The organism is Streptomyces coeruleofuscus (genome assembly GCF_039532725.1).
Taxonomy (GTDB): domain Bacteria; phylum Actinomycetota; class Actinomycetes; order Streptomycetales; family Streptomycetaceae; genus Streptomyces; species Streptomyces coeruleofuscus.
Window position 1 is genome coordinate 1 of record NZ_BAAASE010000008.1, and the last position, 229,693, is coordinate 229,693.

A 229,693-nucleotide genomic window follows, 5' to 3' on the forward strand; every position below is an offset into this window, starting at 1 on the left:
TAGAGAGGGTAAGGCTCCCAGTAGACGACTGGGTTGATAGGCCGGATATGGAAGCACGGTAACGTGTGGAGTTGACCGGTACTAATAGGCCGAGGGCTTGTCCTCAGTTGCTCGCGTCCACTGTGTTAGTTCTGAGACAACGAACAGTTGTCGGCTTTGAGCAGAACAAACAATTGAAGAGTGTGCTTGTTCGCTCGAAACCATTAGGGTTTCGGTGGTTATAGCGTAGGGGAAACGCCCGGTTACATTCCGAACCCGGAAGCTAAGCCTTACAGCGCCGATGGTACTGCAGGGGGGACCCTGTGGGAGAGTAGGACGCCGCCGAACAATCTTTGGAAGGACCCCTGGTCCCAGCGTTCAGCTGGGACCAGGGGTCCTTTTTCTTTTTGCACTGCGCGCTGGGCACCCGGCTGCGCGAGAATGACTTGCGGTACCGAAGACAGGAGTCACCATGTCCACCAACTCTCCCGACGACCGACCGGAGCGCGACCAGCAGCGACGGGAGGGGGACCGGAGCGACCGCGGCGGTCAGCGCGGTGACCGTGGAGACCGTGGCGGATTCCGCGGCCGGGACGACCGTGGAGGCCGGAGCGACCGAGGTGAGCGAAGCGACCGCGGGGATCGTGGTGGCTTCCGGCGTGACGACAACCGTGGTGGTGGCTACGGCCGGCGCGACGACCGTGACCGAGGTCCGCGCAGGGACGATCGTGACCGGGGAGATTCCCGTCGCGACGACCGTGGTGACCGTCCCTCCTTCCGGCGTGATGACCGTGGCGAGCGTCCCCCGTTCCGGCGTGACGACCGTGGCGAGCGTCCCCCGTTCCGGCGTGATGACCGTGGCGAGCGTCCCCCGTTCCGGCGTGACGACCGTGGCGAGCGTCCCCCGTTCCGGCGTGACGACCGTGGTGACCGTCCCTCCTTCCGGCGTGACGACCGTGGCGAGCGTCCCCCGTTCCGTCGCGACGACCGTGGTGAGCGGCGGGACGACCGGGGAGACAGGGGCGACCGGGGCGGTTTCCGGCGTGACGACAACCGTGGTGGCGGTTATGGCCGGCGCGACGACCGCCGGGGCGATGTCCGACGCGGAGACGACGACCGTGGGCAGCACGGTGGATTCCGTCGGGATGACCGTCGGGACGACAGGCGCGACGACCGTCGCGATGACAGGCGTGAGGGCGACCGCGGCGCATTCCCCCGCCGCGACGACCGCGGAGAGCGCCGGGACACCCGGGATCGCGGCTTCCGTGGCGACGACCGGGACCGTGGCTTCCGGCGCGACGGTGACCGTGGCGGGTTCCGGGGACGTGACGACCGCCGTGACGACCGCCGTGACGACCGCCGTGACGACCGCCGCGACGACCGTCGCGACGACCGTCGCGATGACCGTCGGGACGACCGGCGTGGGGACGACCGTGGGGACCGTGGCGGTTTCCGGCGTGATGATGCCCCTCGTGGTGGGCGTGGGAGTTTCCGGCGGGACGACACCCGGGGCGACCGCGACACTCGCGATACCCGCGGCGACCGTGGAGACCGTGGCGGCTTCCGCGGCCGGGACGACCGTGGCGGCGGGCGTGGGCCGCGCCGTGACGATCGCGGTGGGCGGCCCGGGGGCTTCCGGGGCCGTGATGACCGGCGCGACGACCGGCGGGACGACCGTCGTGGCGGCGGCCGGTTCCGTGACGAGCGCGAGCGGGACAGGGAGCCGATCAAGCGGCTGCCGATCCCCGAGGACGTCACGGGCGAAGAGATCGACAAGGACGTACGGCAGGAGCTCCAGAGCCTGCCGAAGACGCTCGCGGACGATGTCGCGAAGAACCTGGTGATGGTCGCGCGGCTCCTCGACGAGGACCCCGAGGGCGCGTACGGCTACTCCAGGGTGGCGCTGCGGCTGGCGTCGCGTGTCGCCGCCGTGCGGGAGGCCGCCGGGTTCGCGTCGTACGCCAGCCAGAAGTACGGCGAGGCGCTGGCCGAGTTCCGGGCCGCCAAGCGGATGACCGGGAACATCGATCTGTGGCCCGTCATGGCCGACTGCGAGCGTGGGCTCGGGCGGCCGGAGAAGGCGCTGGACATGGCCGGGGCGCCCGAGGTGCACAAGCTCGACAAGGCCGGACAGGTCGAGATGCGGCTCGTCGCGGCCGGTGCACGACGGGACATGGGGCAGCTGGACGCGGCCATCGTGACGCTGCAGAGCCCGGAGCTGGCCTCCAACTCCGTGCAGCCGTGGACCGCGCGGCTGCGGTACGCCTACGCGGACGCGCTGCTGGCGGCCGGGCGGGAAGGCGAGGCGCGGGAGTGGTTCGCGAAGGCCGTGGAGGCCGACCGGGACGGCAGCACGGACGCCTCGGACCGGCTCGCCGAGCTGGACGGGGTGGAGTTCGTGGACGCCCTCGGCGAGGACGAGGGTGAGGACGGCGAGGCCTCCGTGGAGGAGAAGGACTGACGTCGCGTAGCGGCAGAGGGGGGCGGATTCCGGTCGGGATCCCGCCCCCTTTCGTGTGTCAGAACCAGTGCGTCAGAGGTCCAGCGCGCGCAGCACCAGGCCGGAGGCCGGCTTCGGGCCGAACGACGTCGACTTGCGTGGCATCGTGACGCCCTGCCGGGCCAGGTCGCGGACGACCTCCTCGCGGACCGGGTGCATCAGGACGGCCGTGCCGCCGTCGCGTTCCGCCTTCGCCACCGTGGCGGCCGCATCGTGGATGTAGGCGATGTGCGCGGGGGAGTCCTCGGGGATGTGCCAGACCTGGTCGAGGAGCGTGGCGTGCAGGACCGTCGCGTCGAGGGTGCGCCAGGCGGTGGGGCGGTCGGCGGGGACCGTGCGGGCCAGGAGATCCGGATCCGGCTGGTCGACGAGGTGGAAGGCACCGTCGCCGGCGAGCAGGAACGCGTTGCCCGCGCGGGCCGCGTCCGCCAGTGCCTCCAGGGCTTGGGCCAGCGGGACTTCGAGGCGGCGCACGCCGAAGTGCCCGTCCAGGGCGGCCACGGCGTCGTCGACCGGCAGGTCGTGCAGGAGGCGGTGGATGGCGCGGACGCGGAGGGGGTAGCGGGCCGTGTCGACCAGGAGGACCAGGCCGTGGTCCCACGGGCTGGGGGAGGGGTGTTCCGTGCGGAGGCGGCGGTAGGTCGCCCAGCGGTGGTGGCCGTCGGCGATGAGGGCCTGGTGACGGGCCAGGCCGGCCTGGATCGTGGCCAGGTCGGCGGGGGCTGTGACCGACCACAGGCGGTGGCTGAAGCCATCCTCCGTGGTGGTCGCGAGGAGCGGTGGCTGTTCGGCGGTGCGCTCGATCAGGTCCGCCGTGGCGGTCGTGGAGTCGTCGCCGCGGTAGGTCAGCAAGAGGGGTTCGAGGTTCGCGGAGGTGGCCCGCATCAGGGCCGCGCGGTCGGCGACGATGTGCGGCATGACGTCCTCGTGCGGCAGCACCACCTGCTCGGCCGGGTCCGACACGCGCAGGGTGCCGATGACGCCGCGTTGCAGCATGCCGTTGCCGTCCCGCTGCTCGTAGACGTACAGGCCGGGATCCGGGTCGGTGGTCAGGACGCCCTCGGACAGCCAGCGGCGCAGGGTCTTGGCGGCCTGGTCGTTGCGGGCGCCGGGGGTGGCGGCCTGGGGGAGGATCAGACGGACGATGTTGTACGGGTCGGCGGACTCGAGATGGTGCACTCCGTCGGGGCGGACGACGACGTCGTACGGCGGGGACGTCACTGCGGCCAGGCTGCCGACCCGGTCGGGGTCGTATCGAAGGCCTCGGAACGGGGTGAGTTCCAGGCCTCGGCGCTCCGTTGCTTCCGAGTGACCTGCTGTGTTCATCCCGGCATCGTACGGGTGTCAGTGGCATGGGGGATGATCGGGGGAAAGCCGTCGAACGAGGAGCGATGCGGGATGAGCCGAAGCGTCAGGACGAGGCCCGAGGGCAGTGGGCAGGCCCTGAGCGAGGCGTACGACACGGCGCTGCTCGACCTGGACGGCGTCGTGTACGCGGGCGGGAGCGCGATCGCGTACGCGGTCGAGTCGCTGGCCACGGCCCGGGCGGGCGGAATGCGTCTGGCGTACGTCACCAACAACGCGCTGCGGACTCCCGGCACGGTGGCCGAGCACCTGACCGAGCTGGGCATACCGACGGGTGCGGACGATGTCATCACCTCGGCGCAGGCGGTCGCGCGGCTGATCAGTGAGCAGGTGCCGCAGGGCGCCCGCGTGCTGGTGATCGGCGGTGACGGGCTGCGGGTGGCGCTGCGCGAGCGCGGGCTCGTTCCCGTGGAGTCGGCGGACGACGATCCGGCGGCGGTGGTGCAGGGATACGGCGGTCCGGAGCTGCCGTGGGGCCGTTTCGCGGAGGCCAGTTACGCCGTGGCGCGCGGTGTGCCCTGGTTCGCCTCGAACACCGACTTGACGATTCCGAGCGGGCGGGGGATCGCGCCGGGCAACGGCGCTGCGGTGGAGGTCGTGCGGATCGCCACGGGCGCCGAGCCTCAGGTCGCGGGCAAGCCGCTGCCGCCGATGCACCGGGAGACCATCCTGCGGACCGGGGCCGAGCGGCCGCTGGTGGTGGGAGACCGGCTGGACACGGACATCGAGGGCGCGTTCAACGGGGACGTCGACTCGCTGCTCGTGCTGACCGGCGTGACCGACGGCGCGCAGTTGCTGGCCGCGCCGCCGCAGCACCGGCCGACGTATGTGGACGCCGATCTGCGCGGGATGCTCGGTGGTCAGCCGGAGGTCGCCGCGGCGGACGGCGGCGGGTTCCGGTGCGGTGGCTGGACGGCGACGGCCGGTGCGGACCGGCTGGAGCTCGACGGGGACGGCGAGGCGCTGGACGGGCTGCGCGCGTTGTGCGCCGCGGCGTGGACGGCCGCCGGTGCGGCTGTGTGCGAGCTGGACGGGGGGAAGTCGCTGGCGAGGCTGGGTCTTTGAGTGACGGTTGGATCCGTGGTGCGCGGGCACGCTCCGGCCGGGAGTGCGTGGCGGCGGCCGGACTCCGGATCGAGGCCGAATGGCAGGGTAGGCTAACCTAACCTGCGTGTTGGTCGACAGTCCCCCTGAACAGCGCGCGGAGACCGCCCCCGCGCCCCCGACCCGACGGGCGATACGGGCCTTCGGGCTCCTCCTGGCCGTCGCGATCCTGGTGCTCGTCGCGCTGGCGAGTATCGCGATCGGAGCGAAAGAGCTGTCCCTCGGGCAGGTCTGGCACGGCTTGTTCGAGGACTCGGGGACGTACGGCGACGTCGTCGTCGCGGAGCGGCTGTCGCGGACCGTGCTCGGGCTGCTCGCCGGCGCCGCACTCGGCCTGGCCGGAGCGGTTCTCCAGGCGCTCACGCGCAACCCGCTGGCCGACCCCGGACTGCTCGGCATCAACGCGGGCGCGTCCGCCGCGGTCGTCACGGCCGTCACGTTCCTGGGGATCACCTCGCTCAGCGGCTACGTCTGGTTCGCGTTCTTCGGGGCGGCCGCGGTGGGGGCGCTGGTGTGGTTCCTCGGCGGCAGCCGGGGCGCGACGCCGGTGCGGCTCGCGCTCGCCGGTACGGCGATCAGCGCCGCGCTCTACGGCTACCTCCAGGCCGTGATGATCATGGACGACGCGGCGCTCGGCAAGATGCGGTTCTGGACGGTCGGTTCACTGTCCGCGGCGAACGACTCGACCATCCGGCAGGTCCTGCCGTTCCTGCTGGCCGGCATGGTCCTGGCGCTGGCCCTGTCCCGGCCGCTCAACGCCATGGCCATGGGGGACGACACCGCCAAGGCGCTCGGCGCCAACCTGAACCGGACGCGGGCGCTGTCCATGCTGGCCGCAACCGTGCTGTGCGGGGCGGCGACCGCGGCCTGCGGGCCGATCGTGTTCGTCGGGCTGATGGTTCCGCACGTCGTGCGTTCCTTCACCGGGCCCGACCTGCGCTGGATCCTGCCGTACGCGGCGATCCTGTCGCCCGTGCTGCTGCTCGGCGCCGACGTCATCGGCCGGATCGTGGCCCGGCCCGCGGAACTCCAGGTGGGCATCATCACCGCGATCCTCGGCGGACCGGTGTTCATCTATCTCGTACGACGGCGGAGGACGGCCCAGCTGTGAAGACCACCAACCGTGCTGTGAGGACCCCGGGCGGGCTCTCCGTGCGCCTGGACGTGCGGGCCTTCACCGTCGTGTTCCTGCTGCTGGTCGCGGCGCTCACGGCGAGCGTCGTGCTCATCGGCACCGGCGACTTCCCGATCCCGGCCGCCGACGTGCTGCGGACGCTGTTCGGCGAGGGCAACGCGGGCCAGGAGTTCATCGTCAACGAACTGCGGCTGCCGCGGGTGCTGGTCGGGCTGCTGGTCGGCGCCTCGCTCGGACTCGGCGGCGCGCTGTTCCAGTCCATCTCCCGCAATCCGCTGGGCAGTCCGGACGTGCTGGGCCTCGGGCAGGGAGCGACGGCCGGCGCGCTCACGGTGATCGTGCTGTTCTCCGGGAGCGCGAACCAGGTCGCCGCCGGCGCGCTGGTGGGCGGACTGGTGACCGGCCTCGCCATCTACGTGCTCGCCTGGAAGCGGGGCGTGCACGGATACCGGCTGGTGCTGGTGGGTATCGGCGTCTCCGCGATCGTCACGGCGGTCAACGGCTATCTGCTCACCAAGTCCGACATCGTGGACGCGGCCCGCGCGGTCGTGTGGATGACCGGATCCCTCGACGGCCGTGACTGGGCCCAGGTCTGGCCGCTGCTCGGGCTGTGCGCCGTGCTCGTGCCGCTCGTTCTGTGCAACGCGCGCGGGCTGCGGATGATGGAGATGGGCGACGACGTGTCGTACGCCCTCGGGGTGCGGGTCGAGCGCGTGCGGCTGCTGCTGATGGTGGCGGCCGTGCTGCTGACCGCGTCCGCGACCGCCGCCGCCGGTCCCGTCAGCTTCGTCGCGCTCACCGCGCCGCAGCTGGCCCGGCGGCTGACCCGTGCGCCCGGCCCGAACCTGCTGGCCTCCCTGTGCATGGGCGCCGCCCTGCTGGTCATCGCCGACTGGCTCTCCCAGCGGGCGTTCGGTGCCGAGCAGTTGCCCGTGGGCGTGGTCACCGGCGTGCTCGGTGGCGTCTACCTGCTGTGGCTGCTGGTCACCGAACGCAGGGCGGGCCGGATATGAGCAAGAACCGAAGGAGCACCGTGAACCGTCTGTCTGCCGAGAACGTCACCCTCGCCTACGACCAGCGGGTGATCGCCGAGCAACTGTCGGTGGAGATACCCGACAACTCCTTCACCGTGATCGTCGGCCCCAACGCGTGCGGCAAGTCGACGCTCCTGCGGGCGCTGTCGCGGATGCTCAAGCCCAGCGAGGGCCGGGTGCTGCTCGACGGCCAGACCATCCAGTCGATGCCCGCGAAGAAGGTCGCGCGGACCCTCGGTCTGCTGCCCCAGTCGTCCATCGCGCCCGACGGCATCACCGTCGGCGATCTGGTGGGCCGGGGCCGCTACCCGCACCAGGGCCTCCTGCGCCAGTGGTCGACCGAGGACGAGCGGGTCGTCCAGGAGTCGATGCGGCAGACCGGCGTGGCCGAGCTGGCCGACCGGTACGTGGACGAGCTCTCGGGCGGTCAGCGCCAGCGCGTGTGGATCGCCATGGCACTCGCCCAGCAGACACCGCTGCTGCTGCTCGACGAGCCGACGACGTTCCTGGACATCCAGCACCAGATCGACGTCCTGGACCTGTGCGCGGTGCTGCACGAGGAGCAGGGGCGCACGCTCGTCGCCGTGCTGCACGACCTGAACCACGCCGCCCGCTACGCCACGCACCTCATCGCCCTGCGCGAGGGCCGGATCGTCGCCGAGGGCGCGCCGAAGGACATCGTCACGGCCGGCCTGGTCGAGGAGGTCTTCGGACTGCGCTGCCAGGTCATCGACGACCCGGAGACGGGCACGCCGCTGGTCGTGCCGGCGGCGCGGAAGGCACGCGTCGGAGCAGGGGCCGGGGCCGGGAAGGGAGCAGCTACAGAAGCTTCCTGAGCTGGAGCAGGTCCCGCACGCCCGCGTTCAGTTTCACCCGGCCCGAGCCCCAGGCCTTGGCGAAGCTCAGCTCGCCGTCGACCAGGGCGACCAGGTCGTCACCCGTCATGGCGAGCCTGATCTCGGCCTTGTCGGGCGGTGGTCCCTGGACCGTGTCGCGCACGACGATCCGGCCGCCCTGCATACGGCCGACGAAGGTGACGTCCAGGTCGGTGATGTGGCAGCTCACGGAACGGTCCAGGGCCGCGGCCTCGCGGACGTTCCCCTCGGCGTGCTGCATGTTGTCGGAGAGCTTGTCGAGTGCGCTGCGGCACTCCTCGATCGTGGCCATCGCGGTCGACGGTACCGCAGCGGTTCGCGGTAGCGTCGGGGCATGGACGACGCAGTTCCCGAGACCCCGGCGGTGGCGGAGGACGAGCCCGCTCCCGACTCCGGGTACGACCCCGCCTCTCCCGCCCCGCTGAACGTGCCCCGCACGCCCACCGGTGACGCCGGCGTGGACGCGGCCCTGGACCGGCTCGGCGACGCGGACCACCTCGCCACGGACGGACACGTCGAGGTGTACGAGGATGTACACCGGGGGCTGCGCGACGCGCTCACCGCGCTCGACGCCCGCCCGGGACCTCCGGCGCCCCCATCGACGCACCGACAGGGGAGCTGAACCGAACGTGGCAGGAGTCGCACGCCGCCGTCTCGACGCGGAGCTGGTCCGCCGGAAGCTCGCGCGCTCGCGTGAGCACGCCGGCCAGCTCATCGCCGCCGGGCGGGTCTCCGTCGGCAAGACCGTCGCGACCAAACCCGCCACGCAGGTGGAGACCGCGGCCGCGATCGTCGTGGCGGCCGACGAGAACGACCCCGACTACGTGTCGCGCGGCGGCCACAAGCTCGCCGGCGCGCTGACGGCGTTCCTGCCGCAGGGTTTGGTCGTCGAGGGGCGCAGGGCGCTCGACGCCGGGGCGTCCACCGGCGGTTTCACCGATGTCCTGCTGCGGGCGGGCGCCGCGCATGTCGTCGCCGTGGACGTCGGATACGGACAACTTGCATGGTCTCTTCAAAAGGATGAACGCGTCACCGTCAAGGACCGTACGAACGTTCGCGAATTGACACTTGAAGAGATCGATGGGGAGCCTGTGGATCTTGTCGTGGGGGATCTGTCCTTCATCCCGCTCGGGCTGGTCCTGCCAGCCCTGGTGCGGTGCGTGAAGCCGGACGCGGACCTGGTGATGATGGTCAAGCCGCAGTTCGAGGTGGGGAAGGAGCGGCTGGGCAGCGGGGGAGTCGTACGCAGCCCCCAGCTGCGGGCCGAAGCGGTGACGGGGGTGGCCGGTAAGGCCTGGGGACTGGGGCTCGGGGTGAAGGGCGTGACGGCCAGTCCGCTGCCCGGGCCGTCGGGGAATGTCGAATACTTTTTGTGGCTGCGGGCCGGGGCACCGGAACTGGACCCGGCCGATGTCGACCGTGCAGTGGCGGAGGGGCCCCGTTGACCGATAACCGAGCTCGTACTGTTTTCCTGCTCGCCCACACGGGGCGGCCCGCCGCCGTGCGCAGTGCCGAGCTCGTGGTGAAGGGACTGCTGCGCTCCGGTCTCGGCGTGCGCGTCCTGGAGGCCGAGGCGCGTGACCTGCCGCTGCCGGACGAGGTGGAGCTGGTCAAGGAGGCCACTCCGCAGTGCCTCGACGGGTGCGAGCTGCTCATAGTGCTGGGCGGTGACGGCACGCTGCTGCGCGGTGCCGAGTTCGCGCGGGCGTCGGGCGTGCCGATGCTCGGCGTCAACCTGGGGCGGGTCGGGTTCCTCGCGGAGGCCGAGCGGGACGACCTCGACAAGGTCGTCGACCGGGTGGTGACCAAGGCGTACGAGGTCGAGGAGCGGATGACCGTCGACGTCGTGGTGCACCGCAACGGGGACATCGTGCACACGGACTGGGCGCTGAACGAGGCGGCCGTGCAGAAGGTGTCCGCCGAGCGGATGCTGGAGGTCGTCCTGGAGATCGACGGGCGGCCGGTGACCGGGTTCGGCTGTGACGGGATCGTGTGCGCGACGCCCACGGGGTCGACCGCGTACGCGTTCTCCGCGGGTGGGCCGGTGGTGTGGCCGGAGGTCGAGGCGCTGTTGATGGTGCCGATCAGCGCGCACGCGTTGTTCGCGAAGCCGTTGGTGACATCGCCGGATTCTGTGTTGGCTGTGGAGGTTCTGCCACACATTCCGCCGGGCGTTCTGTGGTGTGACGGGCGGCGGACGGTGGAGTTGCCGCCCGGCGCCCGGGTGGAGGTGCGGCGGGGGGCTGTGCCGGTGCGGCTGGCTCGGCTGCATCATGCGTCCTTCACCGACCGGCTGGTGGCCAAGTTTGCGCTGCCTGTTTCCGGGTGGCGTGGCGCCCCTCATTAGCGTGGTTGCTCGTCGTCGGCGGGCGCGGGTCCGCTGTGGCTGGTCGCGCCCACGCGGCGGAGCCGCATATCGATACAGCCCCGCGCCCCTTGAGGTCCGTATCCACCCGCGTGGGTGACAGAGGCGGGCCAGTCGCAATTGCTTGCCTGGACCTCGTAAGGTCGTGTCCGTGTTGGAGGAGATGCGGATACGGTCGCTCGGTGTGATCGACGACGCTGTTGTCGAGCTGTCGCCGGGGTTCACCGCGGTCACCGGTGAGACGGGTGCGGGCAAGACCATGGTGGTCACCAGCCTCGGGCTGCTGCTGGGCGGGCGCGCGGACCCGGCGCTCGTGCGGATCGGGGCCGGGAAGGCGGTCGTGGAGGGGCGGATCACCGTTCCGCACAACGCCACGGCCGCCGTACGCGCCGAGGAGGCCGGGGCCGAGCTCGACGACGGGGCGCTGCTGATCAGCCGTACCGTTTCCGCCGAGGGGCGCTCGCGGGCGCACCTGGGCGGGCGCAGCGTGCCCGTGGGGGTGCTCGCCGAGCTCGCCGACGAGCTGGTGGCCGTGCACGGGCAGACCGACCAGCAGGGGCTGCTCAAGCTGTCCCGGCAGCGGCAGGCGCTCGACCGGTACGCGGGCGACGCGGTCGCCGTGCCGCTGGCCAAGTACGGCGAGGCGTACAAGCGGCTGCGGGCCGTCTCCGTCGAGCTCGACGAGATCACCACGCGCGCGCGTGAACGGGCCCAGGAGGCCGACATGCTGCGCTACGGGCTCGACGAGATCGCCGCCGTCGAGCCCCGGGCCGGTGAGGACGTGGAGCTCGCCGAGGAGGCCGAGCGGCTCGGGCACGCCGAGGCGCTGGCGTCCGCCGCCGCGGTCGCGCACGCCGCGCTCGCGGGCAATCCGGAGGACCCCGAGGGCGTCGACGCCGGGACCCTCGTCGCGGGCGCGCAGCGGGCCCTGGACGCCGTACGGTCGCACGACCCGGCGCTGGCCGCGCTCGCCGACCGCATCGGGGAGATCGGGATCCTGCTGCGCGACGCGGCCGGGGACCTGGCCGGGTACGCCGACGACCTGGACGCCGATCCGCTGCGGCTGGCGGCCGTCGAGGAGCGGCGGGCCGCGCTGACCGGGCTGACGCGGAAGTACGGCGAGGACATCGCCGCCGTGCTGGCCTGGGCCGAGCGGAGTGCCGCGCGGCTGACAGAACTCGACGGCGACGACGAGCGGATCGGGGAACTGACCGCCGAGCGGGACGCGCTGCGGGCCGAACTGGGCGGGCTCGCACAGGCGTTGACGGACGCGCGGACGGAGGCCGCCGATCGGTTCGCGGCTGCCGTGACCGCCGAGCTGGCCTCGCTGGCCATGCCGCACGCCCGCGTGTCCTTCGACATCCGGCAGACCGAGGACCCGGAGGGCGTCGAGGTCGGCGGGCGGCCCGTCGCCTACGGGCCCGCGGGTGCCGACGAGGTGGAGCTGCTTCTGGCCCCGCACCCGGGTGCGCCCGCGCGGCCGATCGCCAAGGGCGCGTCCGGCGGTGAGCTGTCCCGTGTGATGCTGGCGGTGGAGGTCGTGTTCGCGGGGACGGATCCCGTGCCGACGTATCTCTTCGACGAGGTCGACGCCGGTGTCGGCGGCAAGGCGGCGGTCGAGATCGGCCGGCGGCTCGCGCGTCTGGCGAGGACCGCGCAGGTCGTGGTCGTGACCCATCTCCCGCAGGTCGCCGCCTTCGCCGACCGGCAGCTGCTGGTCGAGAAGACGAACGACGGGTCGGTCACCCGTTCCGGTGTGAAGGTGCTGGAAGGTGAGGAGCGGGTCCGGGAGCTGTCCCGGATGCTCGCCGGCCAGGAGGACTCGGAGACGGCCCGGGCACACGCGGAGGAGCTGCTGGCGACGGCTCGGGCGGATCTGTAGGGGAGGAGCGGGCACGTCTGTCGAGGGAAGCGCCGATCTTCACTCGTGTGGGTGACTCGGCCCGGCGCATCCCCCCGGATGCCGCGCCCCCACTGTCGCGCCGCCGGGCTTCGAGCGTTCCCGGAACCCGCCTATGTCCTGGCATCCTTGGCGGAGTACGCGCGGGATTCCTGCGCGGTGACCGCCCGACCCGAACCAGGAGCCCGGCCACGTGACCCCCGTGAGCAGCCACTCACCGCATGGCCAGTCGCCGTTGCGCACCGTGCAGGTGCTGGGCGGAGGCAACGCGGCCAGCAGTGCGCATGTGCGTTCCCTGGCCGCGGGGCTCGTCGCGAGGGGCGTGAGAGTCACGGTGTGCGCCCCCTGTGAGGCGGATCGCTCCTACGACTTCAGCGGTGTCGGGGCCGACCATGTGCACGTGCCGCGCAGCAGTGACCCGGTGTCGGTGGCGGCTCTGAGGGCGGCCTGTGCCGACGCCGACCTGGTGCACGCGCACGGGCTGCACGCCTCGTTCCGTACCGTGCTCGCTCTCAGCGGGCGGCGCGTGCGGACTCCGCTCGTCGTGACGTGGCACGACCGGGCGCACGCCGACGGGGCCCGCGCCCATCTGCTGCGGGCCCTGGAGCGGCGGGTCGTGAAGGCGGCCACCGTGGTGCTGGGGACGACCTCGGCGCTCGTCGACCGGGCGCGGCGGACCGGGGCGCGGGACGCGCGGCTCGCGGCCGTCGCCCTGCCCGGCCCCCGCAGGCCCGCGGAGCCTGATGACCCCGACCGGCTGCGGCCCAAGGTGCGCGCCGAACTCGGCGCCATCGGACGGCCGTTGCTGATGGCCGTCGGCTCCCTGGAGCGGCACCGCGGGTACGACGTGCTGCTGGACGCCGCGCGCGCGTGGCGGCGGCTCGATCCCGTGCCCCTGGTCGTGATCGCGGGCGAGGGGTCGCTGCGCGGCGAACTCCAGGAACGGATCGAGGGCGAGGGGCTGCCCGTCCGGCTCATCGGGCGGCGCGACGACATCACCGACCTGCTCTCCGCCGCCGACCTCGCTCTGCTGCCGAGCCGGTGGGAGGAGGCGCGCTCCGTCCTCGCCCAGGAGGCCCTCCACGCGCGCGTGCCGCTCGTCGCGACCGACGTCGGCGGCATCCCCGAACTCGTCGGTGACGCGGCCGAACTCGTCCCGCCCGGCGACGCCGAGTCGCTCGCCGGCACCGTAGTACGCCTGCTCGGCGATCCCGAGCGCCGGGAACGGCTGAAGGCCAAGGGCACCCGGCAGGCGGCGACCTGGCCGAGCGAGGACGAGACGGTCGCCCAAGTCCTCAGCGTGTACGACGAATTGACCCAGATCCGGCCCCTCGCCTAGGCCCTGTCGTCACATACCCGTCGTCCGCCCGAAGGGCGCGTCCCGCGGCGTCAGGTGCGTGCTCTCGCCATGCCGGGCGCAGGCCCTCGTACTGGTTGTACGTGGGTCTGCGCCCGGTGCGGCGAGTGGGAGTCCCCCTGCTCCAAGGGCTTGGGGGAGCGTGCACGGCGCCGCGGGGCAGGCGGGAATGCGGCGACAGGTCCTAGAGCACCTCGGGGCTCTGGAGAACGTGCCTGCGGGCCCGCAGGGCCAGGCTCAGGGCCAGTACCGTCTGCGGGTCGTCGAGGTCCGTGCCCAGCAACTCCCCGATGCGCGCCAGGCGGTTGTACAGGGTCTGCCGGTTGAGGTGGAGCTCCCGGGCCGTCTCCGCCTTGCGGCCCGCGTGGGCGAGGTAGGTCGACAGGGTGGGCAGCAGGGGCGGCCGGGAGCGCCGGTCGTGCTCCAGGAGCGGGCCGAGGGCCCGGTCGACGAAGGCGGCCAGGTCCGGATGGCCGCGCAGCCGCCACACCAGCAAGTCGATATCCAGGCGCCGGGCGTCGTACCAGGGCCGGTCAGGCAGGCCCTGGGCCGCCGTGGCCGTCTCGGCGGCGTGCCGCAGGCCCGAGGCCGCGGATGTCCAGCCGCCGGCCACGCCCACGACCACCACGGGAGGCTGCCCGCCCGGCCGCAGCATCCCGGCTCGCTCCACACCGGCCCGCAGCGCCGCCGCGACCCGGTCCGCGAGCGTCGCCCGCTCCGGCTCCGAGCGCAGCCCCAGCAGGACCAGCAGCCGGCCCTCGACCGGCCGTACCCCGAGCAGCGCCGGCACGCCCACCGAGGCCAGTTCCCCGGACACCGCCCGGGCCAGCACCGCCCAGCCTCCCCCCGGCGACAGGGCGTCCCCGAGCCGCATGACCACCGGCAGCAGCGGGCCGTCACCCGGGCGGAAGCCCAGCACGCGCGCCTGCGCCGGGGCGTCCTCCGCCGTGACCCGGCCCTCGGCGAGGTCCGTGAGGAAGTCGCCGCGTCCGCGCGCCGCGAGCTCCTCCTCCTGCCGTGCCTGCATCAGCACCACGGCCAGGATGCCCGCGGCCCGCTCCGCCGCCATCCGGTGCACCGGCGCCAGGGAAGCCCGCACCGGAAGCAGGACGAGGCGGGCGCGGACGCCCCCGCTGCCGGGCCCGCCGCCCGGCACGTCCACCAGGACCGAGCCCGCGAGCGGCGGCTCGTCCTTGTGCTGGCCGCGCAGCCCCTCCCACACCTGGAGCGGATCCGCGCCCTGGGGACCGGCCCCGGCGGCGTACAGCAACTGCCCGTCCGCCGTCTCCAGGAAGACGGGATTGCCGCCGAAGTCGGCCAGGATGCCGAGGACCTGGGGAACCCCGCCGCCGCCCAGCAGGGCCTCCGTACACCGCCGGTGCACCTCCTCGGCCCGCTGGAGCAGCGCGTAGTGGCCGTTGACGATCTCGGTGTGGATCTCCTCCGTGACCGTGACGAACGGCACCTCGCGGTGGAGCTGTACGAGCGGCAGCCGGGCCGAACGGGCCGTGTCGACCAGGGCGGCGGGCAGCCGTGTGAAGCGCGGGCCGAGCTCCACGACCAGGGCGGCGATGCCGCGCTCGGCCAGCGTGCGTACGAACGCCCGCTGTTCGGCCGGGCGGGTGCCGAGGCCGTAGCCCGTGGTCAGCAGCAGCTCGCCGCCCTTGAGCAGCGAGGCGATGTGCGGCACCTCCCCGGCGTGCACCCAGCGCACGGTCCGCCCGAGCCGGTCGGCGCCCGCCAGCACCTCGGGCAGCCCGCTGCGCAGCCCCGGCAGCTCCAGTGCCCGCTGCACGGTGATCCCGGCGGCCTGGGTGCCGTAGCCGCTGTCCGTCCCGGTCTCCATGAGCCGGACGCTACCCGCGTGGGCGCCTCCCGGACATCTCATGGACCACGGAGTCCGGGAGTACGCCGGAGACGACCGGGTACGGGCGCGGTCATGGACATCAGCGTGGTCGCGGTAGGGCGGGAAGACGACAGTCCGGTCGAGGAGCCGCTGCGGGTGGCGGTGCTCGCCGACCGGCTCGGGTACCGGGAGGTGTGGGCGGGCGAGGGACCGACGTGGGACTCGTTCGTCCTGGCGACGGCGATCGGCGCGGCCACCGGGCAGGCGACGCTGACGGCCGGGCCCGTGCCGGTGTCGGTGCGCGACCCGCTCACCATCGTCCGGGGCGCCGCGTCCACCGCGGCCGTGACCGGCCGGCCGGTCGGCGTGGCCCTGGGCACGTCCAGCAAGCGGGTCGTCGAGGGCGTGCACGGCCGGCCGCGGACCCGGCCCGCCGCCGCCCTCGCGGAGTCGGCGGCGGCCGTACGCGCGCTGATGCACGGCGCGCCGGGCGAGCCGATCGTTCCCGGGAGCGGCTTCCCGCGCCGGTTGCCGCCGCCCGGGGGCGAGGTCACCGTCGCGGCGTTCGGCGAGCGCGCGATCGCCGCCGCGGTGGAGCACGCCGACCGGATGCTGCTCGACCTCGTCTCCCCCGAGCAGGTCCGCGTGCTGCGGGCCCGGATGCTCGCCGCCGCCGAGCGGGCCGGGCGTACGCCGCCGCGGCTGGCCGCCTGGCTGCCCGCCGCCGTGGACCCGGAACCGGAGACACTCAGGCAGGTCCTGCGCAGCGTCGTCGGCTATCTCGCCGTGCCGGGCTACAGCGACATGTTCGTCGAGGCGGGGCTCGCCGCGGTCGTCGAACTGGCCGCCAAGGGAGCCGACCCGGACACCCTGCTGGAGGCCCTGCCGCCCGAGGCCGCGAACACGGTCGCCCTCGTCGGCGATGCCGGCACCGTCCGCGCCCGCATGGACGCCTACGCCGAGGCCGGCCTCGACGAGATCGCCCTGGTCCCGGCCACGGCGGGTGACCCGGCGGGGGAGCGGACGCTCACGGCCCTCAGGCCGGCGTGATGTTGTGGTTGAAGCGGAACACGTTGTCCGGGTCGTAACGCCGCTTCAGCTCCGCCAGCCGCCGGGTGTTCTCGACGCCCAGACCGGCGACCACCCGCTCGGTGCCCTCGTCGCCGATGAAGTTCAGGTAGACCGCGCCGGTGCTCCACGGCCGCACGTCGGCGCGCACGTCCCGCACCCACCGCACGCACCGCTCGTCGTCCGCCGGGTCCGCCCAGATGCCGAAGGGTTGCACCGCCCAGGGCGCGTCCCGGTAGGGCACCGGATACTCGCCCGGGCCGCCGGCGATCGCCCCGCCCTGCGGGAACAGCACGTGCTGGGTGCCGGTCGGCACCGGCATGGACCCGGCCCGGGCGCAGAAGACGTCCACGAAGTCGTCGGGCGCGCCCGTCAGGTACTCCGCCGACCAGTAGTTCCGCATCCCCGGCGGGTCGTCGATCATGCACTGGACGTCGGCGTACGGCATCGCGCCGACGATCTCGGCCTCGTGCGGCAGCGCCAGCAGGGGCTGGGCGACCTTGCGCAGGTCGTCCTCGCCGCCGGCGTACGTCAGCAGCAGGCCGCACACGAGCCTGCCCACGAGGTGCTCGGGGACGAACTCCTCCGGCTGACCGGTGAAGTAGATGACGCCACCGCCCGCCTCTTCGGGCCCGTTCGTGATCACTTCGCGGTAGGTGCGGACCACCTCGGGGCCGTGTTCCGGCAGGTACAGCACCATCGCGATGGAGAACTCGGGCAGTTCGTACAGCCGCAGCGTCATCGCCGTGGCGATGCCGAAGTTCCCGCCGCCGCCGTGCAGGGCCCAGAACAGGTCCGGGTTCTCGTCGGCACTGGCGTGGACACGGGAGCCGTCGGCGGTGACGAGTTCGACACCGAGCAGGTTGTCGACGGCGAGCCCGCAGCAGCGGTCCAGCCAGCCGGTGCCGCCGCCCAGCACGAAGCCGCCGACACCGGTGGTGGAGGCACGGCCGCCGGTCGTCGCCAGTCCGTACGGCTGGGTGGCCCGGTCCAGATGGCTCATCGTGGCCCCGCCGGCGACCCGGACGGCCTGGGCCGCCGGATCGACGGTCACCTCGTGCATCCGGCGCAGGTCGACCACCACGCCGCCGTCGCACAGGGCCATGCCGGCCACGCTGTGGCCGCCGCCACGCACGGCGACGGGCAGATCCAGCTCCCTGGCGAACCGCACGGCCCGCACGACGTCGTCCTCGTCGGCGCAGTGCGCGAGCACGGCGGGCCGCCGGTCGATCATGGCGTTGAAGACGGCCCGGGCGTCGTCGTAGCCCGGGTCGCCCGGGGCGAACACGTCGCCGGTCAGATCCTCGCGCAGCGCGGTGAGGGCCGCGCCCGCCTTCGAGAGGGAAGCCATGGCCGCCCCCTTCCGGAAGGGGGAAATCATCCGGTTCCAGCCTAGGTGGCCGGGACCGGTCGGGCCCGTTCAGCCCCCGTAGGCCCCCGAAGCCGTCAGACGCAGTGCCGTGTCGATGAGCGGCACGTGGCTGAACGCCTGCGGGAAGTTGCCCACCTGGCGCTGGAGGTGCGGGTCCCACTCCTCCGCCAGCAGGCCGAGGTCGTTGCGCAGCGACAGCAGCTTCTCGAACAGCTTGCGGGCCTCGTCCACGCGGCCGATCATCGCCAGGTCGTCGGCCATCCAGAACGAGCAGGCGAGGAAGGCGCCCTCGTCGCCGGGCAGGCCGTCGACGCCCTCGTTGTCGCCCTGCGTCGGGTAGCGGAGGATGAAGCCGTCCGGCGTGGACAGCTCCCGCTGGATCGCCTCGATGGTGCCGATGACGCGCTTGTCGTCCGGCGGCAGGAAGCCCATCTGCGGGATCAGCAGCAGCGACGCGTCCAGCTCCTTCGAGCCGTACGACTGCGTGAAGGTGTTGCGTTCCTTGTCGTAGCCCTTCTCGCACACGTCACGGTGGATGTCGTCGCGCAGTTCCTTCCACCGCTCCAGCGGGCCGTCGGCGTCGCCGGACTCGATCAGCTTGATCGTGCGGTCGACGGCGACCCAGGCCATCACCTTGGAGTGCACGAAGTGGCGGCGCGGGCCGCGCACCTCCCAGATGCCCTCGTCCGGGTCCTGCCAGTGGTCCTCCAGGTAGCGGATCAGCTTGAGCTGGAGCAGCGAGGCGTAGTCGTTGCGCGCGAGACCCGTCATGTGGGCCAGGTGCAGGGCCTCGGTGACCTCACCGTAGACGTCCAGCTGGAGCTGGTGCGCGGCGCCGTTGCCGACCCGGACCGGGGTGGAGTTCTCGTAGCCCGGCAGCCAGTCCAGCTCCGCCTCGCCGAGCTCGCGCTCGCCGGCGATGCCGTACATGATCTGGAGGTTCTCCGGGTCGCCCGCCACGGCCCGCAGCAGCCACTCGCGCCAGGCGCGGGCCTCCTCGCGGTAGCCGGTGCGCAGCAGCGAGGACAGGGTGATCGCCGCGTCCCGGAGCCACGTGTAGCGGTAGTCCCAGTTGCGGACGCCGCCGATGTCCTCCGGCAGGGAGGTGGTCGGCGCGGCGACGATGCCGCCGGTCGGGGCGTACGTCAGGGCCTTCAGCGTGATCAGCGAGCGGACGACGGCCTCCCGGTAGGGACCGTGGTACGTGCAGTGGTCGACCCACTCGCGCCAGAAGTCCTCCGTCGCCTCCAGCGACTGCTCCGGCTCGGGCAGCGGCGGCGGCTCCTTGTGCGAGGGCTGCCAGGAGATCGTGAACGCGATCCGGTCACCCGGGGCGACCGTGAAATCCGCGTACGTCGTCAGCGACTTGCCGTACGTCTCGGCGGATGTGTCGAACCACACGGAGTCGGGGCCCGCCACGGCCACTGTGCGCCCCTCGTGCTTGTGCACCCACGGCACCACCCGCCCGTAGGAGAACCGCATCCTGAGCGCCGAGCGCATCGGCACGCGGCCCGAGACGCCCTCCACGATCCGGATCAGCTGCGGGGCGCCGTCACGCGGCGGCATGAAATCGGTCACCCGGACCGTGCCCCGCTGCGTGTCCCACTCGGACTCCAGGATCAGCGAGTCGCCCCGGTAGCTGCGCCGCGCGGCGGTGGGGGGCTGCTGGTCGGAGGCGTACGCGGGGCCGAGCCGCCAGAAGCCGTGTTCCTCGGTGCCCAGCAGGCCGGCGAAGATGGCGTGCGAGTCGAAGCGGGGCAGGCACAGCCAGTCGACCGTGCCGTCCCTGCAGACCAGGGCAGCGGTCTGCATGTCTCCGATGAGTGCGTAATCTTCGATGCGCCCGGCCACGTGCAACTCCAGTCGAACGGCCACGTCACCCCGCAAGGGGGCTGTCGCTAGTGCGGTCAAGGGGGATTTTCAGCAAGTCTTGCAATGCGTCGTTGAGCGATGAAGCAAAACAGGTCACTCAGCCGTGATGCAAAGCGCCAATTGTTGCTCAACGAACTGACGAGCTCACGTTGTTCCGGTACTTACGGGCGGGGGGTGGTGCCGTTGGGCCGGCGGGCTCGGCAGCGAGTGTCCGAGCAGGATACGACGCACGCCGATGTTCCGGGTGCCCGTCCAGGCAAGGCGAGTACGCCGAACGAGTGAGCAACGGGTGAGAGACCGGTGAGGGCGACCATCTCCGTGTCGGTGCGTGCGCGGAGCGTGGCCGGAAGCCATCGCCCCGCGGCGCTGATACGCTGGTAGCCCGTGGACCGGTGGGCAGCAAACCCCCGAACCGCAGCGACGGCGACCCCCCGGAATCCTCCGGCAGGCAGCCGTACCGCACCCCCAGACCGCGACCACGGGAGCCCCGTCTTGGCTATGCCGCCCGCCGCTTTTCGTAACTCGACGACCAAGCACATCTTCGTCACCGGGGGTGTCGCCTCCTCGCTCGGCAAGGGCCTGACGGCCTCCAGCCTCGGCATGCTGCTCAAGGCCCGGGGTCTGCGCGTCGTGATGCAGAAGCTCGACCCGTACCTGAACGTCGACCCCGGCACGATGAACCCCTTCCAGCACGGTGAGGTGTTCGTCACCAACGACGGCGCAGAGACCGACCTGGACATCGGCCACTACGAGCGCTTCCTCGACCGCGACCTCGACGGCTCCGCCAACGTCACCACCGGCCAGGTGTACAACACCGTGATCGCCAAGGAGCGGCGCGGCGAGTACCTGGGCGACACCGTGCAGGTCATCCCGCACATCACGAACGAGATCAAGCACCGCATCCGCCGCATGGCGACGGACGAGGTCGACGTCGTGATCACGGAGGTCGGCGGCACGGTCGGCGACATCGAGTCGCTGCCGTTCCTGGAGACCGTCCGCCAGGTCCGTCACGAGGTCGGCCGTGACAACGTCTTCGTCGTCCATATCTCGCTCCTGCCGTACATCGGCCCCTCGGGTGAGCTGAAGACGAAGCCCACCCAGCACTCGGTTGCGGCTCTGCGCAACATCGGTATCCAGCCGGACGCGATCGTGCTGCGCTGCGACCGCGAGGTCCCGACCGCGATCAAGCGGAAGATCTCGCTGATGTGCGACGTCGACGAGGCCGCCGTCGTCGCCTGCCCCGACGCCCGCTCGATCTACGACATCCCGAAGACCGTGCACGGCGAGGGCCTGGACGCCTACGTGGTCCGCAAGCTGGACCTGCCGTTCCGCGACGTCGACTGGACGACCTGGGACGACCTGCTCGACCGGGTCCACAACCCCGACCACGAGATCACCCTCGCGCTGGTCGGCAAGTACATCGACCTGCCCGACGCCTACCTGTCGGTCACCGAGGCGCTGCGCGCCGGCGGCTTCGCCAACCGCGCCCGCGTCAAGATCAAGTGGGTCACCTCCGACGACTGCAAGACCCCGGCGGGCGCCGCGGCGCAGCTCGGCGACGTCGACGGGATCTGCATCCCCGGCGGCTTCGGCGACCGCGGTGTGCTCGGCAAGGTCGGCGCGATCAAGTACGCCCGCGAGAACAAGATCCCGCTGCTCGGCCTCTGCCTCGGCCTCCAGTGCATCGTGATCGAGGCCGCGCGGAGCCTGGCCGACATCGGCGACGCCAACTCCACCGAGTTCGACCCGGCCACCGCCCACCCGGTCATCTCCACGATGGCCGAGCAGCTCGACATCGTCGCCGGTGAGGGTGACATGGGCGGCACCATGCGGCTCGGCATGTACCCGGCGAAGCTGGCCGAGGGCTCGATCGTGCGCGAGGTGTACGACGGCAAGGAGTACGTCGAGGAGCGCCACCGGCACCGCTACGAGGTGAACAACGCCTACCGCGCCGAGCTGGAGAAGCGGGCGGGCATCCTGTTCTCCGGCACATCCCCGGACGGCAAGCTCGTCGAGTACGTCGAGTACCCGCGCGAGGTCCACCCGTACCTGGTCGCCACGCAGGCCCACCCGGAGCTGCGCTCGCGCCCGACGCGCCCGCACCCGCTGTTCGCCGGGCTCGTCAAGGCCGCGGTCGAGCGGAAGACTTCGAAGTAACACACCAGTTGTACGGTGGCCGGGGTGCATCCCTTCAAAGGGTGTGCACCCCGGTTTCTTTTCGGCACGTCGGGCCCGGTACGCGGAGTCGCGCCGGGCCCGTGGGAGGACAGGCATGACGATCAAGGACACCCCGGAGGAATGGGAGATCCGGGCGACGGACACCCCCTTCGTGGGGAACAAGACCTCCGTCCGCACCGACGACGTGGTCATGCCCGACGGCACCGTGGTCGGCCGCGACTACCAGGTCCACCCCGGTTCCGTGGCCGTCCTCGCCCTCGACGAGGCCGACCGCGTCCTGGTCCTGCGCCAGTACCGCCACCCCGTGCGCCACAAGCTGTGGGAGATCCCGGCCGGTCTGCTCGACGTCCCCGGCGAGAACCCGCTGCACGCCGCGCAGCGCGAGCTGTACGAGGAGGCGCACGTCAAGGCCGAGGACTGGCGGGTGCTGACCGACGTCTACACGACCCCCGGCGGCTGCGACGAGGCCGTCCGGATCTTCCTCGCCCGCGGTCTGTCCGAGGCCGAGGGCGAGCGTTTCGCCGTCGCGGAGGAAGAGGCCGACATGGAGCTCGACCGGGTGCCGGTCGCGGACCTCGTCCGGGGCGTGCTGGCCGGGGAACTGCACAACAACTGCCTCGTCGTGGGCGTCCTCTCCCTGGTCGCCGCCCGCGCCGGCGACGGCCTGGACACACTGCGCCCGGCCCAGGCGCCGTGGCCGGCGCGTCCGTTCGAGGCGTGAACTCTCTCGAGGCGTGAATCCGCCGGGGGCGGCTGGATCCGGGCGGTGGTTCGGGGCCGGGTGGTGGTCCGGGGCCGGGGCGGTGGCTGTCGGCCGGGGCGGTGGTCCATGGGTGGGCGGTGCTCGTGGCCGGGACGGTGGTCCATGGCCAGGTGGCGGTCCCGGGCGGGACGGCGGTCCATGGCCGGGTGGCGATCAAGGGCGGGCCGGTCGTCCATGGCCGGGTGGTGCCCAGGGCCGAGGGGCAGGCTGGATGCGGGCGGCCCATGGTCGGGCGGGTGGTCCGGGGCCGGGCGGTGGGCCGAAATCCCGACGGTGGCCCAGGGCCAGGCGGTTCGGCTCAGGCGCCGTGGTCGGCGGGTCCGTTCGAGGCGTGAACTCTCTCGAGGCGTGAATCCGCCGGGGGCGGGCCGGATCCGGGGCGGTGGCTCGGGGCCGGAGCGGTGGTCCATGGCCGGGTGGCGGTCCAGGCTGGGGGTGGCGGCCCAGGGCCGAGCGGCAGGCTGGATCCGGGCGGCCCATGGCCGGGCGGCGGGCCGGATCCGAGGCGGTGGTCCAGGGCCAGGGGGGCGGGCCGGATCCGAGGCGGTGGTCCAGGCCAGGGGGGGCGGGCCGGATCCGGGCGGTGGTCCAGGGCGAGGTGACCGGTCCCGGTCGGGCAGTGGATCCGGCCGCCGGACACGTGCCCGCGTGACCGGCCCGGCCCCGGCGGCTCCGCGCGAGCGAAGCGGTGAGCTTGAGGAGGGCGGGCGCAGTGGCGCCCCGTCGCACCGGGCGGCGCGACGCCCCCCGGCCCACCTGCCGCAGGGGCCGGTCACCCCAGCGGCACGAGGGCCCGCCGACAGTTGCCTGCGAGCAGCTCCGATCTTGGTGTGAAGATCGGCTGATCCGATCGGGGGACGTGCCCGCCGTGCCCGTCGTGCTTCGGCCGGGGCGTTGCAGAGCGTGAACTAGGCTCTGTTCACGCCCGGACCGGAGTCCCGGCGGGCTTGTGCGTGTGGTGGGACGGGAGTGTGGCCCGTGACGGATCAGGTCGTGGAGACAGGCGACGTGCGGCTGACCGGACACGCTTCCGGGGAGAGCCGATTCCTGGGCCGCACACGCGAGTTGAAGGAACTGCGCGCCGACATCGAGCGCGCGGGGCTGGACACCCTCGCCGGCCGTAAGCCGCCCCACGCGCGCGTGCTGCTCATCGCCGGCCGGCCCGGCTCGGGGCGCACCGCACTCGCCGAGGAACTCGCACGGCAGGTCGCGGACCGTTACCCGGACGGGGTGCTGCGCGCCCGCCTGAGCGACGCCGACGGCACCCCCGTACCGGTCGAGCGCACCGCCCGGGACCTGCTCGCCGCCCTGGACCAGGAGGCCCCGGCCGGCGCCTGTGAAGACGACCTCACCGACGCCCTGCGCAGCGCCCTGGCCGACCGCAGGGCTCTGCTCCTGCTGGACGACGCGGCCGATGCCGAGCACGTCGACGCCTTGCTGCCCGACACCCCGGACTGCCTGGTCGTCGCGGTCTCCGGGGGACCGCTGACCGGCATCTCGGACGTCCGCCCGTGCACCCTGGGCGGCCTGGACGCCAAGTCCGGGGTGGAACTGCTGTCCCGGCACACCGGCTCGGTCCGCATCACCGTCGACCCCCGGGCCGCGGAGGGCCTCGCCGAGGAGTGCCAGGGGCAGCCGGCCGCGCTGATGCTGGCGGGTGGCTGGCTCGCCGCCCGCCCCCAGGCGGCCGTCTCCGACCTCGCCAAGCAACTGCGCGCCGAAGACGCCGAGGGGAACGCGCTGAACCGGGTCTTCCGGCTCGCCTACGCCGCCCTGCCCGCCACCGCCGCCCGGATGCTGCGCCTGCTCGCCCTCGCCCCGGCCGGACTCGTCGACCCGCAGACCGCCTCCGCCCTCGCCGGCTGCTCGGTCGCCGGCGCCCGCACCACCCTGGACGACTTCGTCGCCCTGGGCTTCCTGCACGCGGTGGACTCGCCGCTGCCGCGGTACGAGGTGCCGGGCTGTCTGCACGCGGAGCTCCGCGCCCTCGCCGAGCGCCACGAGCGCCCGGCCGAGCTCCAGCTGGCCCGCGCCCGCATGCTGGAGCGGACCGTACGCCTGCTCCAGGCCTGCCGGGCGATCACCGAGACCGACAGCCCCCAGGCACGCCAGAAGCTCCTCGACCTGCCGCGAGCCCTGCGCTTTTCCACGCCCCGGGCGGCCGCCGAGTGGCTGCGCGTGACCCGGCCCGCCCTGCTGGCCTCGGCCCGGCTCGCGGTCGCCGACGGGCAGCTGGACACCCTGGCCCGGCGGCTGATGTCCCAGCTGGTGCGGGCCATGGTGGCGCACGTCGGCACCCAGGCGGCGGCGCCCGACCTCTACGACATCCACAGCCTGGTCCTCGACGTGGCCGAGCGCCGGAACCTCCACCGCGAGCGGGCCGCCGCCCTGCTCAACCTCGGTGACCTCGACGCCCGGACCGGCCGCACGGCCGACGCGCTGGCCCGCTACCGGGCCGCGCTGGACGCCGGACGCGAGGTGAACGATCCGTACGCGACCGGCCGCGCGATGGAATCCGTAGGCGGTGCGCATCTGGAGCTCGGCGACTTCGACCGAGCCGCCGACTGGTTCGGCCGGGCCCTGGTCGAGCGGCTCGCCCGGGACGAGCGCGCCGAGGCCGCCCGGCTGTACGGGCGGATCGCCGCCGCCCACACCTACGCGGGCCGCTACGGCGAGGCCCTGCGGAACTGGCGCGCGGCGATCGCCGGGCACCGCAAGAGCGGCGACGTGGCCGCCCAGGCGCGGGCGCTGAGCGAGTTGGCGCGGGTCCAGGAGTACGCGGGCCGGCCCGAGGAGTCGCTGCGCACCTGCCGGGAGGCCGTGGAGTGGGCACGGCGCGCCGAGGACACGCGGTTGCAGGCCGCGCTGCACCTGCGGGTCGCCGACACCCTCGAGCACCTCGGCGACCCCACGTCGGCCCGGCTGCACCGGGGCGCCGCCGAGCGGATTCTCGGCGAGCACCAGGAGGACGAGGAAGAGCCCGCAGCGGCCTCGAACGGCGACTCACACCCGAAACCGGAACCTGACGCCTGCGAAATCCGTAGCGCATCCGCTGAAGATTGATGCAATGAAAGGCTAGACAGCGGGAACACCTTCATTAGACTGGCTCTGCCGCACGTTCTCCTGCGGTCTCTCCCGGTGTGCCCGTGCGCGCCCGGGTATGTCTAGTAATGCACCCATACCCTCTCAGTCAAGGACCGTGATCGACGTGAAGGTCGGCATCCCCCGCGAGGTCAAGAACAACGAGTTCCGGGTGGCCATCACCCCCGCCGGCGTGCACGAGCTGGTGCGTCATGGCCACCAGGTCGTCATCGAGCGCGGCGCCGGCGTCGGCTCCTCGATCGTGGACGAGGAGTACGTGGCCGCCGGTGCGCGGATCCTGGAGACCGCCGACGAGGTGTGGGCCGCCGCCGACCTGCTGCTGAAGGTCAAGGAGCCCATCGCCGAGGAGTACCACCGCCTCCGCAAGGACCAGACGCTCTTCACCTACCTGCACCTGGCCGCCTCCAAGGAGTGCACGGACGCCCTGCTGGAGTCCGGCACCACGGCGATCGCCTACGAGACGGTCGAGCTGCCCAGCCGCGCGCTGCCGCTGCTCGCCCCGATGTCCGAGGTCGCGGGCCGGCTGGCCCCGCAGGTCGGCGCCTACCACCTGATGCGCGCCAACGGCGGCCGCGGCGTGCTGCCCGGCGGCGTCCCCGGCGTGCCGGCCGGCCGGGCCGTCGTCATCGGCGGCGGCGTCTCCGGCTGGCAGGCGGCGCAGATCGCCATCGGCCTGGGCTTCCACGTGACCCTGCTCGACAAGGACGTCAACAAGCTCCGCGAGGCGGACAAGATCTTCGGCACGAAGATCCAGACCGTCGTCTCCAACGTCCTAGAGCTGGAGAAGGCCTGCCTGGAGGCCGACCTCGTCATCGGTGCCGTCCTGGTCCCCGGCGCCAAGGCCCCCAAGCTGGTCACCAACGAACTCGTCTCGCGGATGAAGCCCGGAAGTGTCCTTGTCGACATCGCGATCGACCAGGGCGGCTGCTTCGAGGACTCCCGTCCGACCACTCACGCCGAGCCGACCTTCCAGGTCCACAACTCGGTCTTCTACTGCGTCGCCAACATGCCCGGCGCCGTGCCGAACACCTCCACCTACGCGCTGACCAACGCCACGCTGCCCTACATCGTGGAGCTGGCCGACCACGGCTGGGCGGACGCGCTGCGCCGCGACCCGGCACTGGCCAAGGGTCTCAACACCCATGACGGCAAGGTCGTTTACAAGGAGGTCGCCGAGGCGCACGACGTGGAGCACGTCGAGCTGACCTCGCTGCTCGGCTGAGCCCCGCGGGCCGCTGAGTCGACCAAGTCACCAACTCGTAAAGGCGATACGTCAACACAGGTCGTCAACGCCGCGCACCCGGCCGGACCTTGCCCGACAAGGTCCGGCCGGATGTGTGTATGGTCACTTCGCGATTCTCGGGCAACTCGCCTCGAACGTAACCCTTCAACCGATTCGCACACCGGTGAAACCTGCCGTGCGACGGCCGTACGCCCTTGACAGCGGGATGTTTCATTGCCGACACATCGGGCCGGGTCCGGCGGATTGTGTTGCTGCGGACGCCCGACACGCCATAGAGTCGCCAACCGTCGGCATGGTGCCACGCTGACCTGTCTAGAAGTTTCCTGGTCACCAAGGAGGTAAGACGACTTGTGAATGAGTCGACATTTACTCCCGGGGGTGGTCAACCAGGAATGCCTGCACGGGGCCAGGGTCCCGCGGGGTTCGCTGCTGTCGGCTCCGTCGCTGTGCGCACCTTCGCAGCCCACCAGAGTCAGCAGGCGACTCACACTGCACACCAGAAGATGGATGGCCATCACGTGAACGCCATGGCCGGCGACGGAAGTGGCGCGCCCCACAACCACTTCGCCGACTACGACGAACTGCCCGAGGGGCACTTCTACGACCCCGACGCGGAGTACGAGCCCGACCCCGAGTACGCGGCCACTCTCGCGCCCGACGCGGCCAGACAGCGCCGGGAGCGCATCGGCCCGACCGGACGCCCGTTGCCGTACTTCCCGATCCCGGGCCCGCTGACCGATCACGGACCCGCGAAGATCATCGCGATGTGTAACCAGAAGGGCGGCGTCGGCAAGACCACGTCGACCATCAACCTGGGTGCCGCGCTCGCGGAGTACGGACGCCGGGTCCTGCTCGTGGACTTCGACCCGCAGGGCGCGCTGTCGGTCGGACTCGGCGTCAATCCCATGGAACTCGACCTCACCGTCTACAACCTGCTCATGGAGCGGGGGATGGCGGCCGACGAGGTGCTGCTGAAGACGGCGGTCCCCAACATGGACCTGCTGCCCAGCAACATCGACCTGTCGGCGGCCGAGGTCCAGCTCGTCTCCGAGGTCGCCCGCGAGTCGACCCTGCAACGCGCCCTGAAGCCGCTGCTGGACGACTACGACTTCATCGTCATCGACTGCCAGCCCTCGCTCGGCCTGCTCACGGTGAACGCCCTGACGGCCGCGCACAAGGTGATCGTGCCGCTGGAGTGCGAGTTCTTCGCGCTGCGCGGTGTGGCCCTGCTGACCGAGACCATCGAGAAGGTCCAGGAACGGCTCAACCCCGACCTGGAGCTCGACGGGATCCTCGCCACGATGTACGACTCGCGCACGGTGCACAGCCGTGAGGTGCTCGCGCGTGTCGTCGAGGCGTTCGACGACCACGTCTACCACACGGTCATCGGGCGCACGGTCCGGTTCCCGGAGACCACGGTCGCCGGTGAGCCGATCACCACGTACGCCTCCAACTCCGTCGGTGCCGCCGCCTACCGCCAGCTCGCCAGGGAGGTGCTCGCCCGGTGTCACGCCGAGTGAGTCTGCCGGGGGCCGACGAACTCTTCCGTACGACAGGGGGGATGGGGCTTCAGTCGTCCACGCCCAGGCGCCAGGCCAACGGCGACGCCCGGGTGCCCGCTCCGGCGGGGGAGGGCGACGCGGCGGCAGCCGGCGCGGAGGACGTGCCGCAGTCGGTGCCCGCGCAGGGCGGTGACGGCGAGGGCGCGGAGCATGTCGCTTCAGACTCGGAGTCGGCCGAGGCCGGGGAGTCCCGCAGCCGCTCCGGCTCCGCCCGGCGGCAGGCGGCGCAGGAAGGTTCTGCCGCGGGTGCGGCCGGTGCCGCCGCGGCGGCACCCCGCAAACGCGGGCGGGCCGCCGCGCGCCGTCCCAGCGGCCGTGAGCGGCACGACGAGAAGATCACGGTGTACGTGTCGGCCGAGGAGCTCATGGACCTGGAGCACGCCCGCCTCGTGCTCCGCGGCGAGCACGGCCTGGCCGTAGACCGCGGCCGTATCGTCCGCGAGGCGGTCGCCGTGGTCCTCGCCGACCTGGAGACCCGCGGGGACGCCAGCATCCTCGTACGACGGCTGCGCGGGCGGTAGCGGTAGCCTGCGGGGGCCATGACCTCGAACGCTTCCCCACCGCCCGTCGGCGGCCCGTCCGGCCGTCGGCGCGCGTTGGGGCGTGGGCCGGGGGCTCCGCCGGTTGAGCCGACGGATGTGCCCGGGCCCGGTGAGCCGCCCGAGGACACCGCCGAGTCGGGCCTGACGCCCGAGGCGATGGAGGCTCCCGAGTCGGGCGTGACCTCCGAGGTGACCGAGCCTGCCGCGTCGGGCGTCCGGTCCGAGGAGGAAGCGGTCGGCGCGCTGGCGTTGGTTGCCGAGGAGCCGCCCGGCGGTGTGGAGCGGCAGGTCCCTGGGGAGGCGGAGGCCGGGAGGCCCCGTCCGGAGCGTGCGACCGGGCCTGCCCGGGCGGAGTCCGCGGCTGTCGCCGCTTCCGTGGTGGGCCGTGAGGGCGTTTCCCCGGAGGGAGACGAGGCGTCCGGGCCCGGGCCCGACGCAGGTCGTCCGGCGGCGGGGCGTCAGCGTCCCGCCCTCGGGCCGGTGGCTGCGGCCGAGACCGCGGCCCCGGCCGCCGAGCCGGTGGAGACCGGGTCCCGGCGCGAGGCGCTCGCTTCCGCCCCTGGGGCCGATACCGACGCCGAGGTTGTTCCTGCGCAGGCCCAGGCCGAAGCCGGGGCGGCCCCCGGGGCGCAGGTCCCGCAGGGCCGGGACGAGTCGGCGGGCACCGCCCAGCGCTCGGACGACGGTGCCGGCGGCGATGACGGGGTCTTCAAGGTCCGGCTCGCCAACTTCGAGGGGCCCTTCGACCTGCTGCTTCAGTTGATCTCCCGGCACAAGCTGGACGTCACCGAGGTCGCGCTGTCGAAGGTGACCGACGAATTCATGGCGTACATCCGGGCGATGGGGCCGGACTGGGACCTGGACGAGACGACGGAGTTCCTCGTCGTCGCGGCCACGCTGCTCGATCTGAAGGCGGCACGGCTGCTGCCCGCCGCCGAGGTGGAGGACGAGGCCGACCTCGCGCTGCTCGAAGCCCGGGACCTGCTGTTCGCCCGGCTCCTCCAGTACCGCGCGTACAAGCAGATCGCCGACATCTTCAGCGGGCGGCTCGACGACGAGGCCCGGCGCTATCCGCGTACCGTCGGGCTCGAACCCCACCATGCCGAGTTGCTGCCCGAGGTGGTCATCAGCATCGGCGCGGAAGGGTTCGCCAAGCTCGCCGTGAAGGCGATGCAGCCCAAGCCCAAGCCGCAGGTGTACGTGGACCACATCCACGCCCCGCTGGTCAGCGTGCAGGAGCAGGCCGCGATCGTCGTCGCGCGGCTCCGGGATCTCGGCGAGGCCGTCTTCCGCGAGCTCGTGGCGGACACCGACGACACACTGACCGTCGTGGCCCGGTTCCTGGCGCTGCTGGAGCTGTACCGCGAGAAGGCCGTCGAGCTGGAGCAGGAGACCGCGCTCGGTGAACTCCTCGTGCGGTGGACCGGCGGCGACGGGGACGAGACACCGGCCGTCACCGACGAGTTCGACCGGCCGCCCGAGCCGCCGAAGGAGGAGAAGAAGGCATGAGCCAGGAAGCCACCGAGGTCCCGGCCGGGCTGAGTGCCGTCGCCGGCCTCGATCTCAAGCCCGCTCTGGAGGCCGTCCTCATGGTCGTGGACGAGCCCGCGACCGAGGAGCACCTCGCGAAGATACTGGAGCGGCCGAAGCGCCAGATCGCGGACGCGCTGCGCGAGCTGGCCGACGAGTACACCGTCCAGGGACGCGGCTTCGAGCTGAGGTTCGTGGCGAACGGCTGGCGGTTCTACACCCGCGCCGAGTACGCGCCCGCCGTCGAGCGTTTCGTGCTGGACGGCCAGCAGGCCCGCCTCACCCAGGCCGCCCTGGAGACCCTGGCCGTCGTCGCCTACCGGCAGCCGGTCAGCCGCAGCCGGGTCTCCGCCGTACGCGGAGTCAACTGCGACGGCGTCATGCGCACCCTCCTCCAGCGCGGTCTGATCGAGGAGGCGGGCACGGAACCCGAAACAGGTGCGATCCTGTACACGACGACGAACTACTTTCTGGAGCGGATGGGCCTGCGCGGTCTGGACGAGCTCCCGGAACTCGCGCCCTTCCTCCCGGAGGCGGAGGCGATCGAGGCCGAGACCCAGGAAGGCGTACCGTCGTTCGACCCGGACGCGCCTGATGACGACGTGCCGGGCCGCCCGGTCACCCCGGGTACCGACGACGAAGACGACCAGACGGAAATTTGATGCGAAGCAGCGGCAGCGGCAAGAGCGGCGGGCGCGGTAACCACCGCGGCGCCGGCAACGACAGGGACCAGAAGCAGGGGCAGGGCCGCCCCCGCAAGCCCCGCCCGGAGGAGCGCCGCTACGACGTGGGCCCCGGAGCGACCAAGGACGGCCCCAAGGCCGGACGCGGCGGCGCCGCGCGCGGCGGAGCCAAGGGCGGGCCCAAGCAGCCCCAGAAGGGCGGCCGTACGGCCCCGGCGCGCCCCCGCGAGTACGAGGCGAAGATCGAGGAGCGCAACCGCGACCGGTACGCCGAGAAGAAGGACGTCAAGCTCCCGAAGACCTTCCCGGGCGCCGAGCAGGAGGGCGAGCGCATCCAGAAGGTCCTCGCCCGTGCGGGCTTCGGCTCCCGGCGCGCCTGCGAGGAGCTGATCGACGAGGCCCGCGTCGAGATCAACGGCGAGATCGTGCTGGAGCAGGGGCGGCGGGTCGACCCGGAGAAGGACGAGATCAAGGTCGACGGCCTGACCGTCGCCACGCAGAGCTACCAGTTCTTCGCGCTGAACAAGCCCGCCGGGGTCGTCTCCACCATGGAGGACCCGGAGGGGCGGCAGTGCCTCGGTGACTACGTCACCAACCGCGAGACCCGGCTCTTCCACGTCGGCCGGCTCGACACCGAGACCGAGGGTGTCATCCTGCTCACCAACCACGGCGAGCTGGCCCACCGGCTGACCCACCCCAGGTACGGCGTGAAGAAGACCTACCTCGCGCACATCGTCGGCCCGATCCCGCGCGACCTGGGCAAGCAGCTCAAGGACGGCATCCAGCTGGAGGACGGCTACGCGCGCGCGGACCACTTCCGGGTCGTCCAGCAGACCGGCAAGAACTACCTCGTCGAGGTCACTCTCCATGAGGGCCGCAAGCACATCGTGCGCCGGATGCTCGCGGAGGCCGGTTACCCGGTCGACAAGCTGGTCCGCACCGCCTTCGGCCCGATCACCCTCGGCGACCAGAAGTCCGGCTGGCTGCGGCGGTTGTCCAACACGGAGGTCGGCATGCTGATGCAGGAAGTCGATCTCTAGGCTTACGCGCACAGCCCGGGTGCCGCGAGCTCCCCGTGCCTCTCAGGGCGCGGGGACGGAAGGACTTCTGACATGGCCACGCTCGTCTACAAGCAAGCCGCCACCGGAGCGCTGACCGGCCTCGCGCTCGGGGACGCGCTGGGGTATCCGACCGAGTTCAGCGACGTGGCGTCGATCGTCGCCAGGTTCGGTCCGTGGCGGCGGCTGGACCTGCCGGCACCGGCGATCGTCACCGACGACACGCAGATGACGCTGGCGCTCGGTCGGGGCATCCGGACGGCGATGGACCGGGGCGTGCTGGAGCCCGAGGGGATGGCCGACGCCGTACGGCGGGAGTTCATCGCCTGGAACCGCTCTCCGGAGAACAACCGCGCTCCCGGCAACACCTGTCTGCGGGCCTGTGCCCTGCTGGAGCACGCGGACCGCCCCTGGCAGGACGCCAGTCAGATCCACTCCAAGGGCTGTGGCGCCAACATGCGTGTCGCACCCCTGGGGTTGGTCCCCGGCTTGAGTGACGAACAGCGCGCGGGCGCCGCCCAGTTGCAGTCCGCCCTCACTCACGGGCACCCCACCGCGCTCGCCGCGTCCGACCTGACCGCGCACGCCGTACGGCTGCTCGCGCAGGGCGCCGAGCCGGCCGGACTGGTCGGTCTGCTCCGCTCGTACGCCCTGGAGAACCGCAGCCACTACCACGAGCGCTGGCTCGGCGACCTGTGGCGCCGGGCCCAGGACCCGAGCCCCGAGCAGTTCATCGCGCGCGGCTGGGACGAGTGCCTGGCGATCCTCGACCGGCTGGAGCACGCCGTGCGCACCGTCTCGCCGGAGACCGACCCCTGCCTGGCCACCGGCGAGGGCTGGATCGCCGAGGAGGCCCTGGCGACCGGGCTGCTGTGCTTCCTGCTCTTCGCCGACGAGCCGCTCACGGCCCTGCGCCGCGCCGCCTGCACCGCGGGCGATTCCGACTCCATCGCCTGCCTGGCCGGCGCCTTCGCCGGCGCGTACCTGGGCGCGGAGGCGTGGCCGGACGAGTGGGCCGACCGCGTCGAGTACCGGAGCGACCTGCTGACCCTCGGCGCGCTCTGGGACGCGTGACGGCCGACCGCCGTTCCGGAGACGGACCCGGCGCCCGTGGTGGCCGTGTGGGCGTACCCGGAAGCCTCACGCCAGCCGGACCGACTCTCCCTCCACCGTGATCTGCTCGGCCGGCAGCGGTCGTGTCGCCGGACCGTTGGCCACCGAGCCGTCGGCGATGCGGAACTTGCTGCCGTGGCAGACGCAGTTGATGGTGCCGTCGGAGACGGACGCCAGCGTGCAGCGCTGGTGGGTGCAGATCGCCGAGAAGGCCTTGAACCGGCCCTGCTCGGGCTGGGTGACCACGACCTCCTCGTCCTTGAAGATCTTGCCGCCGCCGACCGGGATCTCGTCGGTGGAGCCCAGCTCCTGACCGGCGGGGGCGCTCGTCCCCGTCTCCCGGTCGGTGGCGGAGTCCGTCGGGGCGGAGCCGCTGTCGTCGCCGCCCCCGCCGCAGGCCGCGACGAGCGCCGCCGCCCCTGTCGCGCCCGTCGCGAGGAGGACCGTGCGGCGTGTGGTGCTGGTGGTCATGTCGTCACTCCGTGGATGCCAGGGGGAGGGGATGGGGTGGATGCCGAGATCTCGAATAGGGGCAAATCGGAAATAGTTGCATCCTGACACTCGACGCGCCCGAGGAGAAGCAACCCGGGCGTCTCACCGGGCGGGCGCCGCGCACCCTGCCCGCGCCGGCTGACTAGGCTTGACACACAGAGCGACACGCAGTCACACGCACGTCAGCAAGGAGCATCGCCGTGGCGGTACGAGCGGTCCGGGGCGCCGTCCAACTGGAACGGGACGAGGCCGGGCATATGGACGAGCAGGTCGGCGCCTTGCTCACGGCCATCCTGGAGCGCAACGACCTCACCGCCGATGACCTGATCAGCATCTGGTTCACGGCCACGCCCGACCTGCACAGCGACTTCCCGGCGGCCGCCGCCCGCAAGCTCGGCATCGTCGACGTCCCGCTGATCTGCGCGCAGGAACTGGACATCGAGGGCGCCATGCCGCGCGTCGTCCGCGTCCTGGCGCACATCGAGTCCGACAAGCCCCGTGCCGGCATCGCGCACGTCTACCTCGGCGCCGCGGGCGCCCTGCGCAAGGACATCGCCCAGTGAGGACCGCACTCGTCATCGGAACCGGGCTGATCGGCACGTCCGCCGCCCTGGCCCTGTCCCAGCGGGGCGTCACCGTGCACCTCGCCGACCACGACGCGGAGCAGGCCCGTACGGCGGCCGCGCTCGGCGCCGGCACGGACGAGGCGCCGGACGGGCCCGTCGACCTCGCGATCGTCGCCGCCCCGCCCGCGCACGTGGCCGACGTACTCGCCGACGCCATGCGCCGCGGTGTGGCACGCGGCTACCTCGACGTCGCCAGCGTCAAGGGCGGGCCGCGCCGGGAGCTGGAGGCACGCGGGCTCGACCTGACGGCGTACCTCGGCACGCACCCCATGTCCGGCCGGGAGAAGTCCGGCCCGCTCGCCGCCACCGGCGACCTCTTCGAGGGCCGCCCCTGGGTGCTGACCCCCACCCGGGACACCGACACCGAGGTGCTGAACCTCGCCCTGGAGCTGGTCTCGCACTGCCGTGCCGTGCCGGTCGTCATGGACGCCGACGCCCACGACCGTGCCGTCGCCCTCGTCTCCCACATGCCCCACCTGGTCTCCAGCCTGGTCGCCGCGCGCCTGGAGCACGCCGAGGAGGCCGCCGTACGGCTGTGCGGGCAGGGCATCCGGGACGTGACCCGGATCGCCGCCTCCGATCCCGGGATGTGGATCGACATCCTCTCCGCGAACCCCGGGCCGGTCGCCGACCTGCTCACGGACGTCGCCGCCGACCTGGAGGAGACCGTGCGGGCCCTGCGCGCCCTCCAGTCCTCCGACGACGACAAGCGCCGTGACGGCACCACCGGCATCGAGGACGTCCTGCGGCGCGGCAACGCCGGGCAGATCCGCGTCCCCGGCAAGCACGGATCCGCCCCGCGGGCCTACGAGGTCGTGGCCGTGCTCATCGACGACCAGCCGGGACAGCTCGCCCGGATCTTCGCGGACGCGGGCAGGGCCGGCGTCAACATCGAGGACGTGCGCATCGAGCACGCGACCGGGCAGCAGGCCGGTCTGGTGCAGCTGATGGTGGAGCCGAAGGCGGCACCCGTGCTGAGTGCCGCGCTGCGGGACCGTGGCTGGGCGATCCGGCAGTAGGGCATGCTGGAGGTGGCTGACCGACGCGCGGCCGGACGAGTGACCCGCACCCAGTAACCTTGTGCGGGGCAGTCACGCCCTCACCCCCGCCAGCCCGGTTCAGGAAGGTCCCCCACTGTGGAAAGCGCCACGCCAGTGATCGTCGCCATCGACGGCCCGTCCGGCACGGGCAAGTCGAGCACCTCGAAGGCCGTGGCGGCACAGCTCGGACTGAGCTACCTGGACACCGGCGCCCAGTACCGGGCGATCACCTGGTGGATGGTCAACAACGGCATCGACACCGACGACCCCGCCGCGATCGCCGCCGCGGCCGGCAAGCCGGAGATCGTCTCCGGCACCGACCCGCAGGGCCCCACCATCACCGTCGACGGCGTCGACGTGGCCGGCCCGATCCGCACCCAGGAGGTCACCTCCAAGGTCAGCGCCGTCAGCGCGGTGCCCGAGGTGCGCGCCCGGATCACCGAGCTCCAGCGCTCGATCGCGGCCTCCGCGGCGAACGGCATCGTGGTCGAGGGCCGCGACATCGGCACGACCGTGCTGCCGGACGCCCACCTGAAGATCTTCCTCACCGCCTCCCCGGAGGCGCGCGCCGCCCGCCGCAGCGGCGAGCTGAAGGGCGCCGACGTGCACTCCACCCGCGAGGCCCTGATCAAGCGGGACACGGCCGACTCCAGCCGCAAGACCTCGCCGCTCGCCAAGGCGGACGACGCGGTCGAGGTGGACACCACCGAGCTCACGCTGGCCCAGGTCATCGAGTGCGTCGTCACCCTCGTCGAGGAGAAGCGGGCCGGGAAGTGACCGACCAACTGCCTTCCCCGCGGGGCGCCGACGTCGGGCGGCGCATCGGCGTCGGCCTGATGTACGGGCTGTGGAAGCCGCGCGTGCTCGGCGCCTGGCGGGTGCCCACGACCGGCCCGGTGATCCTCGCCGTCAACCACTCCCACATGGTCGACGGCCCGATGGTCATGGGTGTGGCGCCACGGCCGACGCACTTCCTGATCAAGAAGGAAGCGTTCATCGGCCCGCTCGACCCCTTCCTGACCGGCATCGGCCAGGTGAAGGTGGACCGCGACACCACCGACCGCACGGCGATCACCCGGGCGCTCGGCGTGCTGGAGAACGGCGGCGTGCTCGGGATCTTCCCGGAGGGCACCCGGGGCGAGGGCGACTTCGCCTCGCTGCGCGCCGGGCTCGCGTACTTCGCGGTGCGCAGCGGCGCCCCGATCGTGCCGGTCGCCGTGCTGGGAAGTTCCGACAGGCGGGGACGGTTGATAAAGGAGCTGCCTCCGCTGCGGTCCCGCGTCGACGTCGTCTTCGGGGAGCCCTTCGAGGCGGGCGACGGCAGCGGGCGCCGTACGCGCACGGCGCTGGACGAGGCGACCGGGCGCATCCAGAAGCAGCTCGCCGCCCACCTGGAAAACGCCAGGCGCTTCACCGGGCGCTAGACAACACTGAGTAGTGGACCAGCCCGCGATTCAGCGGGTACTCCACCGACCACCACGATGAACGACGAGGTACGGACTTCATGAACGACCAGATCCAGCCCGACGGCTCGGACGCGTACGAAGGCGCGCCCGAGCACGACCACGGGGCGCTCGGCGACGCCGAGTACGCGGAGTTCATGGAGCTCGCCGTGGAGGAGGGCTTCGACCTCGAGGACGTCGAGGGCGCGATCGAGGAGGCCGGGCACGGCCCGCTGCCCGTCCTCGCCGTGGTCGGCCGTCCCAATGTCGGCAAGTCGACCCTGGTGAACCGCATCATCGGCCGCCGCGAGGCCGTCGTCGAGGACAAGCCCGGTGTCACCCGCGACCGTGTGACCTACGAGGCCGAGTGGGCGGGCCGCCGCTTCAAGGTCGTCGACACCGGCGGCTGGGAGCAGGACGTCCTCGGCATCGACGCCTCCGTGGCCGCCCAGGCCGAGTACGCCATCGAGGCGGCCGACGCGGTGGTCTTCGTCGTCGACGCCAAGGTCGGCGCCACCGACACCGACGAGGCCGTCGTCCGGCTGCTGCGCAAGGCCGGCAAGCCGGTCGTGCTGTGTGCCAACAAGGTGGACGGCCCGAGCGGCGAGGCCGACGCGGCCTACCTGTGGTCGCTGGGCCTGGGGGAGCCGTACCCGGTCTCCGCGCTGCACGGCCGGGGCACCGGCGACATGCTGGACCAGGTCCTGGAGGTGCTGCCGGAGGCGCCGCGCGAGACGTTCGGCGGGGGCGGCATCGGCGGGCCGCGCCGCATCGCCCTGATCGGCCGCCCGAACGTGGGCAAGTCCTCGCTGCTGAACAAGGTGGCGGGCGAGGAGCGCGTCGTCGTCAACGAGCTGGCGGGCACCACCCGTGACCCGGTCGACGAGCTGATCGAACTCGGCGGCGTCACCTGGAAGTTCGTCGACACGGCGGGCATCCGCAAGCGCGTCCACCTCCAGCAGGGCGCCGACTACTACGCCTCGCTGCGCACCGCCGCCGCCGTCGAGAAGGCGGAGGTCGCGGTCATCCTCATCGACGCCTCCGAGTCCATCTCGGTCCAGGACCAGCGGATCGTCACCATGGCCGTCGAGGCTGGCCGTGCGATCGTCCTCGCCTTCAACAAGTGGGACACCCTCGACGAGGAGCGCCGCTACTACCTGGAGCGGGAGATCGAGACCGAGCTGGGCCAGGTGGCCTGGGCCCCGCGCGTCAACGTCTCGGCGCGCACCGGCCGCCACATGGAGAAGCTCGTCCCGGCGATCGAAACGGCCCTGGCGGGCTGGGAGACCCGGGTCCCGACCGGCAGGCTGAACGCGTTCCTCGGCGAGCTGGTCGCCGCCCACCCGCACCCGGTGCGGGGCGGCAAGCAGCCGCGCATCCTGTTCGGCACCCAGGCGGGCACCAAGCCGCCGCGGTTCGTGCTGTTCGCCTCCGGCTTCATCGAGGCGGGCTACCGGCGCTTCATCGAGCGTCGCCTGCGGGAGGAGTTCAGCTTCGAGGGGACGCCGATCCACATCTCGGTGCGGGTGCGCGAGAAGCGCGGCGCGAAGAGGAAGTAGCACGAAGCAGCGGAAGGGCGGCCCCCGCGGGGGCCGCCCTTCCGCTGTGCGGTGCTCGCTTCAGACGCCGCTCCGCCGACCCGGCGGCAGTGCGGCCGGCACGTGGTGCATCCCCGTGCCGTGCGAGCCGATGGTCCCGACGCGCTGCCATTGCGGCTGCTGTCCGGTGGCATGGCGGGCGCTCTGGGCCCCCGCGCTGTAGGCACTGTACGAGCTGCTGTGCGAACTGCCGTACGAGCTCGTACTGTGCGGGATGTTCCCGAAGGCGGTGAAGCCGAGTTTCTCCTCGCCACTGCGGTCGCCGGGAAGTGCGCGGAAGTTCTTGACGTACTCGGCGTAGAGCGCGTCGTAGATCGGCGTGGCCGATGGGCCGCCCTGGGAGTCCTGAGCCGAGCGTGCGGAGGGGATCGACGAGTAGGACTGGCGGCGGGGAACGTCGTATGCGTGCACGTATGTCCAAACGACCCCGCGGGTCAAGGGATGCGGCCCGGGTACGGCTTTCGCAGGGGTGCGGTCCGCCCGGGTGACGCGCCGCTCAGGTGCCGGCCAGCGGCAGCGCCGCGGCGACCAGCTTTCCGTTCGCCGCCGCCTTGTCCAGCGCGTCCCGCATCAGGTCCTCGCGCGGCTGGCGGCCGATCGAGCCGACCGGCGCGGCGAACATCAGCACCTGCTGGTGCTTGTTGGCGGCCGCGCGCCAGCCCTCGGTGACCTGGAGCGGCTGGTGCGCCTGCCACCAGGCCACCGGCTGACCGCCGTTGCTCCCCGGCTGGAGCACCGCGTGCAGCCGGCCCACGGCGAGCAGTACGGACCAGCCGTGCAGCACGGGCGGTACGGCGGACAGCTCCGTCAGCGGCATGAAGCCCTGCTCGATGAGCAGCGGCAGGAAATCGTCGCCGGAGCCCGTGGTGCCGGGCCGGGCGATGGGCGCGGTCGGCTCCACCACCAGGGCCGGGTGCAGCTCCCCGGCGATCAGCACGAGCCCGCTGGTCACGCCGAGCACCGCCTGCTCGGGCACCACTTTGTCGGGCTCCAGGTCGACGGTGTCGCCGGCGATGGACTTCACGGCGCCCCGGAGCTGTTCCTCGGTGACCTGGACGACCTGCGAGGGCAGGCAGCCGGCGTGGGCGAAGGCGAGGACGGCGGTCTCGTCCCCGATGAACAGGACGGTGCTGGTGCGCTCCTGCTCGGAGTTGCCCGGAGTGCGGCAGGACGTGCAGTCGTAACTGCCCGGGGCGGTCTCTCCGGCGAGCAGGCGGTCGGCTTCTTCGTCGCCGATCTCGGCGCGTACCTCGTCGCTGACGTCGAGCATGCGCGGCACGGGTGGCTCCCTCGGGGATGCGGTGCGTGGCAAGGCCGGGTGGCTCCCGGCCCGTGGTCCGGGTGGGCCCCGGCTCATGAAGAAGACAACGGGCGATCTGTGGCGGGAGTCACGCCCCGGAGCGAACGGAATCGAACCATCCAGCGCGCAGGGTCACGCTCGGCGCGGAATCGCGTACTCACCGTCAAGTCACCGCTTGGTAAAGGGCGTTGAAGGGGTGAGGTGGGTCACAGGTCGTCGGGCGGGTTGGTCGATATATCAGGAAATCCGGGAATGAAGTGGGTGTCCGGAAATAGCCGTTACCCGGGGTATCGGGGAACTGGCCTGGCAAGACGGGCGACCTGTTGATGACGGACCGTCAACCTCCTTAGATTCCTCGGCCGTGTGCAGTGAGCACCGCTCGGGTACGTCCGCCGGCCGCGTGATTCTCCGGAACCACGCACAGCACCACACCGGCGGACGGGGCGAGCGCGACACCCGCGCCCCATGGCGCGGGGAGTGGCGTTCCGCCTTGGGGGACCCCGGGTGTTTCGAGAGGGAACTACATGTCCGAATGTGCCGATACCACGCGCGACAACGCTCGGAAGAACCAGGTTCGTACGACGGCGGTCCTCGCCGGCGCGGCACTGCTCGCGCCCCTCGGACTGCTCGCCGCGACCGGGAACGCCGCGGCGGCTGACAGCGGAGTGTGGGACCGCATCGCCCAGTGCGAGAGCGGCGGCAACTGGCACATCAACACCGGCAACGGCTACTACGGCGGACTCCAGTTCGCCGGCTCCACCTGGCGCGCCTACGGCGGCACGGCCTACGCGCCCACCGCCGACCAGGCGAGCAAGTCACAGCAGATCGCCGTCGCCACCAAGGTCCAGCGCGCCCAGGGCTGGGGCGCCTGGCCGACCTGCTCGGCACGCGCCGGGGCGAGCGGCAGCGCACCCGCGGCGTCCGCGGCCGACCCGGTCACCTCCACCAAGGCCGCTCCGGCGAAGCCCTCGAAGACGCCGGCGCGTTCCACGGCACACCCCGACCGCGGGTCCTCCCGCGGCGACTACACCGTCCGCGAGGGCGACACGCTGAGCGGTGTCGCCGCCCGGCACGGGACCACCTGGCAGCACCTCTACGCCGCCAACAAGGCCGCCATCGGCGGTGATCCCGACGTGATCGTGCCCGGCCTGCGCCTCGACATCTGAGCCGCTCCCGCCCGCCGGGACACGCGGGCCCCGTCCGGCCGGCCGGACGGGGCCTCGGCGTGTCTGCGGCTCACGGCCCGAGCTCGCTCGCCTCCCCGGCGAACACGACGGCCCCGCGGCGCAGTTCGTACACCAGGACCGGCCGGTCCCGCAGGGCGGGCGGCAGGCGCTGCTCGGCGATCACCACGCACGCGTCGAGCCCGCCCAGCAGCCCGTAGGTGCGGGCCGCGACCGACGGCGACATACCTTGGGCGGGCTCGTCGACGAGCACCACACGCGCGCGTGCCAGCAGGGCCCGGGACAGGGCGAGCATGCGCTGCTCCCCGCCGGAGAGGGTGCCGGCCCGCCGCTCCAGCAGGGGCCGCAGCTGCGGGTAGGCGTCGAGGGCCGGGTCGTGGTCGGGGGCGGCGAGTGCGAGGTTCTCGCGCACGGTGAGCGAGCCGAACACGGCCTGCCGCTCCGGCACCAGGCACAGCCCGCGCCGGGCCCGCTCGTACGCCGGCACGCGGGTCACGTCGGCGCCGTCCCACACCACGGCGCCGCCCGACAGGGGCACCGCTCCGGCCAGGGCGCGCAGGGCCGTGCTGCGGCCGGAGCCGTTGCGGCCCAGCAGCACCGTCAGGCCCGGGCCGGGGGCGGCGAGAGTGACGCCGTGCAGGGCCTCCAGCGGGCCATAGCGCACGCGCGCGTGGCGCAGGGAGACGGTGGTCATCGCCCGGCCGCCGATCCCAGGGTGGCCAGAACGCGCCCGGGCGGGCCGGAGGCGATGATCCGGCCCGCCGTCATCACGTGCACGACGTCGGCGAGACCGGCGACCAGGTCCAGGTCGTGCTCGACGACGAGCAGGGCCGTGCCGTCGGCGGCCAGGGCCCTCAGGACCCGGGCGAGAGCGGCCACTTCGGCGGTGTCGAGGCCGGCGGCGGGCTCGTCGAGCAGCACGACGCGCGGGGCGCCCGCGAGGGCCCGGGCCAGTTCGACGCGGCGCAGCGTCCCCGTGGGCAGCCCGGCGGCGGGCTGTGCCCGTACCGGCCCGTCCAGACCGAGCAGCCTGAGCGTCCGTTCCACGGCGCCCTGGTCGGTCACCCGGCCCTGTTCGGCGCCCACCCGGACGTTCTCGGCCACGGTCAGCGACGGGAAGACGGCCAGTTGCTGGAAGGTCCGCGCGACACCGAGCCGGGTGCGGGCGTGCGCGGGCAGTGCGGTGATGTCCCGCCCGCCCCACCTCACCTCGCCACGCGCGGGCCGCAGCGTTCCGGCCAGACAGTGGAACAGGGTGCTCTTTCCGGCCCCGTTGGGGCCCACGACCGCGGTGATCCGCCCCGGGAAGACGTCCAGGTCCACTCCGTCGAGGGCGGTGAAGCCGCCGTAGTGGACGTGGAGACGGCGGGCGGTGAGGACGGGGGAGGAGACGGCCGTGGCCCGGGCGGTGGGCGGTCGGGCCGCTTGCGGAGGCGCTGCCGCGCGCGGCCGGGGCTTCCTGAAGGGCCCGGTGGTCGCCTCGCCCGCTGCCGGGGGCGCTGGAGTGGAAGGGGGCCGGGCACTGCCGGGGCGCGCCTCCCCGGGCGTGCCATGGCGGTCCGCCGGGGCGGGCCCCGCCGTCCCGTCCGCCGGAGCCGCCGGGTGACGGGCTGCGGGGGCCGAGGGGCCGTGGACCGGCGGCTGAGGCGCCTCGCGGCTCGCGGGCCCGGCGCCCGGAGTCGCTCGCCGTCCGTCCAGGGTGGCGGCGCGCGGTGCCGTTCCGCCCGCGTCCGCCGGGGGGCCGGCACGCCCGTCCGGCGGCGTGCCCTCGGCCTCCCGCACCACGCGTGCCGCAGTCGCCCCCGTGGGCACCGGTGCGGTCCGGGCCGCCCGCGGTCGTGCCGGGCCCAGCAGCCCGCGAGCCCGGACTCCCTCGGGGGTGAGGGCGGGGCTGCGGCTCGGGAGCAGGCGTTCCACCGCCGTCCGCAGGGCCTCGTACGGGCCGCCGGGGAAGCGGCCCACGAGGACCGCCAGGACGCCGATCACGGCCGCCGCCACGCCGCCGCGTGTGCCCGCGTCCAGGCCGACCAGGAGGGCCGCGGCGGCGAGGGCACCGAGGGTGCTGTCGGCGCCCAGCACCACGACCGCCGCGAACCACAGCAGACCGCGCACCGGGTCGTAGGCGGCGGGGTCGAAGGCGCGCAGGCCCATGCCGAGCATGCCGCCGCCCAGCGCGGCGAGCGCGGCGCCCGCGACGAAGGCGAGCAGCTTGAGGGACGGCACCCGCACGCCCGCCGCCTGCGCCCCCGCCTCGTGGTCCCGCATGGCCGCCAGGGCCCGGCCCGTCCGCCCCCGGCGCAGCGCGTGCGCCGCCAGCAACGCCACCGCCAGCAGGAGCAGTTCCAGGACGTAGTACGCGCGGTCCCCTTCGAAACCCGCCGGGCGGCCCAGCGACAGACCCGACGTGGCGTACGGCTGGGCGAAGACGAAGCGGCTCACGCCCACGCCGACGGCGAACGTCGCCAGCGCCAGCGCCAGACCCCGGCGGCCGATCGCCGGCCAGCCCGTGAGCAGGCCGAGCGGTGCCACCAGGACGACCGCCACCGCGAGGGCCGCCAGCTCCGGCACGGCCGGCAGGCCCGGGAAGCGGCCCGCCGCCAGCAGCGCGGTGAACAGGGCGCCCAGACCCGCGTACGCCGCCTGCCCCAGCGAGATCTGACCGCCGCGGCCGGTGACCACGACCAGGGACAGCAGCACGACGGCCAGCGCCGGCACCTGGATCGACGTGTGCAGGTCCCGGCCGGCCAGGCCCAGCGGCAGCAGGAACAGCACGGCCGCCACGATCCACGCGCCGGGCGGCGTCGGAACCCGCGCGGTGGCCGTGCGCGGCAACGCGTCCCGTGTGCCCACGCCCGGCAGGACCAGGGCCGCGACGAGCAGGGCGACGACGAACAGGTTCGTGCCGGCCGCCTGGAGCAGCGGCGCCTCCCACCCGGACGGGTGCAGCCGCGTGAGCTGGCTCTGCGCCACCCCGATGCCCAGCGCCACCACCACCGCGACCGGCAGGCTCCGCATCCGGGCGGCCACCGCGACCGCCACGACCTCCATCACGAGCAGCGGCAGCCCGTACGGGTCGAGCCGCACGAACGGCGCCAGCAGTACGCCGGTCAGACCCGCCGTGAAGGAGCCGAACGCCCAGCCCGCCGCCGCGACCCGGTCCGCGTCGATGCCGCCCAGCACGGCGAGCTGCCGGTCGTCGACCACGGCCCGCAGCTCCCGCCCGAACCGCGTCCAGCGGACCACCGCGGCGACCCCCGCGGCCAGCACCAGCACCACCGCGAGCTGCCCCCACGGCTCGTCCGGCACCAGCTCCGGCGCGTCGTCCCGCGCCCCCTGCCCCCACAGCAGCGCCGCCCCGCCCACCAGCAGCACGAACACCCCGATGGACGCCACCAGCGTCTGCGCCGGGTCACCGCCGAGAACCGCCAGGGGCCGGAAGACGAACCGTTCCAGTACGACACCCAGCCCCGGCGCCAGCACCAGCAGTGTCACCGCTGCCCCGAGCCACAGCGGCCAGCCCCACTCGACCACGCACTGCCGCAGCGCGTAGGCGCACACCATCGCGATGGCGCCGTGCGCGAAGTTCAGCACGCCGGTCGCGCGGTACGTCACGACCAGGCCGATCCCGGTCAGGGCAGCCGCGCTGCCGACCGCCAGGCCGGCCAGGGTGAGGTCGTACGTCAGCGAGGACATCGGCCGGGCTCAGTCGGTCTCTTCGGCGGGCTCGCAGATCGGGCACGGGCCCAGCTCGCCGCTCGCCACCAACTTGGAGTCCACCGGAACCGCCTCCGCCTTCCCCGAGACCAGCGGGCAGTCCGCGCGGTGCCACAGCGTGCCGCCCGGCACCATCAGCAGCTCGCCGCTGACTGCGAGGGGCGCGAGCACGGCCTGTCCGGCCTCGTCCGCATCGGCCGGCTCGGCCGCCACCAGCAGGCCGTACAGCTCCTCCACGCGCGCGGCGGCGATCGAGCTCCGGCCGTGGGCCAGCAGCACCGCCCCCGAGACGATCAGGGCCGCGCCGGGGACCGTGCAGGAGGCGAGGTAGGGCAGCTGCCGTTCGGCGAAGCGCTCCCCGGAGACGCCGTACCAGCCGACGACGCAGAGCACCGCGCCGGCGGCCAGCGCCGCCCAGCCGGCCCAGAGGACGGGGTGCACGGTCCGCAGTCGGCTTGTCCGCATCGCTGGCTCCCACACGTCGGTTGTCCGGGCACGCGCCTGGCTGCCTGTTCAAGTCCGCCGATCGCTTGCACTATGCCCCTTGGAAGCTGACCCTGAAAGCACCGGGCGCACGTGGCCCGGACCGACACCCGGTGGTGAGCCAGATGGTTCTCGGCAGCGACCTCAGGCGGGGGAACGCGACACGGGGCCCACGAGCCGCGGGACGGGGTACGGCGATCACGGCCGCCCTGGTCCTGGTTCTCGCCCCGGCCCTCGCGGCATGCACCGACGACGACGGCGGCGGCACCGAGGCCACGCCGCCCCGGCCGACCGTGGACCGGACCACGAGCGCACCGGCCAGCGCGCCGGCGGACCGGGCCGCGGCCGAGGCGGAGATCAGGCAGAACTGGGAGAAGTTCTTCGACCCGAAGACCTCGACCCAGGACAAGCAGGCCGTCCTGGAGAACGGCGACCGGATGGGCCCCGTCCTCGAGGCCTTCAGCGGCGACGAGCGCGGCGGGCAGGTCCAGGCGAAGGTCACCAGGATCGAGTTCACCTCGGCCACCGAGGCCGACGTGACGTACACGCTCACCCTGAAGGGCGCCACCGCCCTGCCGGACGCCTCCGGTACGGCCGTCGAGCAGGACGGCACCTGGAAGGTGTCCGCCAAGGCGCTGTGCGCGCTGGTGCAACTGAGCGGCAATGCGTCGCCCGTCCCGGGCTGTTGAGGCCCTCGCCGCGGTGCTGCTGCTCGCCCTGAGCGCGGCCTGCGGCAGCCGGCTCCCGGAGAGCGACTTCGAGCACGCCGACCGCACCTCCGCGCCCCGCGACACCGCACCCCTGCGGGTCGGCATCATCGCCAGCGCCACCAGCCCGGTCGGCGGCACCGCCTTCACCGGCCCGCGCGACGGCGCCAAGGCGTGGTTCGACCGGCTCAACGCGCGCGGGGGCATCGACGGCCGCCGCGTGGAGGTGCGCCTGTGCGACGACGGCGGCAGCGGCGTCGGCAACAACGAGTGCGTGCACCGGCTGGTCGAGGAGGACGAGGTGGTCGCCCTGGTCGCCACCACCGCCTTCGACTACGCGGGCGCCTCCCGCGTCTCACGCGCGCGCGTGCCCGACATCGGCGGCCAGCCCATCGGCAGCGCCTACGACACCTACCCGCACCTCTACGGCATCTACGGCAGCCTCGCGCCGCGCGACGGCACCACCGGCTGGGACGGCAAGCTGTACGGCGGCACCGAGGTCTACCGCTACTTCAAGCGCGAGCACGGCGCCCGGACCGCGGCCGTCGTCTCCTACAACCAGTCCGCCTCGGCCGCCTACGCCCGGCTCGTCGAACGGGGCCTGCGCGCCGAGGGCTACAAGGTCGTCACCGAACAGGTCGACTTCGCCCTGCCCAACTTCCGCGCCGTCGCGGCCGACCTGAAGGAACAAGGAGCCGACCTCGTCTTCGACGCCATCGACAGCCACGGCAACGCCCGGTTGTGCCAGGCCATGGACGAGGCCGGCGCCGACGTCACCGCCAAGGTGACCAACGTGCAGAACTGGACGTCCACCGTCGCCGACGCCTACGAGGACGCCCCGCGCTGCCGCAACGCCCTCTGGGCGACCGGCTCCAGCCGCAACTTCGACGACACCGGCCACCCGGCCGTACGGGAGTTCCGCGAGGCGACGAAGGGACTGAAGACGCACTCGCAGTGGCAGCTGGAGGGCTGGGCGGCCGCGCGGTGGTTCACGGACGCCGCCGAGTCCTGCGCGGGGACGGGCATCACGCGCGCCTGCGTCGACGCCTACCTGAACCGCGGCGAGGGGTACACCGCGGGCGGGCTGCTCCTGCCCGTCGAGTTCGAGCGGCGCCCCGAGCCGCCGAGGACGAGCCGGACCTGCCTGTCGGTGGCCCGCTGGCAGGACGGCGAGGGCTGGGTCACCCAGGGCGACATGAACCGCACCTGCTTCGACGTCCCCCAGCTGGCCTACGAGCCTTGAGGACAGTGGTTGTCCGCAAGGGCTGGCAGACTCGCCCCCATGTTGGAGACCTCGGCCCGCCTGCTGCGCCTGCTGTCCCTGCTCCAGGCCCACCGCGAGTGGTCCGGCCCCGACCTGGCGGAGCGTCTCGGCGTCAGCGCCCGCACCCTGCGCCGGGACGTGGACCGGCTGCGCGAACTCGGCTACCCGGTCAACGCCAGCCCCGGCACGGGCGGCGGCTACCAGCTCGGGGCGGGCGCCGAACTGCCGCCGCTGCTCTTGGACGACGACGAGGCCGTCGCCGTGGCGATCGGGCTGCGCACGGCGGCCGGGCAGGGCATCGAGGGCATCGGCGAGACCTCGGTACGGGCCCTCGCCAAACTGGAACAGGTCCTGCCGAACCGGCTGCGCCGCCGCGTGGGCGCCCTCAACGCCTTCACCGTGCCGATGCTGCGCGGCCCCCTGCCCGACGCCGTCGACCCGGCCGTCCTGACCGAGCTCGCCCACCTCTGCCGGGACGCCGAGCGCCTGCGCTTCGAGTACCGCGGCCACGAGGGCACCACCAGCCGCCGCAGTGTCGAACCGCACCGCCTGGTGTGCACCGAGCGCCGCTGGTACCTGGTCGCGTGGGACCTCGACCGGGAGGACTGGCGCACGTTCCGCGTGGACCGCATCACGCCCAGGCCGCCGCACGGCCCGCGCTTCGAGCCGCGCGATGCGCCCGCCGAGGACCTCGCGGCCTACGTCTCCCAGGGCGTCTCCACCCGCGCGTACGCCACCCACGCCGTCGTGCGGCTCCTGGCCCCCCTGCAGGAGGCCGCCGCACGCATCTCGCCCAGCGCCGGGGTGCTGGAGGAGGACGGCCCGGACAGCTGCCTGCTGCGCTGCGGCGCCGGGAGCCTCGACGTGATGGTGATCCATGTGATGATGCTGGGCTTCGAGTTCGAGGTGCTCGAACCCGACGGGCTGATCGAGGCGATCAGGAGGACTCGCGACCTGCTTGATGGGGCTTTGGCTCGGGCTGGGCAGTCACCGCCGCGTACTGCGGATGGTGCAGGTCGAACGCCGGCGACTCCGACCGGATCCGGGGCAGCGTCGTGAAGTTGTGCCGGGGCGGCGGGCAGGAGGTCGCCCACTCCAGGGAACGGCCGTAGCCCCAGGGGTCGTCGACCTCGACCTTCTCGCCGTACTTGGCGGTCTTCCACACGTTGTAGAGGAACGGCAGCGTCGACATGCCGAGCAGGAACGCGCCGATCGTCGACACGGTGTTGAGCGCCGTGAAGCCGTCCGCGGCGAGGTAGTCCGCGTACCGGCGCGGCATGCCCTCGGCACCCAGCCAGTGCTGCACCAGGAACGTGGTGTGGAAGCCGGTGAAGAGCGTCCAGAACTGGATCTTGCCGAGCCGCTCGTCGAGCATCTTCCCGGTGAACTTCGGCCACCAGAAGAAGAAGCCGGCGAAGATCGCGAAGACGACGGTGCCGAAGACGACGTAGTGGAAGTGCGCCACCACGAAGTACGTGTCCGTCACATGGAAGTCCAGCGGCGGCGACGCCAGGATCACCCCGGTCAGCCCGCCGAACAGGAACGTCACCAGGAAGCCCGTCGCCCACAGCATCGGCGTCTCGAACGACAGCGAGCCCTTCAGCATGGTGCCGGCCCAGTTGAAGATCTTCACGCCCGTCGGCACCGCGATGAGGAAGCTCATGAAGGAGAAGAAGGGCAGCAGCACCGCGCCGGTGGCGAACATGTGGTGCGCCCACACGATCATCGACAGGCCGGTGATCGCCATCGTCGCCCCGACCAGCGTCAGATAGCCGAACAGCGGCTTGCGGCTGAAGACCGGGATGATCTCCGTGATGATGCCGAAGAACGGCAGCGCGATGATGTACACCTCGGGGTGGCCGAAGAACCAGAACAGGTGCTGCCACAGGATCGACCCGCCGTTGGCCGCGTCGAAGACCTGCGAGCCGAACCGCCGGTCCGCCTCCAGCACCAGCAGCGCCGCCGCCAGCACCGGGAACGCCATCAGGATCAGGATCGACGTGAACAGCGTGTTCCAGACGAAGATCGGCATCCGGAACATCGTCATGCCCGGAGCGCGCATCCCGATGATCGTGGTGATGAAGTTGACCGCGCCGAGGATCGTGCCGAAGCCCGACAGCGCCAGCCCCATGATCCACAGGTCGGCCCCGATGCCCGGCGTACGCTCCGCGCTGTTGAGCGGGGCGTAGGCGGTCCAGCCGAAGTCCGCCGGTCCGGTGGGCACCAGCAGCGAGCCCAGCACGATCAACCCGCCGAACAGGAACAGCCAGTACGAGAACATGTTCAGCCGCGGGAAGGCGACGTCGGGCGCGCCGATCTGCAACGGCATCAGCTCGTTCGCGAAGCCCGCGAAGGTCGGCGTCGCGAACAGCAGCAGCATGATCGTGCCGTGCAGCGTGAAGGCCTGGTTGAACTGCTCGTTGGTGATGACCTGGAGTCCGGGACGGGCCAGCTCGGCCCGCATCAGCAGCGCCATCACTCCCGCGATCAGGAAGAACACGAAGGACGTGATCAGGTAGAGGTGACCGATCTTCTTGTGGTCCGTCGTGGTCAGCCAGTCGACCACCACCCGCCCGTGCTTCTTCCTCGGCACGGGCGGCGCCGTCGCCGGTACGGTCTGCGTCCCCATCGCTCGCTCGCCCCTTCGCTCATCGCGTCCCGGGCCCGCCGAAGCCCGCGCCACACGTACCCGCGAGCTCACGCCATGATGCTCGCGTCACCGAGCGCACCGACAGGGGGCGTACCGGCCTCTGTGCGGCGAAGCCGTGTATTTCCTGTGCGGCGGCGGCTGAGCCGGCCCGGTGCGGCGCCGGAATGGAACGGGGCTCCGAGGTCACTTCTCCCGGAACTTTCCGCCGGGCTTTTCCATGGGCTCATGTGACACGCGGAAATTGCGATCGAATGCCTGCGGAAGGCCTACGAAACCGCTCGTCCGTGTGACGGACAGCGCCCGAAACAGCTGTCGTGATCTTGTGACAGAAGCGTGACAGGGGAGGGACGGGGACAGGGGTTACCGGCCCGGACTTCCATGGTCGCCGGGCACGGCATAGCGTGGCGGCATGGCACCGATTCCGACACCTTCCGCGGAACCCGACGACACCCCGGACGCCTATGTCGGCCTGGAGGCCGGCCCGGCCGAAGACCTCGCGCGTGAGCGCGGCTGGTCGACGGTGCGCTCGCTGTCGCCGGGGGCGATCATCACGATGGAGTACCGCGTGGGCCGGCTGAACTTCGAGGTGAAGGGCGGCCGGGTGGCGCGGGCCTGGAAGGGCTGAGACACCGCGAAGGCCCCGGTTCCGCGCTCCGGAACCGGGGCCTTCGCCGTGCCGGGACGAGGTGCGCCGGGACAGGGTGTGCCGGGACGAGGGCGTGCTGGGACGGGGTGTGCGCACCGATCCCGCCGTCCGTCCTGGTCAGCCGCCCGTCAGGGGGCGGGCCGAGGAGGCCGAGCCGCGGGGGTGCCGCTCCGCGTGCGGCGGGCGGCGGCTGCCCGTGGGGGAGATCGGCGTGCGCTCCGAGCGGGCCGTGTGCGGTCCCGGCGCCAGGTAGGCCGGGGCCCGGGGCGAGCCGGCCGCGGCGTCGTCCCGGTCGGTGGGCAGCGGCGTGACCACCACGTGCGGCGTGCCGACCGGCACGGCGGCCGACGCCGTAGGGTTCCGGCGGGCCCGCAGCCGGTCGCGCAGGTCGAAGATCCTGGCCTCGGAACGGGCGATCAGCGGCTCGAACCACGGCAGGGCGAGCAGGATCAGCAGCCCCGCTGCCCAGCCCAGCAGCACGTCGCTCAGCCAGTGCGTACCGAGGTAGACGGTGGCCATCCCGACGCCGAGCGACGTCACCGCGGACACGGCGGACAGCCAGCGGCGCGCTCTCGGGGTGGAGGCCATGTAGGCCAGGATTCCCCAGGTCACCACGGCGTTGGCGGTGTGACCGCTCGGAAATATATCGCCGCCGCGCCACATCTCGTTCGAGCCGATCACGGTCGCGTAGTGCGGTCCCAGCCGGCCCATGCCGTACTTGGCGGCGCCGACCGTGATGTTCAGCAGGAGCAGCGAGACGCCGAGGGCGAGCAGCGGACGCAGGGTGTGCTGCCGCCAGGAGCGCCAGCCCAGCCAGGCCGCGACCATCACCGCGGTCGGACCGCGCTGACCGAGCACCACGTAGTAGTCGACGAACCAGTGGATCTCCGACCACTGCTGGTACGGCCGGAAGAACATCACCTGCCAGTCGAGCCGGACGAGCCAGGACGTGATGATCACGGCCCACACGATCGCGCCGTAGAAGGCCAGGGTCGCCGCGAGGAGCACGATGCGGTGCCTGCTCATCTTCGGCACATCGAGGTGGGCCGGTCGTTCCGGCTCACGGTCCAGCCGGGCGAACACCCGGTCCAGACGGGTGAGCTTCGGTTCGGTACGCACCCAATCGACGTTACAGCGAGTGAGCTCGGATCCCCGTCGAATCAACGGCTTTGTGATGACGATGTGATGTGGGATTCCTCTCAGGAGGAGGTTTATTTCCAGCGAATCCGTAATCGCCGCGCGCTGCGGCCTTCAATTCCTTTGATCATTCCGGATGGGGGTTTTATTGCGCTTTTGAATTCGTTCACCGGAGCATCGTGCGCAATTCTCCCGGCGCTCACAGCGGGTCAGGGCGGACCCGAGCCGTTCAGCCAGAACGCCCCGTACACCGCCGAGGCGACCGCCACCAGTCCGATCACCAGCGCTGACCTGCGCAGACGCAGCCGGGCCAGGGCCAGAGCGAGGGGCAGCAGCAGCGGGAAGGCGGGCATCAGCAGGCGCGGCTTCGAGCCGAAGTAGCTCGACGCGCACAGGGCGAGCGCGGTCACCACCCCGGTGTAGACCAGCAGCGCAAGCGGCTGGCGCTGACGTACGCCGACCACATACAGCCAAACGACTGACGCGACCCCGGCGATCAGCCCGGCACCGGCCAGGGCCGAGGGAAACGACGTGAACTTTTCGGCGACGAACCGGGCGAAGGCGTACCCCCAGTCGAACCCGTTGCGCCATCCCGCCTGCACGTCGAGATAGCCGAGCGGGCCCTTGCCGGTGCGGTGGCCGACCCACAGCACGTATCCGGCGGTGCCGAGGGGGGCCAGCAGCATGCCGAGGACGCGGCGGGCGCGGGTACGGGGGCCGGGGCCGTCGGCGTCGCCCGCGCGTCGCTCCCGTGCGAAGGAGGCGATGCCCGCCACCCACACGGCGGCCACCACGGCCATCCCGACCGGGCGGGTCAGCCCCGCCAGCAGGGCCAGGGTGCCCGCGGTCACCCAGCGGCCGGTCAGGACCGCGTACAGCGACCACGCGGCGAGCGCCGTGAACAGCGACTCGCTGTACGCCATCGACTGCACGATCCCGACCGGGAGCACGGCCCACAGCAGCACCGCGCACACCCCGGCCCGGCGCCCGTACACGTGGTCCGCGACCGCGAAGATCCCCCACGCCGCGGCGACGGAGGCGACCAGGCTGACGAGGAAGCCGCCGTCCGCGTACGACAGCGGGGACACCGCCGCCACCAGCCGCTCCAGCCAGGGCAGCAGCGGGAAGAACGCGAGGTTGGAGTGCACGTCCCCGTTCGCCAGGCGCACCTCGTAGCCGTAGCCGAGTTCGGCGACCCTGGTGTACCAGAGCGCGTCCCAGCGAGCGGTCAGCAGTGTGTACGCGCTCTTGTCGCGCGCCGCGCTCCACAGGGCCAGGGCGATGAGGCCCAGGCCGCGGACGGCCGCGTACCCGAGGAGCGCCGGGGTCGCCCGGCGCAGCGCCCCGGCGCGGGACGGGGCCGCGCGCGTCTCAAGATCGGTCACGGGCCCGATTATCGACCCGGGCCGGAACCGGCCGGCCGCCCGAGGCGTGGACGAGGTGGGGGGAGTGGCGTACGCCACACCTTTCCGCCGGACGTGTGAGAGGTCCGCCACTCGGCTCCCGCGCGGACTCGCGTACTCTGACGTGTCACTCGCTGTTCGTTTGCGCGGGCCGGAGACCACCGCTCCTCTCCGGCCGAGTCGCGGGGGCGTCCCCCACCCCGTGAGCCCGCCGATCGCGAGGGAACATCTGGGAGGTACGTACATGTCCGGGACGACCACGGCCGCTGCGCTGCGCCGTCGGGCGGCCGGGGCCGGTGCCAACCGCTGGGTGGTTCTCGTCGTCCTCTGCGTCAGCCTGCTGCTGGTCGCCGTCGACGCCACCGTGCTGCACGTGGCGGTCCCCGCCGTCACCGAGGACCTGAGGCCCGGCGGGATAGAGCTGCTCTGGATCGTCGACATCTACCCGCTCGTCTGCGCCTCGCTGCTCATCCTGTTCGGCACGCTGGGCGACCGCGTCGGCCGCAGAAGGGTCCTGCTCCTCGGGTACGCGCTGTTCGGCGTCGCCTCGGGCCTCGCGGCCCTGGCGGACAACGCCCAGGTACTGATCCTGGCGCGGGCGCTGCTCGGCGTGGGCGGCGCGATGATCATGCCGGCGACCCTGTCGATCCTGCGGCAGGTCTTCCCGGACCGGCGCGAGCGGGCGCTCGCGATCGGCATCTGGAGCGCGGTGGCCGCGGTGGGCGCGGCGGTCGGGCCCCTGCTCGGCGGCTTCCTGCTGGAGCACTTCTGGTGGGGCTCGGTGTTCCTCGTCAACATTCCGCTGATGCTGGTCAGCCTCCCGGTGGGGCGACTGCTGCTGCCCGAGTCGAAAGGCGACGGCGAAGGGCCCTGGGACGTGGTCGGCGCGCTGATGGCGGCCGTCGGACTGTTCGGGGTGGTGCTGGGCGTCAAGCGGCTCGGCGGCGGGGAGTCGGTGGGGAGCCTGCTCACCGTGCTGCCGCTGGTCGTGGGCGCGGCGCTGCTGGCCGCCTTCGTACGGCGGCAGCGGCGGCGGGCGCAGCCGCTGATCGACCTCAAGATGTTCGCGCGCCCGGCGTTCAGCACGTCCGTCGGGTGCATCGTGCTGGCGATGCTGGCGCTGGTCGGTCTCGAACTGATCGCCGCGCAGTACCTCCAGCTGGTGCTCGGGCTGTCGCCGCTGGAGACGGGGCTGCGGCTGCTGCCGCTGACCTTCGCGGCGATGGCGGCCGGGCTGGCCGGGGCGCGGATGCTGCGGCGGTTCGGGCCGCGGCGGATGGTGTGCTGCGGGTTCCTGCTGACGGCGTTCGCGGTGGTGCTGCTGACGGCGCTGGGCCGGACGGACGACTGCGCGCTGATGCTGACCGGGTTCGTGCTGCTCGGCTTCGGGCTGGAGACGACGCTGTTCGGGGCGTACGAGTCGATGCTGAGCGAGGCGCCGCAGGAGCAGGCCGGTGGGGCGGCGGCGATCGGGGAGACGTCGTACCAGCTGGGGGCGGGGATCGGGATCGCCCTGCTCGGCACGGTGATGAACGCGGCGTACGCGCCCGGACTGTCGGACGTGCCGGGTGTGCGGGAGCCGGCGTCCTCTGCTGCGGGGCATTCGCTGGGGGAGGCCTACGAGGTCGCCGCGCAGCTGGGCGGGGTTGCCGGGGTCGCTCTGCGTCATGCCGCGCGGGACGCGTTCGTGCACGGGCTGCACGTGACGTTGCTGGTGAGCGCGGGGTTGCTGATGCTCGGCGCGGCGATGGCGTTGCGGTTGCCGCGGGCCATGCAGTGTGACGGCACTGGTGCGGTGGAGCTGCCCGCACCCAGGGACGCCGCGGAGTCGCGCGTCTCGGTGTGACGCCCTTTCGCGTGGGTGGGCGAACACCGTAGCGTCTTGGTTAGCGCTGCTAGTTAAAGAGTTTCGGAGGGTGTCCGCATGTCCGAGTCGTCCAAGCTTCCTCCCTTCGACCCAGCCGACCCCCTCGGCCTCGACGACCTCCTGGAACCGGAGGATCTCGGGATCAGGGACACCGTGCGGGCCTGGGCCGCGGACCGGGTGCTGCCGCATGTCGCCGAGTGGTACGAGCAGGGGGAGCTGCCGGGGATCCGGGAGCTGGCCCGGGAGCTGGGGAGCATCGGTGCCCTCGGGATGTCCCTGGAGGGGTACGGGTGCGCCGGGGCGTCCGCCGTGCAGTACGGGCTCGCCTGCCTGGAGCTGGAGGCCGCCGACTCCGGGATCCGGTCCCTCGTCTCCGTGCAGGGCTCCCTCGCCATGTACGCCATCCACCGCTTCGGCAGCGAAGCGCAGAAGCAGCGGTGGCTGCCCCGGATGGCCTCCGGCGAGGTCATCGGGTGCTTCGGACTGACCGAGCCCGACCACGGATCCGACCCGGCCGCCATGCGGACGTACGCCAAGCGCGACGGCACCGACTGGGTCCTCAACGGCCGCAAGATGTGGATCACCAACGGGTCGGTCGCCGGCGTCGCCGTCGTGTGGGCGCAGACCGAGGACGGGATCCGCGGGTTCGCCGTGCCGACGGACAGCGCCGGGTTCTCCGCCCCCGAGATCAAGCACAAGTGGTCCCTCAGGGCCTCCGTCACCAGCGAACTCGTCCTCGACGACGTACGGCTGCCCGCCGACGCCGTACTGCCGGAGGTCACCGGCCTGCGCGGGCCGCTCAGCTGTCTGTCGCACGCCCGGTACGGCATCGTCTGGGGCGCCATGGGCGCGGCCCGCAGTTGTTTCGAGGCCGCGGTCGACTACGCGAAGTCGCGGGAGCAGTTCGGGCGGCCCATCGGCGGCTTCCAGCTCACCCAGGCCAAACTCGCCGACATGGCGGTCGAACTGCACAAGGGAATTCTGCTCGCCCATCACCTGGGGCGGCGTATGGACGCCGGCCGCCTGCGTCCCGAGCAGGTCAGCTTCGGCAAGCTCAACAACGTACGAGAGGCGATCGAGATCTGCCGCACGGCCCGCACCATTCTCGGGGCCAACGGGATCTCGCTCGAATACCCCGTGATGCGGCACGCGACCAACCTCGAGTCGGTGCTCACCTACGAGGGCACCGTCGAGATGCACCAGCTCGTGCTGGGCAAGGCGCTCACCGGACTCGACGCCTTCCGGTGAACCCCGCGCGGGGGCAGGGCCGGTGAGCGGCCCTGCCTCAGCTCTGGTTGAAGAAGCCGTCCGTGCGGTGTCCGGCCGGGTCGCCGTTGACGATCTCCGTGTTGGCGGGGGTCAGCAGGAACACGCGGGTCGACACCCGCTCGATCGAACCGCGCAGGCCGAAGATCAGCCCGGCCGCGAAGTCGACCACGCGCTTGGCGTCGGCGGCGTCCATGGCCGTGAGGTTCATGATGACCGGTACGCCCTCGCGGAACAGCTCGCCGATGGCGCGGGCGTCCCGGAAGCTGTCCGGGGTCACCGTGCCGATGCGGCGGCCCTTCTCCTCGGCGACGTCCGAGGCCACCTTGACGCGCGGATCGGTGACCCAGGCCTCCCCGGGCTCGGCCCCGTCGGAGTAGTCGTCGTCGTAGTAACGCTCGTCTTCGTTGTCGTCGACGAGGCCAAGCCAGGCACTTGCCTTGCGTACCGATCCCATGGACGCCTCCTCTCACAGCGGTCTTTCTTGCTTTCCGCATCCCTATGGTCGTCCATGATGCGGATGGCGCGCCAAGTGGATAGACGCCGCACGGGGGGTTTGTGACGGTACTGGTGCACAGCGAATCCGTCGAGAGTCCGTGTTTCCCAAGGGTCTTGTCGTAAACGGCTGCTGACTGTGAGTGAAATATGATTCTTCGCGGCGTACGGGTGATGAGCGGTGCGTACGGGTGAACGCGGTGGCCGATACCATGCGGCGCCAAACATCGTACGGAGAACCGGGGGGACGTCGTGTTCGGAATGGTCAGGCCCTGTCGGCACCGGCTCGGTGAGAGCCTCACGGCCCAGTGGATGGCGCATTTGTGCGGTCTGTGTCTCGCGCTGCGCGGGGACCACGGTCAGCTCGCGCGCATCGTCACGAACTATGACGGGCTTCTCGTCTCCGTGTTGACGGAGGCTCAGGTGGCGGGGACGCCCGGCACGTCGAGTGGTGTGGGGCGGCGCACGGCGGGCCCGTGCCCGCTGCGCGGGATGCGCACCGCGTCCGTCGCGCACGGTGAGGGAGCGCGGCTCGCGGCGGCCGTGTCGCTGGTGCTCGCCTCCGCCAAGGTGCGCGACCACGTCGCCGACGGTGACGGACTGCTGGCCCACGCGCCGGTCGCACGCGCCGCACGCCGGGTCGCCGCGGGCTGGGACCGTGCGGGGGCGCGCACCGGCTCCGCCGTCGGGTTCGACACGGCCGTCCTGGTCGACGCCGTGGACCGGCAGGGCGGCGTCGAGGCGCTCGCCGGGCCCGGCACGCCGATCCTGACGGTCACCGAACCGACCGAGACCGCGACCGCCGCCGCCTTCGCGCACACGGCGGTCATCGCCGGCCGGCCGCGCAACGCCGGACCGCTCGCCGAGGCCGGACGCCTCTTCGGACGGCTGGCCCACCTGCTGGACGCCGTGGAGGATCTGAACACTGACGCCGCGTCAGGCGCCTGGAATCCGATCGCCGCGACCGGCACCTCACTCGCCGAGGCCCGGCGGCTCGCCGACGACGCGGTGCACGGGGTGCGGCTCGCGCTGCGCGAGGCCGAGTTCACCGACGCGAAGCTCGTGCATCTGCTGCTCGTGCACGAACTGCGGCGCTCGGTGGACCGGGCGTTCGGCACGGTGCCGGTGTGCGCCTCACACCAGGGCGGCCCGTACGGGCAGCAGCCGCCCCAGGGGCCGCACGGTGGTCCGCAGAACCCGTACGCCGGCGATGGCGGAAACCCGTACGCGGGTAATGGAGGAAACCCGTACGCAGGTGGGGGAGGAGGGTACGGCGGCGGCGGTTTCGGTGGCGGCGCGCCGGTGCCCCAGCCGCCCCGGGGACGACGCGGATTCTGGGCCGGCTGCGGGATGTTCTGGCTGCTGTGCTGCACATGCAAGCTGTGCTGCGCCAAGGAATACGAGGGGCCGTGGTCCCGGAAGAAGCGTGAAGGCTGCTGTCGGGATTGCGACTGCGACGGGTGCGACTGCTGCTGCCCCTGAGGCGGCTGACCCGTCCCGTATCCCTCGCGTGCTGCTGCGGAAGGGGTGCGATCGCCCGTCATCTCGCGGCTTTGTGACAGCGCTTCAAAAGGCCGCGGCCGAAAGGCCCTCTTGCGCCTACCGGCCGTTCGGCCGAATACTCCCCCCAGCGCTTGTCAGGGGCACGGCGGGTTCGGAATCCGAACAAGCCGGTCCCGGACTGCGCCTCACGGGCCCGAAACCCCACGAGGGCCCCCGACTTCCTTTGTGGAGGAACGAAAAGTGAGGATCAAGCGCACCACCCCCCGCAGCGGCATTACGAGACGGACCCGGCTGATCGCCGTTTCCACCGGCCTCGTGGCCGCCGCCGCGATCGCGATCCCCAGCGCGAACGCGTCCGACACCCCCGCCACCTTCAGCGCCACCGAGCTCAAGAGCGCCAGCAGCTCCCTCCTGAAGGCCGACATCCCGGGCACCGCCTGGGCCGTTGACAGCAAGACCAACCGCGTGCTCCTGACCGTCGACAGCACGGTCACCCAGGCCGAGATAGCGAAGATCAAGCAGCAGGCCGGCGCCAACGCCGACGCGCTCACGATCAAGCGCACCCCCGGCAAGTTCAACAAGCTGATCCAGGGCGGCGACGCCATCTATGCGAGTAGCTGGCGCTGCTCCCTCGGCTTCAACGTCCGTGCCAGCAACGGCACCGAGTACTTCCTGACCGCCGGTCACTGCACCGACGGCGCGGGCACCTGGTACTCCAACTCCGGCCGCACCACGGTCATCGGCTCGACAGCCGGCTCCAGCTTCCCGGGCAACGACTACGGCCTCGTCCGCTACAGCGGCTCCGTCAGCCGTCCCGGCACCGCGAACGGCGTGGACATCACGCGCGCGGCCACCCCGAGCGTGGGCACCACCGTCATCCGCGACGGCTCCACGACCGGTACGCGCAGCGGCCGTGTCACCGCCCTCAACGCCACCGTCAACTACGGCGGCGGGGACATCGTCTCCGGCCTGATCCAGACCACCGTCTGCGCGGAGCCCGGTGACTCCGGCGGTTCGCTCTACGGCAGCAACGGCGTCGCCTACGGTCTGACCTCCGGCGGCAGCGGTAACTGCTCCTCCGGTGGTACGACGTTCTTCCAGCCCGTCACGGAGGCCCTGAGCGCCTACGGGGTCAGCGTGTACTAGACCGGTCGGTCCCGGTCGGTAGCAGTCTGAGTCTCTGTGCCCCCGCACGCACTGCGTGCGGGGGTTTCCCCTTTTTGGGGGTTCTGGCGGGAGTTGATGGGGTGCGGGGGCTTTCGACGGAGTTGCCGCAGCTGGCCAGACAGGCGATTTCCAGCCACGGCCAGACCTCACAGAGTGGGCACACGTTACTCACGCGTAGTGTTTGCAGTGTGAACGTGCGTGAAGTGGGTGTGAGTTGGTCCGATTTGACCGTGGACGGTCAAAATGAGGGGGCGTGTGTTCCGTAATCTACGCGCGTCCTGAACTCGACCTTGTGTGCTCCCCGTTGTCCTCGGAATAGTGGGCGCTCGTCAACACAGCCTTCCGGTTCGCGAGGTCCCCACAACCTCTCGGGCCGACCCCCCACAGGAGGACGCGAGTTGAAGCACCGACGCATACCCAAGCGGCGTGCAGCCGTGGCAGGTGGCGGTATCGCCGCACTGGTCGCCGCGGGAGTCACCTTCCAGACTGCGAACGCGAGCGAGACCCCGGAGGTCTCCGCACCCCGGACCCTGTCGGTCACGGCGGCCGGAAAGCTCGCCTCGACGCTGGCCGAGGACCTCGGCGCCGACGCGGCGGGCACGTACTACGACACGAAGAACAAGAAGCTCGTGGTGAACGTGCTCGACGAGGCCGCGGCCGAAGCCGTCGAGAAGGCCGGAGCCAAGGCGAGAGTCGTGGCGAACTCTCTCGCCGAACTCAAGAGCGCCCGCGGCACGCTGAAGCAGGACGCGACGATTCCGGGCACCTCCTGGGTGACCGACCCGACGACCAACAAGGTCGTCGTCACCGCCGACCGTACGGTGTCCAAGGCCGAGTGGGCGAAGCTCACGAAGGTCGTCGACGGGCTCGGCGCGAAGGCCGAACTCAAGCGGACGAAGGGCGAGTACAAGCCCTTCATCGCCGGTGGTGACGCGATCACCGGCGGCAGTGGCCGCTGCTCGCTCGGCTTCAACGTCGTCAAGGGCGGCGAGCCGTTCTTCCTGACCGCCGGGCACTGCACCGAGGGCATCTCGACGTGGTCGGACTCCAGCGGCAAGGAGATCGGCACCAACGCGGACTCCAGCTTCCCGGGTGACGACTACGGGCTGGTCAAGTACACCGCGGAGGTGGCTCACCCGAGTGAGGTGAACCTCTACAACGGCTCGACGCAGAAGATCACGGGTGCCGCCGAGGCGACGGTCGGCATGGAGGTCACGCGGAGCGGCTCGACCACCCAGGTGCACGACGGGAAGGTCACGGGGCTGGACGCCACCGTGAACTATGGCAACGGCGACATCGTGAACGGTCTGGTCCAGACCGACGTGTGCGCGGAGCCCGGTGACAGTGGTGGCTCGCTCTTCTCGGGGAGCAACGCGATCGGGCTGACGTCCGGTGGCAGTGGTGACTGCACGTCCGGCGGGGAGACGTTCTTCCAGCCCGTGACGGAGGCGCTGTCGGCTACCGGGACCGAGATCGGCTGAGTTCTGGTTCTGGGTTTTGTGAAGTCCCGCCCCTTGTGTGAGGGGCGGGACTTTGCGTTCGCCGCCGGCCTCCGGTGGCTGGGCGGGGTGCCTGCGGCGGCCTGTGCGGCTTCGGTGGGGTGCGCGTAGCGCCTGACGCCGGGTGTGGGTCGGGGCCGCGTCGGGGGGTGTCCGTCCTCGGAACGGCGCGATGGGGTCGGATGCCGACTGGCTGTCCGTCGGCGCGCCAACCGCAGCGGGCGAACACCCCCCGACACGGCCCCTTCGCGCCGTGCGCGGGTGCGGGCGCGTCGTGTGTGGGGTACGGCGCCCTTCCGTGCGTGCGCCTCGGCTGCGGGCAATCGTGCCGCTGAGGGCGGCGCCCGTCCCGAAGAAGCGGCACCCCGCTCCGCCGGGCTGCGGACCCAATCGGCCTGAGCGCCAACGCCGGGCACCGTGCACCCCCGTGCGCGGGTTCGGCTCCCCGTGTGCGTTACGGCCGCTTGCGGCGGGTCGCGGATGCCGCCACCGTGATCGCCGCTCCCACCACTGCCCATGCCGCCAGTACCAGGAGTGGAGTGGTCATGGCGTTGTTCTCGAAGTAGGCGATCGAGCGCGTTGACCAGGTGCCGGCGCCCGGGGGCAGGGCCGGGCCGACGGCCTTCCAGAAGGGTGGGAGGAGGGGTGGGGGCAGGGCGCCGCCCGCGCTGGGGTTGCCCAGGATCACCACCAGCAGGATGACCAGGCCGATGCCGATCGTGCCGAAGATGCCCTGGAGGGCCAGGGTGGCCGCGCCCACGGCGAAGATGATCAAGGTGCCCAGGCCCCAGAGGGCTGCTGTGCTGCCGGGGAGGGCGTCGAGGACCGGGCCGGTGATGAGGGCTCCGCCGAGGCCGCCGAGGACCGCGACCAGGGCCATGACCGCCAGGCGGATCGCGGCGCGCTGGGGGTTCGACGGCTTGGCTCCCGCGCTGATGGCCAGGGCCGCGGCGCCCAGATAGCCGCCCACGCACCAGCCGACCACCAGGTAGAAGGAGGAGAGCCCGTTGGGGTCGTGGGCGGCCGACGGGATGACGTCGACCGTCCGGAACGTGCGCTTGTCCGATCTCTCCAGGGTGGTGACGAGGGTGGTCAGGGTGGTGGAGAGGACCCTGCCGCCGCCGGAGGCGACCAGGAGGGTGTCGGTGCCGGTGGGGTCGATGATCAGGGCGCCGTCGATGTCCCGGTTCGTGATCTGGCTCCGGGCCGTGGACTCGTCGGGCAGTGCGCGGGGGTCCAGGGGAGAGCCGGGCAGGCGGTCCAGTCGGGTCACCGCCTGATCGGACGCGGCTCCGGGAGCGATCACCGCGAAGGGCACGTCCTTTGGCTTCGGGTCGTGCAGCGCTCCCACGTAGGAGGCGATGAACAGGAGCTGGAGTGCGATCACGCCGACGATGAGCAGGGTGGCCCGCGGGGTGACGGCGTCTCTCACCTCGTCGCGGAACGAGCGGTGCGGCATGCCTCCACGGTCGGGGGCGGGCCGGTGTTTCCGCAGGTGGGGCGGGGCCGAACGGATGTCGCACATGCATTCGAGAATTGGTCTATGGTGGGGGTGAGGTAGCTGGGAACAGATGTTCGAGAGCCGGTGTGGTTCACGAGTGCGGGAGGTGCGTGTGCCGGGGTTCACGCATCTGCACACCGTCTCCGGGTTCTCGTTGCGGTATGGAGCCTCGCACCCGGAGCGGCTGGCCGAGCGTGCCTCCGAGCGGGGCATGGACGCCCTGGCTCTCACCGATCGAGACACACTCGCCGGTGCCGTCCGGTTCACCAAGGCCTGTGCGAAGGCGGGGGTCCGTCCGGTGTTCGGGGCGGATCTGGCGGTGGCGGGAGCGGAGCCCCCCGAGCCCGGGGCCGGGCGGGGGCGGCGCCGGACTCCTGTGCGCGGTGGCGCCTTCGTCGACGAGTCGGCTCCCCGGGTGACCTTCCTGGCTCGGGACGGTGCCCGTGGGTGGGCCGGGTTGTGCCGGCTCGTCTCCGCGGTGCACGAGGGGGAGGGGACTCCCCTGCTGCCCTGGGAGCGCAATCACGCCGAGGGCGTGACCGTGCTGCTCGGGCCTGACTCGGATGTGGGGCGTGCCCTGGCCGCCGGGCGTCCCGACCGTGCGGCGCGGCTGCTCGTGCCCTGGCGGGAGGTCTACGGCGACGCCCTGCGGCTGGAGGCCGTCTGGCATGGCCGGAAAGGCACGGGTCCCGGCTCCCTGCGGCTGGCCGCCCGGACCGTCGGGTTCGCCGCCCAGCAGCGGATCCGTCCCGTGCTCAGCAACGCCGTACGGTACGCCGACCCGGGGCTGGGGCCGGTCGCCGACGTACTGGACGCCGCGCGGCGGCTGGTGCCCGTCGACCCGACCAAGGAGCTGGACTCCGGCGAGGCCTGGCTCAAGGACGCGGGGGCCATGGTGCATGCCGCCGAGCGGATCGTGGAGGCCGCGGGGTTCCGGCGTGACACCGCTCATCGGCTGGTGGAGCAGACCGAGGCCACGGCCGCCGAGTGCCTGGTCGATCCCGAGGACGACCTCGGGATCGGTACCGTCCACTTCCCCGAGCCGCACCTGGTCGGCGCCGACCGCCGTACCGCCCAGCGGACGCTGGCCTCGCGGGCGGCGGCGGGGATGGTGCTGCGCGGGTACGACCGGCGGCGGGAGTACTGGGAGCGGATGCACCACGAGCTGGACATCATCGCCCACCACGGCTTCGCTTCTTATTTCTTGACCGTTGCCCAAGTGGTCGACGACGTACGGGACATGGGCATCCGGGTCGCCGCCCGGGGGTCCGGTGCGGGGTCGCTCGTCAACCATCTGCTCGGGATCGCGCACGCCGATCCGATCGAGCACCGGCTGCTGATGGAGCGGTTCCTGTCGAAGGAGCGGGTCGTGCTGCCCGACATCGACATCGACGTGGAGTCCGCGCGCCGACTGGAGGTCTACCGCGCGATCATCGACCGGTTCGGCACCGAGCGGGTCGCGACGGTCGCGATGCCGGAGACGTATCGCGTGCGGCACGCGATCCGTGATGTGGGGGCCGCCCTGTCGATGGATCCGGCCGAGATCGACCGTGTGGCCAAGTCCTTTCCCCATATCCGGGCGCGGGACGCCCGCGCCGCGCTGGAGGAGCTGCCCGAGCTGCGGGAGCTGGCGGCGGAGAAGGAGAGGTACGGGAGGCTGTGGGAGCTGGTCGAGGCGCTGGACGCGCTGCCGCGCGGGGTGGCCATGCACCCGTGCGGGGTGCTGCTGTCCGACGCCTCCCTGCTGGCGCGTACGCCCGTCATGCCGACCAGCGGCGAGGGCTTTCCGATGTCGCAGTTCGACAAGGACGACGTGGAGGACCTCGGGCTGCTGAAGCTGGACGTGCTGGGGGTGCGGATGCAGTCCGCGATGGCGCACGCGGTGGCGGAAGTGGAGCGGGTTTCGGGGGTGAGGGTCGATCTGGACGCTCTGCCGCCGGGGGATCCGGAGACGTACCGGCTGGTCCGGTCCACCGAGACGCTCGGCTGCTTCCAGATCGAGTCGCCGGGGCAGCGGGACCTGGTCGGGCGGCTCCAGCCGGCCGGCTTCCACGATCTCGTCGTCGACATCTCGCTGTTCCGGCCCGGGCCGGTCGCCGCCGACATGGTGCGGCCGTTCATCGAGGCGCGGCACGGGCGGGCGCCGATCCGCTACCCGCACCCGGATCTTGAGGAGCCGCTGAAGGAGACGTACGGGGTCGTCGTCTTCCACGAGCAGATCATCGACATCGTCGACATCATGACCGGCTGCGGGCGCGGTGAGGCGGACCGGGTGCGGCGCGGGCTGTCGGATCCGGAGTCGCAGGGGCGGATCAAGGTGTGGTTCGCGCAGCACGCGGCGGCGAACGGGTATGACGCAGAAACGATTCAGCGGACCTGGGAGATCATCGAGGCCTTCGGGTCGTACGGCTTCTGCAAGGCCCACGCGGTCGCCTTCGCCGTACCGACCTACCAGTCGGCGTGGCTGAAAGCGCATCATCCCGCTGCCTTTTACGCCGGGCTGCTCACCCATGACCCCGGGATGTATCCGAAGCGGCTGCTGCTGGCGGACGCGCGGCGGCGCGGGGTGCCCGTGCTGCCGTTGGATGTGAACGCGTCGGGCGTCGCACACCGTATCGAACTGGTGTCCGGTAAATGGGGTCTGCGGCTGGCGCTCTCCGATGTGCACGGCATCAGTGAGGCCGAGGCGGCGCGGATCGCCGAGGGTCAGCCGTACGCCTCGCTGGTCGACTTCTGGGAGCGGGGCCGACCCAGCCGTCCGCTGGCCCAGCGGCTCGCGCAGGTGGGAGCGCTGGACGCGTTCGGCGCCAACCGCCGTGATCTGCAACTGCACCTGACCGAGCTGCACCGGGGCGCGCGGGGCGCGGGCGGTGGCCAGCTCCCGCTGGCCGGGGGCCGGAAGACCGCCCCGGCCGGGCTGCCCGACCTCACCTCCTCGGAGCGGCTCAGTGCCGAGCTGGGCGTGCTGTCCATGGACGCCTCGCGCAATCTGATGGACGATCACCGGGCGTTCCTCGACGAGCTGGGCGTGGTGTCGGCGCGGCGGCTGCGCGAGGCCCGGCACGGGGAGACGGTGCTGGTCGCGGGTGCCAAGGCGGCCACCCAGACGCCGCCGATCCGGTCCGGCAAGCGGGTCATCTTCAGCACTCTGGACGACGGCACGGGCCTGGTCGACCTCGCCTTCTTCGACGACTCCCACGACGCCTGCGCCCACACCGTCTTCCACTCCTGGCTGCTGCTGGTGCGCGGGGTGGTGCAGCGGCGCGGCCCGCGCAGCCTCAGCGTGGTGGGCGCCGCCGCCTGGAATCTCGCGGAGCTGCTGGAGGTGCGCCGGGAGGAGGGGCTGGAGGGAGTCGCGGCCCGGCTGGCCGGCGCCGGGGATTCCGGCGGTCCCGGCGATGACGGTGAGGGGGCCGCGCGCCGGCGGCTCGCCGGTTCGGAGGGGGCGCCCGCGCCCACTGGTTCGGCGGCCCAGGATCCGATGGAGCAGCGGAAGATCCGCATGTCCACGGGGTACGAGATGCACCCCTGGGCCGATCTGCGTCCCGCGGGCGAAGGGCCCGCGGTGGGAAGAAAGTTGTGGCACCAGAGTCCGGGGAGTGCGGGATGACCATCCTCTGCGTACGTTTCCAGCTGCCTCCGACGCGCGAGGCCGACCTGCCCCGACTGCTCGGGATGCTCGAGGAGTTCACCCCCGTCGTCCAGGCCCTGCCACCGGACGGGGCGCTGGCCGATCTGCGGGGCGCCGAGCGGTACTTCGGGCGGGACGCCCTCGAACTGGCCTCGGTGATCCGGGTGCGGTCGCTCGCGCTGTACGGGGTCGACTGCGTGATCGGTGCCGGGCCCGGGCCGATGCTGGCCCGCGTGGCGCTGCGCGACGCCGTGCCCGGGGTGACGTGTGCGGTGCCCGAGGAGCAGGACGCCATCGCGGAGTTCCTCGCGGACAAGCCCGTCGCCGCCCTGCCCGGCGTGGGCGCCGCGACCGCCCGAACGCTGGGCGACTACGGCCTCGACACCCTCGGCGGGGTCGCCGCCGCGCCGCTGTCCACGCTCCAGCGGCTGGTGGGCGCGAAGGCGGGCCGCGAGTTGCACGAGAAGGCGAACGGCGTCGACCGCGGCCGGGTCGTCCCGAACGCCGTCTCCCGCTCCCTCGCCACGGAACGCCCCTTCGTCCGCGACGAACTGGACCCGGACCGCCACCGCCGTGCCCTGCTGTCGGCCGCCGAGGAGATCGGCGCCCGGCTGCGCGCCCTGGAGAAGGTCTGCCGCACGCTCACCCTCACTGTGCGCTACGCCGACCGCTCGGCAACCATCCGCAGCCGCAAGCTGGACGAACCGACCGCGCACTCCCCGGACCTGACCAGGGCCGCGTACGGCATGTACGAGGCGCTCGGCCTGCAACGGGCCCGGGTCCGCGCGATCGCCCTGCGCGCCGAGGGGCTCGACCCCGCCGACCAGGCCTCCCACCAGCTGACCTTCGACCCCGTGGATGAGAAGGTCCGCCGCATCGAGGAGGTCGCGGATCGCGCGCGAGCGAAGTTCGGGCCGCGGGCGGTGATGCCCGGGGGACTAGGGGGACTGGCGGCGTAGATCCCCCTGCGTGACGTCAGTTGGCCCAGGGCGGCACGATGCGCGTGCCGTCGGCGAGCCGTGCCTCCAGGCCGATCGAGGTGGTGACCCAGGAGTACGCGGTCCGGTCGGTGGGATTCTCGACGGCCAGGGTGGTGCCGGGGTTGATGATCACCGTGTCGCCCGCCGCGATCCGCTCGGTGCGGCCGTCGAGGGTGATCAGCAGCTCGCCTTCGAGCAGATGGAAGATCTCCTCCCGGCTGACCGTGTGCGCGGGTGCCTTGAGACCGGCGGGGATCTCACCGCGCCAGGCGCACAGCTCCTTGCTCCCGCTGCGCGGGGTGGCGTACGAGACGAAGCGGGCGCCGTGGATCTCGTGGGTGACGGCTTCGGACGATCGGACGACGGGCATGACGGCCTCCAAGTAGTCAAGCAGCTTGACTACATAGTCAAGCCGCTTGACCATCTCGTCAAGGGTGTTTCAATGCTTGCGTGCAGAACTCCGAGGCCATGGCCCTGTCCGCCGCCCTGCTCGCCGTCGCCGGCGGGCTCACGCAACGCATCAACGAGGGTGTGGTCGCTCGCGGCTTCGAGGGGGTGCGGCCCGCGCACGGCTTCGCCTTCGCCCGGCTCGCCCCGGACGGCGCGACGGTCACCGACCTGGCCGCCCACCTCGGGGTGACCAAGCAGGCCGCCAGTCAGCTCGTGGACGAGATGGTGCGCAAGGGGTACGCCGAGCGGCGGCCGCACCCCGACGACGCGCGGGCGCGGCTGGTCGTGCTGACCGGGCGGGGGTGGGAGTGCACGCGGGCGGCGGAGGAGGCGGCTGCGGAAGCCGTGCGGGAATGGGGGGACGCGCTGGGGGAGGGGGAAGTGCGGGCGCTCGGGGAGCAGTTGCTGCGGATCGCTCCGCGCGGGCCCATCCGGCCCGCCTGGTGAAGGGGCGCCAGGCGGGGCCGTCGTCGCCGGTTACCACTGGAAGTTTTTACTGACGCGTAACTTCCCAGTTTGACTACTCGTCCGTAACTTGACGAGTGAACAGCATCCCGTGATCCGGATCACAGGGCGTCGTGCCGTCGCACCTCCCTTGAGCCGCAAGGAGATCACTCGATGCTGCCCTGGAAACGAGTGCTCAGACCCCTGGCCGCGCTGCTGCTGACCGCCGCGGCCGTCACCGCCACCACCGCCCAAGCCGCCGCCCAGACAGCCGGTGCCCCGAGCTCCGGCTGGAACGACTACTCCTGCAAGCCGTCCGCCGCCCATCCCCGCCCCGTCGTCCTCGTCCACGGCACCCTCGGGAACTCCGTCGACAACTGGCTGGGCCTCGCCCCCTATCTGAAGGTCCGCGGCTACTGCGTCTTCTCCCTCGACTACGGCCAACTCGAAGGCGTCCCCTTCTTCCACGGCCTCGGACCCGTCGAGAAGTCGGCCGGGCAGCTCAGGGACTTCGTCGACAAGGTGCTCGCCGCCACCGGCGCCGCCGAGACCGACGTCGTCGGACACTCGCAGGGCGGCATGATGCCCCGCTACTACCTGCGGTTCCTCGGCGGAGCCGCCAAGGTGAACGCCCTGGTCGGCATCGCACCCAGCAACCACGGCACCACTCTGAACGGCTTCACCAACCTGCTGCCGTACTTCCCCGGCGCCGGGGACCTGTTGGCGAAGAACACTCCCGCCCTCGCCGACCAAGTCGCCGGCTCCGACTTCCTCGACCGGCTCAACGCGGGCGGCGACACCGTGCCAGGCGTCCGCTACACCGTCATCGCCACCAAGTACGACCAGGTGGTCACGCCGTGGCGCAGCCAGTACCTGAGCGGGCCGGACGTGCGCAACGTCCTGCTCCAGGACCTGTGTCCGGCCGACCTGTCCGAGCACGTGGCCATCGGACTGTTCGACCGGATCGCCTTCCATGAGGTGGCCAACGCCCTCGACCCGGCGCGGGCCAGGCCCACCACCTGCGCGTCGGCGTTCGACTGACACGTGTACTCGGCCGGCACGTGTAGGGAAACGTTTCGGGGCCTGTCCGGCCTGAGCCGCCGGACAGGCCCCGAGTCCTGGGTCAGCGCCCGTGGCGACCGCCGCTGACCGTCCGGCGCCGGGCCGACAGGAACAGGGCCGACGAGCCGAGCGCCAGCGCGGCCGCCCCGCCGATCGCGAAGTACGGGGTTCCGCTGTCGCCGCCGGTCTCGGCGAGGTTCTCCGTGGCGCCGGCCGCCTTCGGCTGGTTGGGAGCGGCCTCGGCCTGCGTGGGCTGGTTCGGGGCGGCTTCGGCCTGTGCGGGCCGGTCCGGGCCGGCGCTCTTCGGGGCCGCGGCCGGCTCGGCCGAGGTGCTGGGGTCGTCGTCGCCGTGCCCGTGGTGCTCGATCGTCGACTTGTCGTTGCCCGCCTCGATCTGCTCCTTGGTGGGAGCGGAGGCCGTCGGGGCCGGGGCCGTACCGCCGGCCGCGCTGTCACCGCCGCCGAAGCTGACGTCCGAGCAGGAGTAGAACGCCTCCGGGCTGTCCGACCGCTGCCAGACCGCGTACAGCAGATGCCTGCCGGAACGCTCGGGCAGGCTGCCGGAGAAGGTGTAGAAGCCGCCCGACGCGGCCGGGTCGGTGGCCGTCGCGACCGGGCGCTCCAGGTCCAGGTCGTTCCAGGCGAGCGGCTTGGCCGGGTCGTAGCCGGGCTTGGTGATGTACACCTTGAACGTGCCCTTGTGAGGGGCCGTCACGCGGTACTTGAAGGTGTGCGAGCCGTTGCGCACCCCGGTCGCCGGCCAGTCGGCGCGGGCCAGGTCGAGCCCCTTGAACTGCTCGTTGTTCGCGCTGCACAGCTTGCCGTCCGGGATGAGCTGCCGGTGCCGCCCGCCCGCGTCCCCGATGCGGATGCCGTTCCAGTCGTAGAGGGCCTGCGTACCACCCGCCGCGACCGCCGCCTTGCACGCGGCCGACGTGGGGCTCTCCGGGCCCTCGGCGTAGCACTGCGAGACCCGGCTGACCGGGTCGCCCATCGAACCGTGCGCCGCCGCCGGCGTGGCGGTCAGCCCGGTCAGGGCGAGGGGGAGGGCGCCGAGGGCGGCGACGGTGACTGCCGTGCGGCGTGCGGGCATGCGGGAACTCCTCGAAACGGTACGTGGGGACAGGGGCGGCCCGAGAGGGCCGGATCCCGTGGGGGCGATCCGAAGCTAGCCCCTGAGAACCGTGGAATCGCCTGCTGAGGGCGGGTGAGGGAGATCCTTATGGCCGCGTTAAGGAAGGGCTAATCAAGAGCTCAGGGAGAGGCATGGCAGACGAGGAGATCCGGCCGGCCCGCGCCGCCGACGTACCGGTCGTCGAGGGCGTGATCGACGCGGCCTTCCGTCCGTACATCGAGCGCATCGGGCGGGTGCCGCAGCCCATGGAGGAGGACCACGCGGCGAACGTGGCCGCGGGCAAGGTGTTCGTGACGGGCGAGCCCGTGACCGGCCTCGTCGTGGTCGAGGCGTTCGAGGACCATCTCTTCCTCGACATCATCGCCGTCCACCCCACCGCGCACGGCGGGGGAGTGGGGCGACGGCTGCTGCGGTTCGTGGACGCGCACGCGCGTGCGCTGGCGCTGCCCGAGATCAGGCTCTACACGAACGCGCTGATGTGGGAGAACCAGAAGATCTATCCGAAGTACGGCTATGAGTTGGTGGAGCGACGACTGGACGGGCCCTACGACCGCGTCCACTACCGCAAGCGGCTGTACTGAACGGGTCTCACGGCCGGTACCGGCCGCTCAGGCGTCCGGCCACCACGTGCGTGCGATGTCCTTGCGGACTTCCGGGCGTCCCGCGGGGCGCTCGTCGGCCTCCTCGCGGGCCCGGCGGACGTCCGTCTTCTTCAGGGGCTTCTGCACGGTCACACGGCGCATGGCTGCCTCCTTAAGGGTCTACCGGGTTCCGCGTTCTCACGGAGGTAGACCTTTCGGGGGAGAGTTCCTCATCGCTCCTGGTCTGTCAGTGGCGGCTGTCACGATTCGAGTGTCAGTGGCGGGTGTCACTCTTGGGCACATGGCGAACGACAGTGACGGGACGACCTCGGCGAACACCGGCGCCGACATGGACTGGGACGCGCGGGCCGCCGGCTTCGACGCGGAGCCGGACCACGGACTGCGCGACCCGGAGGTGCGCCGGGCCTGGGCCGCGCGACTGCGCTCCTGGCTGCCCGGGCGGGCCGGTGACGTCCTGGATCTCGGCTGCGGCACCGGCAGTCTGTCGCTCCTCGCGTCCGAGCAGGGGCACCGGGTGACGGGCGTGGATCTCTCCCCGGCGATGGTGACGCTCGCCCGGCAGAAGCTGGCCGGGCGTGACGCGGTGTTCCTCGTCGGTGACGCGGCGGCGCCGCCGGTCGGGGAACAGCGCTTCGACACCGTGCTCGTCCGGCATGTCCTGTGGGCCCTGCCCGACCCCGGCCGCGCCCTGCGGCACTGGGCCGGGCTGCTGCGGCCGGGAGGGCGGCTCGTGCTGGTCGAGGGCGTGTGGGGGACGGCCGGGCCGGTCGGGATACCGGCGGAGCGGCTCACCGGCCTTCTCGCGCCGATCGCCGGGCAGGTGAGGGTGGAGCGGCTGTCCGGCGATCCGCTGCTGTGGGGCCGGGAGGTGACGGACGAGCGGTACGCGGTGGTGGCCGTGACGGCGTAACGGGGAGGGTTCAGGCCAGGAGCGCGGTGAAATCGCCGCCGCGGGCCAGTGACTCCAGTTCGTCGAGCGCGGCGAGCGCGGCAGCCGCCGCCTCGGGGTCCGTCTCGCCGATCCCACTGTCGGCGAACTCGTCCTCGTCCAGGCGCCGTACGTCCGTGCCGTCCGCGGAGACCCACAGGTCCAGGTCGAGGTCCTCCACGACCAGCTCGGGGCCGGAGCGCGCGGCGGGGCGGGTGATGTCGCAGTACCAGCCCTTCAGCGCGCCCGTGGCGGAGCGGACCTCCTTCACCGCGTACCAGCGGTCACGCCAGTAGTACTCCGTGAAGACGTCCCCCGGCTCGAAGCGGACGAAGCCGAAGTCGCGGACGCCGCTGCCCGCCCACGGGGCGCGGACCGCGACACGGGTGCCGTCGTCCGTCAGGAGCTCGCCGGCGTACCGGATCTTCGTACGGCCCGCCTTGACGAGCACGACGTCCAGCCGGCCGGACCCGTCAGCCGAGTTCGCGGACATAGCGCACTTCCTTCGCACAGATCTCGTAACCGAACCACTTGTTGATGGCGATCATCGGCTCGTTGCCGGTGTCGTTGCCCGTGAACGCCTCCGTGTACCCCGCGGCACGCGCCCGGTGCAGGGAGTCGTTCTTGGCGAGCTTCGCCAGGCCCCGGCCGCGGAAGGGGCGGGCCGTGCCGGTCATGGCGGTGCCGTAGCGGCTGCCGTCCGTGTGCGCCACGCTGAAGGCGGCGGGGCGGCCGTCGACGACCGCGACGGTGGTCAGCTCGCGGTTGAGGAGCGGGTGCTTCCAGTTCTGTTCCAGCCAGGCCTCGTAGTCCGTGAACTCGGCCTCGATGTCGCCCGGTTCGTCCGACGCCGTCTCGGCGTCCAGCTCGAACACCGGGCGCGGGTCGTCCGCGAAGTCGGAGGCCGTGCGCAGCTCGATGCCGGCCGGCGGGTCCTCGCGCGGCGGCAGCGTGCCGCCTGCCAGGTCGAGGCGCAGGAAGTAGGCGGAGCGGCTGGCCCGGAAACCGTGCCGCTCGGCGAAGGCGACGTTGTCCGGCTCGTCCAGCACCCAGGCGAACAGCTTCCGCACGCCCAGCCCCGCCAGGCGCTCCTCGGCGGTGCGCAGCAGGAGCGAACCGGCGCCGCGCCGCGTGCGGTCGGGGCGCACGTAGATGTTGGCGGAGCCCTGGCCGGGCTCCGGGCTCTCGTGGGCGACGCTGATCTGGGCCGTGCCGATGATCTCGCCGTCCTCCTCCGCGACGAGCTGCCCGAAATGGGCGTCCGGGTGGGCGCCGGTCAGAGTGTGCACCACGGACTCGGGCGTGGACAGCATGTAGGGCAGGGCAAGGCGGCGGGTCCGGGAGAACCCCTCGGCGTCGGCTCGGACATCGGGTCGCAGGTCGCGCACGATCACGGTCATGGAGGCGCACGTTACGCGGGGGCGCACGCCGGGTGCCTCCCATTTTCCGTCGGGTACGGGACAATCGGCCTGTGACCTTGAAGATCGACATCGACGACAGTGCTCCGCCCTACGAGCAGGTGCGGGCGCGGATCTCCGAGCAGGCGCGTTCGGGGGAGCTGCCGGTGGGATACCGGCTGCCGACCGTGCGGGGGCTGGCCGAGTCGCTGGGGCTCGCCGCGAACACGGTCGCCAAGGCGTACCGGGCGCTGGAGGCGGACGGCGTGATCGAGACGCGGGGCCGCCACGGCACGTTCGTGGCCGCCGCCGGCTCGGCGGCGGACCGGGAACTGGCGGCCGCCGCCCAGGCGTACGTGGAGCGGGCCCGAAGGCTCGGGCAGGGGGAGGACGTGGCACTCGCCGCGGTACGGGACGCCCTGCGGGCGGCTTACGGGGAGTAGGGCTTACCCGGAGGACAGGGCGTCGCTCAGCCGGCCCGCGCCAGACGCTCGGGCGTTCGTGTGATCTCCAGGCCCGCCGATCTCCCCAGCCGTGCGAACGTCATCGCGTCCTCCACCGCCGCGCCCCCCGGGTCGTTGTTGAAGTACGCGTAGACGTCCTCGCCGGCGGGCCAGGTCGTGGCGATGCGGTCGAGCCAGGTGGCGAGGGAGCGGCGGCCGTAGTGCGGCCAGGGCCGGGCGCGGCCCTGGTGGAAGCGGACGTAGCCCCAGTCGGTGGTGCGCCACAGCGGGGTCGCGGGGCGGGCCAGGACGTCGGCCCAGCACAGGGCCGCCTGCCGGGACTCCAGGACCGCGCGGACCTCCGGCGTCCACCAGGACTCGTGACGGGGCTCGACCGCGACCCGCGTCGAGGCGGGGAAGCAGGCCAGGCAGGCGTCCAGCAGGCCGGGATCGGCGCGCAGGTTGGGCGGGAGCTGGAGCAGGACCGGCCCGAGCCGGTCACCCAGGCCCGCCGCGTGGCTCATCAGGCGGCCGACCGGCTCCTCGGGGTCCTTGAGCCGTTTGATGTGGGTCAGATAGCGGCTCGCCTTGACCGCGACCACGAAGTCCGCGGGCACCCGGCCGCGCCAGTCCTCGAACGTCTCCCGGGCCGGCAGCCGGTAGAAGGCGTTGTTGATCTCGACGGTGGCGAAGTGCCCCGCGTACTCCTCCAGCCAGAGCCGCATCGGCAGCCCGGGCGGGTACAGGACGTCCCGCCAGTCCTTGTACTGCCACCCGGACGTGCCCACGAACAGGGTCATACACCCATCAAAACACCGCCCTACAGATACAGCCCCGCGTCGGCGTCCCCGCGCGGCTCCGGCAGGGCCGTCGGGGACGTGCCCCGGCGCAGCGCGTACAGCTCGGCCAGCGTCGCGCCCTCGCGGCCGACGCCGTCCTCGCGGCCCAGCCAGCCCACCGCCTCCGAGCGGGTCAGCGGACCCACCTCGATCCGGGCGAGACAGCGGCCGGGCCGGACGACGGCGGGGTGCAGGCGCTCCAGGTCCTCGTTGGTCGTGACCCCGACCAGGACGTTGCGGCCCTGGCCGAGCAGCCCGTCCGTCAGGTTCAGCAGCCGCGACAGCGCCTGGCCCGCCGTGTGCTTGGCCTCGCCGCGGATCAGCTCGTCGCAGTCCTCCAGGAGCAGCAGCCGCCAGCGGCCCTTGCCCGCCGCGTCCTCCTCGCCGATCGCGATGTCCATCAGATAGCCGACGTCACTGAACAGCCGCTCGGGGTCCAGGACACAGTCCACCTGGCACCAGTCCCGCCAGGAACGGGCGAGGGTGCGCAGCGCCGACGTCTTGCCGGTGCCCGGCGGGCCGTGCAGGAGGAGGAGCCGGCCCGAGATGTCCTCGGGGGTCGTCTTCATCAGGCGGTCCATCGCGTCCGCCACCGGCGCCGTGTAGTTGGGCCGGACCTCGTCCCAGGTGCCCGCCGAGATCTGGCGCGTGGTGCGGTGCGGGCCGCGGCGCGGGGAGACGTACCAGAAGCCCATCGTGACGTTCTCCGGCTGCGGTTCCGGTTCGTCCGCCGCGCCGTCCGTGGCCTGGTCGAGAACCTTCTCCGCCAGCTCGGCGCTGGTCGCCGTGACCGTGACGTCGGCGCCCCGGTTCCAGCGGGAGATCAGCAGCGTCCACCCGTCGCCCTCCGCGAGTGTCGCGCTGCGGTCGTCGTCCCGGGCGGCCCGCAGCACGCGGGCGCCGGGCGGCATCAGCGTCGCCCCGGAGCGCACGCGGTCGATGTTCACCGCGTGGGAGTACGGCTGCTCGCCCGTCGCGAAGCGGCCGAGGAACAGCGCGTCGACGACATCGGACGGGGAGTCGGAGTCGTCGACGTTGAGCCGGATCGGCAGCGCCTCGTGCGGGTTTCCAGACATGCCGCCATGATCCGGCACGAGGACGCCGCGTGCACCCGGTTTCCCGGTGCGCACGCGGCGTTTTCCCAGGTGCGGGTCAGGCCGTGAGGCGGGAGACCAGCCGGCGTGCCTGGCGTGTCCTGCGGACCACGGCGTACCCCTTGGTCAGGGCACGGTCCCTGGCGAACGTACGGGCGATCGCGCGGCCTTCGACCACCCGCTCGAACTCGTCGGTGCCCGTGCTGCGGCGCACCGTCACGCGCCGCAGGGCGTACGGCCCCTGCGCCCGGCGCGCGAGGCCGTTGCCGACGGCGAGTGCCTGGGCGTACCCGGTCTCGCGCACCGCCTGCCGGACCCGGCGGCTGGAGTAGCCGTAGGGGTAGGCGAACGAGGCCGGTACGGTGCCCAGTTGGTCCGCGACGATCTCCTTGCAGTGGATCAGCTCGAACCGCAGTGTGGCGTCGGAGACCTGGTCGAGCTGCGGGTGGCTGTGGCTGTGCCCGCCGATCTCGACGCCCGCCGCCGCGAGCTCGCGGACCTGGTCCCAGTCCAGCATGGTGTCCAGGCCGCCGCCGGTGTCGTAGGGCCCCTGGATCCACCCGGTCGAGACGAACAGGGTGGCCGGGAAGCCGTGCTTGGCGAGCACGGGCAGGGCGTGCCGGTGCACACCCTCGTAGCCGTCGTCGAACGTGATGAGGACCGGCCGCGCGGGCAGCGCGCCGCCGGAGCGCCAGCACGCCGCCAGCCCGGCGGTGGTGACGGGGGTGAGACCCCGGTCCGCGAGCACCGCCATCTGCTCGGCGAACGCCTCGGGGGTCACGGACAGATCGCGGGTCGCGTCGTTCGGATCGGTCGCGACCGCGTGGTACATGAGGATCGGTACGCGCACGTCACTCACGGACCCGCCCCTTCCAGCGCCGCCCCCTCGGCAGGCGCCGGCGGGCCCGCGGCCTCGGCGGCCGGGACCTCGGGCACCGAGAACGTGGTGCCGCCCCGGCGGGCCCGCAGGCTGCCCACCACGTATCCGCCCGCCGCCGTCAGCACCCCGGCGACGATCGCCCCCGCCCGCCCGGCACCGCCCGGCCGGGCCAGCAGCGCGTCCCGCAGCCCCCGGGCCACCCCGGCCGGCAGCACCCGGGTGGCGTACCGGCGTTCGGACTCCAGTCCCTTGTCGGTGCCGACGCTCCGGGCCACCAGGGCCTTGGACAGGCCCTCGGCGTACGTGCGCGTGCGGAAGTAGCGGAAGTGCTCGCGGGCCTCGGGCACCCGGTGGTGGATCACCGCCCGGTCGTCGATCAGCAGCACCGCGTCGGGCCGGGCCCGGCTGAGGCGGATGCACAGTTCCGTCTCCTCGCAGCCCAGCGGGCGTTTGTCGCCGTCCCGGCCGATGCCGGTGGCGAAGCCGCCCGCCGCGTCGAAGGCACCGCGGCGGAACGAGGCGTTGCCACCGAGCACGTTGCGCACCCGGACCCGGCCGCGCGGCAGGCCCCGGTAGGTGCAGCCCACCACCCAGTCGAACTCCTCGGGGAACCAGTCCGGCCGCCGCCCCGACGCCCAGACCGGCTCCGTGCGCCCGCCGACCGCCATCACGCGCGGGTCGGCGTACGCCTCGGCGAAGTGCAGCAGCCAGTCGCGCTCGGCCACGGCGTCGTCGTCGAGGAAGGCGACGACCTCGCCGCGGGCGGCCGCGATTCCGGTGTTGCGGCCGGCGGACAGGCCGCGGGGGCCCGCGTTGGCGAGCACCCGCACGTCGTCGGCCTCCTTGTACTCCTTGCCGAGACGGTCCAGAAGGGCGTGGTTGTGGTCGACGACCAGCAGCGTCTCCAGGGCCGGCCGTGACTGCGCCCGTACCGAGGAGACCGCCGCGAGGATGTCCTCCCAGCGGTCCTCGGTGTAAGCGCAGATCACGACGGAGATGCCGGGACCGCTCAAGACACCTCTCCCCGGACCGAGTCGAGCATCGGCGACCGGTCCGAACGGCGGCGCAGCGCCCGGCGGTTGGACCGCTCCTGGAGGATCACCCTGAGCACGCGCAGCCCGTCGCGCACGGCCCGCAGGTTGCTGGTGCCGTGGATGCGCAGGTACTCGTGGCTCGGTATCTCCTGCACCTTGAGCCCGGCCTTGACGACCCGGATGTTCATCAGCGTCTCGACCTCGAAGCCGGTGCAGTCGAGGTCGATCTTGTCGAGGCAGTGCCGCCAGAACGCGTTGTAGCCGTAGCACAGGTCGGTGTAGCGGGCGCCGAACTTGCGGTTGACGACCGTGCACAGCGCCCAGTTGCCGAGCTTGCGGATGAAGGTCATGTCGTCCGTGCCGCCGCCGTTGGCGAAGCGGGAGCCCTTGGCGAAGTCCGCGCCGGAGACCAGGGCGGAGACGTACGACACGATCTCGTTGCCGTCCGCCGAGCCGTCCGCGTCGACCATCACGATGATGTCGCCGGTGCACGCCTGGAACCCGGTGATCAGGGCGTCGCCCTTGCCCTTGCCGCGCTGCTCGACGACCTTGACGTCGGGCCACAGCTCACGGGCCACCTGGACGGTGTCGTCGGTGGAGTTGCCGTCGACCAGGACCACTTCGTGGATCCAGTCGGGCAGGGTCTTGAAGACGTACGGAAGGTTCTCCGCCTCGTTCATGGCCGGGATGACCACGCTCACCGGCGGCGCTATGGCCAGGTGAGAGGAGACGGGCCGGTACTTCCCGGCGGTCGGCGGATGCTGCTCCGCCGCGGCCGGTTGCAGAACTGAGCTCACGAGTCTGGTCCCTCTCGTCCGGTGGACCGCCCCCCCAGGGCAGTCCGGATCCAATCCGGTTCGAAAGGGGGGTTCTCACCCGTGGCACGCCGAGATGGAGCTTCGGGCACGCCGGGTGAGCTGGCAAAGCTGGTCGACGGCGGAAAACGGCAGCCGACCGCGCGGCACGGCCCGGAGACAGTTGCGGTCACCGAGCACGGCACCCCCCTACCGCGCCCCGCGTCGGCCGTCGCGGTCCTTGAGCCCTCCCCTAGAGCCGCGTACTGACGGACCGATGCGGGTGAGATGTATGACGGTATTGACGATTGAACCCGTATGGCAAGACCTGGAACGGCCCCTCACGTTTTTGTTGGTTTGGGCGTTGCGGGATGTGCTTCGTGGGTCGGGAGTTGAGAGGTTCCGGTGACGGAAACAACCGTTCCCCGGAAGCGTGTCGAGCCTCCGGGGAACGGTTGTTCAGGTGCTGGTGTTTGTGCTGGTGTCCGTTCCGGTTACGGAACGAGCTTCAGCAGCCGGTTCGGGGAGCCCGAACCCGCGCTGGTGACCTTGCCGGTGGTGGCGCCGCCGACCAGGGCCGAGGCGACCTGGGCCGGGGTGGAGGAGGTGTGGCCCGCCAGGTAGACCGCCGCCGCGCCCGCGACGTGCGGGGTCGCCATCGAGGTGCCGGAGATGGTGTTGGTCGCGGTGTCGCTGGTGTGCCAGCCGGCCGTGATGGAGGAGCCGGGGGCGAAGATGTCCAGGGCCGAGCCGTAGTTGGAGTAGCTCGCCTTGGCGTCGGTGCTGGTGGTGGCGCCGACGGTGATCGCCTCGGCGACCCGGGCCGGGGAGGACGAGGAGGCGGTGGTGCTGCTGTTGCCCGCGGCGACGGCGTAGGTGACGCCGCTGGCTATGGAGTTGCGGACCGCCGTGTCCAGGGCGGCGGAGGCGCCGCCGCCGAGCGACATGTTGGCGACCGAGGGGCCGGAGTGGTTCTTCGTCACCCAGTCGATGCCCGCGATCACACCGGCCGTGGTGCCGGAGCCGCTGTTGTTCAGCACCCGCACCCCCACGATTTTCGCCTTCTTGGCGACGCCGTAGGTCGAGCCCGCGATCGTGGTGGCCACATGGGTGCCGTGGCCGTTGCCGTCGGAGGCGTTGCTGTCGCCGTCGACGGCGTCGTAACCGTGCGCGGCACGGCCGCTGATCTGCTGGTGCGTGATGCGCACACCGGTGTCGATCACATAGACCGTCACACCGCTGCCCGCGCTGTCCGGGTAGGTGTAGGTGCCGGAGAGCGGGAGCGAGGTCTGGTCGATGCGGTCCAGGCCCCAGGGGGCGTTGGTCTGGGTGGCGGAGAGCCGCACGCGCTGGTTCTGCTCGACCGAGGCCACCGCCGGGTCGGCGGCGAGGCGCCTGGCCTCGGTGGCGGAGAGGGCGGCGGAGTAGCCGTTCAGCGCCTTGCCGAACGTCTTGCGCACGGACCCGCCGTACTCCTCGACGAGGTCCTTGCCCGCGGCCGAGGACGCCTTCACGCCCGCGCTCTTCTTGAGCGTGACGATGTAGCTGTCCTTGATCGCGGCAGGGGAGTCCGCGGCGAGCACCCGGCCCTCGGCGGGAGCGGCGGCCTGGGCGGGGAGGGCGGTGAGCCCGCCCACGAGGGCGGTGGCCGCCGACAGGGTGATCGCGGCGAACCCGAGTCTCTTGCTACGCAGTTGTGCCATTACGAGGGAGTCCTCCTCTAGGCGGCGCGCGCCTGGGTGGGGCGCGCGTCATGTGGGGGATGTGCGCGTGCTCGCGCACACGGCCGGGAGCGTCGCGTTCCGCTCTCGGCCGGAGTAAAGCGTCGGCCATCTACCGGCGTAGAACAAGGAGTTGAGCACTAGTCAACAAATCTGTCATGGGCACGTAACAAGAGGCGCTCGGGGTGTGACAAGACGTGAGGTGAATGCGCCGTGTGCGCCCCCCAACGACCGAAAAGGCTTGGCATGGACACTTCCTGTCAACACGCGTAGCTGCTACGACAGTTGTGGCAGAGATCCTGCTAAGGGAGGTTCCATGAGACGTTCCCGACTTGTCGCCTTCGTGGGCTCGCTCCTCCTCGCCGTCGGCACCGCCCTCACCGGGGCAGCCACGGCGCAGGCGTCCTCACTGGCCGCAACTGGCGGCTACGCAGCGCTCGGTGACTCCTACTCCTCCGGAGTGGGCGCCGGCAGCTACATCACCTCGAGCGGCGACTGCAAGCGCAGCACGAAGGCCTATCCCTACCTCTGGGCCGCCGCCCACTCACCCTCCACCTTCGATTTCACGGCCTGTTCCGGCGCCCGAACGGGTGATGTTCTGTCCGGACAACTCGGCCCGCTGAGCAGCGCCACCGGCCTCGTCTCCATCAGCGTCGGCGGCAACGACGCCGGATTCGCCGACGTCATGACGACCTGTGTGACCCAGTCCGACAGCGCCTGCGTCTCCCGCATCGACACCGCACGGGCGTACGTCGACTCCACGCTGCCGGGCAAGCTCGACAGCGTGTACTCGGCGATCCGCTCCAAGGCACCCAACGCCCACGTCGTCGTCCTCGGCTACCCCCGCTTCTACAAGCTCGGCGCCACCTGCCTCGGCCTGTCCGAGGCCAAGCGCAAGGCCATCAACGACGCCTCCGACCACCTCAACACCGCCATCGCCAAGCGCGCCGCGAACCACGGCTTCACCTTCGGCGACGTACGCGGCACCTTCACCGGCCACGAGATCTGCTCCGGCGACTCCTGGCTGCACAGCGTCAACTGGCTCAACATCGGCGAGTCGTACCACCCGAAGGCACCCGGCCAGTCGGGCGGCTATCTGCCCGTGCTCAACGCCAACGACTGACCGCTCAGCCGGAGTCCGTGTCCGACTCCGTGTCCGAACCCCCGTCCGAACCCGTGTCCGAAGGAGAAGGGGAGGCCCCGCCCGTCGGGGTCTCCGTCTCACACGTGATCGAGAACGGCACCGACTCGGACGTCGTCCGCACCGGCTCCCGCACCTCGACACCGATCTCGTTCTCGAACGTCCCGGTCTCCGCGTCCGTCGTCACGGTCACCGCGTCCTGCTTCGTACGGCCGTCGCCCTCCGGGAACGACAGCGTCTTCCAGCCACCGTCCAGCACCGAGCCGTCCTCCGTCACCCAGCGGTAGCTCACCTCGGCCGGCAGCCGCCCCACCGTGAACGTCGCCGTGAACCTCGGTGCCCGGGCGCTCGGCGGCGGACACGGGCCCGCGTAGTCCGTGCGCGTGCCGTCCAGGCCGACCCGCACCGACTGCGGCGGCGGACTGCTCTCCTCGCTCTCGCTCTCGCTCGGCGTCGGGGAAGGACTGGACTTCCCGCTCCCGGTGTTCCGCGGCGGATCCTTGGTCTCGGCGGGCGTACTCGCCCCGGCACCCCGGTCGCCGTTCCCGTCGCCGTCCCCGTTGTTCAGCAGCGCGTACGTCAGCCCGCCCACTGCGAGCGCCAGCGCGACCACGCCCGCGACCAGCACCCGGCCGGCCCGGCGGTCGCGGTCCCGTCCGGTCGCCGTCGTCGTCGCACCGGAACCGGACGGCGCCGGCTGCCCCGGGAAGGGCATCGGGGGCGTGGGAGAGGGCTCCGGGTGGGCCGCCACCGTCGGCGGGTACGGCACCGCCCGTACGGTGTCCGCGCGCGGCGAGCCGCCCGCGCCGATGACCCGCAGGTCCTGCTCGGCCTGCCCCGCCGGCAGCCGCTGCGCGGGATCCTTGCGCAGCAACCCCTCGATGACCGGGGCCAGCGGACCGGCCCGGCGCGGCGGCGGCAACTCCTCGTCGACGATCGCGCGCAGCGTGCTCAGCGGGGTGTCCTGACGGAACGGCGAGTGGCCCTCGACCGCCGCGTACAGCAGGACACCGAGCGACCACAGGTCGGACTCCGGGACCGGCGTGCGGCCGAGCGCCCGCTCCGGGGCGAGGAACTCGGGCGAGCCGATGACTTCCCCGGTCATGGTCAGCGCGGAGCTGCCCTCGACCATGGCGATGCCGAAGTCGGTGAGCACGATCCGGCCGTCGTTCGCGATCAGCACGTTGGCCGGTTTCACGTCCCGGTGCAGCACCCCGGCCTCGTGCGCGGCCCGCAGCGCGGCCAGCACCTCGGCGCCGATGTGCGCGGCACGCTGCGGCGGCATCGGGCCCTCGGCGTCCAGGATCTCCGCCAGGGAGAGCCCGCGGACCAGCTCCATGACGATCCACGGCCGGCCGCCGTCCGTCGCCACGTCGTACACCGTGACCACGTTCCGGTTGGCGACGCGGGCCGCCGCCCACGCCTCCCGCTCCAGCCGGGCGTACATCCGCCGTACGTCGTCGCCCCCCAGCCCGGCCGGGGCACGCACCTCCTTGACGGCGACCTCGCGGTGCAGCACCTCGTCGCGGGCGCGCCACACCGTCCCCATACCGCCCTCGCCGAGCGGTGCCAGGAGCCGGTAGCGGCCCGCGATCACACGCTCATGGCCCGGTTCTTCGGACACGGCGCCCCCATTCGCAGCCGGGCGAAATCTCCACGAGGTCTGTCTTCCCCATGACGTCGGATTTCCTCACGAACGTAACTCAGCCCAGCGCGGATGCCGCCCCCTTGAACACCAGTCCGGCCCCGAGTGCCACCACGGCGAAGGCCGAGCCGAGCGGGGCGGTCCGGCGCACCAGGGTCGCCAGCTTGCCCGCCGTCCAGCGGGGGCGCCGGTCCAGGAGCCGGGTCATGCCGCTGCCCGCCTTGACGACGGCGTACCCGGCGGCCGTGAGGGTGAGCGCGAGCCCGACGCCGTACGCGACGACGAGCAGCAGACCGAACCAGGCCTGCCCGAGGGCGGCGGCGCCGACGAGCACCACCACGGCGGACGGGCTGGGCACGAGGCCGCCCGCGAAGCCCATGAGGATCGTGCCGCGGAGGGTGGGGGCGACGGGGTGGGAGTGGGTGAACCCGCCGTGGGTGTGCTCGATCGTGTGCGGGTGGGAGTGGGGGTGGGTGTGGTCGTGCGGGTGGTCGTGGTCGTGGTGCTTGTCGTGCGGGTGGTCGTGGCCGTGATGGTGGTCGTGCGTGTGGCTGTGGCTCTCGTCGTCGTGCGTGTGGGTGTGGCCGCCATGGCCGTGGTGGTGGGTGGGCGCGCGGTTGCGCAGGGCGCGGCGGACCAGGCTCGCGCCCGCCAGGGTCACCAGGATCCCGCTGGCGACGCCGAGCCAGGCGATCACCGAGGGAGCCGCCGCCGAACCGGCCGTGACCAGGAGGCCCAGGGCGACCACGCCCAGGGTGTGGGTGACCGTCACCGAGGCGGCCATGGGCAGGACGTCCTTCATCCGGGCCTGGCCGCCCCGGGCCGCCGCCGTCGCGGCCATGATGGTCTTGCCGTGGCCGGGGGCGAGCGCGTGCATCGCGCCGAGGACGACGGCGATGAGCAGGGCCAGCGCGGCGAAGCCCGCGGTGAGGTCGTGCCGGGCGACCAGGTCGTCCAGGGCCCGCGTCCAGCGGTCGGCGCCGCGCGGCAGCACGGAGGCGGCGGGGGCGTCCGACTCCTCCTCGGCCAGGGCCGCACCGCCGGGGCGCACGCGCAGGGCGGCGGTCGCGGTGTCGGCCGGGGAGGAGAGCAACTCCTCGGGGTAACGAGTCAGTTCGGCCGAGATCGACTTCTCCGGTACGTCCGACTCGGTGAGCGTCATGCGGTCGCCCCGGGCCGTGATCTCCCGCCAGCCAGGGCCGGAGGAGGTGCCCGCGCCCCGGAAGCCGAGTGACACGGCCCTGTCCGACTCGCCGGTCGGGAGGGGAGCGGTCAGTTCGCATTCCACGCGGAGTGTGTCGAGCCCCGCCTGCCCGGGCCGCACGCGCGCGTGGCTGCGCTCGGCGGTGAGCGGGGTGCCGCGTCCGTCTACGGTGACCTCGCTGTCCGCGGCGGCCGCGGCGCACCGCTCGCGGGCCCACAGGGTCATGCCCAGCCGCTCGATGTCCGGTCCCGCCTGGGTCGCCGGGATCTCGGCGAGGTCCTCGACGTGGTGGACCCGGAGTTCGCCGGGGGCGGCGACCAGGCCGTCGTAGCGGTTGACGGTGAAGTTGCCCAGCGGGTGGGCGCTCGCCGCGCCGGCGGGGAGCAGGGTGAGCGCGCAGGCAGCCGTGAGGACGGCGGCGCCGGACGCGAACAGGCGGCGCGGGGTCACCGGCTCCCCTCCAGGTCCTTGAGCGCGGTACGGGCCTCGCGGGCGCCGAGCGGCGAGAAGCCGGGGTTCAGGTCGAGCGCGGCCCTCAGGTGGTCGCGGGCCTCGCGTTCGTTCCCGGTGGCACGTTCGATGACGCCCCGGTGGTAGAGGAAGCCGGCGTTGCGGTAGCCGGTGGCGGTGGCGCGGCGGGCGTACGGCAGGGCTTCCTCGTCGCGGCCGTTGACGTGCAGGGCCCAGGCGAGGGCGTCGGCGGTGTGCACGCTGTGCCGGCGGTTCCACTCGGCGCGGGCGGCGCGCAGGGCCGCCTTCTTGTCGCCGTGGTCGGCGGCGGCCATCGCCGAGTCGAGGTCGGCGTTGACACCGCCCGCGCGGGCGAGGGACGTCCAGGCGTCGACGAGGGCGTACTGGTCGCCCGCCCTCGCCCGGTCGCCGTCGGTGCCGCGGTCCTCGTACAGCTCCCCGAGGGCGACGAGCGGGCCGGGCAGCGGGAAGCGGGCGACGACCTGTTCCAGTCCCTCGACGGCGGCCTCCCGTTCGCCGTTCGCGGCCTGGGCACGGGCGCGGCCCTCCAGGGCGGGGAGGTAGTCCTCGTCGGCGGCGAGGGCACGGGCGTAGTGGCCGAGGGCCGTCTCGTACTCGCCCTGGTTCCAGGCGAGTTGTCCGAGGGCGGTGGCCACGTACGCGGTGTCGGCGGGCGAGCCGGCGGCTTCCAGGGCGCGCTCCAGCACGTCACGCGCCGTACGGACGTCGCCGCGCAGCTCCTTCACGTACGCGTACCGCGTGAAGACGGGCACGCCGGGCCGCCTGCTGTCGGCGGTGCGGGCGGCCTTCTCGGCGTCCTCGTAGCGGCCGAGTTCGACGAGGGCGTCGATACGGGTGCACAGGGCGCGTTCGTTGTAGGGGTTCTGCTCCAGGGCCCGGTCGGCGTCCTTCAGCGCGCCGGTGAAGTCGTGCCGGGCGGCGGCGAGGGCGGCACGGCCGGCGAGAGCCTGGTCGTTGCCCGGGTCCAGCTCCAGGGACCGCTTCAGCGCCCGCTCGGCCTGTGGATAGCGCGAGGGGTCGCCGTTCGTCCGGGCCTGTTCGACGTAGGCGAGCCCGAGGGTGGCCCAGCTGCCGAAGTCCCTGGGCTGGGCGCGAAGATGCTTCTGGAGGGACCCGATCCCCGAGTCGAGATCACCGCGGGCCAGCACGCCGGGCGCCGGCGCCCCACCGGCGGACACGGCCTCGACCCCGGCCCCCGCGCGACCGCCTCCCACACTCCCGAAGGCGACGGCCCCACCCGTCAGCGCGACGGCCAGCAGCGCGGCGCACCCGGCCAGATGAGCGGCCCGCCAGCGCCGCCCGCCATCAGCGGCCCGCCGCACGGCGACCACGCGCTCGTCGACGCCGGTGTCGTCCTCGGGGCGAGGGCCGGAGCCGCCGTGCCCGTCAGGACCGCCTTCGGCGGCGGATCCGTTCCCGGCGCGGGGACGGTCGTGGTCGTGGGTGCCGGGCGTGCTTTCGGTGCCGGTGCCGGTGCCGGTGCCGGGGCCGGTGCCGTTCGCGGCGCGAGCCTCCGTGCCGGGAGAGTCCGCACTTCCGGTGCTCACAGCTCCGGGAACCGGGTCGGTGTCGTGCCCGCCCCCTGTCCCGCCTTCTGTGCCGCCGGCTGAGTCCGGGCGCAGCCCGTCGCCCGCTTCGGTAGCCGCGCCCCCGCCCTGGTCGGGGCGCGGGTGGTCGTCGTCGCGCCTCTCCGGTGCGCTGTCGGTCGTACGCGGAGGCATGACCTCTCCTCAGTCGGCTGTGCGGGTGCGGGTGCGGGTGTGGTGGGGAGAGGCGCGGCCCGTGCCGTGGGGGACGGGGGACGGGCCGCGCCGGTCGGTGGGAACGGAGCGGGTCAGTACGCCCGGTTCCGCATGCGGCGCCACCACATGAGGGCCGCGCCGATCAGGACGATGCCGCCCGCCCCGGCCCCGGCGGACGCGGCGATCAGGCGCATGTCGTCCGAGCCCTGGGTGCCTGCCGGCTGGAGCGCGTCGCCCAGCTGGCTGCGGACGTCGTTGCCGCCGTCCACGCCCTTGGCGAGCGGGCCGCGCGAACCCTCCGTCGGCAGCGCGACGTACGGGAAGGCCTTCTCGAACTTCTTGTCGTTCTTGTCGACCGCGTCACCCAGGTCGTTCTTCGCGCCCAGCAGTTCGCCCTCGACGACCTGGAGCGAGGCGTCGATCACGTCGTCCGTCAGGCGACGGCCGTTCGGGAAGCCCGCGGTGTCGCCGTCCAGGACACCCAGCCGCTTGGGCTTGGCGGCCGGCTTGATGGACGTGTTCAGACGAAGCTGCTCCGACGGCGTCACGTGCGGCGGCTGGTTGAGGTCCTTGACGCCCTTGAGGAACACGTCGACCAGGTCGTTGCGCGGCTCGGCGGGCGCCGGGATCTTGTAGATCGCCTCGATGAGCTTGGGCAGCTCCGGGTTGGTGACGTTCTCCAGGAACTGGGCGTCGTCCCGCGGCGCGGACGCGTTGAACTTGTCCTTGTCCTTCAGCGGGTTGACGACCTCGTTGACCAGCGGGTTGCCGAGGCGCGAGACCTGCGCGAAGTAGCCCTGGGCGTTCTTGCGCTGCGTCGTCGACCAGATGCCGACGACCGGCTGGTCGTGCGACTGGGTGATGAAGCTGTTGGGGACCTGGAGGGCGATGCTGTTGACGTTGTAGCCCTTGAGCGTGTCGTTGCCGACCTCGGAGAGGTTCCCGCCGTACAGCAGGTCGAAGACGCGCAGGTCCAGGAAGAACGGGTCGTCGGCCTGACCGGCGAACGTCTGGGCGCCACCGGCGAGCTTGTGGATCGCCTGCTTGCGCAGCGTGTTGTAGTCCGGCATCGACGCCTTGCCGACGTTCGACGGCGCCACCGGCACGTCGTCGGCGACCTTGGTCTTCGACACGGCCTTCAGGTTCTTCAGCTTGATCAGTTCGAGGTCGTACGTCTGCGTGATGTTGAGGTCGGGGTCGTCGAGGCTCTCGACCGGGCCCGTGTTGTACAGGAAGGTCTTGTCGTTCTTCGTGTGCGTCTTGAACGTGTACCGGAAGAGCAGGTCTTCCTTCGCGTCACCGTTGCTGTCGATGCGCAGGTCGTACTGGGCGTCCTCGGCGAAGGTGAAGAAGTTGGGCCCGCCGGCGGGTTCCTCGAAGGGGATCCAGTTCGCGACGATGGTCGTCGTGTCCGGCTTGTCCGGGCTGACGAACGCGTACACGTCGGTGTTGTCGTACTGCGGGGTCCCCGAGATCAGGGGGGCTTCGCGGTGACTGGAGGCGGAGGCCGCCTCAGGTTCCAGCGCGGTCACACCGGCGGCTGCGAGCCCGCCGGCGGCCAGCGCACCACAGATCGCGGTCGCGATGCTCCTGCGTCCCGCACCGGTCCTGGAGAAAGGTGTCATGCCGTCCGTCCTCAGTGCCAACTTGCCTGACACACGCCATTCGGAGCGGTCGGCCAAGCGGATTGGTGGAATCTCAAACGTTCTTACGGCGCGTCGGGAAAGTTGTTTCATCGCCGGGCGACCCGCGTTTTCGGCGCGCTGATCCGTAACCCCATCCGGAGGTGTGTGCGTTGCGAATGCCTCGTGTGAGGGGACAGGCCCCATGCGGCCTGGGAGAGGGGGACCGAGTGGAGGCGGACGAGCTGCTGCTGCTCGTGGCGGGCGGTGACCAGAAGGCCTTCGAGGATCTGTACGGGCTGGTGTCCGGCCCGGTGTTCGGGCTCGTACGGCGAGTGGTGCGCGACCCCGCCCAGTCGGAGGAGGTGGCGCAGGAGGTGCTGCTCGAACTGTGGCGTTCGGCCGCGAAGTTCGACCCGGGCCGGGGCAGCGCGATGTCCTGGATCCTCACCCTCGCCCACCGCCGTGCCGTCGACCGGGTGCGCAGCGCCCGCGCCGCCGGTGAGCGTGAGCAGCGGGAGGCCTGGCGCGCCCACCATCCGGCCTTCGACCAGGTCACCGAGGAGGTCGAGGCGGGACTCGAACGCGAGTGGGTGCGGGTCTGCCTGGACCGCCTCACCGATCTCCAGCGCCAGTCCGTCACACTCGCCTACTACGAGGGCTACACCTACCGTGAGGTGGCCGAGCGGCTGTCCCTGCCGCTGGGCACCGTCAAGACGCGGATGCGCGACGGGCTGACCCGGATGCGCGAGTGCCTGGGAGGCGTGGCATGAGTCTCTTCCGCCGCGAGGACCCGCACTCGCTCGCCGCGCCCTACGCGCTCGACGCCCTGGAACCCCCGGAGCGGGTCCGTTTCGAGAAGCACCTGAGGGACTGCGGCCGCTGCGCCGCCGAGGTGCGCGCCCTGTCCGAGGACGCCGTCCGGCTCGCCTGGTCCGCGGCCGCCCCGCCCCCCGCCGCCCTGCGCGACCGGGTCATGGCAGCCGTACGGACGACTCCGCAGGACCCGGCGCCGCAGGGCACGGCACGTGAGCCGGCACGCGCGCGTGCGCCGCAGCTGCCGCCGCACGTGTGGGGCACCCGGCCGCCGCCGCGGCAGCGGGAGCGGCGCCGGATCCCGCTGTTCGTGCCCTTCGCCACGGCCACCGCCGCGGCGGCCCTCGTCGTCGCCTCGCTGTTCGCGGTGCAGGCGAACCGGACGCAGGACCAGCTGACCGCCGAGCGGGACCGGTCACGTGAGATCGCCCACGTTCTCGCGGCTCCGGACGCCCGCGCGAGCAGCGGCCGGGACGGGCGGGGCCGAACCATCGGAGTGATCGCTTCCGCCACGGAGGGGAGCGCGGTGGTCACCCTCGGCGGATACGGTGCCCCGCCGGGCGGCCGAGTGCACCAGTTGTGGCTCATGCGCCCGGGCGCGCAACCGCGCTCCCTGGGCCTCTTCGAGGGCGACACGCCCCTGGTCGCGACGGGTCTCGGAACCTCCGCGACGTCACTGGCCGTAACCGTCGAGCCCGACGGCGGATCGCCGCAGCCCACCAGCCAGCCGATCGTCCAACTCGCCCTGAAATCTGTTGGATTCGGAGAGTAATCGGAGATACATCGTCAACCCCCTTATGGGGAAGGTGAATCCTGTGACCGCGATACACGAGTGCCCGGACGGGGCGATAGGGTTAACCTGCCCGGGCCGGGTGGACTCGTACGGGTGGGGAGTGACATGGAACAGATAACAGTGCGCAGCAGGGCGAGGGTCCCTGCGATCACCTGCGGGAGCAGCGCGACCAGTTCGCGCCTCGACCGCCACCTGTCGGTGCTGGGTGGCCCTGCCGTCCCGCAGCGGGAGACGGTCGAGGCGACCTCGCTGATGCGTGAACTGACCGCGCGTCAGCCGCAGGACCGCAGTGGCAGGGGAGCGCGCGTGCGCCGCGTCTCGCTCTTCGCACCGCTGCGCAGGCTGCGCCGCTCGCTGTTCGGCGGCAAGTAGGGACCCGCGCTCGGGCGGTCACACCGCCCCTGGTGCAACGCTGCGCACTCGTCGTCCGTCATCCCCACGGCACGCAGCAGCGCCAGGTGTGTACCCGAGCGCGGCCCGCCCCCCGTCGGTGCCGCATCCCCGCCCGGCAGTGACCGGGGGCGTCGTCCGGCTTCGGTGTTCCGGCCGCCCGCTCACCGCTCCCCGTGCGCGTACTGACGCACGGCCAGCGGCACGAACACCCCGAGCAGCACGGCGCACCACAGCAACGACCCCGCGACGGGGTGGGCCACCGGCCAGGCCGACCCCTCGGGCACCGGCGCGTTGCCGAAGAGGTCCCGCAGAGCCGTCGCCACCGCGCTGATCGGATTCCACTCGGCGACCGTCCGCAGCCATCCCGGCAGCCCGCTCGTCGGGATGTACGCGCTGGACAGCAGCGGCAGCAGGAACGTCGCCCCGCCCAGCTGACCGGCCGCCTCCTCGTTCCGGGTGAGCAGGCCGAGGTAGATCCCGGCCCAGGTGCAGGCGAAGCGGAACAGCATCAACAGCCCGACGGCCCCCACCGCCGCGAGCGGACCGCCCTCGATCCGCCAGCCCACCGCGAGTCCCACCAACAGGAACGGCACCGTCCCGAGGGCCGTGACCACCACGTCCGCGGCGGCCTGCCCCAGCGGTACGGCCGCCCGGCTCATCGGCAGCGTACGGAAGCGGTTCGCCACGCCCCGGTGCGTGTCCTGGGCCGCCTGGAACATGCCGGTCATGAGCCCGCCCGCGGCGGTCGCCACCAGCAGACCCGGCACGAGGAACGACCGGTACGCCTCGCCCGGCATCGCCAGCGCGCTGCCGAAGACGTAGCCGAAGAACAGCAGCATGCTGATGGGCATCGTCTGGGTGAGGATCAGCAGCCCGGGGTTGTTCCGCATCCGCAGCAGCTGGCGGCCCAGCATCGCGGTCCCGTCGTACGCCAGCATGCTCATGCGGCACGCTCCTTCTCGTCGGTCGTGGTCGTGGTGTCCGTGAGGCGCAGGAAGACGTCGTCGAGGGTCGGTGGCCGCAGGCCCACGTCGAGCAGCGGCACGCCCGCCGAGTCCAGCGTGCGGACGAGCAGCGGGAGGGTGAGCGTCGGGTCCTTGGCGACCGCGCCGACGGCGTTCCGCTCGTGGTCGAACGACGGCTGCGCGCCCGTGAGCCGGTCGAGGACGGCCGCCGCTTTCGTGAGCGCGCCCGCGTCCGGCACGACGACCTCGGCGTGTGCCCCGACGAGCGCCTTGAGCTGCGCCGGCGACCCGGTGTGCGCGATCCGGCCGCGGTCCACCAGGGCGATGTCGTCGGCGAGTTGGTCGGCCTCCTCCAGGTACTGGGTGGTGAGGAGCACGGTCGTGCCCTCGGCGGTGAGGTCGCGCACCGCGTCCCAGATGAGGTTGCGGCTGGCCGGGTCCAGGCCGGTCGTCGGCTCGTCCAGGAACAGCACCTCGGGACGGCGGATGAGGCTCGCCGCCAGGTCCAGCCGGCGCCGCATGCCGCCGGAGTAGGTGGAGGCGGGCCGGTCGGCGGCCTCGGCCAGCCCGAAGCGGTCGAGGAGTTCCGTGGTCCGTCCGGCGGGGCCGCGCACCCGGTGCAGCCGGCCGAACAGCAGCAGGTTCTGACGTCCGGTGAGGTCCCCGTCGATCGACGTGTCCTGTCCGGTGACACCGATCCGGCTCCTTACGGCGGCGGCCTCCCGGACGAGGTCGTGCCCGGCGACCCGCGCGGAGCCCGCGTCCGGCCGCAGCAGCGTGGTCAGCAGCCGTATGGCCGTGGTCTTGCCCGCCCCGTTCGGCCCCAGGACCCCGCACACCGTCCCCTCGGCCACCGCGAGATCCAGCCCGCGCAGGGCACGGACCTCCCCGAACCGCTTCTCCAGACCCTCACTAAGTACAGCGTACGTAGAAGTCATGGCATGACCATAGCGCACTACGTACGGTGTACGTAACTAGGATGGAGGCCGAGGTGATGACCGATGGCGGGCCGAGCGGCCGTACCCGAAGTGATCTGGGCGCGCCCCGAGCGCACCGGCCGTGGGCCGAAACCGGCGTTCACCCGCGCCGACATCGCGGCGGCGGCGGTGCGGATCGCCGACGCGGAGGGCCTGGACGCGGTGTCCATGCGGCATGTCGCGGCGGAACTGGGCTGCGGCACGATGTCGCTGTACAACTACGTCCCCCGCAAGGAGGACCTGTACGAGCTGATGGTGGACGCCGTCGGTGCCGAGCACGAGTTGTTCGAGCCCACGGGCGACTGGCGCGCCGACATGCTCCGCAACGCGGAGGAGACGCGGGCCATCATGTACCGCCACACCTGGGTGCCGCGCCTGATGTCGGGGTTGTTCGGGTTCAGTCCCAACACCCTGCGCTACCTGGAGCACTGCCTGGCCTGCCTCGAACCGCTCGATGTCCCGGCCGGCACGAAGACGGAGCTGATCGCCCTGCTCAACGGGGTCGTGACGACGTACGCCGCGAACGACATCGCGACCGTCGAGCGCACCCGCTCCATGCCGTGGTCCGTCGAGGAGGAGAACGCGGTCCGGATGGCCTACCTGGGCAGCCAGGTGGCCACCGGCGCGTATCCGCGCCTGGCCGCGGCCTTCATGGAGCAGAGCGGGCCGGTCGACCTGGATGCGGTGTTCCGACGAGCCCTCGAACGCGTCCTGGACGCCTACGACCCGGAACCCCGTTAGGGCCCGGGCTCTAGAGCAACGCGAGCTGTCCCTCCGGCCCCTCCTCCGGGCCGTCCAGCACCGAGGCCGGGCGGCGGGCCGGTGCCGGTACCGGGAGGACGCCGGCCTCGCGCAGCTCGGTCGTCGTGATCGGGTCGGGGATCGCCGGTTCGTCCAGCGGACGGAGTTCGGACAGCAGCGCCAGGACCGTGATCAGTTCCAGCAGCTCCGACGTCCAGGTCTGGGGCCAGGTGGCGGGGCGGATCGCGGCGAGCGTGCCCGGCTCGGCCTCGGTGACGCGCGCCGTGAACCACTGTTCCAGGACGCGCACCCCGCCCACCTCGAAGTCCCAGGCCTCCGGCGGAACCGGCGAGATGCGGCCCTCGTCCAGCAGGAGGGCCTCCTCGTCCCTGTCGTAGCGCAGGGTCAGGGGGCGGGAGGGCAGCGGGGCGCGGACGTAGGGGCGGCGGCCTCCGGGGAGCCTGGGGCGATCGCCGTCGCGGCGCATCAGCCACAGCAGCCGGTGGCCCAGCTCCAGGCCCCGCGCCCAGGCGTCGGAGTCCCCGGTGAGGGGGACGGACAGGTCCGGGCGGGCCGTCGCCGTGATCCAGGCCAGCACGTCCAGCGGTGTGGGGGAGCCGCCCAGGCGAGTGGCCAGGTGGGCGAGCAGGCCGGGGGCCAGGTTCGGCTCCCGCCCGTCCGGCCGCCGGTACAGCGGGCGGATCCGGCCGGGGCGCAGCAGCGGGAGCAGTGAGGTGACGAGCAGGCCTGGGACTCCGCCGGCACCTCCTGGGGCGTCGGGCGCCTCCAGCACGAAGACCTGCCGTTCGTCCGCCACCCGCCACAGTTCCGGGCGGGCCGCGTCGATCAGCCGCTGGTCGGGGATCAGCCACTGCTCGTCGAAGGGGGCGTACAGCACGCGCACCGGCTCCGGGCACGGCCCCGAGGCGCGCGCCAGCTTCTGTGTGCCGCTGCCGGCCTGGCCGGGCAACTGGCCGACCGCCGTGTGCGGCGTGCGGGAGCGGGTCGGCTCGAACAGGGTCTCGCGGTCGGGCCCCTCGGCCTTCATCAGGGCGTCCCAGCGGGCTTTGAGGGACGCCGCGTCGGGGCCCGCCGGCCACCCCCGGCCGAGCCGCGGCGGTGCGACGGACCACGGCATGAGGTCCGCGAGCAGCGGAGCGTCGTCGTGCGTCACGCAGGGCATCGTACGGCGTGGCTCCGACACCCGGGTCAGGTCGCCTCAAGGGTCACCGTGAAGGAGAAGCGGTCCCCCCGGTACTGGATGACGGCCACGTCCAAGGGCCGCCCGCCGGCGTCGTACGTGACGCCCGTGTAGTGCAGGATCGGGCTGAGCAGCGGCACTTGGAGCAGTTTCGCGGTCTCCGGATCGGCCAGGCGGGCCTCCACGGTGTCCGTGATGCGGCTGATGTCCGCCCCGACGACATCCCGCAGCACCTTGGTCATGGGCCACCGGACCAGGTCGTCCAGGTCGATGCGCGCGGCCAGTTCGGGACGCACGTAGTTGCGGGCGTGATTGGTCGGCTCGCCGGTCTTCTCGTCGCTGCGCAGCCGGTGGTACGTCGCCACCTCGGGCAGCTCCGGGAAGAACTCGGCGAGTTCGGCCGGCACCGGGGCGGAGCCGTGGGCCAGCAGCGCGGTCGTCATGCCGGACTGCTGGGCCACGATCGCGTCCACCGAGCCGAGCAGACGGACCGGGGAACCCCGGCGCGCGTGCGGCTCGATGAACGTGCCGCGCCGGCGGTGGCGCGAGATGAGCCCCTCGTCCTCCAGCTCCTTCAGCGCCTGCCGCATGGTCAGCACGCTCACCCCGTAGTGCCCGGCGAGCTGCTCCTCGGTGGGCAGGCGCAGCGGGTCCCGGGGCGAGCGGCCGAGGATCGAGGCGCGCAGCGACTGCGACACCTGATACCAGAGCGGCAGCTTGCGGTTCAGGACGATCGAGTCGGGAGCGAAGGAGGTCACGGGCCATCCGTACCGGTCGGGGCTGCTCAGTGCAAGGGACGGAAGTGCCGCTCCAGGCCCTGCCAGACGTCGTCGTAGCGCTGCTGGAGGTGTTCGGCGCGGGCCGCCTGCGGGGTGAGGGTGATCGGCCAGCGCGTCTCGAACATGAACGCCAGGCCGTCGTCGATCTTCTGCGGCCTCAGCTCGGCGGCGCTCGCCCGGTCGAAGGTCTCCCGGTCAGGGCCGTGCGCCGACATCATGTTGTGCAGCGAGCCGCCGCCCGGCACGAACCCTTCGGCCTTCGCGTCGTAGGCACCCTCGATGAGTCCCATGTACTCGGTCATCACGTTCCGGTGGAAGTACGGCGGCCGGAACGTGTCCTCGCCCACCAGCCAGCGCGGGGCGAACACCACGAAGTCGACCCCGGCCAGCCCCGGGGTGTCCGACGGGGACGTCAGCACCGTGAAGATCGACGGGTCCGGGTGGTCGTACGTGATGGTGCCGAGCACATTGAAACGGCGGAGGTCGTAGACGTACGGCACATGGTTGCCGTGCCAGGCGACGACATCGAGCGGGGAGTGGTCGTAGGTGGCCGTCCACAGGTTGCCGCAGAACTTGTTCACCACCTCCACCGGGCCCTCGACGTCCTCGTACGCGGCCACCGGGGCGCGGAAGTCCCGGGGGTTGGCGAGGCCGTTCGCGCCGATCGGGCCCAGGTCGGGGAGGCGGAAGGACGCGCCGTAGTTCTCGCACACATAGCCGCGGGCGGATTCGTCGAGCAGCTCCACACGGAAGCGGACCCCACGCGGAATCAGCGCCACATGGCCCGGCTCCACATGGAGCAGACCGAACTCCGTGCGCAGCAGCAGCCCGCCGCGCTCCGGGACGATCAGCAGCTCGCCGTCGGCGTCGCTGAACACCCGGTCCATCGAGGCGTTGGCGGTGTAGAGGTGGACGGCGATGCCGGTGCGCTGGGTGACGTCGCCGTTGCCGCCCAGGGTCCACAGGCCGGCCAGGAAGTCGGTCTCCGGCGCAGGGTCGGGGAGGGGGCTCCAGCGCAGGCGGTTGGGGTCGGGCACGGTCTGGGTGAAGGGGGCGGTGCGGACCGAGCCGTTGTGCGCGCGGGTGAACGCCGGGTGCGCGGCCGACGGGCGGATCCGGTAGAGCCACGAGCGGCGGTTGTGGGCCCGGGGCTCGGTGAAGGCCGTACCGCTCAGCTGTTCCGCGTACAGCCCGAGCGGGGCCCGCTGGGGCGAGTTGCGGCCCTCCGGCAGTGCGCCCGGGACGGCCTCGGAGCTGTGCTCGTTGCCGAAGCCGGAGAGATAGGTCAGCCCTTCGGCGGTCTTCCGCGCTCCCCCATGCTCGAACCCGCTCGCGCGGGAGGTACCCCCATCGCTCATGATCGCTGCTCCCTTGCGGTCCGATTCCTGTGCCACCCGATTCCTATGTGACACCGTAGGATTGCGATTTCCCCGGCGCAAGGGGGACGCGCGGCCCTGTGGGACCTCCTCTCGACGGATGCGAAGACCCGACTCCAGGACGATCCGCCGGACCGGACGCCTGTTCTACGCTCCCCGGCATGTCGTGGACACGGGGATCTCTGGCCGTGCTCGCGGTCTGCGTCCTTCTCCTGACCGGATCCGCGGGCTGCGGCTCGGGCGATGCGCAGGAGAGCGGGGCGTCACCCACACCGGTGGGCAGCCTCCTGGAGGACCGGGACGCCGAGGGGCGTCCCTACCGCGAGGTGGCGCGGCGGGACGCCCCCGACGTCGGCGTCGAGGTGCAGCCGGGTGCGGCCGGCGGCTGGGACGTACGTCTGACCGTGCGCAACTTCCGCTTCTCACCCCCCGGTGCGACAGCCCGGGCGGTGCCAGGGCAGGGCCTCGCGCGGCTCTATCTGGACGGCCGCCCGGTCGCCCGGCTCCGCGCCCCCGAGTGCCGTCTCGCCGACCGCCTCGTACCGCGCGGCACGCACCAGGTCACGGTCCGCCTCTATGCCGACGACGGCACGGTGTGGGCGGTGGACGGCGCACCCGTGGAGAGCACGGCCGACATCACCGCGTCGAAACCCGGCCCCGGGCCCGGCACCGAGGCCGAGTCCGACCCCACGCCGAGCGCGGATCCGCGGCGGCAGGCGCGGACGCATGGGGCGGAGACGCGGCGGCAGGCGCGGACGAACGCGGCGGACACGCGGTCCCCGGCCATGAACACCCGGTCCCCGATCACGGACTCCCGGTCCTGGATACGGGGGCGAGGTTCACCGGGCCGCGCCGGAAGGGCATCATGAAGCCCGTGCCCCACGCGACATCGCTCCGCCGTGCGCCCGTGCAGCGGCGCAGCGCCGAACGCCTGACCAGGATCCTCGACGCCTGCGCCGGCCTCCTCGACGAGGTCGGCTACGACGCCCTGAGCACCCGTGCCGTCGCCCAGCGGGCCGGTGTCCCCATCGGCTCGGTCTACCGCTTCTTCGGCAACAAGCGCCAGATGGTCGACGCGCTGGCCCAGCGCAACCTCGAGCACTACTCGGAGCGGATCGTCCAGCGCCTGCGGGAGGCGGGCGACGGGGGCTGGCGCGAGGCCATGGACGCCGTGCTCGACGAGTACCTGGAGATGAAGCGCACCGCGCCCGGCTTCTCCCTCGTCGACTTCGGCAACCAGATTCCGGTCGGCGCCCGTCAGGCCGAACCCAACCACCGCGTCGCCGACCGCCTCACCGAGCTTCTCTCCGGCTATCTCGACCGCGAGCCCGACGAGGAGCTGCGCCGGGTCTTCCTCATCGCCGTGGAGACCGCCGACACCCTCGTCCACCTGGCGTTCCGGGTCGCGCCGGACGGGGACCAGAAGATCATCGAGGAGATGCGGGAGATGCTGCGGGCCTACCTGGCCCGGGTGCTCGACTGACCTCACACCGATCAGGGCCTCCCCTCCATGCATACCGGTCGGTATGCTCGGGCGCGTCCGTGCGTCACCGTAGCCGCCGCCCTTGGAGGACCCGTGTCCCGCACCGCCCTGCGTATCTGTCCCCTGTGCGAGGCCACCTGCGGCCTGACCCTCACCATCGAGGGGACGCGCGTCACCCGTGCCCGCGGTGACCGCGACGACGTCTTCAGCAAGGGGTTCATCTGCCCCAAGGGCGCTTCCTTCGGGGCCGTCGACGCCGACCCCGACCGGCTGCGCACCCCGCTCGTGCGCAGGGACGGCGAGCTGCGCGAGGCCACCTGGGAGGAGGCCTTCGACGCGGTCGCCGCCGGCATCCGGCCCGTCGTCGAGCGGTACGGCCCGAACTCCGTCGGCGTCGTCCTCGGCAACCCCAACGTGCACACCATGGCCGGCGCCCTCTATCCGGCGGTGCTGCTCGCCGGGCTCGGCACGCGCAGCGTCTTCACCGCCTCCACGGTCGACCAGATGCCCAAGCACGTCTCCAGCGGACTGCTCTTCGGCGACGCGAACGCCATCCCCGTGCCCGACCTGGACCACACCGACCATCTGCTCCTGATCGGCGCCAACCCGCTGGAGTCCAACGGCAGTCTGTGCACCGCCCCGGACTTCCCGGGCAAGCTGAAGGCCCTCAAGGCCCGTGGCGGCACGCTCGTCGTGATCGACCCGCGCCGCACCCGCACCGCGAAGCTCGCCGACCGGCACATCGCCGTGCGGCCCGGCACCGACGCGCTGCTGCTGGCGGCGATGGCCCAGGTGCTCTTCGACGAGGGGCTCACGGAACCGACCCCGCACGTCCAGGGCGTCGAGGAAGTGGCCGACGCCCTGCGGGAGTTCACCCCCGAAGCCGTCGCCGCCGCCTGCGACGTCGAGGCCGACGCCATCCGCACCCTCGCCCGCGAGCTCGCCGCCGCCCCCACCGCCGCCGTCTACGGCCGCATCGGCAGCTGCACCGTCCCGCACGGCACCCTGGCCAGCTGGCTCGTCGACGTCCTGAACATCCTCACCGGCAACCTCGACCGGCCCGGCGGGGCGCTGTTCCCGCAGGCCGCCACCGACAAGACCCCGCGCCCCGCCGGACCGGGCCGCGGCTTCGCCCTCGGGCGCTGGCACTCCCGCGTGAGCCGGCACCCGGAGGCCAAGGGCGAACTGCCCCTCTCCGCCCTCGCGGAGGAGATCGACACCGCCACCGAGGAGGGCGAGCCGGTGCGCGCGCTCCTGGCCGTCGCCGCCAACCCCGTGCTCTCCGCGCCCGACGGCGACCGGCTCGACAAGGCGCTCGAATCGCTCGACTTCATGGTCAGCGTCGACCCGTACCTCAACGAGACCGCACGCCACGCCGACGTCGTCCTGCCCCCGCCTCCGCCCTCCCAGAGCCCCCACCACGACTTCGCCTTCAACACCCTCGCCGTCCGCAACCAGGTCCGCTACACCCGCCCCGCGATCCCGCTGGAGCCGGGCCGGATGGCCGAGACGGAGATCCTGGCCCGGCTGATCCTCGCCGTGACGGGCATGCACGGAGCCGATCCCGCCGCAGTCGACCAGATGGTCATCGACCAGACCCTCGGCAAGGCCGTCGAGGAACCGCACTCACCCGTGCACGGCCGTGACCCCCGCGACCTCGCCACACAGCTCACCGGCGACACCGGCCCCGAGCGACGGCTGGACATGATGCTGCGCCTCGGCCCCTACGGTGACGGCTTCGGCGCACGACCGGACGGACTGACCCTTCAGAAGCTGCTCGCGCACCCGCACGGCATCGACCTCGGTCCGCTGCGGCCCCGGCTCCCGCAGCCGCTGAAGACCGGGAGCGGCAAGGTGGAACTGCTGCCGCAGCCGATCGCGGACGACCTGCCCCGCCTCAAGCGCGCCTTGGAGGAGCGCCCCGACGGACTCGTCCTGGTCGGCCGCCGCCACCTCCGCTCGAACAACAGCTGGATGCACAACGTGCCGGCCCTCACCGGCGGCTCCAACCGCTGCACCCTGCACATCCACCCCGAGGACGCCGAACGGCTGGGCGTGCGCGACGGGGCACCGGTGCGGATCAAGGGCGCCGGGGGAGAGGTGACCGCACCGGCCGAGGTCACGGACGAGGTGCGCCGGGGTGTGGTGAGCCTGCCGCACGGCTGGGGCCACAGCCGCCCCGGCACCCGTCTCAGCCACGCCGCGACCGACCCCGGCGTCAACGTCAACCAGCTCCTCGACGGCCGCCTGCTCGACCCGCTGTCCGGCAACGCGGTCCTCAACGGAGTGCCCGTCGAGGTGGCCCCCGAGACGGCCCCGGGATGCGCATCCGTGACCGAAAAGCTCACCGCTCTGACCTGAGCAAAGCTGTGACCAGCAGTTTTGCGCTTATTGCTCGCACGTCAACGTCTTGTTAACGCTGCTTGAACGCACCTAACGTCTCGGACACCGCCGGCCCTGGTGGGATGTTCAAGGGCGAACGTTAGGTATCCACTCATGCTGACCATCCTCGGCTTCGCCATGATCGCGACCTTCCTGGTCCTGATCATGATGAAGAAGATGTCGCCGATCGCGGCGCTCGTGCTGATTCCCGCGCTGTTCTGCGTGTTCGTCGGCAAGGGCGCCAACCTCGGCGACTACGTCCTCGACGGCGTGACCGACCTCGCCCCCACTGCGGCGATGCTCATGTTCGCGATCGTCTACTTCGGTGTGATGATCGATGTCGGTCTCTTCGACCCGGTCGTCCGCGGCATCCTCAAATTCTGCAAAGCCGACCCGATGCGGATCGTCGTCGGCACCGCCGTGCTCGCCGCGATCGTGTCGCTGGACGGCGACGGCTCCACCACCTTCATGATCACCGTCTCGGCGATGTACCCGCTGTACAAGCGCCTGAAGATGAGCCTGGTCGTGATGACCGGTGTCGCCGCCATGGCCAACGGCGTGATGAACACCCTCCCCTGGGGCGGTCCGACCGCCCGCGCCGCGACCGCACTCAAGCTCGACGCCAGCGACATCTTCGTCCCGATGATCCCGGCGCTCCTGGTGGGCCTGCTCTTCGTCTTCGTCCTCTCCTACGTCCTCGGTGTGCGTGAGCGCCGGCGGCTGGGCGTGCTGACGCTGGACGAGGTGCTGGTGGAGGAGAAGGTCGAGGAGAAGGAGACCGAGACGGTCCTCGTGGGCGCCGGCGGCTCCGGCGACGGCAAGGTCTCCATGCACAAGGGCGTCGCGGGCGGCGCGGGTTCCGGCACGGACGCCGACGAGCAGGACGACGACTTCCAGGGCCTCGACCCCCACCGCGCCACGCTGCGCCCCAAGCTGTACTGGTTCAACGCGCTGCTCACGGTCGGCCTGCTCACCGCCATGATCATGGAGGTGCTGCCGATCCCGGTGCTGTTCCTGCTCGGCGCCGCACTCGTGCTCACCGTCAACTTCCCGCACATCCCGGACCAGAAGGCCCGCATCGCCGCCCACGCCGAGAACGTCCTGAACGTCTCCGGCATGGTCTTCGCCGCCGCCGTCTTCACCGGCGTCCTCCAGGGCACCGGCATGGTCGACAACATGGCCAAGTGGATGGTGGACGTCATCCCCGGCAGCATGGGCCCGCACATGGCCCTGGTCACCGGCATCCTCAGCCTTCCGCTGACGTACTTCATGTCGAACGACGGCTTCTACTTCGGTGTCCTGCCCGTCCTCGCCGAGGCCGGCGCCGCGCACGGCGTCTCCCCGCTGGAGATGGCCCGCGCCTCCCTCGTCGGCCAGCCCCTGCACATGTCGAGCCCGCTGGTCCCGGCCGTGTACGTCCTGGTCGGCATGGCCAAGGTGGAGTTCGGCGACCACACGAAGTTCGTCGTGAAGTGGGCCGCCCTCACCTGTCTGGTCATCCTCGGGGCGGGCATGCTCTTCGGGATCATCTGACCACCGCATGGAGGACGTCATCGTGAGGCCCGGTGGGAACCGCGGCTGGCTGCTCCGCCTCGTCATCGCCTTCAGCTTCGCGCAGGGGGCGGTGTCGATGGCCCGGCCCGCCGTCTCCTACCGGGCCCTCGCGCTGGGCGCGGACGAGCGCGCGGTCGGTGTGATCGCGGGTGTGTACGCGCTGCTGCCGCTGTTCGCCGCCGTCCCCCTGGGCCGCCGGACCGACCACGGCCGCTGCGCGCCCCTGCTGCCCATCGGCGTGGTCCTCATATCCGGCGGCTGCGCGCTCAGCGGCGTCGCGGACTCCCTGTGGGCCATGGCCCTGTGGAGCGGCGTGATGGGCCTCGGCCACCTCTGCTTCGTCATCGGCTCCCAGTCCCTCGTCGCCCGCCAGTCCGCGCCGCACGAACAGGACCGCAACTTCGGTCACTTCACCATCGGCGCCGCGCTCGGCCAGCTCGTCGGCCCCGTCGCCGCGGGCGCGGTGATCAGCGGCGACGACATGACGGGCACCAGCGCGCTCGCCCTGATCGCGGCGGGTGCGATCGGGGCGGTCGCGTTCACCTCGCTGTGGCGCATCGAGCACCGCCGCACGGCGGCCACGTCCCGCGCGGAGAAGGGCGACCGTGTCCCGGTCGGGCGCATCCTGCGCACCCGGGGCGTGCCGGCCGGCATCCTCATCAGCCTCGCCGTGCTGTCCGCGACCGACATCCTCACCGCCTACCTTCCGGTGGTCGGCGAGCACCGGGGCATCGCGCCGTCCGTGATCGGCGTCCTGCTCAGCCTGCGCGCGGCGGCCACCATCGCCTGCCGTCTGGTCCTGACGCCCCTGCTGCGGCTGCTCGGCCGCACCCTGCTGCTCACGGTGACCTGTCTGCTGGCGGCCCTGCTGTGCGCGGGCATCGCCCTGCCGATGCCGGTGTGGGCACTCGGCCTGCTGCTGGTGCTGCTCGGCTTCTGCCTCGGTGTGGGGCAGCCGCTGTCCATGACGACGGTCGTCCAGGCCGCGCCCGACGAGGCCCGTTCCACGGCCCTGGCGCTGCGCCTGACCGGCAACCGTCTCGGCCAGGTGGCCGCGCCCGCCGCGGCCGGGCTGATCGCCGGGGTCGCGGGGGTGGCGGCGCCGTTCGTGATGCTCGGGGTGCTGTTGCTCCTGTCCTCCGGCGTCGCCGTGCGGTCGCCGGGGGAGCGGAAGGACACGGACGAGGCCCGCCGACCGCGGGTACGGCTGCGCCGGAAGAGCGATATCTGACGCGTCGCAGGGCGCAGTTGCCGCCCTTCGACCGTCTTGTGACAGAGAGTCAGGTGACGAGGTATTTGTATGACAATCATCTGACTTGGAGGCATGTTCATGCCCGTCGTACCTCCCGCGTGCCGAGCCGGCACCCGCACCGCCGTCCTCGCCGCCCTCACCCTCGCAGGGACCACCCTGAGCGGGGTGCCCGCTGTCGCCGCTCCGGGGGACAACGGGGACGTCAAGATCCACGCCACCGAGACGCCCGCCAGTGATCGACGCAACGATCCGAAGGTCTGCGACTTCTACCTCGCCGCGTTCGACTTCGAGGCAGGCGAGACGGTCAACTGGACCATCCTGACCCTCCCCGAGGTGCCGGCCAAGAGCGGTTCCGTCACCCTCGACGGGGCCGGCGCGGGCCGCAGTCCGCGCATCGACCTGCCCAACGGTCAGTACAAGCTGACGTGGCTCACCGACCGGGCCCACGGTGTGGGCAAGTTCAAGGTGTTCCAGGTCGACTGCCCGGCCTCCAAGGCCACGCCCACCGCCATCACGCCCAACGGCGGCCCGCCGGCGGGCGGCGGCGGCATCGCCCGTGCCGAGGCCTTCACGCCGGTCGCCGGCGCAGCCGCCGTCGGGCTGGCCGCCGTCGCCGGGACGGTCTGGTTCCGGCTCCGTCGCCGCCCCGATGGCGCGGCGTAGGCCGCGTTCCGCGTATCGCGCCGCTCCGGTGGAGCGGCGTGGGGCCGGAGAGGCCATGGGTGCGGGGTCGGTGGGGCGGGGTGGAGGAGGGGCCGGTCCTGACACCGGCTCGGTGGGTGGGCGTGGTGCCGGATACCGGTCTGAGACCGGCTCGGTGGGTGGGCGTGGTGCCGGATACCGGTCTGAGACCGGCTCGGCGGTTCGGCGTGGTGCCGGATACCGGTCTGAGACCGGCTCGGCGGGTCGGCGTGGGGCGGGGTCCGGTTCTGCCGTCGTGTCGACGGTCCGGCGTGGCGGTGGGGCGGGTTACGGCGGGACTCCAGCAGTGCGGCGGGGGGTCGCGGCGGCTCCTGCCGCTGATCCGGGGACACGGCGTGGGGCCGGGCGTGGTTCCGGTGCTGCTCTCGTGGCGCGGCGGGGACCGGGCTACGGGGGCGGGGCGGCTCGGCGTGGAGCGGGAACCGGTGTCGTCGCTGTTCCGGCGGGGCTTCGTAGGGCTGGTTCCGGATACGTCCCTGCTCCGGTGGCGCGGCGCCGACGGCCCCGCAAGCCCTGGTACCGGACGCGCGCCTACCGTCTGACGCGGACGATCGTGGTGACCGTCTTCCTGCTCGTGTGCGGTGTCTTCTTGGACCGGGGCGGAGAGCCGGGCAGGGCGGCCACGGCCCTCCCGCCGGGCTCCGCCGAGGCTGCCGCTGCCGTGCCGGGCGACTCGGGTGTCCCCACCGCTGCCGTGCCGGGCGGCTCGGACCACGCCCAGGCCGCCCGGCCCCGCCCCTCCCGGGAACCCGGCCCGCACGTCGGCGCGTCCCGGGCACCCGGCCCGCACGTCGGCGCGTCCCGGGCACCCGGCCCGCACACCGGCGCGTCCCGGGCACCCGCATCCCGTACGGCCGCGGCCCCCGCCCTCCGATCCGACGCCCCTGGGCCTCACGCCTCCGGGCGCCGGACCCCCGGATCCCCCACCCCCGGGCCCTCCACCGGCGCCCCCGGGGCACGGCACCAGCGGCCCGCCGCCGACCCCGACCCGAACCGCACCTCCGCCCCCGCCGCACGACCGCCCCGCCCCCCGGTATCCCCCAGCCCCCTGCCCCCCTCCCGAGCCACCCGCCTGCTCATCCCCTACCTCCGTGTCGACGCCCCGGTCATGGACCTGGGCCTCGACCGCGAACACCGCCTCACCGCACCCCCGGAGGAAAACCCGAAGCTCGTCGGCTGGTACGGACAGGGCGCCTCACCGGGCGAGCGGGGCACCGCCGTGGCCGTCGGGCATCTCGACACCGACAGCGGTCCCGCCGTCTTCGCGGGTCTGACCGAGCTGAAGCCGGGCCGTATCGTCAAGGCCCGCCGCGCCGACGGGCGGATCGCCGTATACACCGTCGACAAGATCAAGTCGTACGAGAAGGCGCACTTTCCCAGTCAGGAGGTGTACGGCGCCCGGGGCCGCCCCGAGCTGCGCCTGATCACCTGCGGCGGCAGCTACGACCGCAGGAAGGGCTACTCCGGGAACGTCGTGGTCTTCGCCCACCTCACCGGCATCCGCTGACCCCGGGGCGGCCCCGGCCCGTGGCCGAATCAGGCCGTCCGCCTTCTCACCAGCTGGACCAGAAGCCCCGATCGTGCTCCGTGTCTTCCCCAGGCCGCACACATTCCGTTAACTTCCGTGACCCACAGCCCCGTACGACCCGCACGGGGCTTCCGACCGCGGAGCACCAGCGCCCTGATGACCCTTCGGGGGCCCCTCATGACACGCGCCATCTCCCTGCACGACGTCAGCAAGGCCTACACGCGAGGCGCCCGCGTGGTGGACCGGCTGTCGCTGGACATCACGCCGGGCGAGTTCCTCGTGCTGCTCGGCCCGTCCGGCTGCGGCAAGTCGACCGTGCTCCGGATGATCGCCGGCCTGGAGGAGATCGACGAGGGCGAGCTGCTGCTCGACGGCGAGTACGCCAACGACCTGCCGCCGTCCGGGCGGGACATGGCGATGGTCTTCCAGAACTTCGCCCTCTACCCGAACATGACCAGCCGCGCCAACATCGGTTTCCCGCTGCGTATCGAGGCCCCCGGCACGGACCCCGGGCCGCGCGTGGACGCCACCGCCCGGATGCTGGGCATCGAGGACCTCCTCGACCGCCTGCCCGCCCAGCTCTCCGGCGGTGAACGCCAGCGGGTCGCCATGGGCCGGGCCATCGCCCGCCACCCCTCCGCCTTCCTGATGGACGAGCCGCTGTCCAACCTCGACGCCAAGCTCCGCACCCACCTGCGGGCCGAGATCTCCCAGCTCACCCGCGAACTGGGCGTCACCACCGTCTACGTCACCCACGACCAGTCCGAGGCCATGTCACTCGGCGACCGCGTCGCCGTGCTGCGCGGCGGCGTGCTCCAGCAGGTCGACAGCCCGCGTGTCGTCTACGCGCTGCCCAGCAACGTGTTCGTCGCCGCCTTCATCGGCACTCCGCGCATCAACCTCCTGCGCGGCCTGGTGCGCGCCCCGCTGGACGGCGCGATGACCATCAGCCTGGGCAAGCAGTTCCTCCGCCTGCCCGAGCCGCTCTCCCTGGACCACCAGTTGCTCCGCGTCCAGCAGGGCCGCGAGGTCATCGTGGGCCTGCGCTCGGAAGCCGTCCGGATCGCCAAACACTCCGCGGCCCGCCCCGGCGAGGTGCCGATCACCGGACTGGTCGAGCACGTGGAGTTCCAGGGGCACGAGATCCTCGTCCACTTCGACACCGGCTCCAGCCCCGCGGTCGTCCCGGAGCTGGAGGCTCCGCGCCCGCGCCCGGGCCGCCCCGCCCGGCGCCGCCGCCGCGAGGGCTCGGTCATCGGCCGTCTGCGCGAGCGGTCCGCCGCCGGGCGCGCGGGCCCCGTCGTGGCCCTGGACCACCCCGCGGACGCGCGACCAGGCCTCGCGACCGCCGAACCCCGCCTGCCCGGCGACCTCATCGTGCGGACCACCCCGGACCTGGCCCTCCGCCACGGTATGCAGGTGCCGCTCCTCGTCGACCTCGCCCACCTCTTCGTCTTCGACCAGCACGGCGACCGCATCTGCCCGCACCCGGCACGCCTGCCCGATCTGGAGGAGTGAGGAGCCGCACACCCGGGCGGGGCCCGCTGCGTGCTGTGATGAGCGGGATCACCGGGACGTCTGGCGCCGGAAAACTATCGTCGCTAGTTTATGTGCCGGACGACGAAGCCCCGCCCCGGAGGAAGCGCGATGAAGGCATACGACGGCATGTACATCGGGGGCGCCTGGCGCCCCGCCGCCGGCCAGGACGTGATCGAGGTCGTGAACCCGGTCGACGAGCAGGTCATCGGCACGGTCCCGGCCGGCACCGCGGAGGACGTCGACACCGCCGTACGGGCCGCACGCGGCGCCCTGCCGGGGTGGGCCGCTACCCCGCCCGCCGAGCGCGCGGCGCGCCTGGCCGCCCTCCGGGACGTGCTCGCGGCCCGCGCGGACGAGATCGCCGAGACGGTGACGGCCGAACTCGGCGCGCCCCTGAAGTTCTCGCAGGCCGTCCACGCGGCCGTGCCGATCGCGGTCGCGGGCTCCTACGCCGAGCTGGCGGCGACGTACGCCTTCGAGGAGAAGACCGGCAACTCGGTCGTGCACCACGAGCCGGTCGGCGTGGTGGCCGCGATCACGCCCTGGAACTACCCGCTGCATCAGATCGTCGCCAAGGTCGCCCCGGCCCTCGCGGCGGGTTGCACGATCGTCGTGAAGCCCGCCGAGGACACCCCGCTGGTCGCCCGCCTGTTCGCGGACGCCGTGCACGAGGCCGGAATCCCGGCGGGCGTCTTCAACCTGGTCACCGGCCTCGGCCCGGTCGCCGGCCAGGCCCTCGCCGAGCACCCCGGCGTGGACCTGGTCTCCTTCACCGGCTCCACCGCCGTCGGCCGGCACATCGCCGCCGTCGCCGCCGGGGCCGTCAAGAAGGTCGCCCTGGAACTCGGCGGCAAGTCCGCCAACGTCATCCTCCCGACCGCCGATCTCGCCAAGGCGGTCAACGTCGGCGTCGCCAACGTCATGTCCAACTCCGGGCAGACGTGCAGCGCGTGGACGCGGATGCTGGTCCACCGGGACCAGTACGACGAGGCGGTCGAGCTCGCCGGCACCGCCGCCGCCAAGTACGGCGAGCGCATCGGCCCCGTCGTCAACGCCAAGCAGCAGGCCCGGGTACGCGGCTACATCGAGAAGGGCGTCACGGAGGGCGCCCGCCTGGTCGCCGGCGGCCCCGAAGCCCCGCGCGACAAGGGCTACTTCGTCAGCCCGACCGTCTTCGCCGACGTCACCCCGGACATGACCATCGCACAGGAGGAGATCTTCGGCCCCGTCCTGTCGATCCTCCGCTACGACGACGAGGAGGACGCCCTCCGGATCGCCAACGGCACGGTCTACGGCCTGGCCGGCGCCGTCTGGGCCGGGGACGAGGCCGAGGCGGTGGCCTTCGCCCGCCGGATGGAGACCGGCCAGGTCGACATCAACGGCGGCCGCTTCAACCCCCTCGCCCCCTTCGGCGGCTACAAGCAGTCGGGCGTGGGCCGCGAACTGGGCGTGCACGGCCTGGCCGAGTACCTCCAGACCAAGTCCCTCCAGTTCTAGCTCAGGGGAGTCCCTTCCGTCATGTCCCTCCAGTTCTAGCCCAGGGGAGTCCCTTCCGTCATGGCTGTCCGCGCCGCCGTCCTGCCCGCCGTCGGTTCCCCGCTGGAGATCACCGGCATCGACCTGCCGGACCCCGGACCCGGCCAGATCCGCGTCCGCCTTGCCGCCGCCGGGGTCTGCCACTCCGACCTGTCCCTGTCCAACGGCACCATGCGCGTCCCGGTCCCGGCCGTCCTCGGCCACGAGGGCGCCGGCACGGTCGTCGCCGTCGGTGAGGGCGTCGGTCACGTCGCGCCGGGCGACGGAGTCGTCCTCAACTGGGCCCCGTCCTGCGGCGCCTGTCACGCCTGCTCGCTCGGCGAGGTCTGGCTGTGCGCCAACGCCCTCAACGGCGCCGCTGACGTCTACGCCCGCACCACCGAGGGCACCGACCTCCACCCCGGCCTGAACGTCGCCGCGTTCGCCGAGGAGACCGTGGTGTCCGCGGCGTGCGTCCTGCCCGTCCCGGACGGCATCCCGCTCACCGACGCGGCCCTCCTCGGCTGCGCCGTCCTCACCGGTTACGGTGCCGTCCACCACTCGGCCCGCGTCCGGCAGGGCGAGACGGTGGCGGTGTTCGGGGTCGGGGGAGTGGGGCTCGCCGCCCTCCAAGCCGCCCGGATCGCGGGCGCCTCGAAGATCGTCGCGGTGGACGTGTCCGCCGAGAAGGAGGAGCTGGCCCGGGCGGCCGGCGCCACCGACTACGTGCTCGCCTCCGAGAACACCGCCCGCGAGATCCGCGCCCTCACCGGCAAACAGGGCGTCGACGTCGCCGTCGAGTGCGCCGGCCGCGCGGTCTCCATCCGCACGGCCTGGGACTCCACCCGCCGCGGCGGCCGCACCACGGTCGTCGGCATCGGCGGCAAGGACCAGCAGGTCACCTTCAACGCCCTGGAGATCTTCCACTGGGGCCGCACCCTGACCGGCTGCGTCTACGGCAACTCCGACCCGGCCGTCGACCTTCCGGTCCTGGCCGAGCACGTCCGCGCGGGCCGCCTCGACCTGAGCGCCCTGGTGACCGAACGCATCTCTCTCGACGGCATCCCGGCGGCCTTCGAGAACATGCTGGCGGGCAAGGGCGGCCGGGCACTGGTCGTCTTCTAGCCCGTATCCCCCCCGGCACCCCGGCACCCCGGCCTCCGCGCGAGGCCGGGGTCCGCGGCGTGCCCGGTCCCATGATCAGTGGCGCCTACAGGCAAAACTCCTGGTGCACGACCCGTTGACGTCCATACCGTCCGGTCAGTACGTTCCCCGGAACCCGAGCCACCCCCCGGTTCCGTCCCCGCACCCACCGGAGCGTGCACCACATGGACACGGCCCCTTCCGCTCAGCCGCCCGCCTCCACCGCGCCCGCCGTGGGCAACCGCCGCCGCGTAGCCACCGCCTCGGCCCTCGCCTCGGCCGTCGAGTGGTACGACTACTTCGTCTTCGGCATCGCCGCCGCCCTCGTCCTCGGCGACCTCTACTTCCCCGCCGGCAGTCCCACCGCGGGCGTCATGGCCTCCTTCGCCACGTTCGCCGTCGGCTTCCTCGCCCGCCCCCTCGGCGGCATCGTCGCCGGCCACCTCGGCGACAAGCGCGGCCGCAAGCCGATGCTGGTCCTCGCGCTCACGCTGATGGGCGTAGCCACCACCGGCATCGGCCTGCTGCCGACGTACGAGACGATCGGCGTCGCCGCCCCGATCCTGCTCGTCCTGCTCCGCGTCGCGCAGGGCGTCGCCGTCGGCGCCCAGTGGGGCGGCGCGATGCTCCTGGCCACCGAGTACGCCCCGGAGGGCAAGCGCGGCGTCTACGGCAGTGTGGTCCAGCTCGGCGTCCCCATCGGCGTGGTGACCGCCAACACGGTCTTCCTGGCCGCCGGCGCCCTCACCACCGACTCGGCGTTCGCGGCCTGGGGCTGGCGCGTGCCGTTCCTGGTCGGCCTGCTCGTGCTCGGCCTCGCCTGGTACATCCACACCCGCGTCGAGGAGACCCCGGCGTTCAAGGAGGCCGAACGCGCCCTCGCGGAGCAGGAGAAGTCCGAGCAGAGCTCGCCGCTGCGCACGATCCTGCGCGACCACCTCGGCACGGTGTTCCTCGCCGGCGGTTCCTTCGCCGTGAACACCGCGACCTTCTACATCCTGATCACCGGCGTCCTCGACTACACGACCCGTGAGCTGGACATGAAGAAGGGCCCGGTGCTCATGGTCTCGCTCTGCGTCAGCCTCACCCAGCTCGTGCTGATCCCGGCCGCCGCCGCGCTCTCCGACCGCGTCGGCCGCATCCGGATCTACGCCTTCGGGGCGGCCGGCATCGCGCTGTGGGCCGTACCGCTCTTCCTGCTGATCGACACCGGCTCGCTGCTGTGGCTCGCGGTCGGCACGTTCGTCGCCAGCTGCTTCCTGAGCATCATGTACGGCCCCCAGGCGGCGCTGTTCGCCGAGCTGTTCACGCCCGAGATGCGCTACACCGGAGCCTCCCTCGGCTACCAGATCGCGGCCGTGGCCGGCGGCGGGCTCGCCCCCTTCGTCATGGTGCTGCTGCTGGAGGCGACGGGCACCTCGATGGCGGTGTCCGGCTACATCATCGCGCTCTCGGTGATCGCCCTGGTGTCGATCAAGGTCCTCGCGGACCGGGCGCGTGCGGCGGAACCGGAGGCAGCGCCCGAGGCCAAGGCGGAAGCCGAGTCAGCGGGCTGAGTCCGCAGTCCGCTCGGGCCGGGGTTCCGCATCCGCTCCCGGATCCCCGGCCCGAGCCGCCGCCCGCGACCGGGACACCGCGACACCCGCCAGGCAGAGCGCACCGCCGACCAGGGTGAGCAGCCCCGGCACCTCGCCGAGGAACAGCCAGGACATCAGGACGACCAGCGCGGGCGCCGCGTACGTCGTCGCGCCCATCCGGCTCGCGGTCGTCCGGGACAGGGCGTACGCCCACGTCGTGAAGGCGAGGGCGGTCGGGAAGACGCCCAGGTACACCATGTTGAGCGTCGCGGAGGCCGGTGCTTCGGCGGCCTCCTGGACGAGCTGCCCGGCGAACGGCAGGCACACCACCGCGCCGACCAGGCAGCCGAAGGTCGTCACCTGCAACGGGCTCGCCGTGCCCAGCGCCGGCTTCTGCGCGACGACACCGGCGGCGTACGTGACCGCCGCCAGCAGGCACAGCACCACCCCGAGCACCGAGGAACCGCCCTCGCCGGACATCGACAGACCCACGGTCACCGCACCGGCGAACGACACCGCCATCCCCGCCAGCAGCCGCGGCGGCATCGGATCACCGAGCAAGCGGGCGCCGAGCAGTGCGATGAGGATCGGCCCGGTGTTCACCACCAGGGCGGCCGTACCCGCGTCGACCTGCTGCTCGCCCCAGTTCAGGGCGACCATGTAGACGCCGAACCACAGCAGGCCCGATATGGCGATCCCGCGCCAGGCCGAGCGCGGCGGCCACCCCTCCCGCCGCAGCAGGCAGATCACCCCCAGCGTCAGCGCCCCCGCCAGCAGCCGCCCGAGCGCCAGCGCCCCCGGCGAGTACGCCTCGCCCGCACTGCGGATCGAGACGAAGGCGGACGCCCACAGCACGACGGTCACCGTGGCCGCCGCGGCGGCCAGCAGCTCCGCGCGGCGGGCGGGGCGGGACGGGTTGTTGTTCATCATGCTCCCGAGGCTAGGTGGGGAAAGGGAACGGAGGCTCGCGAATTTCGGACGGGGCTTCAGCAGGTGGCGGGCTTGTCCGGGCAGGCTCGGGGTCAGCGCAGCGCCGCGGCCTCCACGCCCAGCAGGTCGAACAGGGCCCGTTCACCGGCAGCCGTCACCTTCACGGCCCGCTCGGAGCCGATACGCACGCACCACCCCGTCTCCAGGGCGTGCCGGCACAGGGCCGCGCCCGCGACGCCCGCGAGATGAGGCCGGCGTTCGGTCCAGTCGAGACAGGCACGGGCCAGCGGGCGCCGGCCGCGCCGGTCGAGACCGATACCGGCCGACTCGAACCAGGCCAGCCCGGCGTCGGTGAGCGCGAACCCGGTCTCCTGTTGCAGCAGCCCGCGCGCCGTCAGCCCGTCCGTGACCGCGATGCCGAGCCGCCCGGCGAGATGGTCGTAGCAGGTGCGGCCCCGGGCCATCGCCGAACCGGCGCTCGACTCCCGCAGGTTCCGCGGCCGTACGACCGTACCCGGCGCGGCCTGCGCCGCCAGGTCCTCCACGAGCTGCGCGACCCGCGCGTCGGCCAGCCGCACGTACCGGTGCCGGCCCTGCCGCTCCTCGGCGAGCAGCCCGCCCGCGACGAGCCTGCCGAGGTGCTCGCTCAGCGTGGACGCGGCGACACCCGCGTGCCGCGCCAGCTCGCCCGCGGTCCAGGCCCGGCCGTCGAGCAGCGCCAGCAGGCATGCGGCCCGGGTCTCGTCCGCGAACAGCGCGGCGAGCCGTGCCAGGCTCGTGGCCTGCGGGTCCCTCGTCGTCATGCCCCCAGCATGGAACACGAACACTTCGGCTGACGCCGAAGTGTCGCTACGCGGTCCGCCGCACCTGCTCGTACTGCCGTGCCAGCCCGTCCAGCAGGGCCGTCAGGCCGGTCTCGAAGGCCCGCTCGTCGATCTTCTCCTGCTGCTCGGCGAGGAGATGGGCCTGCTGGAGATGGGGGTAGTCGGCGGGGTCGTAGGCGCTCGCGTCGTCGACGAAGCCCCCGGCGAAGGAGCCGAGCGCGGAGCCCATCACGAAGTAGCGCATCAGCGCGCCGATGGAGGTGGCCTGCGCCGGCGGCCAGCCCGCCTCGACCATCGCGCCGTAGACGGCGTCCGCCAGGCGCAGCCCGGCCGGGCGGCGGCCGGGGCCGCGGGCCAGCACCGGGACGATGTTCGGGTGGTCGCGCAGCGCGGCCCGGTAGGAGACGGCCCAGTCGTGCAGCGCGGTCCGCCAGTTCCGGCCGTCCTGGAACATCGTCAGGTCCACCTGGCCGCTCACCGAGTCGGCGACCGCCTCCAGGATCTCGTCCTTGGTGCGGAAGTGGTTGTAGAGCGAGGGCCCGCTGACCCCGAGTTCGGCGGCGAGCCGACGGGTGGAGACGGCCGCGAGGCCCTCCGCGTCCACGAGCGCGCGGGCCGTCTCGACGATCCGGTCGGTGCTGAGCAAGGGCTTGCGCGGTCGGGCCATGGCGCACATAGTAGGGCTGCCGATCGAAACTAGCAGTGCTAATTTAAATGTACGGCTTTCAATGGGGTGACGTGTGGTGAACCTGGAGCTCAGCGACGAGCAGACGGCGGTCCGGCAGCTCGCCCGGGACTTCGTCGAGCGCGAGATCGCCCCGAACGCCATCGCCTGGGACCGTGCCGAGGAGGTCGACCGCGGGATCGTCAAGAAGCTCGGCGAGGTCGGCTTCCTGGGGCTGACGGTCGACGAGGAGTACGGCGGCTCGGGCGGCGACCACCTCGCGTACTGCCTGGTCACGGAGGAACTCGGCCGGGGCGACTCGTCCGTGCGCGGGATCGTCTCCGTCTCGCTGGGGCTCGTCGCGAAGACCGTCGCCGCCTGGGGCAGCGAGGAGCAGAAGCGGCGGTGGCTGCCGGGACTCACCTCCGGCGAGTCGGTCGGCTGCTTCGGCCTCACCGAGCCGGGCACGGGCTCGGACGCGGGCAACCTCGCGACGCGGGCGGTGCGGGACGGCGACGACTACGTCATCAACGGCACCAAGATGTTCATCACCAACGGCACCTGGGCCGACGTCGTCCTGCTGTTCGCCCGCTCCACGGACGCCCCGGGCCACAAGGGCGTCTCCGCCTTCCTGGTCCCCACGGGCACGCCCGGCCTGACGCGCCGCACGATCCACGGGAAGCTGGGGCTGCGCGGCCAGGCCACCGCCGAGATCGTGCTGGAGGACGTGCGGGTGCCCGCCTCGGCGCTGCTGGGGGAGGAGGGCAAGGGCTTCTCGATCGCCATGTCCGCCCTCGCCAAGGGCCGGATGTCGGTCGCCGCGGGCTGCGTCGGCATAGCCCAGGCCGCGCTGGACGCGGCCGTGCGGTACGCGGGCGAGCGCGAGCAGTTCGGCAAGACCATCGCCCGTCACCAGCTGGTCCAGGAGCTGATCAGCGACATCGCCGTGGACGTCGACGCCGCCCGGCTGCTGACCTGGCGGGTCGCCGATCTGATCGACCGGGGCCGGCCGTTCGCCGTCGAGTCGTCCAAGGCCAAGCTGTTCGCCTCGGAGGCGGCCGTCCGCGCCGCCAACAACGCGCTCCAGGTCTTCGGCGGCTACGGCTACATCGACGAGTACCCCGCGGGCAAGCTGCTGCGGGACGCCCGCGTGATGACCCTCTACGAGGGCACGAGCCAGATCCAGAAGCTGGTCATCGGACGTGCGCTGACGGGGGTTTCGGCGTTCTGAGTACGCCCCTGAGTACTTCGGCGGATGTGGCGCGGGCCACGTCCGCCGAAGCTTGCCCCATGAGTGACACACCGGGCAGCAAGCCGCAGAACACGGCCGCCTTCTACGGCCAGGCCGTCGCCTCCTTCGCCGTCGCCATGGCGGCCACCGCCATCGGCATCTACCAGCTGAGCGCCGACGCCTGGGTGCGGGGCTTCCTCGCCATCGCCGTCCTGTACCTGGTCACCTCCTCCTTCACCCTCGCCAAGGTGATCCGGGACCGGCAGGAGGGGCCGGCGCAGGGGGCGGCGCCCTCGTACGCCCCGTTCGAGAAGCGCTGAGCTGCCACACTAAGCGCCCGCTCACCTTCGGCGGTATGGTGTTGTCCCTGTCGGTGGAGAGGGGCGAGTGATGAGTACGGCGGAGGAGACGGCCGGCGGCGAGGCGCAGGCGTGGGGCGAGGTCACGCCCGACGCGGCGCGACGGCTGCTGATCGCCGCGGTGGAGGCCTTCGCCGAGCGCGGGTACCACGCCACGACGACCCGGGACATCGCGGGTCGGGCCGGGATGAGCCCGGCCGCGCTCTACATCCACTACAAGACCAAGGAAGAACTGCTGCACCGCATCAGCAGGATCGGCCACGAGAAGGCCCTGGAGATCCTGCGGACGGCGGCCCGGCGGGAGGGCGCCGCCCGCGAGCGCCTGGCCGGTGCGGTCAGCTCCTTCGTCCGCTGGCACGCCGGCGGACGCACCACCGCCCGGGTCGTCCAGTACGAGCTGGACTCGCTCGGTCCGGACGCCCGTGACGAGATCCTCGCGCTGCGCCGGCAGTGCGACGCCGAGGTGCGGGCGATCATCGAGGACGGCGTGGCGGCCGGTGAGTTCGACGTCATGGACGTGAAGGGCACGACCCTGGCCGTTCTCTCGCTCTGCATCGACGTGGCCCGTTGGTTCAACGTCAACGGGCCGTGGACGCCGGACGAGGTCGGCGCGCTGTACGCCGACCTCGTGCTGCGGATGGTGGGGGCCGGGGGAGAAGAAGCCCGCCGGTAGTCCGCCGGGGTCAGAAGTAGTAGCGGGCGACGGACTCGGCGACGCACACGGGCTTGTCGCCGCCCTCGCGCGCCACGGTGAAGGCGACGGTCACCTGGACGCCGCCCTGCACGTCGTCGACGCCGGTGATCGCCGCGGTGGCGCGCAGCCGGGAGCCGACGGGGACGGGGGAGGGGAAACGGACCTTGTTCGTCCCGTAGTTGACGCCCATCTTCACGCCCTCGACGGAGATCAGCTGCGGACCGAAGAGGGGCAGCAGCGACAGCGTGAGATAGCCGTGGGCGATGGTGGTGCCGAAGGGCCCCGCCGCGGCCTTCTCCGGATCGACGTGGATCCACTGGTGGTCGCCGGTGGCCTCCGCGAAGAGGTCGATCCGCTTCTGGTCGATGTCGAGCCAGTCGGTGTACCCCAGTTGCTCGCCCACCGCCGACTTCAGGTCGTCGACGGACGTGAAGATCCTCGGCTGTGCCATGTCCCGGCCTCTCGCGTCAGGAAGTCTGCGTGCGCTCGTATCTCTAAGCGACTGCTTAGCATGGTCGGCTGCGGGGGCCGTGTCAACGGGCTCGGGCGGGGCGATCGGTAGGGTTCGAGGGGTGCCCCAGATTTCAGAGAAGATCCACGAGCTCACGGTCGGCCAGCTGTCGGCGCGCAGCGGGGCCGCCGTCTCCGCCCTGCACTTCTACGAGTCCAAGGGCCTGATCAGCAGTCGCCGCACGTCGGGCAACCAGCGCCGCTACTCGCGTGACACGCTGCGCCGGGTCGCCTTCATCCGGGCCGCGCAACGGGTCGGTATCCCGCTGGCGACGATCCGCGAGGCGCTGGCGGAGCTTCCCGAGGAGCGGACGCCGACCCGGGAGGACTGGGCGCGTCTTTCGGAGGCCTGGCGCTCGGAGCTGGACGAACGCATCAAGCAGCTGAACCGCCTCCGCGACCACCTCACCGACTGCATCGGCTGCGGCTGCCTCTCCCTCGACACCTGCGTGCTGTCCAACCCGGGCGACGTCTTCGGCGAACGCCGGGCGGGCTCGCGCCTGATGGTGGACAAGGGGCGCACGTCCGCTTAGCTGCGGGCAGTCGTGCCTCCCCCAGTGCCTCAAGGGCCTGGGAGGTACCCCCAGGGCGGCACGGGTGGGCGCAGCGGCACCCCGCTACGCCGGGCTGCGGACCCACCCGGCCTCAGCAACCACGCCGAGCACCCCGCCGGCCTGCCTCGTACTCCACCAACCCCGCCGCGACCAACTCGGCGTTGGACCCGGCCAGTCGTCCGGTCGGCAGACGCAGCACATCCTCAACCCCGACCCGTGTGGCCAAGCCCAGCTCGCCCGCAAGCCGCAGCACCGGCCACGCACCCCCGTCCTCCCCGTGCAGCAGGACAGGACGCCCGTGCGCGTCACCAAGGCCGGACAGCAACCCCCGCGCGGAGTCCACCGCACCCGAAGGGCCGGTATCCGTCACCTCGGCCAGCACCCGCAGCACTTTCGGCCCCAACGTCGAGGCGGCGAACCGCTCCGCACCGTCCGTCCCGGACCAGATGCCGGCCTCCACACCCACCCCGAGATCCAGGAGCAGGGCGGCGACCTCCTCCGCGCCCGGCTCATGCCAGTTGACCGAGGCGTGGTCGGGTAGGACCGTCCAGCCCCGTATCCGCTCCAGTCTGGCGGCAGGGTCCGGCTCGGCCCATGCCCCCGTGGTCACACCCACCGGCACCGACACCCGCGCCCGGATCGCCGACAGCGTCTCGGCGAGCACGCGCGGCGACAACGTGTCCCGCCCGCACGGTGTCTTGGGGTGGACATGGATGTCCGTGGCCCCGGCCGCGACGGCGCCCGCGGCGGAGTCGGCCATGGACTCGGGCGTCAGCGGCACCGCCGTACCGTCGGCGGCGGTCCGCGGACCGTTCAGACACACTTGCACCATGTCCCGATGGTGCCAGTCACCACTGACAGCCGGCTCCGGCGACGACAGTGGGGGTGCGGCATCCCCGGCGCACCCCCCGCGCACCCGCATTCGTCAAGCCGACACCAACAGCCTCGCCCGCCTGGCGTCCGCCAGAGCATCGGGCGTGAGCACCGGACGCGGCACCAGAATCCCGCAGTCCGTGCAGACCGGACCCGCCGAAGGCTCGTGGTCCAGGTCGTACTTCCAGGCGAGTTGCTCCCCGCCACACACCGGGCACGTCGAGCCCGGTGCGCGCTCCAGCGCGGCGATCAGCCGGCGCAGCACCTCGGCCAGCGGTTCACGGGGATGGACCGCCGGATCGTCGCACCACGCCACGCCGAAACCGCCCCAGGTCAGCCGGTGCCAGTCGTCCACAGTGCCCGGCCTGCGCAGTCCGTCGTGCTTCTCCTTCTTGCGGCGCTCGGCGAACTCGACTTCGTAGGCCAGCCAGACCGCCCGCGCCTCCTCCAGTTCGTCCAGTGCGGCCACGAGCCGCGCTGGATCGGGGGACCGGTCCTCGGGACCGAACCCTGCCCGGGAACACAGATGGTCCCAGGTCGCCCTGTGCCCGTAAGGGGCGAACCTCTCAAGGCACTTGCGCAGCGAATAGCGCCGCAGTGCCAGATCGCACCGCGGATCGCGGACCTGTCTCGCCAGACTCCGGAAACCGGCCATCGTCCTGCACCTCCGTCACACCTGCACCTGTAATCCGGTCACTTCGGCGTCGTCGTAAGGACGTCGCCGAATAGACGTATCGACAAGCGAATCGGCTCCATCCGATTTCAAATGGCCTCCATAAGCCGTCCGACGAGGCCCTGAGTCGACTGCCGTGGCCCGTGTGCCTGTTGTGCTGACTCCAAAAAGTGACGCTTGCTCATCTTCTATCGCGGACTTACCGGCGGTAACATCCCGCCCACCCCCGTCGGGAGGAGCCCCCCACATGCCACGGCGTAACCCACGCACCGTTCTCGACAGAATGAGAACTCCCCGCGGAATCCCCGGGTTCCTGAAGACGGCATCGGTATGCGCGCTGATCGCAGGTCTTTTGTCGCCGTTGTCACACGCGGCCGCCTCGGAGACGGAGACCGCGCGGACCACGGCGGCGGCGAACGACCACTGCGGAAACCAGTGTTCGGACATCCTCCCGCCCGGCCAGAACGGCAACGCCACCCTCGCGCAGATCCTCCTGAACCAGGCCTTCGGCACCCAGCCCGAACACGCAGAGGACCAGCTCGGGCCGTATGCCGATCTCGCCAAGGGGTACACCGGCCTCACCAACGACAAGATCAACAACTTCTTCAACGACGCGTCCTTCGGGGTCCCGGCGGACCAGGTCGCCTCCACCGTCAAACCCGCCGGGCGCGGTGACGTGACGATCGTCCGGGACAAGAAGACCGGTGTGCCGCACATCACCGGTACCACCAGATACGGCACGGAGTTCGGTGCCGGCTACGCGGCCGCCCAGGACCGGCTGTGGCTGATGGACGTCTTCCGGCACGTCGGTCGCGGTCAGCTCACCTCCTTCGCGGGCGGCGCGCCCTCCAACCAGGGCCTGGAACAGCAGTTCTGGCGGCACGCCCCGTACTCCGAGGCCGATCTCCAGGCGCAGATCGACAACGCCGTCGCCACCAACGGCGAGCGCGGCAAGTTGGCCCTCGCCGACGTCAAGGCCTACCTCGACGGCATCAACGCCTACATCGACGCCTCCGACAGCGGCCGGTACTTCCCCGGGGAGTACGTCCTCACCGGGCACAAGGACTCGGTCACCAACGCAGGGAAGATCGAGCACTTCAAGATCACCGACATGGTGGCGCTGGCGTCCGTCATCGGCGCGCTGTTCGGCTCCGGCGGAGGCGGCGAGGTCAACAACGCCCTCTCGCTCCTGGCCGCCCAGGAGAAGTACGGCGTCGCCGAGGGCACCAAGGTGTGGGAGTCCTTCCGCGAGCGCAACGACCCGGAGGCCGTCCTCACCCAGCACGACGGCAGCTTCCCGTACGCGACCAAACCGGCCGACCCGCAGGGCCGGGCCCTGCCCGACGCCGGCTCGGTGACCCAGGAACCGCTGGTCCACGACCGTACGGGCAGCGCGGCCGGCTCGAGCGCCACCGGCGCTTCCAGGGAGGCGGCCAAGACGGCCCTGTCGTCCGCCAAGCGCGGCATGTCCAACGCCCTCGTGGTGGGCGGCGAGCACACCGCCAGTGGCCACCCGGTCGCCGTGTTCGGCCCGCAGACCGGCTACTTCGCGCCCCAGCTGCTGCTGCTCCAGGAGCTCCAGGGGCCGGGCATCAGCGCCCGCGGCGCCTCCTTCGCCGGCCTGAGCATGTACGTCGAACTCGGCCGCGGCCAGGACTACTCGTGGAGCGCCACGACCTCCGGCCAGGACATCATCGACACCTACGCCGTCGAGCTGTGCCAGGACGACTACCACTACCTGTACCGCGGCACCTGCACGCCGATGGAGAAGGTCGAGCGGAAGAACGCCTGGAAGCCGACGGTCGCCGACGGCACCGCGGCCGGCTCGTACACGATGCGCGTCTGGCGCACGAAGTACGGGCCCGTCGAGTACCGCGCGACGGTCGGCGGCAAGAAGGTCGCCTACACCTCCCTGCGCTCGTCCTTCATGCACGAGGCCGACTCCATCATCGGCTTCCAGATGCTGAACGACCCGGACTACGTGACGGGCCCGGAGTCGTTCCAGAAGGCGGTGCAGCACATCAACTACACCTTCAACTGGTTCTACGTCGACTCCGAGCACACCGCGTACTACAACAGCGGCGACAACCCGGTGCGCGCGAACGGCGTCGACCCCGAGTTCCCGGTCTGGGCCCGGCCGGCGCACGAGTGGCGGGGCTGGGACCCGGCGACCAACACGGCCGACTACACCCCGCCCTCCGCCCACCCCAACTCCATCGACCAGGACTACTACATCTCCTGGAACAACAAGCAGGCCAAGGACTACACGGCCGCGCCCTGGGGCAACGGCTCCGTGCACCGCGGCAACCTCCTCGAGGACCGGGTGAAGAAGCTGGTCCAGCAGGGCGGGGTCACGCGGGCCTCGCTGGTGAAGGCGATGGCGGATGCCGGGGTCGCCGATCTGCGGGCGGAGGACGTCCTGCCCAAGCTGCTGAAGGTCGTCAACAGTTCGCCCGTCACCGACCCCACCGCGGCGGCCGCCGTCGGCAAGCTCCAGGCGTGGGTCGCCGCGGGCGGCAAGCGCACGGAGACCTCGGCCGGTTCCAAGAAGTACGCCGACGCCGACGCGATCCGCATCCTGGACGCCTGGTGGCCGCTGCTGGTCAAGGCCGAGTTCGAACCGGGGCTCGGCAGCGAGCTGTTCTCGGCGATGACCGCCAACCTCCCCGTCGACGAGTCCCCGTCCGCCGCCCACGGCCCGACCGGGTCGCACGCCGGAAGCTCCTTCCAGTACGGCTGGTGGAGCTACGTCGACAAGGACATCCGGGCTGTGCTCGGCGAGCAGGTGCGGGGGCCGCTGGCCCGCGAGTACTGCGGCGGCGGGGAGCTCGGCGCCTGCCGTGACACCCTCGTCAGCACCCTGAAGGAGGCGGCCGGCAAGACCGCGGCCCAGGTCTACCCGGGCGACGACGTGTGCTCGGCGGGCGACCAGTGGTGCGCCGACTCGATCAACCACCGCACCCTCGGCGGCATCAAGCACGGCAAGATCAGCTGGCAGAACCGGCCGACCTACCAGCAGGTCGTGGAGTTCACCTCACATCGGTGAGGCACGGTCCGGCGGCGGGTCAGCGGATGCGGCCCGCCGCCAGCACCAGCCGGGCCAGCTCCTCGTGCAGGATGTCGCTGTGCGCGCCGGCGGGCGGGCCACCGCGTCTCACCACCGCCGCCGCGTCTACGTTCACGCACCCCGAGGCGGGCAGCTTCGCCCGCAGCGCCTCGGCGAGGGGGTACGCGCGCGTGCCCGGCACCGCCCGCACCCCGCCGTAGCCCATCGCACCCCACTTGGCGCCCAGGGCCCGCCCGATGCCGAGGTCCGCGACCGACCGGCTGTCGCCCGCCATGCGCGAGGCCAGCGGATACATCGTGCCCAGGGCCGTGTCGTGCCGGGAGTGGCAGCACACCAGGGGACCGTCGACGCGGTTCTGCTGCCCCTGGAGCACCCCTCCGGCGCGCGCGTCGTGCGGCAGCCGGGCCGCGAACGCGTAGTGGGAGAACGCCCCTTGGAGCAGCGTCACCGACTTCACCGTGCGCACGCCCTCGGGGAGCCCGCGCAGCGCGAACGACACCAGCCGCGCGCCGAAGCTGTGCCCGACGAGGTGCACGCGCACGCCCGGCGCCGCCTTCGCGAGCTGCCCGACGACCCGGCCGAGACCGCGCTCACCGACCGTTCCCGCGCGCCGCTTCATCGCGTAGTACGTCGCCTGCCGCAGCAGTTCGTGGGCCCCCTCCCAGGGGTTGGGGAGGCCGAACCCCTGCCGCGCTCCGGACGCTTCGAGGCCGGCCAAAGCCCGGGCGAACTCCTCGCAGGCCGCCGCCGAGGAGCCCGCGAACATCTCCGGCTCGCTCTGTGGCACGCCCTCCGCCACCGTGTCCGCCGCGAACAGCGCCTGCGGCCCGGGCGCCACCACCTCCACCAGCAACCGCACCAGCCGCCCGAACTCCTCCAGTTCGGCCTCCTCCGGCGGCTGCTGCTCCAGCAGCCGGGCGATCTGCTCGACCAGGATCGCCCGGCCCGGGAAGGACTCCAGCAGCGCGTGCCGCGTGTCCTTGTCGAGCATCGGGCGCCGGGGTGCCTCGGCCGCCACCGCCCGCGGGAAGTCCGGGATCGGTTCGTCGGAGAACCGCATGGCCGGCCACAGCACCCCGACGTACCCGATGCGGGCCGTCGGGGCCAGCCGCGGGACGGGCGCCAGGAACCGGTCGTAGAGCCGGGTCGCACCCGAGCGGTCGTTGTTCCAGCCGTGCGCGAAGACGACCAGGTCGCGCACCTTGCGTTCGGTCACCCCGGCGAGCAGCCGGTCGCGCTGACGGCCCGCCGGGTCCCCGTCCGCGTCGAAGGTCAGCTCCCAGTAGGGAGTCACGCTCATCGCCTGATCCGCCATGACAGGCCCCCTGTTCCCCCGGGTGACGCGCGCGTTGTGGCGCATCGTCCTGCCAACGGGGGAGCTTGGCCATACGTCACGGGCGCATTGGGCGCGCGATGACGGACTCAGCGGTAGAGGAGGTACTTCCGCCGTGTCCGCCGGAACGCCGCCAGCTCGTCCTGCCCCCCCGCCACGACCTCGTCGGTGTCCGCGCCGGCGTCGATCATCGTGCGCACGCGCGCGGAGCCGGTGAGTTTGTCGATCCAGTGGTCGGGGCGCCAGGCGAACCCGCTCCACACCTTCCTGGCGGTCACGAGCAGGGCGATCCCCGTCCGCACGGGATCGAAGACGTCCCGGTCGTGCACATGGATCTGCACACCGCCGATCGTCCTGCCCTGGAACTTGGAGAAGGTGGGCGCGAAGTACGCCTCCCTGAAGCGCACGCCGGGCAGGGCGAGTTCGTTCGCGGCCGCGGCCCAGCGCCGGTCGACGCCCTCCGCGCCGAGCAGCTCGAACGGCCGGGTCGTGCCGCGCCCCTCCGACAGGTTCGTGCCCTCGAACAGACACGTCCCCGAGTACACCAGGGCCGTCTCCGGCGTGGGCATGTTCGGGCTCGGCGGCACCCAGGGCAGCCCGGAGGCGTCGTGGAAGTCCGAGCGCTTCCAGCCCGACATCGGCACGGTCTCCAGCGGTACGGGATCGGTCAGGAACTCCTCGTTGAACAGCCGCGCCAGCTCCGCGACGGTCATGCCGTGGGCCTGGGAGATCGGCTGCCGCCCGACGAACGTGGCGAACTCCTTGTGCAGGACGGGCCCCAGGGCCGCCCGCCCGGTCACCGGGTTGGGCCGGTCCAGGACCACGAACCGCTTGCCGGCGAGCCGCGCGGCCTCCATGCAGTCGTACAGGGTCCAGATGTACGTGTAGAAGCGGGCGCCGACGTCCTGGATGTCGAAGACAACCGTGTCCACGCCGGACGCGGTGAAGATGTCGGCGAGCGGCCGGCCGCTCTTGAGGTACGTGTCGTAGACGGGCAGGCCGGTCGCCGGGTCGTCGTAGCGGCCCTCGGAGCCGCCGGCCTGGGCGGTGCCGCGGAAGCCGTGTTCAGGGCCGAATACGGCCCTCAGATCCACTCGGGTGTCCGCGTGCATGACGTCGACGATGTGGCGGACGTCGCGCGTGATGCCGGTGGGGTTGGTGACGATGCCGACCTTCTGGCCGTCGAGCAGGGTGTAGCCGTCGTGGGCGAGTCGTTCGAAGCCGGTGCGGAGTCGTCTGGGGCGCTGGGCGGCGGTTGCGGTGGGTGTGGCCGGGACGGCTGCTGCCGTGGCCGCCGTGAGTAAGGCTCGTCTTGAGGGGCGCATGGGGTGGGTGGCCTCCGTGATCCGTTATGTGCCACTTTCGTGGTGGCTGGTCGCGCAGTTCCCGCGCCCCTAAGGGTGTTGCGGTTGCCCCTTCCTTGAAACATACCGACCGGTTAGTCTGGCGCCATAGCTGAGCCGCGTCTAAGGAGACCGATGGTGGGAGCCTTTCAAGGGGCTGGAGTCGTTGTCACGGGGGCAGGCGGCGGAATCGGAGCCGCGCTCGCCCGGCGCTTCGCCGCCGAGGGAGCCCGGGTCGTCGTCAATGACCTGGACGCCGAGCGGGCCAAGCACGTCGCGGAGGAGGTCGGGGGAGTCGCCGTGCCCGGTGACGCCTCGGGGATCGTCGCCGACGCCCGTGACGCGCTCGACGGGACCGTCGACGTGTACTGCGCCAACGCCGGCGTCGCCTTCGACGGCGTCGATGCCGGTCAGGCGCTGGACGAAAAGGCCTGGGCGACCTCCTGGGACGTGAACGTCATGGCGCACGTCCGGGCCGCTCACGAGCTGCTGCCCGCCTGGCTGGAGCGGGGCAGCGGACGTTTCGTCTCCACCGTCTCCGCCGCCGGGCTGCTCACCATGATCGGCGCCGCGCCCTACGCCGTCACCAAGCACGGCGCGCTCGCCTTCGCCGAGTGGCTCTCGCTGACGTACCGGCACCGGGGTGTGAAGGTCCACGCCATCTGCCCGCAGGGCGTACGCACCGACATGCTGGCCGCCACCGGCAGCGCCGGCGACCTGGTGCTCCAGCCGACCGCGATCGAGCCCGAGGCCGTGGCGGACGCCCTGGTCAAGGGCATCGAGGAGGACCGCTTCCTGATCCTGCCGCACCCCGAGGTCGCCGCGTACTACCAGGCCCGGGCCGGTGACCCCGACCGCTGGCTGACCGGCATGAACCGCATCCAGCAGCAGTGGGAGGAGAACCGGTGACCGAGTCCCGCTACGCGGCCAAACCCTGGCTCGACCTGCTGAGCGACGTCCAGAAGGGCGCGATAAGCCCCGCCGACTCCCTCGTGCACGCGCTGCGCGGGGCCGTGGACGAGACGCCTGACGGCGACTTCCTGGCCTACTTCGACGGCCGACTGACCTACCGGGACGTCGACGAGTTCAGCGACTCCGTCGCCGGGCATCTCGCGGCGCGCGGCCTGGAGCGCGGCGACCGGGTCGCGGTACTGCTCCAGAACTCCCCGCACTTCGTGCTCGCCGTGCTGGGCGCCTGGAAGGCGGGCGCGGTCGTCGTGCCCGTGAACCCGATGTACAAGTCGGGCGAGGTGGCCCACGTCCTGCGGGACGGCGAGGTCGCCGCGCTGATCTGCTCGGACCGGGCGTGGGAGTCGTATCTGCGCGAGACCGCCGCGGACTCGCCCGTGCGGATCGTGCTCACCGCATGCGAGCTGGACTTCCAGACGCGCGGCGACGCGCGCGTGCTGACTTTCGAGCGGCTCCCGCAGGCCCCGGACGCCGACGACCTGGTCGCCGTGGCACGGGCCGGGCACAAGGCGCCAGGGGACCGGGACCCCGCTCCCTCCGACATCGCGCTGATCAGCTACACCTCGGGCACCAGCGGCGCGCCCAAGGGCGCCACCAACACGCACGGCAACATCATGTACAACGCCGAGCGGCAGCGGACCGGCCTGGGACTGCCCGAGCGGCCCGTCTACTTCGCGCTGGCGCCGCTGTTCCACATCACCGGCATGGTCTGCCAGTTCGGTGCCTGCCTGAGCAGCGCCGGCACGCTCGTACTGGCCTACCGCTTCGAGGCCGGCGTCGTGCTCGACGCGTTCGCCGAGCACCGGCCGCACTACACCGTCGGCCCGTCCACGGCCTTCATGGCGCTGGCCGCCCATCCGTCCGTCACCCGCGACCACTTCTCCTCCTTCCGGGTGATCTCCTCCGGTGGCGCCCCGCTGCCGCCCGCGCTGGTGGAGAAGTTCCGGGCCGGCTTCGGGCCGTACATCCGCAACGGCTACGGGCTGACCGAGTGCACCGCGCCGTGCGCCTCCGTGCCGCCCGGTCTTCAGGCGCCCGTCGACCCGGCCTCCGGGACCCTCGCGGTCGGCCTGCCCGGCCCCGACACGGTCGTACGGATCGTCGACGACAACGGCGACGAGGTGCCGTTCGGCGAGCAGGGCGAGATCGTCGTCCGGGGGCCGCAGGTCGTGCCCGGCTACTGGCGGCGCCCCGACGCCACCGCGGAGACGTTCCCCGGGGCCGAACTGCGCACCGGCGACATCGGCTTCATGGACGAGCAGGGCTGGCTGTACGTCGTCGACCGCAAGAAGGACATGATCAACGCGTCCGGCTTCAAGGTGTGGCCGCGCGAGGTCGAGGACGTGCTCTACACACACCCGGCGGTGCGCGAGGCCGCTGTCGTCGGCGTGCCCGACGGGTATCGCGGGGAGACCGTCAAGGCGTACATCAGCCTGCGTCCGGACGCCGACACGGACCCGGATGCGCTCGCCGCCTACTGCAAGGAGAGACTGGCCGCCTACAAATATCCGCGACAGGTGGAGATCCTGCCGGACTTGCCGAAGACGGCCAGTGGGAAGATCCTCCGTCGGGAGCTTCGTTCCCGGACGCAAGGCAATTGACAGCAGTACGGAAAGGCAGGTGGCGGCAGTGCCCAGGACCACGGACCCGGACGGCACCCCCGTACCTCAGCGGCTCCTGGCCGCCGCCACCCGGCTCTTCGCCGAGCAGGGCTACGACCGCACCTCGGTGCAGGAGATCGTCGAGGCGGCCGGCGTCACCAAAGGCGCGCTGTACCACTACTTCGGCTCCAAGGACGACCTCCTGCACGAGGTGTACGCGCGCGTGCTGCGCATCCAGCAGGAGAGACTCGACGCCGTCGCGGGCTCCGACGAGCCGGTGGAGAAGCGGCTGCGGGCCGCGGCCGCGGACGTCGTGGTGACGACCATCGACAACCTCGACGACGCGATGATCTTCTGGCGGTCCATGCACCACCTGAGCCCCGAGAAGGACAAGCAGGTCCGCGCCGAGCGCCGCCGCTACCACGAGCGCTTCCGCGCTCTGGTCGAGGAGGGCCAGCAGTCGGGCGTCTTCTCCCAGGCGACCCCGGCGGACCTGGTGGTCGACTACCACTTCGGGTCCGTCCACCACCTGTCGACGTGGTACCGCCCCGAGGGCCCGATGAGCCCCCAGCAGGTGGCCGACCACCTGGCGGACCTGCTGCTGCGAGCCCTGCGCCCGTAACCGCACCCAGGGGGCTCGCCCCCTGGATCCCCGGCCTACGCCCACCCACCACCCGAATCGGTCGGCCAGGAGGCCCGGCTCGAACCCCGGGCCGAGCCACACACAGCCCGTCCGACGGATCGGCCGGCCGGCGAACCGGCCGTCCGGGTGGCCAGGCGGCCGGGCTCGAAATGCCGGGCTGAGTCACTTCCAACAGCCCGTCCGGCGCTTGAGGACGAGGCCGTTCAGGCCGAAGCGGGGTCAGGGGCGGCAGCCCCGGTGGGGGCGCAGGGGGCGAAGCCCCCGCGGGGCTCTGGGGGCCGCGGCAGCCCCGGTGGGGGCGCAGGGGGCGCAGCCCCCGCGGGGGCCTGGGGGCGCAGTCCCCAGCGGGGTCGAAGGGGCGGAGCCCCTGGAGATGGGACGGGTAGGGGCGGCGGGGGCGAGAAAACCCCGCCGCCCCGCCGCGTCACACGTACCGCTTCAGCTCCCGCCGCGCCAGCGACCGCTGATGCACCTCGTCCGGCCCGTCCGCGATCATCAGCGTCCGCGCCGCCGCGTACAGCTCCGCCAGGGGGAAGTCCTGGCTCACACCCCCGGCACCGTGCAACTGGATCGCCCGGTCGAGAATGTCCACCACCGCGCGAGGCGTAGCGATCTTGATCGACTGGATCTCGGTGTGCGCCCCCCTGTTGCCGACCGTGTCCATCAGCCACGCCGTCTTCAGCACCAGCAGCCGCAACTGCTCCACGGTCACCCGCGCGTCCGCGATCCAGTTGTGCACCACACCCTGCTGCGCCAGCGCCTTCCCGAACGCCGTACGGGACACCGCCCGCCGGCACATCAGCTCGATCGCCCGCTCCGCCATCCCGATCAGCCGCATGCAGTGGTGGATCCGGCCGGGGCCGAGCCGGGCCTGTGCGATGGCGAAACCGCCGCCCTCCTCGCCGATGAGGTTCGACGCCGGCACGCGCGCGTGGTCGAAGATCACCTCGGCATGGCCGCCGTGGGAGTGGTCCTCGTAGCCGAAGACCTGCATCGCGCGCTTGATCGTCACGCCCGGGGTGTCCCGGGGAACCAGGATCATCGACTGCTGACGGCGGATGTCCGAACCCTCCGGGTCCGTCTTGCCCATCACGATGAAGATCTTGCAGTCCGGGTGCATCGCCCCGGAGATGTACCACTTGCGGCCGGTGACGACGTACTCGTCGCCGTCCCGCTCGATGTGCGTGGTGATGTTGGTGGCGTCCGAGGAGGCCACGTCGGGCTCGGTCATCGCGAACGCCGAGCGGATCTCGCCCGCGAGCAGCGGCTCCAGCCACTGCTTGCGCTGCTGCTCGTCCCCGAACTGGGTGAGCACCTCCATGTTGCCCGTGTCGGGTGCCGCGCAGTTCGTCACCGTCGGGGCGATGTGCGGGGAGCGCCCCATGATCTCGGCGAGCGGCGCGTACTGGAGGTTGGTGAGCCCGGCGCCGTACTCGGAGTCCGGCAGGAAGAGGTTCCACAGACCCTGCCTGCGCGCCTCGGCCTTCAGCTCCTCGACCACCGCCGGGGTCTCCCACGGCGAGGCGAGCTGCGCCCGCTGCTCCTCCGCGACGGCCTCGGCCGGATAGACGTACTCGTCCATGAAGGCCAGCAGCTTGCCGCGCAGCTCCTCGGTGCGCGCGTCGAACGCGAAGTCCATGTCCGTCAGCCTTCCTGAAGGGTGGTGAGACCGTGCTCGATGAAGACCGGGACCAGGTCGCCGATGCGGTCGAAGCCGTGTCCGACCGTCTGGCCCAGGGTGTAGCGGTAGTGGATGCCCTCCAGGATCACGGCGAGCTTGAACCAGGCGAACGCCGTGTACCAGGAGACCGCGGAGACGTCGCGCCCCGAGCGGACGGCGTACCGCTCGATCAGTTCGGCCGGGTCCGGGTGCCCCGGCGCCTCCGCCGTCGTGGAGACGGGGGAGTCGGGGGCGTCGAGCGGCAGGCTGTACATCGCCAGCAGGCCCAGGTCGGTGAGCGGGTCGCCCAGGGTGGACATCTCCCAGTCGAGGATCGCCTTGATGCGGTCGTCCTCGCCGATCAGGACGTTGTCCAGCCGGTAGTCGCCGTGCACCACGGCCGGGGCGGGGGAGGAGGGCAGCCGCCGTCCGAGCGTCGCGTGCAGCTCGTCGATCCCGGCCAGCTCGCGGTTGCGCGAGGCGTCCAGCTGCTTGCCCCAGCGTCGCAGCTGCCGGTCCAGGAAGCCCTCGGGCCGGCCGAAGTCGGCGAGCCCCACCTCGCCCGGGTCCACGGCGTGCAGCTCCACCAGCGCGTCCACCAGGTTCAGCACCGCGCCCCGGGTCCGCTCCGGACCGAGCGGGGCGAGCTGGTCGGCCGTGCGGTACGGGGTGCCCTCGGCGAACTCCATGACGTAGAACGGCGCGCCGAGCACGTCCTCGTCCTCGCACAGCAGCACCGGCCGCGGAACCGGCACGGCGGTCGGGTGCAGCGCGCTGATCACGCGGTGCTCGCGCTTCATGTCGTGCGCGGTGGCCAGGACATGGCCGAGCGGGGGCCGCCGTACGACCCACCGGGAGGTGCCGTCGGAGACGGCGTAGGTGAGGTTCGACCGTCCGCCCTCGATCAGCCGGCCGGACAGGGCGCCGCTCACCAGGCCGGGCCGCTCGCGGTCGAGCAGGCCGCGCAGCCGGTCCAGGTCGAGTCCGGGCGGGTGGTCGGGGCTCATGCGTCGCTCCTACGGGCAGGTGAACAGTTCCCGACTCATGATGCCGACCGGTCGGTATGTCGTCCAGAGCGGGGCCGAAACGTGATCGGAGCCACGATAGGCCGACGACTCCCGCCGCGGGGCGCCGGGGAGGTACCGGCCGGTTCGTTCAGGCCATCCGGCTTGCGTGGCGCGCGGGGAGACCGGAGGGTCGAAGCCATGAAGGCCATCAGCTACTCACGGTACGGCGGACCCGAGGTGCTGGCGTTCGGCGAGGTCCGCGATCCCAAGGTCGGCCCGGACTCGGTGCTGGTGAAGGTGCGGGCGGCGTCCGTGAACCCCGTCGACTGGAAGGCCCGCGAGGGCTACCTCGAAGGGCTCCTCGAAACCGCCTTCCCCGTGGTGCCCGGCTGGGACGTCTCCGGCGTCGTCGTACGCCCCGGCGTGGCGGTGTCGGAGTTCGACGTCGGCGACGAGGTCATCGGGTACGTACGCGAGGACTTCCTCTCCCGCGGCACCTTCGCCGAGTACGTGGCCGCACCCCTGCGCACCCTCGCGCGGAAGCCGCGCAACCTCTCCTTCGAGGAAGCGGCCGGACTGCCGCTGGTCGGGCTCACCGCCTACCAGGTGCTTCTCAAGGTGCTCCAGGTGAAGCGGGGCGAGACGGTGCTGGTGCACGCCGCGGCGGGCGGGGTGGGCTCCATCGCCGTGCAACTCGCCGCCCACCTCGGCGCCCGGGTGATCGGCACGGCGAGCGAGCCCAACCACGACTTCGTACGCGGCCTCGGCGGGGAGCCGGTGACGTACGGCGAGGGCCTGGGCGAGCGCGTGCGCGGGCTGGCGCCGGAGGGCGTGGACGCGGTGTTCGACACGGTCGGCGGGGACGCGCTGAAGGTCTCGGCCAACCTGCTGGCCCCCGAAGGCCGCCTGGTGTCGATCGCCGACGTCGGCGTCGTGACCTACGGCGGCCGCTACTACTTCGTCCGCCCCGACCCCGAGGACCTCCAGCGGCTGTCCGATCTGGCGGAACAGGGCGTGGTGCGCGTGCACGTCTCCGAGACGTTCCCACTGGAACGGGCGGCGGACGCGTACCGGCTCAACGAGGAGGGCCGGACCCGCGGCAAGATCGTCGTGACGGTGGACTGGGAGCCGGAGGAAGCGTAGCCACGCCGCGCCCTGGCGCCGGGCGCATGCGGTGTCCTGCCCCTGGCGTCCTGTCCCCTGACGTCCGCCGTCCTGGCGTGCGCCGTCCCGGTGCCCCTGAGTGCGGCGCCCCGGCGTCCACTGCCCCCGCATACGGTGCCCCGGCGTGTGGGCGTCCCTAGAGCACGAGCGCCGCCCCGCACACCGCCAACGCCAGCGTGCACAGCACCGCTGCCGTGGCGTGCCGGGGCGCGAACGGGGCAGGAGTGGCGGTGGCCGAGAGGGCGCGGATGCGGCGGTGGGCGATGCTCAGGAAGCCCAGCCACAGGACGCAGCACAGCGCGCACGCGACGAGCCCGGGCGCCGACGCCCCGCCGTGCAGCGCGGTCTTCACGGCGAGCACGGCGGAGGCCGTGCCCGACAGCGTCGTACGCCGCCACGCGAGCCGGGTCCGCTCGGGTTGCAGCCCGGGGTCGCGGTCGGGGTCCTGCCGCCGGGCCGCCGGCGCGTTCACCCCTCCCACCCCACGAGCACCACGACGACCATGGCGAGGGCGACGATCGCGACGACCAGGCTCAGCACCGCCGGGAACCGGGACACCGGCAGGTCCTCGCCCCGGCGCATGGCCCGCTCGCAGCGCACCCAGTGGTTGACCGCCCGCAGCGAGCACAGCACGCCCGCGGCCAGCAGCGCGAGCGCCAGCCCCACGCGCCAGCCCCAGCGCAGGTCCGGAAGGAACTGGTCCACGGCGAAGCCACCGCCGATCAGCGCGAGCGCGGTGCGCAGCCAGGCCAGGAAGGTGCGTTCGTTCGCCAGCGAGAACCGGTAGTCGGGCGTCTCGCCGTCCTTCCGCACCTGCGCGGGAGCGAACCACAACCGGACGTTCCGTACGAACTCGATCACGTGCGCGACCCTACCGGGGACGACAACCCGCTCAGCCCCTCGACCGAAAGGCCCTGAGCCGCTCGTACGCCGCCAGCCCGTCCGGCACCCACTCCCAGTCGTCCAGGCGCCGCCGCACCTCGTCCTCGGGCAGGAAGTCGTGCCAGGCCACCTCCTCGGCCTGCGGCCGGACCGGAAGGTCGCAGCGGACCTCGTACACCGCCGACCACCAGGTCTGGCCCGCGCCGTTGTCGTAGAGGAACTTGAAGAGGTACCGCGGCAGGGGCAGACCCGTGACGCCCAGTTCCTCCTCGGCCTCGCGCAGGGCCGCCGTGTCGTAGGTCTCGCCCGCGCCGACCACGCCGCCGACGAACATGTCGTACAGGGAGGGGAAGACCAGCTTGGTCGGCGTCCGCCGGTGCACGAAGATCCGCCCCGCGGCGTCCCGGGCCTGGATGAACACACAGCGGTGCCGCAGACCTCTGGCGTAGGCCTCGCCCCGGGGCGACTGCCCGACGACCCGGTCGTTCTCGTCGACGATGTCGAGGACCTCGTCACCGGCACTCACGCCCTCGCCGGCAGCACTCATGCCCTCGCCCACAGCACTCATGCCCTCATCCAAGCAGGGTGCGAGGCATCACTGCGGCTGCGGCTGCGGCTGGAGCCGCCCCACGCGTGCCCGCTCCACCGTCCCCGTCGGCATGGCCGGATGCAGACCCAGCAGCATGATCCCGGCCACCACGGCGAGGAGACCGCCCGCCTCCCAGCTCAGCGCCACCGCGTCGGTCCGCAGCCGGTCGCCGAGGAAGCCGACGCCGCAGATGATCCCGGCGATCGGCTGGGCCGCTGTCAGGGCCGGCAGCGACTTCCGCAGGGACGCGGTCTCGAAGGCGCTCTGCACGAGGAGCAGCCCCGTGACGCCCAGCGCGAGGACGGCGTACGGCTGCCAGCCGGTCAGCAGCCCGGCGAAGCCGCCCTCGGCGAACTTCTCCCCGCTCACCCGGGTCAGCGCGTCCTGCACGCCGTACAGCAGCCCGGCGGCCAGGGCCAGCAGCACCGGTCCGGAACCCAGCCGGGAGCGCTTCGCGTGCGCGGTGAGCAGCAGGGCGAGCCCGATCATGGCCCCGATGATCAGCCACTGCCGCATCGGATCGGCCGTCGCGGCGCCGCCGTGCGGCTCGCCCGCCACGATGAACGTGGTCACACCGCCCGCCAGCAGCAGAAGTCCCGCCCAGCCCTGGCGGCCGAGCGGCTGCCGGGTCTGCCGGCGGGACAGCGCGAGCGCGAAGAGCAGGTTCGTCGCGAGCAGCGGCTCCACCAGCGACAGCTCGCCCTGCCCCAGCGCGGCGGCGCCCAGCGCCGTGCCGGCCACCATCAACCCGATGCCGCCGAGCCAGCGCGGCACCTTCACCAGGTCGATCAGCAGCCGGAAGGACAGGAAGTCGTTGAGCGGGGCGCGCTGGGCCGCGTTCTGCTGAAGCACGAAGCCGAAGCCCAGACAGCAGGCGGCGCTCACGGCGAGCACCAGGACAAGAACCGACACGCGGTGTACCTCGATCATCAGGTCGGGTTCACGATGGCGTAGGGGCCGACTGTACCGGCCGGCTCCGCCCGGCGCGCCCGTACGTCGTCCCATCCTGAGCGGTGGTGACCGCCCAGCACTATGACGCACGCCACAAAGGGCTAAACGGATAAATCGGATGCCCGTCCCGCGGTCCTCCGGCTCCCCTTTGATCACAAAACCCTCACGAGTAACAGCAGTTGACGCGTGTAACGCCCTGGCGGCCCTTGACGCCAACCGTTGGCTGGGGGTTGGCTGTGCGTGATCAGTTCATGGCGAAGCGCACACACGCGCTCCCTCGACCGCCGTGAGCCGAAACACAAGAAGAGCGCGTGAGGAAGTTCCGCGGTGCCCCCACCCCCGCCTCCCCTCGGCCGTGGCCGCAGACGTGCGTCTCAGGCCCTCGACGAGGCCCTCGACGACGCCGACCTCGTGGCCGCGCGCGCCGCGCTGGCGCAGGGCCGCTGGCAGAACGCCCGCTCACTGCTGGTGCACACCGCGGACGACTGGGACCGGCGCGGCCACCGCGTCACCGTCCTCGCACGGGAGCCGTACTGCGCCGCATGGGCCCGTGAGTGGCTGCTCGCCGAACCCGAGTCCGCCGACGCCGCCGTCCTGCTCGCCCTCGCACAGGTCCGGCGCGCCCTGCACGGCAAGGGCAAGCCGGTCCGGGCCCGCGAGGCCTGCGTGACCGCCGCCGCCCGCGTCCCCGCCGACCCCACCCCCTGGCTCGGCCTGCTCCTGCTGGAGTGCGCGGTCGGCACCGACCAGGACGTGGTCCGGACGTTCGAGCAGGTCCGTGCCCGGTACGCCGACCACCACCACGCCCACCACCTGATGGTCGCCCGGCTCGCCGGACGCCGCACGGAGGCCGGCCCGGACCCGCTGCACGAGGTCTACGACTTCGCCGGCTGGGCCGCCGAGCAGGCACCCGCCGACTCCCCGCTCGCCATCCTGCCGGTCATCGCGCACGCCGAGCGCTACCGCGCGCTGGCCTCCGCCGGACACGAACCCGCCGACCCGGCCGCCTCGGGCCACTGGACGGGCCGCCGCGCCCGGCAGGTGATGAAGGCCGCCTTCGACTGGTGGCTGGAGTGGGAACTGGAGGGCCATCCGCGCCGGCTGATCGACCTCAACTTCCTCGCCCACGCCAAGTTCTGCGAGGGGCGGGGCGCCGAGGCCGCCGCCCTGTTCCACCGCATCGGCCGGCACGCCACCCCGGCGCCCTGGTCGTACCCGGACCGTGACCCGCACGCCGCCTTCGCCGCCGCCCGCGCCGCCGCGCTGGGCACGGCCTGACACCCCCCGGAAATCCAGAAGTGAGGACGCTCTCCCGATGACCACGGACAGTTCGAGCCCGAGCACATCCGCAGCCGGCGGCATCAGTACGTTCAAGGGCCAGGAGCGCGCCCTGCGCGCCGACCGGCTCGGCACCGGGGGACTGCTGCTCTCCGTCCTCGCCGCGACCGCCCCGCTCATGGTGGTCGCGGGTGTCATGCCCACCACATTCGCAGTGATGGGCATCGTCGGCCAGCCGCTGCTCTTCGTCGTCCTCGGCGTCGTCCTGATCCTCTTCAGCATCGGCTACTCCGAGATGAGCCGCCACGTCCACAACGCCGGCGCCTTCTACGCGTACATCTCCCGCGGCCTCGGCGGCACCGCCGGCGCGGGCGCCGCCCTGGTCGCCCTCGTCGCCTACAACGCGCTCCAGATCGGCATCTACGGCATCTTCGGCTTCGAGGTCTCCGGGCTCCTCGCCACGTACGCCGAGGTGGAGATCGCCTGGTGGATACCGGCGCTCGTGGCCGCGCTCGCCGTCGGTCTGCTGGGCTGGCTGAAGATCGACGTCAACGCGCGCGTGCTCGGCGTGCTGCTCGTCATCGAGGTGCTCCTGGTCGTGATCTTCGACTTCGCCGCCCTCGCCGACCCCGGCAAGGAAGGCCTGTCGCTGCACGCCTTCAACCCCGACACCCTCACCGGCGCGGGCGTCGGCACCGCGCTGTGCTTCTGCATCGCCGCGTTCCTCGGCTTCGAGCAGGCACCCGTGTACGCGGAGGAGACCAGCCGCCCGCACGTGCTGGTGCCGCGCGTGATGTTCCTCGCCGTCGGCGGGGTCGCCGTCTTCTTCGCGCTGAGCAGCTGGGCCCTCACCGTCGCCACCGGACCCGCCGCGATCGTCGGCACCGCCCAGAAGCAGAGCGCCGGACTGCTGTTCTTCCTCACCGAGTCCCGCCTCGGCGGCACCTTCACGGACGTCCTGCACGTCCTGTTCGTCACCGGCATGTTCGCCGCCCTGCTCAGCTTCCACAACGTCGTCGCCCGGTACGCCTTCGCCATGGGGCGCGAGGGCCTGCTTCCCGCCGCCTTCGGCCGCACCAGCGGCACCAGCGGCGCTCCGGGCACCGGCTCGCTGCTCCAGACCGTCGTGGCCGTGGTGGTCGTGGCCGCCTTCGCGATCGCCGACGACAAGCCGGCCGGCGACCCGACCGCGCCGGTCCTGCACCTGTTCACCTGGTTCGGCAACATCGGCGCCCTCGGCGTGATCGTGCTGATGGCGGCGGCCTCGCTGTCGGTCGTCGTCTTCTTCGTCCGCCGGGGTGCCGCGGGCGCCCAGGCCTGGCGGCTGGTCACCTCCGCGCTGGCGGGCCTCGCCCTGCTCGTGATCGCCGGCTACACGGTGAAGGACTTCGAGGTCCTCGTCGGCGCCGGCCCGGACTCCTCGCTGAGCTGGATCCTGCCCGGCATCATCGGCCTCGCCCTGGTCGCCGGCCTGGTCCTGGGCCTGGTGCTGCGCGCCCGCGCCCCCGAGAGGCACGCCCGGATCGGGCTCGGCAACGAGGCGTTCCAGCTGGACAAGGCGGCGTCGTCCTGACCCCGGCCGCGCAAGAAGTGGTTACGGAAATCTGACGAGCACCCGCGATCCCTGTCCTGACGGGGCCGCGGGTGTTCGAATGAGAACGTGAACGAGGACGTACATGAGGGCATGAACGACGGACACCCTGAACAACGGGGCACCCCGGTCGGCCGCCGTGTCTTCCTCGGCACCCTCGGTCTCGGCGCCCTGGGCGTGGTGGCCGCACCCCAGCTCCAACGCGGCCTGGAGGGCTTCCTCGGCGGCGCCGCCGACAAGGACCCCACCGGCCTGACCGGACTGCTCCCGAACGGCGGAGGCTTCCGCTACTACTCGGTCGCCTCGTCCGTTCCCCGCAAGAACGCCGACAGCTACCATCTCACGATCGACGGCCTGGTCGACCACCCCACGACCTACACCCTGGCCGACCTGAAGGCCCTGCCGCAGACCCGCCTGGTCCGCGACGTCCAGTGCGTCACCGGCTGGCGCGTCCCCGACACCCCCTTCGAGGGCGTACGCCTGTCCCGCCTCCTCGACACCGCCCGGGTCCGCCCCACCGCGAGAGCCATCCGCTTCACCTGCTTCGACGGCACGTACACCGAAAGCCTCACCCTCGCCCAGGCCCGCCGCGCGGACGTCCTGGTCGCCCTGCGCATGCAGGACAAGGACCTCGGCCACTCCCACGGCGGCCCGGTCCGCCTCTACGTGGCGCCCATGTACTTCTACAAGTCCGCCAAGTGGCTCTCCGGCATCACCGTCACCGACGAGGTCAAGCCGGGTTACTGGGAGGAGCGCGGCTACGACGTCGACGCCTGGGTGGGCCGCTCGAACGGACGTGACGATGAGCCCACGACCTGACACCGCGGTCGCTGTCAGGCGCTTCAGCCGGACCGAGCGCTGGGTCCACCGCACGACGGCCGCGCTCATGGGCGTCTGCGTCCTGACGGCGGCCTGCCTCTACGTCCCCCAGCTCGCCGAACTCGTGGGCCGCCGCGCACTCGTCGTCACCCTGCACAAGTGGACCGGCCTCGCCCTGCCCGTCCCGGTCCTTGCGGGCCTCGCCTCCCGCGCCCTCCGCACCGACCTGGGCCACCTCAACCGCTTCGGCCCGCACGACCGCATCTGGCTGCGCGCCGCCCTGCATCGCGACAAGCGCCACGCGTCCCGCCCTGCGGGCAAGTTCAACGCCGGCCAGAAGCTCTACGCGTCCTGGATCGCCGGCGCCACCCTCGTCATGCTCGGCACCGGCCTGATGATGTGGTTCACCCACCTCACCCCCCTCCTGTGGCGCACCAGCGCGACGTTCGTCCACGACTGGCTGGCCCTCACCATCGGCATAGTCCTGGCCGGCCACATCGGCATGGCCCTGGCCGACCCGGAATCCAGGAGAGGCATGCGCACGGGCTCGGTGAGCAGAGAGTGGGCGGACCAAGAGCACCCTCTATGGCGCCAGTAGGTTTCTTTCAGGGGCGCGGGGAACTGCGCGAACAACCCCCACGCACCCGCACCCGCCCAACCACCACACCCCCTATGGCGCTGAGGCCCCAGGGGCGCGGGGAACTGCGCGAACAACCACTACGCACCCGCAGCCGCACCACGACGCACAGCCCTACGGCGCGGGTTCGAAATCCAACAGCACCTTGCAAGACCGACTCCGATCAGCAGCCAGGGCAAAGGCGGACGCGGCATCCCCCACAGGTACCACCGCACTCACCAGCCCATCGAATGCCGGCTCCACCGCAAGCAGCGCCAACGCCTCATCGAACTCGGCATCGAACCGGAACGCCCCCCGCAGCTCGATCTCCCGACTCACCACCAGGTTCCCCGCAAACGCACTGTGCCCCGCCGGCAACATCCCCAACTGCACGACGACCCCGCCCCGCCGCACACGCCGCAGACACGCGTCGAGCCCCGCAGCCACTCCGGACGCCTCGATCGCGACGTCCACTTCGGAAGGCCACCCGGGATCGTCAGGATCATCGGCCCGCACGAGAGTCCCGGCACCGGCGATCCGGGCGTACTCCAACGCCTCGGGCAGCAGATCCGTGACCGTCACCCGGAAAGCCCCCGCCGCCTTCGCCGCCGCGACCACGAGACAGCCGATGGGCCCGGCACCGGTCACCAGGACATGCCGCCCGGCCACCTCCCCGGCCCGCCGCACCGCGTGCAGGGCGACGGACAACGGCTCGGCGAGCGCGGCCCGGCGCAGCTCCAGACCCTCCGGCAAGGCCCGCACCTGCTCGCAGGGCACGACCACGTGCGCCGCGAACCCTCCCTGCACATGCGGAAAGCGCGCCGCACTGCCCAGGTACCGGGTGTCCCGGCAGATGTTCCGCCGACCGTCCGAGCACTCCGGACACACGCCGCACGGCGTCGCCGGATGCACCGCGACAGCGGCACCCGGCGCCGGCCCCGACGCGCCGGCACCGTACTCGACCACCGTCCCGACAACCTCGTGCCCGAGCACCATCGGCTCCCGGAGCCGGAAGTCCCCGACCCCGCCGTGCCGCCAGTAGTGCAGGTCGGACCCGCACACCCCGCCGTACCGCACGGCGACCAGCGCCTGCCCGGGCCCGGGCTCGGGAACCGGCAACTCCGCCACGCGCAGGTCACCCTGACCGTGGATCACACAACCCAGCATCACAGCCTCCCGGCAGGTGGTCACAACACGCTCGTCATACCGCCGTCGACGTACAGCACCTGCCCGCTGACGAAGTCGGCCGCGGGGGAGGCGAGGAACAGCACCCCGCCCACCAGGTCCTGGGTGCGGCCCCAGCGGCCGGCCGGGGTGCGCCGCCGCACCCAGGAACTGAACTCCTCGTCCTCGACCAGCGGTTGCGTCAACTCGGTCTCGATGTAACCCGGACCGAGCCCGTTGACCTGCACACCGCTCGGACCCCAGTCCGCGCACATGCCCTTGGTGAGCATCTTCAGCGCGCCCTTGGTGGCGGCGTACGGCGCGATCCCGGGCCGTGCCACCTCGCTCTGCAACGAGCAGATGTTGATGATCTTCCCGTGGCCGCGTTCCGTCATCCGGCGCGCCGCCTCCCGGCCGACCAGGAAGGCACTGGTCAGGTTGGTGTCCAGGATCCGGTGCCAGTCGGAGTCGGTGAACTCCAGCAGCGGGGCGCGCAGTTGCATGCCCGCGTTGTTGACGAGGATGTCGAGCGGGCCCACCCGCTCCTCGACCTCGGCGACCCCCGAGGCCACCGATGATCCGTCGGTCACGTCGAACGCCGCCGTGTGCACCCGGTCGCCGGGCAGCCCGGCGGCGGCCTCGGCGAGCCGGTCCTTGTCGCGTCCGTTCAGGACGACCGTGCAGCCGGCCTCCGCCAAGCCACGGGCGAGCGCGAGTCCGATGCCCCGGCTGGAGCCGGTCACCAGGGCCGTACGGCCGCTGATGTCGAAGAGAGGGTGAGCCGTCATGGCCGTGGCACTCCTAGATCACGAGGGACAACAGCAGGACGATGCCGCCGGCGACCACCGAGATGATCGTCTCCATGACCGACCACGTCTTGATGTTCTGGCCGACACTCAGCCCGAAGTACTCCTTCACCATCCAGAACCCGGCGTCGTTGACATGGCTGAAGAACAGCGAGCCGGCGCCGATGGCGAGGACCAGCAGGGCCGCGTGCGTGGTCGACATGTCGGCCGCGAGCGGGGCGACCAGACCGGCGGCCGAGACCGTCGCCACCGTCGCCGAACCGGTCGCCAGCCGGATCGCCACCGCGATCAGCCAGGCCAGCAGCAGCGCCGGGATCGACCAGTCCTCGGAGATGTCCAGGACCATCTGGCCCACCCCGGTGTCGATCAGTGTCTGCTTGAAGCCGCCGCCCGCGCCGACGATCAGCAGGATGCCCGCGATCGGCGCGAGGCTCTTCTCGACGAGCGGCGAGATGCGCTCCTTGGAGAACCCGGCGGGCCGCAGCAGCGTGAAGATGCCGACCAGCACCGAGGCGAGCAGCGCGATCATCGGGGCGCCGATCACGTCGAAGACGCGCTGGACCAGGTTCTCCGGGTCGTCCACGACGATGTCGACCAGCGCCTTGGCGAGCATGAGGATCACCGGCAGCAGGACCGTGAACAGGGTGGCGCCGAAGCCGGGACGCTTCTCCAGGTCCTCCGAAGCACGCTGCGGAATCATGCGGTCCGGGGCGGGGACGTCCACCCAGCGGGCCGCGTACTTCGAGAACAGCGGACCGGCGATGATCACCGTGGGTATGGCGACGAGGACGCCGAGCGCCAGCGTCACGCCGAGGTCGGCCTTGACCGCGTCGATCGCGACCAGCGGACCGGGGTGCGGCGGCACCAGGCCGTGCATCACGGACAGGCCGGCGAGCGCCGGGATGCCGATGCGCATCAGCGAGTAGTTGCCGCGCTTGGCGACCATCAGCACCACCGGGATCAGCAGCACGATGCCGACCTCGAAGAACAGCGGCAGTCCGATCACCGAGGCGATGAGCACCATCGCCCACGGCATGGACCGCCCGCCGGCCTTCGCGAGGATGGTGTCGACGATCTGGTCGGCGCCCCCGGAGTCGGCGAGCATCTTGCCGAGCATCGCGCCGAGGGCGATCAGCACGCCGACGCCGGCGACCGTGGTGCCGAGGCCGGTGCTGAAGCTGGTGAGGACCTTGTCCAGCGGTGCCCCGGCGATCGCGCCGAGCGCCAGCGACCCGATGGTCAGCGCCAGGAACGCGTGCAGCTTGGACTTGGTGATGAGCAGGACGATGACGGCGATGCCCGCCAGGACGGCGATGCCCAGCTGAGCGTGGCCGGCCGAGGTGATCGGCTCGGGTGCGTCCGCTGCCAGCATCTCGACGCTGAGTCTGGTCACGGGTGGGTTCCCTTGCGTTGGAGGGGACTGGGGGAGGGGGGACCGTCAGGGGCTACTGGACGGGCTCGGGGAGGTCTTCCAGGGCGAGCGCCGCCCGCTCGGTGATCTCCTCCGGGCCGCCGGAGACGTCCACGTCGACCCCGGCCTCGTCCGCCTGGAGCGGCTGGAGCGTGGCGAACTGGGAGTCGAGCAGCGCCGTCGGCATGAAGTGCCCCTGCCGGTGCGACATCCGGTCCTCGATGAGCGCGCGGTCACCCGTGAGGTGCACGAAGACCACGCCGGGCGCGGCGGCCCGCAGCCGGTCGCGGTACGACCGCTTCAGCGCGGAGCAGCTGACCACCCCGCCGAGCCCGGCCCGCCCGTGCGCCCACTCGCCGATGGCGTCCAGCCAGGGCCGGCGGTCCTCGTCGGTGAGCGGGGTACCGGCCGACATCTTGGCGATGTTGGCCTGCGGGTGGAAGTCGTCGCCCTCGGCGTACGGAACGCCGAGCCGGGCCGCGAGCAGGGGACCGATGGTGGTCTTGCCGGTGCCGGCGACGCCCATGACCACGACGACGTGGGGGGTGTTCATCGCTGCCTCACTGTCTGCTGTCTCCGTCGACACGTGATGTCGACGCAACTGAAACCCATTAGGTACGACGAATTCAAGAGGTCGTGATGAATAAGTCTGACTTTTTGTCTCAGTGATCTACCCCGTACGCTGAGTGCATGACCACACCGGGCCGGGGGCTGCACGGCCATGTTCTGGACACCCTCGGCCCCGAGATCACAGCGGGCGAATACCCGCCGGGCAGTGTCCTGCGCACGGACGAGCTCGCCCAGCGTTTCGACGTGTCACGCTCGGTGATGCGCGAGGCGGTCCGGGTCCTGGAATCCATGCACCTGGTCGAGTCCCGCCGCCGCGTGGGCGTGACCGTACGCCCGACGTCGGAGTGGAACGTCTACGACCCGCAGGTCATCCGCTGGCGCCTGGCCGGCAAGGACCGCGCCCGGCAGCTGCGCTCCCTCACGGTGCTGCGCTCGGCGATCGAACCGGTCGCCGCGGGCCTCGCCGCCCGGCACGCCACGTCCGAGCAGTGCGCCGAACTCACCGAGTGCGCCCTCGGCATGGTCGCCAACTCACGCGGTCACAAGCTGGAGGAGTACCTCGTCCACGACATGGCCTTCCACCGCGTCATCCTGGACGCCTCCGGCAACGAGATGTTCGCCCGCCTCGGCGATGTCGTCGCCGAGGTCCTGGCCGGCCGCACGCACCACGACGTGATGTTCGAGGACCCCGACCCGGCCGCCGTCACCCTGCACGTCCAGGTCGCCGAGGCGGTCCGCGCGGGCGACGCGGTCCGCGCGGAGGAACTGACCCGCGAGATCACGGTCGGCGCCCTCCAGGAACTCGACATCCTGGCGCCCTAGAGGGGGTGTCCGCTACGGCAGAAACTCCCCGTCGACGTACACCCAGGCCCCGTCGACCCGTTCGAACCGGCTCCGCTCGTGCAGCGAGCCGCCCCGGTACGACGCCCGGAACTCCACGGTCCCGGCGGAGTGGAACGCCGACCCGTCACTCGTGTCCAGGATCTCCAGCCCGGTCCACCGCATCCCCGGGTCCAGCTCCAGCGTCCCGGGCCGCGTCCGCGGATGCCAGGTCCGCAGCAGATATCCGGTGTCCCCCTTCACGAAGGCGCTGTACCGCGACCGCATCAGCGCCTCGGCGGTCGGTGCGGCGGTGGTTCCGGAGTGGTAGCGGCCGCAGCAGTCGCCGTAGGCCTCCGGGAGGCCGCAGGGGCAGGAACGCATGGTCATACCGGTCATTGTCCTAGACGGCCGCACCCGTCCCGGACGAAGGCAGTGGCGGCAGCGCCGTCCGGTACACCCACGCGTCGAACAGCTCGTCCAGCGGCTCGTCCGCGAACCGCGCCACATGCGCGGTGAAGGCCGCCGTGGTCACCGCCCCGCCTCGGTGCAAGCCCGCCCACTCGCGCAGCATGCGGAAGAACGCGTCGTCGCCCAGGGCGCACCGCACCGCGTGCAGGGTGAGCCCGCCGCGCTGGTAGAGACGGTCGTCGAACATCGACTTCCGCCCGGGATCGGCGAGCCGGAGGTCCTCCGGCAGCGCGGACAGCGACCGGTGTGCGGCGGCGGCCAGTTGCTGGGCACCACGGCCACCCGAGCGCTCCGACCAGAGCCACTCGGCGTACTTCGCGAACCCCTCGTTCAGCCAGATCTGCCGCCAGTCGGCGATGGACACGCTGTTGCCGAACCACTGGTGCGCCAGCTCGTGCGCGACCAGCCGCTCGGAACCCCGCGCCCCGTCCACATGGTTGGACCCGAACAGCGACAACCCCTGCGCCTCCACGGGGACGTCGAGCTCCTCCTCGGTCACCACGACCGCGTACTCGTCGAACGGGTATGGCCCGAACAATTCCTGGAACAGCTCCATCATCGCGGGCTGCCGTGCGAAGTCCCGGGAGAACCGGGGGAGCAGGTGCGCCGGAATGTGCCCGTGCTGCGGCACCCCGCCCGGGCCAGGGTCGCCCAGCAGTACGGTCTGGTACTTCCCGATCGACAGCCCCACCAGATAACTGGAGGTCGGCGCCGCCTGCTCGTACACCCAGGTGGTCGTCGAGGCCTTCGTCGTGCGGGTGAGCAGGCGTCCACCGGCCACCACCGCATAGGCCGACGGCGTCGTCACCGAGATCTGGTACGAGGCCTTGTCGGCCGGCCGGTCGTTGCACGGGTACCACGACGGCGCCCCGACCGGCTGGCTCGCCACCAGCGCCCCGTCCTCCAGCTCCTCCCAGCCGAGGCCGCCCCACGGGCTGCTCACCGGCCGGGGGTTCCCCGACCACTGCACCTCGACGGTGAACGCGGCACCGGCGCGCAGCGGCTTCGCGGGGCGGACGCGCAACTTGCCGCCCCGGTGCGTGTAGTGCGCCGCACGGCCGTCGACCCGCACCCGGCCCACCCGGAAATCCGCGAGGTTCAGCTGGAACTCGGTGAGCTGGCCACGGCCCGCGATGGCGTTGATCCGCGCCGCTCCCGACAGCCGGTTCGGCGCGGGGCGGTAGTCCAGCGTCAGCTCGTACCGGTGCACCCGGTACCGGCGGTCACCGTTGCCCGGGAAGTACGGGTCCTGACCCACTGACTGCTGAACCGCCACTGTTGCGTCCGCTCCCTGCACTGCGCTCGTACGACGTCGGTCGGCCCCCGGCCCCGCGGAGGTCCCGGCTAGCGACGCCATGCCTCGATCGGGTTGCCCAGCCAGCGCGTGTCGTCGGGCACGGACTCCGCGGCCATCACCAGGGACGCCGGACCCAGCGTGGTGCGGGCCCCGACGGTGCTGCCGGGCAGGACGATCCCGCCCGGGCCCAGAGTGGCGCCCTCACGGAGGACCACAGTATCCGTCCGCAAGATCCGGTCGTGGAAGAGGTGGGTCTGGAGCACACAGCCCCGGTTCACGGTCGCCGCGTCCCCGAGCGTCACCAGGTCGGTCTCCGGCAGCCAGTAGCTCTCCACCCACACGCCCCGGCCGATCCGGGCACCGAGCCCACGCAGCCACACCGTCATCAGCGGCGTACCGGGCACGCGCCCGGCCAGCCACGGCACAGCCACCACCTCGACGAACGTGTCGGCCAGCTCGTTGCGCCACACGAAGGAGCTCCACAGCGGGTGCTCACCACTGCGGTGCCGCCCCACCAGCAGCCACTTGGCGACCACGGACAGAGCACACCCCGCGACCCCCACCGCCAGCAGCACGACCCCGGCCAACGGCCACGCCCAGCCACCCAGCGCGCTCAGCGCCGCCACCGTCAGCACCGCCAGCGCGGCCGAGCACAGCACCGGAACGATCCGGCACAACTCCACCAGGCCCCGCGCCCACAGCAGCCGCGCGGGCGGCTCGTACGTCCGGCTCTGGTCGCCGCCGCCCGCGCTGCGCGGCAGCTTCACCGGCGGCAGTCCCAGATACGAGCTGCCCTTCTTCGCCTTCTTCGGCGTCGCCGACAGCACCCCGACCAGCCCGCCGTCCGGCACGCTGCGCCCCGGCGCGGTCATCCCCGAGTTCCCGAGGAACGCCCGGCGCCCGATCTGCGCGCGCCCGATCCGCATCCACCCACCGCCCAGCTCGTACGGCGCGGTCAGCGTGTCGTCCGCGAGGAACGCGCCGTCGCCCACCGTGGTCAGGCTGGGCAGCGCGAGCACCGTCGACACCTCGGCACCCCGCCCGATCCGCATCCCGAGCAGCCGCAGCCACACCGGTGTGACCAGCCCGGCGTACAGCGGGAACAGCATCTCCCGGGACTGGTCCATCAGTTGCGTGACCGTCCAGGCCTGCCAGCCGACCCTGCTGTGCGTCGGGTGCGTGCCCTCGCGCAGCCGGAGGCTCAGCAGCCGCACGGCGACGAGCAGCAGCAGCGCGTACACCGCGCCGAAGGCCAAGGTCGCCGGAACCAGCGCGAGCGCCGCGCCCCGCAGCGCCTCACCGAGCCCGGCGCCGGGCGCCACGAACAGGCCGGCGGTGAGGAGCGCGCCGAGTCCGGCGAGAAGGGGCAGAGCGCTCAGCCCGAACCCGGAGATGCCGTACATCACCTGCCAGAACACGCTCTTGCCCGGCCGCTCCTTGGGCCAGTTCCGCTTGGCCTTGCCGAGCTTCACGGCGGGCGCCCCGGCCCAGCGCTGCCCGGTGGGCACCTGCCCGGCGACGGCGGAACCGGGCGCGACCTCGGCCCGCTTGCCCACGCGTGCACCCGGGAACAGCGCGCTGCGCGTCCCGACCACCGCACCGGCACCCACCTTGACCGGCCCGATCTCCAGCCGGTCACCGTCCAGCCAGTAGCCCGACAGATCCACCTCGGACTCCACGGCGGCACCCCGCCCGAGCTTGAGCATCCCGGTCACCGGCGGCAGCGAGTGCAGATCCACGTCGGACCCGACTCTGGCGCCGAGCGCCCGGGCGTACCTCTCCAGCCAGGAACCGGTGAGCGAGGCCGCGCCACTGAACTCGGCGAGCCGCTCGGCCGTCCACAGCCGCAGATGCACACTCCCACCGCGTGCGTAGCGACCTGGCGTCACCCCGCGCAGCAGCAGCCGCGCCCCACCGGCGGCGATGGCCAGCCGTCCCGGCGGACTGAAGAACAGCAACGCCCCGGCACCCACGACCCACCAGGGAGCGCTCGGCAGCCAGGCGTACGCCCCCAGCACGTTCCCGAGGGCGGCCAGCGGCACCATCCAGCGCAGCCCGAGCAGGGTGAACAGCGGAAGGAGCAGCAGCAGTTGCAGCGCCCCGGCCCGCGCCGGCACCGGCTCGACCACCCGCCGGGAGCCGTCGCCCTGCGCGGACTCCTCCAGGTGCCGGGCCAGCTTGCGCAGCGTCGGATGCTGGTAGAGGTCCAGCACCGCCGCGCTCGGGTAGCGGGTGCGCAGCTTCGTCGTGAGCTGGGCGGCGGCCAGACTGCTCCCGCCGATGGCGAAGAAGTCGTCGGAGGCGCTGCCCACCGGGATGCCGAGCACCTCGCCCCACTGCTCGGCGAGCCACGCCTCGGTCCCGTACAGCTCCTCGGCCGGACCACCGCTGACCAGGCCCTCCAGCGGCCACGGCAGCGCGGTCCGGTCGACCTTCCCGGACGTACGAGTGGGCAGCTCGTCGACCGGCGCGAGCAGCGGCACGAGAGCGGCGGGCAGTTCGGCACGCAGCTTCTCGACGGCGGCGGCCTGATCCCACCCCTCCTGGATGACGACGTACCCGACGAGGAGCTGGTTTCCGCTGCGAGCGGTACGCACGGCGGCGGCCGCACCGGCGACACCGGGAAGCGCCTGAAGGGCGGCGTCCACCTCACCGAGCTCGATCCGCCGCCCCCCGAGCTTGATCTGCTCGTCGGCCCGCCCGAGGAAGACCAGCCCCTCCGGCTCGGCCTTCACCAGGTCGCCGCTGCGGTACGCGCGCTCCCAGCCGAGCGACTCCAAGGGAGCGTACTTCTCCGCGTCCTTCCCGGGGTCGAGGTACCGGGCGAGCCCGACCCCGCCGATCACGAGCTGCCCGCTGCCGCCCATCGGCACCGGCTCCCCGGCCTCGTCCACGACGGCCAGCTCCCAGCCGTCCAGCGGCAGCCCGATCCGGATCGGCTCCTCGCCGCTCATCAGCGACGCGCACGCCACGACGGTGGCTTCGGTCGGCCCGTAGGTGTTCCACACCTCGCGCCCCTCCGTCACCAGCCGCTGAGCCAGCTCGGGCGGGCACGCCTCACCGCCGAAGATCAGCAGCCGTACGTCGTTGAGGGTCTCGGGCTCCCACAGCGCCGCGAGCGTCGGCACGGTGGACACGACCGTGATCTCCTGCTCGACCAGCCAGGGCCCGAGATCGGCGCCGCTGCGCACCTGCGAGCGCGGCACGGGCACCAGACAGGCCCCGTACCGCCAGGCCAGCCACATCTCCTCGCAGGACGCGTCGAAGGCCACGGACAGCCCGGCCATGACCCGGTCACCCGGCCCGATCGGCTCCTCGGTGAGGAACAACCCGGCCTCGGCGTCCACGAAGGCGGCGGCACTGCGATGGCTCACGGCGACGCCCTTGGGGTTCCCGGTGGAGCCGGAGGTGAAGATGATCCACGCGTCGTGCCCGGCACCGGGCCGGGCGGCGGTGTGACCGGCGGCACCTTGGACGGTCAGCTCGTGACCGGCCCCGACGACCGCCCGCACCCCGGCCTCGCCGAAGACCAGATCGGCCCGCTCGTCGGGGTCTTCGACGTCCACGGGCACGTACGCGGCACCGGCGGCCAGCACCGCGAGGATCGCCACGTACAGGTCGTTGGTGCCCGACGGCACCCGGACACCGACGCGGTCCCCGAGCCCGACGTCCACCGCGGCCAGCCGCTGCCGCAGGTGCTCCACCTCGACCGCCAGCGCGCGGTAGGTGAGCAGCCGGTGACCGTCGTCGAGCGCGGGCTCGTCGGGGTACGAGCGCACGGACGCCTCGAAGACGTCGAGCAGGGTGCGGGGGGAGGCCGCAGGACCGGCGGAGAAACGGGCCACGTCGCTCGGGGCTGTGCTCAGCTCCCGGTCCAGCACGGTGAGGTCAGGGCTGTCGTGCAGGGCGGCCATCGGATCCTCGAGTCTCGAACCCGGACCATCCGGGGCGCCGGTGGGCCCGCAGGTCTGCCTGGGGATGTTCCGTTCCGGTGCGAACAAGCCCAATACTCTAGTGGTCGGGTGACTTCGCCCTGTCATGTCCGCCACTCGGAGGCGAACGCGAGACACCCCGGAGGTTCGGCTCCCCGGCTTCCACCTGTGCTTCTGCCGGCCTGGCGAGATGTCGCCCACATTCACCCGGCGGGAGGCCTTCCTCCCCGGAAACGACGAAAAGCCCCTCGGCAAGAGGGGCCTTTCGATCTGTGTCCGAGGGGGGACTTGAACCCCCACGCCCGATAAAGGGCACTAGCACCTCAAGCTAGCGCGTCTGCCATTCCGCCACCCGGACAAGGTGTCTGTCGCGCGGGTTCTCCCCGTGGCGACGACGTAAACATTACCAGGCTCTCAGGGGTGGCCGATCACCCCCCGCCCGCACCCGGCCGGGCGTGAACGGCGTGTGACGGGCCGGGACCGGTCTTGGGGTGCGGGCCGGGGAGAGGGAGGATGAGGGGGACCCACCAGCAGTGACACCGGGAGGAAGCACGTGAGCGAGACGGACACGGCCAGGAACGTCACCGGCGAGGACGAGGTCGTGGACCTCTGCCGCGAGCTGATCCAGATCGACACCAGCAACTACGGCGACCACTCGGGTCCGGGCGAGCGCAAGGCGGCGGAGTACGTCGCCGAGAAGCTCGCCGAGGTGGGGCTCGAACCGCAGATCTTCGAGTCGCACCCGGGCCGCGCCTCCACGGTGGCCCGGATCGAGGGCGAGGACCGGTCCCGGCCCGCGCTCCTCATCCACGGCCACACGGACGTCGTGCCGGCCAACGCGGACGACTGGACCCACCACCCCTTCTCCGGCGAGATCGCCGACGGCTGCGTGTGGGGCCGCGGTGCCGTCGACATGAAGGACATGGACGCGATGACCCTCGCGGTCGTCCGGGACCGGATGCGCAGCGGGCGCAAGCCCCCGCGCGACATCGTCCTCGCGTTCCTCGCGGACGAGGAGGCGGGCGGCACGTACGGGGCCCGCTACCTCGTCGACAACCACCGCGACCTCTTCGAGGGCGTCACCGAGGCGATCAGTGAGGTGGGCGGTTTCTCCTTCACTGTGAGCGAGGAGCGGCGGCTGTACCTGATCCAGACGGCCGAGAAGGGCATGCACTGGATGAAGCTCACCGTGGCCGGCACGGCCGGGCACGGGTCGATGATCCACCGGGACAACGCGATCACCGAGCTGTCCGAGGCCGTCGCGCGGCTGGGGCGGCACAAGTTCCCGGTGCGGGTCACCAAGACCACCCGCGCCTTCCTCGACGAGCTCGGTGACGCGCTCGGCACCGAGCTCGACCCGGAGGACATGGAGTCGACGCTCGTGAGGCTCGGCGGCATCGCCAAGTTCATCGGCGCGACGCTGAGCAACACGGCCAACCCCACGCAGCTCGGCGCCGGTTACAAGGTCAACGTCATCCCGGGCGAGGCGACCGCCCATGTCGACGGCCGGTTCCTGCCCGGACACGAGGAAGAGTTCCTCGCCGACCTCGACCGCATCCTCGGCCCGAACGTGCGGCGCGAGGACGTCCACGCCGACAAGGCCGTGGAGACCACCTTCGACGGGGCGCTCGTGGAGGCGATGCAGTCCTCCCTGCTGGCCGAGGACCCGACGGCCAAGGCGATCCCCTACATGCTCTCCGGCGGGACGGACGCGAAGTCCTTCGACGACCTGGGCATCCGGGGCTTCGGCTTCGCGCCGCTGAAGCTGCCGCCGGAGCTCGACTTCGCCGGCATGTTCCACGGCGTGGACGAGCGGGTGCCGGTGGAGGGCCTGAAGTTCGGCGCGCGGGTGCTCGACCGGTTCATCGACGCGTCCTGAAACCGCCCATACGAAACACCGCTATTCGGTCGGTTGTGCGAGATCGACTGGGAAGGGTGAATGCGACCATAAGCTCGTAGCCTCATTACTCCCTCCTCGTTACAGGTAATGCGATCGCAAGATAGGTCGCTTTGCCAACTAGGAGGAATAATGATCAAGAAGGTCGTCGCTGCTGCGGCTGCCACCGGTGGGCTGGTTCTCGCGAGCGCGGGCCTGGCCGTCGCCGACTCGGGTGCCCAGGGTGCCGCTGTGCACTCCCCGGGCGTCCTGTCCGGCAACGTTGTCCAGGTGCCCGTTCACGTCCCGGTGAACGTCTGCGGCAACACGGTCTCCGTGATCGGGCTGCTGAACCCCGCCTTCGGCAACACCTGCATCAACAAGTGATGCTTTCCCCTCACTGAGGGGAGTCCAAAGCCATCGGTCCCGGAGCGCGTGCCATGCGCTCCGGGACCGAACGCTTCTTTCGAGGAATTCGAGAAGAATTCGAGACAGGGTCGAAGGCAGGTATTCAGCAATGCGACAGGCTACCCGCAAGGGTCTGATGACCGTGGCGGCCGCGACCGGCGTGATCGCCGCCGCGGGCGGCTCCGCTCACGCCGCCTCGGGCGCGCAGGGCTCCAGTTCGGGCTCACCCGGCGTGCTGTCCGGGAACACGGTGCAGGCGCCGGTGCACGCGCCGGTCAACGTCTGCGGGAACACGGTCAATGTGATCGGTGTCCTCAACCCGTCGGTGGGCAACTCGTGCGCCAACCAGGGCGGTGGATCGCCGTCGGGGGGATACGGCGATTCAGGCGGTCACGGCGGCTCGCACGCCGGCGGCCATGCCGGTGACTCGCCCGGTGTCGGCTCGGGCAACCACGTCGAGGCGCCGATCCACGTGCCGGTGAACGTCTGCGGCAACAGCGTCGACGTCGTCGGCGTGGGCAACTCCAGCACGGGCAACGACTGCGCGAACGGCGGCTCCGGCGGGCACCACAGCAACCCGCCCGGCGGCGACAACGGAAACCCGGGACAGCCGGGCGATCCCGGAAACCCGGGCGATCCCGGGAACCCGGGCCACCCCGGAAACCCCGGTGACCCCGGAAACCCGGGCCACCCCGGAAACCCCGGTGATCCGGGCGACCCCGGCACCCCCGGCACCCCCGGCAACCCTGGCGACCCCGGCTCCCCGGGCACGACGCCCGGCGCGGACAGCGAGACGCCGGGCGGCTCCTCCCACGGCAACCAGCCGGGCGGCCAGTTCGTCACCCAGCCCAAGGGCGACGCGCAGCTCGCCAGCACCGGCAGCGACCTGCCGCTCGGGCTCGCCCTGCCGGCCGGCGCCGGCGCGCTGCTCGCGGGCTCGATCCTCTACCGCAAGGCGCGCACCTCGGCCTGACAGCCCCGGACAGGCCTGACAGCCCCCGGAAACGGAGCGGGCCCCGCCGATGCGGGGCCCGCTCCCGTGTGTGCCTTCTCCAGTGCCCGTCTCAGCTCACCACGTGGCCCGCACCTGACGGATGATCCGCCGGCGCAACCGCACCTTGCGGCTGCCGTCGCGCAGCAGGCTCAGACGGTGCAACTCCCAGTGTCCGTACTCGGCATGGTCCGTCAGCAGACGTGCCGTCTCCTTGCGGGAGACCCCGCGCGGTAGGTACACGTCGACAAATTCGTATTCCGGCATCGCATCTATTGTGCGGGCTGGGGCCTGGTACGGATAGCGTCTGCACTATGTCTGATGCTGCGCAGCCCACCGCTGCCGAGGTACGCGCCGCCGCCGAGGCGGTCAAGACCGCGCTCGACCGCCACCTGGCCGCGGTCGAACGCAGGTCGGGGGAGGACGACCCGGCCGTCTACGAGGCGTTCAACCAGCTGGCCGCGGCCGCAGAGGTGTACGACGAACTGCTCTACGACCGCTATGACGAGGTCACACCCTTCGAGATCCCCGGTACGGAGGACGCGCTGCCCCCGTACACCGGGCCCGAGGAACCGAACGCGCTGAGCGTACTGATCCGCCGCGACTACGCGGTGGGGGAGCCGCAGCGGCTGCTCGCGCAGGCGCAGCGGATCGAGTCCGCGGAGGGCGAGAACGGCCCTGCCGCCTCCGGGACGATCCATGGTGCGCTAGGCCTCCTCTTCGGCGAGTTCGAACCCGACGAGATCGCCTCCCGGCACAAGGAGTTCGGGCTGGAGGAGGGCGATTCCACGCTGTGGGTGACGGCGGCGGAGGAACCGGCCGACCCGGGCGAGTGGCTGGAGGCGCCGTTCGAGCAGGTCGATCCGCAGAGCGTGGTCTGCCGCTTCGACGTCAGTGCCGTCTTCGACGACGAGATCGGCATCGACGACGACGATGACGACGACGCGGAGGAGCTGGTGGAGGACCTCGACACCGATCTGGACGAGGACGAGGACCTGGAGCCGCTGGACGCGGACCGCCGCTGAGCGCACGCGTCGGCCACCCGACGGCGGTGGTCACGGGGACGGCCCCGTGGCCACCGCCGTCGTCGTCAGCCGCTGATCTGCGGTGCGAGCAGCACCGGAAGCCGGGTCGTGCGGGGCTTCGCCGGCACTTGGGCCACGGCCCTGGCCAACGCCTGTTCCACACCGTGCACGACGGACAGATGGCGGTCGGCCCGCCCGAACGCCGTGTACACCCACGGCCGGCTGAGGGCCTGCGCGGCATCGCCGGGCAGCACCACGACCACCGCGGGCCACCGGCTCCCCACCGCCTGGTGCGCGGTGAGCGCCCAGCCGTGCCGCACGGCCTGCTCCACCCACTCCTTCGGTACGACGACGTCCTCGCCCTCGCAGGACAGGTGCAGCCCCTCGGCGTCCGCCTTCACCACGCGGCCCGGCAGCGCACGGCCCGGCACGGGGGAGTAGACGATCCGGTCACCGGGGTCGAAGCCGCCGAAGCGGCCCGGGCCCGGATTGAGCCGCTCCTTCAACGCCGCGTTGAGCGCGCGCGTGCCGACGGCGCCGCCGTGCCCCGGCGTGATCACCTGCGTCTCCTCGGCCGGAACGCCGATCGCCCGCGGCACCGAGTCCACGACGAGCTGCACCGTGCGGTGCACGGCCTCGCCCGCGTCCCGTACCGGCACGATCACGACCTCCTTGCCGGGGGCCTCGACCTGGTTCAGCTCACCGATGCCGATGCCGGAGACCAGCTCGCCCAGCGGCCCGGGATCCGGCTGCCGCGAGGCGACCTGCGGGCAGATCCGCGCCGCGAGCAGATCCGCGAACACCCTGCCCGGACCCACGGACCACAGCACGCCCGGGTCCCCGGCCAGCACCAGGCGGGCCCCGTCGGGCAGCGACTCCGTCAGCAGCGCGGCCGTCTCGACATCCAGCTGCGGCGCGTCGAGCACGACCAGCAGATCGAGATCCAGCGCCCCGTCGGCGTCCCGGCCAGGCCCTTCGGCACCGGAGAGCAGTCCGGCGACGGTGGCGACGGGGGAGTGGGCACCGGGTGACCCAGTGTCGGTGGACGGGGTGCTGGACGTGGTCTCGGACCGGTGCAGCAGGGCCGCGAAGCGGGTGCGGCCGATCGGGCCGTGGGCGGCGGCCCAGGCGCGCAGGCCGAGGGTGTGCGCGGCGGTCAGCAGTGCCGCGGGCTCGGTCAGGGAGGCCTCGCCTCCGGTGTGCAGGACCAGGCCATGAGCGGCGACCGTGCGGAGCAGCTCACCCGTCGACCCCTGGGCCGCGGCGGCGACCCGCTCCCAGTCCTCGGCCGAACCGTCCTGCTTGGGCACCGAGTTCACCAGCCGGGCCAGGCCGTCGGCCAGGCTCTCCTCCGCGAGCGCGTACCGCTCGAGGCCGACCAGGACACGGACCGGACGCTCTTCGTCCTCCTCCGTGCCCTCCCCCTCGCTCCGGGCCGGCGCGGCACCGGTGTCCTCCAGGGCGTCCTGGAAGACCAGGGCGTCACCCTCCGCGATCGCGTCCTGCACGGCGCTGTCGGGGTCCGGCACACCCCGCTGGGCCAGGGCCGCCAGGAGCGCCGGCATCTCCAGGGCGGTGTGCCCGGCAAGCGCCGCCTGCTCCAGGAGCCAGACGGTGACGGCCCGGCCCCGCCGCTCGTCGTCCGGACCGCACTCGGCGCCGAGCACGGCCCGCGCGAACCCGTCGGCCTGCTCGGGCCGCACGCCGGCGACCCGCAGCAACTGCCAGGGGTCCGCGCGCAGCAGTTCGTCCGCGCCCTCGCCCAGTGCCGCTGCCACCTGCGGCGCGAGCGCCTCGGGAGCACCGCCCGCGCCGAGCACCTGCCGTACGGCCTGCACCGCCGACGGTGTGGGAGCCGTCGACGCGGCGACGGCCTCGGCCGCCACCGGCTGCGGCCGTCGTACCGGCTCCGGGGCGGAGCGTCGGGGAGCGGGCTCCGGGTCTTCGAACACTGTGGCGACCGGCTTCTCGCCGCTCTCCACGGCCCGTACGGCCGCGAGCAGATCGGCGGCCTTGCCGCTCAGCTTGGTGCCGGCCTCGATCGGCGTCTTCTTCTCGGCCTTGCGCTGCTCGATGCGCTCCCGCTCGGCGCGCTGGGCCCGCAGCTCGGCCTCGGCCTCGGGCACCTCACCGGAAGCGGCCGGGTCCCCTTCGGCCCCCTCGGCTGCGGGCGCCTCACCTTCGGTCACCTCGGCCTCGGGCACCTCACCGGAAGCGGCCGCGTCCTCCTCGGTGGCCTCGGTCTCCGCACCACCGGTCGGCGTCCCCGGCTCGGCGTCCTCCGTGGTCTCCGGCTCCGTGCTCACAGCGTGCTCCAGTCGTGATCGGGATAGCGGTGCACGGGCGCCGACACGTCGTCGAGCGCCCGGCAGATCTCGTCAGGAAGACTAAGGGTCTCCACTGACAATGCCGCCGTGAGCTGCTGCGCGTTGCGCGCGCCGACGACGGGCGCGGTCACCCCCGGCCGGTCGCGGACCCAGGCCAGCGCCACCTGGAGCGGCGTCACCGCGAGACCGTCGGCCGCGGTCGTCACGGCGTCCACGATGCGCCTTGCCGTGTCGTCCAAATAGGGCGCGACGAACGGCGCGAGGTGCTCCGAGGCACCGCGCGAGTCCGGCGGCGTCGTGTCGCCCCGGTACTTGCCCGTGAGCACCCCACGCCCCAGCGGCGAGGACGGCAGCAGCCCGATGCCCAGGTCCAGCGCCGCAGGCAGCACCTCGCGCTCGACGCCCCGCTGGAGCAGCGAGTACTCCAGCTGCGTGGCCGCCAGCCGGGTCCGGGTGCCGGGGGCCGCCAGCTGCCAGGTCGCGGCCTTGGCCAGCTGCCAGCCGCAGAAGTTGGAGACGGCGGCGTAGCGGGCACGGCCGCTCGCGACCGCGAGGTCGAGGGCCTGGAGGGTCTCCTCCAGCGGGGTGTCCGGGTCGAAGGCGTGCACGTGCCACAGGTCGACGTAGTCGGTGCCGAGCCGGGAGAGCGAGGCGTCCAGCGCGGAGAGGAGATGGCCGCGGGAGGTGTCGAAGCGGCGGTCGGGGTCCGGCACGCTGCCGGCCTTGGTCGAGATGACCAGGTCCCGGCGGGCCACCAGGCCGTCCATGAGCCTCCCGAGCAGGTACTCGGCCTCTCCGTCGCCGTACACGTCCGCGGTGTCGACGAGGGTCCCGCCCGCTTCCCAGAACGTCTTCATCAGGTCCGCGGCGTCGTGCTCGTCGGTGTCCCGTCCCCAGGTCAGGGTGCCGAGCCCGATCCGGGACACACGCAGGCCGGTGCGGCCGAGATGCCTCTGCTCCATGAACGCCGAGATTACTGGCCAGAACCTTCCGTGTGGTGGGCTGTGGACAGCCGATTTCCGGGGGCCGGCCGCGAGTTGCCCGGCACGGCCGCCCACGGCTAGGCCCCCACCGAGCCGCGCGCTAAGGTCTCCGCACGTGCACGTTACTGATCGGTAAGGGGATTCGGCATGCAGCTCGGTATCAACCTCGGCTACTGGGGTGCCGGAATGGACGCGGACAACCTGGCCGTCGCCCAGGAGGCCGACCGGCTCGGATACGCCGTCTGCTGGGCCGCCGAGGCCTACGGCTCCGACGCCGCCACCGTACTGACCTGGGTCGCCGCCCAGACCGAACGCATCGACGTCGGCTCCGCCATCTTCCAGATCCCGGCCCGCCAGCCCGCCATGACCGCCATGACGGCGGCCACCCTCGACTCCCTCTCCGGCGGCCGCTTCCGCCTCGGCCTCGGCGTCTCCGGCCCGCAGGTCTCCGAAGGCTGGTACGGCGTCAAGTTCGACAAGCCGCTGGCACGCACGCGTGAGTACGTCGAGATCGTCCGCAAGGCCATGACGCGCGAGCGCCTGTCCTACGAGGGGCAGCACTGGACGCTCCCCCTGCCCGGCGGCCCGGGCAAGCCCATCAAGCTGACCGTGCACCCGCAGCGCGAGCACATCCCGCTGTACATCGCCGCGATCGGCCCGAAGAACCTGGAGCAGACCGGCGAGATCGCCGACGGGGCGCTCCTCATCTTCCCCTCGGCCGACCACCTCGAAGAAACCACGATCAAGTACCTCCGCGCCGGGCGCGAGAAGGCCGGCAAGACACTCGACGGGTTCGACGTCTGCCCGACCGTCCCGCTCGCCGTCGGTGACGACAAGGACGTCGCCGCGCTCGCCGACACCTTCCGCCCCTACACCGCGCTGTACGTCGGCGGCATGGGCAGCCCCAAGCAGAACTTCTACAACCAGCTCGCCCAGCGCATGGGCTACGAGAAGGAGGCCGCCGAGATCCAGGGCAAGTACCTGTCCGGCGACAAGCAGGGCGCCGCGGCCGCCGTACCGCACGAGCTGATCGACAAGACCACGCTGCTCGGTTCCGTCGACCGGATCGCGGACCGGATGAAGGCCTACGCGGAGGCCGGCGTCACCACCCTGAGCCTCGCCCCGGCGGGCTTCACGCTCGACGAGCGGCTCGCCTCCCTCCGCGCCGGCACGGAGGCCCTGGAGCGCGCCGGGCTCGCCTGACCCGGCGGAGTTGTCTGCGGCCGTGGTGGGGGCTCGGGGGTCTTCCCCGCCACGGCCGTCACGCGGAACAACGCCGTGCGCCCCCCGGCGGTTACGCCGGGATCTCCCTCACTCCCGGGGCACGACCGCCCGCAGCGATGCCGGTCTCCTGTGTCCTCCATTCGGCGGACTTGTCCGACCTACCTGTTGCACCACCTGCCGCCCCGCACTTGACTCGTTCTCGGCGGATTCCTGCGGAGTCACGCAGCACGCGCACGAGCGCGGGAGAGGTGCTCACGATGCTTTCGGCCAAGAGTGTGTTCCAGGAGATCCTCGCCAACGACGAGTCCTTCGCCCTGTTCTGCTCCATCGCCGCGAGCGGTGAGTCCCAGGGAGGCTGGGAGAACGCCCGGATCGCCGCGCTCGTCCCCGACAGCGAGCGGGAACTCGCCCCCAAGATCACCCGGCACGGCGCCGACGAGGACAAGCACGGCCGGATCTTCAACGCCCTGCTGAAGAAGCGCGGCCTCGACCCCGTCCCGGTCCCGCCGGAGACCGACTACACCATGCTCCTGGAGAAGAACGGCATCGGCCTCGCGCACGAGCACCTCAAGCGCGACGAGCGGCTCACGGTCCAGGACATCGTCACGTACCTCTCGCACAGCAGGGTCACCGAACAGCGCGCCTCCGAGCAGATGGCACTCCTCCGCAAGCACTTCGCCGACGACCCCGGCATCGGCCGCGCGGTCCGGCAGATCTCCAACGACGAGGACAACCACCTCGCCTACTGCCACGAGGAACTGCTGCGCTTCGCCCACGCGGGCCACGGCCGGGCCATCCAGCGGACCCTGCGCGAGTGCGCGCTCGCCGAGATCCGGATCTACCGGGACGTCAGCCTCGCGGTCATGGCGAACATGGGCCGCATCCTCGGCTGGTCCAGGGCCAAGTCGGCGGTGCTCGCGGCGGGCATCCACGCTATGTACGCGTACGAACGGCTGGGCGGCTGGCGCCGGATGGTGTCGCTGAGGATGCCTGAGCGCCGCGACGCCCTCGGCGGACCCGCGTCCGCGGCACCCGAGTTCGCCTGAGACGGCCCCGTCTACAACCAGCCCCGGCGCTTGAACAGCCGGAACACCAGCACCTCGAGAACCGCCATCACCAGGATCAGCACCGGGTAGGACCACTCCCAGCGCAGCTCGGGCATGTGCTCGAAGTTCATGCCGTAGATCCCCGCGATCATCGTGGGGATCGCGGCCATGGCCGCCCACGCGGAGATCTTCCGCATGTCGTCGTTCTGCCGGACGCTCATCTGCGCCAGATGCGCGGAGAGGATGTCCGACACCAGCCGGTCAAGGTTCTCCACGGACTCGTTCACGCGCGTGAGGTGGTCGCTCACGTCCCGGAAGAAGGGCCGCGCCCGGTCGTCCACGAACGGCACCGCCACGCCGGACGGTGCCGTGCCCGCCAGCCGGCTCATCGGCAGGGCCAGCGGTCCGGTCGCCCGGCGGAACTCCAGGACCTGCCGTTTGAAGTTGTAGATCCGGGACGCGGTGTGCCGCGAGCCCCCGTCGTCCGGGGAGAAGACCTCCGCCTCCAGCCCCTCCAGGTCCGCCTGCAGTTCCATCGCGACGTCCAGGTAGTGGTCGACGGCGGCGTCGGCGACCGCGTAGAGCACGGAGGTGGGGCCGTTGCCCAGCAGCTCCGGCTCGTGCTCCAGCCGCTGCCGTACGGCCTTGAGCGGGCCGCCCTCGCCGTGCCGGACGGTCACGACGAACGAGTCGCCCAGGAAGATCATGAGCTCGCCGGCCGAGACGGTGTCGCTCTGCGGCTCGTACGTCACCGGCTTGAGCACCACGAAGAGCGAGTCGTCGTACACCTCCAGCTTGGGCCGCTGGTGGGCCTTGAGGGCGTCCTCGACGGCCAGTGGATGGAGCCCGAACTCCTGGGTCACATGGTCGAATTCGCGCTCCGTCGGCTCGTGCAGCCCGATCCACACGAAACCGCCCGCCGCACGGGCCTCACCCAGGGCGTCGGAGAAGTCCTCCGGCCCCTCCGACCGGTGTCCGTCGCGGTAGATGGCACAGTCGACGATCACGAAGAGACTCTCCCGTCACTCGAAGGACACCGTACGCGCGCGTGCGCCTACGCTGGACCGCATGCCCACGTTGATCCTGGTCCGGCACGGACGTTCCACCGCCAACACCGAGGGACTGCTCGCCGGCTGGACGCCCGGTGTCGCCCTCGACGAACGCGGCGCGGCACAGGCCGCCGCGCTGCCCGGGCGGCTCGCCGAGCTGCCGCTCGCCGAGATCGTCACCAGCCCGCTCCAGCGCTGCCAGGAGACGATCCGGCCCCTTCTCCGGGCCCGGCCGGAACTCACTCCGCACACCGACGAGCGCATCGGCGAGTGCCACTACGGCGACTGGTCGGGACGCAAGCTCGACGAGCTGAAGGACCAGCCCCTGATGGAGGTCGTGCAGGCGCACCCCTCCGCGGCGGCGTTCCCCGGCGGGGAGTCCATGCGGGCCATGCAGACACGCGCCGCCGAGGCCGTACGCGAGTGGAACGCGCGCGTGGAGCGCGACCACGGCGCCGACGCCGTCTACCTCATGTGCTCGCACGGCGACATCATCAAGTCGCTCGTCGCGGACGCACTCGGACTTCATCTGGACCTCTTCCAGCGGATTTCCGTTGAACCGTGTTCCATCACCGCGATCCGCTACACACGACTGCGGCCGTTTCTCGTCCGCCTCGGCGACACGGGCGACTTCACGTCCCTGGTGCCGCGCGAGGAACCGCCGGGCGACGAGGCCCCCGTCGGGGGTGGTGCGGGCGCACCGTGATCGTCGGCCGCAGTAGGGTGAAGCGGTCGCAGCAGTGCCGTGGCCACACGGCCCCCACGATTCCAATGGAGACAGGACGTGTCCCGTCAGGTGTTCCTCTACGACCATCCGGAGCGTTTCGTGGCCGGTACGGTCGGACTGCCCGGGCGCCGTTCGTTCTTCCTCCAGGCCACCGCCGGCTCCCGGGTGACCAGCGTGGCCCTGGAGAAGACCCAGGTCGCCGCACTCGCCGAACGCATGGACGAACTGCTCGACGAGGTCGTACGCCGTAGCGGAGGCAGCGCTGCCGTCCCCGCCGTCGCACCGTCGGAGATCACCGACACCGCTCCGCTGGACACCCCCATCGAGGAGGAGTTCCGGGTCGGCACCATGGCGCTCGCCTGGGACGGCGAGGAGCAGCTGATGATCGTCGAGGCGCAGGCGCTCGTCGAGCTCGACGCCGACACCGAGGAGGACCTCGCCGAGGCCGAGGAACGGCTGCTCCAGGACGAGGAGAACGGGCCCCCGATGCTGCGGGTGCGGCTCACCGGAGCGCAGGCGAGGGCCTTCGCCAAGCGCGCCCTCGACATCGTCAACGCCGGGCGGCCGCCGTGCCCGCTGTGCAGCCTCCCGCTCGACCCGGAAGGACACGTATGTCCGCGCCAGAACGGATACCGCCGCGGAGCGTGACACCTCCTCCGGACGCCGCCGACCTGCTCGCCCGGGGCGAACTCACCGTGCGCGGACGCATCCGTGAGGCGTCCAACGCGGCCCTGTACTGCACGGTGTCCGACGACGGCCGGGAAGCGGCCTGCATCTACAAGCCCGTCGCCGGGGAGAGGCCCCTGTGGGACTTCCCCGACGGGACGCTCGCCCAGCGCGAGGTCGCCGCGTACGAGGTCTCCGAGGCGACCGGCTGGGGCCTGGTCCCGCCCACCGTGCTGCGCGAGGGCCCCTACGGCGAGGGCATGTGCCAGCTGTGGGTCGAGGCGGCGCCGGAGGCGGAGCTGCTCGCGCTGGTCGACGGGGAGGAACCGGAGCCGGGCTGGAAGGCGATCGGCTTCGCCGAGGTCGGCGAGGGCCGCACCGCGCTCCTCGTGCACGCGGACGACGAGCGGCTGCGGCGGCTCGCGGTGCTGGACGCCGTGCTCAACAACGCCGACCGCAAGGGCGGGCACCTGCTGCCGACCGGCGAGGGGCGCCTGTACGGGATCGACCACGGGGTCACCTTCAACGTCGAGAACAAACTGCGGACCCTGCTGTGGGGGTGGGCGGGGGAGCCCCTCACGCGGGAGGCCGTCGACGTCCTCGAAGGCCTCAGGAAGGACCTGGCGGAGGGCGGTCCCCTCGCCGCCCGGCTCCAGCCGCTGATCACCGGCGCGGAGATCGACGCCACACGCGCGCGTGTCGGCGCGCTGCTCGGCTCGGGGAAGCATCCGGAGCCGAGCGGGGAGTGGCCGGCGATTCCCTGGCCCCCCGTGTAGCAGCACACACGCCGAGCTCCCGCAAGAGCGCCTTCTCGGCCGTCCGGCCGCTCCCATTCGTATATGGAACTTCAGTCCGGTTAGGCTCAAGGCATGCATGCCTGGCCCGCTTCCGAGGTCCCCGCCCTGCCTGGTCAGGGCCGCGACCTGAGGATCCACGACACCGCGACCGGCGGTCTGGTCACCCTCGACCCCGGTCCCGTCGCCCGTATCTACGTCTGCGGCATCACCCCGTATGACGCCACGCACATAGGTCACGCGGCGACCTACAACGCGTTCGACCTCGTGCAGCGCGTGTGGCTCGACACCAAGCGGCAGGTTCACTACGTCCAGAACGTCACCGACGTCGACGACCCGCTCCTGGAGCGGGCGCGGCGCGACGGCATCGACTGGGACGCGCTCGCCGAGCAGGAGACGGCCCTCTTCCGCGAGGACATGACGGCCCTGCGGATGCTGCCGCCGCGGCAGTACATAGGCGCCGTCGAGTCGATACCCGGGATCGTCCCGCTCGTCGAGCGGCTGCGGGACATGGGCGCGGCGTACGAGCTCGAAGGCGACGTGTACTTCTCGGTCGAGTCCGACCCGCACTTCGGCAAGGTCTCCGGACTGGACGCCGCGGCGATGCGGCTGCTGTCCGCCGAGCGCGGCGGCGACCCGGACCGGCCGGGCAAGAAGAACCCGCTCGACCCGATGCTGTGGATGGCGGCCCGGGAGGGCGAGCCCAGCTGGGACGGCGGTTCGCTCGGGCGCGGACGGCCCGGCTGGCACATCGAGTGCGTGGCCATCGCCCTCGACCACCTCGGCATGGGCTTCGACATCCAGGGCGGCGGCTCCGACCTGGCCTTCCCGCACCACGAGATGGGCGCCTCGCACGCCCAGGCCCTCACCGGCGAGTTCCCCATGGCCAAGGCGTACGTGCACGCCGGCATGGTGGCCCTCGACGGCGAGAAGATGTCCAAGTCCAAGGGCAACCTCGTCTTCGTCTCCAAGCTCCGGCGCGACGGCGTCGACCCGGTCGCCATCCGGCTCGCGCTGCTCTCCCACCACTACCGCGCCGACTGGGAGTGGACCGACCAGGTCCTCCAGGACGCCGTCACCCGGCTCGGCCGCTGGCGGGCCGCCGTGTCCCGGCCCGACGGACCGCCGGCGGAGGCGCTCGTGCAGGAGATCCGCGAGGCCCTCGCGAACGACCTCGACGCCCCGGCCGCACTCACCGCGGTCGACCGCTGGGCCGCTCACCAGGAGCAGCACGGCGGCACGGACGAGGGCGCCCCCGGGGTGGTCTCCCGCGCGGTGGACGCGCTGCTGGGCGTCGCGCTGTAACCGACAACAGACAGAGGGGGCGCCTCCCGAGCGGGAGACGCCCCCTTTGACGTGCGGGTGTCGGGGTCTGGCGCGGGCGGGCTGTGAGGCCGTGACCGCGAGCGGGCGCCAGAGGGACGGGCGAAGCGCTGGCAGCTCCTGGCGCCTCCCGCCGGCTCGTCGGCGGCGGCAGGCGGCGGGGTGCCGCGCACAGGGTTTCCGCTGGGGCCGGAGTTCGCCTCCGGGCCGGCCGCGTGGTCCCGGCAGGCCGGACGCGTCGCCCGGCGCCCGCTCGCCGACCGCCCGGCACGGGCGCCCCCGCGCGACGGGCGAGGCCGTCCTCAGTCCTCCGACGACTCCTCGTCGTCCGTGCCCGGCTTGGGCGGCTTCGGCGGGCGGGTGCGGCCGCTGGGGTTGTCCCGCAGGTACGACGTGCTGTCGCTGCCGTCCGCCGTGGCGTGTCCGCCGGAGGCGGTCGGTCCGCCGCCGTCGCGGCGGCGGAGATAGCGCTCGAACTCCCGGGCGATCGCCTCGCCCGACGCCTCCGGCAGCTCGGCGGTGTCCCGGGCCTCCTCCAGCGACTGGACGTACTCGGCGACCTCGCTGTCCTCGGCGGCCAGCTGGTCCACGCCGACCTGCCAGGCACGCGCGTCCTCGGGCAGCTCGCCCAGCGGGATGCGCACGTCGATCAGGTCCTCCAGGCGGTTGAGGAGGGCAAGCGTGGCCTTCGGGTTCGGCGGCTGCGAGACGTAGTGCGGTACGGCCGCCCACAGGGACACGGCCGGGACCCCCGCGTGCGTGCAGGCTTCCTGGAGGACGCCGACGATGCCCGTGGGGCCCTCGTACTTGGTCTCCTCCAGGTCCATGCGGCGGGCCAGGTCCGGGTCGGACGTCGTCCCGCTGATCGGAACCGGACGGGTGTGCGGGGTGTCACCGAGCAGGGCGCCCAGGACGACCACCAGTTCCACGCCGAGTTCGTGCGCGAAGCCGAGCAGTTCGTTGCAGAACGACCGCCATCGCATGGACGGTTCGATGCCCCGGACGAGGACCAGGTCGCGTGGCTTGTCCCCGCCGACCCGGACCACCGACAGCCTTGTCGTCGGCCACGTGATCTTGCGGACGCCGGCTTCCAAGAACACCGTGGGGCGGTTGACCTGGAAGTCGTAGTAGTCCTCGGCGTCCAGCGCCGCGAAGACCTCGCCCTTCCACTCCCTGTCCAGATGCGCGACCGCGGTGGAGGCGGCGTCGCCGGCGTCGTTCCAGCCTTCGAACGCGGCCACCATGACCGGGTCGATCAGCTCGGGAACCCCCTCGAGCTCGATCACCCAGCGCCTCCTTCCGACGTGCCCTCGCGTACCCCCCAACCTTACGGCGTGCCAAGGGGGCGCCCGCAGCCCCCTCGCAGGGGGAGTGACCCCATCACTGCCCCGCGATCCAGCCCTGAACACACCGGATGCGTCCGGGCTGTCCGTGAGGCCCTGGTCACAGCGAGGAGCGCAGCCACTGCTCCACGCTCGCGATGTGCACCGTCGCCCAGGAACGCGCCGCCTCGGCGTCCCGGTCCCGCAGGGCCGCGAGGATCGCCCGGTGCTCGCGCAGGGTGCGGCGGACCGCGTCCTCCTGGGTCAGGCCGCGCCAGATCCGGGCCCGGGTGGTCGGGCCCGACAGCCCGTCGAGCAGCGAGCACAGCACGGAGTTGCCCGAGCTCTGCACGATGCCCCGGTGGAACTCCAGATCGCAGGCGACGAGGTCCTCCACGGACGGGTCGTCGCCGAGCTTGTCCAGCTGGGCCGTCAGCGCGTCCAGTTGCTGCTCACTGATGCGCAGGGCCGCCATGGCCGTCGCGGCCGGCTCCAGGATGCGGCGTACGGCCAGGAACTCCAGGACCGTGTCGTCGCGGTGGAAGTCCACGACGAAGCTCAGGGCTTCCAGCAGGAGTTGCGGATCGAGGCTGGTGACGTACGTGCCGTCGCCCTGCCGGACGTCCAGGATCCGGATGAGGGACAGCGCGCGTACGGCCTCCCGCAGGGAGTTGCGGGACAGGCCGAGGTCGGCGGCGAGTTCGCTCTCCTTGGGCAGCCGGTCGCCGGGGCGCAGCGCGCCGGAGACGATCATGCCCTTGATCTTCTCGATCGCCTCGTCGGTGACTGCCATGGCCGGCCTCCCTGTCGCTCAAGACCTCCGACGTATCAGGTCATTATGGGGGTCGGGAACGCGGAAGGGGCGGCTCCGTCGGCGTGGAGCCGCCCCTCCCGGCACCGGGAGCCCCCGGGCCGGGCCTACTTCTTGTCGAGCAGGTCCTGCACCTTGGCGCGGACGTCGTCCGTGGCCAGGCCGCGGATCGTCAGCGTCGTGCGGCGGCGCAGCACGTCGTCCTGCGTCTCGGCCCACTCGTGGTCCCGGGCCCACACGACCTGCGCCCAGATCTCCGGGGCGTCGGGGTGGACGCGCTCGGCGAGCTCGGGGCTCTCGTTGGCCAGGCGGGCGATGTCGAAGGCCAGTGAGCCGTAGTGCGTGGCCAGGTGCCTGGCCGTGTCGGCCGCCATGCGCGGGCCGGGCGCCGGGCGGTCGGTCAGCAGCCGGTGGGCGACCGCGCGCGGGTTGGCGATTCCGGGCAGCGGCAGCCTCTTCGGCAGGGAGCTGATCGGCTCGAAGTCGTCGCCGAGCGGGTGGCCGGGCAGCGTCTCCAGCTTCTTCATGATCGTGCGGCCGATGTGGCGGAAGGTGGTCCACTTGCCGCCCGCGACGGACAGCATGCCGCCCCGGCCCTCGGTGACGACCGTCTCGCGCTTGGCCTTGGCGGTGTCGCCGGGGCCGCCCGGCAGCACGCGCAGGCCGGCGAACGAGTACGTGATCAGGTCGCGGCTGAGCTGCTGGTCGCGAACCGAGAAGGCGGCCTCGTCGAGGATCTGGGTTATGTCCTGCTCGGTGACCGAGACGTCCGCCGGGTCGCCCTCGAACACCTCGTCGGTGGTGCCGAGCAGCAGCATGTCCTCCCAGGGGAGGGCGAAGGTGATGCGGTACTTGTCGATCGGGGTGGCGAGCGCGGCCTTCCACGGGGAGGTGCGCTTCAGGACCAGGTGTGCGCCCTTCGACAGGCGGATGGACGGCGCCGCGTCCGGGTTCTCCATCTTGCGCAGGTGGTCGACCCAGGGGCCGGTCGCGTTCAGCACCAGCCGGGCGTTGACGCCGAACTCGTCGCCGGACAGCCGGTCCTTGAGCTCGGCGCCCGTGACGCGGCCCTTGGTGAAGCGCAGACCGGTGACCTCGGCGTGGTTGAGGACGACCGCGCCCGCCTCGACGGCCCCGCGGACCGTCATCAGCGCCATGCGCGCGTCGTTCATCTGGTCGTCGCCGTACACGGCCACGGCCTTGAGGTTCTCGGTGCGCAGCTCGGGCACGTCCTGCGCGGCCTTGGCCGGCGAGAGCAGATGTCCGACGCCGTCACCGAAGGCCGACAGTGCGGAGTAGGCGAAGACGCCCGCTCCGAGCTTCGCCGCGCCGTGCGGCCCGCCCTTGTAGACGGGGAGGTAGAAGGTGAGCGGGTTCGCCAGGTGGGGGGCCACCTGGCGGGAGACCGCACGGCGCTCGAAGTGGTTCTCCGCCACCAGCTTCACCGCGCCGGTCTGCAGGTAGCGCAGACCGCCGTGGAGCAGCTTGGAGGAGGCGGAGGACGTGGCACCGGCGAAGTCGCCGGCGTCGACCAGAGCCACCCTGAGGCCGGACTGCGCGGCGTGCCAGGCGGTGGAGATGCCCAGGATGCCGCCGCCGATCACGAGAAGGTCGTACGACGCCTTGGCGAGCTGCTCCCTGGTCTCGGCTCGGCTCGGGTTCGAGCCGGAGGCCGGGTGGGTCCCCAGGGCAGGCACGGACTGCAGGGTGGACTGACTGGTCATGCGGTTTCTTACTCCTCGTCCTCGAGCCAGCCCATGGTCCGCTCGACGGCCTTGAGCCAGTTCTTGTACTCACGGGCGCGGGTGTCCGCGTCCATGCGGGGGGTCCACTCGGCGGCCCGGCGCCAGTTGGCACGCAGGTCGTCGGTGCTGTTCCAGAAGCCGACGGCGAGGCCGGCGGCGTAGGCGGCGCCGAGGCAGGTGGTCTCGGCGACCATCGGGCGCACCACCGGGGCGTCCACGAAGTCGGCGAGGGTCTGCATCAGCAGGTTGTTGGAGGTCATGCCGCCGTCGACCTTCAGGGCGGCCAGTTCGACGCCGGAGTCCTTCGTCATGGCGTCGGCGATCTCCCGCGTCTGCCAGGCGGTGGCCTCCAGGACGGCACGCGCCAGGTGCGCCTTGGTGACGTACCGGGTCAGGCCGGCGATCACACCGCGGGCGTCGGAGCGCCAGTACGGGGCGAACAGGCCGGAGAAGGCCGGGACGAAGTAGGCACCGCCGTTGTCCTCCACCGACAGCGCGAGCGTCTCGATCTCGGCGGCCGTGGAGATCAGGCCCATCTGGTCGCGCATCCACTGCACCAGCGAGCCGGTGACGGCGATCGAGCCCTCCAGGGCGTAGACCGTGTCCTGGTCGCCGATCTTGTAGCCGACGGTCGTCAGCAGGCCGCTGTACGAGTTGATGATCTTGTCACCGGTGTTCATCACCATGAAGGTGCCGGTGCCGTAGGTCGACTTGGTCTCGCCCTCGGCGAAACAGGTCTGGCCGAACAGGGCCGCCTGCTGGTCGCCGAGCGCGGAGGCGACGGGGATGCCGCCGAGCAGGTCGCCCAGCTTGCCGCCGGTGATCTCGCCGTAGACCTCGGCGGAGGAGCGGATCTCGGGGAGGATCTGCTTCGGGACGCCGATCGACTCGCAGATCTTGTCGTCCCACTCCATGGTGTGCAGGTTCATCAGCATCGTGCGGGACGCGTTGGTGACGTCCGTGACGTGCTTGCCGCCGTCGGTACCGCCGGTCAGGTTCCAGATGACCCAGCTGTCCATGGTGCCGAAGAGGATGTCGCCCGCCTCGGCGCGCTCCTTCAGCCCGTCGACGTTGTCGAGCAGCCAGCGGGCCTTCGGACCGGCGAAGTAGGAGGCGAGGGGGAGGCCCGTCTCGCGGCGGAAGCGGTCCTGGCCGACGTTGCGGCCGAGCTCGCGGCACAGGGAGTCGGTGCGGGTGTCCTGCCAGACGATGGCGTTGTGGACGGGCTCACCGGTGTTCCTGTCCCACAGCACGGTCGTCTCGCGCTGGTTGGTGATGCCGATGGCCTTGATGTCGTCACGGGTGATGCCGGCCTTCTCGATGGCCCCGGCGACGACCTCCTGGACGTTGGTCCAGATCTCGGTGGCGTTGTGCTCGACCCAGCCCGGCTTCGGGAAGATCTGCTCGTGTTCCTTCTGGTCGACGGAGACGATCCGGCCGTCGCGGTCGAAGACGATGCAGCGGGAAGAGGTGGTGCCCTGGTCGATGGCGGCGATGAAGGGGCCGGCGGTGTGCGCGTCGGTCACAGTGTGCTCCTGGTAATTCCGGGTTTATGGGGCTTTACGTACGGCGCGTGCTGGAAGTTTCGCAACGGGCGCGAGGATTTCTTCTAAGCGAACGCGACGTTGTAGATGCCTGCCGCGATGGCGCCGCCGATCAGCGGACCCACCACGGGGACCCAGGCGTAGCCCCAGTCGGAGCCGCCCTTGTTGGGCAGCGGCAGCAGGGCGTGCACGATGCGCGGACCGAGGTCACGGGCCGGGTTGATCGCGTACCCCGTCGGGCCGCCGAGGGAGAGGCCGATGGAGACCACCACGAGCGCGGTGATCAGGGCGCCCAGGGTGCCCAGGCCGTTGCCCTTGTCGTTCAGGCCCTGGGTGAGCACGGCGAGCACCAGCACGACGGTGCCGATGATCTCTGTGGCGACGTTCTGCCAGGCGACCCGGACCTCGGGGCCGGTGGAGAAGACGCCCAGCACGGGGCCGGCGCCCTTCTCCTGGGCCTCGACGGCCTTGGCCGTGGTGGCCTGCGCGCCCGGACCGCCGACGATCTCGCGGTCGGTGAGGTGGGCGTGGAACTGGCCGTAGTAGGCGATCCAGACCAGGGCGGCACCGATCATGGCGCCGAGGACCTGTCCGGCCCAGTAGACCGGGACGTTCTTCCAGTCGCCGTCCTTGATGGCGATCGCCAGGGTCACGGCGGGGTTCAGATGGGCGCCGGACAGCGGCGCCGTGGTGTAGACCGCCGTGAGCACCGCGAAGCCCCACCCGAAGGTGATGGCGAGCCAGCCGGCGTTGCGGGCCTTGGATGCCTTCAACGTGACGGCGGCGCAGACTCCGCCGCCGAGGAGGATGAGTATGGCGGTACCGATGGTCTCGCCGATGAAGATGTCGGAGCTGGACACCCGCGACTCCTTTGTCCTTCGTCCAGGGGTGAAGTTCTAAATACCGGCCTGGCGTTGTCACACTCTAGCGCGTATTGCCGGTAGCTGTTCGACAATGTCGACCGATGGACGGGAGTCTTGCTTCGGCGTTACGAGCACGTCAAGGGCTGTGTTGTCGAAAACACGATCGTTACTGATCGCTGCGGCCTCGTGGATCTCCGGCGGCAGGTGAGCGCGGGCATGCCGAAGGGCCGGAACGCCCTGCGGCGCCCCGGCCCCCATGTCCCGTCAGAACCGCCCGGCGCCCAGGTCCCGCGACACCGCGCGGGCGCAGTCCCGGACCGCCGCGATCAGCTCGGGGCGCAGCGCTCGCTCCTCGTCGGACCGGCACAGCCGCTCCACGGCGCCCGTGATGCCTACCGCGCCGACCGGCATGCGCCGCCGGTCGTGGATGGGTGCGGCGAGGGAGGCGACGCCCTCCCAGGTCTCCTCGACGTCCGCCGCGTAGCCACGCGCGCGTGTGACGTCCAGGATGTGCTCGAAGGCGTCCGGCTCGCACACGGTCCGGTCGGTGAACGCCTTGCGGTCGGCCTCCAGGGCCTCGCTGTGCGCCACCGGGTCATAGGCGGAGAGCACCTTGCCCAGCGCCGTGGAGTGCAGCGGCTGCATGGCCCCGATCTCCAGGACCTGCCGGCTGTCGTCGGGCCGGAAGACGTGGTGCACGATCAGCACGCCCTGCTGGTGCAGGACGCCCAGGTAGACGCTCTCGCCGCTGGACCGGGCCAGGTCGTCGGCCCACACCAGGGCGCGCGCCCGCAGCTCGTGCACGTCGAGGTAGGTGGTGCCCAGGCGCAGCAGCTCCGCGCCGAGCTGGTAGCGCCCGGAGGCGTCGTCCTGCTCCACGAAGCCCTCCTGCTGGAGGGTGCGCAGTATGCCGTGGGCGGTACCTTTGGCCAGGCCCAGCGACGAGGCGATGTCCGACAGGCCGAGCCGCCGTTCGCCGCCCGCGAGCAGCCGCAGCATCGCGGCCGCCCGTTCGAGCGACTGGATGTTCCGTGCCATCGCCGTACTGCCTCCGTCCCCTTCGACCGCCGACCAGCGGCGCCCGCAGCCTTTGTTCGGCAATGCCGAACACTACCGGTCGTTGCCGACCTCTCGCTAATGGCGGGTCACCATTTGTTGCGCCGGCGGGTCGCCATGCGGCGCACCGGCGACGCGCCGGGGTGCGTCACAGGTGGCTCATCAGTGGCACAACGGCCGTCCGGAACGCCATGCGCGTCCGCCCCGTGGACGCCCTGCCCATCCCGGGCCGCTCCCGGTTACGCTGGCGCCGTGCGCCTTTCCCCCGGATGCCACCCGCGTGTCCGGGCAGCCGCATAGCCGACAGCCGTCGCACTCGAGGGAGCCCTTTACATGGCCTCGTTGCCACCGACCCCTTCCGCAGACAGCCGGACCCGTGTGTCCGCCCTCCGAGAGGCCCTGGCCACCCGTGTGGTCGTGGCCGACGGGGCCATGGGCACCATGCTCCAGGCCCAGGACCCGACGCTCGAGGACTTCGAGAATCTCGAAGGCTGTAACGAGATCCTCAACGTGACCCGGCCGGACATCGTCCGTTCCGTCCACGACGCGTACTTCGCGGTCGGCGTCGACTGCGTCGAGACCAACACCTTCGGCGCCAACCACACGGCCGCGGCCGAATACGAGATCTCCGACCGGGTGCACGAGCTGTCCGAGGCGGGTGCCCGGATCGCCCGCGAGGCGGCCGACGAGTACGCCGCCGGAGACGGCCGGCAGCGCTGGGTGCTCGGCTCGATCGGCCCCGGCACCAAGCTGCCCACGCTCGGCCACGTCACCTACAGCGTCATCCGCGACGGCTACCAGGCCAACGCCGAGGGCCTGCTCGCCGGCGGCGCGGACGCGCTGCTCGTGGAGACCACGCAGGACCTGCTCCAGACCAAGGCATCCATTCTCGGCGCCCGCCGGGCCATGGAGGCCACGGGTGTCGAGGTGCCCCTGCTGTGCTCGATGGCCTTCGAGACCACCGGCACGATGCTGCTGGGCTCGGAGATCGGCGCGGCGCTGACCGCGCTGGAGCCGCTCGGCATCGACATGATCGGTCTGAACTGCTCCACCGGCCCGGCCGAGATGAGCGAGCACCTGCGCTACCTGACGCGCCACTCGCGCATCCCGCTGCTGTGCATGCCGAACGCCGGCCTGCCGATCCTCACCAAGGACGGCGCCCACTTCCCGCTCGACCCCGAGGGCCTGGCCGACGCCCAGCAGAACTTCGTCCGCGACTACGGCCTGTCCCTGGTCGGCGGCTGCTGCGGCACCACCCCCGAGCACCTGCGTCAGCTCGTCGAGCGCGTCCGGGAGGCCACCCCGACCGAGCGCAGCCCGCAGCCCGAGCCGGGTGCGGCGTCGTTGTACCAGTCGGTGCCGTTCCGGCAGGACACCGCGTACCTGGCGATCGGTGAGCGGACGAACGCCAACGGGTCGAAGAAGTTCCGTGAGGCCATGCTGGAGGGCCGCTGGGACGACTGTGTGGAGATGGCCCGGGAGCAGATCCGTGAGGGCGCGCACATGCTCGACCTGTGCGTGGACTATGTCGGCCGGGACGGTGTGGCCGACATGGAGGAGCTGGCCGGCCGCTTCGCCACCGCTTCGACGCTGCCGATCGTGCTGGACTCCACCGAGGTGGAGGTGATCCGGGCCGGTCTGGAGAAGCTCGGCGGCCGGGCGGTGATCAACTCGGTGAACTACGAGGACGGTGACGGTCCGGAGTCGCGTTTCGCGAAGGTCACCCAGCTCGCCCGGGAGCACGGCGCCGCGCTGATCGCGCTGACGATCGACGAGGAGGGCCAGGCCCGCACGGCGGAGAAGAAGGTCGAGATCGCCGAGCGGCTGATCGAGGACCTGACCGGGAACTGGGGCATCCACGAGGAGGACATCCTCGTCGACTGTCTGACGTTCACCATCTGCACCGGTCAGGAGGAGTCCCGCAAGGACGGCATCGCCACGATCGAGGGCATCCGTGAGCTGAAGCGGCGCCATCCGAGGGTGCAGACCACGCTGGGCCTGTCGAACATCTCCTTCGGTCTGAACCCGGCCGCCCGCATGCTGCTGAACTCGGTGTTCCTGGACGAGTGCGTCAAGGCGGGCCTGGACTCGGCGATCGTGCACGCGTCGAAGATCCTGCCGATCGCCCGGTTCAGCGAGGAGGAGGTCCGGACGGCTCTGGACCTGATCTACGACCGGCGCGCCGAGGGCTACGACCCGCTCCAGAAGCTGATGCAGCTCTTCGAGGGCGCCACCGCCAAGTCGCTGAAGGCGGGCAAGGCCGAGGAGCTGGCCGCGCTGCCGCTGGACGAGCGGTTGAAGCGGCGCATCATCGACGGTGAGCGCAACGGCCTGGAAGCCGATCTGGATGAGGCGCTGGAGTCCCGCCCGGCCCTGGACATCGTCAACGAGACGCTGCTGGAGGGCATGAAGGTCGTCGGTGAGCTGTTCGGTTCGGGGCAGATGCAGTTGCCGTTCGTGCTCCAGTCGGCCGAGGTGATGAAGACGGCCGTGGCCCATCTGGAACCGCACATGGAGAAGGTCGAGGGTGACGAGGCGGGCAAGGGCACGATCGTGCTGGCCACCGTGCGCGGTGACGTGCACGACATCGGCAAGAACCTGGTCGACATCATCCTGACCAACAACGGCTACAACGTCGTCAACCTCGGGATCAAGCAGCCGGTCTCGGCGATCCTGGAGGCCGCCGAGGAGCACAGGGCCGACGTCATCGGCATGTCCGGGCTGCTGGTCAAGTCCACGGTGATCATGAAGGAGAACCTGGAGGAGCTCAACCAGCGCGACCTGGCGGCGAAGTACCCGGTCATCCTCGGCGGCGCGGCTCTCACCCGCGCCTACGTCGAACAGGACCTGCACGAGATCTACCAGGGCGAGGTCCGCTACGCCCGCGACGCCTTCGAGGGACTGCGCCTGATGGACGCCCTGATCGGCGTCAAGCGGGGTGTGCCCGGCGCGAAGCTGCCCGAACTGAAGCAGCGCCGGGTCCGGGCCACCGCCCAGGCCGCCGTGGAGGAGCGCCCCGAGGAGGGGCACGTCCGCTCCGACGTCGCCACCGACAACCCCGTGCCCGAGCCGCCCTTCCGCGGCACTCGCGTGATCAAGGGCATCCAGCTCAAGGAGTACGCGAGCTGGCTCGACGAGGGAGCCCTGTTCAAGGGCCAGTGGGGCCTGAAGCAGGCCCGTACCGGCGAGGGCCCGTCGTACGAGGAACTGGTCGAGACCGAGGGCCGGCCCCGGCTGCGCGGGCTGCTGGACAAGCTCCAGACGGAGAACCTGCTGGAGGCGGCCGTGGTCTACGGCTACTTCCCGTGCGTCTCCAAGGACGACGACCTGATCATCCTCGACGAGCAGGGCAACGAGCGCACCCGCTTCACCTTCCCGCGCCAGCGCCGCGGCCGGCGCCTGTGCCTGGCCGACTTCTTCCGTCCGGAGGAGTCCGGCGAGACGGACGTCGTGGGCCTCCAGGTCGTCACCGTCGGCTCGCGCATCGGCGAGGAGACCGCGCGCCTGTTCGAGTCCAACGCCTACCGCGACTACCTCGAACTGCATGGCCTGTCCGTGCAGTTGGCCGAGGCGCTCGCCGAGTACTGGCACGCGCGCGTGCGTTCCGAACTCGGCTTCGCCGGTGAGGACCCGGACGAGATGCAGGGCATGTTCGAACTGAAGTACCGGGGCGCCCGCTTCTCCCTCGGCTACGGCGCCTGCCCCAACCTGGAGGATCGCGCCAAGATCGCCGACCTGCTCCAGCCGGAGCGCATCGGCGTCCACCTGTCCGAGGAGTTCCAGCTCCACCCCGAGCAGTCCACGGACGCCATCGTGATCCATCACCCGGAGGCGAAGTACTTCAACGCCCGCTGAACCGCCCCACCGGGCACACGCCGCTGCAGCCCCCGGCGTACGCACTGTGTGCCCGGGGGCACAGCGGTTAAACGAGGCACTTCCTCCGCACACGACGTAGACTGGTCGGTCCACTGCAGGCCGGTTCCCACGTGGGAACCGGCCTGATCGTCCCTCAAGGAGGTAGGTGGATGACCAGTACGGTCCCCGCGCTCGGTACACGTACGGCCGAAGGCTCGGCCCTGCAGGCCGTGCTCCTCGACATGGACGGCACCCTGGTGGACACGGAGGGCTTCTGGTGGGACGTCGAGGTCGAGGTCTTCGCCTCCCTCGGTCACGTGCTCGACGAGTCCTGGCGCCACGTCGTCGTCGGCGGCCCCATGACCCGCAGCGCGGGGTTCCTGATCGAGGCCACCGGCGCGGACATCACACTCGACGAGCTCACGGTGCTCCTGAACGACGGCTTCGAGAAGCGCATCGGCCGCTCCCTGCCGCTGATGCCGGGCGCCGGCCGGCTGCTGGCCGAGCTGTACGAGTACGAGATCCCCACGGCCCTCGTCTCCGCCTCGCACCGGCGCATCATCGACCGGGTGCTGACCTCCCTGGGCGCGCACCACTTCGCCCTGACGGTGGCCGGCGACGAGGTCCCGCGTACCAAGCCCCACCCCGATCCGTACCTCGCGGCCGCCGCCGGACTCGACGCCGACCCCGCCCGCTGCGCCGTCATCGAGGACACGGCGACCGGAGTCGCCGCCGCCGAGGCCGCGGGCTGCCAAGTCGTTGCGGTGCCCTCCGTGGCCCCCATCGCCCCGGCCCTGAGGCGTACGGTCGTCACCTCTCTCGAAGAGGTCGACCTGACATTTCTGCATGGCCTGATGACGGAAATGCGCTAGGTGTTCACCCAGCGTGCAGCAGTGTTAGCACGGTAATTCCGAAGGTGAATTCGACCTTCCCGGAGGATCGAATTCCCGTACCTTCGAACCCGTTTACGGGTGTGACGTTCCCCACGCAGTCCGGGGTCGACGCCAAGTCCGGCGTGTGCTGCGCACCCCCTTCGGGGGGCTGTCGGCGTGCCCTTGTGTCCCGATTGATGGGACGCTGCACCAAAGCTTCCGCTGTCGGGTTTTCGGTGCGTCCACGCCCGGTTCCGCAGCGTGATGGGTGCTCAACTCCGGTGGCGGCGAACCCTCCTGCCGACCGCGACTAATCTCGTTGCGAGAACATCGCCCCACCCCCGTGATCCGCTGCGCCACCCCTGCATGCCGGGTACACGGAGTCGACAGCTCTGGAGAAACTCGAGCATGAACCGCAAGACTTTGGTGCTGCCGGCCGTGATCGGCCTGCTCGCGCCGGTGCTCGCCGCCTGTGGCGGGTCCGACAGCGGGAGCGACAACGGCGGCGCGATCGTCGTCGGCACCACGGACCGGTTCACCGCCTCGAAGGACGCCCCCGCGCCCCTCGACCCGGCGTACGCCTACGACGTCGGTACCTGGAACATCCTGCGCCAGACCGTGCAGACCCTGATGATCCAGCCGCGCGGCGAGGGCGAGCCGGTACCGGAGGCCGCCGAGCGCTGCGGCTTCACCGACACGGGCAACGAGCGCTACGCCTGCACCCTGCGCGACGGCCTGAAGTTCGCGAACGGCGACCCCGTCACCGCGGCCGACGTCAAGTACTCGATCGACCGGGCCCGTTCCCTCAAGGCCGACAGCGGCGTGTTCGCGCTGCTGTCCACCATCGACACCGTCGAGACGCAGGGCGACCGCGAGGTCATCTTCCACCTCAAGACCGCCGACGCGACCTTCCCGTACAAGCTGTCGACGCCGGTCGCCGGCATCGTCGACCCCGACGAGTACCCGAAGAACAAGCTGCGCGACGGCTTCGACCTCCAGGGCTCCGGCCCGTACACCCTCAAGGCCGACGTCGAGGACGGCGAGCTGGTCAAGGCCGAGTTCACCCGGAACCCCGACTACAAGGGGAGCCTGAAGGTGAACAACGGCAAGGTCGACATGGTCTCCTTCAAGGACGCCGACGCCATGGGCGAGGCGCTGAACAAGGGCGACATCGACCTCATGACCCGCGCCATGTCGCCCGACCAGATCCGCAAGCTCTCGGGCGACGCGGACACCGGCGTCGACCTCGTCGAGATGCCCGGCCTGGAGATCCGCTACCTGGGCTTCAACACCGACGCCCCGACCGTGAAGTCCAAGGCCGTACGCCAGGCGATGGCCCAGGTCGTCAACCGCAGCGAGCTGGTCTCCAAGGTCTACGGCTCCCAGGCCGAGCCGCTGTACTCGCTGGTCCCGGCCAGCGTCACGGGTCACTCCAACTCGTTCTTCAACAAGTACGGCGACCCGAACGTCACCAAGGCCCGCTCCCTGCTGAACCAGGCGAACATCACCACCCCGGTGAAGCTGACGCTGCACTACACCACCGACCACTACGGACCGGCCACCAAGAAGGAGTTCGAGGTCCTGCGCGACCAGCTGAACTCCAGCGGCCTGTTCGAGGTCAGCATCAAGGGCACGCCGTGGGACACGTTCCGCCCGGCCGAGAAGAAGGGCGAGTACGACGTCTACGGCATGGGCTGGTTCCCGGACTTCCCGGACGCCGACAACTTCCTCGCGCCGTTCCTGGACAAGGACAACACCCTTGGCTCGCCGTACGACAACAACCAGATCCGCAACACCCTGATCCCGGAGTCCCGCCGTGAGGCGGACCGGCTGTCCGCCGCCTCCAGTCTGACGGACATTCAGGACATCGTCGCCTCCGACGTGCCGGTGCTCCCGCTGTGGCAGGGCAAGCAGTACGTCGCCGCGCGCGACGACATCACGGGTACCGCGTACGCCCTCAACTCCTCGTCGACGCTCCAGCTGTGGGAGCTCGGCCGGGGCGTGAGTGGCTGACGGACCCGCTGGTACTCCGGGGCCGGTGACCGCGGCCCCGGGGAACCGTGCCCCGGAGCCAGGGACATGCTCCGGGTGTTCTCGAGAACCGACGACAAGGCACACACGTGAACATACGCAACCAGTGGCCGGTCCTGCCCATCGTGGCGGGGCTCGCCTCCGGACTGCTGACCGGCTGTGGCACGGAGACCGGAGACTCCGCGGGGGACGGCTCCAACGTGGTGGTGGGGATGTCCGACGACGTCCTGGCCACCGACCCGGCCTCCGGCTACGACCCCGGCTCCTGGCTGTTGTTCAACAACGTCTTCCAGTCGCTGCTCAGCTTCCCCAAGGGCGCAACGGAACCCCAGCCGGAGGCCGCCGAGAGCTGCTCCTTCACCGACACGCAGACCACGGTCTACAAGTGCACGCTGAAGGACGGCCTCAAGTTCAGCAACGGTGACGCGCTCACCTCCGAGGACGTCAAGTTCTCCTTCGACCGCATGCTGAAGATCAACGACCCCGACGGGCCCGCGGTCATGTTCCCCACGCTGGACGAGGTCGAGACACCGGACGAGAAGACGGTCGTCTTCCGGCTCAACACGGCCGACGCCACCTTCCCGAGCAAGATCGCCTCGGGTGCCGGCTCCATCGTCGACCACCGCGAGTACGACGCGGACGGGCTGCGCAAGGACGGCAAGGCCGTCGGCTCCGGCCCCTACCAGCTCGACTCGTTCGACGACGAGCAGGCCGTCTTCTCCGTCAACGAGAACTACAAGGGCAGTGCCGAGGTGAAGAACACCGGCGTGACCCTCAAGTTCTTCGACGGCGACCAGACCGCCCTCAAGCAGGCCATCCAGAACGAGGAAGTCGACATCGCCTACCGCGGCCTCACCGCCGGCGACGTCGCCGACATGGAGAAGGCCGACGACGGCACCGGCGCCGAGGTCATCGAGGGCAGCAGCGCCGAGGTCCAGCACCTGGTGTTCAACATGGACGACCCGGTCGCCGGAAAGCTCGGCGTCCGCAAGGCCATCGCCCATCTGCTCGACCGCGAGGCCCTCATCAAGGACGTCTACCAGGGCACCGCGACCCCGCTGTACTCGATCATCCCGGCGGGTATCGCCGGCCACAACACGGCCTTCTTCGACACCTACGGAGCCCGCCCCTCCAAGGCCAAGGCCCAGGCCGCGCTGCGCGAGGACGGCATCACCGGCAAGGTGAAGCTGACCCTGTGGTCCACGCCGTCCCGCTACGGCCCCGCCACCGACCAGGAGTTGACCGCCATCGCCGGCCAGCTCAACGCCAGCGGCCTGTTCGACGCCCAGGTCAAGTCCGTCCCCTTCGGCCAGTACGAGAAGGACATCGCCGCCGGCAAGTACGGCGTCTACGTGAAGGGCTGGGTGCCGGACTACCCGGACGCGGACAACTTCACGGCCCCCTTCTTCGGCGAGGGCAACGTGCTGAGCAACAACTACGACAACGGCACCATCACCGGCACGCTCATCCCGCGCACCGCCGCCCTGACCAACCGGGCCGCCACGGACAAGGAGTTCGGGGAGCTCCAGGACATCGTCGCCGACGAACTGCCCGTCCTGCCGGTGTGGCAGGCCAAGCAGTACGCGGTCGTCCGCGACGGCGTCTACGGACTGGAGTACTGCCTCGACGCGTCCACCGTGTTCCGCTTCTGGGAGCTGAGCAAGGACGCCTGACGCACCCGCGGACAAGAGGGCGCCCCCTGCTCGGCAGGGGGCGCCCTCTTCGTGTTCCGGTGGCGAGGAGGCGTGAGAAGGCCTACTGCGCGCCGGGGCGCACCAGCCCGCTCTCGTAGGCGTACACCGCGGCTTGCACGCGGTCGCGCAGGCCCAGCTTGGTGAGCACATGCCCGACGTGCGTCTTGACGGTGGTCTCGCTGACGAACAGGTCCGCGGCGATCTCGGCGTTGGACAGCCCGCGCGCCACCAGCTTCAGCACCTCGACCTCGCGGTCGGTAAGCGTGTGCAGTGTGTCCGGCACCGGCTCCTCGCCCGACGGCAGATGCGTGGCGTACTTGTCGAGCAGCCGCCTGGTGATGCTCGGCGCGAGCATCGCCTCACCCGCGGCCACGACCCGGATCGCCTGCACCAGCTCGTTGGCCGGGGCGTCCTTGAGCAGGAAGCCGCTGGCACCGGCCCGCAGGGCCTCGACCACGTACTCGTCGAGGTCGAAGGTGGTCAGCACCAGGACCTTCGCCGGACCGTCCCGGCCGGGGCCGGTGATCTGCCGGGTCGCCTCCACGCCGTCCATCCGCGGCATGCGGATGTCCATCAGGACCACGTCGGGCTGTAGCGCCCGCACCTGGTCGAGCGCCTGGAGGCCGTCTCCGGCCTCGCCGACGACCGCGAGGTCCTGCTCGGCCTCCAGGATCATCCGGAAGCCCGTACGGAGCAGGGGCTGGTCGTCGACCAGTAGGACGCGGATGGCCACGTAAGTCTCCTTCGCTAGTCCGGCCCCATTCTGCCCTGCGCGAGGCCGCCGGACTCAGCCGCCCTGGCCGGTCTCCCCCAACGGCAGCGGGTACGGCGGGGGAGTGCCGCCGAACTCCGGGCAGTGGGCCTGGTGGTCGCACCAGCCGCACAGCTTCGTGGGGCGCGGCCGCCAGTCGCCCGTCTCGGTCGCCAGCCGGATCGCCTCCCACAGCGCGAGCAGCTTGCGCTCGACCCGCTCCAGGTCGGCCAGGACGGGGTCGTACGTCAGCACCTGACCACTGCCGAGGTAGACCAGCTGGAGCCGTCGCGGGATCACGTTCTTCAGCCGCCAGACGACGAGGGCGTAGAACTTCATCTGGAACAGGGCGCCCTCGGAGTACTCGGGCCTGGGGGCCTTCCCCGTCTTGTAGTCGACGATCCGCACCTCGCCCGTGGGCGCCACGTCGACCCGGTCGATGATCCCGCGCAGCCGCAGCCCGGACTCCAGCTCGGCCTCGACGAACAGCTCCCGCTCGGCCGGCTCCAGCCGGCTGGGGTCCTCCAGGCTGAACCAGCGCTCGACGAGCTGCTCGGCCTCGCCCAGCCAGCGCGCCAGCCGCTCGCCCTGCGGATCGTCGGCGAACAGCTCCACGACCTCCGGCCGCGTCTCCCGCAGCCGGTCCCACTGGCCCGGGATCAGCGACTTCGCCCGGGGCGCCGTGCGCTCGGCCGCCGGGGCGTCGAAGAGCCGCTCCAGGACCGCGTGCACCAGCGTGCCCCTGGTCGCCGCCTCGCTCGGCTTCTCCGGCAGCCGGTCGATGACCCGGAAGCGGTAGAGCAGCGGGCACTGCATGAAGTCACTGGCACGCGAGGGGGACAGTGAGGCGGGCGGTATGGCGGTGGGCGCGGTCTCGGTCGTCGTCTCCACCGTCGTCTCGATGACCGCCTCCACGGACCCGGCCGGGACCGGCGGGTCCACCGCCGCGGCAGGGCTGCTGTCGGGCTGCGCCGCGCCCTCGGTGCTCGTCTCCATGCCTCAGACCATACGGCCCGCCACTGACAGTGACCCAGCCGCGGTCGGGCCGCGGGCGGAAGCGAGGAGGCGGGGCGGAGGAAAACTCAGGGGTGCCGGGGCGGAACGCACCTCGACGGACGCATACCATCGACTCGAGACCCTCCCGTCCGGCAGGCGCGGGAGACGCAGCGAACGAGGGGACACCGGTGGACGAGAGCGGCGGGCGCGGGCAGCCGCGGTCCGGCAACGAGGAGTCGGCCGATCACGCAGGGCCTCCGGCCCGGGCCACCGACCCCACCTCCGCCGACGAACAGTCCACGGACGTACGGCGGTTCACCTCCACGAGCGACGACGACGCCCCTGCCGCGACACCGCCGCCCCGGCCGGACGACCACCCGGCCCCCCGGACACCCGGACCGACGGCCGACGCGGCATCGCCCGAGACCCCCGGCCCCGTCCGTCCGGCCGCCCCGCGTCCGGGAGACCCGGCCCCCGGCCAGGACTCAGCCCCCACGACCGACGGCCCCCCGGACCGGCAATCCCCGGAAGCCTCCCACCAGGAGCACCCGGACAGCCCCGAGACCGACACCCACGGCGACCAGGGCACCCACCGCCCGCAGACCGACGCCTCGGCGGACGGCCCGGAGTCCGCTGCCCCGCGCAAGGCCCCCGCTCACGGCGGACACCAAGGCAGTCACCGCACGGAGACCGACGCGCACCCCGACCGCCCCGACTTCGATGCCCTGCGCAAGGCCCCCGCTCACGGCGAGAGCCAGGGCAGCCGTTCGGAGGCTGACGCGCGGGCGGACGGCTCCGCGCCCGATGCCCTGCGCAAGGCCCCCGCCCACGGCGAGCGCGACGGCAGTCGTCCGCCGGAGGGCGACGCGCACCCCGACCGCGCCTTCGCCACCGGCCCGCACACGGGCTCTGACGCGGGCGAGCGCGACGGCAGCCGTCCGCCGGAGGCCGACGCGCACCCCGACCGCGCCTTCGCCACCGGCCCGCACACGGACTCTGACGCGGGCGAGCCCGATGCGAACAGCCGGCACGCCACCTCCGGCCCCGGTGCCCGTCACCTCGCGCACTCGGCGGACGGCAAGGGCCCCGCGCCCCAGCGGCCCCCGGAGCCGCGAGGCGGACTGCTGATGGGACGGCCGTTCGGCGTGCCCGTCTACGTCGCGCCGAGCTGGTTCCTCGTCGCCGCGCTGATCACCTGGGTGTTCGGCGGACAGCTGGAGCGCGTGCTGCCCGAGCTCGGCGCCTCCCGCTACCTGGTCTCCCTGTTCTTCGCGGTCGCCTTCTACGCGTCCGTACTGGTGCACGAGCTGGCCCACACGGTCGCCGCCCTCCGTTTCAAGCTCCCGGTCCGCCGTATCCAGCTCCAGTTCTTCGGCGGCGTCTCCGAGATCGAGAAGGAGGCCGAGACCCCCGGACGGGAGTTCGTGCTCGCATTCGTCGGGCCGCTGCTCTCCCTCGTCCTGGCCGGCGTCTTCTACGCCGCCGTACAGACCGTGGAACCCGGGACCGTCCCGGGCGTCCTGCTGGCCGGCCTGATGATCTCCAACCTCATCGTGGCCGCGTTCAACCTCCTGCCCGGCCTGCCCCTGGACGGCGGCCGCATGCTCCGCGCGGTCGTCTGGAAGATCACCGGCAAGCCGATGACCGGCACCGTCGCCGCCGCCTGGGTCGGCCGCGCCCTCGCCGTCTCCGTCCTGATCGGCCTGCCCCTGCTGACGCAGTCCGGCGCCCTCGGCACCGAGGCCGTGGACAACGTCGGCATGGACACCGTCCTGGACGCCCTGCTCGCCGCCATCCTCGCCGCGATCATCTGGACCGGCGCCGGCAACAGCCTGCGCATGGCCCGCCTGCGCGAGCACCTCCCCGAACTGCGCGCCCGTGCGCTCACCCGCCGTGCCGTCCCGGTCGAGACCGACACCCCGCTCTCGGAGGCCCTGCGCCGCGCCAACGCCGCCGGCGCCCGCGCCCTGGTCGTCGTCGACGCCCACGGCAATCCCGTCTCCCTCGTCCGGGAGGCCGCCATCGTCGGCGTACCCGAACACCGCCGCCCCTGGGTCGCGGTCAGCGGCCTCGCCCAGGACCTGACCGACGGCATGCGCGTCTCGGCGGAACTCTCCGGCGAGGAACTGCTGGACGCCCTGCGCGCCACCCCGGCGACCGAGTACCTGGTGGTCGAGGAGACCGGCGAGATCTACGGCGTCCTGTCCGCGGCCGATGTGGAGCGGGCCTTCGTGAAGGCCATGGCCCGTCCCTCCTAGGGCCTGTCGTTTGGATCAGGCCGCAGACGCGGGGCCTGGCACGCGCACCTGCGGCGTTGTCGTCAGTCGCCAACTCCCCCACGCTCGGCTTCGCTCGCGCGGGCGGTGCCCCCATCGCGTTGACTCCCTCCTCCGCCTTGCATCTGCACGCACCAGGCCCCGCTCACCGGCGCTGAAGAGATGCCGTCGATTCCCTGCGACCTGATCCAAACGACAGGCCCTAGTCGCCGGACCGTGGTCGGAGGCCCTCTCAGGTGCCGGTAGGCTGGTCACATGTCCGAACCGACCGGTGCCGCCCGCAGGCGCGGGCCCTTCAAGGTCGGGGACCAGGTACAGCTGACCGACCCCAAGGGCCGCCACTACACGTTCACGCTCGAGGCCGGGAAGAACTTCCACACCCACAAGGGTTCCTTCCCGCACGACGAACTGATCGGCGCTCCCGAGGGCAGCGTTGTCCGCACCACAGGAAACGTCGCCTACCTCGCGCTGCGCCCCCTGCTCCCCGACTACGTCCTGTCCATGCCCCGCGGCGCCGCCGTGGTCTACCCCAAGGACGCGGGGCAGATCCTCGCCTTCGCCGACATCTTCCCCGGCGCCCGCGTCGTGGAGGCCGGGGTCGGCTCCGGCTCGCTCAGCAGCTTCCTGCTGCGCGCCATCGGCGACCAGGGCATGCTGCACAGCTACGAGCGGCGCGCGGACTTCGCCGAGATCGCCCAGGCGAACGTGGAGCGCTACTTCGGCGGCCCGCACCCCGCCTGGCAGCTCACCGTCGGCGACCTCCAGGACAACCTGTCCGACGCCGACGTCGACCGCGTCATCCTCGACATGCTCGCCCCCTGGGAGTGCCTGGAGGCCGTCTCCAAGGCGCTGGTCCCCGGCGGCATCCTGTGCTGCTACGTGGCGACCACCACCCAGCTCGCCCGGACCGTCGAGTCCATCCGCGAGATCGGCTGCTTCAACGAGCCGACCTCCTGGGAGACGATGATCCGCAACTGGCACATCGAGGGCCTGGCCGTCCGCCCGGACCACCGGATGATCGGCCACACCGGCTTCCTGCTCACCGCCCGCCGCCTCGCCGACGGTGTCGAGCCGCCCATGCGCCGCCGCCGCCCCGCCAAGGGCGCCTACGGCGAGGACTACGCAGGCCCCAACGCCGACGGCGGCAGCGGCCGCTGAGACGGCCCGCCGCCCCGCACAACGCACAGGCGCCGTGGCGGAGTTCCCGGACCCGGTCCGAACTCCGCCACGGCGCCTCACTGTTGCCCGGGTGACCGCGGCGAGTGAACCAGCGCGTGTCTGTCCTGACCGGAAACAGGCCCCCACGGCCCGCCCCTCCGACGTGACACGGGCCGGCAGCGGCCCCGCGCCGGCAGGCGCTCGCTGACACAGCGGCAGGGACCGTAACCCTTCTGACTTCCCCGGCAAGGGAGGTGCACACCCCGCCGTTCCCTCGCCGTGTGACGTGTGGCACCATGCTGGCCACCCCACCACCGGCACAGCCCTCAGGAGACACTCCTAGTGCAGCCTTCCGCCGTCCCGGAGCTCGCCCACACCCACACCCGCCCCATCCACTGGCTCGCCACCGCGACGGCCGTCGCCGGTGTCGTGGCCCTCTCCTCGGTCCTCCAGCCCGGCGCGGCGACGGCCGCTCAGCCGTCCGCCCCCGAGACCAGAAGCGCGCCCGCGAACGCGGCCGCGCCCGACCCGGCCGCGGTGGAGTTCCCCATCGAGTGCGGCCCGGTGAAGGCCGTGGTGAAGAAGAAGGCCTCCGGCGACCTCGACGGTGACGGCCGGCCCGAGACGGCGGCCGTGGTCCACTGCGACTCCCCGATGGGCACCCCGCCGGACGGCGTGTACGTCCTCACCCGTGGCGCCGACGGCGGCGCACCGCGCGTGGTGGCGACCCTGCTCGACCCCAAGGACGGCACCACCGTCAGCGACTTCGCCGTACGCGACGGCGCCGTCACGGCCGCGCTGCTCGGCTATTCGTCGCCCGATGTGCCCCGTTGCTGTCCCGATGTGCACAGCGACGCGAAATGGCGTTGGCAGAACGGCGCGTTCGTGCGTTCGGCACCGGCCGGTGCCCGCAGCGTGTGAGGACCGTGCGCATCATGTGTGAGATATCAGACAGTAGTAACCCAATGTAGAGAAGTGGTCACTCTGCGTCTGGTCCGTACACTTCGGCCCTGTCCGAAACTCGACGTACGTGGATGCAGTCGCCCGGACACTCCTTCGCCGAGTCGATCACGTCCGTGAGGAGCGGCAGGGGAACGGGCGTTGTCGCGCCCTTGTCCTGGAGCAACTCGTCGTCGGCGCTCTTCACATAGGCCAGACCGTCGATGTCCAGCTCGAACACCTCGGGCGCGTACTGGGCGCAGATGCCGTCACCGGTACACAGGTCCTGGTCGATCCAGACCTCCAGCGCCTCGCCCTCGACCCCGGCCTCCTGCTGCACGCTCATGTCTCCTGCCGTTTCATACGTCGAGCCGTGTCGGGAATCCGGCCAGCTCTGACGGGTGTTGAACGCTTCGACCCTACCTCCGGCTGGGTTCCAATCATGTTCGCTGGGTATTCCCCTGGCGTGAGGGAGAGCGCAAGGGTGAAGATCGGACACACCCCGACCGTCTTTGTGATCTAGGGGTTTCAATCGACACCCGCCCAGGTAGGGTCTGGAAGCGTCCAGCTCCCCTTGGAGGAGGTGAGGACCGTGGCAGCCCACGACGACGACATGAACCGCGGCATCCGCCCGGGACGCGGGTCCGACGACCCGGCCGGGCAGATTGCCTACCTTGAGCAGGAGATCGCCGTCCTGCGACGCAAGCTCGCCGACTCTCCGCGGCACACGAGGATTCTCGAAGAGCGGATCGTCGAGCTGCAGACCAATCTGGCCGGCGTGTCCGCACAGAACGAGCGACTCGCCAACACGCTCCGTGAGGCCCGTGACCAGATCGTGGCCCTCAAGGAGGAAGTCGACCGGCTCGCGCAGCCGCCGGCCGGCTTCGGTGTCTTCCTGACGGCGAACGAGGACGGCACCGCCGACATCTTCACCGGCGGCCGCAAGCTCAGGGTGAACGTCAGCCCCAGCGTCGAGCTCGACGAGCTCCGGCGCGGCCAGGAAGTGATGCTCAACGAAGCGCTCAACGTGGTCGAGGCCATGGAGTACGAGCGCGTCGGTGAAATCGTCACCCTCAAGGAGATCCTCGAGGACGGCGAGCGGGCCCTGGTGCTCGGGCACACCGACGAGGAGCGGGTGGTACGGCTCGCCGAGCCGCTGCTGGACGTCACCATCCGCGCCGGCGACGCCCTCCTGCTCGAACCCCGCTCCGGCTACGTCTACGAGGTCGTGCCGAAGAGCGAGGTCGAGGAACTCGTCCTCGAAGAAGTCCCCGACATCGGCTACGAGCAGATCGGTGGTCTCGGCGGCCAGATCGAGGCCATCCGCGACGCGGTCGAGCTCCCGTACCTCTACCCGGACCTGTTCAAGGAGCACGAACTGCGGCCGCCGAAGGGTGTCCTGCTGTACGGGCCCCCTGGATGCGGTAAGACCCTGATCGCCAAGGCCGTGGCCAACTCGCTGGCCAAGAAGGTCGCCGAGGTGACCGGCCAGGCCCAGGGCAAGAGCTTCTTCCTCAACATCAAGGGCCCCGAGCTCCTGAACAAGTACGTCGGTGAGACGGAGCGGCAGATCCGCCTCGTCTTCCAGCGGGCCCGTGAGAAGGCCAGCGAGGGCACCCCCGTCATCGTCTTCTTCGACGAGATGGAGTCCCTCTTCCGCACCCGTGGCTCCGGTGTCAGCTCGGACGTGGAGAACACCATCGTCCCGCAGCTGCTCGCCGAGATCGACGGTGTGGAGGGCCTGCAGAACGTGGTCGTGATCGGCGCCTCCAACCGTGAGGACATGATCGACCCCGCCATCCTGCGGCCCGGCCGGCTGGACGTGAAGATCAAGATCGAGCGTCCGGACGCCGAGGCCGCCAAGGACATCTTCGGCAAGTACCTCACCGAGCGCCTCCCGCTGCATGGCGACGACCTCGCCGAGCACGGCGGCTCCAAGGCCTCCACGGTCCAGAGCATGATCCAGACGGCTGTCGAACAGATGTACGCCGAATCCGAGGAGAACCGCTTCCTGGAGGTCACCTACGCCAACGGCGACAAGGAAGTCCTGTACTTCAAGGACTTCAACTCCGGCGCCATGATCGAGAACATCGTGGGCCGCGCCAAGAAGATGGCGATCAAGGACTTCCTCGAGAAGAACCAGAAGGGCCTCCGGGTCTCCCACCTCCTCCAGGCCTGCGTGGACGAGTTCAAGGAGAACGAGGACCTGCCGAACACCACCAACCCGGACGACTGGGCCCGGATCTCCGGCAAGAAGGGCGAGCGGATCGTGTACATCCGTACGCTCATCACCGGAAAGCAGGGCGCGGACACCGGACGCTCCATCGACACGGTGGCGAACACCGGTCAGTACCTGTAAAAGGCAGGGCGGCTGCGGGTGCCCTCGGCGGGTACCCGCAGCCGACTGTTTTTCAGGCCACGGCTGGAGCAACGCAATGACGCAAATGATCTCCCCACCAGCGCAAAGGCGTTCTAGGCTCTTGCGTACCGCCAAGTCGCGCAGTGCGGGGACGGGCACCGCACACGCAACCGAGCGCCAGCGGTATCTGAGTGGCGCCCACGACCGAGGGCGCCGCCGGGCAAGGAGGGCCGCATGACCGTACGGCGAGTAATGGGCATCGAGACGGAGTACGGAATCTCCGTCCCCGGCCACCCCAACGCCAATGCCATGCTCACCTCGTCCCAGATCGTGAACGCCTACGCGGCGGCGATGCACCGGGCCCGCCGGGCCCGCTGGGACTTCGAGGAGGAGAACCCGCTGCGGGACGCCCGAGGCTTCGACCTCGCCCGCGAGGCCGCCGACTCCAGCCAGCTCACCGACGAGGACATCGGCCTGGCCAACGTGATCCTCACCAACGGCGCACGGCTCTACGTCGACCACGCACACCCCGAGTACAGCGCCCCCGAGGTCACCAACCCGCGGGACGCCGTCCTCTGGGACAAGGCCGGCGAGCGGATCATGGCCGAGGCGGCGGAACGGGCCGCCCAGCTGCCAGGTGCCCAGCCGATCCACCTGTACAAGAACAACACCGACAACAAGGGCGCGTCCTACGGCACGCACGAGAACTACCTGATGAAGCGGGAGACCCCCTTCTCGGACATCGTGCGCCACCTGACGCCGTTCTTCGTCTCCCGCCAGGTCTTCACCGGCGCGGGTCGCGTCGGCATCGGGCAGGACGGGCACGAGCACGGCTTCCAGCTCAGCCAGCGAGCCGACTACTTCGAGGTCGAGGTCGGCCTCGAGACGACGCTCAAGCGCCCGATCATCAACACCCGCGACGAGCCGCACGCCGACGCCGAGAAGTACCGCCGTCTGCACGTGATCATCGGCGACGCGAACCTGTCGGAGATCTCGACGTACCTCAAGCTGGGGACGACCTCCCTGGTCCTGTCGATGATCGAGGACGGCTTCATCGCCGTCGACCTGGCCGTCGACCAGCCCGTCCGCACCCTCCACCAGGTCTCGCACGACCCGTCCCTGAAGCGCCTGATCACGCTGCGCAGCGGCCGTACGCTCACGGCGGTCCAGCTTCAGATGGAGTACTACGAGCTCGCTCGGAAGTACGTGGAGGAGCGGTTCGGGGCCGATGCCGACGACCAGACCAAGGACGTCCTGTCCCGCTGGGAGGACACCCTCACCCGTCTGGAGCACGACCCGATGAGCCTGGCCGGCGAGCTGGACTGGGTCGCCAAGCGGGAGCTCATGGAGGGCTACCGGCGCCGGGACAACCTCGAGTGGGACGCGGCGCGGCTGCACCTGGTCGACCTCCAGTACGCCGACGTACGGCCGGAGAAGGGCCTGTACAACCGTCTGGTGGCCCGCGGGCGCATGAAGCGGCTGCTGGACGAGGCGGACGTCGAGCGGGCCCGTACGGCGCCGCCGGAGGACACCCGCGCGTACTTCCGCGGCCGCTGCCTGGAGCAGTACGCGGACGACGTGGCGGCGGCCTCCTGGGACTCGGTGATCTTCGACCTGCCGGGCCGGGACTCCCTCCAGCGGGTCCCAACCCTGGAACCGCTTCGCGGAACGCGTAATCACGTCAAGGAGCTTCTGGACCGCTGCCGCACCGCGGAAGACCTGGTCAGGGTCCTTTCGGGCGGGTGAGCGCGTTCAGCGGGTACTCGGGTGGGGCCCGCCGGACAGGGTGGAAAATCCCAGGTCCGGGAATCATCGAGGTGGTCCCCGTACGTTGGAGCAACTGCGGGGCCATTGTCAGACCCGGCGAGTAGGGTCTGATCTTGACCGAGCAACTGTGTCGGGCGAACCGAGCGGGGTGAGGGATATGGCGACCAAGGACACCGGCGGCGGACAGCAGAAGGCCACCCGGTCCACCGAGGAGGTCGAGGAGCAGGCGGCAGAGGCGCAGGCTTCCGAGGACCTCAAGGAGCGACAGGAGAAGCTGAGCGACGACGTGGACTCGGTTCTGGACGAGATCGACGACGTCCTCGAGGAGAACGCCGAGGACTTCGTGCGGTCCTTCGTTCAAAAGGGTGGCCAGTAGGGCGCCTGAGCCTTCATCCCGAAGGTGAACGGGGTGCGTGGGTGACGGACGAGCCGAGCGCGGAGCGCTGTGCGCGGGGCAGGGCATGACGTGATGCCCTCGCGTGCGGCGCTCCGGGCGTCGGTGGCGTCCGGAGCCCGGTGGCCCGCCTGTACGCGGGCGGCGGGCAAGTGCGGCGCCGCTCCGGCGGAGTTGGTCCCGCCGGGCATGTGGATCACCGCCGAAGGACGGGTAGGGTCCGAGGCATACCGTGCCCCCGGTCGCAACCGGGCCGGGGTTGTTCCAAGGATCGGCCCGACGTCACAGGGCGGGCTGTCGCATACGTGGAAGGAATCGCGTGGAAGCCAACACTCGTAGCACCGGGCGTCTGCCAGCTGCCTTCCTGACGCCGGGGTCTGCCTCCTTCATGGACTTCCTGTCCGATCACCAGCCCGAACTGCTGCCGGGCAACAAGAAGTTGCCTCCGGTGCAGGGCGCGATCGAGGCGCCGCACGGCACGACGATCGTGGCCGTGACGTTCCCCGGCGGCGTCGTCCTCGCCGGTGACCGGCGGGCGACCATGGGCAACGTCATCGCGCAGCGGGACATCGAGAAGGTCTTCCCCGCCGACGAGTACTCCGCCGTGGGCATCGCCGGTACGGCGGGTCTGGCCGTGGAGATGGTGAAGCTGTTCCAGCTGGAGCTGGAGCACTTCGAGAAGGTCGAGGGCGCCCAGCTGTCGCTGGAGGGCAAGGCCAACCGGCTGTCGACGATGATCCGGTCCAACCTCGGCATGGCCATGCAGGGCCTGGCCGTCGTGCCGCTGTTCGCCGGGTACGACGTGGACCGGGAGAAGGGGCGGATCTTCTCCTACGACGTCACGGGCGGGCGCTCCGAGGAACAGGGTTACGCGGCCACGGGTTCCGGTTCGATCTTCGCTCGCGGCGCGATGAAGAAGCTCTTCCGGGAGGACCTGAGCGAGGCCGAGGCCACGACGCTGGTGGTCCAGGCGCTCTACGACGCGGCAGACGACGACTCGGCGACCGGTGGTCCCGATGTCGCCCGCCGGATCTATCCCATCGTCACCGTGATCACCGACGACGGTTTCCGCCGCCTCTCCGAGAACGAGTCGTCCGAGATCGCGCGCTCGATCCTGGAGCGGCGTCTGGAGCAGCCCGACGGTCCGCGGGCCGCGCTGCTGTGAGCGGCCGGCTGTCTTCATGAGCGTGGTCCAGTGAACCGACGGAATCTTCAAGAGAGGGACGGATAACCGGTGTCGACGCCGTTCTATGTCTCACCCCAGCAGCAGATGGCCGACCGGGCGGAATACGCCCGCAAGGGCATCGCCCGTGGTCGCAGCCTGGTCGTGCTGCAGTACGCCGACGGCATCGTGTTCGTCGGTGAGAACCCGTCCCGCGCGCTGCACAAGTTCAGCGAGATCTACGACCGGATCGGCTTCGCGGCCGCCGGCAAGTACAACGAGTACGAGAACCTGCGGATCGGTGGCGTCCGTTACGCCGACCTGCGGGGTTACACCTACGACCGGGACGATGTGACGGCCCGGGGCCTGGCGAACGTGTACGCGCAGACGCTGGGCACGATCTTCTCGAGTGTCGGGGAGAAGCCGTACGAGGTGGAGCTGGTCGTCGCCGAGGTCGGGGAGACGACCGAGCAGGATCAGATCTACCGGCTGCCCCATGACGGGTCCATCGTGGACGAGCACGGCGCGGTCGCGGTGGGCGGCAACGCCGAGCAGATCAGCAGCTACCTGGACCAGCGCCACCAGGACGGCATGACGCTGGCCGAGGCGCTGAAGCTGGCGGTGCAGTCCCTGTCCCGTGACACCAACGGCAGCGAGCGGGAGATTCCCGCGGAGCGGCTGGAAGTGGCGGTGCTGGACCGTACGCGGCCGCAGAAGCGCAAGTTCAAGCGGATCAGCGGGCGCCAGCTGAGCCGGCTGCTGGAGGCGGACGGGGCGACCACGGCGTCCGAGGCCGAGGCGGACGCGAACGCCGAAGCCGAGGCGGAGGCGTCCGGGGACAGCGAGTAATCGTTCAGTGCCGCGCGCCCTGGCCGTTTCCGCGGCCGGGGCGGGTTGCCTCCGGCGGGTTGAGCCGGGGTGCCTGCGGCGGCCTGTGCGGCTTCGGTGGGGGAGCGTGCGCGGGTGTGGGTCCGCCTGGCTGCGGGCAGGCGTGCCTCCCCCAGTGCCTTAAGGGCCTGGGAGGTGCCCCCAGGCGGCACGGGCGGGTGCAGCGGCACCCCGTTCCGCCGGGCTGCGGACCCACCCCGCCCCGGCAGCGACGCCGAGCAGCTACGGCAAGCCTGGTGGCGCCGTAGAGCCCCGTACCACCAGCCGCACCGGGATGTCCCCACCCTCGGGCTCACGGCCCTCCAGGACGGCCAGCAGAGCCCGCATGCCCCGTTCGCCGAACAGCTCGGCGTCCAGGCGGACCGTCGTCAGTTCAGGGTCGATCGCCGTGGCCAGGGCCAGATCGTCCAGGCCGGTGACCGACAGGTCGTCCGGCACGCGCAGGCCAAGGCGGCGAGCTGCCTTGTACGTGCCGGCGGCCAGCTGGTCGTCGTCGCAGATCACGGCCGTGGGGCGGGGGCCCGGCTCGGAGAGGGCGGCTTCGGCCGCGGCCACCGCGCCCTCGATGGAGATCGGTGAGCGGGCCGTGCGGACGGACGTACCGGGCACCTCACCCAGACGAGCCGCCAGCTCTCGGGCGCGTATCTCGAAGGTCCAGGACGGTACGTCCGCCGCGAGGTGGAGGAACCGCCGGTGGCCGAGGGACAGCAGATGTTCTGCGGCCTGGCGGACACCGTCGGCGATGTCCAGGTTCACCGTCGCCGCCCCCAGGCTCTCCGCCGGGTCACTGTCCAGCATCACCAGCGGCAGGGCCTCCCCGCGGATCGCTGTCACGGCGTCCGAGGCCATCGAGGACGCGATGACGCCGTCCAGAGCGGCCTGGGCGGAGGCGAAGGGGTCCGGGGCCGGGCCGATGCCCTCGGGGGAGGGGTAGAGGACCACGCCGAAGCCGTGTTCGGCGGCGACGCGGGTGGCGCCCGTGTAGACGCCGGCGAAGAACTCCGTGGTCAGGGCGGGGACCACCAGGAGGACCGTGCGGGTGCGGCCCAGACGCAGGTTGCGGGCGGCCAGGTTCGGGCGGTAGCCCAGATCGCGCGCGGCCTCGCGGACCCGCTGAGCCGTCGCCTCCGAGACGCGCCCGCGCCACTTGTCCCCGAGGACCAGGGAGACCGCCGCCTGGGACACACCGGCGGCCTGGGCGACGTCCCGGCTCGTGGGTCGGGTGCTGCCTCGTGCCACCGTCGGGCTGCTCCTTCGTCTGGACTCGTGAACAGCGGCCATGGTACGTATGGAACTCGACGTTATACGTAAAACCTAGGGCGGGGACATGGCCACGGGATACCTGGAGATCCTTCGGGCGCGACACGCCGCCCGGCTGCTCGTCGGCACGCTGGTCGGCCGGCTGCCCAATGCCACGGCAGCCATCGCGATCCTGCTGTTCGTGCGGGCCGAAGGCGGTTCGTACAGCGTCGCGGGGGCGCTGGTGGGTGTGTACGGCGTCGCCAACGCGGTGGGCCAGCCGGTGCTGGGCCGGCTCGTGGACCTGCGGGGGCAGCCGCGTGTGCAGCTGCCGGCGGCCGTCCTGTCCGGGCTCGCCATGGCCGTCTTCGCCTTCGGCGGGATCGGGTCGCTGCCCCTCGCGTACGCCGCCGTCGCGGCCGCCGGGCTCTTCACGCCGCCTCTCGAAGGCGGACTGCGGGCTCTGTGGTCGTCCGTCCTCCGCAAGGAGGAACACGTGCACACCGCGTACGCCATGGACGCCGTGGCCCAGGAGGTGATGTTCACCGTCGGGCCGCTGCTCGTGACGCTGTGCGTGTCCCTGTGGTCCGCCCAGGCCGCGCTGCTGGTGCTGAACGTGGTCGGCGTGCTGGGGGCGCTGTCCGTGGTGGTGTCGCCGCCCTCGCGCGCGTGGCGGTCGGCGCCGCGCGAGGCGCACTGGCTCGGCGCGCTGCGCTCGGCGGGGCTGCTGGCGCTGCTGGCGGCGTTCCTGTTCATAGGGATCGCGCTCGGCTCCATCACGGTCGCCTCGGTGCCCTACGCGGACGACCACGGCGGTGACGTCGTGTACGGCTGGCTGATGGCGGCTCTGGGCTTCGGGGCACTGGTCGGCGGCTTTGTCTACGGGGCCCGGCAGTGGGCCGGTGAGCCCGCGCGGAGACTGCGGGTGCTGGTGGCGCTTCTGGTGGTGTGTTATCTGCCGCTGATGCTCATGCCGGAGGCGGTGCCCATGGTGGCGCTGACCGCGCTCGCCGGGGTCTTCCTCGCGCCCGCCATCGCCTGCGCGTTCGTCCTGGTCGACCGGCACGCGCCGCGCGGCACGGTCACCGAGGCGTTCTCCTGGCTGGTGACGACGTTCACCGTGGGCCACTCGGTCGGAGCGGGCGTCGCGGGGCCCGTCGTGGAGGCGGGAGGGGCCCTGTGGGGCTTCGCCCTTCCGGGTGTCGCGGGTGGTGTGTCCCTGCTGGTTTTGACCGCCACAGGGCGGGTACTCGCAGCTCCCGGTGGGGGAGCGGTGGTTGCCGCCGGTTCGGAAAATGATCCAAACCGTGCCGTCGAACCCCGTTTCAGTTCAGGGGATCGGGCGTAATGTTCCCTCATGGACCGCCGCATTTTCGGGCTGGAGAACGAGTACGGCGTCACGTGCACGTTCAGGGGACAGCGCCGCCTGTCTCCTGACGAGGTGGCGCGGTACCTCTTCCGCCGTGTCGTGTCATGGGGCCGAAGCAGCAATGTCTTTCTGCGAAACGGCGCCCGCCTCTATCTCGACGTGGGTTCACATCCGGAATACGCCACACCCGAATGTGACAACGTGACCGAACTGGTCACCCACGACAAAGCGGGCGAGCGCATTCTCGAAGGACTCCTGGTGGACGCCGAACGACGCCTGCACGAGGAGGGAATCGCGGGCGACGTCTACCTCTTCAAGAACAACACCGATTCGGCGGGCAACTCCTACGGCTGCCACGAGAACTATCTCGTCGCCCGGCACGGGGAGTTCTCCCGGCTCGCGGACATTCTGATTCCGTTCCTGGTCACACGGCAGTTGCTGTGCGGCGCGGGCAAGGTGCTCCAGACGCCGCGCGGTGCCGTGTACTGCGTCAGCCAGCGGGCCGAGCACATCTGGGAGGGCGTCTCCTCGGCGACGACCCGCTCCCGGCCGATCATCAACACGCGTGACGAACCGCACGCGGACGCCGAGCGCTACCGCCGCCTGCACGTCATCGTGGGCGACTCCAACATGTCCGAGACGACCATGCTGCTCAAGGTCGGCGCCACCGACCTGGTGCTGCGCATGATCGAGGCGGGCACGGTGATGCGGGACCTCACCCTGGAGAACCCGATCCGGGCGATCCGCGAGGTCAGCCACGACATCACCGGCCGCCGCAAGGTCCGCCTGGCCAGCGGACGCGAGGCCTCCGCCCTGGAGGTGCAGCGCGAGTACTACGAGAAGGCCCTGGACTTCTGCGACCGCCGAGGCATCCGCACCGGCACCGTGGAGCAGGTCCTGGAGCTGTGGGGCCGCACGCTGGACGCGATCGAGAGCGAGGACCTCGACCGCATCGGCACCGAGATCGACTGGGTCATGAAGTACAAGCTCCTCGAGCGGTACCGGGCCAAGCACAACATGACCATGTCGCATCCGCGCGTCGCGCAGATAGACCTCGCCTACCACGACATCCACCGCCGTCGCGGCCTGTACTACCTGCTCGAGAAGAAGGGTCAGGCAGCGCGCATCTGCAACGACTTGAAGATCTTCGAGGGCAAGTCCGTACCGCCGCAGACCACTCGGGCCAGGCTCCGCGGCGACTTCATCCGGCGTGCGCAGGAACAGCGCCGTGACTTCACGGTCGACTGGGTGCACCTCAAGCTCAACGACCAGGCTCAGCGCACCGTGTTGTGCAAGGACCCGTTCCGTTCCGTGGACGACCGAGTGGAGAAGCTGATCGCCGGAATGTGAGGAAATGCGCCGGCGGGGAAATCGCCGGAACGCCACACGGGCGCCGTACGTTACAAGTACGGCGCCCTGCTCACGCCGTAGAGTTGCGCGCACGCCATCAACGAGATCGACCGATTACGAGGCCCCCACAGTGCGCCGACGCTCACTTCTCATCTCCGTACCCGCTGGACTTGCCACGCTCGCCGCATGCGGCGACGACAAATCCGACTCGAGCAAGGCCAGCGACAGCCCGTCGCCCTCGGCGTCGGCTCCGTCCGCCGCCCCGCCGCCGAAGATCGTCGACGGCCCGCTGCCGGCGGTCACCTCGGGCACGAAGTTCGACGAGAAGCCGACGATCGCCAAGGGCAGCGGAGAGCCGTCGAAGCAGCTCGCGGTGAAGACCCTGGTCGCGGGCAGCGGCAAGGCCATCGCGGAGAACGACTTCGTCGTCGCGAACTACCTGGGCCAGGTCTGGAACACCGCCAAGGTCTTCGACAACTCCTACGACCGCAAGGCCCGCCTGGCGATCCAGCTCACCCAGGGCCAGATCATCGACGGCTGGCGGTACGCGCTGGCCGGCAAGAAGGCCGGCAGCCGCGTCGAGATGGCCGTCCCGCCCACCTGGGGCTACGGCTCGCAGGGCAACCCGCAGGCGGGCATCAAGGGCACCGACACCCTGGTCTTCGTCGTCGACGTGCAGGACACGTTCAACGCCAAGAGCTCCGCCAAGGGCAAGAAGGTCCCGCAGGACAACGCGGACCTTCCCGAGGTCGGCACCAACACCGACGGCAAGGCGCCCTCCATCGAGGTGCCCAAGTCGGCCGCGCCGAAGAAGCTCGTCGCGGAGTACGTCCTGGAGGGCGACGGCGAGGAGGTCGCCGCCGACAACAGCGTCCTCGTGCAGTACAAGGGCGTGCTGTGGGACGGCGGCAAGGAGTTCGACTCGTCGTACGCCAACAAGCAGCTCGTGTCGTTCTCGCTCCAGCAGGTCGTCAAGGGCTGGGCGCAGGGCCTGACCGGCAAGAAGGTCGGCAGCCGCGTCCTCATCGTCATCCCGCCGGAGCTGGGCTACGGGGACAGCCCGCCGCAGGGCAGCGGCATCAAGAAGGACTCCACGCTGGTCTTTTCGGTGGACATCCTCGCGAAGCTGTGACGCGCGCGGGATGTAAGACTGTGCGTGTTCGCCTTTCCGTAGACAAGCAGGAGCTAGAGACGTGAGCATCGACAAGCCCGAGATCGACTTCCCGGGCGGCGAGCCCCCGGCGGACCTCGAGATCAAGGACATCTGGGAAGGCGACGGCCCGGTCGCGCAGGCGGGCCAGACCGTCACCGTGCACTACGTCGGCGTGTCCTTCAGCACGGGCGAGGAGTTCGACGCCAGCTGGAACCGCGGCACCCCCTTCCGCTTCCCGCTGGGCGGTGGCCGGGTCATCAAGGGCTGGGACCAGGGCGTGCAGGGCATGAAGGTCGGCGGCCGCCGCCAGCTGACCATCCCCGCCCACCTCGCCTACGGCAACCAGAGCCCGACCCCGGCGATCAAGCCCGGCGAGACGCTGATCTTCGTGGTCGACCTGCTCGGAGTCTGAGCAAGATCCGAACAGACTCGATCACGTGGGGCCCATGCCTGTTCGGGCATGGGCCCTCGGCTTTTGCGGGGCCACCGTGTGGCGGTACGGTCATCGCTCGTAAGCACCATAGGGAGGCGAAGCGCTTCGATGGCCATTGCCAAGGCCGAGCGTCTGATGAACCTGGCGCTGTGTCTGCTCGGGACGCGGCGGCCGCTCAGCAAGCGTGAGCTGCGCGACTCCATCGAGGCCTACGTCGAGGCCTTCGGCCCCGGCAACGGCCCGGGCGGCAACGACGACTCCTTCAACCGCATGTTCGAGCGCGACAAGGACGACCTGCGCGAGCTCGGACTGGTCATCGAGACAGTCGAGAGCCTCGACGGCGAGATCGGCTATCTGGCCCGCCGCGACAGCAACCGCCTCCCGCCCATCACCCTGGACGCCGAGGAGGCCGCCGCACTCGGGCTCGCCGCCAAGGTCTGGCAGCAGGCCCGGCTCGCCGGGGCCGCCAGCGGCGCCCTCCAGAAGCTGCGCGCGGCGGGACTCCCCGAGGACGTCGACCCGTACGGGTCGCACGGCGCCCTGGAGCCCCGCATCCCCGTGCACGAGGCGGCGTTCGAGCCGCTGATGCTCGCCTGCCGGGACCGCAGGCCCGTCGTCTTCGACTACCGCAAGGCCACCGCCGCCCACCCCGAGCAGCGGCATGTGGAGCCCTGGGCGCTGGAGTGCTGGCGGGGTCACTGGTACCTGGCGGGCTGGGACCGAGACCGGGGCGCCGAGCGGGTCTTCCGGCTGTCCCGGATCACCGGCAAGGTCCGCTCGCGCGGCGGCCGGTACACCGCCGACGTGCCGGACGTCGTCACTGTCCGTGAGACCGTCGCGAGCTGGGCCGGGGAGATCACCGACCGTTCGGCGCGGATCCGGCTGCGCTCGGACGCGGGGTACCCCCTTCGGGCGAAGGCCACCTCCGTGCGGGAACTCGGTGACGGCTGGGACGAGTTGGAGATTCCGTACGGCCACGGGCTGGACGCCTGGCTGGTGGAGTTCGGGCCGGACGTGGTCGTCCTGGAGCCCGCGGAGCTGCGGGCCGACGTGGTGGACCGGCTACGGGCCGTGGCCAAGGGCTGAGGGGGAGCGGACGAGACAGTGGCAGGCAAACCGGTCAGGCCCGTGAACGCCATCGACCAGACCAGACGGATGCTCTCCCTGGTGACGTATCTGAGGGAGCGCCCCGGAGCCCGGGTCGAGGACGTCGCGCGCGCCTTCGGCATCACCGAGGACGAGCTGGTCTCCGACCTCGACGTGCTGCCCATGTGCGGCACCAGCTTCCGCGGTGGCGACCTGCTCGACATCGACACCGACGGCGAGCGCATCTGGTGGCACAACCCGGCCGCCCTGGCGGCGGAGGCGGCCGAGCCGCTCAGGCTCGCCGCCGACGAGGCCACCGCCCTGCTCGTCGCCGCCCGGGCCGTGTCCACGCTGCCCGGACTGCGCGAGAGCGACCGGCAGGCGCTGCTGCGGGCGACGGCCAAGGTGGAGGCCGCGGCCGGCGAGGCGGCGGGCGCCAGCTCGCGGCTGTCGGTGACCTTCGAGTCCGAGGGCGGGGTCTTCGCGGACGTCGACCGGGCGATCGCCGAGCGCCGCCGGCTGTGGATCCGCTACTACTCGCCCGCGCGCGACGAGGTCACCGAGCGGGAGATCGACCCGATCCGCCTGGTCAGCGTCGGGCACACGTATGTCGAGGCCTGGTGCCGCCGCTCGGAGGCGCGCCGCACCTTCCGGCTGGACCGGGTCGCCGAGATCAAGATCCTCGACGAGCCGTCGGCACCGCCGGAGATCGAGCTGCGGGACCTGTCCGAGGCGCTGGTGCAGCCCGCGGCCGAGGACCCGGAGGTCGTGGTCGAGGTCGGGCCCGGCGGCCGCTGGGTCGCCGAGTACTACCCGCACGACAGTGCGGATGAGCTCCCCGACGGCGGGCTGCGTATCACTCTGCGGACCCCCGAGCCGGCGTCGCTGCGACGCCTGGCGTTGCGGCTCGGGCGGGACGGCCGGATCGTGTCGCCGCCCGAGCTGGCGGACAGCGCCCGGCAGGCCGCCCGCGAGGCGCTGGCGGCGTACGACGGGATCGAGGCGCTGGCGGCGGCCGGCGTGGTGGATGCGGCCGAGGTGCGCGGGCCGCACGCGGTGGCGGACGGGCCGGACGGCAGGCGCGCGTGAGCCGCGGGTGCCCAAGGCGCCGACGGCCGTCTGCCAGGGCGTGTCCGCAAGGTCCCGTCGTCCGACCGGAGGGCGGGCCTCGCGGCGTTCGGTGCGTGCTCTGGGAGTCCCTCCTGCTCGAAGAGCTTGAGGAGCGTGCCGGGCGTCGCGGGGCAGGCGGGACTTTGCGGACACCCCCTGGGGCCGTCCTGGGGCACCGCCGCCGTGCCGGGGCGCGGAACTGGTCGATGCCGGGGGCGAGCCGGTCCGCCCCGGCGCCACCCGGGTGTCCCGAAGGCGAACGACCTGAGAAAGAGGAGCCAGGGCTGTGAGCGAGTCGGTGACGTCCGGTGCGATGGGCATGACGGTGGAGTCCGCGTTCTCCGGGATGACAAGCGTGCCCCCGGTGGTGTTCCGGGCGGGCTGCCCGGACTGCCGCGAGCGCTTCGAACTCACCGCGAGCGCCCTGCGCCTGGCCATCGGCGCCACGAGCCGCACCACTTTCTACTCCTTCACCTGCCCGGAGTGCGGTGCGTCCGTGCGCAAGCCCGCGGGGGAGCGGATCGTGGAGCTCCTCACCGGTGGCGGGGTACGGACCCTGCGGCTGCATTCGACCCTGTAGAGGGTCTGGGCGTTCGGCGTTCCGGGAGGGTCTAGGCTCGGCGTCATGTTCTGGCCGATGTTCGCGATTGCCGTGGGATTCGTGGGTCTCGCCGTGCTCGGGGTGCTCGCCGTGCGGGTCTTCGTCGAGGCACAGCGCCTGGGCAGCCAGGTCACGGACTCGGCGCGCCGTATCAACCGTGCCGCCGAGGACCTGGAGCGGGCGGCGGAGAGCGCGGCCCGGTCCGTGGACTCCCTCTGAGCTGTCCGGCGGGTGGCTGTGAGTCGGGCTTTGGGACACTTCGCCCTGTCACCTCGGCGGTTCGGACAGGTACGCTGCTGGTCGCGGTCCGGTTAACGAGGCACTGGCCGCGGACGGGAGTACGCACAGGGGATGCAGAGGGATTGCCTCACGTTTACCCCCGAGCGTTACGATCGCTGTCAACACGATCGTTCGGACACATGTCCGACCGGTCGGACAGCACCCCACCACAGCCGCCTCGGTGAGAAGGTAAAGACTTATGTTCGGAAGGCTCGGAGCCCCCGAGATCATTCTCATCCTCGTCGTCATCATCCTGCTGTTCGGCGCGAAGAAGCTTCCGGACATGGCTCGGTCGCTCGGCAAGTCGGCCCGCATCCTCAAGAGCGAGGCCAAGGCGATGAAGGACGAGAACAAGTCGTCCACGACCCCGGCCGGCCCGCCCAACAACGACGAGCAGCCTTCGCAGCGCACCATCCAGGCAGCGCCCGGTGACGTGACCAGCTCGCGCCCGGTCAACGAGCCGACGGACACGACCAAGCGCTGACCCAGGGCCGGTGACCTCCGGCCCGCCGCACGAGATGGGAACGTGGGTTGCTGAAGTCTGCCCGCAAGCAGGAGAAGGATCCCGAGGGGCGCATGCCCCTTGCGGAGCACCTTCGCGAGCTCCGCAACCGGCTCGTGAAGAGCCTGCTGGCGATCGTTGTCACGACGGTCGTCGCCGCCTTCTTCTACAAGGACATCATCCAGTTCTTCACGAATCCCATCCTTGACGCGGTGGGATGCCAGTACAGCTTCGCCGAATTGGCGAAGGGCACCGAGGAAACCCAGTGCGCGCGGATCGTCCAGAACGGTCTGCTGAGCCCGTTCACCCTCGCTCTCACCGTCTCGCTGTCCTCGGGTGTGGCCCTCGCAGCTCCGGTGTGGCTGTTCCAGTTGTGGGCCTTCGTGGCGCCAGGCCTGCACCGGCACGAAAAGAAGTACTCCCTGGCCTTCGTGGCTGCGGGATTCCCGCTGTTCCTCACGGGGGCGTACTTCGCCTACTGGTCGCTGCCCAAGATGGCGTCCGTGATGCTCGAGTTCTCGATCATCGGCAGCGACAACCAGCTTCCCCTTGATGATCTCCTGCAATTGGTCATGCGGATGATCATCGTCTTCGGCCTCTCCTTCGAGCTGCCGTTGCTGCTGGTCATGCTGAACTTCGGTGGCGTCCTGACCGGCAAGAAGATCGCCGGCTGGTGGCGTGGGATGATCATGGGCATCACGGTGTTCGCCGCGATCGCCACCCCCAGCACCGACCCGATCTCCATGCTCGCTCTGGCGGGCCCCATCTGGGTTCTCTACTTCGCCGCGAGCGTGATCGCCCTCGCGAACGACAGGCGACGTGCCCGTCGTGAGGCGGCGGGGCCGGCCGACGACGAGGCCTCCGAGCTGGACCTCACCCCCGACGACATCGGCGAGATCGAGCCCGTGACGACCAGCCGCGCCGCGCTGCCCGAGCAGGCGAGCGCGGAGCGCACGGACCGGGTCAACGGTTATGACGACGTGACCTGAAGATCGGCGGGCAGCTCATAGGGTCGGTCGCGTGACCAGCGAGATCACCCTCTTCGTCAACCCCACCGCGGGTCGCGGCCGGGGCGCCCGGGCGGCGCAGCCGGCCGCTTCCGCTTTGCGGGCGGCCGGTTACTCGGTGCGTACGGTGCTCGGGGAGGACGCTCCGGACGCCCTCACCCGCGCGCGTGCCGCCGTCGCGGGCGGCACCGGAGCGCTGATAGCCGTCGGCGGTGACGGCATGGCCCAGCTCGCCCTGCGGGCGGTCGCGGGCACGGGCACTCCCCTCGGCCTGGTCGCCGTCGGCACCGGGAACGACTTCGCCCGCGCCCTCGGTCTTCCCGTACGCGAGCCGGCCGCCGCGGGCCGGATGATCGCCGACGCCCTCAAGTGCGGCCGGCTCCGCGACATCGACCTCGGCCAGGTGGGGGACCGCTGGTTCGGCACGGTCCTCGCCTCCGGCTTCGACTCCCGGGTCAACGACCGGGGCAACCGCATGAGGTGGCCCGCCGGCCGCTTCAAGTACGACCTCGCGATGGTCGCCGAACTCGCCGCCTTCCGGCCCGTCCCGTACCGGATCCGGCTCGACCACGGCGAGGTCCGTGAGGTCGAGGCGACCCTCGTCGCGGTCGGCAACGGATCGTCGTACGGCGGCGGCATGCGGATCTGCCCCGGCGCGGACCTGACCGACGGGCTGTTCGACATCACCGTGGTCGGGGACTGCGACCGTAGGACGCTGCTGCGCGTGTTTCCGCGGGTGTACCGGGGGACCCACATCGAGCATCCGAAGGTGACCGTGCTGCGGGCGGCGCGGGTCGAGATCGCCGCCGAGGGCGTCACCGGGTACGCGGACGGGGAACCGCTCGGCCCGTTGCCGCTGACCGCGCGCTGCGTGCGCGGGGGCGTGCGGGTGGTCGGCCCCTGAGCCGGGCTGCCCCTGAGCTGCGCCGATCCCCGGTTTCACAGGAACGGATCCGGATAATGATCGTCCTGTTGTCAGTGCGGCCCGGTACGCTCGAAAGCACGATGACAGAGGATCTCTCACCGGCCGAGCGGTACGCGGCAGCCCGTCAGCGCGCTGCCGAGCAGGCCACCGCGCTCGCCTCATTCCGCGAGATGTACGAATTCGGCCTCGACCCCTTCCAGATCGAGGCCTGCCAGGCGCTCGAGGCGGGGAAGGGCGTGCTGGTCGCCGCGCCCACCGGCTCCGGCAAGACGATCGTCGGCGAGTTCGCCGTCCACCTCGCCCTCCAGCAGGGCAAGAAGTGCTTCTACACGACGCCCATCAAGGCGCTGTCGAACCAGAAGTACGCCGATCTGTGCCGCCGCTACGGCACGGACAAGGTGGGCCTGCTCACCGGCGACAACAGCGTCAACTCCGATGCCCCGGTGGTCGTGATGACCACCGAGGTGCTGCGGAACATGCTGTACGCCGGTTCGCAGACGCTCCTGGGCCTCGGCTACGTGGTCATGGACGAGGTGCACTACCTCTCCGACCGCTTCCGGGGCGCCGTCTGGGAAGAGGTGATCATCCACCTTCCCGAGTCGGTCACGCTCGTCTCGCTCTCGGCGACCGTGTCGAACGCCGAGGAGTTCGGCGACTGGCTCGACACGGTCCGCGGCGACACCGAGGTGATCGTCTCGGAGCACCGGCCCGTGCCGCTGTTCCAGCACGTGCTGGCCGGGCGGCGGATGTACGACCTGTTCGAAGAGGGCGAGGGGCACAAGAAGGCCGTCAACCCCGACCTCACGCGCATGGCGCGGATGGAGGCGACCCGGCCGTCGTACCAGGACCGCCGGCGCGGCCGGCTGCGCGAGGCCGACCGCGAGCGTGAGCGCAGACAGCGCTCCCGGGTGTGGACGCCGAGCCGGCCCGAGGTCATCGAGCGGCTCGACGCCGAGGGGCTGCTGCCCGCCATCACCTTCATCTTCAGCCGCGCCGCCTGCGAGGCCGCCGTCCAGCAGTGCCTGTACGCGGGCCTCAGGCTCAACGACGAGGAGGCGCGCCACCGGGTACGCGCGCTCGTCGAGGAGCGCACGGCGTCCATCCCGCACGAGGACCTGCACGTCCTCGGCTACTACGAGTGGCTGGAGGGCCTGGAGCGCGGCATCGCCGCCCACCACGCGGGCATGCTGCCGACCTTCAAGGAGGTCGTCGAGGAGCTGTTCGTGCGCGGCCTGGTCAAGGCCGTGTTCGCGACCGAGACCCTCGCCCTCGGCATCAACATGCCCGCCCGTTCGGTGGTGCTGGAGAAGCTCGTCAAGTGGAACGGCGAGCAGCACGCGGACATCACCCCGGGCGAGTTCACGCAGCTGACCGGCCGGGCCGGACGACGCGGCATCGACGTCGAGGGCCACGCCGTCGTGCTCTGGCAGCGCGGCATGAACCCCGAGCACCTCGCGGGCCTGGCCGGCACGCGCACGTACCCGCTGCGGTCCAGCTTCAAGCCGTCGTACAACATGGCGGTCAACCTCGTCGAACAGTTCGGCCGGCACCGCTCGCGCGAGTTGCTGGAGACGTCCTTCGCGCAGTTCCAGGCGGACAAGTCGGTCGTCGGGATCTCCCGGCAGGTGCAGCGCAACGAGGAGGGGCTGGAGGGCTACAAGGCCTCCATGACCTGCCACCTCGGCGACTTCGAGGAGTACGCGCGGCTGCGCCGCGAACTGAAGGACCGGGAGAACGAACTGGCCCGGCAGGGTGCGGCACAGCGACGCGCGGAGGCCGCCGTCGCGCTGGAGAAGCTCAAGCCCGGCGACGTCATCCACGTGCCCACCGGCAAGTACGCGGGCCTGGCGCTGGTGCTGGACCCTGGCCTGCCCGCGGGTCGTTCCAACGGCCACCGGGGCTTCGACCACCACGACGGGCCGCGCCCGCTGGTGCTGACCGCCGAACGGCAGGTGAAGCGGCTGGCGTCCATCGACTTCCCGGTGCCGGTCGAGCCGTTGGAGCGGATGCGGATCCCCAAGTCCTTCAACCCCCGTTCCCCGCAGTCCCGTCGGGACCTCGCGTCCGCGCTGCGCACCAAGGCCGGGCACATCCCGGCGGACCGGCACCGCAAGCGGCGCTCCCAGGCGGCCGACGACCGCGAGATCGCCCGGCTTCGGACGGCTCTCCGCGCGCACCCCTGCCACGGGTGCAACGACCGCGAGGACCACGCCCGTTGGGCCGAGCGCTACCACCGGCTGCTGCGCGACACCTCGCAGCTGGAGCGGCGCATCGAGGGCCGTACGAACACGATCGCGCGGACGTTCGACCGCATCGTGGCGCTGCTGACCGAGATGGACTACCTGCGCGGCGATGAGGTCACCGAGGACGGCAAGCGGCTCGCGCGGCTCTACGGCGAGCTGGACCTGCTCGCCAGCGAGTGCCTGCGCGAGGGCGTCTGGGAGGGGCTCGGACCGGCCGAACTGGCCGGGTGCGTCTCGGCGTTGGTTTACGAGTCACGCGTCGGGGACGACGCGCTGGCGCCGAAGCTGCCTTCGGGGAAGGCCAAGGCCGCGCTGGGCGAGATGGTGCGGATCTGGGGACGGCTGGACGCCCTTGAGGAGGAGTTCCGGATCACCCAGACCGAGGGCGTGGGGCAGCGTGAGCCGGACCTCGGCTTCGCCTGGGCCGCGTACATGTGGGCCTCCGGCAAGGGGCTCGACGAGGTGCTGCGCGAGGCGGAGATGCCGGCGGGGGACTTCGTGCGGTGGTGCAAGCAGGTCATCGATGTGCTGGGGCAGATCGCCGCCGCCGCCCCGCAAGGGTCCTCGGTGGTGAAGAACGCCCGTAAGGCCGTTGATCTGTTGCTGCGGGGAGTTGTCGCCTACTCGTCGGTGGGGTGATCGTCGCTGCGCGGGTGCCGCTTCGTTGTGGCTGCTCGCGCCCACGCGGCGGAGCCGCAAATCGACACTGCCCCGCGCCCCTTGGAAGGGCGTTGTTGCCGGAGCCCCTCACCCGTTGAGGTGAGGGGCTTTCGCATGCCTGTTTGTCGCTACGCCACGTATTCGAACGATGTCGCAGCGTGTAAAAGACTGAGCGTACTATCCCTTCGCGACCGGTTTCCGGCAGTTGCTGAATATGACACGGCGATGATCCGGTCGGACTAAGCTCGCCCGCAGCGCACCGGCTTGAGATGAATTCGGGCGCTTGTTCCCCAATGTGCGGAAGAGTCCTACAGCTTCATGACATACCCCCCGGCAAGTCCTTCCGAACCCCAGCCGACTCCTTTCAGAAGGCCCACATGGTGAGTGTTCAATCCCCTCCCGGTCGCGCTGAACTTCCTTACGCGCGCGTGCTGCTGCTGCCGGCCATAGCGATGGCCGCGGCGACCGGAGCCGCCGTCGCCCTGGTGACGGCGCCGGCCCGGCTCGCCGTCGGCTGGTGCGGTGGCATCGCCACCGTGCTGCTGATCGCGACGGCGGCCGAGGCGGTACGCCGCGGCCGTGCCCTGCGCAAGCAGCGGGCCGAGCACGCCCGGTACAGCGCGCATCTGGAACAGCGGATCGCCGCGCACGAGCACGAGTTGGTCCACTTCTCGAGGGAGATCTTCCCCGCGGCGCTCCAACTGCTGAGCACGGGAGAATCCCCCAGGGAGGTGATTCGCAAGCTCGGCCTGGCCAACCCCGAGTACCGCGACCTCCCCGCCCCGCAGACCGAGACGCTGCTGACGGTGCTCAAGATCGTCGACCGCGAAGTGACCATGCGCGACGCCGCCGCGCGCTCCTTCGTCAGTGTCGCCCGCCGCGTCCAGGCGATCATCCACCAGCAGGCCGAGGAACTCCGGGAGATGGAGGAGGACCACGGCCGCAACCCCGAGGTCTTCGACGACCTGCTGCGCATCGACCACGGCAACGCCCTGATCGGCCGCCTCGCCGACTCCGTCTCCGTCCTCGGCGGCGGCCGCCCCGGACGGCAGTGGCCCGAGCCCGTGTCCCTGTACAGCACGCTGCGCGGCGCCATGTCCCGCATCCTGGAGTACCGGCGCATCCAGCTGTCCTCCATCGCCAAGGTCAGCGTCAAGGGCATCTACGTCGAGCCGGTCATCCACGCCGCCGCCGAGCTCCTCGACAACGCCACGCGCTACTCGCCGCCGCAGACGAAGGTGCACGTCACCGCCACCGAGGTGCAGACCGGCGTGTGCATCGAGATCGAGGACGGCGGTGTCAACCTCAACGAGGAGGCACGCGCCCGGATCGAGGGCATGCTGGAGGCCGCCAAGGCGGGCGTCGACCTCCAGGACATCGGCGAGCACCCGCGCCTCGGCCTCGCCGTCGTCGGCCGCCTGTGCACGGCGTACAACATGCAGGTCTCGCTGCGCGCCTCCGCGTACGGCGGCGTCCGCGCCATCCTCATCGTGCCGAGCGAGATGATCACCCACGAGCCCGGTGTCGGACTCGCCCACGGCATCGGCGCCACCGGCATCCCCATGACCGTCGGCATCCCCGAGGGACCGAAGCGCACGCCGAAGAAGCGCCGCCCCACCAGCCCGCGCATCCCCACGACGGTCTCCCTGGATGACGACGACGTCCCCGAGGTCACCGAGTGGACGCCGAACGGCCTGCCGCAGCGCCGCAGCCGGGTGAAGACGTCCCTCACCGAGCGGATCGCCCAGCAGGCAGCGTATGAGCGGGAAGACCGGGAGGCCGCCGCACGGGGCGAGGCGAACCCCTGGGCGGCAGCGGAGCCCGAGCCCAAGCCCCTGCTCGACATGAACGCCCCCGACGCCCCCGGCAAGGGCCTGGAGGCCTTCTGGGAGGGACTCAAGCAGGGCATCGAACCCGGCACCCACCCGACCGACTTCCTGCGGAACCCGACCAAGTACCTGCACCTGATCAACGACCCGGCCCCCACCGAGGCCGACGACGAGGGGGACCTCAAGTGATCCAGCAGCGAGGCAACTTCGACTGGATGCTCAAGCAGCTCGCCGACGGCGTGCCGGGCATCGAGATGATCGTGGTGCTGTCGGCCGACGGTCTGCGCATCGCCCGCTACGGCGGCGAGCCCGACGCGGCCGACCGCGTCGCCGCGGCCTGCGCCGGACTCCAGTCGCTCGCGGGCAGCATCTGCCAGGAACTCAGCGTCGGCGACGGCGAGATGAAGCTCGTCATGATCGAGATCGACCGCGGCTACTTCTACCTGATGAACGCCGGAGCCAACGCCTTCCTCGCGGTGCTCTCCGACGTGCGGTGCGAACCCGGCCGGATGAGCGCGATGATGCGCGATCTGGTCGTCCGGATCGGCGGGCATCTCACCAGTCCGCCCCGGCGGAACGGGCAGATCGTATGACGCCTCCGCAACGCCAGAGGCGCGACCCCGCCGTCCCTGAACCGGCCACGCCCCAGGAGGGCGAGGGCAAGGTCAAGAACCCGGAGCGGATGTACGTGGTGGCCGGCCCGGACGGTGAACGGGCCGAGCTCGACCTGGTGACGTTAATCGTGGCGCGTGCCACGGACCCGCCGCCCTCCGCCTCTCCCGAGCAGGCGGCGGTGCTCCGGCTCTGCGCCGCCCCCCTGTCCGTGGCCGAGCTGTCGGCCTACCTCCACCTGCCGTACAGCGCGATGGGCGTGCTGCTCACCGAGCTGCTGACGGCGGAACTGGTGAAGGCGCGCGCCCCGATCGTCCGTCAGGCGCGCACCGACCGTTCCCTCCTCGAAGCGGTGATGAATGGACTTCAAAGGCTCTGACACCATCCCGGGCCCCCGGGCCGAGGACCAGTTGCCCCACACGGCACAGGCCGCGGCCAAGATCGTGATCGTGGGTGGCTTCGGCGTCGGCAAGACGACCATGGTCGGCTCGGTCAGCGAGATCACACCGCTGACCACCGAGGAGACCATGACGCAGGCCGGCATCGGTGTCGACGACAACTTCGGTTCCGCGTCCAAGACGGCCACCACCGTGGCGATGGACTTCGGGCGGATCAGCATCACCGACGAGCTGGTGCTGTACCTCTTCGGCACACCCGGACAGCAGCGCTTCTGGTTCTTGTGGAACGGCCTGTTCGAGGGTGCCCTCGGCGCGGTGGTGCTGGTCGACACCCGCCGGCTGGAGGTCAGCTTCGACGTCATGGGGCGCCTGGAGGAACGCGGCGTGCCGTTCGTGGTCGCCATCAACTCCTTCCCGGACGCGCCCCGTTACCCCGTCGACGAGCTCCGTACGGCGCTCGACCTCTCCCCGGACATCCCGATCATGGAGTGCGACGCGCGGCGGCGGGCCTCCAGCCGTGACGTCCTGATGACCCTCATGCGCTTCCTGCACTCGCTCGCCATGACGGGCTCGCTCACCTGAGCCCGTGTCCGCGCACGCCCCACCTTCCCCCCATACACCTGGATTCATCTCAGTTTCGGAGCGACCACTGTGACGCCTGAATCCCACGCCCCGACCGGTACGGACGCCCCCCGGACCGGCCCGCCCCCCGGCTGCCCCGCACACGGCCTCGGGCCCGGAGGACTGCACCGGCTGCACGAGTCGGAGGACCTGGCAGCGCTGTACGAGCAGCTGCGGCAGGAGCACGGCCCCGTGGCGCCGGTGCTGCTCCACGACGACGTACCGATGTGGATCGTGCTCGGCCATGCCGAGAACCTGCACATGGTGCGCTCGCCCACGCAGTTCTGCCGGGACAGCCGTATCTGGACCCCGCTCAGGGACGGCCTGGTCAAGCCCGATCACCCGCTGATGCCGCACATCGCCTGGCAGCCCATCGCCTCGCACGCCGAGGGTGACGAGCACAAGCGGCTGCGCGGCGCGGTTCAGGGCGCCATCTCGACCATCGACTTCCGCAGCCTGCGCCGCTACATCAACCGCAGCACGCAGGCCATCGTCAACCGGTTCTGCGAGCACGGCGAGGCCGACCTCGTCGGCCAGTTCGCCGAGCACCTGCCGATGGCGGTGATGTGCGAGATCCTCGGCATGCCCGAGGAGTACAACGACCGTCTCGTGGAGGCCGCCCGCGACGCCCTCAAGGGCACCGAGACGGCGATCGCCAGCCACTCCTACGTCATGGACGCCCTGAGCCGGCTCACCACCCGGCGCCGCGCCCAGCCGGAGGAGGACCTGGCCAGCTACCTGATCACCCACCCGGCCCGGCTGACCGACGACGAGGTCAGGGAGCACCTGCGCCTGGTCCTCTTCGCCGCCTACGAGGCCACCACCAACCTGCTGTCCAACGTGCTGCTCACGGTGCTGATCGACCCGCGCTTCCGGGCCCAGCTCAACGGCGGCCAGATGACGGTGCCGGAGGCGGTGGAGCAGTCGCTGTGGAACGAGCCGCCGTTCAGCACGGTCTTCGCCTACTTCGCCAAGCAGGAGACGGAGCTGGGCGGGCAGCGCATCCGCCGGGGTGACGGACTGCTCTTCGCCCCGCTTCCGGCCAACGTCGACCCGCGGGTGCGGCCGGACCTGAAGGCCAGCATGCAGGGCAACCGGTCCCACCTCGCCTTCGGCGGCGGCCCGCACGAGTGCCCGGGTCAGGACATCGGCCGCTCCATCGCCGACGTCGGCGTCGACGCGCTGCTGCTGCGGCTGCCGGACGTCGAACTCGACTGCGACGAGGACGAGCTGCGCTGGACGGCGTCCATCGCCTCCCGGCACCTCGTGTCGCTGCCGGTGCAGTTCGCGCCCAAGCCGCCGCAGGACGTGACGCAGACGCCGAGCCACAAGGCGGTCCCCGCACAGCGCGCGGACTGGCAGATCGGCACCACGCAGCCGCAGCCCCAGCCGGCACCGGTCGCCGCACAGCCGCAGCCCCAGCCGGCTCCGGTACAACCCCAGCCGGTTCCTCCGGCCCCACAGCCGACGGCGGAGGAACCGGCCCGCCGCAAGGGCGTCTGGCAGCGCTTCCTGAGCTGGTGGCGGGGTTACTGACCGTCCGCCGGGCCGTCGTACGTCCCGGCGGCCCACCGGTCGTACGACGACCAGGCCGCGAGCACCCGGCCGCTGCGGAACCGGTGCTCCACACCCGTGACCGGGTCGGTGAACTCCAGGGCCCGGGCCAGCAGTTGGAGCGGGCGCCGGAAGTCACCGGCCGGCCCGGGAGCGGTGACCTCGGGGTAGAGCGGGTCGCCGAGGATCGGCACGCCCAGCGCGCTCATGTGCACGCGCAGCTGATGGGTCTGCCCGGTGCCGGGCACGAGCCGGTACCGGGCGAGTCCGCCGGCCCCGTCCGGGCGGTGCTCGACGCGTTCGACGCGGCTGACGGCGTTGGGCTCGCCCGCCACCTCCCGGGCGGTGAGCTCGCCGCGTTCCTTCACGATCCGGCTGCGCACGGTCCGGGGCAGGGCGAGGCCGGGATCGTACGGGGCGACGGCCTCGTACTCCTTGTGCACCTGCCGGTCGCGGAACAGCGTCTGGTAGGCACCGCGTTCCTCGGGGCGCACGGTGAACAGCACGAGTCCGGCGGTGAGCCGGTCCAGGCGGTGCGCGGCGCCGAGCGTCGGGAGGTCCAGCTCGCGGCGCAGCCGGGCCAGCGCGGTCTCCGCGACGTGGCTGCCGCGCGGGGTGGTGGCGAGGAAGTGGGGCTTGTCGACGACGACGATGTGCTCGTCCCGGTACACGACCTCCAGCGGGAACGGCACGGGCACCTCGTCGGGCAGCTCCCGGTGGAACCACACGAACATCCCGGGCACGTACGGCGCGTCCGCCGGCACGGCCCGCCCGTCCGCCCCGACGATCCGCCCCGCGTCGAACATCTCGTCGACGACCCCGTCACCGGCACCCGAGAGCCGCTCCACCAAGTGCTCACGCACCGTGGCCCAGGCCCCCGCGGCGGGCAGTCGCACACGCACGGGGTCCACGCCCTGGCGCTGCGGCAGGGGAGCGGGCGGAATGCGGGTCCGGCGTCTCATCGCGGCCCAGCGTACGAGGCGGGCGGGCACCGGCGGAAAATCCCTGGGGCCGAACAATGCCCCTTGCCAGGATGAGGGCATGCCCTTCCTCATCAGCGCGGTCCTGACGCCCGGGGTCCTCACCGGCCGCCCGCAGCCCACCCTGGCCACCGGCGACGGACTCCTTCTGCGCCCCTGGCGGGCCGGGGACGCCCCTGCGGTGTACGAGGTCTTCCAGGACCCGGTGATGCACCAGTGGCACGCCCGGTCCGCCGACTCCGAGCAGGAGGTCGCTGGCTGGATCCGCGACTGGCACCGGGCGTGGGAGGAGGGGCGGGAGGCGCAGTGGGCCGTCGTCGACGCGGACTCCGACCGGCTGCTGGGGCGGGTGGCGCTCCGCGAGATACGGCTCGACGACGGCGTGGCGGAAGTGGCCTACTGGACCGTCCCGGCGGCACGCGGCCGGGGCGTCGCCGCCCGGGCCACGACCGCGCTCGCCCGCTGGGCGCTCGACGAGATCGGTTTCCACCGTCTCGAACTGCTGCACGCCGTACGCAACGAGGCCTCGTGCCGTGTCGCCTCGCGGACCGGTTTCGCCCTCGAAGGCACCAAGCGCAGCGCCATCCTGCATCCGGACGGCTGGCACGACATGCATCTGCACGCGCGCGTGCGGGGAGACTGACCGCGGCAGGCCCGGGGCGGAGTGACGGGCTTGCGCGTCGCTCAGGCGGCGGGGGAGGGCTCCTGCTCCGCCTCCACGCGGGCGTTCCACTCCCGCTTTGAGGCCTGCCAGCCGTCCTCGTTGTGGCCGCGGCGCCAGTAGCCGGAGATCGACAGGTCCTCGCGCGGGACGCTCCGCTCGACGCGGAGCAGCTTCCGCAGCTCCTTGACGAAGTGCGCCTCGCCGTGGACGAAGGCGTGCACCCGGCCCTCGGGGAAGGCGAGGCCCCGCACGGCCTCGACGAGCGCCTCGCCGAGCGGCCGGTCACCGCGGTGCAGCCAGACGACCTCGACCTCCGAGTCGATCTTCTGCTCCTCCTCGGGGCCGGAGACCTCCACGAAGGCGTACGCCCTGGCCCCGCGCGGCAGTGCCTCCAGGGAGCGGGCGATCGCCGGCAGCGCGCTCTCGTCGCCGACGAGCAGATGCCAGTCGGCGTCCGGGTCGGGCGCGTAGGCCCCACCGGGGCCCATGAACCGCACGGTCTCGCCCGGCTGGACGCGCGCCGCCCACGGGCCGGCCAGGCCCTCGTCGCCGTGGATGACGAAGTCCAGGGTCAGTTCGCGGTGTTCGGCGTCCCAGTGGCGCACCGTGTACGTCCGGGTGACCGGCCACTGGTCGCGCGGCAGCTCGTCGCGGATGCGCTGCATGTCGAAGGGCTCCGGATAGGTCACGCCCTCCGGCGGGAACAGCAGCTTCACATAGTGGTCGGTGCACGTGCCCGTCGCGAAGTCGGCGAGGCCCTCGCCACCGAGCACCACGCGCTGCATGTGCGGGGTCAGCCGCTCGGTGCGGACGACCTGAGCGGAGTGCGGCTTGCGCGGCTGGCGTCCCGGTCGCTCTGCCATGAGGACCTCCCTGATTCGCATAGTTAGGCTTACCTAAGTTAGCACCTCGCCCCCACTTAACACCTCTCGGATGAGAAGTTGATGAGGGCCACCGGCCTCAGGAGAGTCCTCGGCCCCCGCACAGGTCACGCCGCGAGCGTCGTCAGCAGGCGCTCCAGTGACCCGCCCAGTCCCCAGCGCGCCGCCAGTGCCTCCAGCTCCGCCGGGTCGCGCGGCGTCCGCGGCACCGCCGTCGTGACGTCCGGCAGCGGTACGTCCTGCGCGACCCGGACCACCTTCGGCGCGACCGCCAGATACGGGCGCGCCTCGTCCAGCCGCCTGCGCTGCGTCGGCGTCAGCTTGGACCCCCGGTCCTCGACCGCCGCCATGATCCCGGCCAGGTCCCCGAACTCGGCCAGCAGCTTGGCGGCCGTCTTCTCGCCGATGCCCGGCACGCCCGGCAGGCCGTCGCTGGGGTCGCCGCGCAGCAGGGCCAGATCCGCGTACCCGCTGCCGTCGACCCCATACTTCCCACGGAGCCATGTCTCATCGGTGAGCTGCAGCGTGCCCACGCCCTTCAGCGGGTACAGCACGCGCACCCCGCGCGCGTCGTCCACGAGCTGGTACAGGTCGCGGTCGCCCGTGACGATGTCGACCGGGCCCTTCGCCCCCGCGGTGAACGTGCCGATCACGTCGTCGGCCTCGTATCCCGGGACGCCCACGCGCGCGATGCCCACCGCGTCCAGCACCGCCTCGATGACCGGCACCTGCGGCGACAGCGTGTCGGGCACCTCCTCCTCGTCCGGGCCGGTCGCGTGCTCCTCGGCGACGCGGTGCGCCTTGTAGGAGGGGATCAGGTCCACCCGCCAGTGCGGCCGCCAGTCGGCGTCCATGCAGGCCACGAGGTGGTCGGGCCGGTGGTCCCGGACCAGACGGTCGATGAAGTCGAGCAGTCCGCGCACGGCGTTCACCGGCGTGCCGTCCGGTGCCTTCACCGAGTCCGGGACGCCGAAGTAGGCGCGGAAGTACAGGGAGGCGGTGTCGAGGAGCATCAGTCGTCCGGTCACGTCACGCATCATGCCGTACGCCACCGACAGCGACTCGCCTCATATGTGACGCGCCCCACTTGTGCGTTTGGGATTCGGGATCGGGGGGAGGCGCCGCCCCGCGCGAGGCTCGTTGCACATTTCAACTGTTTGCGCCCTGCCGTCGCGCTGTTCTGTCGCCGTGAAAATTGAGGTGCACGTGTCAGCAAGGCTGCAGGCGGAGAGCCTGTACAAGGTGTTCGGCAGGAGACCGGACCAGGCGGTGCAACGGCTCCGTGACGGGGCCGACCGGGACGAGCTGCGCGCCGAGGGCGTGACGGCCGCCGTGATCGACGCGTCCTTCACCGTGGAGCCCGGCGAGATCTTCGTCGTCATGGGCCTGTCCGGCTCCGGCAAGTCCACCCTGCTGCGCATGCTGAACGGCCTGCTCGAACCGACCGCCGGACACGTGCGCTTCGACGGCCAGGACCTGACCACGCTCGGCGACCGCGAGCTGCGCGAGGTCCGCTCCAAGAAGATCAGCATGGTGTTCCAGCACTTCGCGCTCTTCCCGCACCGCAGCGTGCGCGAGAACGCCGCCTACGGCCTGGAAGTGCAGGGCGTGCCCCGCGCCGAGCGCGTACGCCGCGCCGACGAGGCGCTCGCCCTGTGCGGCCTGGCCGGCTGGGAGAAGTCCTGGCCCGACGAGCTCTCCGGCGGCATGCAGCAGCGCGTCGGTCTGGCCCGAGCGCTCGCCACCGACGCCGACCTGCTGCTGATGGACGAGTCCTTCAGCGCCCTGGACCCGCTGATCCGCCGCGACATGCAGGACCAGCTGCTGGAGCTCCAGCAGAAGCTGAGGAAGACGATCGTCTTCATCACCCACGACCTGAACGAGGCCATGCGCCTCGGCGACCGCATCGCCGTCATGCGCGACGGCGAGATCGTGCAGAACGGCACCGCGCAGGACATCCTGCTGCGCCCGGCCAACGACTACGTCGCCTCCTTCACCCAGGACGTCGACCGCTCCCGCGTGCTCACCGCGGGCGAGCTCATGGACACCTCGGTCACCGGTGACGACCCCGGCTGCCACTGCGCGACCGCCACGACCGGCACCCCGTTCACGGAGCTCTGCGCGATCAGCGCCCGGCTCTCCCACCCCGTCTCGGTCGTGGACGAGGACAACAAGCTGATCGGCGTCGTCCCCCGGCAGCGCCTGGTCGGCTTCCTCGGCGACGAGCGGGACACCACCCCGGAGCCCTGCGACTCCCCGCGGGACATGGGCGGAGAGAAGGTGACCGCCCGTGCCTAGGATTCAGCTCGGCACCTGGGTGAACGACGCCGTCGACTGGCTCACCACCCACATGGGGTGGCTGTTCGACTTCTGCAAGACCGTCTTCCTCGGGCTCTACGACGGCATCAACGCCGTCCTCCAGGCCCCGCAGCCGCTGCTCCTCGCGGGCATCTTCGCCGTGATCGCCTTCTGGCTGCGCGGCACCCTCGCCGGTGTCCTCGCCTTCGTGGGATTCGCGTTCATCGACTCCCTCGACCTGTGGGAGAACGCGATGATCACCCTGGCGCTCGTCCTCGTGGCGACCGTCATCGCGCTGGTGATCTCCATACCGGTGGGCATCTGGGCGGCCCGCTCCGACCGCGTCAGCGGTCTGGTCCGGCCCGTCCTGGACTTCATGCAGACGCTGCCCGCGATGGTCTACCTCATCCCGGCGATCCTCTTCTTCGGCACCGGCGCCTCCGCGGGCATCGTCGCCACCCTGATCTTCGCGCTCGCCCCGGGTGTGCGCATGACCGAACTCGGCATCCGCCAGGTCGACAAGGACCTGGTCGAGGCCGCCGACGCGTTCGGCACCACACCCCGCAACACCCTGCTGCGCGTCCAGCTCCCCCTCGCCCTGCCCACGGTCATGGCCGGTGTCAACCAGGTCATCATGCTCGGACTGTCCATGGCCGCCATCGCGGGCATGGTCGGCACCGGCGGTCTCGGCGGCGACGTCAACCAGGCCATCGGACAGCTCAACGTCGGCCTCGGCGCCGAGGCCGGGGTCGGCATCGTGATCCTCGCGATCTACCTCGACCGCATGACCAGCGCGCTGGGCACCCAGGTCTCCCCGCTCGGCCGCCGCGCCGCCGCCAGGCTGCGCGCCGCCCAGGGGCTGAAGATCTGGTCGTACCGGCCCCGCCCGGCCGTCGCCGTGATCGGCGTCGTCGTGCTCGCCCTCATCTCAGGCGGCATGGGGGTCTTCGGCGGCAGCACCGGCTCGACCGCCGCGGCCGGCAGCAAGGACGTCGGCCAGGGCAAGAAGATCAGCATCGGCTACATCCCCTGGGACGAGGGCGTCGCCTCCACCTTCCTCTGGAAGGAGGTCCTGGAGCAGCGCGGCTACCAGGTCGAGGCCAAGCAGCTCGACGCCGGGCCGCTCTACACCTCCCTCGCCCAGGGCGACATCGACTTCCAGACCGACGCCTGGCTGCCCACGACCCACGCCCAGTACTGGAAGAAGTACGGCAAGCAGCTCGACGACCTGGGCGCCTGGTACGACAAGACGTCCCTGGAGCTCTCCGTGCCCTCCTACATGAAGGGCATCGACTCCCTGGCGGACCTCAAGGGCAAGGCGTCCGAGTTCGGCGGCAAGATCACCGGCATCGAGTCCAGCGCCGGCGAGATGGCCCTGCTCAAGAGCAAGGTCCTCAAGGAGTACGGCCTGGACAAGGAGTACAAGGTCGTCGACAGCTCCACGCCCGCGATGCTGGCCGAGCTGAAGCGTGCCTACGCCAAGAAGGAACCCATCGTCGTCACGCTCTGGTCGCCGCACTGGGCGTACAACGACTACAAGCTGACGAAGCTCAAGGACCCCAAGGGCGCCTGGGGCGCGGGCGACGGCGTGCACACCCTGGCCCGCAAGGGCTTCGCGGACGACGACCCGACGGTCGCCGGCTGGCTGAAGAAGTTCAAGATGAGCGAGAAGGAGCTCACCAGCCTCGAAGCCGAGATCAACAAGGCCGGCAAGGGCAACCAGCAGGAGGCCGTCCGCGCCTGGCTGAAGCAGCACCCCGGCTACGCCGACAAGCTCGCCCCGGTCAAGGGCACCGGCGGCGGCACGCCCGCCGAGGCGAAGCGACCGCTGGACGTGGCGTGGTTCCCCTGGGACGAGGACATCGCCGTCACGTACCTGTGGAAGAACGTCCTCGAACGGCGCGGCTACACGATGAACCTGAAGCAGATGGACGTCGGCCCCGTCTACACCGGTCTGGCCTCGGGCGATCTCGACCTCAACTTCGACGCCTGGCTGCCCTACGCCCAGAAGAACTACTGGGACAAGAACAAGGACCGGCTCAGGGACCTCGGCACCTGGTACGAACCGACCTCCCTGGAGATCGCCGTGCCGTCCTACGTCAAGGGCGTCGACTCCCTGGAGGACCTCAAGGGCAAGGCCGGCACCTTCGACGGGAAGATCATCGGCATCGAGCCCGGCACCGGCGAGATGGACCTGCTGAAGAACAAGGTCCTGCCCGGCTACGGCCTGGACAAGGAGTACGAGGCCGTCGACGGCTCCACCCCGGCCATGCTGGCCGAGCTGAAGCGCGCCTACGCCAAGAAGGAGCCGATCGCCGTCACCCTCTGGTCGCCGCACTGGGCGTACAGCGACTACGAGCTGACCAAGCTGAAGGACCCCAAGAAGGCCTTCGGCGAGGGCAACACGATCCGCACCATCTCCAACGAGAAGTTCCCCGAGCAGTACCCGCAGCTCACGAAGTGGATCAAGAACTTCAAGATGAGCGAGGACGAGCTCGGCAGCCTGGAGAGCGAGATCAAGAACCGCGGCCAGGGCCATGAGGAAGAGGCCGTCGCCGCGTGGCTGAAGCAGCACCCCGACATGGTGGAGCGCATGACGCCGCAGTGAGGCCCGTAGCGGGGCGGGACGCGACACGCCGCGTCCCGCCCCGTACGCGTACCCTCACCCGTATCCGGACCCCGCCAGGGGCCCGAACCCACGAGCAGGATCCGGACAACCACAGAGCGCTACGCCACCCCCCGAACCTCTTCTCCCTCCCTGCTGTTCCCGTGGGAGGAATCCGCGCGCCGCTCCCGGGGACGGAGGATCCCCTGGCGCGAACTGTGAGGTCGCGCACCGCCTTGTATGACATCGATGTGACGGGCGCATGCAGCGGTTTGCCGAACATGCGTAGGGTGCAGACAACTCAACAGAAGCTCTGCGCCGGGACACCGGCGCACAGGGACCGGATCGACGGGCGAAGGAGGGAGCCGGAGCGATGGGCGACCACAAAGAACAGCCCCTTCGGGTGGGCGCGGCCGTGCGCCGGCGGCGCCGCGCGCTGGAGCTCACCCTCGCCGTCGTGGCCGAGCGCAGCGGCCTGTCGGTCCCGTTCCTCAGCCAGGTCGAGAACGACCGGGCACGGCCCAGCACGAGCTCCCTGGAGAAGGTCGCCGACGCCCTGCGCACCACCGCGGTCGAGCTCCTCGCCGCGGCCGACCCGGCGTGCAGCGTGGACGTCGTCCGCGCCGACGGCACCGAACCGCTGCCCCAGCCCCGGACCCGGTCCCTGGTGCGCGGTCACCATCAGATGCACGCCTCCGAGTTCACCGGCGACCACGACGCCGGCCGTGAGTTCCAGTACCGCAACGACCAGTTGATGTACGTCGCCGACGGCGCGGTGGAGATCGAGGCGGAGGGCCGCGCCTACCGGCTCGGCCGCGGTGACACGCTGTACCTCACCGGCGGTGTGCGGCACCGCTGGCGGGCGGCGGAGTCCGACACCCGGGTGATCGTCGTCGCCGTGGCGGAGCACATCGAGGCGGTCCGGGACCGGCCGCGCCGGTGAGGGTCGTCTCGCTGGTCCCGTCGCTGACCGAGGCCGTGGCCCGGTCCGCGCCCGGCGCCCTGGTCGGCGCCACCGACTGGTGCACACATCCGTCCGGCCTCGACGTCGTACGCGTCGGCGGCACGAAGAACCCCAAGACCGACCGGATCGTCTCCCTCGCTCCCGACCTGGTGATCGCCAACGAGGAGGAGAACCGCGCACCCGACCTCGCGGCCCTGCGCGCGGCGGGCGTCGAGGTCCTGGTGACGGAGATCCGCGACGTGCCGCAGGCCTTTCGGGAACTGGCCCGCGTCCTGGACGCCTGCGGGGTGACGGCCCGCCCGCGCTGGCTGGACGAGGCCGAGGAGACCTGGTCGTCCCTGCCACCGCCCCCGGCCCGTCTGAGGGCGGTCGTACCGATCTGGCGCCGCCCCTGGATGGTCCTGGGCCGCGACACCTTCGCGGGCGACGTCCTCGCCCGCCTCGGCGTAGACCACCTTCACGCGGGGCACCCCGACCGCTACCCCCGCATCCCGCTCGCGGAACTCCGCGCCTGCGCACCGGACGTGGTGATCCTCCCGGACGAGCCGTACCGCTTCACGGCCGACGACGGTCCCGAGGCCTTCCCCGGCCTGCCCTGCGCGCTCGTCAGCGGACGGCACCTGACGTGGTACGGGCCGTCGCTGGCCGAGGCGCCGCGGGCACTGGGCCGGGCCCTGCGAGCAGCTCGCCCCTGAGCAGCCCGCGCACGGTGCCCACGGCGGCGGTGCCCCACGCGGCGACCAGCACCGCGTACAGCACGACCGCCGGCCCCGCGTAGGCCACGAGCCCGGTGTGCCGGCCCAGCGCCTCGGCGCCCGTGACACAGGTGCCGACCGGGAAGGTGAACGACCACCAGGTCATCGAGAACCGCATCCCGTGCCGCCGGGCGCGCAGCACCAGGGCGGTGGCGAGGCAGAACCACAGCAGCGCGAACCCCATCACGGGCACGCCGTAGAGCACGGCGAGCACACCGAAGCCCTGGCTGTACGGCGCCGGTACGACACCGGGGGCGACGTCCGCGAAAGCGCCGGCGGCGGTCGTGGACTGCCCGAGCGGCCCGAGCACCAGGAACAGCGTCGGTGTCAGGGCGAGCGGCAGCGGCCCGCCGGTGACCAGCCGTCCGAAGACCAGCGGCAGCATGAGCAGGGTCGCGAGCAGGCTGAGCCCGAACAGCGCGACGCAGAAAAGGAGCAGCGTCTCGCGGGCCTGACCGGGCGGCAGATGCGGCACCAGCGACGGCCCGACGGCGGCGGACACCATGGGCGCGACCAGCGGCAGCAGCCAGACGGGCGTGGCCTGTCCCGGCTCGGCGCGGTGCCGTACGGCCATCAGAAACGGCACCGCGACCGCAGCGGCCAGCCCGAGGACCGTACCGGCGGTGAACAGCACGGCGTCGAGCACGACGGCCGCCCGCAGACCGATCCAGTCCCGGCCGACGGTGAGGGCACCGCCGCCGACGGCCAGCAGGGCCATGGCGAGGCAGCCGTAGAACGGGGCCGTCGCCGGATCGAGGAGGTGGGCGCGGGCCTGCTCCCGGTGGTGGGCCCAGTGCACGGCCCGGGCGCCGAGCAGGGTCACGAGCAAGACCAGGGAGAGGGCCCAGACACCGGTCAGCATGCCGCGCAGCTCGGGGACGTGCGGTGACAGGGCGGCCCCGGCGGTGGCGACGACGGCGGTGCCCATGACGGTGGCGTACCAGTTGGGTCCGAGGTGACGGACGGAGACTGCGCCCGTGAGGGGCCGGGCCGGCTGGACTGCGGTGACCATGACTCCCACGGTCGGGCCGTGGGCACCCCGCCGCCAGGGAGCATGGCTCTATGGCGACATAAGCTGGGTTTATGAGCAGGAGCGAAGAGCAGGGTGAGGTCCAGGCCGGAGGGTCTCTCGCGCACCGGGTGCCGGATCTGGGCGGCCTGGAACTGCTGCTGGCGGTGGCGCGGCTCGGCAGTCTCGGCGGGGCGGCGCGGGAACTGGGCATCACCCAGCCCGCGGCCAGCAGCCGGATCCGGTCGATGGAGCGGCAGCTCGGCGTGGCGCTGGTCGACCGCTCACCGCGCGGGTCCCGGCTCACGGACGCCGGTGCGCTGGTGACGGACTGGGCGCGGCGGATCGTCGAGGCGGCGGAGGCGTTCGACGTGGGGGCGCAGGCGCTGCGCGACCGGCGCGACTCGCGGTTGCGGGTGGCGGCGAGCATGACGATCGCCGAGTATCTGCTGCCCGGCTGGCTGCTCGCGCTGCGCGCCCAGCGGCCCGACACGGCGGTGTCCCTGCATGCCGGGAACTCGACGGTGGTCGCGGAGCGGCTGCTGGCGGACGAGGCGGACCTGGGGTTCGTCGAGGGGCTGACGGTGCCGACGGGGCTGGACTCGGTGGTCATCGCCCATGACCGGCTGATAGTGGTCACGGCTCCTGCCCATCCGTGGGCCCGGCGGCGGCGTTCGCTGGCCGCGGAGGAACTGGCGTCGACGCCGCTGATCCTGCGGGAGAAGGGCTCCGGTACGCGGCAGGTCCTGGACGCGGCGCTGGGCGGGCTGGCGCGGCCGCTGATCGAGTTGTCGTCCACGACGGCGGTCAAGGCGGCGGCGGTGAGCGGGGCGGGGCCGGCGGTGCTGAGTGAACTGGCGGTGGGGGAGGAGCTGGCGATGCGGCGGCTGGTGCGGGTGCCGGTGGAGGGGATCGCCCTGGCGCGGGACCTCCGGGCGGTGTGGCCGACGGGGCATCGCCCTACCGGGCCGGCCAGGGATCTGCTGTCGCTGACGCGGGGGTAGTTTCCTCGCCCCCGCCGGCCCCCTACCCGTCCCCTCCCCAGGGGCTCCGCCCCTTCGACCCCGCCAGGGGGCTGTGCCCCCTGGACTCCCATCGGCCTGAAGGGCCTCGTCCTCAAACGCCGGACGGGCCGGACGGGACTCAGCCCGGCATTTCGAGCCTGGGAGCGTGCGCGCACGGGCTCAGGACCCCGTTGCCGCCTCCACCAGCGCCCGCATCACCCGCACGTCCTCCCCCATCTCCGGATGCCACTGCACCCCCAGCACCCACCCCTCACCGGACGGCAGTTCCAGGGCCTCCACCGTGCCGTCGTCCGCGTAGGCCGACGGGACCAGGCCGGTGCCCAGGCGGTCCACGGCCTGGTGGTGATACGACGGCACCGACGTCTCCTCCGGCACGACACCGGCGTACAGACTCCCCGGCACCGGCTTGACGGCATGGTTGCCGAAGACGCCCACGACCTCCGCGTGCCCGTCGAGGTGCTGGACCAGCGTCCCCCCGAGCGCGACGTTCAGCAGTTGCATACCCCGGCAGATACCCAGCAGCGGCACACCCGCCGTCAGTGCCGCGTCGATCAGGGCCAGCTCCCAGGCGTCCCGCTCCCGCGCCGGCGGCCCGGTGCGGGGATGCGGTTCGGCGCCGTACCGTACGGGCTCCACATCCGGCCCGCCCGCGATGACCAGCCCGTCCAGCCGGGCCACGGCCGCGGCCGCGTGCGCGGGGTCGTCCGGCGGGAGCATCGCGGCCAGGCCGCCCGCTCGCTGCACGAGCCGGGGGTAGCCGACCGGCAGCAGCGCGGCCTCCAGTTCCCACACTCCCCAGCGCGCACCGGACTCCAGATAGGTGCTGACACCGATCAACGGCCTGGTCACCAGAACTCCCTCAACAGTCGACGCTCAGTCCCGTGTCAACTCTGCCTCGGCCGCGGCCAGCGCCGCGAACTCCTCCTCCGGCGCCTGCGCGACCAGCCGCTTACGGCTGTACAGACCGAAGTACGCGACGGCCACGACGTACACCGCGAGCGCGATGAACGCCGCCGTCACATCCACCAGGAACGTCGCCACCAGCGCCGCACAGGCCAGCACCAGGGCGACGGAGGAGGTCAGCACCCCGCCGGGCGTCCGGTACGGCCGCGGCAGCTCCGGCTCGCGGCGGCGCAGCACGATGTGCGACAGGGCCATCAGCGCGTAGGAGATGGTCGCGCCGAAGACCGCGATGTTCAGCATCCGGGCGCCGTTCCCGGACACCGCCGCCAGCAGGAAGCCGATCGTGCCGGGCACCAGCAGGCCCAGGTAGGGCGCCTTGCGGCGGCTGGTGAGGGACAGGAAGCGGGGCAGGTAGCCCGCGCGGGACAGGGCGAACAGCTGGCGTGAGCCCGCGTAGATCAGGGAGAAGAACGACGCCACGAGGCCGGCCAGACCGGCGTAGTTCACGATCCGGCTCAGCGTCGTCGCCTCGCCGTCCGGCTGGAGCGCCTCGACGAGCGGGTTGCCCGCCTCCTGGATCGCCGCGGAGCCGCGTGCTCCCGCCGCCGCGACGAAGGTCACCACCGCCAGCACGATCAGGATGCCCATCGACCAGCGGATCGCCTTCGGCAGGGTACGGGCCGGTTCCCTCGTCTCCTCGGCGGCCAGCGGTACGCCCTCGACGCCCAGGAAGAACCACATGCCGAACGGGAACGCCGCCCAGATGCCGAGCAGGCCGAACGGGAGCCAGGAGTTCGACCCCGCGGCGGAGGAGTCGACCGGGATGTCGTCCAGCGCGGCGACCGAGAAGTCGGGCAGGGCCGCCAGCGCGAAGACGATCAGCGCGACCACCGCGATGCCCGTGACGACGAAGCTGAAGCGCAGCGCCTCGCCCACGCCCCAGAGGTGGATGCCGAGGAAGATCGCGAAGCAGACCAGGTACATCGGCCAGCCGGACTCCAGGCCGAACAGGCCCAGCGACTCGACGTAGTCGCCGATGAAGATGACGATGGCGGCGGGCGCGAGGACGTACTCGATGAGGATCGCCGTACCGGTCAGGAAGCCGCCCCATGGGCCGAGCGCCCGCCGGGCGAAGCCGTAGCCGCCGCCCGCCGTCGGCAGGATCGAGGACAGCTCGGCGAGGGCGAAGACCATGCACGCGTACATCGCGCCCATGAGCACCATGGCGATGGCGAGGCCGCCGAAGCCGCCCTCGGCCAGGCCGAAGTTCCAGCCCGAGTAGTCGCCGGAGACGACGTAGGCGACGCCGAGGCCGGTCAGCAGCACCCAGCCGGCGCTGCCGCGGCGGAGCGCTCTGCGTTCGAGATAGTCGTCCGCCGGCGCGGCGGCGGGTGTGCGGGTGGATTCCTGGGACATCGCGGACTCCCCACGAGGCGGCGGACACGGGGCTGTTCCGGGCCCGGTGGGGTCGACCGAGCTCCGGCTCAATGGAATGGATCCATACCTTTTCGGTGCCGACCGGGAATGGCAATACCCGTGCGTTAATCGCCCGTAAATCCTCACCACATCGCCGGCGTGCGGGGCTCAGCCCAGGAAGCCGCGCAGCAGCGCCGCCGTCCCCGCGCAGTGCTCCCGCATCATCTCCCGCGCCCCGTCCGCGTCCCGGTCCAGCACCGCCTCCACCAGGGCGGTGTGCTGCCGCTGCGAGTGCTCCAGGTTGCGCACGAGCAGCGGGATGCAGTCGAGCAGGTCGTTCACCGTGGCCCGCACCGCCGCGTACTGCGCGGTCAGCGTCGGCGAGCCGCACAGCTCGGCCAGCGTGAGGTGGAGCAGGGTGTCCTGCCGCCGGTAGTCGCCCAGCGGCGCGTCGTGCGTGCGGGACAGCGCCTCCCGCAGCCGCGCCTCCTGCTCGTCCGACAGGCCGTGCGTGGCGCACAGCCCCGCCGCGCCCACCTCCAGCACCTCCCGGAACCGCAGCATGTCCTCTATGTCGACCTCGGCGATCCGGCGCCGCAGCTCGTCCTCGCCGCCGGCGTCGTTGCGCGGCAGCACGAACGTGCCGCCGTACCGGCCCCGCCGCGACTCCACCAGCCCCTGGTCCTGGAGCACCTTCAGCACCTCGCGCAGCGTCACCCGGCTGATCCCCAGCCGCTCCGCCAGCTCCCGCTCGGCGGGCAGCCGCTCGCCCCCCGGCACCAGACCCAGCCGTACGACCTGGAGGATCTGCTCCAGTGCCTCCTCGAAACCGTTGCCCGCGCGCACCGGCCGCAGCACCGGCGTCAGCCCGTCCCGCGTCCCGCCGCCAGCTTCCTCCGGCATGTGGCCGTACCCCCTTCCCAAGCAATGGTTCTCAGGAATACCTTATGGCTTCCGGCGGAACCAGAGCCAAGGAGGCCCTCCCGTGGCAGACCGCACACCCCCGCTGAGCGTCGAGGAGCTGCATGCCCTCGTCGCGGGCGGTGAGATCGACACTGTCGTCCTGGCCTTCCCCGACATGCAAGGGCGGCTCCAGGGCAAGCGGTTCGCCGCGCGCTTCTTCCTCGACGAGGTCCTCAAGCACGGCACCGAGGGCTGCAACTACCTGCTCGCCGTCGACACCGAGATGAACACCGTCGACGGCTACGCGATGTCCTCCTGGGACCGCGGCTACGGCGACTTCGCCATGCACCCGGACCTGGCCACCCTGCGCCGCGTCCCCTGGAACGAGGGCACGGCCATGCTCCACGCCGACCTCGCCTGGAACGACGGCTCGCCCGTGGTCGCCGCCCCCCGCCAGATCCTGCGCCGCCAGCTGGATCGCCTCGCCGAACTCGGCTACACCGCCCAGGTCGGCACCGAGCTGGAGTTCATCGTCTTCAAGGACACCTACGAACAGGCCTGGGACGCGGGCTACAGAGACCTGACCCCGGCCAACCAGTACAACATCGACTACTCGGTCCTCGGCACCGGCCGCATCGAACCCCTGCTGCGCCGCATCCGCAACGAGATGGCGACCGCCGGCCTCACCGTCGAATCCGCCAAGGGCGAGTGCAACCCCGGCCAGCACGAGATCGCCTTCCGCTACGACGAGGCCCTGGTCACCTGCGACCAGCACGCCGTGTACAAGACCGGCGCCAAGGAGATCGCCTCCCAGGAGGGCGTCTCGATCACCTTCATGGCCAAGTACAACGAGCGCGAGGGCAACTCCTGCCACATCCACCTCTCGCTCGCCGACGCGGACGGCAACAACGCCATGGCAGGGGACGGCGAAGACGGCATGTCGGACGTCATGCGCCACTTCCTCGCCGGCCAGCTCGCCGCGCTGCGCGACTTCTCCCTCCTCTACGCCCCCAACATCAACTCCTACAAGCGGTTCCAGCCCGGCTCCTTCGCCCCGACGGCCGTCGCCTGGGGCCATGACAACCGCACCTGCGCGCTGCGCGTGGTCGGCCACGGCCGCTCGATGCGCTTCGAGAACCGGCTGCCCGGCGGCGACGTCAACCCCTACCTCGCCGTGGCCGGGCTGGTCGCGGCCGGGCTGTACGGCGTCGAGCAGAAGCTGGAGCTGCCGGAGCCCTGCCCCGGCAACGCGTACTCCGGCGACTTCGCCCACGTCCCCACGACTCTGCGCGAGGCAGCTGAGCTCTGGGAGAACAGCCCGATCGCCAAGGCAGCCTTCGGGGACGAGGTCGTCGCGCACTACCGCAACATGGCGCGCGTCGAACTGGACGCCTTCGACGCCGCGGTGACCGACTGGGAGCTGCGCCGCTCCTTCGAACGCATGTGAGGCCCTTCTTGTCTTCCGAGCACGTACTGGACGTACTGAATCCGGCGACCGAGGAGGTCGTCGCCACCGTCCCGGCCGCCACCCCCGCCGACGTCGACGCGGCCGTCGCCCGCGCATCCCGGGCGCAGACCGCCTGGGCCGCCCTCGCCCCGGGCGACCGCGCCCGGCTGCTGCGCCGCTTCGCGGCCACCGTCGACGAGCACCTGGAGGAACTGGCCCGCCTGGAGGTCCGCGAGGCCGGACACACCATCGGCAACGCCCGCTGGGAAGCGGGCAACGTCCGGGACCTGCTGGACTACGCGGCCGGGGGAGTGGAACGGCTCACCGGCCGGCAGATCCCGGTGCCCGGCGGCCTCGACGTCACGATCCTCGAACCGCTCGGCGTCGTCGGCGTGATCGCGCCCTGGAACTTCCCGATGCCGATCGCCGCCTGGGGCACCGCCCCCGCCCTCGCGGCCGGCAACGCGGTCCTCCTCAAGCCCGCCGAGACCACTCCGCTCACCGCGCTGCGCCTCGCCGAACTCGCCCTGGAGGCCGGGCTCCCGGAGCACCTCTTCCAGGTCCTGCCCGGACACGGCGACATCACCGGCGACGCGCTCGTACGCCACCCCGGGGTCGCCAAGATCGTCTTCACCGGCTCCACGCGGACCGGGAAGCGCGTCATGGCCCTCGGCGCGGAGCAGATCAAGCCGGTCACCCTCGAACTCGGCGGCAAGAGCCCGAACATCGTCTTCGCCGACTCCGACCTGAAGGCCGCCGTCGACCCCTTCTCCTTCCTGGACAACTCCGGCCAGGACTGCTGTGCCCGCACCCGCATCCTGGTCCAGGAGACCGTGTACGACGAGGTCCGCGAGCTGCTCGCCGAGACGCTGGCCGCCGTGGTGGTGGGCGACCCGGCCGACGAGAAGACCCAGATGGGCCCGCTCATCTCCCGGCAGCAGCTCGACCGCGTCCGGGGCTTCGTGCCCGACGACGCCCCGGCCCTGCGCGGCAGCGCACCCGAGGGCCCCGGCTTCTGGTTCCCGCCGACCGTGCTCACCGGGGAGCGGCCCGACTCGGCGGCGGCCTGCGAGGAGATCTTCGGCCCGGTCGCCGTCCTGCTGCCCTTCTCCGACGAGGCCGACGCGATCCGGCTCGCCAACGACACCCCGTACGGCCTCTCCGGCTCCATCTGGACCCGGGACGTCGGCCGTGCCCTGCGCGTCTCCCAGGCCGTCCGCGCCGGCAACCTGTCCGTCAACTCCCACGCCAGTGTCCGCTACTGGACCCCGTTCGGCGGCTACAAGCAGTCGGGCGTCGGCCGCGAGCTCGGCCCCGAGGCCCTGGCCGCCTTCACCGAAACCAAGAACGTCTTCATCAGTACGGAGGGCCCCGCACAGTGACCGCTCAGGAAAGCATCTGCCGCCGGCTGGTCGGCCGTACCGCCGTCGTCACCGGCGCCGGCAGCGGCATCGGTCTCGCCGCCGCCCGCCGCCTCGCCTCCGAGGGCGCGCACGTCGTCTGCGGCGACGTCGACGAGGTCCGCGGCAAGGCGGCCGCCGAGGAGACCGGCGGCACCTTCGCGAAGGTGGACGTCACCGACCCCGAGCAGGTGGAGGCCCTGTTCAAGACCGCCTACGACACGTACGGCAGCGTCGACATCGCCTTCAACAACGCCGGCATCTCCCCGCCCGACGACGACTCCATCCTGGACACCGGCCTGGAGGCCTGGAAGCGCGTCCAGGAGGTCAACCTCACCTCCGTCTACCTCTGCTGCAAGGCCGCCATCCCGTACATGCGGCGCCAGGGCAAGGGCTCCGTCATCAACACGGCCTCCTTCGTGGCCAGGATGGGCGCGGCCACCAGCCAGATCTCGTACACGGCCTCCAAGGGCGGCGTCCTCGCCATGTCCCGTGAGCTGGGCGTGCAGTTCGCCCGGGAGGGCATCCGGGTCAACGCCCTGTGCCCCGGCCCGGTCAACACCCCGCTCCTCCAGGAGCTGTTCGCCAAGGACCCGGAGCGCGCCGCGCGCCGCCTGGTGCACATCCCGCTGGGCCGGTTCGCCGAGGCCGAGGAGATCGCCGCCGCCGTGGCCTTCCTCGCCAGCGACGACTCCTCCTTCGTGAACGCCACCGACTTCCTGGTCGACGGCGGGATCGCGGGGGCGTACGTCACACCCCTGTAAGCCCGTGCCCGGCGGGCCCGAGTCGCGCCCTACAGTGCCGGGATGAGCATGACGCCACCGCCCGGCTGGTATCCCGACCCGCACGGCCCGCACCTGGAACGCTGGTGGGACGGCACGGCCTGGACCGAGCACCGCCGTGCGCCCGGGGCCCCCACGGGCCCGGTGCCCCCGCCCCCGGGCGGCGGCACCGGGCGCGCGAAGGCCGTCGCCCTCATCGCCGCCGGGGCCGTCCTCGTCGCGGCGATCGTCACCGGAGCCGTCGTGCTCGGCGACGACGGCGACGGCACGGCGACCAGGACGGCCCCGACGTCCGCGCCCCCGGCCACGACCGGTCCGCCGGAGCCGACTCCCGAGGCGTCCACGTCCGAACCGTCCGCCGACGACCCGGCCGTCGTCGAGGACCAGCTCAACGGCGTCACCTTCCCCCTGCTCGACGGCTGGGTCCGGCCGCAGCACGTGGCCCAGGACGACGTCGTCATGACCACCGACGGCACCTACGACTGCCCCGGCGGCGTCGGCCTCTGCCGCCACGGCCTCGTCTTCTCCCGCACGGTGACCGAGAACGACGAGAAGTCCCCCGAGGCCCTCGCCAAGGCGGACATCAAGGAGGCGGCGGACGAGGCCTACGACCGCGACAAGCTCGGCCGCGAGCTCTACGGGGGCATCGAGTCGCACCAGGTCGTCAAGTCCGGGCCGGTCGCGGTGGCCGGCCGCGCCGGGTACCTCGTGCGCTGGCGGGTGCGGACCGCCAAGGGGCCGGGCGGAAACGTCCAGTCGCTCGTCTTCCCGTCCAGCGTCGGCACCGAGTCGCCCGTCCTCGTCCGCTACGTCTTCGACGCGGGCGAGGACGGACCGCCGCTCGCCGACATGGACCGCATCACCAAGGGCATCCGGCCGTTCGGCGACGCGGACACGGGCGGCGGTGTGGGCAGCAGCATCGGCCCGCCGGACTGAACGCGGCCGACCGGTACCGACCGTGGGCCGGCTACAGGAACGTGTGGCCCTCGCCGCGGTACGTCGGCACGGTCGCCGTCACCGCGTCCCCCTCGACCAGGTGCAGCACGTCGAACCGCTCGCACAGCTCACCGGCCTTCGCGTGCCGGAACCACACCTTGTCACCGATCAGCAGGTCGTCGGCGGGCGAGCCCAGCAGCGGCGTCTGCACCTCGCTGGCCCCCTCCTGAGGGTCGTAGCGCAGCCCCTCCGGCAGATACGGCACGGGCAGCCGGTCGGGCCCGGCCGCGCCGGAGGCGGGATAGCCGCCACCGAGGACCGTCACCACTCCCACCCCCGGCCGCCGTACGACGGGCTGGGCGAAGAGGGCCGCCGGACGGCCGCTGAACGACGTGTAGTTGTCGAACAGCCGCGGCACGTACAGCCCCGACCCGGCGCCGATCTCGGTCACCGCGTCCTCGGCCGCCGTGTGCTGCACCGAGCCGGTGCCGCCGCCGTTGACGAACTCAAGACCCGGCACGACGGCCCGCACCGCGCGCACCACCTCCGCACGCCGCTCGGCGAGTTCACGCTTGGCGGCGGACTGCATCAGCCGGACGGCACGGGACCGCAGCGGCCGTCCCGCCACGGCGTCCCCGACACCGGCGACGTGCCCCTCGTACGCCATGATCCCCACGACCTCGAAGCCCGGCCGGCGGGCCACGGCCCGGGCCACGTCGGCGACCTGGGCGGGGGAGTGCAGCGGCGAACGCCGGGCCCCCACCCGCACCCGCCCGCCGAACAGCTTCAAAGAGGTGTCCAACTCCAGGCAGACACGGACCACTTCACGCCCACCACCGCGCGACGCGTCGATCAGATCGAGCTGGGCGACGTCGTCGACCATCACGGTCACGGCGGCGGCGAGCTTGGGATCACCGGCGAGTTCGGCGTACGCGGCCCGGTCGGCGGACGGGTAGGCGAGCAGCACGTCCTCGAACCCCGAGCGGGCCAGCCACAGCGACTCGGCGAGGG

The 229,693-nt window shown here is 71.8% G+C and carries 199 protein-coding genes, 1 tRNA gene, 2 rRNA genes and 3 pseudogenes (1 of these 205 cut by a window edge); 125 read left to right on the forward strand and 80 right to left on the reverse strand.

The genetic code is table 11. The features are described 5' to 3' along the window. The 4 genes and pseudogenes from ABFX81_RS28555 to ABFX81_RS28570 form a co-directional block, all read left to right on the forward strand. Window positions 1–105, forward strand: a 23S ribosomal RNA gene (locus ABFX81_RS28555); the annotation flags it as partial. A gap of 105 nt (window positions 106–210) precedes the next feature. After that, window positions 211–327 (forward strand): 5S ribosomal RNA (gene rrf, locus ABFX81_RS28560). A gap of 145 nt (window positions 328–472) precedes the next feature. Next, window positions 473–1,666 (forward strand): annotated as a pseudogene (locus ABFX81_RS42250) (hypothetical protein); the annotation flags it as partial. A gap of 48 nt (window positions 1,667–1,714) precedes the next feature. Further along, window positions 1,715–2,440, forward strand: a complete 726-nt coding sequence (locus tag ABFX81_RS28570) for a hypothetical protein (protein WP_346138951.1) — start codon at window positions 1,715–1,717, stop codon at window positions 2,438–2,440. Window positions 2,441–2,512: 72 nt separating this feature from the next. On the opposite strand, the gene ABFX81_RS28575 is transcribed toward ABFX81_RS28570, so the two are convergent. Then, window positions 2,513–3,805 carry a DUF1015 family protein gene (locus tag ABFX81_RS28575; protein WP_086848105.1) on the reverse strand — a complete coding sequence of 431 codons (1,293 nt, stop codon included), beginning with the start codon at window positions 3,803–3,805 and terminating at the stop codon, window positions 2,513–2,515. Window positions 3,806–3,877: 72 nt separating this feature from the next. Between ABFX81_RS28575 and ABFX81_RS28580 the strand changes: the two genes are divergently transcribed. From ABFX81_RS28580 to ABFX81_RS28595, 4 genes are all read left to right on the forward strand, one after another. Beyond that, window positions 3,878–4,909 carry an HAD hydrolase-like protein gene (locus tag ABFX81_RS28580; RefSeq protein ID WP_086848103.1) on the forward strand — a complete coding sequence of 344 codons (1,032 nt, stop codon included), beginning with the start codon at window positions 3,878–3,880 and terminating at the stop codon, window positions 4,907–4,909. A gap of 106 nt (window positions 4,910–5,015) precedes the next feature. Continuing rightward, window positions 5,016–6,059, forward strand: coding sequence for an iron chelate uptake ABC transporter family permease subunit (locus ABFX81_RS28585; RefSeq protein WP_086848101.1), 1,044 nt, complete (start codon window positions 5,016–5,018; stop codon window positions 6,057–6,059). After that, window positions 6,056–7,096 (forward strand): iron chelate uptake ABC transporter family permease subunit, encoded by a 1,041-nt coding sequence (locus ABFX81_RS28590; RefSeq protein WP_086848100.1) that lies wholly within the window; start codon window positions 6,056–6,058, stop codon window positions 7,094–7,096. Before ABFX81_RS28585 ends, ABFX81_RS28590 begins: the two co-directional genes overlap by 4 nt. Continuing rightward, window positions 7,093–7,953, forward strand: coding sequence for an ABC transporter ATP-binding protein (locus tag ABFX81_RS28595; protein WP_346138867.1), 861 nt, complete (start codon window positions 7,093–7,095; stop codon window positions 7,951–7,953). The genes ABFX81_RS28590 and ABFX81_RS28595 overlap by 4 nt, the downstream gene beginning before the upstream one ends. Here ABFX81_RS28595 and ABFX81_RS28600 read toward each other — a convergent pair. Then, window positions 7,937–8,284: an SCP2 sterol-binding domain-containing protein gene (locus tag ABFX81_RS28600; RefSeq protein ID WP_086848097.1), complete on the reverse strand. Its 348-nt coding sequence runs from the start codon at window positions 8,282–8,284 to the stop codon at window positions 7,937–7,939. The two genes, ABFX81_RS28595 and ABFX81_RS28600, sit on opposite strands and share 17 nt — an antisense overlap. A 42-nt stretch (window positions 8,285–8,326) precedes the next feature. Here ABFX81_RS28600 and ABFX81_RS28605 point away from each other — a divergent pair, with 42 nt between their 5' ends. The 5 genes from ABFX81_RS28605 to ABFX81_RS28625 all read left to right on the forward strand — a co-directional run bounded on the left by ABFX81_RS28605 (window position 8,327) and on the right by ABFX81_RS28625 (window position 13,596). Then, the gene (locus tag ABFX81_RS28605; RefSeq protein WP_086848096.1) at window positions 8,327–8,614 is read left to right on the forward strand and encodes a hypothetical protein; all 288 of its coding nucleotides are present in this window, start codon (window positions 8,327–8,329) and stop codon (window positions 8,612–8,614) included. Between the two features lie 7 nt (window positions 8,615–8,621). After that, complete coding sequence (locus tag ABFX81_RS28610) at window positions 8,622–9,437, forward strand: TlyA family RNA methyltransferase (RefSeq protein ID WP_086848095.1); 816 nt, start codon at window positions 8,622–8,624, stop codon at window positions 9,435–9,437. Continuing rightward, window positions 9,434–10,339, forward strand: a complete 906-nt coding sequence (locus tag ABFX81_RS28615; protein ID WP_086848094.1) for an NAD kinase — start codon at window positions 9,434–9,436, stop codon at window positions 10,337–10,339. Before ABFX81_RS28610 ends, ABFX81_RS28615 begins: the two co-directional genes overlap by 4 nt. 181 nt (window positions 10,340–10,520) lie before the next feature. Next, window positions 10,521–12,239 (forward strand): DNA repair protein RecN, encoded by a 1,719-nt coding sequence (gene recN, locus ABFX81_RS28620; protein WP_086848109.1) that lies wholly within the window; start codon window positions 10,521–10,523, stop codon window positions 12,237–12,239. Window positions 12,240–12,450: 211 nt separating this feature from the next. Continuing rightward, window positions 12,451–13,596 (forward strand): glycosyltransferase, encoded by a 1,146-nt coding sequence (locus ABFX81_RS28625; protein WP_086848093.1) that lies wholly within the window; start codon window positions 12,451–12,453, stop codon window positions 13,594–13,596. Between the two features lie 202 nt (window positions 13,597–13,798). Here ABFX81_RS28625 and ABFX81_RS28630 read toward each other — a convergent pair whose 3' ends face one another. After that, the gene (locus tag ABFX81_RS28630) at window positions 13,799–15,460 is read right to left on the reverse strand and encodes a PucR family transcriptional regulator ligand-binding domain-containing protein (protein WP_086848092.1); all 1,662 of its coding nucleotides are present in this window, start codon (window positions 15,458–15,460) and stop codon (window positions 13,799–13,801) included. Window positions 15,461–15,553: 93 nt separating this feature from the next. On the opposite strand from ABFX81_RS28630, the gene ABFX81_RS28635 reads away from it, so the two are divergent. After that, window positions 15,554–16,510: an LLM class F420-dependent oxidoreductase gene (locus ABFX81_RS28635; RefSeq protein ID WP_086848091.1), complete on the forward strand. Its 957-nt coding sequence runs from the start codon at window positions 15,554–15,556 to the stop codon at window positions 16,508–16,510. Here the strand turns inward: ABFX81_RS28635 and ABFX81_RS28640 are convergent. After that, a complete protein-coding gene (locus ABFX81_RS28640; protein ID WP_086848090.1) occupies window positions 16,497–17,879 on the reverse strand; it encodes an FAD-binding protein in 1,383 nt (460 codons plus the stop codon). The genes ABFX81_RS28635 and ABFX81_RS28640 overlap by 14 nt on opposite strands. Window positions 17,880–17,948: 69 nt before the next feature. Next, window positions 17,949–19,751, reverse strand: coding sequence for a glycoside hydrolase family 15 protein (locus tag ABFX81_RS28645; protein ID WP_086848089.1), 1,803 nt, complete (start codon window positions 19,749–19,751; stop codon window positions 17,949–17,951). A gap of 519 nt (window positions 19,752–20,270) precedes the next feature. Here ABFX81_RS28645 and pyrG point away from each other — a divergent pair. The 10 genes from pyrG (at window position 20,271) to ABFX81_RS28695 (ending at window position 33,507) form a co-directional block, all read left to right on the forward strand. Beyond that, a complete protein-coding gene (gene pyrG, locus ABFX81_RS28650; RefSeq protein ID WP_086848088.1) occupies window positions 20,271–21,929 on the forward strand; it encodes a CTP synthase in 1,659 nt (552 codons plus the stop codon). 115 nt (window positions 21,930–22,044) lie between these two features. Continuing rightward, window positions 22,045–22,671 (forward strand): NUDIX domain-containing protein, encoded by a 627-nt coding sequence (locus tag ABFX81_RS28655; RefSeq protein ID WP_086848087.1) that lies wholly within the window; start codon window positions 22,045–22,047, stop codon window positions 22,669–22,671. 1,020 nt (window positions 22,672–23,691) lie between these two features. Next, window positions 23,692–25,776 (forward strand): tetratricopeptide repeat protein, encoded by a 2,085-nt coding sequence (locus ABFX81_RS28660; RefSeq protein WP_086855010.1) that lies wholly within the window; start codon window positions 23,692–23,694, stop codon window positions 25,774–25,776. Between the two features lie 145 nt (window positions 25,777–25,921). Continuing rightward, window positions 25,922–27,037, forward strand: a complete 1,116-nt coding sequence (gene ald / locus ABFX81_RS28665) for an alanine dehydrogenase (protein WP_346138952.1) — start codon at window positions 25,922–25,924, stop codon at window positions 27,035–27,037. Window positions 27,038–27,450: 413 nt separating this feature from the next. Further along, entirely contained in the window at window positions 27,451–28,578 is a 1,128-nt protein-coding gene (locus ABFX81_RS28670; protein WP_082319718.1) for a ParA family protein, read from the forward strand. Next, window positions 28,563–29,141, forward strand: coding sequence for a hypothetical protein (locus tag ABFX81_RS28675; protein WP_086855045.1), 579 nt, complete (start codon window positions 28,563–28,565; stop codon window positions 29,139–29,141). Before ABFX81_RS28670 ends, ABFX81_RS28675 begins: the two co-directional genes overlap by 16 nt. 501 nt (window positions 29,142–29,642) lie before the next feature. Further along, complete coding sequence (locus ABFX81_RS28680) at window positions 29,643–30,671, forward strand: segregation and condensation protein A (RefSeq protein WP_428837221.1); 1,029 nt, start codon at window positions 29,643–29,645, stop codon at window positions 30,669–30,671. After that, window positions 30,668–31,354, forward strand: a complete 687-nt coding sequence (gene scpB / locus ABFX81_RS28685) for an SMC-Scp complex subunit ScpB (protein WP_086855046.1) — start codon at window positions 30,668–30,670, stop codon at window positions 31,352–31,354. Before ABFX81_RS28680 ends, scpB begins: the two co-directional genes overlap by 4 nt. Further along, entirely contained in the window at window positions 31,354–32,415 is a 1,062-nt protein-coding gene (locus ABFX81_RS28690; protein WP_086855047.1) for a pseudouridine synthase, read from the forward strand. Before scpB ends, ABFX81_RS28690 begins: the two co-directional genes overlap by 1 nt. Window positions 32,416–32,487: 72 nt before the next feature. Then, window positions 32,488–33,507: an ADP-ribosylglycohydrolase family protein gene (locus ABFX81_RS28695; RefSeq protein ID WP_086855048.1), complete on the forward strand. Its 1,020-nt coding sequence runs from the start codon at window positions 32,488–32,490 to the stop codon at window positions 33,505–33,507. Window positions 33,508–33,573: 66 nt separating this feature from the next. Here ABFX81_RS28695 and ABFX81_RS28700 read toward each other — a convergent pair whose 3' ends face one another. After that, on the reverse strand, window positions 33,574–34,017 hold the full coding sequence (locus tag ABFX81_RS28700; RefSeq protein ID WP_086855049.1) for a Rieske 2Fe-2S domain-containing protein: 444 nt from the start codon (window positions 34,015–34,017) through the stop codon (window positions 33,574–33,576). 221 nt (window positions 34,018–34,238) lie between these two features. On the opposite strand from ABFX81_RS28700, the gene aroH reads away from it, so the two are divergent. The 5 genes from aroH (at window position 34,239) to der (ending at window position 38,705) form a co-directional block, all read left to right on the forward strand. After that, window positions 34,239–34,601 (forward strand): chorismate mutase, encoded by a 363-nt coding sequence (aroH, locus tag ABFX81_RS28705; protein WP_086855050.1) that lies wholly within the window; start codon window positions 34,239–34,241, stop codon window positions 34,599–34,601. Continuing rightward, on the forward strand, window positions 34,598–35,683 hold the full coding sequence (locus tag ABFX81_RS28710) for a prephenate dehydrogenase (protein ID WP_086855051.1): 1,086 nt from the start codon (window positions 34,598–34,600) through the stop codon (window positions 35,681–35,683). The genes aroH and ABFX81_RS28710 overlap by 4 nt, the downstream gene beginning before the upstream one ends. A 117-nt stretch (window positions 35,684–35,800) precedes the next feature. Beyond that, window positions 35,801–36,481, forward strand: a complete 681-nt coding sequence (cmk, locus tag ABFX81_RS28715) for a (d)CMP kinase (protein ID WP_086855052.1) — start codon at window positions 35,801–35,803, stop codon at window positions 36,479–36,481. Beyond that, entirely contained in the window at window positions 36,478–37,128 is a 651-nt protein-coding gene (locus ABFX81_RS28720) for a 1-acyl-sn-glycerol-3-phosphate acyltransferase (protein WP_086855053.1), read from the forward strand. Before cmk ends, ABFX81_RS28720 begins: the two co-directional genes overlap by 4 nt. A gap of 80 nt (window positions 37,129–37,208) precedes the next feature. Beyond that, window positions 37,209–38,705: a ribosome biogenesis GTPase Der gene (gene der / locus ABFX81_RS28725; protein WP_086855054.1), complete on the forward strand. Its 1,497-nt coding sequence runs from the start codon at window positions 37,209–37,211 to the stop codon at window positions 38,703–38,705. A 60-nt stretch (window positions 38,706–38,765) separates the two neighbouring features. Here the strand turns inward: der and ABFX81_RS28730 are convergent, their stop codons facing one another. Continuing rightward, window positions 38,766–39,155: a hypothetical protein gene (locus ABFX81_RS28730; protein WP_086855055.1), complete on the reverse strand. Its 390-nt coding sequence runs from the start codon at window positions 39,153–39,155 to the stop codon at window positions 38,766–38,768. 85 nt (window positions 39,156–39,240) lie between these two features. Then, on the reverse strand, window positions 39,241–40,023 hold the full coding sequence (locus ABFX81_RS28735) for a hypothetical protein (protein WP_086855056.1): 783 nt from the start codon (window positions 40,021–40,023) through the stop codon (window positions 39,241–39,243). Window positions 40,024–40,568: 545 nt separating this feature from the next. Here ABFX81_RS28735 and ABFX81_RS28740 point away from each other — a divergent pair. Next, on the forward strand, window positions 40,569–41,210 hold the full coding sequence (locus ABFX81_RS28740; protein WP_086855057.1) for a transglycosylase family protein: 642 nt from the start codon (window positions 40,569–40,571) through the stop codon (window positions 41,208–41,210). A 70-nt stretch (window positions 41,211–41,280) separates the two neighbouring features. On the opposite strand, the gene ABFX81_RS28745 is transcribed toward ABFX81_RS28740, so the two are convergent. The 3 genes from ABFX81_RS28745 to ABFX81_RS28755 are packed head-to-tail and all read right to left on the reverse strand — an operon-like array spanning window position 41,281 to window position 45,407. After that, window positions 41,281–41,922, reverse strand: a complete 642-nt coding sequence (locus ABFX81_RS28745; RefSeq protein ID WP_086855058.1) for an ATP-binding cassette domain-containing protein — start codon at window positions 41,920–41,922, stop codon at window positions 41,281–41,283. Further along, window positions 41,919–44,921: an ABC transporter permease subunit gene (locus tag ABFX81_RS28750; protein WP_346138868.1), complete on the reverse strand. Its 3,003-nt coding sequence runs from the start codon at window positions 44,919–44,921 to the stop codon at window positions 41,919–41,921. The genes ABFX81_RS28745 and ABFX81_RS28750 overlap by 4 nt, the downstream gene beginning before the upstream one ends. A gap of 9 nt (window positions 44,922–44,930) precedes the next feature. Then, entirely contained in the window at window positions 44,931–45,407 is a 477-nt protein-coding gene (locus ABFX81_RS28755; RefSeq protein WP_346138869.1) for a hypothetical protein, read from the reverse strand. Between the two features lie 143 nt (window positions 45,408–45,550). On the opposite strand from ABFX81_RS28755, the gene ABFX81_RS28760 reads away from it, so the two are divergent. From ABFX81_RS28760 to ABFX81_RS28770, 3 genes are read left to right on the forward strand one after another with little or no spacing between them, the layout of a single operon-like run. Next, complete coding sequence (locus ABFX81_RS28760; RefSeq protein ID WP_086853961.1) at window positions 45,551–46,114, forward strand: MTB12 C-terminal domain-containing protein; 564 nt, start codon at window positions 45,551–45,553, stop codon at window positions 46,112–46,114. Beyond that, window positions 46,089–47,375, forward strand: coding sequence for an ABC transporter substrate-binding protein (locus ABFX81_RS28765; RefSeq protein ID WP_086853963.1), 1,287 nt, complete (start codon window positions 46,089–46,091; stop codon window positions 47,373–47,375). The genes ABFX81_RS28760 and ABFX81_RS28765 overlap by 26 nt, the downstream gene beginning before the upstream one ends. Window positions 47,376–47,414: 39 nt before the next feature. Continuing rightward, window positions 47,415–48,455: a WYL domain-containing protein gene (locus ABFX81_RS28770; RefSeq protein ID WP_086853965.1), complete on the forward strand. Its 1,041-nt coding sequence runs from the start codon at window positions 47,415–47,417 to the stop codon at window positions 48,453–48,455. On the opposite strand, the pseudogene ctaD reads toward ABFX81_RS28770, so the two are convergent. Beyond that, window positions 48,454–50,025 (reverse strand): annotated as a pseudogene (gene ctaD, locus ABFX81_RS28775) (aa3-type cytochrome oxidase subunit I); the annotation flags it as partial. The gene ABFX81_RS28770 and the pseudogene ctaD overlap by 2 nt on opposite strands. Before the next feature lie 430 nt (window positions 50,026–50,455). On the opposite strand from ctaD, the gene ABFX81_RS28780 reads away from it, so the two are divergent. Beyond that, window positions 50,456–50,671, forward strand: a complete 216-nt coding sequence (locus tag ABFX81_RS28780) for an I78 family peptidase inhibitor (protein WP_086853967.1) — start codon at window positions 50,456–50,458, stop codon at window positions 50,669–50,671. A 138-nt stretch (window positions 50,672–50,809) separates the two neighbouring features. On the opposite strand, the gene ABFX81_RS28785 is transcribed toward ABFX81_RS28780, so the two are convergent. Beyond that, on the reverse strand, window positions 50,810–51,811 hold the full coding sequence (locus ABFX81_RS28785; RefSeq protein WP_086853969.1) for a phosphatase PAP2 family protein: 1,002 nt from the start codon (window positions 51,809–51,811) through the stop codon (window positions 50,810–50,812). A 227-nt stretch (window positions 51,812–52,038) separates the two neighbouring features. Beyond that, window positions 52,039–53,214 carry a glycosyltransferase family 39 protein gene (locus ABFX81_RS28790; protein ID WP_086853971.1) on the reverse strand — a complete coding sequence of 392 codons (1,176 nt, stop codon included), beginning with the start codon at window positions 53,212–53,214 and terminating at the stop codon, window positions 52,039–52,041. Between the two features lie 262 nt (window positions 53,215–53,476). On the opposite strand from ABFX81_RS28790, the gene ABFX81_RS28795 reads away from it, so the two are divergent. Together ABFX81_RS28795 and ABFX81_RS28800 are read left to right on the forward strand one after the other, a co-directional pair. Continuing rightward, window positions 53,477–55,078 (forward strand): MFS transporter, encoded by a 1,602-nt coding sequence (locus tag ABFX81_RS28795; RefSeq protein WP_346138870.1) that lies wholly within the window; start codon window positions 53,477–53,479, stop codon window positions 55,076–55,078. Between the two features lie 78 nt (window positions 55,079–55,156). Further along, window positions 55,157–56,347 (forward strand): acyl-CoA dehydrogenase family protein, encoded by a 1,191-nt coding sequence (locus ABFX81_RS28800; RefSeq protein ID WP_346138871.1) that lies wholly within the window; start codon window positions 55,157–55,159, stop codon window positions 56,345–56,347. 37 nt (window positions 56,348–56,384) lie between these two features. Here the strand turns inward: ABFX81_RS28800 and ABFX81_RS28805 are convergent, their stop codons facing one another. Then, window positions 56,385–56,822 (reverse strand): cell division protein SepF, encoded by a 438-nt coding sequence (locus tag ABFX81_RS28805; RefSeq protein WP_346138872.1) that lies wholly within the window; start codon window positions 56,820–56,822, stop codon window positions 56,385–56,387. Between the two features lie 290 nt (window positions 56,823–57,112). Between ABFX81_RS28805 and ABFX81_RS28810 the strand changes: the two genes are divergently transcribed. The 3 genes from ABFX81_RS28810 (at window position 57,113) to ABFX81_RS28820 (ending at window position 61,011) form a co-directional block, all read left to right on the forward strand. Then, on the forward strand, window positions 57,113–58,342 hold the full coding sequence (locus tag ABFX81_RS28810; RefSeq protein ID WP_346138873.1) for a DUF5685 family protein: 1,230 nt from the start codon (window positions 57,113–57,115) through the stop codon (window positions 58,340–58,342). 261 nt (window positions 58,343–58,603) lie between these two features. Continuing rightward, window positions 58,604–59,509: a S1 family peptidase gene (locus ABFX81_RS28815; protein ID WP_150479998.1), complete on the forward strand. Its 906-nt coding sequence runs from the start codon at window positions 58,604–58,606 to the stop codon at window positions 59,507–59,509. A 419-nt stretch (window positions 59,510–59,928) separates the two neighbouring features. After that, window positions 59,929–61,011, forward strand: a complete 1,083-nt coding sequence (locus ABFX81_RS28820; protein ID WP_346138874.1) for a S1 family peptidase — start codon at window positions 59,929–59,931, stop codon at window positions 61,009–61,011. 472 nt (window positions 61,012–61,483) lie between these two features. Here the strand turns inward: ABFX81_RS28820 and ABFX81_RS28825 are convergent, their stop codons facing one another. Further along, window positions 61,484–62,488, reverse strand: a complete 1,005-nt coding sequence (locus tag ABFX81_RS28825) for a DUF3533 domain-containing protein (RefSeq protein ID WP_346138875.1) — start codon at window positions 62,486–62,488, stop codon at window positions 61,484–61,486. A 154-nt stretch (window positions 62,489–62,642) separates the two neighbouring features. On the opposite strand from ABFX81_RS28825, the gene ABFX81_RS28830 reads away from it, so the two are divergent. Further along, on the forward strand, window positions 62,643–66,140 hold the full coding sequence (locus ABFX81_RS28830; protein WP_086854970.1) for a DNA polymerase III subunit alpha: 3,498 nt from the start codon (window positions 62,643–62,645) through the stop codon (window positions 66,138–66,140). Then, window positions 66,137–67,120 carry a DinB/UmuC family translesion DNA polymerase gene (locus tag ABFX81_RS28835; protein ID WP_086854968.1) on the forward strand — a complete coding sequence of 328 codons (984 nt, stop codon included), beginning with the start codon at window positions 66,137–66,139 and terminating at the stop codon, window positions 67,118–67,120. Before ABFX81_RS28830 ends, ABFX81_RS28835 begins: the two co-directional genes overlap by 4 nt. A gap of 16 nt (window positions 67,121–67,136) precedes the next feature. Here the strand turns inward: ABFX81_RS28835 and ABFX81_RS28840 are convergent, their stop codons facing one another. After that, window positions 67,137–67,511, reverse strand: coding sequence for a cupin domain-containing protein (locus ABFX81_RS28840; RefSeq protein ID WP_086854971.1), 375 nt, complete (start codon window positions 67,509–67,511; stop codon window positions 67,137–67,139). Between the two features lie 80 nt (window positions 67,512–67,591). On the opposite strand from ABFX81_RS28840, the gene ABFX81_RS28845 reads away from it, so the two are divergent. Beyond that, a complete protein-coding gene (locus ABFX81_RS28845; RefSeq protein WP_346138876.1) occupies window positions 67,592–68,038 on the forward strand; it encodes a MarR family winged helix-turn-helix transcriptional regulator in 447 nt (148 codons plus the stop codon). A gap of 171 nt (window positions 68,039–68,209) precedes the next feature. Then, window positions 68,210–69,076: an esterase/lipase family protein gene (locus ABFX81_RS28850; protein WP_346138877.1), complete on the forward strand. Its 867-nt coding sequence runs from the start codon at window positions 68,210–68,212 to the stop codon at window positions 69,074–69,076. An 82-nt stretch (window positions 69,077–69,158) separates the two neighbouring features. Here ABFX81_RS28850 and ABFX81_RS28855 read toward each other — a convergent pair whose 3' ends face one another. Beyond that, window positions 69,159–70,190, reverse strand: a complete 1,032-nt coding sequence (locus tag ABFX81_RS28855) for a lytic polysaccharide monooxygenase (RefSeq protein ID WP_086855645.1) — start codon at window positions 70,188–70,190, stop codon at window positions 69,159–69,161. A gap of 173 nt (window positions 70,191–70,363) precedes the next feature. Here ABFX81_RS28855 and ABFX81_RS28860 point away from each other — a divergent pair, with 173 nt between their 5' ends. Beyond that, window positions 70,364–70,813, forward strand: a complete 450-nt coding sequence (locus tag ABFX81_RS28860; protein ID WP_086855646.1) for a GNAT family N-acetyltransferase — start codon at window positions 70,364–70,366, stop codon at window positions 70,811–70,813. Window positions 70,814–70,840: 27 nt separating this feature from the next. Here the strand turns inward: ABFX81_RS28860 and ABFX81_RS28865 are convergent, their stop codons facing one another. Beyond that, window positions 70,841–70,975 carry a hypothetical protein gene (locus ABFX81_RS28865; protein WP_010046145.1) on the reverse strand — a complete coding sequence of 45 codons (135 nt, stop codon included), beginning with the start codon at window positions 70,973–70,975 and terminating at the stop codon, window positions 70,841–70,843. A gap of 139 nt (window positions 70,976–71,114) precedes the next feature. Between ABFX81_RS28865 and ABFX81_RS28870 the strand changes: the two genes are divergently transcribed. Then, window positions 71,115–71,744, forward strand: coding sequence for a methyltransferase domain-containing protein (locus ABFX81_RS28870; protein ID WP_086855647.1), 630 nt, complete (start codon window positions 71,115–71,117; stop codon window positions 71,742–71,744). 10 nt (window positions 71,745–71,754) lie between these two features. On the opposite strand, the gene ABFX81_RS28875 is transcribed toward ABFX81_RS28870, so the two are convergent. Both ABFX81_RS28875 and ABFX81_RS28880 read right to left on the reverse strand, forming a co-directional pair. Then, a complete protein-coding gene (locus tag ABFX81_RS28875) occupies window positions 71,755–72,255 on the reverse strand; it encodes a DUF402 domain-containing protein (RefSeq protein ID WP_086855648.1) in 501 nt (166 codons plus the stop codon). Next, entirely contained in the window at window positions 72,236–73,162 is a 927-nt protein-coding gene (locus tag ABFX81_RS28880) for a GNAT family N-acetyltransferase (RefSeq protein ID WP_086855649.1), read from the reverse strand. The genes ABFX81_RS28875 and ABFX81_RS28880 overlap by 20 nt, the downstream gene beginning before the upstream one ends. Before the next feature lie 71 nt (window positions 73,163–73,233). Here ABFX81_RS28880 and ABFX81_RS28885 point away from each other — a divergent pair, with 71 nt between their 5' ends. Beyond that, entirely contained in the window at window positions 73,234–73,602 is a 369-nt protein-coding gene (locus ABFX81_RS28885; RefSeq protein ID WP_346138878.1) for a GntR family transcriptional regulator, read from the forward strand. Window positions 73,603–73,628: 26 nt separating this feature from the next. Here ABFX81_RS28885 and ABFX81_RS28890 read toward each other — a convergent pair whose 3' ends face one another. The 6 genes from ABFX81_RS28890 to ABFX81_RS28915 all read right to left on the reverse strand — a co-directional run bounded on the left by ABFX81_RS28890 (window position 73,629) and on the right by ABFX81_RS28915 (window position 79,946). Next, a complete protein-coding gene (locus ABFX81_RS28890) occupies window positions 73,629–74,402 on the reverse strand; it encodes a DUF72 domain-containing protein (protein WP_086849731.1) in 774 nt (257 codons plus the stop codon). Window positions 74,403–74,422: 20 nt separating this feature from the next. Next, a complete protein-coding gene (locus ABFX81_RS28895) occupies window positions 74,423–75,517 on the reverse strand; it encodes a DUF5925 domain-containing protein (protein ID WP_086849733.1) in 1,095 nt (364 codons plus the stop codon). A gap of 76 nt (window positions 75,518–75,593) precedes the next feature. After that, window positions 75,594–76,394 (reverse strand): polysaccharide deacetylase family protein, encoded by an 801-nt coding sequence (locus ABFX81_RS28900; protein WP_428837220.1) that lies wholly within the window; start codon window positions 76,392–76,394, stop codon window positions 75,594–75,596. Further along, a complete protein-coding gene (locus tag ABFX81_RS28905) occupies window positions 76,391–77,428 on the reverse strand; it encodes a glycosyltransferase family 2 protein (RefSeq protein ID WP_346138879.1) in 1,038 nt (345 codons plus the stop codon). Before ABFX81_RS28905 ends, ABFX81_RS28900 begins: the two co-directional genes overlap by 4 nt. Further along, the gene (locus tag ABFX81_RS28910; protein WP_086854622.1) at window positions 77,425–78,246 is read right to left on the reverse strand and encodes a glycosyltransferase; all 822 of its coding nucleotides are present in this window, start codon (window positions 78,244–78,246) and stop codon (window positions 77,425–77,427) included. Before ABFX81_RS28910 ends, ABFX81_RS28905 begins: the two co-directional genes overlap by 4 nt. A gap of 491 nt (window positions 78,247–78,737) precedes the next feature. Further along, window positions 78,738–79,946: a S8 family serine peptidase gene (locus ABFX81_RS28915; RefSeq protein ID WP_086854621.1), complete on the reverse strand. Its 1,209-nt coding sequence runs from the start codon at window positions 79,944–79,946 to the stop codon at window positions 78,738–78,740. A 334-nt stretch (window positions 79,947–80,280) separates the two neighbouring features. On the opposite strand from ABFX81_RS28915, the gene ABFX81_RS28920 reads away from it, so the two are divergent. Beyond that, entirely contained in the window at window positions 80,281–81,087 is an 807-nt protein-coding gene (locus tag ABFX81_RS28920) for a GDSL-type esterase/lipase family protein (protein WP_086854620.1), read from the forward strand. 4 nt (window positions 81,088–81,091) lie between these two features. Here the strand turns inward: ABFX81_RS28920 and ABFX81_RS28925 are convergent, their stop codons facing one another. The 4 genes from ABFX81_RS28925 to ABFX81_RS28940 all read right to left on the reverse strand — a co-directional run bounded on the left by ABFX81_RS28925 (window position 81,092) and on the right by ABFX81_RS28940 (window position 87,813). After that, on the reverse strand, window positions 81,092–82,729 hold the full coding sequence (locus ABFX81_RS28925) for a serine/threonine-protein kinase (protein ID WP_346138880.1): 1,638 nt from the start codon (window positions 82,727–82,729) through the stop codon (window positions 81,092–81,094). Window positions 82,730–82,808: 79 nt separating this feature from the next. Then, window positions 82,809–84,404 carry a HoxN/HupN/NixA family nickel/cobalt transporter gene (locus ABFX81_RS28930; RefSeq protein ID WP_346138881.1) on the reverse strand — a complete coding sequence of 532 codons (1,596 nt, stop codon included), beginning with the start codon at window positions 84,402–84,404 and terminating at the stop codon, window positions 82,809–82,811. Then, window positions 84,401–86,167 carry a tetratricopeptide repeat protein gene (locus ABFX81_RS28935; protein WP_346138882.1) on the reverse strand — a complete coding sequence of 589 codons (1,767 nt, stop codon included), beginning with the start codon at window positions 86,165–86,167 and terminating at the stop codon, window positions 84,401–84,403. The genes ABFX81_RS28930 and ABFX81_RS28935 overlap by 4 nt, the downstream gene beginning before the upstream one ends. Before the next feature lie 113 nt (window positions 86,168–86,280). Continuing rightward, entirely contained in the window at window positions 86,281–87,813 is a 1,533-nt protein-coding gene (locus tag ABFX81_RS28940; protein ID WP_086841710.1) for a DUF4331 domain-containing protein, read from the reverse strand. Between the two features lie 227 nt (window positions 87,814–88,040). Here ABFX81_RS28940 and ABFX81_RS28945 point away from each other — a divergent pair, with 227 nt between their 5' ends. The 3 genes from ABFX81_RS28945 (at window position 88,041) to ABFX81_RS28955 (ending at window position 89,791) form a co-directional block, all read left to right on the forward strand. Beyond that, window positions 88,041–88,583 (forward strand): sigma-70 family RNA polymerase sigma factor, encoded by a 543-nt coding sequence (locus tag ABFX81_RS28945; protein WP_167407442.1) that lies wholly within the window; start codon window positions 88,041–88,043, stop codon window positions 88,581–88,583. Further along, complete coding sequence (locus tag ABFX81_RS28950; RefSeq protein WP_086841714.1) at window positions 88,580–89,398, forward strand: anti-sigma factor; 819 nt, start codon at window positions 88,580–88,582, stop codon at window positions 89,396–89,398. Before ABFX81_RS28945 ends, ABFX81_RS28950 begins: the two co-directional genes overlap by 4 nt. A 126-nt stretch (window positions 89,399–89,524) precedes the next feature. Then, on the forward strand, window positions 89,525–89,791 hold the full coding sequence (locus ABFX81_RS28955) for a hypothetical protein (RefSeq protein ID WP_086841716.1): 267 nt from the start codon (window positions 89,525–89,527) through the stop codon (window positions 89,789–89,791). A 182-nt stretch (window positions 89,792–89,973) separates the two neighbouring features. Here ABFX81_RS28955 and ABFX81_RS28960 read toward each other — a convergent pair whose 3' ends face one another. Then, a complete protein-coding gene (locus tag ABFX81_RS28960; RefSeq protein WP_086841718.1) occupies window positions 89,974–90,756 on the reverse strand; it encodes an ABC transporter permease in 783 nt (260 codons plus the stop codon). Next, window positions 90,753–91,715 carry an ATP-binding cassette domain-containing protein gene (locus ABFX81_RS28965; protein ID WP_346138883.1) on the reverse strand — a complete coding sequence of 321 codons (963 nt, stop codon included), beginning with the start codon at window positions 91,713–91,715 and terminating at the stop codon, window positions 90,753–90,755. The genes ABFX81_RS28960 and ABFX81_RS28965 overlap by 4 nt, the downstream gene beginning before the upstream one ends. A 63-nt stretch (window positions 91,716–91,778) precedes the next feature. Here ABFX81_RS28965 and ABFX81_RS28970 point away from each other — a divergent pair, with 63 nt between their 5' ends. Beyond that, window positions 91,779–92,495, forward strand: a complete 717-nt coding sequence (locus tag ABFX81_RS28970) for a TetR/AcrR family transcriptional regulator C-terminal domain-containing protein (protein ID WP_086855614.1) — start codon at window positions 91,779–91,781, stop codon at window positions 92,493–92,495. Between the two features lie 10 nt (window positions 92,496–92,505). On the opposite strand, the gene ABFX81_RS28975 is transcribed toward ABFX81_RS28970, so the two are convergent. The 3 genes from ABFX81_RS28975 to hmgA are packed head-to-tail and all read right to left on the reverse strand — an operon-like array spanning window position 92,506 to window position 95,833. Then, a complete protein-coding gene (locus ABFX81_RS28975) occupies window positions 92,506–93,678 on the reverse strand; it encodes a type ISP restriction/modification enzyme (protein WP_346138884.1) in 1,173 nt (390 codons plus the stop codon). A 26-nt stretch (window positions 93,679–93,704) separates the two neighbouring features. After that, window positions 93,705–94,454 (reverse strand): UTRA domain-containing protein, encoded by a 750-nt coding sequence (locus tag ABFX81_RS28980; protein WP_086854727.1) that lies wholly within the window; start codon window positions 94,452–94,454, stop codon window positions 93,705–93,707. Window positions 94,455–94,480: 26 nt separating this feature from the next. Then, window positions 94,481–95,833, reverse strand: a complete 1,353-nt coding sequence (gene hmgA / locus ABFX81_RS28985) for a homogentisate 1,2-dioxygenase (protein WP_346138885.1) — start codon at window positions 95,831–95,833, stop codon at window positions 94,481–94,483. A gap of 179 nt (window positions 95,834–96,012) precedes the next feature. Between hmgA and ABFX81_RS28990 the strand changes: the two genes are divergently transcribed. From ABFX81_RS28990 to ABFX81_RS29040, 11 genes are all read left to right on the forward strand, one after another. Beyond that, window positions 96,013–96,720: a hypothetical protein gene (locus ABFX81_RS28990; protein WP_346138886.1), complete on the forward strand. Its 708-nt coding sequence runs from the start codon at window positions 96,013–96,015 to the stop codon at window positions 96,718–96,720. Continuing rightward, window positions 96,717–97,334 (forward strand): TetR family transcriptional regulator, encoded by a 618-nt coding sequence (locus tag ABFX81_RS28995; RefSeq protein ID WP_086854774.1) that lies wholly within the window; start codon window positions 96,717–96,719, stop codon window positions 97,332–97,334. The genes ABFX81_RS28990 and ABFX81_RS28995 overlap by 4 nt, the downstream gene beginning before the upstream one ends. Before the next feature lie 93 nt (window positions 97,335–97,427). Continuing rightward, entirely contained in the window at window positions 97,428–99,695 is a 2,268-nt protein-coding gene (locus ABFX81_RS29000) for a molybdopterin oxidoreductase family protein (RefSeq protein ID WP_346138887.1), read from the forward strand. A 135-nt stretch (window positions 99,696–99,830) separates the two neighbouring features. Further along, a complete protein-coding gene (locus ABFX81_RS29005) occupies window positions 99,831–101,249 on the forward strand; it encodes a citrate:proton symporter (RefSeq protein WP_086855556.1) in 1,419 nt (472 codons plus the stop codon). A gap of 22 nt (window positions 101,250–101,271) precedes the next feature. Then, on the forward strand, window positions 101,272–102,501 hold the full coding sequence (locus ABFX81_RS29010; RefSeq protein ID WP_086855557.1) for an MFS transporter: 1,230 nt from the start codon (window positions 101,272–101,274) through the stop codon (window positions 102,499–102,501). Window positions 102,502–102,594: 93 nt separating this feature from the next. Next, complete coding sequence (locus tag ABFX81_RS29015; protein WP_346138888.1) at window positions 102,595–103,185, forward strand: hypothetical protein; 591 nt, start codon at window positions 102,595–102,597, stop codon at window positions 103,183–103,185. Between the two features lie 523 nt (window positions 103,186–103,708). Beyond that, window positions 103,709–104,731 (forward strand): class F sortase, encoded by a 1,023-nt coding sequence (locus ABFX81_RS29020; RefSeq protein WP_346138889.1) that lies wholly within the window; start codon window positions 103,709–103,711, stop codon window positions 104,729–104,731. A 198-nt stretch (window positions 104,732–104,929) separates the two neighbouring features. Then, the gene (locus tag ABFX81_RS29025; RefSeq protein WP_086846886.1) at window positions 104,930–106,270 is read left to right on the forward strand and encodes an ATP-binding cassette domain-containing protein; all 1,341 of its coding nucleotides are present in this window, start codon (window positions 104,930–104,932) and stop codon (window positions 106,268–106,270) included. Between the two features lie 129 nt (window positions 106,271–106,399). After that, window positions 106,400–107,788, forward strand: a complete 1,389-nt coding sequence (locus ABFX81_RS29030; RefSeq protein WP_086846884.1) for an aldehyde dehydrogenase family protein — start codon at window positions 106,400–106,402, stop codon at window positions 107,786–107,788. Between the two features lie 60 nt (window positions 107,789–107,848). After that, the gene (locus ABFX81_RS29035) at window positions 107,849–108,931 is read left to right on the forward strand and encodes a zinc-binding dehydrogenase (protein ID WP_086846882.1); all 1,083 of its coding nucleotides are present in this window, start codon (window positions 107,849–107,851) and stop codon (window positions 108,929–108,931) included. A 203-nt stretch (window positions 108,932–109,134) separates the two neighbouring features. Then, a complete protein-coding gene (locus ABFX81_RS29040; protein WP_086846880.1) occupies window positions 109,135–110,505 on the forward strand; it encodes an MFS transporter in 1,371 nt (456 codons plus the stop codon). Here ABFX81_RS29040 and ABFX81_RS29045 read toward each other — a convergent pair. The 3 genes from ABFX81_RS29045 to ABFX81_RS29055 form a co-directional block, all read right to left on the reverse strand. Continuing rightward, window positions 110,494–111,456: an EamA family transporter gene (locus ABFX81_RS29045; protein WP_086846878.1), complete on the reverse strand. Its 963-nt coding sequence runs from the start codon at window positions 111,454–111,456 to the stop codon at window positions 110,494–110,496. The two genes, ABFX81_RS29040 and ABFX81_RS29045, sit on opposite strands and share 12 nt — an antisense overlap. 92 nt (window positions 111,457–111,548) lie before the next feature. Beyond that, window positions 111,549–112,259 (reverse strand): helix-turn-helix domain-containing protein, encoded by a 711-nt coding sequence (locus ABFX81_RS29050; RefSeq protein WP_086846876.1) that lies wholly within the window; start codon window positions 112,257–112,259, stop codon window positions 111,549–111,551. A gap of 46 nt (window positions 112,260–112,305) precedes the next feature. Continuing rightward, window positions 112,306–112,947: a TetR/AcrR family transcriptional regulator C-terminal domain-containing protein gene (locus ABFX81_RS29055; protein WP_086846874.1), complete on the reverse strand. Its 642-nt coding sequence runs from the start codon at window positions 112,945–112,947 to the stop codon at window positions 112,306–112,308. Between the two features lie 76 nt (window positions 112,948–113,023). Here ABFX81_RS29055 and ABFX81_RS29060 point away from each other — a divergent pair, with 76 nt between their 5' ends. The 3 genes from ABFX81_RS29060 to ABFX81_RS29070 all read left to right on the forward strand — a co-directional run bounded on the left by ABFX81_RS29060 (window position 113,024) and on the right by ABFX81_RS29070 (window position 115,207). After that, the gene (locus tag ABFX81_RS29060) at window positions 113,024–114,175 is read left to right on the forward strand and encodes an acyl-CoA dehydrogenase family protein (protein WP_086846888.1); all 1,152 of its coding nucleotides are present in this window, start codon (window positions 113,024–113,026) and stop codon (window positions 114,173–114,175) included. Window positions 114,176–114,234: 59 nt separating this feature from the next. After that, window positions 114,235–114,495 carry a YiaA/YiaB family inner membrane protein gene (locus ABFX81_RS29065; RefSeq protein ID WP_086846872.1) on the forward strand — a complete coding sequence of 87 codons (261 nt, stop codon included), beginning with the start codon at window positions 114,235–114,237 and terminating at the stop codon, window positions 114,493–114,495. Window positions 114,496–114,565: 70 nt separating this feature from the next. After that, on the forward strand, window positions 114,566–115,207 hold the full coding sequence (locus tag ABFX81_RS29070; protein ID WP_086846870.1) for a TetR-type transcription factor C-terminal domain-containing protein: 642 nt from the start codon (window positions 114,566–114,568) through the stop codon (window positions 115,205–115,207). A 10-nt stretch (window positions 115,208–115,217) separates the two neighbouring features. Here the strand turns inward: ABFX81_RS29070 and ABFX81_RS29075 are convergent, their stop codons facing one another. Then, window positions 115,218–115,679 (reverse strand): MaoC/PaaZ C-terminal domain-containing protein, encoded by a 462-nt coding sequence (locus tag ABFX81_RS29075; protein WP_086846868.1) that lies wholly within the window; start codon window positions 115,677–115,679, stop codon window positions 115,218–115,220. 121 nt (window positions 115,680–115,800) lie between these two features. On the opposite strand from ABFX81_RS29075, the gene soxR reads away from it, so the two are divergent. Further along, window positions 115,801–116,271: a redox-sensitive transcriptional activator SoxR gene (soxR, locus tag ABFX81_RS29080; protein WP_086846866.1), complete on the forward strand. Its 471-nt coding sequence runs from the start codon at window positions 115,801–115,803 to the stop codon at window positions 116,269–116,271. Window positions 116,272–116,383: 112 nt separating this feature from the next. Here the strand turns inward: soxR and ABFX81_RS29085 are convergent, their stop codons facing one another. Together ABFX81_RS29085 and ABFX81_RS29090 are read right to left on the reverse strand one after the other, a co-directional pair. Continuing rightward, window positions 116,384–117,124 carry a 3-keto-5-aminohexanoate cleavage protein gene (locus ABFX81_RS29085; protein WP_346138891.1) on the reverse strand — a complete coding sequence of 247 codons (741 nt, stop codon included), beginning with the start codon at window positions 117,122–117,124 and terminating at the stop codon, window positions 116,384–116,386. 93 nt (window positions 117,125–117,217) lie between these two features. Next, the gene (locus tag ABFX81_RS29090) at window positions 117,218–117,820 is read right to left on the reverse strand and encodes a hypothetical protein (protein WP_346138892.1); all 603 of its coding nucleotides are present in this window, start codon (window positions 117,818–117,820) and stop codon (window positions 117,218–117,220) included. 265 nt (window positions 117,821–118,085) lie between these two features. Between ABFX81_RS29090 and ABFX81_RS29095 the strand changes: the two genes are divergently transcribed. After that, window positions 118,086–120,884 carry a penicillin acylase family protein gene (locus ABFX81_RS29095; RefSeq protein WP_346138893.1) on the forward strand — a complete coding sequence of 933 codons (2,799 nt, stop codon included), beginning with the start codon at window positions 118,086–118,088 and terminating at the stop codon, window positions 120,882–120,884. A 19-nt stretch (window positions 120,885–120,903) separates the two neighbouring features. Here ABFX81_RS29095 and ABFX81_RS29100 read toward each other — a convergent pair whose 3' ends face one another. Together ABFX81_RS29100 and ABFX81_RS29105 are read right to left on the reverse strand one after the other, a co-directional pair. Continuing rightward, window positions 120,904–122,220, reverse strand: a complete 1,317-nt coding sequence (locus tag ABFX81_RS29100; RefSeq protein ID WP_086846355.1) for a serine-threonine protein kinase — start codon at window positions 122,218–122,220, stop codon at window positions 120,904–120,906. Window positions 122,221–122,327: 107 nt separating this feature from the next. Further along, window positions 122,328–123,563: an exo-beta-N-acetylmuramidase NamZ domain-containing protein gene (locus tag ABFX81_RS29105; RefSeq protein ID WP_086846354.1), complete on the reverse strand. Its 1,236-nt coding sequence runs from the start codon at window positions 123,561–123,563 to the stop codon at window positions 122,328–122,330. Window positions 123,564–123,716: 153 nt separating this feature from the next. On the opposite strand from ABFX81_RS29105, the gene ABFX81_RS29110 reads away from it, so the two are divergent. From ABFX81_RS29110 to ABFX81_RS29120, 3 genes are read left to right on the forward strand one after another with little or no spacing between them, the layout of a single operon-like run. Then, window positions 123,717–124,490, forward strand: a complete 774-nt coding sequence (locus ABFX81_RS29110) for an SDR family NAD(P)-dependent oxidoreductase (RefSeq protein ID WP_086846353.1) — start codon at window positions 123,717–123,719, stop codon at window positions 124,488–124,490. Then, window positions 124,487–126,151, forward strand: a complete 1,665-nt coding sequence (locus ABFX81_RS29115) for an AMP-binding protein (RefSeq protein ID WP_086846351.1) — start codon at window positions 124,487–124,489, stop codon at window positions 126,149–126,151. Before ABFX81_RS29110 ends, ABFX81_RS29115 begins: the two co-directional genes overlap by 4 nt. Window positions 126,152–126,179: 28 nt before the next feature. Next, window positions 126,180–126,773, forward strand: a complete 594-nt coding sequence (locus ABFX81_RS29120) for a TetR-type transcription factor C-terminal domain-containing protein (RefSeq protein ID WP_086846359.1) — start codon at window positions 126,180–126,182, stop codon at window positions 126,771–126,773. 445 nt (window positions 126,774–127,218) lie between these two features. Here ABFX81_RS29120 and ABFX81_RS29125 read toward each other — a convergent pair whose 3' ends face one another. Both ABFX81_RS29125 and ABFX81_RS29130 read right to left on the reverse strand, forming a co-directional pair. After that, entirely contained in the window at window positions 127,219–128,433 is a 1,215-nt protein-coding gene (locus ABFX81_RS29125) for an acyl-CoA dehydrogenase family protein (RefSeq protein ID WP_086849555.1), read from the reverse strand. A 5-nt stretch (window positions 128,434–128,438) separates the two neighbouring features. Next, window positions 128,439–129,461, reverse strand: coding sequence for a phosphotransferase (locus ABFX81_RS29130; protein ID WP_086849557.1), 1,023 nt, complete (start codon window positions 129,459–129,461; stop codon window positions 128,439–128,441). Window positions 129,462–129,659: 198 nt separating this feature from the next. On the opposite strand from ABFX81_RS29130, the gene ABFX81_RS29135 reads away from it, so the two are divergent. Beyond that, complete coding sequence (locus tag ABFX81_RS29135) at window positions 129,660–130,604, forward strand: zinc-binding dehydrogenase (protein ID WP_086849559.1); 945 nt, start codon at window positions 129,660–129,662, stop codon at window positions 130,602–130,604. 157 nt (window positions 130,605–130,761) lie between these two features. Here ABFX81_RS29135 and ABFX81_RS29140 read toward each other — a convergent pair whose 3' ends face one another. From ABFX81_RS29140 to ABFX81_RS29155, 4 genes are read right to left on the reverse strand one after another with little or no spacing between them, the layout of a single operon-like run. Continuing rightward, entirely contained in the window at window positions 130,762–131,097 is a 336-nt protein-coding gene (locus tag ABFX81_RS29140) for a DUF202 domain-containing protein (protein ID WP_086849561.1), read from the reverse strand. Further along, a complete protein-coding gene (locus tag ABFX81_RS29145; protein ID WP_059421526.1) occupies window positions 131,094–131,486 on the reverse strand; it encodes a YidH family protein in 393 nt (130 codons plus the stop codon). The genes ABFX81_RS29140 and ABFX81_RS29145 overlap by 4 nt, the downstream gene beginning before the upstream one ends. Before the next feature lie 31 nt (window positions 131,487–131,517). Further along, window positions 131,518–132,075, reverse strand: coding sequence for an NUDIX domain-containing protein (locus tag ABFX81_RS29150; RefSeq protein ID WP_086849564.1), 558 nt, complete (start codon window positions 132,073–132,075; stop codon window positions 131,518–131,520). Window positions 132,076–132,102: 27 nt separating this feature from the next. Continuing rightward, on the reverse strand, window positions 132,103–133,008 hold the full coding sequence (locus ABFX81_RS29155) for a DMT family transporter (RefSeq protein ID WP_086849573.1): 906 nt from the start codon (window positions 133,006–133,008) through the stop codon (window positions 132,103–132,105). Window positions 133,009–133,374: 366 nt separating this feature from the next. On the opposite strand from ABFX81_RS29155, the gene ABFX81_RS29160 reads away from it, so the two are divergent. The 4 genes from ABFX81_RS29160 to ABFX81_RS29175 all read left to right on the forward strand — a co-directional run bounded on the left by ABFX81_RS29160 (window position 133,375) and on the right by ABFX81_RS29175 (window position 137,333). Further along, window positions 133,375–134,325 carry a hypothetical protein gene (locus ABFX81_RS29160; protein ID WP_086849566.1) on the forward strand — a complete coding sequence of 317 codons (951 nt, stop codon included), beginning with the start codon at window positions 133,375–133,377 and terminating at the stop codon, window positions 134,323–134,325. Window positions 134,326–134,362: 37 nt separating this feature from the next. Next, the gene (locus tag ABFX81_RS29165) at window positions 134,363–135,898 is read left to right on the forward strand and encodes an APC family permease (protein WP_086849568.1); all 1,536 of its coding nucleotides are present in this window, start codon (window positions 134,363–134,365) and stop codon (window positions 135,896–135,898) included. A gap of 111 nt (window positions 135,899–136,009) precedes the next feature. Next, a complete protein-coding gene (locus ABFX81_RS29170; protein WP_086849575.1) occupies window positions 136,010–136,735 on the forward strand; it encodes a molybdopterin-dependent oxidoreductase in 726 nt (241 codons plus the stop codon). Continuing rightward, window positions 136,719–137,333 (forward strand): cytochrome b/b6 domain-containing protein, encoded by a 615-nt coding sequence (locus ABFX81_RS29175; protein ID WP_086849569.1) that lies wholly within the window; start codon window positions 136,719–136,721, stop codon window positions 137,331–137,333. The genes ABFX81_RS29170 and ABFX81_RS29175 overlap by 17 nt, the downstream gene beginning before the upstream one ends. Window positions 137,334–137,486: 153 nt before the next feature. Here ABFX81_RS29175 and ABFX81_RS29180 read toward each other — a convergent pair whose 3' ends face one another. From ABFX81_RS29180 to ABFX81_RS29195, 4 genes are read right to left on the reverse strand one after another with little or no spacing between them, the layout of a single operon-like run. Then, complete coding sequence (locus ABFX81_RS29180) at window positions 137,487–138,518, reverse strand: alcohol dehydrogenase catalytic domain-containing protein (RefSeq protein WP_086849577.1); 1,032 nt, start codon at window positions 138,516–138,518, stop codon at window positions 137,487–137,489. Between the two features lie 20 nt (window positions 138,519–138,538). Continuing rightward, entirely contained in the window at window positions 138,539–139,303 is a 765-nt protein-coding gene (locus ABFX81_RS29185) for a glucose 1-dehydrogenase (RefSeq protein ID WP_086849571.1), read from the reverse strand. A 13-nt stretch (window positions 139,304–139,316) separates the two neighbouring features. After that, window positions 139,317–140,714, reverse strand: coding sequence for a GntP family permease (locus ABFX81_RS29190; RefSeq protein ID WP_346138894.1), 1,398 nt, complete (start codon window positions 140,712–140,714; stop codon window positions 139,317–139,319). A 52-nt stretch (window positions 140,715–140,766) separates the two neighbouring features. Continuing rightward, the gene (locus ABFX81_RS29195) at window positions 140,767–141,285 is read right to left on the reverse strand and encodes a gluconokinase (RefSeq protein WP_150479932.1); all 519 of its coding nucleotides are present in this window, start codon (window positions 141,283–141,285) and stop codon (window positions 140,767–140,769) included. A gap of 137 nt (window positions 141,286–141,422) precedes the next feature. Here ABFX81_RS29195 and ABFX81_RS29200 point away from each other — a divergent pair, with 137 nt between their 5' ends. After that, window positions 141,423–142,124, forward strand: coding sequence for an FCD domain-containing protein (locus ABFX81_RS29200; RefSeq protein ID WP_086849072.1), 702 nt, complete (start codon window positions 141,423–141,425; stop codon window positions 142,122–142,124). Window positions 142,125–142,136: 12 nt separating this feature from the next. On the opposite strand, the gene ABFX81_RS29205 is transcribed toward ABFX81_RS29200, so the two are convergent. The 4 genes from ABFX81_RS29205 to ABFX81_RS29220 form a co-directional block, all read right to left on the reverse strand. Next, complete coding sequence (locus tag ABFX81_RS29205; protein ID WP_086849074.1) at window positions 142,137–142,511, reverse strand: YchJ family protein; 375 nt, start codon at window positions 142,509–142,511, stop codon at window positions 142,137–142,139. A 13-nt stretch (window positions 142,512–142,524) separates the two neighbouring features. After that, window positions 142,525–143,868, reverse strand: coding sequence for a M1 family aminopeptidase (locus tag ABFX81_RS29210; RefSeq protein ID WP_086849079.1), 1,344 nt, complete (start codon window positions 143,866–143,868; stop codon window positions 142,525–142,527). A gap of 68 nt (window positions 143,869–143,936) precedes the next feature. After that, window positions 143,937–147,803 carry a Pls/PosA family non-ribosomal peptide synthetase gene (locus ABFX81_RS29215; RefSeq protein ID WP_086849080.1) on the reverse strand — a complete coding sequence of 1,289 codons (3,867 nt, stop codon included), beginning with the start codon at window positions 147,801–147,803 and terminating at the stop codon, window positions 143,937–143,939. A gap of 291 nt (window positions 147,804–148,094) precedes the next feature. Next, window positions 148,095–148,179 (reverse strand) — tRNA-Leu (locus tag ABFX81_RS29220). Window positions 148,180–148,374: 195 nt separating this feature from the next. On the opposite strand from ABFX81_RS29220, the gene ABFX81_RS29225 reads away from it, so the two are divergent. From ABFX81_RS29225 to ABFX81_RS29235, 3 genes are all read left to right on the forward strand, one after another. After that, window positions 148,375–149,700, forward strand: a complete 1,326-nt coding sequence (locus tag ABFX81_RS29225; RefSeq protein WP_086849081.1) for a M20/M25/M40 family metallo-hydrolase — start codon at window positions 148,375–148,377, stop codon at window positions 149,698–149,700. Between the two features lie 150 nt (window positions 149,701–149,850). After that, entirely contained in the window at window positions 149,851–150,084 is a 234-nt protein-coding gene (gene chpH / locus ABFX81_RS29230) for a chaplin ChpH (RefSeq protein ID WP_003989153.1), read from the forward strand. Between the two features lie 130 nt (window positions 150,085–150,214). Beyond that, complete coding sequence (locus ABFX81_RS29235) at window positions 150,215–151,078, forward strand: chaplin family protein (protein WP_346138896.1); 864 nt, start codon at window positions 150,215–150,217, stop codon at window positions 151,076–151,078. A gap of 96 nt (window positions 151,079–151,174) precedes the next feature. Here ABFX81_RS29235 and ABFX81_RS29240 read toward each other — a convergent pair whose 3' ends face one another. Continuing rightward, on the reverse strand, window positions 151,175–151,363 hold the full coding sequence (locus ABFX81_RS29240; RefSeq protein ID WP_086839555.1) for a DUF5703 family protein: 189 nt from the start codon (window positions 151,361–151,363) through the stop codon (window positions 151,175–151,177). A gap of 47 nt (window positions 151,364–151,410) precedes the next feature. Between ABFX81_RS29240 and ABFX81_RS29245 the strand changes: the two genes are divergently transcribed. Then, on the forward strand, window positions 151,411–152,121 hold the full coding sequence (locus tag ABFX81_RS29245) for a hypothetical protein (protein ID WP_086839553.1): 711 nt from the start codon (window positions 151,411–151,413) through the stop codon (window positions 152,119–152,121). Window positions 152,122–152,186: 65 nt separating this feature from the next. Here the strand turns inward: ABFX81_RS29245 and ABFX81_RS29250 are convergent, their stop codons facing one another. Both ABFX81_RS29250 and ABFX81_RS29255 read right to left on the reverse strand, forming a co-directional pair. Continuing rightward, window positions 152,187–154,427 carry a helix-hairpin-helix domain-containing protein gene (locus ABFX81_RS29250; RefSeq protein WP_086839551.1) on the reverse strand — a complete coding sequence of 747 codons (2,241 nt, stop codon included), beginning with the start codon at window positions 154,425–154,427 and terminating at the stop codon, window positions 152,187–152,189. Continuing rightward, window positions 154,424–155,410: an aldo/keto reductase gene (locus tag ABFX81_RS29255; protein ID WP_086839549.1), complete on the reverse strand. Its 987-nt coding sequence runs from the start codon at window positions 155,408–155,410 to the stop codon at window positions 154,424–154,426. The genes ABFX81_RS29250 and ABFX81_RS29255 overlap by 4 nt, the downstream gene beginning before the upstream one ends. 168 nt (window positions 155,411–155,578) lie before the next feature. On the opposite strand from ABFX81_RS29255, the gene ABFX81_RS29260 reads away from it, so the two are divergent. Next, complete coding sequence (locus ABFX81_RS29260) at window positions 155,579–156,634, forward strand: LLM class F420-dependent oxidoreductase (RefSeq protein ID WP_086839547.1); 1,056 nt, start codon at window positions 155,579–155,581, stop codon at window positions 156,632–156,634. Between the two features lie 278 nt (window positions 156,635–156,912). After that, window positions 156,913–157,701 (forward strand): ferritin-like domain-containing protein, encoded by a 789-nt coding sequence (locus ABFX81_RS29265; RefSeq protein ID WP_086839557.1) that lies wholly within the window; start codon window positions 156,913–156,915, stop codon window positions 157,699–157,701. Window positions 157,702–157,712: 11 nt separating this feature from the next. On the opposite strand, the gene corA is transcribed toward ABFX81_RS29265, so the two are convergent. Next, window positions 157,713–158,708 (reverse strand): magnesium/cobalt transporter CorA, encoded by a 996-nt coding sequence (gene corA, locus ABFX81_RS29270; RefSeq protein WP_086839545.1) that lies wholly within the window; start codon window positions 158,706–158,708, stop codon window positions 157,713–157,715. 61 nt (window positions 158,709–158,769) lie between these two features. On the opposite strand from corA, the gene ABFX81_RS29275 reads away from it, so the two are divergent. From ABFX81_RS29275 to mshC, 4 genes are all read left to right on the forward strand, one after another. Beyond that, on the forward strand, window positions 158,770–159,456 hold the full coding sequence (locus ABFX81_RS29275) for an MSMEG_4193 family putative phosphomutase (RefSeq protein ID WP_086839543.1): 687 nt from the start codon (window positions 158,770–158,772) through the stop codon (window positions 159,454–159,456). A gap of 78 nt (window positions 159,457–159,534) precedes the next feature. Then, complete coding sequence (locus ABFX81_RS29280) at window positions 159,535–160,125, forward strand: DUF3090 domain-containing protein (protein ID WP_086839541.1); 591 nt, start codon at window positions 159,535–159,537, stop codon at window positions 160,123–160,125. After that, window positions 160,089–160,919 (forward strand): SCO1664 family protein, encoded by an 831-nt coding sequence (locus tag ABFX81_RS29285; RefSeq protein ID WP_346138897.1) that lies wholly within the window; start codon window positions 160,089–160,091, stop codon window positions 160,917–160,919. Before ABFX81_RS29280 ends, ABFX81_RS29285 begins: the two co-directional genes overlap by 37 nt. Window positions 160,920–161,012: 93 nt before the next feature. Continuing rightward, window positions 161,013–162,242, forward strand: a complete 1,230-nt coding sequence (mshC, locus tag ABFX81_RS29290; protein WP_346138898.1) for a cysteine--1-D-myo-inosityl 2-amino-2-deoxy-alpha-D-glucopyranoside ligase — start codon at window positions 161,013–161,015, stop codon at window positions 162,240–162,242. Window positions 162,243–162,562: 320 nt separating this feature from the next. Here the strand turns inward: mshC and ABFX81_RS29295 are convergent, their stop codons facing one another. The 6 genes from ABFX81_RS29295 to ABFX81_RS29320 form a co-directional block, all read right to left on the reverse strand. Beyond that, window positions 162,563–163,546, reverse strand: a complete 984-nt coding sequence (locus tag ABFX81_RS29295) for a PAC2 family protein (protein WP_059419387.1) — start codon at window positions 163,544–163,546, stop codon at window positions 162,563–162,565. A 157-nt stretch (window positions 163,547–163,703) separates the two neighbouring features. Next, complete coding sequence (locus tag ABFX81_RS29300; protein ID WP_086854249.1) at window positions 163,704–164,375, reverse strand: FCD domain-containing protein; 672 nt, start codon at window positions 164,373–164,375, stop codon at window positions 163,704–163,706. 125 nt (window positions 164,376–164,500) lie between these two features. After that, complete coding sequence (locus tag ABFX81_RS29305) at window positions 164,501–166,117, reverse strand: FAD-dependent oxidoreductase (RefSeq protein WP_086854250.1); 1,617 nt, start codon at window positions 166,115–166,117, stop codon at window positions 164,501–164,503. Window positions 166,118–166,125: 8 nt separating this feature from the next. Next, complete coding sequence (gene glpK / locus ABFX81_RS29310) at window positions 166,126–167,664, reverse strand: glycerol kinase GlpK (RefSeq protein ID WP_086854251.1); 1,539 nt, start codon at window positions 167,662–167,664, stop codon at window positions 166,126–166,128. Between the two features lie 83 nt (window positions 167,665–167,747). Further along, on the reverse strand, window positions 167,748–168,542 hold the full coding sequence (locus ABFX81_RS29315) for an MIP family channel protein (protein ID WP_086854252.1): 795 nt from the start codon (window positions 168,540–168,542) through the stop codon (window positions 167,748–167,750). A gap of 267 nt (window positions 168,543–168,809) precedes the next feature. After that, a complete protein-coding gene (locus tag ABFX81_RS29320; RefSeq protein ID WP_086854253.1) occupies window positions 168,810–169,583 on the reverse strand; it encodes an IclR family transcriptional regulator domain-containing protein in 774 nt (257 codons plus the stop codon). A 351-nt stretch (window positions 169,584–169,934) separates the two neighbouring features. On the opposite strand from ABFX81_RS29320, the gene metH reads away from it, so the two are divergent. From metH to ABFX81_RS29340, 4 genes are all read left to right on the forward strand, one after another. After that, window positions 169,935–173,456, forward strand: coding sequence for a methionine synthase (gene metH, locus ABFX81_RS29325; RefSeq protein ID WP_346138900.1), 3,522 nt, complete (start codon window positions 169,935–169,937; stop codon window positions 173,454–173,456). Between the two features lie 170 nt (window positions 173,457–173,626). Further along, a complete protein-coding gene (locus ABFX81_RS29330) occupies window positions 173,627–174,328 on the forward strand; it encodes an HAD-IA family hydrolase (protein WP_086854595.1) in 702 nt (233 codons plus the stop codon). Between the two features lie 408 nt (window positions 174,329–174,736). Next, window positions 174,737–176,341, forward strand: coding sequence for an ABC transporter substrate-binding protein (locus tag ABFX81_RS29335; RefSeq protein ID WP_086854596.1), 1,605 nt, complete (start codon window positions 174,737–174,739; stop codon window positions 176,339–176,341). Window positions 176,342–176,448: 107 nt separating this feature from the next. Continuing rightward, window positions 176,449–178,032: an ABC transporter substrate-binding protein gene (locus ABFX81_RS29340; protein WP_086854597.1), complete on the forward strand. Its 1,584-nt coding sequence runs from the start codon at window positions 176,449–176,451 to the stop codon at window positions 178,030–178,032. A gap of 82 nt (window positions 178,033–178,114) precedes the next feature. Here ABFX81_RS29340 and ABFX81_RS29345 read toward each other — a convergent pair whose 3' ends face one another. Continuing rightward, a complete protein-coding gene (locus ABFX81_RS29345; RefSeq protein WP_010045368.1) occupies window positions 178,115–178,786 on the reverse strand; it encodes a response regulator in 672 nt (223 codons plus the stop codon). A gap of 14 nt (window positions 178,787–178,800) precedes the next feature. Then, window positions 178,801–179,800: pseudogene (locus ABFX81_RS29350) on the reverse strand (RecB family exonuclease). 188 nt (window positions 179,801–179,988) lie between these two features. Between ABFX81_RS29350 and ABFX81_RS29355 the strand changes: the two are divergent. From ABFX81_RS29355 to ABFX81_RS29365, 3 genes are all read left to right on the forward strand, one after another. Continuing rightward, entirely contained in the window at window positions 179,989–182,058 is a 2,070-nt protein-coding gene (locus ABFX81_RS29355; protein ID WP_346138901.1) for a site-2 protease family protein, read from the forward strand. 273 nt (window positions 182,059–182,331) lie between these two features. Further along, on the forward strand, window positions 182,332–183,234 hold the full coding sequence (locus ABFX81_RS29360; RefSeq protein WP_086843993.1) for a tRNA (adenine-N1)-methyltransferase: 903 nt from the start codon (window positions 182,332–182,334) through the stop codon (window positions 183,232–183,234). 342 nt (window positions 183,235–183,576) lie between these two features. Then, on the forward strand, window positions 183,577–184,155 hold the full coding sequence (locus ABFX81_RS29365) for a hypothetical protein (RefSeq protein ID WP_086843990.1): 579 nt from the start codon (window positions 183,577–183,579) through the stop codon (window positions 184,153–184,155). A 58-nt stretch (window positions 184,156–184,213) separates the two neighbouring features. Here ABFX81_RS29365 and ABFX81_RS29370 read toward each other — a convergent pair whose 3' ends face one another. Further along, window positions 184,214–184,519, reverse strand: coding sequence for a ferredoxin (locus ABFX81_RS29370; RefSeq protein WP_059419413.1), 306 nt, complete (start codon window positions 184,517–184,519; stop codon window positions 184,214–184,216). Window positions 184,520–184,765: 246 nt separating this feature from the next. Here ABFX81_RS29370 and arc point away from each other — a divergent pair, with 246 nt between their 5' ends. The 5 genes from arc (at window position 184,766) to prcA (ending at window position 190,704) form a co-directional block, all read left to right on the forward strand. Next, the gene (arc, locus tag ABFX81_RS29375; protein ID WP_086843989.1) at window positions 184,766–186,532 is read left to right on the forward strand and encodes a proteasome ATPase; all 1,767 of its coding nucleotides are present in this window, start codon (window positions 184,766–184,768) and stop codon (window positions 186,530–186,532) included. 234 nt (window positions 186,533–186,766) lie between these two features. Beyond that, on the forward strand, window positions 186,767–188,278 hold the full coding sequence (gene dop, locus ABFX81_RS29380; protein WP_341874594.1) for a depupylase/deamidase Dop: 1,512 nt from the start codon (window positions 186,767–186,769) through the stop codon (window positions 188,276–188,278). A gap of 178 nt (window positions 188,279–188,456) precedes the next feature. Continuing rightward, window positions 188,457–188,675: a ubiquitin-like protein Pup gene (locus ABFX81_RS29385; RefSeq protein WP_030244016.1), complete on the forward strand. Its 219-nt coding sequence runs from the start codon at window positions 188,457–188,459 to the stop codon at window positions 188,673–188,675. A 337-nt stretch (window positions 188,676–189,012) separates the two neighbouring features. Continuing rightward, window positions 189,013–189,858: a proteasome subunit beta gene (gene prcB / locus ABFX81_RS29390; protein ID WP_086843985.1), complete on the forward strand. Its 846-nt coding sequence runs from the start codon at window positions 189,013–189,015 to the stop codon at window positions 189,856–189,858. A 69-nt stretch (window positions 189,859–189,927) separates the two neighbouring features. Continuing rightward, window positions 189,928–190,704: a proteasome subunit alpha gene (gene prcA, locus ABFX81_RS29395; RefSeq protein ID WP_086843983.1), complete on the forward strand. Its 777-nt coding sequence runs from the start codon at window positions 189,928–189,930 to the stop codon at window positions 190,702–190,704. Between the two features lie 261 nt (window positions 190,705–190,965). Here the strand turns inward: prcA and ABFX81_RS29400 are convergent, their stop codons facing one another. Further along, window positions 190,966–191,982, reverse strand: a complete 1,017-nt coding sequence (locus ABFX81_RS29400; RefSeq protein ID WP_346138902.1) for a LacI family DNA-binding transcriptional regulator — start codon at window positions 191,980–191,982, stop codon at window positions 190,966–190,968. Window positions 191,983–192,070: 88 nt separating this feature from the next. Here ABFX81_RS29400 and ABFX81_RS29405 point away from each other — a divergent pair, with 88 nt between their 5' ends. From ABFX81_RS29405 to ABFX81_RS29485, 17 genes are all read left to right on the forward strand, one after another. Further along, entirely contained in the window at window positions 192,071–193,330 is a 1,260-nt protein-coding gene (locus tag ABFX81_RS29405; RefSeq protein ID WP_086843979.1) for an MFS transporter, read from the forward strand. Between the two features lie 9 nt (window positions 193,331–193,339). Next, window positions 193,340–194,701 carry a Pup--protein ligase gene (pafA, locus tag ABFX81_RS29410; protein WP_059419425.1) on the forward strand — a complete coding sequence of 454 codons (1,362 nt, stop codon included), beginning with the start codon at window positions 193,340–193,342 and terminating at the stop codon, window positions 194,699–194,701. A gap of 130 nt (window positions 194,702–194,831) precedes the next feature. Next, the gene (locus tag ABFX81_RS29415) at window positions 194,832–195,833 is read left to right on the forward strand and encodes an FKBP-type peptidyl-prolyl cis-trans isomerase (protein WP_346138903.1); all 1,002 of its coding nucleotides are present in this window, start codon (window positions 194,832–194,834) and stop codon (window positions 195,831–195,833) included. A 61-nt stretch (window positions 195,834–195,894) separates the two neighbouring features. Beyond that, window positions 195,895–196,266, forward strand: a complete 372-nt coding sequence (locus ABFX81_RS29420) for an FKBP-type peptidyl-prolyl cis-trans isomerase (protein ID WP_030243994.1) — start codon at window positions 195,895–195,897, stop codon at window positions 196,264–196,266. A 129-nt stretch (window positions 196,267–196,395) separates the two neighbouring features. Further along, a complete protein-coding gene (locus tag ABFX81_RS29425) occupies window positions 196,396–197,373 on the forward strand; it encodes a helix-turn-helix transcriptional regulator (RefSeq protein ID WP_086850470.1) in 978 nt (325 codons plus the stop codon). 18 nt (window positions 197,374–197,391) lie between these two features. Next, window positions 197,392–198,462 carry a helix-turn-helix transcriptional regulator gene (locus tag ABFX81_RS29430; RefSeq protein ID WP_346138904.1) on the forward strand — a complete coding sequence of 357 codons (1,071 nt, stop codon included), beginning with the start codon at window positions 197,392–197,394 and terminating at the stop codon, window positions 198,460–198,462. Window positions 198,463–198,769: 307 nt separating this feature from the next. Beyond that, window positions 198,770–199,063, forward strand: a complete 294-nt coding sequence (locus ABFX81_RS29435) for a CpXC domain-containing protein (protein WP_086850466.1) — start codon at window positions 198,770–198,772, stop codon at window positions 199,061–199,063. Between the two features lie 45 nt (window positions 199,064–199,108). Continuing rightward, on the forward strand, window positions 199,109–199,303 hold the full coding sequence (locus ABFX81_RS29440) for a hypothetical protein (RefSeq protein ID WP_086850465.1): 195 nt from the start codon (window positions 199,109–199,111) through the stop codon (window positions 199,301–199,303). Between the two features lie 259 nt (window positions 199,304–199,562). After that, complete coding sequence (gene tatA, locus ABFX81_RS29445) at window positions 199,563–199,847, forward strand: Sec-independent protein translocase subunit TatA (RefSeq protein ID WP_059419437.1); 285 nt, start codon at window positions 199,563–199,565, stop codon at window positions 199,845–199,847. Between the two features lie 47 nt (window positions 199,848–199,894). Continuing rightward, the gene (gene tatC / locus ABFX81_RS29450) at window positions 199,895–200,854 is read left to right on the forward strand and encodes a twin-arginine translocase subunit TatC (RefSeq protein WP_086850464.1); all 960 of its coding nucleotides are present in this window, start codon (window positions 199,895–199,897) and stop codon (window positions 200,852–200,854) included. Window positions 200,855–200,885: 31 nt separating this feature from the next. Continuing rightward, complete coding sequence (locus tag ABFX81_RS29455) at window positions 200,886–201,776, forward strand: diacylglycerol kinase (RefSeq protein ID WP_086850463.1); 891 nt, start codon at window positions 200,886–200,888, stop codon at window positions 201,774–201,776. A gap of 56 nt (window positions 201,777–201,832) precedes the next feature. Then, window positions 201,833–204,679 (forward strand): DEAD/DEAH box helicase, encoded by a 2,847-nt coding sequence (locus ABFX81_RS29460; RefSeq protein WP_086850462.1) that lies wholly within the window; start codon window positions 201,833–201,835, stop codon window positions 204,677–204,679. Window positions 204,680–205,077: 398 nt separating this feature from the next. Further along, window positions 205,078–206,718, forward strand: a complete 1,641-nt coding sequence (locus ABFX81_RS29465) for an ATP-binding protein (RefSeq protein WP_086850461.1) — start codon at window positions 205,078–205,080, stop codon at window positions 206,716–206,718. Continuing rightward, a complete protein-coding gene (locus ABFX81_RS29470; RefSeq protein ID WP_059419444.1) occupies window positions 206,715–207,122 on the forward strand; it encodes a roadblock/LC7 domain-containing protein in 408 nt (135 codons plus the stop codon). The genes ABFX81_RS29465 and ABFX81_RS29470 overlap by 4 nt, the downstream gene beginning before the upstream one ends. Further along, complete coding sequence (locus tag ABFX81_RS29475) at window positions 207,119–207,520, forward strand: DUF742 domain-containing protein (protein ID WP_086850460.1); 402 nt, start codon at window positions 207,119–207,121, stop codon at window positions 207,518–207,520. The genes ABFX81_RS29470 and ABFX81_RS29475 overlap by 4 nt, the downstream gene beginning before the upstream one ends. After that, window positions 207,501–208,121 (forward strand): GTP-binding protein, encoded by a 621-nt coding sequence (locus ABFX81_RS29480; protein ID WP_346138905.1) that lies wholly within the window; start codon window positions 207,501–207,503, stop codon window positions 208,119–208,121. Before ABFX81_RS29475 ends, ABFX81_RS29480 begins: the two co-directional genes overlap by 20 nt. A 69-nt stretch (window positions 208,122–208,190) precedes the next feature. Continuing rightward, window positions 208,191–209,696: a cytochrome P450 gene (locus ABFX81_RS29485; RefSeq protein ID WP_346138906.1), complete on the forward strand. Its 1,506-nt coding sequence runs from the start codon at window positions 208,191–208,193 to the stop codon at window positions 209,694–209,696. On the opposite strand, the gene ABFX81_RS29490 is transcribed toward ABFX81_RS29485, so the two are convergent. Next, window positions 209,690–210,676: a pseudouridine synthase gene (locus ABFX81_RS29490; protein ID WP_086849682.1), complete on the reverse strand. Its 987-nt coding sequence runs from the start codon at window positions 210,674–210,676 to the stop codon at window positions 209,690–209,692. The genes ABFX81_RS29485 and ABFX81_RS29490 overlap by 7 nt on opposite strands. A 79-nt stretch (window positions 210,677–210,755) precedes the next feature. Here ABFX81_RS29490 and ABFX81_RS29495 point away from each other — a divergent pair, with 79 nt between their 5' ends. After that, on the forward strand, window positions 210,756–211,337 hold the full coding sequence (locus ABFX81_RS29495; RefSeq protein ID WP_086849676.1) for a GNAT family N-acetyltransferase: 582 nt from the start codon (window positions 210,756–210,758) through the stop codon (window positions 211,335–211,337). 41 nt (window positions 211,338–211,378) lie between these two features. Here ABFX81_RS29495 and ABFX81_RS29500 read toward each other — a convergent pair whose 3' ends face one another. Further along, the gene (locus tag ABFX81_RS29500; RefSeq protein ID WP_086849674.1) at window positions 211,379–212,221 is read right to left on the reverse strand and encodes a siderophore-interacting protein; all 843 of its coding nucleotides are present in this window, start codon (window positions 212,219–212,221) and stop codon (window positions 211,379–211,381) included. Between the two features lie 125 nt (window positions 212,222–212,346). Next, window positions 212,347–213,276 carry a 5'-3' exonuclease gene (locus ABFX81_RS29505; protein ID WP_346138954.1) on the reverse strand — a complete coding sequence of 310 codons (930 nt, stop codon included), beginning with the start codon at window positions 213,274–213,276 and terminating at the stop codon, window positions 212,347–212,349. A 169-nt stretch (window positions 213,277–213,445) separates the two neighbouring features. On the opposite strand from ABFX81_RS29505, the gene ABFX81_RS29510 reads away from it, so the two are divergent. From ABFX81_RS29510 to ABFX81_RS29525, 4 genes are all read left to right on the forward strand, one after another. Continuing rightward, window positions 213,446–214,537: a betaine/proline/choline family ABC transporter ATP-binding protein gene (locus tag ABFX81_RS29510; RefSeq protein WP_086849673.1), complete on the forward strand. Its 1,092-nt coding sequence runs from the start codon at window positions 213,446–213,448 to the stop codon at window positions 214,535–214,537. Further along, a complete protein-coding gene (locus ABFX81_RS29515) occupies window positions 214,530–217,145 on the forward strand; it encodes an ABC transporter permease/substrate binding protein (protein ID WP_346138907.1) in 2,616 nt (871 codons plus the stop codon). The genes ABFX81_RS29510 and ABFX81_RS29515 overlap by 8 nt, the downstream gene beginning before the upstream one ends. A 370-nt stretch (window positions 217,146–217,515) precedes the next feature. Beyond that, entirely contained in the window at window positions 217,516–218,085 is a 570-nt protein-coding gene (locus tag ABFX81_RS29520) for a helix-turn-helix domain-containing protein (RefSeq protein WP_086841771.1), read from the forward strand. Next, complete coding sequence (locus ABFX81_RS29525) at window positions 218,082–218,801, forward strand: helical backbone metal receptor (RefSeq protein ID WP_086841773.1); 720 nt, start codon at window positions 218,082–218,084, stop codon at window positions 218,799–218,801. Before ABFX81_RS29520 ends, ABFX81_RS29525 begins: the two co-directional genes overlap by 4 nt. On the opposite strand, the gene ABFX81_RS29530 is transcribed toward ABFX81_RS29525, so the two are convergent. Continuing rightward, entirely contained in the window at window positions 218,713–219,873 is a 1,161-nt protein-coding gene (locus ABFX81_RS29530) for an SLAC1 family transporter (RefSeq protein ID WP_086841775.1), read from the reverse strand. The two genes, ABFX81_RS29525 and ABFX81_RS29530, sit on opposite strands and share 89 nt — an antisense overlap. A 71-nt stretch (window positions 219,874–219,944) precedes the next feature. Between ABFX81_RS29530 and ABFX81_RS29535 the strand changes: the two genes are divergently transcribed. Continuing rightward, window positions 219,945–220,874 (forward strand): LysR family transcriptional regulator, encoded by a 930-nt coding sequence (locus ABFX81_RS29535; RefSeq protein ID WP_346138908.1) that lies wholly within the window; start codon window positions 219,945–219,947, stop codon window positions 220,872–220,874. A gap of 180 nt (window positions 220,875–221,054) precedes the next feature. On the opposite strand, the gene ABFX81_RS29540 is transcribed toward ABFX81_RS29535, so the two are convergent. The 3 genes from ABFX81_RS29540 to ABFX81_RS29550 all read right to left on the reverse strand — a co-directional run bounded on the left by ABFX81_RS29540 (window position 221,055) and on the right by ABFX81_RS29550 (window position 224,117). Continuing rightward, on the reverse strand, window positions 221,055–221,747 hold the full coding sequence (locus ABFX81_RS29540) for a gamma-glutamyl-gamma-aminobutyrate hydrolase family protein (RefSeq protein WP_086852105.1): 693 nt from the start codon (window positions 221,745–221,747) through the stop codon (window positions 221,055–221,057). A 21-nt stretch (window positions 221,748–221,768) separates the two neighbouring features. Beyond that, window positions 221,769–223,214 carry an ethanolamine permease gene (gene eat, locus ABFX81_RS29545; RefSeq protein WP_086852103.1) on the reverse strand — a complete coding sequence of 482 codons (1,446 nt, stop codon included), beginning with the start codon at window positions 223,212–223,214 and terminating at the stop codon, window positions 221,769–221,771. A 168-nt stretch (window positions 223,215–223,382) separates the two neighbouring features. Beyond that, the gene (locus tag ABFX81_RS29550; protein WP_086852100.1) at window positions 223,383–224,117 is read right to left on the reverse strand and encodes an FCD domain-containing protein; all 735 of its coding nucleotides are present in this window, start codon (window positions 224,115–224,117) and stop codon (window positions 223,383–223,385) included. An 82-nt stretch (window positions 224,118–224,199) separates the two neighbouring features. On the opposite strand from ABFX81_RS29550, the gene ABFX81_RS29555 reads away from it, so the two are divergent. Genes ABFX81_RS29555 through ABFX81_RS29570 form a run of 4 tightly spaced genes read left to right on the forward strand, consistent with a single transcriptional unit; the run spans window position 224,200 to window position 228,682 of the window. After that, window positions 224,200–225,564, forward strand: a complete 1,365-nt coding sequence (locus tag ABFX81_RS29555; protein WP_086852098.1) for a type I glutamate--ammonia ligase — start codon at window positions 224,200–224,202, stop codon at window positions 225,562–225,564. Between the two features lie 8 nt (window positions 225,565–225,572). After that, complete coding sequence (locus ABFX81_RS29560) at window positions 225,573–226,946, forward strand: aldehyde dehydrogenase family protein (protein WP_086852096.1); 1,374 nt, start codon at window positions 225,573–225,575, stop codon at window positions 226,944–226,946. Continuing rightward, on the forward strand, window positions 226,943–227,728 hold the full coding sequence (locus tag ABFX81_RS29565) for a 3-oxoacyl-ACP reductase (RefSeq protein WP_086852094.1): 786 nt from the start codon (window positions 226,943–226,945) through the stop codon (window positions 227,726–227,728). The genes ABFX81_RS29560 and ABFX81_RS29565 overlap by 4 nt, the downstream gene beginning before the upstream one ends. 48 nt (window positions 227,729–227,776) lie before the next feature. After that, the gene (locus tag ABFX81_RS29570; protein ID WP_086852092.1) at window positions 227,777–228,682 is read left to right on the forward strand and encodes a DUF2510 domain-containing protein; all 906 of its coding nucleotides are present in this window, start codon (window positions 227,777–227,779) and stop codon (window positions 228,680–228,682) included. Between the two features lie 31 nt (window positions 228,683–228,713). Here the strand turns inward: ABFX81_RS29570 and ABFX81_RS29575 are convergent, their stop codons facing one another. Beyond that, window positions 228,714–229,693: the 3' portion of an amino acid deaminase/aldolase gene (locus tag ABFX81_RS29575; RefSeq protein ID WP_346138909.1), read on the reverse strand. It continues 223 nt past the right edge of the window; only the last 980 of its 1,203 coding nucleotides appear in the window; the start codon falls outside the window, past its right edge; its stop codon occupies window positions 228,714–228,716.

Excerpts from the sequence above, each read along its gene's own strand:
- ABFX81_RS28575 (WP_086848105.1), bottom strand. The coding sequence starts at position 3,805 with ATGAACACAGCAGGTCACTCGGAAGCAACGGAGCGCCGAGGCCTGGAA.
- ABFX81_RS28580 (WP_086848103.1), top strand. The coding sequence starts at position 3,878 with ATGAGCCGAAGCGTCAGGACGAGGCCCGAGGGCAGTGGGCAGGCCCTG.
- ABFX81_RS28595 (WP_346138867.1), top strand. The coding sequence starts at position 7,093 with ATGAGCAAGAACCGAAGGAGCACCGTGAACCGTCTGTCTGCCGAGAAC.
- ABFX81_RS28600 (WP_086848097.1), bottom strand. The coding sequence starts at position 8,284 with ATGGCCACGATCGAGGAGTGCCGCAGCGCACTCGACAAGCTCTCCGAC.
- ABFX81_RS28605 (WP_086848096.1), top strand. The coding sequence starts at position 8,327 with ATGGACGACGCAGTTCCCGAGACCCCGGCGGTGGCGGAGGACGAGCCC.
- recN (WP_086848109.1), top strand. The coding sequence starts at position 10,521 with ATGCGGATACGGTCGCTCGGTGTGATCGACGACGCTGTTGTCGAGCTG.
- ABFX81_RS28630 (WP_086848092.1), bottom strand. The coding sequence starts at position 15,460 with ATGGAGACCGGGACGGACAGCGGCTACGGCACCCAGGCCGCCGGGATC.
- ABFX81_RS28635 (WP_086848091.1), top strand. The coding sequence starts at position 15,554 with ATGGACATCAGCGTGGTCGCGGTAGGGCGGGAAGACGACAGTCCGGTC.
- ABFX81_RS28640 (WP_086848090.1), bottom strand. The coding sequence starts at position 17,879 with ATGGCTTCCCTCTCGAAGGCGGGCGCGGCCCTCACCGCGCTGCGCGAG.
- pyrG (WP_086848088.1), top strand. The coding sequence starts at position 20,271 with ATGCCGCCCGCCGCTTTTCGTAACTCGACGACCAAGCACATCTTCGTC.
- ABFX81_RS28655 (WP_086848087.1), top strand. The coding sequence starts at position 22,045 with ATGACGATCAAGGACACCCCGGAGGAATGGGAGATCCGGGCGACGGAC.
- ABFX81_RS28670 (WP_082319718.1), top strand. The coding sequence starts at position 27,451 with ATGCCTGCACGGGGCCAGGGTCCCGCGGGGTTCGCTGCTGTCGGCTCC.
- scpB (WP_086855046.1), top strand. The coding sequence starts at position 30,668 with ATGAGCCAGGAAGCCACCGAGGTCCCGGCCGGGCTGAGTGCCGTCGCC.
- ABFX81_RS28690 (WP_086855047.1), top strand. The coding sequence starts at position 31,354 with ATGCGAAGCAGCGGCAGCGGCAAGAGCGGCGGGCGCGGTAACCACCGC.
- ABFX81_RS28695 (WP_086855048.1), top strand. The coding sequence starts at position 32,488 with ATGGCCACGCTCGTCTACAAGCAAGCCGCCACCGGAGCGCTGACCGGC.
- ABFX81_RS28700 (WP_086855049.1), bottom strand. The coding sequence starts at position 34,017 with ATGACCACCAGCACCACACGCCGCACGGTCCTCCTCGCGACGGGCGCG.
- der (WP_086855054.1), top strand. The coding sequence starts at position 37,209 with ATGAACGACCAGATCCAGCCCGACGGCTCGGACGCGTACGAAGGCGCG.
- ABFX81_RS28740 (WP_086855057.1), top strand. The coding sequence starts at position 40,569 with ATGTCCGAATGTGCCGATACCACGCGCGACAACGCTCGGAAGAACCAG.
- ABFX81_RS28745 (WP_086855058.1), bottom strand. The coding sequence starts at position 41,922 with ATGACCACCGTCTCCCTGCGCCACGCGCGCGTGCGCTATGGCCCGCTG.
- ABFX81_RS28750 (WP_346138868.1), bottom strand. The coding sequence starts at position 44,921 with ATGTCCTCGCTGACGTACGACCTCACCCTGGCCGGCCTGGCGGTCGGC.
- ABFX81_RS28755 (WP_346138869.1), bottom strand. The coding sequence starts at position 45,407 with ATGCGGACAAGCCGACTGCGGACCGTGCACCCCGTCCTCTGGGCCGGC.
- ABFX81_RS28760 (WP_086853961.1), top strand. The coding sequence starts at position 45,551 with ATGGTTCTCGGCAGCGACCTCAGGCGGGGGAACGCGACACGGGGCCCA.
- ABFX81_RS28765 (WP_086853963.1), top strand. The coding sequence starts at position 46,089 with ATGCGTCGCCCGTCCCGGGCTGTTGAGGCCCTCGCCGCGGTGCTGCTG.
- ABFX81_RS28770 (WP_086853965.1), top strand. The coding sequence starts at position 47,415 with ATGTTGGAGACCTCGGCCCGCCTGCTGCGCCTGCTGTCCCTGCTCCAG.
- ABFX81_RS28780 (WP_086853967.1), top strand. The coding sequence starts at position 50,456 with ATGGCACCGATTCCGACACCTTCCGCGGAACCCGACGACACCCCGGAC.
- ABFX81_RS28795 (WP_346138870.1), top strand. The coding sequence starts at position 53,477 with ATGTCCGGGACGACCACGGCCGCTGCGCTGCGCCGTCGGGCGGCCGGG.
- ABFX81_RS28800 (WP_346138871.1), top strand. The coding sequence starts at position 55,157 with ATGTCCGAGTCGTCCAAGCTTCCTCCCTTCGACCCAGCCGACCCCCTC.
- ABFX81_RS28805 (WP_346138872.1), bottom strand. The coding sequence starts at position 56,822 with ATGGGATCGGTACGCAAGGCAAGTGCCTGGCTTGGCCTCGTCGACGAC.
- ABFX81_RS28825 (WP_346138875.1), bottom strand. The coding sequence starts at position 62,488 with ATGCCGCACCGCTCGTTCCGCGACGAGGTGAGAGACGCCGTCACCCCG.
- ABFX81_RS28835 (WP_086854968.1), top strand. The coding sequence starts at position 66,137 with ATGACCATCCTCTGCGTACGTTTCCAGCTGCCTCCGACGCGCGAGGCC.
- ABFX81_RS28840 (WP_086854971.1), bottom strand. The coding sequence starts at position 67,511 with ATGCCCGTCGTCCGATCGTCCGAAGCCGTCACCCACGAGATCCACGGC.
- ABFX81_RS28850 (WP_346138877.1), top strand. The coding sequence starts at position 68,210 with ATGCTGCCCTGGAAACGAGTGCTCAGACCCCTGGCCGCGCTGCTGCTG.
- ABFX81_RS28855 (WP_086855645.1), bottom strand. The coding sequence starts at position 70,190 with ATGCCCGCACGCCGCACGGCAGTCACCGTCGCCGCCCTCGGCGCCCTC.
- ABFX81_RS28860 (WP_086855646.1), top strand. The coding sequence starts at position 70,364 with ATGGCAGACGAGGAGATCCGGCCGGCCCGCGCCGCCGACGTACCGGTC.
- ABFX81_RS28865 (WP_010046145.1), bottom strand. The coding sequence starts at position 70,975 with ATGCGCCGTGTGACCGTGCAGAAGCCCCTGAAGAAGACGGACGTCCGC.
- ABFX81_RS28870 (WP_086855647.1), top strand. The coding sequence starts at position 71,115 with ATGGCGAACGACAGTGACGGGACGACCTCGGCGAACACCGGCGCCGAC.
- ABFX81_RS28875 (WP_086855648.1), bottom strand. The coding sequence starts at position 72,255 with ATGTCCGCGAACTCGGCTGACGGGTCCGGCCGGCTGGACGTCGTGCTC.
- ABFX81_RS28880 (WP_086855649.1), bottom strand. The coding sequence starts at position 73,162 with ATGACCGTGATCGTGCGCGACCTGCGACCCGATGTCCGAGCCGACGCC.
- ABFX81_RS28890 (WP_086849731.1), bottom strand. The coding sequence starts at position 74,402 with ATGACCCTGTTCGTGGGCACGTCCGGGTGGCAGTACAAGGACTGGCGG.
- ABFX81_RS28895 (WP_086849733.1), bottom strand. The coding sequence starts at position 75,517 with ATGTCTGGAAACCCGCACGAGGCGCTGCCGATCCGGCTCAACGTCGAC.
- ABFX81_RS28915 (WP_086854621.1), bottom strand. The coding sequence starts at position 79,946 with ATGGCACAACTGCGTAGCAAGAGACTCGGGTTCGCCGCGATCACCCTG.
- ABFX81_RS28920 (WP_086854620.1), top strand. The coding sequence starts at position 80,281 with ATGAGACGTTCCCGACTTGTCGCCTTCGTGGGCTCGCTCCTCCTCGCC.
- ABFX81_RS28935 (WP_346138882.1), bottom strand. The coding sequence starts at position 86,167 with ATGCCTCCGCGTACGACCGACAGCGCACCGGAGAGGCGCGACGACGAC.
- ABFX81_RS28940 (WP_086841710.1), bottom strand. The coding sequence starts at position 87,813 with ATGACACCTTTCTCCAGGACCGGTGCGGGACGCAGGAGCATCGCGACC.
- ABFX81_RS28950 (WP_086841714.1), top strand. The coding sequence starts at position 88,580 with ATGAGTCTCTTCCGCCGCGAGGACCCGCACTCGCTCGCCGCGCCCTAC.
- ABFX81_RS28955 (WP_086841716.1), top strand. The coding sequence starts at position 89,525 with ATGGAACAGATAACAGTGCGCAGCAGGGCGAGGGTCCCTGCGATCACC.
- ABFX81_RS28960 (WP_086841718.1), bottom strand. The coding sequence starts at position 90,756 with ATGAGCATGCTGGCGTACGACGGGACCGCGATGCTGGGCCGCCAGCTG.
- ABFX81_RS28965 (WP_346138883.1), bottom strand. The coding sequence starts at position 91,715 with ATGACTTCTACGTACGCTGTACTTAGTGAGGGTCTGGAGAAGCGGTTC.
- ABFX81_RS28970 (WP_086855614.1), top strand. The coding sequence starts at position 91,779 with ATGGCGGGCCGAGCGGCCGTACCCGAAGTGATCTGGGCGCGCCCCGAG.
- ABFX81_RS28975 (WP_346138884.1), bottom strand. The coding sequence starts at position 93,678 with ATGCCCTGCGTGACGCACGACGACGCTCCGCTGCTCGCGGACCTCATG.
- hmgA (WP_346138885.1), bottom strand. The coding sequence starts at position 95,833 with ATGAGCGATGGGGGTACCTCCCGCGCGAGCGGGTTCGAGCATGGGGGA.
- ABFX81_RS28990 (WP_346138886.1), top strand. The coding sequence starts at position 96,013 with ATGTCGTGGACACGGGGATCTCTGGCCGTGCTCGCGGTCTGCGTCCTT.
- ABFX81_RS28995 (WP_086854774.1), top strand. The coding sequence starts at position 96,717 with ATGAAGCCCGTGCCCCACGCGACATCGCTCCGCCGTGCGCCCGTGCAG.
- ABFX81_RS29005 (WP_086855556.1), top strand. The coding sequence starts at position 99,831 with ATGCTGACCATCCTCGGCTTCGCCATGATCGCGACCTTCCTGGTCCTG.
- ABFX81_RS29015 (WP_346138888.1), top strand. The coding sequence starts at position 102,595 with ATGTTCATGCCCGTCGTACCTCCCGCGTGCCGAGCCGGCACCCGCACC.
- ABFX81_RS29025 (WP_086846886.1), top strand. The coding sequence starts at position 104,930 with ATGACACGCGCCATCTCCCTGCACGACGTCAGCAAGGCCTACACGCGA.
- ABFX81_RS29030 (WP_086846884.1), top strand. The coding sequence starts at position 106,400 with ATGAAGGCATACGACGGCATGTACATCGGGGGCGCCTGGCGCCCCGCC.
- ABFX81_RS29035 (WP_086846882.1), top strand. The coding sequence starts at position 107,849 with ATGGCTGTCCGCGCCGCCGTCCTGCCCGCCGTCGGTTCCCCGCTGGAG.
- ABFX81_RS29040 (WP_086846880.1), top strand. The coding sequence starts at position 109,135 with ATGGACACGGCCCCTTCCGCTCAGCCGCCCGCCTCCACCGCGCCCGCC.
- ABFX81_RS29045 (WP_086846878.1), bottom strand. The coding sequence starts at position 111,456 with ATGATGAACAACAACCCGTCCCGCCCCGCCCGCCGCGCGGAGCTGCTG.
- ABFX81_RS29050 (WP_086846876.1), bottom strand. The coding sequence starts at position 112,259 with ATGACGACGAGGGACCCGCAGGCCACGAGCCTGGCACGGCTCGCCGCG.
- ABFX81_RS29055 (WP_086846874.1), bottom strand. The coding sequence starts at position 112,947 with ATGGCCCGACCGCGCAAGCCCTTGCTCAGCACCGACCGGATCGTCGAG.
- ABFX81_RS29065 (WP_086846872.1), top strand. The coding sequence starts at position 114,235 with ATGAGTGACACACCGGGCAGCAAGCCGCAGAACACGGCCGCCTTCTAC.
- ABFX81_RS29070 (WP_086846870.1), top strand. The coding sequence starts at position 114,566 with ATGAGTACGGCGGAGGAGACGGCCGGCGGCGAGGCGCAGGCGTGGGGC.
- ABFX81_RS29075 (WP_086846868.1), bottom strand. The coding sequence starts at position 115,679 with ATGGCACAGCCGAGGATCTTCACGTCCGTCGACGACCTGAAGTCGGCG.
- ABFX81_RS29085 (WP_346138891.1), bottom strand. The coding sequence starts at position 117,124 with ATGGTGCAAGTGTGTCTGAACGGTCCGCGGACCGCCGCCGACGGTACG.
- ABFX81_RS29090 (WP_346138892.1), bottom strand. The coding sequence starts at position 117,820 with ATGGCCGGTTTCCGGAGTCTGGCGAGACAGGTCCGCGATCCGCGGTGC.
- ABFX81_RS29095 (WP_346138893.1), top strand. The coding sequence starts at position 118,086 with ATGCCACGGCGTAACCCACGCACCGTTCTCGACAGAATGAGAACTCCC.
- ABFX81_RS29100 (WP_086846355.1), bottom strand. The coding sequence starts at position 122,220 with ATGGCGGATCAGGCGATGAGCGTGACTCCCTACTGGGAGCTGACCTTC.
- ABFX81_RS29105 (WP_086846354.1), bottom strand. The coding sequence starts at position 123,563 with ATGCGCCCCTCAAGACGAGCCTTACTCACGGCGGCCACGGCAGCAGCC.
- ABFX81_RS29110 (WP_086846353.1), top strand. The coding sequence starts at position 123,717 with ATGGTGGGAGCCTTTCAAGGGGCTGGAGTCGTTGTCACGGGGGCAGGC.
- ABFX81_RS29125 (WP_086849555.1), bottom strand. The coding sequence starts at position 128,433 with ATGGACTTCGCGTTCGACGCGCGCACCGAGGAGCTGCGCGGCAAGCTG.
- ABFX81_RS29130 (WP_086849557.1), bottom strand. The coding sequence starts at position 129,461 with ATGAGCCCCGACCACCCGCCCGGACTCGACCTGGACCGGCTGCGCGGC.
- ABFX81_RS29135 (WP_086849559.1), top strand. The coding sequence starts at position 129,660 with ATGAAGGCCATCAGCTACTCACGGTACGGCGGACCCGAGGTGCTGGCG.
- ABFX81_RS29150 (WP_086849564.1), bottom strand. The coding sequence starts at position 132,075 with ATGAGTGCTGTGGGCGAGGGCATGAGTGCTGCCGGCGAGGGCGTGAGT.
- ABFX81_RS29165 (WP_086849568.1), top strand. The coding sequence starts at position 134,363 with ATGACCACGGACAGTTCGAGCCCGAGCACATCCGCAGCCGGCGGCATC.
- ABFX81_RS29170 (WP_086849575.1), top strand. The coding sequence starts at position 136,010 with ATGAACGACGGACACCCTGAACAACGGGGCACCCCGGTCGGCCGCCGT.
- ABFX81_RS29175 (WP_086849569.1), top strand. The coding sequence starts at position 136,719 with ATGAGCCCACGACCTGACACCGCGGTCGCTGTCAGGCGCTTCAGCCGG.
- ABFX81_RS29180 (WP_086849577.1), bottom strand. The coding sequence starts at position 138,518 with ATGCTGGGTTGTGTGATCCACGGTCAGGGTGACCTGCGCGTGGCGGAG.
- ABFX81_RS29185 (WP_086849571.1), bottom strand. The coding sequence starts at position 139,303 with ATGACGGCTCACCCTCTCTTCGACATCAGCGGCCGTACGGCCCTGGTG.
- ABFX81_RS29195 (WP_150479932.1), bottom strand. The coding sequence starts at position 141,285 with ATGAACACCCCCCACGTCGTCGTGGTCATGGGCGTCGCCGGCACCGGC.
- ABFX81_RS29200 (WP_086849072.1), top strand. The coding sequence starts at position 141,423 with ATGACCACACCGGGCCGGGGGCTGCACGGCCATGTTCTGGACACCCTC.
- ABFX81_RS29205 (WP_086849074.1), bottom strand. The coding sequence starts at position 142,511 with ATGACCATGCGTTCCTGCCCCTGCGGCCTCCCGGAGGCCTACGGCGAC.
- ABFX81_RS29215 (WP_086849080.1), bottom strand. The coding sequence starts at position 147,803 with ATGGCCGCCCTGCACGACAGCCCTGACCTCACCGTGCTGGACCGGGAG.
- chpH (WP_003989153.1), top strand. The coding sequence starts at position 149,851 with ATGATCAAGAAGGTCGTCGCTGCTGCGGCTGCCACCGGTGGGCTGGTT.
- ABFX81_RS29235 (WP_346138896.1), top strand. The coding sequence starts at position 150,215 with ATGCGACAGGCTACCCGCAAGGGTCTGATGACCGTGGCGGCCGCGACC.
- ABFX81_RS29240 (WP_086839555.1), bottom strand. The coding sequence starts at position 151,363 with ATGCCGGAATACGAATTTGTCGACGTGTACCTACCGCGCGGGGTCTCC.
- ABFX81_RS29245 (WP_086839553.1), top strand. The coding sequence starts at position 151,411 with ATGTCTGATGCTGCGCAGCCCACCGCTGCCGAGGTACGCGCCGCCGCC.
- ABFX81_RS29255 (WP_086839549.1), bottom strand. The coding sequence starts at position 155,410 with ATGGAGCAGAGGCATCTCGGCCGCACCGGCCTGCGTGTGTCCCGGATC.
- ABFX81_RS29260 (WP_086839547.1), top strand. The coding sequence starts at position 155,579 with ATGCAGCTCGGTATCAACCTCGGCTACTGGGGTGCCGGAATGGACGCG.
- ABFX81_RS29265 (WP_086839557.1), top strand. The coding sequence starts at position 156,913 with ATGCTTTCGGCCAAGAGTGTGTTCCAGGAGATCCTCGCCAACGACGAG.
- ABFX81_RS29275 (WP_086839543.1), top strand. The coding sequence starts at position 158,770 with ATGCCCACGTTGATCCTGGTCCGGCACGGACGTTCCACCGCCAACACC.
- ABFX81_RS29285 (WP_346138897.1), top strand. The coding sequence starts at position 160,089 with ATGTCCGCGCCAGAACGGATACCGCCGCGGAGCGTGACACCTCCTCCG.
- mshC (WP_346138898.1), top strand. The coding sequence starts at position 161,013 with ATGCATGCCTGGCCCGCTTCCGAGGTCCCCGCCCTGCCTGGTCAGGGC.
- ABFX81_RS29300 (WP_086854249.1), bottom strand. The coding sequence starts at position 164,375 with ATGGCAGTCACCGACGAGGCGATCGAGAAGATCAAGGGCATGATCGTC.
- ABFX81_RS29305 (WP_086854250.1), bottom strand. The coding sequence starts at position 166,117 with ATGACCAGTCAGTCCACCCTGCAGTCCGTGCCTGCCCTGGGGACCCAC.
- ABFX81_RS29320 (WP_086854253.1), bottom strand. The coding sequence starts at position 169,583 with ATGGCACGGAACATCCAGTCGCTCGAACGGGCGGCCGCGATGCTGCGG.
- metH (WP_346138900.1), top strand. The coding sequence starts at position 169,935 with ATGGCCTCGTTGCCACCGACCCCTTCCGCAGACAGCCGGACCCGTGTG.
- ABFX81_RS29330 (WP_086854595.1), top strand. The coding sequence starts at position 173,627 with ATGACCAGTACGGTCCCCGCGCTCGGTACACGTACGGCCGAAGGCTCG.
- ABFX81_RS29335 (WP_086854596.1), top strand. The coding sequence starts at position 174,737 with ATGAACCGCAAGACTTTGGTGCTGCCGGCCGTGATCGGCCTGCTCGCG.
- ABFX81_RS29360 (WP_086843993.1), top strand. The coding sequence starts at position 182,332 with ATGTCCGAACCGACCGGTGCCGCCCGCAGGCGCGGGCCCTTCAAGGTC.
- ABFX81_RS29370 (WP_059419413.1), bottom strand. The coding sequence starts at position 184,519 with ATGAGCGTGCAGCAGGAGGCCGGGGTCGAGGGCGAGGCGCTGGAGGTC.
- dop (WP_341874594.1), top strand. The coding sequence starts at position 186,767 with ATGACCGTACGGCGAGTAATGGGCATCGAGACGGAGTACGGAATCTCC.
- ABFX81_RS29385 (WP_030244016.1), top strand. The coding sequence starts at position 188,457 with ATGGCGACCAAGGACACCGGCGGCGGACAGCAGAAGGCCACCCGGTCC.
- ABFX81_RS29405 (WP_086843979.1), top strand. The coding sequence starts at position 192,071 with ATGGCCACGGGATACCTGGAGATCCTTCGGGCGCGACACGCCGCCCGG.
- pafA (WP_059419425.1), top strand. The coding sequence starts at position 193,340 with ATGGACCGCCGCATTTTCGGGCTGGAGAACGAGTACGGCGTCACGTGC.
- ABFX81_RS29425 (WP_086850470.1), top strand. The coding sequence starts at position 196,396 with ATGGCCATTGCCAAGGCCGAGCGTCTGATGAACCTGGCGCTGTGTCTG.
- ABFX81_RS29440 (WP_086850465.1), top strand. The coding sequence starts at position 199,109 with ATGTTCTGGCCGATGTTCGCGATTGCCGTGGGATTCGTGGGTCTCGCC.
- tatA (WP_059419437.1), top strand. The coding sequence starts at position 199,563 with ATGTTCGGAAGGCTCGGAGCCCCCGAGATCATTCTCATCCTCGTCGTC.
- ABFX81_RS29460 (WP_086850462.1), top strand. The coding sequence starts at position 201,833 with ATGATCGTCCTGTTGTCAGTGCGGCCCGGTACGCTCGAAAGCACGATG.
- ABFX81_RS29465 (WP_086850461.1), top strand. The coding sequence starts at position 205,078 with ATGGTGAGTGTTCAATCCCCTCCCGGTCGCGCTGAACTTCCTTACGCG.
- ABFX81_RS29475 (WP_086850460.1), top strand. The coding sequence starts at position 207,119 with ATGACGCCTCCGCAACGCCAGAGGCGCGACCCCGCCGTCCCTGAACCG.
- ABFX81_RS29480 (WP_346138905.1), top strand. The coding sequence starts at position 207,501 with ATGGACTTCAAAGGCTCTGACACCATCCCGGGCCCCCGGGCCGAGGAC.
- ABFX81_RS29490 (WP_086849682.1), bottom strand. The coding sequence starts at position 210,676 with ATGAGACGCCGGACCCGCATTCCGCCCGCTCCCCTGCCGCAGCGCCAG.
- ABFX81_RS29495 (WP_086849676.1), top strand. The coding sequence starts at position 210,756 with ATGCCCTTCCTCATCAGCGCGGTCCTGACGCCCGGGGTCCTCACCGGC.
- ABFX81_RS29500 (WP_086849674.1), bottom strand. The coding sequence starts at position 212,221 with ATGGCAGAGCGACCGGGACGCCAGCCGCGCAAGCCGCACTCCGCTCAG.
- ABFX81_RS29505 (WP_346138954.1), bottom strand. The coding sequence starts at position 213,276 with ATGCGTGACGTGACCGGACGACTGATGCTCCTCGACACCGCCTCCCTG.
- ABFX81_RS29520 (WP_086841771.1), top strand. The coding sequence starts at position 217,516 with ATGGGCGACCACAAAGAACAGCCCCTTCGGGTGGGCGCGGCCGTGCGC.
- ABFX81_RS29530 (WP_086841775.1), bottom strand. The coding sequence starts at position 219,873 with ATGGTCACCGCAGTCCAGCCGGCCCGGCCCCTCACGGGCGCAGTCTCC.
- ABFX81_RS29535 (WP_346138908.1), top strand. The coding sequence starts at position 219,945 with ATGAGCAGGAGCGAAGAGCAGGGTGAGGTCCAGGCCGGAGGGTCTCTC.
- eat (WP_086852103.1), bottom strand. The coding sequence starts at position 223,214 with ATGTCCCAGGAATCCACCCGCACACCCGCCGCCGCGCCGGCGGACGAC.
- ABFX81_RS29550 (WP_086852100.1), bottom strand. The coding sequence starts at position 224,117 with ATGCCGGAGGAAGCTGGCGGCGGGACGCGGGACGGGCTGACGCCGGTG.
- ABFX81_RS29570 (WP_086852092.1), top strand. The coding sequence starts at position 227,777 with ATGACGCCACCGCCCGGCTGGTATCCCGACCCGCACGGCCCGCACCTG.